This is a genomic window from Sorangium sp. So ce281, from assembly GCF_051527395.1.
Classification (GTDB): domain Bacteria; phylum Myxococcota_A; class Polyangia; order Polyangiales; family Polyangiaceae; genus Sorangium; species Sorangium cellulosum_B.
In genome coordinates this window covers 3,047,278-3,277,963 of sequence record NZ_CP150322.1, presented here as the reverse complement: position 1 = coordinate 3,277,963, position 230,686 = coordinate 3,047,278, and the positions used below count along the sequence as shown (strand labels likewise).

Here is a 230,686-nt window from a genome sequence, read left to right as displayed (position 1 = left end):
GCGAGCGCCGCTGGAACGTCTTCCAGGACATCCCGTGGGAGCGCGTGAACAAGGACGCGAGCGAGGAGCTCGCCCTGTGCGCGGAGACCTTCTGCTCGGTCGAGATGTACCTGCCCGACTACGTGGCGAACGGCATCAACCTCGTGCGGAAGTACTTCGGCCAGGCGTGGTTCCAGGCCAACTGGGCCTACGAAGAGTCGAAGCACTCGCTCACGCTGATGCAGTACCTCCTGCGCTCCGGCAAGCGCACGGAGGAGCAGCTCAGCGATCTGCAGCACCAGATCTTCGCGAAGAAGTGGGACCTGCCGTTCCACACGCCGCGGCAGATGACGTTCTACGGCTGCGTGCAGGAGATGGCGACGTTCGTCATCTACGTGAAGCACCGGGAGCGGGCCGCGACGGAGGGCGACGAGTGCCTGCGGACGATCTACGACTACATCGCCCGCGACGAGATCGCCCATTGCCGCTTCTACCAGAGCGTCGTCAAGGTGCTGCTCGAGGAGGACCGGCCGGGGACGCTCGCGGACATGGCGCACGTGTTCGCGAACTTCGAGATGCCGGGCGTCGGGATCGTCCCCGACTACGACTCGCGCATCCTGAAGATGCGCGAGGCCGGCGTCGACCGGAACGTGTTCATCCAGAAGGTCTACATGCCGATCCTCAAGTACCTCGGCGTGGGCCGGCACGAGATGCTCGCCGCCCAGCGCGCCGCGCTCGATCTGCGGCGCGGCGGTGAGCACCGTGACACCTCGATCGAGGGCCTCGCAGGCGCTCCCAATCTGGGCAGCACTGCGCCCCAGGCGCTGTCCGCCTGAACCCTTCCACCTCCCTCCCCCAACGAGCAGCCCCGATGCGAAGGCGCGTCGTCGTCACCGGGATCGGCGCCGTTTGCCCGCTGGGCAACGACGCCGCCACCACCTGGCAAAACCTCCTCGCCGGCCGATCCGGCGTGGACTACATCCGCGATTTCCCCGTCGACAGGCTCCGCAGCGACATCGCCGCCAGCGTGAAGGGGTTCGATGTCGGGAGGTACCTGTCGCCCAAGGAGGCGGAGATCTATGGCCGCGTGACCCACTTCAGCCTCGCGGCCGCGGTGGAGGCGCTGCGCGAGGCTGGCATCGTGCCGATCGAGCGCTCCTCTGCCGCGGAGGACGAGGTGGCGGAGCGCGCGGGCGCGCGGGCAGAGGGCGCGCCGCCGCTCCCCGCCGCGGCGCCGGCGAGCGGCCTCGACCGGACCCGCGTCGGATGCCTGATGTCCACGGGCATGGGGTCGGTCGAGATCTTCGAAGAGCAGGTCGGCAGGAGCGCGGCGCGCGGCCCGCGGGCCGTGTCGCCCTACTTCATCCCGGGGGTCATGCCGAACGGCGCGGCGGCGCTCATCTCCATGCGATACGGGCTCATGGGGCCGTCGTACAACCTCGCGAGCGCGTGCGCGACGGGCACGCACTCGATCGCGACCTCGGCCCTGATGATCGAGGCGGGCGAGGCCGACGTGATGGTCGCGGGGGGCGCCGAGGCCGCGACGCGGCTCAACACCGTCGCGGGGTTCGGCAATGCGAAGGCGCTCGCCAGGGCCGTCGACGGCGACCCGGCGCGCGCGAGCCGCCCGTTCGACCGGCGCCGCCAGGGCTTCGTGATGGGCGAGGGAGCAGGCGCGCTCGTGCTCGAGGAGGAGCAGCACGCGCTCGCGCGCGGCGCGAAGCCGCTCGCCGTCGTGGCCGGCTTCGGGATGACCACGGACGCGGAGCACCTCACGCGGCCGCACTCGGGGGGGCTCGGGCTCGCGCTCGCGCTGGAGCGCGCCCTCGCCAGGGCGGACACGGCGCCGGAGGCGATCGGCTACATCAACCCGCACGCGACCTCGACGCCGCAGGGCGACGCCGCCGAGGTGCTCGCGCTGCGGCGCGTCTTCGGCGAGCGCCTCGCGCGCATCCCGATCTCGGCGACCAAGTCGATGATCGGGCACCTGCTCGGCGGCGCCGGCGCCGTCGAGACGATCGCGGTCGTGTGCTCGCTGCGCGACCAGCTGCTGCACCCGTCGATCAACGTGGATGAGCTCGATCCGGAGTTCACCCTGGACGTCGTGCGGGAGCGGCGGGCGGTCGATCTGCGTCACGCGGTGAAGTGCTCGGCGGGCTTCGGCGGGCACAACTGCGCGCTGGTGCTGGCGCGGGCGTAGCGCCGGCGACCGCGCCACGGCTGGCGGACGGCTGGCGGCCCCCCGCGCCCGGCTCTACGTGGGGCCCATGGCAGCCCACAAGAACAGGCTCGCGAGCGAGTCGTCGCCGTACCTCCTGCAGCACGCGCACAACCCGGTCGCGTGGTACCCGTGGGGCGCCGAGGCGCTCGATCTCGCGCGCCGAGAGGACAAGCCGATCCTCCTGTCCATCGGCTACGCCGCCTGCCACTGGTGCCACGTGATGGAGCGCGAGTCGTTCGAGGACGAGGCGATCGCCCGGCACATGAACGACCTCTTCGTGAACATCAAGGTCGACCGGGAAGAGCGGCCCGATCTCGACCACATCTACCAGCTCGTCGTGCAGCTCATGGGCCGGAGCGGCGGCTGGCCGCTGACGGTGTTCCTCACCCCCGACCAGCGCCCCTTCTTCGCGGGCACGTACTTCCCGCCGAAGGACGCGCTCGGCATGCCCGGCTTCCCGAAGGTGCTCGCCAAGATCGCCGACGCCTTCAGGAACCGGCGCGACGACGTCGAGCAGCAGGCGCAGGAGATCACCGAGGCCATCGAGCGCGCGCAGCGCGCGCCGGCGCGCGCCGCAGGCGTCGTCGAGCCCGCGTCGTCCGATCTGCTCCGGCGCGCGTCGCGGCAGCTGCTCGCGCGCCTCGACCCCCGCCACGGCGGCATCGGATCGCGGCCGAAGTTCCCGAACACGATGGCGCTCGACGTGCTGCTCCGCCGCGGCGTGCTGGAGGGCGACCGCGTCGCGGCGGAGGGCGTCGAGCTCACGCTGGACAGGATGCGGGACGGCGGCATCTGGGATCACCTGCGCGGCGGCTTCCACCGCTACTCGACGGACGAGCGCTGGCTCGTGCCCCACTTCGAGAAGATGCTCTACGACAACGCGCTGCTCCTGCGCCTCTACGCCGACGGGTTCCGCGCCTTCAAGAAGCCGATCTACGCCGAGACGGCGCGCGAGATCGTCGGCTACCTGTTCGCCGAGATGCGCGACCCGGAGGGCGGCTTCTACGCGTCCCAGGACGCCGACTCGGAGGGGCGCGAGGGCAAGTTCTTCGTGTGGACGCTCGAGCAGCTCCGCGACGCCGTCGGCGAGGATCAGCTCGCGTACGACGTGGCCCGCCTCGTCTTCGGCATCAGCGAGGAGGGCAACTTCGAGGAAAGCGGCGCGACGGTGCTCTCGCAGCACCGCACGCTCGAGCAGGCCGCGGCGGTCATCGACGACGGCGCGGGAGGTGGCTCCTCGACCCACCTCGATCGGTGCCGCGACGCGCTCGCGCGCGCCAGGGTCGCGATGCTCGCGGCGCGCGACGCGAGGCCTCGACCGGCGCGCGACGACAAGGTGCTCGCGAGCTGGAACGGGCTGCTCATCGGGGCGCTCGCCGACGCCGGCCGCGCGCTGGACGAGCCCGCCTGGGTCGACGCCGCGGCGCGCGCCTTCGCGCTGCTCGAGCGGAAGCTCATCCGCGGCGGCCGCGTCGGCCGCTATCTCAAGGACGGCGCGCCCGCGGGCGCGAAGAGCGAGCGCGGCGGCTCCGGGGCGGCCGTGGGCGACGTCCGGCCAGGGTTCCTGGACGACCAGGCGTACGTCGGGAACGCGGCCCTCGACCTGTACGAGGCCACCTCCGACCCGCGCTACGTCGACGCCGCGCGCGCGATCGCCGACGCGATGATCGCGCACCACTGGGACGAGGCCGCGCCCGGGTTCTTCTTCACGCCGGACGACGGCGACGCGCTGATCGCGCGCACGCAGGACATCTACGACCAGGCCGCGCCCTCGGCCGCCTCGATGGCGGCGCTCCTCTGCCTGCGCCTCTCCGAGATCGCCGACGAGCGTTACCTCCCACCGGCAGAGCGGCAGCTGGGCGTCCTCGCGCCGACGGCGCTCGAGAACGCCTTCGGTCTCGGCCAGACCGTGTGCGTGCTCGACCGCCTGACGCGCGGTGCAGTGACGGTCGTCGTGGTCGGCGAGGCGGGCTCGGCGCCAGCTACCGAGCTCGCGCGCGAGGCGTTCAAGGCGTACCTGCCGAACCGGGCGATCGTGATCGTGGATCCGGCTCGGCCGGAGAGCGCCGCGGCGGTGAAGGTCGTCGCCGAGGGCAAGGCCGCGCACCCTGGCGGGGCGGTCGCCTACGCGTGTCGCGGGCGGACGTGCTCGGCGCCCGTCACGACGCCTGCCGACCTCAGGGCGCTGCTGGGGTAACGCGGCACGCGCCGAGCTCGCACGGGCCGCGATCCGGGGCGCTTCCGCAGGTGCATCCGGACACCGGGCCCGGCGCGTGGGTCTGCGCGCATCCACGTCCGACGCCTTCGGCGCGGGCGTCGCTCGGAGCGCAGACCTCCACGTCGAGCCTCGAGTCGTCGTCGAAATCCGTGACGAAGGTGCAGCTGCAACGGTACGGCGTGCCCTGCTCAGGGCGGCACGCCGGCGAGAGCGCCATGCACAGCAGGGCTCCCGCGCGCGCCGCCCGGATGGGCCATCTACGGCGTGACGGTGCCGCCACCCTTGTCGCCGTCTGCCTTGTTCCCGCCCGTGTTGCTCTCGCGGATGTGGAACTCGACGCGCCGGTTCTTCTGGCGCCCGGCCTCGGTGTTGTTGTCGTCGATCGGCCGCTTCGGACCAAAGCCCGCCGCTGTGAGCCGGGCGGGATCGATGCCGCCCCGCTCGATCAGGTAAGTCCGGACCGAGTGAGCGCGATCGTTCGAGAGCTTCTCGTTGAGCTGGTCCGAGCCCCGGTTGTCGGTGTGGCCCTCGATCGCGACGAGCGTGATCTCGGGGTTCACCTTGAGGAGCCGGACGACCTCGTCCAGGATGCTGTAGCTGTTCGGCAAGATCCTCGCGCTGCCGGTCGCGAACTGCACCTGCTTCAGGATCTGGATCTCGCTCGACCCCGTGATGCGACGGATGAACTGCGGGCAGCCGTTCTTCGTCGGATCGGGGCTCGGCTGGCCCGGCTCCTTGGGGCAGGCGTCCTTCGCGTCCGGGATGCTGTCCTCGTCGGCGTCGTCCTCCGGGCAGCCGTCGGCGTCGTTGATCTTGTCGAAGTCCTCGGGCTGATCCGGGCACTTGTCGCTGATGTCGGGGATGCCGTCGCCGTCGCGATCGGGCAGCGCCGGGCAGCCGTCGTCGGGGTTCGGCGGCTTGCCGTCCTCGGGATCGGTCGGGCAGAGATCGATGTCGTCCGGGAGCCCGTCCTTGTCCGTATCCGCGGCGCGGGGCGGGACCGCCTGGAAGCGCCTGTCAGGAGACGCGGGCTCGACATCCTTGATGCCGAACGAGTAGCCGACGACGCCGACCATCCGGAAATCCGGCGCGTAGCCGCCCGACAGCCGCGTTCCGGCGCCGACCCCGAGCCACCCCTTCTTCCGCTGATCGAGCGCGAGCCGCCCCTCGGCCATCCACTCCAGCGGCGTGTTGTCGCCGGTGAACGTCGTGCCGCGGCCGAGGCCCGTCGATCCGAAGATCTGCGCGCCGAGCCGCAGCGCCCCGTTCCGCAGCGGCAGGAAGCCGCCGACCCCCCACCTCCACTCGTTCGTCACGGCGAAGTCGTTGAGCGATGAGTACGGACGGAAGTGCACCCCGGTGTTCAGGACGAAGAACATCGATTTGAGATCGATCTCACCCGAGAGCCCGATCATCGTGCTCGCGGCGTTGTCGCCCGAGAACGAGAGCTTGCTGCCGGTAGGCACCCACGCCGTCACGTTGGCGCCCAGCTTGAAGAAGCGATCCTCGGTGCGGTAGAGGATCGCCCGCCCGTCGAGCCGGATGTCCATGAACGCGGCGGTCGCCGGGCTCGCCGCGTCCTCTGCGCCGGCGACGCTCGGGTCGTTCGTCGGGTTGCTCGTCTGGAGGGCGATGATCGGCAGCCCCACCTGGAGCGAGAAGCGGTCGAGCAGCTCGACGCCCCCGTTGAAGTAGCCGATGAGCTGCGAGGACACCGGCGAGCCGTGTTCCCTGCTGAACCGCCCCGCGGCCTGCTCGTCGTTCAGCATGTTCTCGACCCGGAAGGGATTGAGGCCGAGGCCGAGCCCGAACTGCCCGAAGAAGCGCGTCTCCGGCGCCACCTGCGGTCGCCAGAGCGCGATCGAGTCGTCGGGAGCGCCGGCCATGTAGAGCCGGTCCAGGTAGAACGTTCTGGTCTGAGCGCTCCCGGGGAGCGCGCTCAAGAACAAGGCTCCCGCCGCAGCAGCCGCCAGCGCGCGTCGCTTGACGCCCCGTGCGGGCGCGTGCTGCTTTTCCCCCTCATGTCCTCCGGTGCGCGTCAAATTCCCTCCTGTGACCCGCTTTTGAACGGCCGTTGCGGTCGATCGGAGGCTACACGCTAACCCAGGCCTCTAGAAAGGTGAGAGAGAACGGCGAACCTGGGCACCACGCGTCACCACGCGTCACCGCGCGCCACCACGTCGTCTGGTGTTGACCTGGGCCAAATGCCGTGCTTTCTTGCGCGCCCGCTTGACGTGCGGCCAGGATGCCGCCGTTCGCGGTCCAGACCGAGGGACCACCAGCCATGAAGCGCACCTACCAGCCCCATAACACCCGCCGCGCCCGGACCCACGGCTTCCGTGCGCGTATGGCGACCGCCGGCGGTCGCAAGGTCATCAACAACCGGCGCCGCAAGGGCCGCGCCCGGCTCGCGCCCACCATCTACAAGAAGTAACGCGGCGGTGATGGCGCCAGCGCACCCGCGCTCGTCGGCGCCCTCCTCCTCGTTCCCGCGCGAGCGCCGCATTCGCAGGCGGGCAGAATTCGTCCGCATCCAGAACGGTGGCCATCGCGTCAGCACCCGCCACCTGCTGATCCTCGTCGCGGCCCCCACCGAGGGAACTGCTCGCGGCGGGGCCCCCCGCGGCACGAAGCGCGCTGCCGCGCCTGTCCTGTCCAGCGCGCCTCGCCTGGGCCTCGTCGCCTCACGCAAGGTGGGCGGCGCCGTGGCGCGCAACCGCGCGAAGCGCCTGCTCAGGGAGGCGTTCCGGAGATTCCCGGAGCTCTTCCCGGAGCACGTCGATATCGTGGTGATCCTCCGCACTGGCGCCGGCTCGCTCGTTCTCGATGACGTCCTCGCGGAGCTTCGTGGCGTGGTTCCGGTGCTCCGCCGCCGGGCGAGGGAGGCGCTCACCGCTGCGCCGCGCGCGCGAACGGAGGTCGTGGCCGAGCGCAGCGCAGGCGATCCGCCAGCGCCCGCGCCAGACCCGACTGACCAGGCCGACGGCTAGAAGGAAGATGGCGCGGCATACCTTGCGCCGTGGTGCGCTGGGCCCCAAGCTCCTCGCTCTCTCACGGCTCACCGCATGCTGGCGACGCTCCTCCTCGCGCTGATCCGCGCCTACCAGATGACGCTCTCCAGGCTCATCGTGGCGTTGATGGGCCCGGTCTGTCGGTTCGAGCCCTCCTGCTCGCGCTACGCCGCCGCGTGCATCGTGGACCACGGAGCGCTCCGGGGGAGCTTGCTTTCGCTCAAGCGACTGTGTAGGTGTCACCCGTTTCATCCAGGCGGGTTCGACCCTCCGCCACCTCGTCTTCACCGTGCCGCGGCTGCCCGGATGCCGCGGCAACGGGACGCTGACCCGCGGGATACGACACGCTGTTCGTCTACTGGCGCGGAGCTCGCCTCGCACGCCTCATCCCCTTGTCGAGCGGGCTCCAGCGGCCGGGTCACCCTCATGGACTAATCCCGCTCGGCCATCGACAAGGCCCCCCTGCGGCACGGCGCCCGACACGCCGCGGAGCCAAGCCCGCACGGAGCGACCCTGGGCAGCCTCGTGAGGTGTCACGAGACGCCCGCAGCGAAGGGCGCGGCTCGAGATCCTGGGATCGACGAAGGACTTCATGGAACGCAGCAATATCGCCAAATGGCTGTTCCTCGGCCTCGCCATCATCCTGTTCTTCCAGTTCGGCAAGCCGCTCCTCTTCGGCCATGACGCGCCGCAGCTGCAGCCGCTCGACGTCAACGACAGCACGGCCCCCGCAGAACGCGCTCCCCCGGAGATGTGCGTCATCGACGGAGATCGCTTCAAGGCTGAGCTGTCGACGCACGGCGGGTCGCTCCGGCACCTCTGGATGACGGACCCGAAGTACACGACGGGGAACGGCGAGCGCAGGCCGATGGACCTGGTCACGACCTCGCTCGAGTCGCGGATGCCTCTCAGGACGGACCTGCACCTGCCCGGCGGCAGCGCGCAGCAGGTGCCGTTCGACGACCTCGACTGGAAGCTCTCGGCGCAGGACGGCAAGAGCTGCACGTTCACCTACGCCGACGACGCGACGAGGCTCACCAAGGTCGTCGCGGCCACGGGGCGCCCCTTCGAGCTCTCGGTGCAGATGACGGTCGAGAACCTCGCGCAGGAGCCGCGCAAGCACCGGCTCGCCGTCGAGCAGACATCGTGGCGAACCCAGAAGGAGACGGAGGGACATCTCGGCATGATCTCGGAGTGGATCACCGAGACGGTCGCCGCGACCGACCAGAAGACCGAGCGCCAGCACCCCGACGCCTTCGAGCCCGGCGACTTCAAGGACCCGGAGTTCACCGCCGAGCGCTGGCGGCGCACCCCGGGCAACGCGCGGTTCGCCGCGGTCTCGAGCAGCTACTTCAGCAAGATCGCGATCCCGCTGGAGGGGCCAGCGCAGCCCACGGCCGAGACGCAGATCGAAGATATCTGGGATTCATCGAAGTTCCAGGACAAGGGCAAGGACCCGAACTCCGGGCACGTCTATCGCGCGCGGCTCGCCTATCCGGAGCACGAGCTCGCGCCCGGCGGCGCGGTGACCTACAAGCTCCTGTCCTTCACCGGGCCGAAGGAGCGCGAGCTGCTCGCCGCCGTCGACCACGGGGTGAGCGAGGTCATCAACCTCGGCTGGTTCTCGCCGATCGCGAAGCTCCTCGTCTCGTACCTCTACGTCCTCCACGGCGCCGTGGGCAGCTGGGGGTGGGCGATCGTCCTGCTCACCATCACCGTCCGGCTCCTGCTCTTCCCGCTGAGCATCCAGCAGATCAAGAGCGCCGCGGCGATGCGCAAGCTCAAGCCGGAGATGGATGAGATCAACGCGAGGTACAAGGACGACGCTGCCCAGCGCGGCCTCGCGATGCAGGAGCTCTGGCGCAAGAACAAGGTCGCGAACCCGGTCGTCGGCTGCTTCCCGATGCTGCTCCAGATGCCGGTATGGTTCGCCCTCTACACCGCGCTCCAGACCGCGGTGGAGCTCTACCACACCCCGTTCGGCCCCGTGATTCCGGACCTGTCGGCCCCGGGAAAGTACTACATCATTCCCATCGTCCTCGGCGGCTCGAGCTTCATCCAGCAGAAGCTCATGCCCCCGCAGGGCGACCCGGCGCAGCAGAAGATGATGATGTACCTGATGCCCGGCATCTTCACCGCGATGATGCTCTTCCTCCCGGCCGGCCTCGGCGTTTACATGTTGACGAACACCTGGCTCGGCATCGGGCAGCAGGTGCTCGTCGAGCGCTACCTGAAGGCGAAGAACGAACGGGCCGGCGGCATCCAGGTGCGAGAGATCGCGAGCGCGGAGCCCCAATCCGCGAAGAAGAAGACTCCGGGCGACGACGACAAGTCGGCCCCTGCTCTCGGAAAGGGAAAAGCACGTGTCCGTGGATAGTGAAGTTGCCGAAAGGGGAATCGACGCGGCGGACGTCGATGCCGAGGCGCAGGGCGCTGGCGACGCGGCCGAGTTCGAGGAGGACGGGCGCGCCGACGTTGCGCTCGACTTCGTCATCGATGTGCTCGCGGCGATGGGCATGGACTGCACCGTCGACCTCCTCGAGAACGAGGAGGAGGATCCGCCCGAGGAGATCCGGCTCGAGATCGAGGGGAAGGACGCGGGCCGCGTGATCGGCAAGAAGGGGCAGACGCTCTCGGCGCTGCAGTTCCTCGCCAACCGCGTGATCAACCGGCCGGGCAAGAAGCGGCGTCATGTGATCATCGACGCCGAGGGCTACCGGCAGCGGCGCGAGGACACGCTCTCTTCCATGGCGCGCAGGCTGGGCAAGCAGGCGGTCGAGGAAGGCAAGATCATCACCTTCGAGCCGATGAACCCGCAGGACCGCCGCGTCGTCCACCTGGCGCTGGCGAAGTTCCCGGGCGTCGTCACCAAGAGCGACGGCGAGGGCGAGGCCCGCCGCGTGCAGATCATCCCCGTCCGCCGCTGAGGCAGAGGGCCCGGCACGAAACGCGCGCCAGACGCGCGCATCAAGAGCGACTGCGCCGCTGCCGGCGTTGACACCGGATCGCCCGCATGCATAATGCCGCACCTCTCCGGTACCCCCCGGGGAGGTGCGCGGGCACGCGCTCATGTTCTCCCGGAACCGCAACCGGGTTCCATCTGCGTTCATCGCGTGAAGCACGAGGGCCGCGCGCGGTCCCCGCTCCGCCGGACGCAGTCCACGAACGGCGGCGGCCCAGCCCTCTTGAGCACGGGCACGGGACCGCGAAGACGGATCCCCGACCCTTTGAAGGATTGACCGACCATGCAGACCTCGAACATCCTCGCGAAGATCGAAGCTCCCCTGTTCCGCGAGGGGATCCCGGATTTCCGGGTCGGCGATACGGTGCGCGTCCACTACAAGATCGTCGAGGGCGAGAAGGAGCGCATCCAGGTGTTCCAGGGTGTCGTTCTGAAGCGCCACCGCGCCGGGGTCCGGAGCACCTTCACCGTGCGCAAGGTGAGCTTCACGGTCGGCGTCGAGCGCATGTTCCTCCTCCACAGCCCTCGCATCGACAAGGTCGAGATCGTCTCGCGTGGCGTGGTCCGCCGTTCGCGGCTCTTCTACCTGCGCAACCTGGCAGGCAAGGCCGCTCGCGTCCGCGACGCAAAGGATTGATCCCGCCGGCCGGCACCATCCATCCCGCGCGAGAGCGCTCCCGCAGAGCAGATGGCCAGGGGGACAGCCGGCTCCCTGGTTCGATCGCGCGCGCAAGCATCCATGGCGCAGCGCGGAAGCAGCTGCGCGCTGGGCGTTGACGCCTGCATGCGCGCGCACGCGCCGCGTTGCCGGCCTGTAGCAAGGGTTCCCGCATACTTCTTCCTTGATCCTCGGCCGAGCGGCCACGGTATGCTCGCGGCGGCGGTGCCCCAGCGCCGCGAAACCCGAGAAGGATCACCATGCTCTGTCCGCGTTGCGGTGCGCCCGCGACCCCCGCCGATAAATTCTGCGCTGTGTGCGCCTCGCCGCTCACCCCGTCCGGGCCTGGAGCGTTCGGGGCTCCGCCTCCGCCGCCGCCTCCTCCTCCGCCGTTTCCTGCTCCAGGCTTCGGGGCGCCCCCCGAGCCTCCCCCGAACTATGGCTCGCCGAGCGGCGGTTTTGGTCCGCCCCCGCCGGCGCCTTTCGGGGCTCCTCCAGGCTCGCCTCCCGGGTTCCCGCCGGCGCCCGAGGGCGGCCCGGCCGGCTTCGGTCCGCCGCCGCCCTTCGGGCCGCAGCCTGGTGGTTACGGGGCGCCCCAGCCGCCTCCTCCGGTCCCGCCGTTCCCGCCGGAGCCGCCGATCTACGGCGCGCCGGGCGGCGGCTATGGCTCGGCCCCGAGCTTCCCGGAGCAGCAGGGCAGCTATCCCGGCCCTCCGCTCCCGCGGCCCGGCTTCGGCCCGCCCCCGCAGCCCGGGTTCGGTCCGCCCCAGCAGCCCGGGTTCGGCCCGCCCCAGCAGCCGCAGGGCGCGCGCTGCGTGCAGGGGCACGCGATCCCGGCGGGCGGCTCGTTCTGCATGGAGGGAGGCCACCCGATCGCCCTCGACGGCATCCAGATGAGCGGCGATCCCTTCAACCAGACGGCCTATGCGCCCAACCAGCAAGGCGCCTCCGCGCCGCCGCCGATGCCGCAGGCGAGCGGCAGCGGAGCCTACGGCGAGCCGCCGCAGCCACAGCAGAACATCGCCCCGCCGGGCCCGCCGCCCGCGTACATCCCGCCTCCTCCCGCGGTGCGCCCGCCGACGCCGGCGCCGCCGAGGGCCGCGGGGCAGGAGAGCCGCCGCACCCTCGCCGGCTTCCTCGTCAGCTTCCAGGACGACGCGCTCGGCAGGTTCTGGCCGCTCTGGCAAGGCAAGAACATCGTCGGCCGCGCCGAGACAGGACAGAAGGTCGACATCGAGATTGCGCACGGGACGACCTCGACACATCACGCGACGGTCGAGATCGACGGCGGTCGGATCGTCCTCGTCGACCTCGGCTCCACCAACGGGACATTCCACAACGAGGAGGCGATCGGCTTCCAGGGCCGACGCGAGCTGCGCGATGGCGACAAGATCCGCTTCGGCGGGTTCAGCGTCATCCTGCTCAGCGTGGCCGCGCGGGCCTGACGGGCCCATCGCACGAGGAGAGGCGTTGCCGAGTCTGGCCCCCTTCCCCCGCGACGTTCGACCGGCACCTGGCCCGGCCAGGCTGCGTGAAAACCAACCGGATAGCCGCCGCCAGCGCGCGGCGGCCGCCCCGCTCGCGCAGGGAGCGCTCCTCGGCTCCCTCGCGCCCGCTGGAGATCCCCACGCATGACTCCCTCTCATGACGCGACTCGCCCGATCCACCCCATGAGCGCCTCCGCCCGTCGCGGCAGGCGCGAGGGCAAGGCCCTGCGCTGCGCGAGGCTCCTCGCGCTCGCGGCCGCTGTCCTCGCGCTCGTCGCCGGACAGCGGCGCGCCGAGGCCGCGCCCGAAGCGCACCTGCTCCGCATCGACCCGCGCGCGAGCACCGTGGACGGCTCCCCCGTGCTCACGACCGTGCTCGAGGTGGTGCAGAACAAGCGCCTCAGCGATCTGACCCGCAACTGCGCCGCGCTCACGGGCAACGCGAACCTCGACTGCGTCGCCGACGCGATCGAGCAGCCGTCGGCGCTCTACTCGTCGTTCGACTTCCCGGACAAGAACGCGATCCTCTCCGTCACGGTCGACGGCACGGATCTGCCTGCGAAGTTCGAGTCGAAGGCGCGGTGGGGCGACAGCGCCGGTCAGCCGGGCGTCGGGACGGCGTGGCTCATCCTGATCGACGCCGCGTCGAGCATGGGCAGCCGCTTCGACGAGGCGAAGGCGGTCGCGAGCGCGTTCGTCAACGCGATGCAGCCGAACGACATCGTCGACGTGATGTTCTTCAACGATCGCGGCATCGTCGAGGACTCGAAGTGGGTGAGCAACAAGCAGGCGGCGGCGCAGGCGATCGCCGGCGTCGCGCGCACCTACCCGACGCAGGGCCGCACGCGCCCGCTCTTCACGATCATCAAGAACGCCGCGACCGACGCGTTCAAGGAGCTCGGCAACGCAGGTCAGGGCGTCCAGGTGCCGATGCACCAGGCGATGGTGGTCCTCTCGAACGGCTCCGCCGGCGCGGATCCCAGCTCGACCGCCGCCGCGTCGAACCTCCTCCGCGAGTACCTGACGAAGGGGCGGTTCCCCGAGAACAACGACGTCCTGCCGAAGACGCCGGTGCCCGTCATCTCGATCTGGTTCCCGAGCCAGCTCGTCGAGGAGTTCACGGCGAACGCCCGCGAGTTCATGGAAGGGATGGCGAACACCGAGATCGGCGGCTTCTTCAGCGTGGTGCGGGACGGCCAGCAGCGGCGCGCGGCCAACATCGTCAACGCGATCCGCACCCGCTTCAACAAGATGCACATCGTGAAGTGGCGCGTCTCGTGCGTCGCGCCGAGCATCACGCAGACGTTCAAGCTCGCCTTCATCAACACGGATCCGCCGATCGCGGGCGACGCCACCTTCCAGAACGTCCCCGTCGGCATCGATCCGACCGCGTGGCCGCTCGACGTCGATCGCGACGCGACCGACCGCGCGGCGAAGAAGACGCCGATCTATCCCGGCGGCACGGTCAAGATCTTCGGCAACTTCTGCTGGGGTGGCAACGCGCAGCGGGCCGAGATCTACATGGTCCCGAAGAACCAGGCCGCGCCGCAGTCGCTGCAGGGCGGGAACCTCGAGGACGCGAAGAAGGCCCAGCGGACGCTGATCGAGGGCGGGATGCGCGGCAAGGCGATCTCGGCCGGCGACAGCGTCGTCGAGTTCGAGCTCCCGGACACCGACAAGTTCCTCGTCGGCAAGGGCGACCAGATGACGGCGCGCCTCATCATCTACGACAACCAGGCGCGGCGGACGAGCGCGGTCACGGCCGACAAGATCCTCACGCTGAAGGCGAAGGAGGCGCCGCTGCCGTACCTGCTCATCGGCGGCGTGACCTTCGGCGGCGTCGTCATCGTGCTGCTCCTCGTCTCCATCTTCCGCGGCGGCGGGAAGCGACGGGGCGGCACGGTGGCGGCCGCGCCCCCGAGGCCCATCGTGGCGGGGAGCGGGCCGCCTCCGCCCTACGCGCCCGCGCCGCCGCCCCCGGGCGACTTCGGCTATGGCGGCGGGCCGATGATGGGCTCTCCCATGGGCGGGGCCAGCCGGGCGACGCTCTCGGGCGCGGCGGGCATCTTCACCGTGCACCCCGGCGCCGAGGTACGCGCCGGGCGCGACGGCGCCTCGTGCCTGATCGCGCTGTCGGAGCCGCGCGTGTCCGGCACCCATGCGAGCGTGAAGCTCGAGGCCGGCCAGCTGTTCGTGCGGGACGAGAACTCCAACAACGGGACCTACGTGAACGGCCAGCGCATCGCCGCGTCCGTGTGGACGCTCGTGCCGCCCGGCGCGTCGTTGCGGTTCGGCCCCGTCGAGTTCAGCGTCCGTTTGGAGTAGCGTGTCCGGGGCCCGTTTTCGCGCCCCGAGCGACGCCCCCCCATGATGCCCCCGACCGAGTCCTCCCCGCACCTCAAGATCGAGTTCGCCCAGGCCAGCGATGCTGGCCGGGACCCGAACAAGCAGGTCAACGAGGATGCCTGCGGCTACGCCGAGACCAAGTTCGGTTACCTGTGCGTCCTGTGCGACGGCATGGGCGGACACTATGGCGGCAGCGAGGCGAGCCGCACCGCCATCCAGACCATCTTCGAGATGATCGAGCGCTCGCCCGCCACCGTGGATCCGAGCGCGGCGCTCAAGGCCGCGATCGAGGAAGCGGGGCGCCGCGTCTACCAGCTGGGCGGGCCGCCGGAGAACCGCGTCCGGCCCGGATCGACCGTCGTCGCGATGGTCCTCCACGAGCGCGGCGTCGATGTCGCGCACGTCGGCGACAGCCGCGCGTACGTGATCCGGAGCCACCAGATCTACCCCCTCACGCGCGACCACTCGATGGTGCAGGGGATGATCGACGCGGGCATGATCACGGAGGCGCAGGCGATCGGCCACCCCGACGCGAACAAGATCACGCGCGCGCTCGGGATGAGGCCGGAGGTGGAGGTCGAGGTTCGACCCGAGCCGATGGAGCTCTACCCGGGAGACGTGCTGATCCAGTCGAGCGACGGCCTCACCGACCTCGTGCTCCCCGGCGACATCCTCGGGTGCACGCGGCAAGCGCTCGCGTCGGGCTCGGTCGATCACGCGTGCCGGATGCTCGTTCAGCTCGCGAACCACCGCGGCGGTCACGACAACATCACCGTCCAGATGGTCCGGGTGCTCGAGACGGGCAGCCGCTCGCTGACCATCGCGCACGGGCCGCCAGGGGCGGCTGGCCCGGGCGACGGCGTCAATCCTGCGCGCGCTTCACGCCCTCAGGAGACCGTCGCGATGACCCGGTCCGAGGCGGCGGCGCCCGGCCAGCAGCACGCGACGAGCACGCCGCTCCCCCACGGCCATGGCGCTCCTGCGGCCGCGAGCGGCGCGGCGGCGGGCATGGCGGCCGCAGGAAACGCGCCGGCGCCGTACCCGGCGTCCATCAACAACGCGATCACCGTGGTCCCGACGGGCTCCCCCGACACGCCGCGCCCCACGCCCACCAGCGACGCGGTCACCGTGGTCCCGGCAGGCTCCACCGGCGCGCCGGGGCTGCGTCCAGCGTCCCCCCGCTCCGCGGCGGCCGCGGCCTCGACGGGCTCCGACAACGCGCCGACCGTCGCGCCGACAGCCACCGACAACGCGCCGGCCGTCGCGCCGGGCGCTGTCCATGGCGCGCCGGCGCTTCGCCCCACCACCGTCGACAGCGCGCCGGCCGTGAGCCCCACGGCCACCGACGAGCTGCCGCCCGTGGCTCCGGCCGCTGCGCCCAGCGCGAAGGCCGTGAGCCCCACGGCGGCCGACGGCGGGTCGGCCATGACGCCCACGCCGATGGACTCCGCGCTGGCGCTGCCTCCGACCGTGCCAGGCGCCCATCCCCCGGTGGCTTACCCGAACGCGCCCGACGCGCCCGCCGTGCTGTCTCCGCTTCCGCTAAGCGCTCCAGCGCCGCCTCCGATGGGCCGCGCCGCGGCCCCTCAGCCTGGTTCGTTCGGCGCGCCGCCTCACCCAGGCGCCGCTTACGGCGCTCCGCCCCACCCCGCCGTCCCCTACGGCGCGCCGCACCCTCCTGGCGTCCCCTACGTTACGCCGCACCCTCCTGGCGCCGCCTACGGCGCGCCGCCTCACGTCGGCGCCGCCTATGGCGCGCCGCTTCACGCGACCGAGCAGGATGTTCCGCCGCCTTCGGTGGCCTTCCCGGGGCACAACCCGGCAGCGCCCGGTGGTCCCCCGGTCGCCGCCGCCTCGCCCCCCCACCTCGCGCCCGCGCCGCTGCATGCGCACGCGTACGCCGCGACCGGCCCGCGCCCCGCGCCAGCACCGAGCTTCTCCGGACCCGTCTCGTCCTCCGGAGCATCGAGCGTGCCGAGCACCGTGCGCGCCCCGCGCGGCGTCTACATCGCCCTCATCGCCTCGGCCTCGGCCGTGCTCCTCGTGCTGTTCGTCTTCCTGCTCTGGAAGCTCCTCGGCAGCTGAGCGCGGCGCGGAAAAGGCCGCCCCCCCACCGCCCCGCACGGATGAGCGGAAACCGCGACGGAAACGAGAACGAGAACGAGAACGAGGACGAGGACGAGAACGAGGACCGAGCTCGACTCGCTCGACTCAGGCGACCACCGCGCAACGGCCCCGCTCGCGGAATGCGATTGAAGAAAGCTCGGATTCTGGATTAGCCTAACTTTCTGGAGGTCCCTCCATGCCTGGCGACCAAGAGATCGAGCACGGCGACGACATGGATGGCGCGCCTGAGGATCTGGAAGAAGAGGTGCCGGAGTCGACCCGTACACCCTCTCTCGAGGAGGCCCGCGCCGGCTTCATGCTGCTCGATCTGTGACCCGCTGAACCACCTGTTCCCGGAAGTCACGACGCTCCGCGCCGACACGCCGTTCGTCCAGCGGGCGAGAGTCTCCCACCGAACGGCGCCCATCGCCGCGCGCGTGCAGGAGCGCGCTCCTCTCCCGCGAGCGGCGCCGCGCCGGCGTGGCGAGAGGCCGCGCACGAGGCGCGCCTCTTCCCTTGCCCTCCCCGACGGCCTGTGGTGAAACGCGGCCCGCATGATCCCGGGGCTAGGCAAACAAAGCATCACGATCGGCAGCGCCCCCACCTGCGATGTGGTGCTCGTCGCTCCCGGCGTCCTGCCCGAGCACGCGCGCATCGTCCACCAGGGGGGTGGCAAGCTGCTCTTCTCCTGCGGGCAAGGGCCGGCGTCGGCGAACGGGCGGCCCCTCTCGCCGGGAGAGCAGGTCCCGTTCGACTTCCGCACCCAGTTCGTGGTCGCGCAGACGCCGGTCCCGCTGAACCATCCGGCCATCACGCTGATGCTGGCGTCGCCCGGGAGCCTCGCGCCCGCGCCCGGCCAGGTCGTGATCGGACGAGACCCCGGGCGCGCCTCCTTGGTGCTCCAGCACCCGAGCGTCTCGAGCCAGCACGCGACCGTCACGCTCGATCGCATGATGGTCATCGACCACAACTCGACGAGCGGCACGTACGTGGGCGCGCAGCGCATCGCCGCTGGCTCGCCGACGCCCATCGATCCGCAAGGCGCCATCGCCTTCGGGCCCGTCCCGGTCCAGATCAGCCTGCTCGTCCAGCTCGCGCAGGCCGCCCGGCAATCCGCGCTGCCGGCCGCCTCCGGCGCCCCGCCCGCGGCGAGCGCCCTGCCGCCGCAGCCTGCCGCTTCCGGCTACGCGCCGCCGCAGCAGCCCGGCGCCGGGGGTTACGCGCCGCCGCAGCAGCCCGCGCACGCGGCGTCCTCGGTGCCCGCCGCCGGCGCGCCCGGGAGGAAGAACAAGACGGTCCTCGGCCAGCTCGACTTCTCCGGCGGCGGATCGAACGTCAAGAAGATCGGCCGCACGCCCGACAACGACATCGTGCTCGCCCACCCCCAGGTGTCGAGCCACCACGCGCTCCTGCACGCGATCAACGGGCAGCTCTACGTCGAGGATCGCGGCAGCGCGAACGGGACCTACGTCCGCGGCAACCGCATCGCGCCCGGCCAGAAGATCGCCGTGCAGAGCGGCGAGAAGATCTACATCGGGCCCATGCCCCTCCAGATCGAGATGGGGGGCGCGGGCGCCGTCGAGGTCGTCCAGGAGGAGTACTCCGCCGATCGGTGGGCAGGGCGCCCGCTCTACGAGATCGAGGCGTGGAGCCTCGTCCTCCAGGTCCCCGACCGGGACAACCCGAACGAGCAGAAGACCCTGCTCGACAACGTGTCGTTCAAGGCGCTGCCGGGCGACATGATCGCGCTCATGGGGCCGTCGGGCGCCGGCAAGACGACGCTCCTGCTCACGCTGAACGGCTACCTGCCGCCGACGAGCGGCGTCGTCCGCATCAACGGCGAGGACCTCTACAACATCTACGACACGCTCCGCGGCTCCATCGGCTACGTGCCGCAGGACGATCTCGTCCACCCGGAGCTCACCGTCTTCGAGGCCGTCCGCTACAGCGCGAAGTTCCGCCTCCCGCCCGACTACACCGAGGCCGAGATCGACGCGCGCGTCGAGCAGACCATCAAGGATCTCGGCCTCGAGGGCGTCAAGAACCTCCAGATCGGCAAGCCCGAGAACAAGATCCTCTCGGGCGGGCAGCGCAAGCGCGTCAACATCGCGCTCGAGCTCGTGACCGATCCGGTCATCCTCTTCCTCGACGAGCCGACCTCGGGCCTCGCCGCCGACGACACGACCGCGCTGATCAGCCTGCTGCATGACCTCACGAAGGCCACCGGCAAGACGATCATCATGACGATCCACCAGCCGGCGAAGGACGAGTTCGAGAAGTTCAGCCACGCGCTCATCCTGGGCTACGGCGGCATCCCGATGTTCTTCGGGCCGACCCGGCCCGACGCGTACCGCTTCTTCGGCAGCTGGAAGGAGCGGCACGGCCAGCAGAACGACGTCGATAACCCGCGTGACATGTTCGAGATGCTCGCGCTCCGGGAGCGGCCCATCTTCGATCAGCTCCGCGCGCGCAACCCGAACGCGTCGCGCGGCGACGCCAGGAAGCTCGCCGCCATCGAGTGGCGCAAGGAGTTCTTCAGCGACGGCAACCCGACGTACCGCCGGATGTACTCCGGCCGGCGCGAGATCGGCACCGGCCAGGGGCAGCGCGGCATCCCGGCCGGGCGCGCCGCGACCAAGGGGCAGCTCGGCCTGCTCCTGTCGCGCTACTTCAAGGTGAAGAAGCGCGACATCGGCGGCACCCTGATCATGCTCCTCCAGGCCCCGATCATCGGCATCCTGCTCGCGATCGTCTTCGGCGGGCAGGAGAAGGCGATCCCGGCGTGGTGCCTCGGCGCGCTCCAGGAGCTCGGCCGCCGCGCCGGCGGCGCGGACAAGAGCACCGACGTCATCAAGGGCATGGAGGTCACCACCGACCACACCGCGGCGATCTTCTTCCTCGTCGTCGCCGCGGTCTGGTTCGGGACCTCGAACGCGGCCCGCGAGATCGTCAGCGAGCGGGCCATCTACCTCCGCGAGCGCATGGTCAACCTGGGGCTCGTCAACTACGTGCTCTCCAAGTACCTGCTGCTCGCCGGCTTCTGCCTCGTCCAGTGCACCGTCCTGCTCGCGATCGTGTTCTTCGCCCTCGGCTTCCACGGCGGCATGCAGGCGTTCGGCATGCAGCTCGCCGCGCTGACCGCCACCTCGCTCAGCGCCGTCGCGATGGGGCTCCTCCTCTCCACGGTGGTCGCCTCGTCCGAGGCGGCGATGGCGCTCACGCCGATCGCGCTCATCCCGCAGGTCGTCCTCGGGGGGCTCATGGTGCCGATGACGACCGTGCCGCACCTCCGGCCGCTCATGTACATCATCCCGGCGCGCTGGGGCTTCGAGGGCGCGATCGCGCCGGAGCGGCTCGCGACCGCGGAGGACCCGGCGTGGGTCATCGATCTGCACCGCACCGACACGAGCGCCGCGGACTTCATCGAGGGCGGCAAGTTCAAGTGCGCCATCGCGCAGATGGCGGCCGACAACTACGCGGGCGCGTGGGGCTTCACCACGTACGATCAGACCTGGATGCCCTATGCGGTGCTCGCCGGGATGACGTTCATCATCCTCGTCACGCTCTGCGCGGTGCTGAAGCGGCGCGACCCGGTGTGACGTGGTGACCACGCAGGCGCCCGCCGCCTCCATCCGCATCGATGACCGGCGCGCGCGCGGCGATCGCAGGCCGGCCGCCGCGGCGCTCCTCTCGCTGCTCGCCGCCCTCTCGCCCTCCCCGGCGCAGGCGCAGCAGCAAGGCCAGGACGGGCAGGCGGCGCCGCAGGCGCCCGGGGGCGGGGCGGCCGTGCCCCGAGGCCCGGGCGGCGCGCTCGTCACGCCGCCTGCCTCCACGGCCGCGCCGGCGGGGAAGGCGACGCCGCCGCGGGCGCTCAACTACACGCCCCCGGAGTACCCGCCGGAGGCCGAGAAGCAGGGGCGCGAAGCGTCGGTCACCCTGCAGCTCGACATCGACCGCGACGGGCGCGTGAAGCACGCCGTCATCGTCGAGAGCGCGGGGCACGGGTTCGATGAGTCGGCGCTGGCCGCGGCCCAGAAGCTCGAGTTCGAGCCCGCCCGCCGCGCCGACGGGACCCCCGCCCCGGCCCGCATCCTGTACCGCTACTCGTTCACCCTGAAGACGGCCTCGCCGCCGCCGGCCGCGGGGGAGCCCGCGAGGCCCGCCGAGAGCCTCCGCGGCGCCGTGCTCGCCAGCGGGGGCGACGTCCCGCTCGCCGGCGCCACCGTCTCGGTCGCGCGGATCGCCGGCGCGGGCGCGGGTGCGGGCGCAGCGACGCCCGCCGCGCCGCCGGAGCTCACGACCGACGAGGGCGGCGCCTTCGCCTTCGCCGCGCTGCCGCCGGGGCGCTACCAGGTCACCATCGCGGCGCCCGGCTTCGAGCCGCTCTCCGTCGAGGAGGCGCTCGCCCCCGGAGAGCAGCTCGAGGTGAAGTACCGGCTCGTTCCGCAAGGCGACGGCCTCGAGGTCACGGTCCGCGGCAAGCGGCCGCCGCGCGAGGTCACGAAGCGCACGATCGAGCAGCGCGAGATCAACCGCATCCCCGGCACGAACGGCGACGCCCTGCGCTCGCTGCAGAACCTGCCGGGCGTCGCCCGCCCGCCGAGCATCGCAGGGCTGCTCATCGTCCGCGGATCCGGCCCGCAGGACACGCAGACCTTCGTCGACGGCACGCAGGTGCCGCTCATCTACCACTTCGGCGGCCTCTCCTCGGTCGTGCCGACCGAGATGCTGGATCGGATCGACTTCTACCCCGGCAACTTCAGCGCCAAGTACGGCCGGGTGCAGGGCGGCATCGTCGACGTCGCCCTCCGCTCCCCCAAGGAGGACGGCAGGCTCCACGGCCTCGCGCAGATGGACCTCATCGACGCGCGCGTCCTGCTCGAGGGCCCCGTGCCGTTCCTCGACAACACCCGCTTCATGGTGGCAGGGCGGCGGAGCTACATCGGCGAGTCGTTCGGCCCCGTGCTCGAGGCCGCGGGCGCAGGCGTCACGCAGGCGCCGGTCTATTACGACTACCAGGTCCTCCTCGAGACCGAGCCCACGCCCTCCTCGCGGGTGCGCCTCACGTTCTTCGGCTCCGACGACGCCCTCGAGCTGCTGCTCAGCGACCCGGCGCCCAACGAGCCGGCCCTCTCCGGCAACGTCGGGCTGCACACGGCGTTTCAGCGGCTCCAGCTCCGCTACGATCACGAGCTCACCGACAAGGACCGGCTCGACGGCGTGCTCGCGATCGCGCGCGACGACGCCGACTTCGGGATCGGGCCGATCTACTTCCAGCTCGATCTCAAGACGATCTCCGGCCGCCTCGAGTACGCGCGGCGCATCTCGAAGGGCACGGTGTTCAACGCGGGGCTCGACGTCTTCGCCGGCCTCTACGCCGTGAACCTCCGCGCCCCCGGGCCGAACCGCCCCGGCGAGCCGCCGAACCAGCCGTTCTCGACGCGCACCCTCCAGGAGGTCTCGCGCGACGGCGAGTTCTTCTACCCCGCCGCGTACGCCGAGCTCGAGCTCGCCCCGACCCCTCGGGCGAAGATCGTCCCGGGCCTGCGCGTCGACTACCAGGACCTGAACCAGCAGGTCACCGTGAGCCCGCGCGTGAACGGGCGCTTCGACGTCGTCCCCGGGTTCCCGCGGACCACGGTGAAGGGCGGCCTCGGGGTGTTCCATCAGCCGCCGCAGTTCCAGGAGGTGATCCCGCCGCTCGGGAACCCTGGCCTGAAGTCGACCCGGGCGCTGCACTACGCGGCCGGCGTCGAGCAGGAGCTGACCCGGCACATCGAAGCGTCGGCGGAGGGGTTCTACAAGCAGCTCGACGAGCTCGTCGTCGGCGTGAACCGACCCGGGTCGATCCAGCTCGACTACCAGAACGTCGGCTCGGGCAGGGTCATCGGCGGCGAGTTCCTGCTCAAGTACAAGCCCGACGATCGCTTCTTCGGCTGGGCCGCGTACACGCTGTCCCGCAGCACGCGGGTGCCGGAGCCCGGCGAGCCGGAGCGGCTCGTCTCCTTCGATCAGACCCACATCCTGACGGTGCTCGGCAGCTACCGCCTGGGCGACGGCTGGGAGTTCGGCGCCCGGTTCCGGCTCGTCTCCGGCAACCTGGTCACGCCCAACGTGTGCAACGTCAACGAGCAGAGCTGCGACCCGTACCGCACCAACGCGCTCTTCTACGCGCCCACCGGGACGTATACGCCCATCCCGTTCTCCGGCCCGAACAGCGAGCGGCTCCCGGCGTTCCACCAGCTCGATCTGCGCCTGGACAAGACGTGGAAGTTCAAGACCTGGCGGCTCTCGGCCTACCTCGACGTGCAGAACGTCTACAACAACGCGAACAGCGAGGCGATTCAGTACAACTACAACTATACAGCCCGACAGTACGTCACGGGGCTGCCCATCCTCCCGAGCTTCGGGATGCGAGGAGAGTTCTGAGATGCGCGGGGCGCAGGCGATGAACGGCGCGTCGAAGCGCGAGCGTCCCGAGCGCCGCGGGCGCCGGTGGCGGCGCGCGGTGCTGGGGACGCTCGCGCTCGCGGCGATCGCGTCGCCTGCGATCGCCGCGGGCTGTGTCGCGGGCTTCGATCCGCCGAGCCTCGTGGGCGGGCTCCGCGTCTTCGCGGTGGTCGCCGACAAGCCGTACGCCAACCCCGGCGACCAGGTCACCTTCCGGATCCACTACCAGGACGGGCTGGGCGGCCCCGAGGACGGGTCGCGCCCTGTCTCGGTCTACTGGTTCGGCGGGTGCGAGAACCCCGTCGGGGACGACTACTACGGCTGCTACGCGCAGCTCGCGGGCATCGCCTCCGAGATCGAGGCGTGGGTGGAGCGAGGCGACCCGACGGTCCCGCTGCCCGACCTCAACGGCGTGCGCCCCGGCTTCGGGGACACGTACACGATCACGCTCAGCGACGACATCCTCGCCGGCCGCAAGCCGCCCGCCACGGGGGGTCCGGCCTTCGGGAGCGCGTACGTCTTCTTCGTCGCCTGCACCGGGGAGCTCGGCCTCGTGGAGGACCAGGGCACCGGCCGCGCCGGGACGTTCCCCGCCGCCTGCTTCAGCGGCGGGCGCCGGCTCGGCCCGGACAGCTTCGTGCCCGGCTACACGCAGATCTACGCCTTCGAGGGGGGTCGCGAGAACGCGAACCCGGAGGTGCAGGGGCTCACGCTCGACGGCGAGCCCCTGCCAGAGGACTTCGCCGACATCCCCACCGTCCAGCGCTGCCGCGTGAGCGCGGAGGCGCGGCGCGAGGCCGGCTGCAGCGCGGAGGATCCGTTCGTCGAGTGCACGACCTACGAGCTCGAGGCGATCGTCGATCCCGACGTAGCGGAGGACGATCCCAGCGCGCAGCAGCAGGCGCTGAAGGAGATCGTCTGGGTCGATTACTTCGCCGATCTGGGCGATCTCGACGGGGGCATCAAGCTCGTGAGCGACGCGAACGAGGGGTACATCGGCGATCACGCCGTGACGTGGATCCCGCCTGCCGAGCCGGGCGTCGCCACGATCACCGCGGTCCTGCGCGACGCGCGCGGCGGCTCGTCCGTGGTGCGGCGCCTCGTCCGCGTCGAGTGACGGCGGCCCCGCGGCCCCCCCGCGGCGGGGGCCGCGGCGATCGATCAGCCGCAGCCCGCTTCGATCTGCGCGAGCTGGTCGATGAGCTGCGCGGGGTCGCGCGCGGCACACAGCGCGTTGTCGCTCATCAGCGGGCTATCTCGAGTGTCCAGAAAGGGATCCGCGGCGTCGAGCGGGCTCAACATGCCGTCGGAGACGCGCCTACGGAGTGTCAGGCAGACCGCGCGACCGACCGGACCGACGCGCGATCGCACGAGCGGGCCCACCTCGACCAGCTCGGCGCCGGGCGCCTCCGCGGGCGGTCGTAGGCGAAGGAGGAGCGCGCCCTGGCGCGGGCGGCGGCGGCTACCAATCGGTCGGCATGTAGTCTTTGAAGAACTGGCCGTACGCGTGCTGGCCGCTGAGCAGACCGGAGAAGATGGGGTCGCAGATGCGGGCGGCGCCGTCGACGATATCGAGCGGCGGATGAAAGCCGTGCTCCTCGAGCTTGCGCGCGGCGAGCGCGGCGGGGTCCTCGTCGGTGACCCACCCGGTATCGACGCTGTTCATGAAGATGCCGTCCTTCACATAATCGGGCGCGGACGTGCGCGTCATCATGTTGAGCGCGGCTTTCGCCATGTTGGTGTGAGGGTGCCTGTCCGTCTTGTAACGGCGGTAGAACTGCCCCTCCATCGCCGAGACGTTGACGATGTGCCTGTCGAACGTGGGCCGTCGCGTCATGAGCGGCTTCAGCCGGGAGTTCAGGACGAAGGGGGCGACCGCGTTGACGAGCTGCACCTCGAGCATCTCGACGGTCGGGACCTCGGCGAGGGTGAGCCGCCAGCTGTTCAGCGTCCGGAGATCGACCTGCTGGAGATCGGCGTCGTAGCGCCCCTGGGGGAAGAGCAGCTCGTCGAGGCGCTCATCGCCCGGAGCCGGGATCTGGGAGAGCAAGGCGGGCTCGCGCAGGCCTGCGGTGGGGTCGGCGCCGGCGACGAGGGGGAGCGTGCCGCACGCGCGGAGCGCGTCGTACTCGCGGAGCGGGGGCTGAGCGCCCCGCGGGAGGGAGTGGACGGGCGCGGTCTCGCCCTCGATGAGGTGGCCGTAGAAGCCCGGCGGTCGCCGCACGGTCTGACAGGCGTTGTTGATGATGAAATCGAGCCGGTCGAGCGTGTGGAGGAGGTGGCGCGTGAAGAGCTCGACGCTCGGCGTGTGCCGGAGATCGAGGCCGTAGATCGCGACCCGTGATCCCCAGGCGTCGAAGTCGCGCTCCGCCGAGAAGCGGCGCGCGGCGTCGTGCGGGAAGCGGGTCGTGACGATGACCCGCGCGCCGGCGCGGAGGAGCATGATCGCCGCCTGATAACCGATCTTGACGCGCGCGCCCGTGACGAGCGCGACGCGGCCGTCGAGCGGCGCGGTCTGGCTGCGCTTGCGGTAGTTGAAGTCGCCGCACGCGGCGCACATCGCGTCGTAGAAGAAGTGGACTTTGCGGAACTCTGCCTTGCAGACGTAACACTTGCGCGGCCGCGCGAGCTCTGGCGCGCCCGGCTCGGCCGGCGGCCCGGGCTCCTCGGTGGCCTCGGGCCGCGACGCGGGCTCCTCGGCGGGGTCGGCCCACGACAGCGGGGGCGCGGCCGGGGCGAGCGCGTCCGGCGTGCGGAACACCGGCTCTCGGCGGGCGACGCGGATGCCGACCGCATCGAGCAGGGCGGCGTCGGCGGACTTCTGCGCGTGCCGGTCGCGCTTGCGGAACGCCCTGGCGAGCTCCCGCTGCTCGGCGCGCTCGGGGCGCGAGACGCGGCCGGCGGCCAGGAGAAGCCGGCGGCGGTCCTCGGAGCTGATGGAGGCGAGCTGCGCGCGATCGAGGGCCAGGGCCTCCAGCACCTTGAGGCAAGCGTCGAGATCGGCGGCAGTGAACGGGCGGCCTGCGCCGGCGGCTTCGCGGTCGGGACTCATCGAAGCGTGCGTGCATAGCACGCGGGAGACCGCGCGCGAGCCGCAGCGGCGCTTCGGGTCCTGCCGGGCGCTCCTTCTGGTCGAATCGCGTCGAATCGCGTCGAATCGCGTCGAATCGCGCCGCATCGCATCGCGCCGCATCGCATCGCGCCGCATCGCATCGCGCCGCGCCCGGAGCCCCGTGGACGAGCCGCGCGAGCCGCGTCCTGTTCGCCAGCCGAGGATTGTACACTATGCCCGCACATCCCCTGAGCCCTCGGAAACTCCAGCAGAGGAACTTATGCTCGAGTCGCCACATAGTCTGTTCGCGACGGAATTCATGCCCCATGGCCATTGCTACCTCTGGCAGCCGGGCATGGTCTGGCTGCAGGTCATCACCAACCTGGTGATCGGCTTCGCCTATCTCTCGATCTCCCTGACCCTCGCCCATCTGGTCCGGCGCATCCGGGACATCCCCTTCCAGTGGGTGTACCTCGCGCTCGGCACCTTCATCGTTGCCTGTGGGTTCACGCACTTCATGGATGCATGGGTCATCTGGCAGCCGCTGCACTGGCTGGACGGGGCCCTCCGTGCCATCACGGCGATCGCCTCCGTCGGCACCGCGATCCTGCTCATTCCGCTGCTCCCCAAGGTGGTCGCGCTGGCGACAGCCGCGCGCGCCGCACGCGCGCACGAGCTCCGCAGGGAGGAGCTGAACCGCCCGCTCTCGGCGCTCTACGAGGAGCAGAAGATCGCCGCGGAGGAGCGCGAGGTGATGCTCCAGCAGGCGCGAGAGGCCGTGAGGGCGCGAGAGATCTTCCTCGCCGTCGCGGCCCATGAGCTCAAGACACCGATCACGCCGCTGCGCGCCGAGGTGGAGAGCGTGCTTCGCGCGGCGCGCGCCGCGCGCGCGGACCGCCTCACGCCCGAGCGCCTGGTCATCAAGCTATCGGTCGTGGAGCGGCAGATCGATCGCCTGGAACGGCTCGTCTCCGACCTGCTCGACGTCTCGCGCATCGCCGCTGGACGGATCGAGCTTCAGATACAGGAGGTCGACCTCGCGGAGGTCGTGTGCGAGGTGGTCGAGCAGCACAAATACGACCTCGCCAGGAACTCGATGTCGCTCCAGCTCGCCGCCGACGCCACGGGCGGCTGGGATCGCAGGCGCCTCGACCAGGTGGTGAACAACCTCCTCACCAATGCGCTCAAATACGGCCGTGGACGTCCGATCACGATCACCGTGTGGTCGAGCGACGCACGCGCGTGGCTCACGATCACGGACCAGGGCATCGGCATCGCGCCCGAGCACCAGGCCATCATCTTCAACCAGTTCGAGCGCGCGGTCTCGGAGCGGCACTACGGCGGGCTCGGCCTCGGGCTGTGGATCGTGCGGCAGGTCGTCGAGGCCATGGGTGGGACGGTGTCCGTCGCGAGTGAACCTGACGTCGGCTCGACCTTTACCGTGGAGTTGCCTCGACAACGTGGGAACCTCGATGACACCGAGACAAAATCTTCTTAAGCTGACACGATGAAGCACATCCTGTTGGTGGAGGACAACGAGGATATCCAGATCTCGCTCCGCGATGCGCTGGAGGAAGACGGTGCTTACAGCGTCATGACGGCTGGAAACGGAGCGGAGGCGCTCGCGCTGCTCGAGCGCGGCGAGCGGCCGAATATGATGCTCGTCGACCTGTTGATGCCCGTCATGGACGGTGTGGAGTTGATCGACCGGATGCGGCGCGACGCGCGGTTCGCGGGCATCCCGGTCGTCGTCCTGTCGGCCGCGTCGATCACGTCCCCGCCGCCCGGAACACCGTTGCTCAGGAAGCCGATCCGCTACGAGGCCCTCCTTGGAGCGGTCCAGAAGGCGTGCGGGTGCTGAGAGCGGTGCGCTCGCGCACAGAGGACGCTACTTGCCGGCGGGCGCGTAGGGGCAGGAAGCGCCGCCTTCTCCGGTCTCGGCGAGGGCGCCCGTCGAAGGATCGATGGTGAGCGTGGTCGGGAACGGGTGAGCGCCCGGCCCCTGCGACCCTTCGGAGACCGAGAGCAGGAGCGTCCTGTCGGCGCGCTTGAACGCCCCCTTGCGATGGACGATGCCCGACCAGACGCACACCACGCTCGGCGGGCAGGGAGAGACGCGATCCTCGGCGACGAAGCTGCCGTCTTTCGCGAGGGAGAGCCGGCGCTCGTACTTGCGCGGACCGCACGCGGCGGAGCTCCACGTGCCGAACAGCGCTTCCTCGCCGGGCGCGGTGGTCGCGGTCCGCGCCGTCGTGGCCGGCGCTTGCGTCGTCGCGGTGACCGTGGCCGAAGCCTGCGGCGCGGGCGCGCCCGGCGCCGCGGTGGACAGCGGCTCCGGGGGCTCCACGGGTGATGACGGCTCGGGCGCCGGCTCGCGCGGACCGTTGCCGCTGCACGCAGCGAGCGGCGCCAGCAGCGCGGCGAGGGGGAGGATGAACGTTCGCATCACGCCCGCTCATCCCATGGCCGCTCAACGCGCGCAACGCGTGCACCGCCAGAGGCAGAGGCCGCGGCGATGCGCCCGTCCCGCGAGCGACGACACGGCGGGGAGCGCCGCGCGGAAGGCCGCGATCGATGTGCGCTACCCCAGCAGCGCGAGCAGATCCTCCCGCGTCAGCGAGGCCGCCCTGTCCGCCTCGCCCAGCGCGGCGCCCGCGATCGCGCGCTTCCGCTCCTGCAGCGCGAGGATCCCCTCCTCCACCGTGTCCTTGGCGACGAGCCGGTGGACCATCACCGGCCGGTGCTGTCCGATGCGGTGGGCCCGATCGGCCGCCTGATCTTCGACCGCCGGGTTCCACCAGGGATCGAGCAGGAAGACGTGATCCGCCGCGGTCAGGTTCAGGCCGGTGCCGCCCGCCTTGAGGGAGATGAGCATCACCGGCGGGCCGACCGGCGACTGGAACTCGTTGACCACCCCGGCGCGGTCGCGCGTCCCGCCGTCGAGGCGGCTCCACGGGATCCCCGCCGCGCCGAGGTGCGGCTCGACGAGGTCGAGCAGCGAGGTCCACTGCGAGAACACGAGCGCCTTGTGGCCGTCCGCGACGCACTCCTCGAGCGCCTCGATCAGCCGCGTCACCTTGGAGGAGGGCGTGCTCCGCGCCGCCGGCGCCGCGCCGCCGGCGCTCGATCCCGGGATCAGCGCCGGATGGCAGGCCGCCTGGCGCAGGCGGAGCAGCGCCTCCAGCGCCGCCATGACGCTCGCCCCCTCCGCGAGCTTCTCCACGACATCCTTGCGGGTGGCCGCGCGCACCGCATCGTAGAGATCGCGCTCTGCCTCCTCGAGCTCGCAGTAGAGCACCATCTCCGACCGCGGCGGCAGCTCCGGCGCCACCTCGCCCTTCAGCCGCCGCAGCACGAAGGGGCGGATCTTCTGCCGCAGCTCGGCCGCGGCGCCCTGCACGCCCTCGGCGATCGGCCGGCCGTAGCGCTCCTGGAAGGCGCTCCGCCCGCCGAGCAGGCCGCGGTTCGTGAAGTGGAGCAGGCTCCAGAGCTCCTCGAGCCGGTTCTCGACCGGCGTGCCGCTCAGCGCCACGCGCAGCTCGGCGCGGAGCGCGAACGCCGCCCGCGCCGCCTGGCTGTCGGGGTTCTTGATCGCCTGCGCCTCGTCGAGCACCACGGCCTCCCAGGCCTGCGCCGCGAGCAGCTCGGCGTCGTTGCGGAGCACGGCGTACGTCGTCAGCGTGACGTTGGCCGCTGGGTCGAGCGCGCGCCGCGTGCCGTGGTAGATCGCGAACCGGAGGCCCGGACGGAAGCGCCGGATCTCGTCGGCCCAGTTGTGGACGACGCTGCGCGGGCACACGACGAGCGTCCGCCCGCGCAGCGCGCAGAGCGTCTGCAGCGTCTTGCCGAGCCCCATGTCGTCGGCGAGCACCGCGCCGAGGCCGGCGTCGCGCAGGAACGACAGCCAGTCGACGCCCCGTCGCTGGTAGGGGCGCAGCGTCGCGGTCAGGTCGGAGGGCAGCGGCGCCTCCGGGAGCGACGCGAAGCCGTCGAGCAGCGGCATGAGCTTGTCGAAGCCCGACGGGCGCGGGTACTCGATCTCGTCGCACAGCGCGGCCAGCGCCGGGAGCGCCGCGGGCGGCACCTCCTTGTCTTCGCGCCGCGCCGCGAGCAGATCGGCGACGCGCGCGCCGTACCTGTCGAGCCACGCCGAGGGCAGCGGCGCCCACCCGCCGCCGAGGAGCGGCACGAGCGGCAGGCCGTCCTGCCACGCGCGGATCACGGCCGTCGCGTCCGCGCGCTTCGAGGGCGCGCCGGCGCCGTCGCCCTCGTCGCCGTCGCGCCCCGCCGAGAGCTCGAACTCGACGTCGAAGGCCCGGTCCTCGATGACGAAGCGCGGCACGAGCGCGGCCTTGCCGAAGATCTCGCCGCGCGCGTCGGCGAAGGCGCGGGCGTCCCACGACTCGAGGCGCGAGGCGAAGCGGATCGCCTCGACGCCGTCGAAGTCGACCCGGCGGCCCGGGATGAGGTGGAGCTCGTCGCGCAGCCGGACCAGCAACATGCGCTCCGCGGGCTCGTCGCGGACGGGCACGGCGCCGGACAGGTGCACGAGCCGGCCGTTCTCGATGCGCGCCTCCGGCGGGTCGCCGTACACGAGGCTGGGCACGACGGAGAGCGTGTGCTCCTTCTGGCTGAGCTCCAGGAGGATCCGCGGCCGGGACGCGCCGCCCGCGCGCGGCAGGCGCTGGCTCTGGACGGTGACAGGGACGCGCTTGGTCAGCTCCGGCAGGACGTCGGTCACCAGCTTGCCGAGGTCCCCCCGCGGGAACACCCGCCGGAGCGGCAGCCGCTCGAGCTTCGGCCCCGTGAGGTCCATCTCCCGGAGCAGGTGCAGCGTGCCGCCGCACCGCACGACCCCCGACGCGATCACCTCGTCGACGCGCGGGTCCCGCTCCACGATGAGCGCCGCGCCATCGTCGTGATCGCGCACCGCCGCGCGGGGGCCGATCGCCTCGCTGGAGACGCGCACGGGCGCGCCGTCGAGCTCCACGTCCGCGACGCCCGCCAGCGCCGCGAAGAGCTCGGGCTGGCGATCCGAGGGGAAGTAGCCGTGCTGCTTCGTGCCCACGAGGCGGTCGACCGCCAGGTCCTCGTGCGTCGGGTAGAGCTCGGGCAGCCTCGGCCCCGGCCGCTCGGGGCTCGCTGGAGCCCGCACGGCGCGGCCGGCGAGGCTGGCGAGCGAGACCCGGAGCGGCTCCTCGGCGCCGCTCGCGTGCACGATCATCCGCTCGAGCGCGAGCACGAGCCCCTTGCGCCGGAGCCGGTACCGCAGCCGCGCCGGCGGCGCAGCCGCTGCGGTCGCGCCGCCCTGCGCAGCCGGCTGGCCCTGCGCGGCCGGCTGGCCTTGCGCGGCCGGCTGGCCTTGCGCGGCCGGTTGCGAGAGCGACAGCGTCGCCGCGACAGCATGCGCGCAGGGGTCGATTTTTCCACCGCAGTCGCACGTCCACTCGGCGTCCGCTGGGTAGAGGGTGACGGTGGGTGCAACGGGCTGCCCGGCCGCCTTGATGCGGACCACGATGACATCGCCGCGATCCTCCCGTCCGAACGCAGCGCCCTCACGGGCGAGCTTGACGCCCTGGGACCAGAGGCCCGGAAGACAGGCTTTCCTGATGGCTTCGAGAAGACCCTGCACTGAGACTCCAGACACTGGCGGCTGGCCGCGGTAGCTCGCGCGCTCTCCCGGGACCAGCGCCACTTCTTGGGATGTTCACAGAAAGACGAAGATGACGGAAAGAGGTTCAGGCGTCTTCTTCCTCTTCTTCCGCTGCCTCGTCTTCCAGATTCCGGGAGCTTGCCCAGCATGAGCGGGGCGCTGCTGTAGCAGGTATCCGCGCGGCATCACGCCGCGAGCTTCACCGGCGCGTCAGGTGCTCGCGGTAGCGCGTCGTGAGCTCCATCCAGCGCAGCGTGAGGATCGGCTCGCGCTCGAGCCGATCCTGCCAGCTGCGATCGACGGCCTTCCACAGGTCGCGGTCGGCAATGCCGTGGCGCAGGAGCGCCTGGTCGAACGACGAGGCCGCTCCGATCGACGACTCGGCGCAGAGGACCGCGTACTGCTGAAGGCTGAGCGAGGGCAGCGCGCCCCGCGCGCCCGGAAGGTCGCTCCGCGAGGCGGGCGCGGGGGCCGCACCGCTCGGCGTCGCCTGCGCCGACGCGGCCGGCCCGGCGCCGCTCGCGTCGAGCTCGCCGGGAGATCGCCGGAGGGTGACCCCCGACCGCGCGTTGCCGCCATCGAGCTCCAGCGGCTCGGCCTCCGGCGGGAGCTTGATCGAGGGCAGCGGCAGGGCCCGCGGCACCTCGACGGCCTCGCCCTCCGAGGGGGGGCGATTTCCGCTCGACATGGGGACGATCACGGACTGCGGCGGCGAGGCCGCGCGCCGCGGCGGCGCGGAGGAGGCGCTCCCCCGGCCGCCTCGCCGTGCGCCGGCGCGCTCGCCGTCGGGCGCCGCGAACGACAGCACCGGACCGGCGTCGGTGATCTCCATCTGCAGGATGATCTCACCCGTCCTTCCGCGGACGACGAGCCGATCGCCCGCCGGCGTCACCTCCATCTCGTAGCGCCGCCCGGAGGAGAGCGAGACGGTCGCCGAGGGGACCGGCGCGCCGCTCGCCGCCCCCCGCGAGCCCATCTCTTCTTCCTGAGGACGGAGCCCGGCCTGATGCAGCCCGCGCTCGCTGTCGGGTGGATCCCCACTCATCAGGATCGGAGCTTAACGCAGCAAGCGCACGCCCCGCGAGCGCTTTCGACGCGTTCGACGCTCGCACCGACCCCCTTCGACGCGGTGTGCTCGGTCGCCCTGGCCCGTGCCTGAGCGCCGCGGCCTGCGCTCGGTCACGCAGGATTGCGCAGGATTGCGCAGGGTTGCGCAGGAGCGCGCTCGGTCACCCAGGAGCTGGGGCGAGGGGGCGCTCCGACACCGAGCGCTTACGTGGCCCAGCGTGTCTTCATTTCACGAGGTGCCTCGCTGCGCTCAAGCCCGGGCTGCGCTGACAAAAACCGCCGCCGTTGGCGTTCTCTTGGAATTCCCCGGCGCTGATCGCAATGCGTCGAGAGGGGTCATTCCTGGCGTAGCCCGGTCCATCTTCGCTTGAAACGGGCGCGTCTGTAGTAAAGCGGGCGGCGAGCTCTTCCCGACAGGAGGTCTATGAAGACTACCTCTCTCGCCCTTGCGCTGCTGTTCACCGCATGCCTCCCAGGCTGCTTCTACACCAGAGAGACGATCGAAACATGCGACACCGAGTGTGAAAACGTGCCCAACCAGGAGGCGTGTCTAGCGGAATGCGGGACATGCGTGGATCAATGTTATAGCGAGCCCTACGGGCCCGACCGTTGGGATTGCATAGCGGAATGTCGGATGTGCGCGAAAGTGTGCAGAAACCAGCCCGACCGCGACGCGTGCATCTCGGCATGCGACGACACGTGCAGCGGCGACCAGTGTGTCGAGCCGGCTCCGGAGGGCTTCCATGGCCCGACGCTGCTCTGGGTCGGCAGAACGGTGGACGAGCCGCGCTGCCCCGACAGCGCCCCGAACAGGGTGTACAGGGGGTACGAGACCGCTGACTTCCCCTTCGCGTGCAGCCCATGTCGGTGCGGCGAGCCAGCCTGCGCCTTGCCCGACGATCTCAGGACGGCCGCCTCGCTGAAGTGCGGTGGCTCGCCGGTCTCGGTGCGTGAGCCCCGGGACATGCTGAACGGCACCTGCGTGGTGCCGAACGACGCCCTCGTGAACGATCATCAATCGCTCGTCCTCGGCGAGACCCGAGTGACGCCCTGCGAAGCCAGCATCGAGCCCCCCCCGGTGCCACAGTTCAGCTTGCGGTGGTATCGCTCCGGCCTGGCGTGCGAAGGCCCCCCCAAGGAACGCACGTGCGCCTCTCCGTCGACGACGTGCGAGTCGCCCGATCAGGAACGGGGCTTCGCTCGGTGCCTCATGTACCTCGGCGAGGGCGAGGTGACCTGCCCGGAAGATTACCCGGAGGACGTCGTCCTTTACGACGGCATGAGGGACGAACGCCACTGCACACCGTGTGAGTGCGGTCCTCCGACAGGCAGCGAGTGTTCCCTGGCGCTCCTTTCCTTCCGGGACGGCGCGTGCGGCGAGATGATCACCGCCGGCACCGCTTCGAGCCATGCCCCGGGCTGCGTCGCCGCCGTGCCCGGGAAAACGCCCAAGAGCATGATGGCTATCTGGCAGGTCAACCAGCCCGGAAGCTGCGAGCCGAGCGGCGGAGAGCTGCGAGGCGAGATCGTCCTCACCGGTCCGAGCACGTTTTGCTGCCAAACACGTCCAGGCGAGAACGGGTGACGGTCACGCGCCGCGAAGGCGGCGCAGCGCCGCCCGAGCCACACGATTCGGGCTTCTCCTGAACCACGGTCGGGGTCGACCAGAGCCAGCGATGTCAGGCAAAGGCGCCAAGTAGATGGATCCGTGGGCATGACGGAAAAATCTCTCGATAGGGAGAAATTGACGAGACAAAAGGCAATGCGACCCGCGCGCTCGAGAGCGCACACAAAAGCCTTTACGTGCGCTCCAAAGTCAGTATCTACAGGATCACGACGTGGGAGCGGCGACGTCGAGCCGGCCTCCGTCACGCGGCAGAGGTGCACTGTCCTACGGGCGCCGGAGACGTTGAAGAGGGGGGCCACATGGCGGGGTGTTGCGGCCGGACGGGAGACAGCGGCGTGCATCGGGTCGAGGTGTCCATTCCGCTCCGTACCGCACCGATCCCGCCCTAGCCGGGACGCCGATGCGACGCGCCGGTTGTGCCGCCGTGTTCGTTGTCTTGATGGCGACGACCCCGGTGCACGCGGATACGCCTCGGTCTGAATCGGGACGGGAGACTCAGGAGGACGACCACATGTTCCGCGGCGAGATCTCCGCGTCACCGCTGCTCGCGGTGGGCCTCCTGCCCGCGCTCGGCGGAGGGGCATCTTTCGCCACGGCGTTCCGCTGGCCCAGCCTGTCGATCGGCGTCGAGGCGCGGATGTTCACCTCCCTGGCGGACACCTTCGCGGACGGCGTCCTGGTCCATGCGAGCCTGGCGATGCCGACGCTCGACATCTGCGGTCATCGCGGGGTCCTGTCGGTGTGCGCCGTCTTCGACGCCGGCGAGCTGCAGATCACGAGCGACCCCGGCGTCAGCATTCAAGCGCGCCAGCCGTGGGTCAGCTCGGTCGGCCTTCGGGTCGCGGGCGACTGGCGCTTCTCCGAGCAGCTGTTCCTGCGCGGGTTCGCCGAGCTGCACACGAACCACAGCCGTCCGTCCCTCTGGGTGAACAACAGAGAGGTATGGCGGGTCCCTCCGCTCTCCGGCGTGGTCGGCGTGGGGCTCGTGCTCCCCGTAGATGCCTTCTGAGCGAGGCACCCTGGCCGCTCTCTGGACGGGAATGCGGCCGATGACACCTGGCCTGAACGAGCGATCACCACGCCGCGATGAGCACCATGTCAGCAGCATCAGCAAGAGACACCGGGACTGCCGCGGCAGCGCAGGGGCGACCCAGCTCCGCGCGTCGGCGCTCCCTGGCCGGGCCTCGGGCGGGCGGAACCAGCGTCCGGGCGCCGCTGTGGCTCGTCGCTGCGGCCGCGGCCCTGCTGTCGCCCTGGCGCGCCGGCGCCGCGCCGCCCCGCGCCGCAGTGCAGCTCGAGTACCGTCGCGCGCCGGGGGCCGAGCGCTGCCCGGGCGAGGCGCTCCTGCGCGAGGAGCTTGCCAGGCAGCTCGGCTATGACCCGGTGGAGCCCGAGGCGGCCGCGCAGGCCAAAGCCCTTGTCTTCCGCGGTCCAGGGAGGGAGATACACGCCACCATGGACCTCTACGACGCGGATGGATCCATCGCATGGTCTCGGCACCTGGTCGTCTATCACGACGACTGCAAAGAGCTTGTCATGAACATGGCGCTCTCGCTCCGGATCGCGCTCGATCCGAGCCTCCACGTGCCGCCCGCCCCGCCCCCACCGCCGCCCTCCCCTGCCCCGCCCCCGCCCCCGCCCGACGCCGCTGCCGCCGCGCCCGCGCGGCGGGCGTGGCCCGACGTCAGGGTCGGCCTTGCGGGGTCCGCGGTGTTCGGAACCCTGCAGGAGACGACCGCCGGGACGGCGCTCCACGTCGCGCTCCGCTATCCATCCTTCACCCTCGGCATCGAAGGCCACGTTCAATTGCCGGTCACGATTCAGCTCGACGAGGCGACGAGCATCTCGACATGGCTCGCGGCGGCGAACGTGATGCCGTGTTCGCAGCGCCGTCACCTCTTCGCTTGTGCCGTCGCGTCGGTCGGGGTCGTGACCACCTCCAGCGCCGACGCCAGGATCATCGACACCTCGTCGCTCTGGCTCGCCACAGGGCCGCGCGCAGGCGTCGAGATACCGATCTCCGATCGGCTCGCCATCCAGTTCTACGGCGACATCGTGCTGCGCCTCACGCAGTTCCGCGTCGAGAGCCAGGAAGGCGTGCTCTGGACCCCGCCCGCCTACGGCGGGCTCGTGGGCCTCCGTCTGGACGTGAATCTCGATCCGCGGAGCGAGGCGCCCGCGCGTCGCGCTGCCCTCCCTCGGGGTGCCGAGGCAGCGCATTGACAAGCTTCGCGACGACGCCGTCGCCACGCTCGAGGGGGGAACAGAGATGGGGACACAGTCACGCAAAAACACATCCGCAGAGCCTTCCCACGCCCGCATGGCGGAGATCGCCGACGAGCACTTCTCGTTCATCGCCCGCTACCTCGCCCGCCTCGGGGTTCGCGCGCAGGACATCGAGGACGTCGCCCAGGAGGTCCTCGCCGGCGCCTACCGTGCGCTGCCGCGGTTCGATCCCAGCCGGGGCACCGTGCGGTCGTGGCTCATGGGCATCGCGACCCACCAGGCGTCGAACCATTTCCGACGGGCCCACCGCCGCCACGAGCGCCTCCGGCCGTTCGACGATCTCGCGGCGCTGCCTGACGTCACCCCCGACTCCGAGCAGCGCGCCATCGCGAGGGACCGGCGCTGCGTGCTCGACAAGCTGCTCCAGGAGATGCCCATGGAGCGCCGCTGCGTGTTCGTCGCCCATGAGCTCGAGGAGATCGACATGGCCGAGATCGCCCAGCAGCTGTCGATCCCCCTGAGCACCGCGTGGAGCCGGCACCGGCTCGCCTGGGTCGACATCGAGGCGGCGATGCGTCGCTGGCAGGCGCGGCAGCGCGGCCGCGGGCTCGCGCTCATCCCCTTCAGCGCCGGCGCGCTCGTCCAGGAGGCGCGCACGGGGGGCGAGGGCGCGCCCACGTTGCTCACGAGGCTGTACCGCAGCGTCCGCGGGGTGTTCTCTCCGTGGCCGTGGAAGCTCCCGATCGAGGGCGGCGCGCCTACGCGGGCAGGCTCGCTCCATGTCGCAGCGAGCATCGCAGTCCCGCTGGCGAGCGCCGCCGCCGTCATCGCGATCACGCTCGGCGCGCTGCGCGCCGCCTCGACGCCGGCCGCCGTCGGAACGCGCGCCGCGACCGGGCTCGCCATGGCGGTCATCCGGACGCCGCCGCCCCCACCCGCGCTGCCGCCGCCGTCCCCGACCGCGCCATCGCTGCCGTCCCTGGCCGCGCTGCCGCCGTCCCCGGCCGTGCTGCCGCCGCCGCTCGGCGCAGCTGCAGCGGCGGACGCTCCGCAGGGCGGCCGGATCGCGGCCGCCGGGAACCCGCGAGCGACCAGCGCGGCGCTGCCCGCGCAGAAGGCCGCGCCCCGTCCGTCGGGCGGAGCGACCTTGCCCTCCGCGGCACCGCCTGGGACGTCGAACGATCAGGAGATCGCCGCGGAGCGCACCCTCATCGACGGCGCGATTACGGCGTTTTCGCGCGGTCGTTATGCGGAGGCGAAGCGCCGCCTGATCGAGCACCGGATGAGGTTCCCCGCTGGCCGCCTCACCGCCGAGAGGAACGCGGCGCTGCGCGCGCTCCGCGCGAGGACGACAGCCGCCGGGCCCAGCCCGCTGCTCTAGAGCGACGGTCACCCGCGCAGGAGACGCTCCCTCCCACCGCCGCCGACTACTGCTCTCCCGCGCAGGAGACGCTCCCTCCCACCGCCGCCGACTACTGCTCTCCCGCGCAGGAGACGCTCCCTCCCACCGCCGCCGACTACTGCTCTCCCGTCCGCGGCGCCTGGGGGTGATGCGCTGGGGATCGCGCGCGCACAGAAGATCATTCTTCAGAGCCGATGGCTTTTTTTTGAGATGGGAGATCAGCTCCTCCTAATTAAGCGAGCATGGGACAACCGCATCGCACTCTCGCACCGTCGATGCCGCTGGATAGACAGCGGGCCTTCGTCCGGCTCTTTCGGGGGAAGACCTACGACTCCGTATGGAATTGGCTTAGGCGGCTCGGGGTCCCACGCCGTGATCGGCGAGACATTCTCCAGGATGTGTTCCTCGCCGGATACCAGAGCTTCCCATCCTACGACCCGCTCCGCGCGCGACCGGAGCGGTGGCTCAACAGGATCACCGTCCACGTGGCCGCCCACTACCGCGACCGCGCGCACCACCGGCGCGAAGAGCTGTCCTCCGGCCACGCCCCGCGCCGCGTCGCCGACGAGCGCCCGAACGCCGAGGAGCAGATCGACGCAGAGCAGACGCGCTCCCTCATCCTCTCGCGGCTCAGGTCGCTGCAGGCCGAGGAGCAGCAAATCCTCATCGCGCACGACATCGAAGGCGTGCCGATGGCGACGGTCGCCGCACAACACGGGATCCCGCTGTCGACGGCGTACAAGTGGCGCACGCGCGCGCTCGCGTCCCTGCGCGCGCTGCTCGAGGAGCCCCGCGCAGAGCGCAGGCAGCAACGACCGCCGCGGCCGACCGCGACCGACGTCACCGAGGCGGCGCGCCCGGCGAGCGCCACACGCGCGGTGCCCCCGCCACGCCGGACGGCGCTGGCAGAGCGACCCGTCCGCTCGACCCCAGCGGGCACCGAGCGGCCGGCGGCGCCCTGCCGCACGCAGCCGAAGGGCGCCCTGTTCCTGCGGCGACCGGGCGCGGAGCGGCCGGGGGAGCGGCCGCACGCGCCAGCGCGCAGTTGACCGGCGGAGGCGGCCAGCGCTCGCGCGAACGCCAGCGTGGGCCCGGCTCCGACGGCCCCCATGACCCGATGGCCCGCCCGCGCCTGCGAGACAAATCTTCACGCCGATCGCAAGCCGTACGGGATGTACGGGGCGCCGTACAGCGACCAGAAAGCGCCTCCGGCCCACGCGCGGGTAGTCGGGGCGTATGTCGTCGCGCTATGCTGGAGCCTCAACGATGTACTACTCGACCGACGACCTTCGTATTGCAGGGCTCAGGCCCTTGATCCCCCCCGCGATCCTTATCGAAGAGATCCCCGTCAGCCCCGCGGCCTCCGAGACCGTGGCCTTCACGCGCAAGGCCGCCGAGCGCGTGATCTCGGGCGACGACGACCGGATCATCGTGGTGGTGGGCCCCTGCTCCATCCACGACCCCAAGGCCGCCCTGGAGTACGCCGCGCAGCTCCGGGAGGCGCGCGACCGGCTGAGCGACGATCTGCTCGTGGTCATGCGCGTGTACTTCGAGAAGCCGCGCACCACGGTCGGCTGGAAGGGGCTGATCAACGATCCCAACCTCGACGGCAGCTTCTCGATCAACAAGGGGCTCCGCGTCGCCCGGGGGCTGCTCCGCGACATCGCCGAGCTCGGGCTCGCGAGCGCGACCGAGTTCCTGGACACGATCTCGCCGCAGTTCATCGCCGATTTCATCTCCTGGGGCGCGATCGGCGCGCGCACGACCGAGAGCCAGATTCACCGCGAGCTCGCCTCCGGGCTCTCGTGCCCCGTGGGCTTCAAGAACAGCACCGAGGGCGACGTCCAGATCGCGGTCGACGCCGTGCGGGCCGCGCGCGAGGCGCACCATTTCCTCTCCGTGACGAAGCAGGGGATCTCGGCGATCGTGGCGACGCGCGGCAACGCGTCGTGTCACGTGATCCTGCGCGGCTCGCAGCGCGGGCCCAACTACGCGGCCGAGCACGTCCGCGAGGCGGCCGACCGCCTGACCAAGGCGGGCCTGCCGCGCCGGCTGATGGTCGACTGCAGCCACGGCAACAGCCAGAAGGATCCGGCGCGCCAGAGGATCGTGGCCGAGAGCCTGGCCGACCAGCTGCGCTCGGGCTCGCGGGACATCCTCGGCGTGATGATCGAGAGCCACCTCGTGGGAGGCCGGCAGGATCTCGCGCCGGGCAAGCCCCCCACCTACGGCCAGAGCATCACCGACGCCTGCCTCGGCTGGAACGACACCGTGCCGGTGCTCGAGCTGCTCGCGCAGGCGGTGCGGGACCGGCGAGCCAGCAAGGCGGCGTGAGCCCTCCGCGCGGCGCCTGCGGCCGCGCGTGACGGCGCGGCGGCCGACGCGCCGTCACGCGCGTGGCGGATCCCTCCAGAAAATTTCATCATGAGCGCAACTCGCGGCCCGCGGCACGCTGCAACCACGGCCGCCCGGGTTTCGTGCGCCGCGGGCCTGGCGCCGCTGCCGTCCGGGCGAGCGACACGCTATGCCTGCACCCGGGAACGCCGCGGAGGGCGCCGCCATTCTCTCGGAAATCCTCATCATCCTGGCCCTCGTGCTCGTGAACGGCGTCTTCTCGGGCGCCGAGATCGCGATCGTCACGGTCCGCAAGACGCGGCTCGACCAGCTCGTCCAGTCGGGGAGCCGCCGGGCACGGGCGGTGAAGCGCCTCCGGGGCAACCCGGAGCGCTTCCTCGCCACCGTGCAGATCGGCATCACCGTCGTCGGCGCGACCGCGAGCGCCTTCGGCGGGTCGACCCTCGCGAAGGACCTCGCGCCGGTCCTCCGCGCGGTGCCGTGGGTCGGGGACGCGGCGGACGAGCTCGCGTTCGCCGCGGTGGTCGCGCTCGTCTCCTTCCTGTCGCTCGTCCTCGGCGAGCTCGTCCCGAAGTCGCTCGCGCTCCGCGCCTCCGAGCGGTACGCGATGCTCGCCGGGCCGCCGCTCCGCGGGCTCTCGTCGCTCGCCCGCCCGCTCGTCTGGCTGCTCACCGCCAGCTCCAACCTGGTGCTGAGGCTCTTCGGCGACCGCACGAACTTCGTCGAGGCGCGCCTCTCCCCCGAGGAGATCCAGCAGATCGTCGACGAGGCCGCCGAGGCGGGCTCGGTCGACAAGCGCGCCGGCGAGATCGCGTCCCGCGCCATCGATTTCGCCTGGCTCACCGCGCTCCAGGTGATGCTCCCCCGCGGCCGCGTCGTGGCGCTCCCGCGCGACGCGGCCGCCCCGGAGGTGCAGCGCGCCGTGCTGGAGCACGGCCACACGCGGATGCCGGTCTACGAGGGGTCGAACGACAACGTGATCGGCTACGTCACGATGCCGGAGGTGCTCGCGCTCCTGTGGGGCGACGGGCAGTTCTCGCTGGAGAGCATCCTGCGCCCGGCGTACTTCGTGGTCGGGTCGATGCCGGCCGTCGAGCTCCTCGCCGAGCTGAAGCGGCGCCGGCTCCAGCTCGCCGTCGTCGTGGACGAGCAGGGCGGCATGATCGGCATCGTCACGATGGAGGACCTCGTCGAGGAGCTCGTCGGCGAGATCTTCGCCGAGAACGAGGCGCACCCGCCCCACGCAGAGACGATCCGGCGCGAGCCGGACGGGTCGGCGCTCGTGCCCGGCGACATGCCGGTCCACGAGGTCAGCCGGCAGCTCGCGATCGCGCTGCCGGACGACGTCCGCTGGTCGACGGTCGCGGGGCTCTGCCTGGGGCTCGCCCGGCGCATCCCCGCGCCCGGCGACGTCGTGACGACCCCGGACGGGGCGGAGCTCCACATCGTCGACGCGAGCCCGCGGCAGATCCGCACGGTGCGGGTCCGCATCCCGCCCGCGCATGCGAGCGAGCCCGAGGACGAGGAGCAGCGCGGCGAGGGCTGAACCGGCGCGGCGCGTCGGGACGCAGGGACGGGCGCGCCCGGGGCCTCCGCTGGAACTGGTCGACCACCACGTAGCGCCGGGCGACGAGGCCGAAGACGACGGCCGCGATCAGGAGGAGCGCCGCGAAGAAGAGGTATTGAAGCGCGCAGTGAACACGTTGAACGCGGCGACGCCGGCGGTGATCAGGTTGCCCGTGTTCGCCGTGCCGGCCGAGCGCCGTGAGGTGGACGCCGCGCACAGGTGGCAATTGGCCTTCGCCACGTGCTCGTGGATCAACATGGTGTTGACCACGAGGAACGTTGAATATGTTCTTCCTCCCGTAAAAGCTGAGACGTTCGCACCCCTCGTTCCCGACAATGTACTTGATCTGAGCGGGAATTCGGTTGGTGCTCGGAGCGGTCGGGGCCATGGCGAGGCCCTCGCGCGCGCCATCCAGGCATAGACGGCCTCCCGCGCCAGCGCAATCCGCGCTGCCTCCCTCCCCTGCGGAGAGGCCGGCGCGGGCTGGCGGCCTGGCCGCGCGCGGGGCGCCCTGGCCGCGCGCGGGGCGCCCTGGCCGCGCGCGCGGCGCCCGAGCAGCGCACCCTGTGGTCAAGGTGTACGACGGTGGCAAAACGGCGCGCCGACGCCGCCGACGCCGCCGACGCCGCCGACGCCGCCGACGAACTACGCGCGGGATTCAGGCTGCAAGCATTGACATCCTGCAAGGCCATCGTCGTATCCTCCCGGTAGCTCCGCGTTACGACCCCCGTCGTCGGCGACTCTGCCGAGGGAAGGTTCATGGAAAAGCTCAAATCGCGCTTCAGGCTCGCGCCGACGTATACCCTGCTCTGGCTCGCTGCGGCGGCGCTCGCCTCCGTGGCATCGTGTTCGGACGGCGGCCCCAGCACGAGCGCGTGCGTCGCGCCGGAGACGGAGTGCGACGGCATCTGTATCAACACGGGCACGAGCACGAGCCACTGCGGCGCGTGCGGCGTGGCGTGCGGCAGCGATCAGGCCTGCCGCGACGGCGAGTGCGTGGCCGTGGCCGCGTGCGACGACGGCCTCGCGTCGTGCGGCGACAGCTGCGTCGACACCCAGAGCGACGAGGCGAACTGCGGCCGCTGTAACAACGCCTGCGAGGAGGGGCAGACCTGCGAGGCCGGCGCGTGCCAGGACCAGGGGGGCTGCCCCGCGGGGCGCACCGACTGCGGCGGCACGTGCGTCGACGTCACGTCCGATCCGGGCAACTGCGGCGAGTGCGGCGCCGCGTGCACGGACGGCCAGACCTGCGAGGCCGGCGAGTGCCAGGACGGCGAGTGCTCGGCGGGGCTCACCGACTGCGACGGCGCCTGCATCGACCTCCAGAACGACGCCGGGCATTGCGGCGCGTGCGGCACCGCGTGCACGGACGACCAGACGTGCGTCGCCGGCGAATGCCAGGACGGCTGCGGCTCCGGGCTCACGGCCTGCAACGGCGTCGATGTCTGCGTCGACCTCCAGACCAACGCCGATCATTGCGGCGAGTGCGGCGCCGCGTGCAACGACTCGCAGGTCTGCCAGGCCGGGGCGTGCGCGTGCACGGTGAGCCCGGGCCACGATCTCGGCAGCGCCGTGCCGCAGATCGTGAACGGCACGACCGCGGGCCTGCCGAACACGTATTCCCCGACGTGCTCCGCCACGAGCTCGAGCGAGCGCATCTACTCGTTCACCGCCGCGACCGCGGGCGTCTACTCGTTCGACAGCACGAACTCCGGCTACAGCGTCGTCCTCGCCCTCCTCGACGCGACGGGGTGCTCCGAGATCGCGTGCAGCGCCGACCCGAGCGCGATCATCACGGCCGACCTGGCCATGGGCCAGACCGTCTACATCGTGGTCGACGGCGCGGAGGGCGAGGCGGGCACCTTCGAGCTGAGCGTGACGCGGGCGAGCGCGCCGAGCTGCCCGGCGGGCACCCTCGCCTCGTCGGTGCCGCAGACGATCACCGGCAGCACGCTCGGCCGGCCCAACAGCGTGCGGCCGACCGTGACGGAGGCCTGCCGCCAATCGAACAGCCCCGACGCGGGATACGCGTTCACGGCGCCGGTCGCCGGCGACTACACGTTCGATACGTTCGGATCGGCGTTCGACACGATGCTCCACGTGCACGACGCGACCTGCGGGGGGCCTCAGCTCGCGTGCAACGACGACACGAGGGTCGATCAGTCGGAGGTCACGGTGACGCTCGCGGCGGGTCAGACCGTCGTGATCGTGGTGGACGGCTCGCTCGACACCAGCGACGGCGCGTTCACGCTCAACCTGAAGCGGGCCGTCCCGCCGCCTGTATGCGACGGCTCGGGCACCTGCGGCGACGGCGGCTCGGGGTGCACCCAGTGCGCGCTCGATACCAGCTGCGCCGACGAGCTCTCGGCGTGCACGGCAAGCCTCCTGTGCTTGGAGTACGTGAGCTGCATCCGTACGTGCGACACGGCCGGCTGCCAGGAGGCCTGCAGGACGGCAGACCCTGCCAGCGCGGACCTCTACGACGCGATGCTCCGGTGCGTCTACTGCGACGTGTGCCGGAACGATTGCAGCGGCGCGTCGGAGGTCGAGTGTCGCTGAGCGTGCGGGTGAGATAGAAGCGCTGCGTCGCCCGTGTTACGAACGGGATGATGCAGCGCATCCTCCACGGCCACTTCTGGACGGTCGCTCCCTGGCTCAAGCATCAGATTCGCGCCCCGCGGCTCGCTCCGTCTTCCCCCTTCTCGGTCCACGTCGATGAGACGCCTGCCGGGCCCGTCCGGTTGCTCGGCAGGATCCGCCATCGAGAAGACGCGGGCTCTATCCTCGTCATCGTCCACGGGCTCGGCGGTACGAGCGAGAGTTATTATGTGGTCGAGGCCGCCCTGATGGCCGAGCGCGCCGGGCTCGCCTGCCTGCGCATCAACCTGCGCGGCGCCGGGGGCGACGGAGACGACATCTACCACGCTGGCCTGTTCTCCGATCTCCACGCCGCCATCACCTCCCCCGAGCTCGGCCGGTACGAGCGCGTGCTCGTCCTCGGCTACTCGCTGGGCGGGCATATCGCCCTCCGTTATGCGGCGTCGGGCTCGCTCGACGGGCGCGTCCACGCCGTGGCGGCCGTCTGCCCGCCGCTCGACCTGGAGCGAGCCGTGGCCGCCATCGATCAGCCCGAGCGGTGGGTTTACCGCAGGCACGTGATGGCCGGGCTGAAGGAGATGTACACAGCCGTCGCCTCGCGCCGCGCCGTGCCCGTGCCCCTCGACGAGGCGCTCGCCATTCGCACGATCCGCGAATGGGACCGGCGCATCATGACGCGACGCTTCGGCTACCAGAGCGCGGAGGCCTACTATGCGAGCGAGAGCGCCGCCCCGCGCCTCGGCGACATCGCCGTCCCGTCGCTGATCGTCGCGGCGGAGGCCGACCCGATGGTGCCGCTCGACACGGTGCGGCCGGCGATCGAGGCCCACCCGCGCTCGCCGCTGCTCGACGTGCAGTGGCTCCGGCACGGCGGCCACGTGGGCTTCCCGCGGACGCTGAGCCTCGGGTTCGGGGCGGCGCCGGGCCTCGAGTCCCAGGTCATCCACTGGCTCACCAGGAATTGACCCGCGGGCGCAGGCCCGGCCGTGCCCGCGGCGCTCTGGCTCGGGCTCCCCGGGGCATCGGGGCGCGATCCGATCACCGCGCGGCCGCGGCGCGGCGGCGTCACCCGCGCGGCGCGGCGGGCGTCAGCGCATAGACGTCGACGTCCACGCCCGGGCTATAGAGCACGTGCGGCGCCCCCGCCGGGGCGGGCAGGCCGGCCGCGGCGACGACGCTCTCCTCGACGTGGGTCACCTCGGCCCGGTGGAGCGGATAGGGCGCGTGGTGCACCTGCCCGATCTTGAGCGCGCCGCCGCTCGCGGCGAACAGCAGGTAACGCTCGGCCAGGAAGTGCTCGAAGGTCCCCGGCGCCGCGGCGCCGCCGTCGATCGCCGCGCCGACGCGATAGCGCGCCTCGAAGCGCGCAGGCACGGGGCCCGGCCAGCGCCGCTCGCTGCGGTAACGGACCTCCCCGTCCCTCGAGTCGAGATCCATCGAGGCGTGGTGATAGGGCAAGTGCCAGCCGACCCGGGCCGCGACGACCGCGATGGCCTTGGCCGCGTCCAGGCTGAAGAACCAGACGCCCGGCGCTCGCCCCTCGTGGTGAACGTAGGTGCGGACGTTGAGCTCGTGGAAGTTCGAGATCCCGGGCACGCTCGGCGACCACCAGGGGCTGACGTCGCGCATGGTGAAGGCGACGACGCCGACGTAGGCCCTGCCCTCGAAGGTGTCGAGCTCGAGCGCGGGCGGCACGACGGCGCGCAGCGCGGCGATCGGCGTCTCCCAGTGCAGGAAGAGCAGCTCTCTCCAGCGCTGGAAGCCCGCCGGGCGGCCAGGGGGGCGGAGCGTGGGGGCGATTCGATCCACGACGACCTCATCCTAGGACGGCGCGGTCAGAAGATCTCCTCTCGCGGCCGGCAATGACATGGGGATATCCTGCGCGCGGGCCGAACGGGCACGGAGCGGAGGCAGGATGAAGAAGCTCATCAATGCGCCGGACGATCTCGTCGATGAGGCGCTCGAGGGGATGGCGCTCGCGCACGCCGAGCTCCTCCGGGTGAACGCCGCGCCGCGCTTCGTCACGCGCGCGGAGGCGAAGGGCAAGGGCAAGGTCGCGCTCCTCTCCGGCGGCGGCAGCGGGCACGAGCCGCTGCACGCCGGGTTCGTCGGGCGCGGCATGCTCGACGCCGCCTGCCCCGGCGCCGTGTTCACGAGCCCGACGCCCGACCAGATCTTCGAAGCGACGCGGGCAGTCGACGGCGACGCCGGCGTGCTCCACATCATCAAGAACTACACCGGCGACGTGATGAACTTCGAGATGGCCGCCGAGCTCGCGGGCGAGGCGGGAATCCCGGTGGAGGGCGTGCTCGTGAACGACGATGTGGCGGTCGAGGACAGCCTGTACACTGCCGGACGGCGCGGCGTGGGGACGACCGTCCTCGTCGAGAAGATCTGCGGCGGCGCCGCCGAGGCGGGCCGCCCGCTCGAGGAGGTGGCGGCGCTCGGCCGGCGGGTCAACGCGCGCGGCCGCAGCATGGGGGTCGCGCTCTCCGCCTGCACGGTGCCGCACGCCGGCAAGCCGTCGTTCGAGCTCGGCCCGGGCGAGATGGAGGTCGGCATCGGCATCCACGGCGAGCCCGGCCGGCGGCGGGCCAGGCTGGAGCCGGCCGACCGGGTGGCCGAGCTCCTGATGCAGCCGATCCTCGACGACCTGCCGTTCGCGCCGGGCGACGACGTGCTGCTGTTCGTCAACGGCATGGGCGGGACGCCGCTCCTCGAGCTCTACGTCGTGTACCGCAAGGCGCGCGCGATCGCGCAGGGCCGCGGCCTCAAGGTCGCGCGCAGCCTCGTGGGGTCGTACATCACGTCGCTCGAGATGGCCGGCGCGTCGGTGACCCTGCTCAAGCTCGACGACGAGATGCTCCGGTGGTGGGACGCGCCGGTGCACACGCCGGCGCTGCGCTGGGGGACCTGAGCCATGGACGCCTTGAACGGCGCGCACATCGCGGCGTGGATCGAGCGCGCGGCCGACGTCATGGAGCGCGAGAAGGCGCTCCTGACCGAGCTCGACGCGGCGATCGGCGACAGCGACCACGGCGTCAACATGGCGCGCGGCTTCACGGCGGTGCGCGCCCGGCTCGGCGGCCTCGATCACGGCGACGTCGGCGCGCTGCTGAAGGGCGTCGGGATGATCTTGCTGTCGACCGTCGGCGGGGCGAGCGGCCCGCTCTACGGCACGCTGTTCCGCGAGGCGGGCCAGCGGGCGGCCGGCGCCGCGGCGCTCGATCTCGCGGCCGTGGCCGGGTGCCTCGAGGCGGGCCTCGACGGCGTGAAGCGGCGAGGCAAGGCGTCGCCCGGCGACAAGACGATGGTCGACGCGCTCTCCCCTGCGGTCGACGCGCTCAAGGCCGCGCTGAGCGCGCCGGCGCCCGCGGGCGAGCCGGCGCGCTCCCCGCTCATGGACGGGCTCGCGCGCGCCGCCGCGGCGGCGCAGGCCGGCGCGCTTGCGACCGTGCCGCTCATCGCTCGCAAGGGCCGGGCGAGCTACCTCGGTGAGCGCAGCGCCGGGCACCAGGACCCCGGCGCCACGTCGTGTTCGCTCTTGCTGCGGAGCCTGGCCGCGACGGCAGGCGTATGAGCAGGGCGGCGGGCCGCGTCGGGCTCGTCCTGGTCTCGCACAGCCGGCAGCTCGCCGAGGCCACCGAGGCGCTGGCCCGCCAGATGACCGGCGAGGCGGTCGCCATCGCGTGCGCGGCGGGCGCGGGCGACGGCGGCGCGGAGCTCGGCACCGACGCGACCGCGATCGCCGCGGCGATCGAGCGCGTCTGCGGGCGGGCCGGCGCCGTCGTGCTGATGGACATCGGCGGCGCGATCCTGAGCGCCGAGACGGCGCTCGAGCTCATCGATCCGGCCATCGCCGCGCGCACGCGCCTCACCGGCGGGCCGATCGTGGAAGGGGCGGTCGCGGCGGCCGTGCGGGCTGCGGCGGGCGGCACGCTCGATCAGGTCGCCGCGGAGGCGCGGCAGGCGCTCGCTCCCAAGGCCGAGCAGCTCGGCGAGGCGGAGCGCCCCGCGGCGGCGGCGGCGGCCGCGACCGATGCGGCCGCGCCGGCCGCGGCGGTCGAGCTCGCGATCGCCGATCCGGGCGGCCTGCACGCCCGCCCTGCCGCGCGGCTCATCACGCGCGCGGCGGCCTTCGACGCGGCGATCACCCTGGAGAACGTGACGGCCGCGCGCGGTCCGGTGCCGGCCTCGAGCCTGATCGCGCTCGCGTCCCTCGGGGCGCGCCGGGGCGACGTGCTGCGCTTGCGCGCGACCGGGCGGCAGGCGGTCGAGGCGGTCGAGGCGCTCGCCGCGCTCCTGCAGCGCGGCGCGCCGGCGGCCGCCCCTACGGCGCCCCCCGCGTCGTGCCACGCGATCCCCGTCGCGCCCGGCGTCGCGCTCGGCCCCATGGTCCGGCTGGTGCGGTCGATCCCGGAGGTCCCCGAGACCACGGTCGACGATCCTGCAGCCGAGGCAGAGCGGCTGCGGCGGGCGCTCGATCTGGCAGCGCAGGACCTCGGCAGCGCGCTGCGCGGCACCGACATCCTCGACGCCCATCAGGCGCTGCTCTGCGACCCGGCGCTCGTCGACGAGGCGATCTCCCGCATCGAGCGGGAGCGCTGCAACGCGGCCTGGGCCTTCCGCCAGGCGATCGACGCCGCGGCCGCGATCTACCGGCGGCTCGACGACCCGTACCTGCGGGCCCGCGAGGCCGACGTCCACGACGTGGGCGACGCCGTGGTGCGCGCCCTGCTCGGCGGCGCCGCGGCGGTGCTGCCCGACGGGCCGCCGGCCGTCGTCGTGGCCGAGGACCTCACGCCGTCGGAGGCCGCGCGGCTCGATACGAGGCGGGTGCTCGGCGTCATCGACCGGCGCGGCGGTCCCACCTCGCACGCGGCCATCCTGCTGCGGAGCGCCGGCATCCCCGCGGTCGCCGGGGCCGCGGCGCTGGTGGCGGACGCGGGCGGCACGCGCGCCGGCCTCGACGGCGCGACCGGCGAGGTGTGGCTCGATCCGGATCCCGAGACGACGATCGAGCTCCAGCGGCGGCAGGCGGCCCTCCGCGCGTCGCGGCGGCCGCCAGGCGCCCGGGACGGCCGGTTGCGCCTCGCCTGCGGCCGCGAGATCGAGCTCTGGGCGAACGTGGCTGGCCCCTCGGACGCGCGCGCCGCGCGCGAGGCCGGCGCCCTCGGGATCGGGCTCCTGCGCACCGAGATGCTGTTCCTCGACCGCGCGGACGAGCCTGGCGAGGACGAGCAGGCGGAGCTGCTCGCGGAGATCTTCGCGGCGTTCGCCGGCGCTCCGATCGTGGTCCGCACGCTCGACGCCGGCGGGGACAAGGCGCTGCCGTACCTCGAGCTCGACGCCGAGACGAACCCCAGCCTGGGCGTCCGCGGCGTCCGCCTCTCCCTCGCGCGGCCGGCGCTGCTCGAGACGCAGCTCCGCGCGATCCTGGTCGCGGGGCGCGGCCATGACATCCGGGTGCTGGTCCCGATGGTCTCGACCGCCGCGGAGGTGAGCGCCGTGCGCGCCGCGCTGGAGCGCGCGCACGAGGCGCTCGCGGCGACGGGCGCGGCGCACCGCTGGCCCGTGGCCACGGGCATCATGGTCGAGGTGCCGTCGGCGGCGCTCATGGCGGAGCGCCTCGCGCGCCAGGCCGACTTCTTCAGCATCGGGACCAACGATCTGACGCAGCACACGCTGGCGGCCGAGCGCGGTCACCCGCGGCTGCACGCGCTCGCGGATCCGGCGCACCCGGCCGTGCTGCGGCTCGTGCGCTGGGTGGTGGAGGCGGGGCACGCCGCGAAGCGGCCGGTCTCGGTGTGCGGCGAGGCCGCCGGCGATCCCGGCGTCGCGCCGCTCCTCGTCGGGCTCGGGATCACGCGCCTCAGCATGTGCGCCTCCGCGTTCGACGCGGTGGAGGACGCGCTCGCCGGCGCCTCGTTCGCCGATCTCGCCGCCATCGCCGAGGAGGCGCTCGCGGTCGACGACGCGGCGGCGGCCCGCGCAACCCGCGCGGCGGCGCGGCGTCCGGGCTGACGTCGGTGCGGTGACGGAGCGGGCAGGCGCCTGGCCAGGGACCGCCAGACGTCTGGCCAGCCCGGCGCCCGACCTCCCGAGCGATCCGGCCCGCGGCCGCCGGTGCGCCGCTCGCTACAGCGCCCCCGCCGGCGCGGCGCCCTCGGCTGCGGAGCGCGCGGTGGCGTCGCCCGGAGACTGATTTGCCCGCGCCGGGTGTCCCAGCATGCACGCACCGTCGCCGGGCAGCTCCGTCGCCGCGTCGCACGCTGCGAGCGCCCAGCCGGTCGCCTGTTCGGCGTCGGTCCCGGTGAGGTCGGCACCTCGAAGGTCGGCAGCGGTCAGATCGGCGGCCCCGAAGGTCGACTCCATCAGCGCGGCGCCCGAGAGATCCGCCCCGGCGAGCCGCGCGTTCCGGAAGCTGCTCTGGCTGAGATCCGCTCGGGAGAGATCGAGCCCCGACAGATCCAGCCCGTCGAAGCTGCGGTGACCGCTCCGCGCGAGGAGGCGTACGGCGGCGGACCGTTGCGCGGCGTCGCCCGAGGCGAGCGTGGCGCGCAGCCGGAAGACCGCGAGGCGCGACGGATCGAGGCCGTAGACGAGCGTCGCGGCGAACGCGGCGAGCACGAGGCGGGCGCCCAGGGAGCGCGGGGCGTTGCGTCCGGCGCCGACAAGAGGCAGCGCGAAGGTCAAGAGCGCCGCGCCCAGCGCGCTGCCGGCGTGCGCTGCCAGGAGGAGGCCGCGCGGAGGGATCTTCGCCAGAGCGACGGCGGCCGCGAGGACGAGGAGCAATGCGCCGCCGGCGAGCGCGACGCGCAGCTCGGCCGACCGCGCGAGCTGGGGCGCGTCCGGCGCCCTCCGAGGGCCACCGGGCACGGCGGCGCGGCGGACCGCCGGAGGCTCGCGCTCACCGGCAGCGCGGCGCGAGGCGCTGATCGCCACGCCCTGGCGGGGAACGTCGGTCACAGGGGGCATCCGCTGCGACTCGGGTATCCGCTGCGACTCGGGTATCCGCTGCGACTCGGGTATCCGCTGCGACTCGGGTGGCGCCGAGATCCGTTGCGATGACCACGCCGCCTCCATCCGCCGCGAGTCCGGCGCCGCCTCCGTCCGCCGCGAGTCCGGCGCCGCCTCCATCCGCCGCGAGTCCGGCGCCGCCTCCATCCGCCGCGAGTCCGGCGCCGCCGGGCGACGGCTCCGCGCTGCGCTCTCGGGGACCGCGTCGGCGCTCGCGAGGGCGTCGCGCAGCGGCGAAGGGAACGACGCGACGTCGTCGAACGACGCGCCCGCGCTCGCCAGCGCCAGGATGGCCTCCTCGTCGAAGCCGGAGCGCGCGCACGCCGACGGATCGACGCGCGCGCCCACGAGCGACCCCGCCGAGGAGAACGAGCGCGGGAGCCTGGCCCCGCGCAGATCCGCGGCCGCGAGCAGCGCCCCGCCGAGCAGCGCCCCCGAGAGATCGGCCCAGCGCAGGTCGGCCCCGGTGAGGTCGGCGTTGACGAGCGACGCGGCGTCGAGCCGCGCCCCCCCGAGGTTCGCGCCGGTGAGCTTGGCCCCGTCGAGGCGCGCGCCCGCGAGGTTCGCGCCCTGGAGGTCGGCGCAGCGCAGGTGCGCGGCCGCGAGGTCCGCGCCGGGGAGCTCGATGGCGGTGCTCTCGCCGCCGCGGCGCGACGAGAGGGCACCGAAGAGCGTGTGGAGAGCTGCGGTGTCCATGGCGGCGCCGCCTACTCGTCCGGGTCGATGGTGCCGATCGTGCTGGCGAACACCACCTGCCCGTCCTTCATGTAGCCGTCCAGCGCGAACCACGCGTGCGTATTGTCCCCGTCGAGGTCGCCTCGCGCATAGGCGGCCCACCTGCGATCCACCGGCACGTCCTCCGGGAAATGGTTCACGGAGACGGGCATGGGAGAGCCGCCGAGTCGATATCGATACTGGTACGACTGAGGGTGGCTGACCGAGAACGCAAGGCACTTCCAGCCAACGGTCGGACTCCCGGTGTTGTAGTCCACACCCGGGCTGGGATCGGGCTGATATTTCTGCCCCTGGACACGATAGAACGCGTTGGGCACGGTGACCGCATCGCTGCACAGCGGCTGGACCGCCGCGGTGCCCGACATCGCCTGGAGGCGCTCGGCCGAACCGACGACGGCCCTGGCGATGCCGCCGACCGTCTGCTTGGCCTCGGCCGACTTGGCGAACACGAGGTACTTGGACACCCCCTGGGTCCCCAAGGCGGCCAGGATCGCCACGACCCCGCCCGCGACCATCACCTCGACGAGCGAGAAACCTCGTTGACCTCGCCCTCGATCCGCCCACTCCACGTCAGGCCGAAAATTTCTTGCCACGATACAACTATATACCGAGGCTGTTCATCGAGAAACAAGCACAACCCAGAGCGCTCTGGGCTATGGAACGCTGTTTGGTCGGGGGTTGTGGGGAGTGTGGTCGTGCGGGCGGCGCGACTCCCACGTAGGCCACGGAAGAAGCGATGTGGCGGCGCGATGAGCGCGCGTGGTGCATCCTGCGCTCGGCGTCGCGTCAGTTGAGTCAGTTGAGTCAGTTGAGTCAGTCGCGTCAGTCGCGCCCGCCGCTCCGGCACCGCGGCGAGCGAGGATGGGCGGTGAGCTCAGGCGCGCGGGCCAGCGGTCTTGGGCGGGGGATCCCCCGCGAGGAACGCTTCCAGCGCGTCGGCGATGCGCTCGCCGGTCTTGCCGTCCCATCCCTCGGGCACGGAGCCTCGCTTGGCGCGGCCGTCGAGGATGGCGTCGACCTCGCGCGCGATGAGCGCGGCGTCGAGCCCGACGACGATGTTCGTGCCCTGCGTCACGGTGATGGGCCGCTCGGTGCCCTGACGCATCGTGAGGCACGGGATCCCGAGCGCGGTCGTCTCTTCCTGGATGCCGCCGGAGTCGGTGGCGACGAGCAGCGCATTGCCCATCACGGTCACGAAATCGTCGTATCCGAGCGGCTCCATGATCCGGAGCCCCTTCGTCTCGCGGAGGCGCGCCGACAGCCCGAACGACTCGGCGCGGGCGACGGTGCGCGGGTGGACGGGGAACACGGTCGGCAGGCGCTGCGCGATCGCCTCGAGCGCGTCGAGCGTCTCGGCGAGCCGCTCGGCGCTGTCGACGTTGGCCGGGCGGTGGAGGGTCGCGATCGCGTACTTCTTCGGCTCGAGCCCGAAGCGCGAGAGCGCGTCCGTCTGGCGCTTGAGGGCGTAGTGGACCGAGTCGATCATCACGTTGCCGACGAACCGGATTCGCTCGGGCGCGATGCCCTCCGCGAGCAGGTTGGGGTGGGCGTCGTGAGAGGGGGTGAGCAGGAGATCGGAGAGCTGGTCGGTGAGGACGCGGTTGATCTCCTCGGGCATCGTCCAGTCGCGCGAGCGCAGCCCGGACTCCACGTGGACGACGGGAATTCCGAGCTTGGACGCCGCGAGCGCGCCTGCGAGCGTGCTGGTGACGTCCCCGACGACGACAACCACCTTGGGCCGGTGCTCGATCATGTCGGCCTCGGCGCCGACGAGGACCGCCGCGGTCTGCTGGGCGTGCGAGCCGCCGCCTGCCTTGAGCGTGTGATCCGGCGTCGGCAGGCCGAGATCCCGGAAGAACACATCGCTCATCGTCGTGTCGAAGTGCTGCCCCGTGTGGAGCAGCCGCATCGGTAGACGGCGCGCCTTGAGGGCGCGGCAGATGGGGGCGAGCTTCATGAAGTTCGGGCGCGTCGCGGCGACGAGGTAGATCATCTCGACCGAGGATGATGCCGTGGTACCCGGCGCAGCACCAGCGTTTTGACGGAGCCGCGGGCGCGGCCGGCGCTCGATACCCTCGCTCTCTACGATACTTACGCGCCGCGGTTCGCCATCGCGCTCGCGACGCCGCCCACGTCGGACGCGTCGGACCTGCGCTCGCGCTCCGCCGAGCGCCGCGCCCGGCGTGTGCGCCACCACCGCTCGGCGCTCATCACCGGCAAGATCGACATCGCCACCAGCGTCGACTTCACCCACGCGTCGAGCGAGAGCGACGCCGAGCCGAACAGCGTGTGCATGAACGGCGCATAGACGAAGCAGAGCTGCAGCGCGAGCAGCGCGCCGATCCCGACGTAGACCCAGGGATTCGAGAAGAGCCCGATCTTCAGCATCGAATCGCGCAGCGACCGGCAGTTGAGCACGTAGAAGATCTGGAACAGCACGACCGTCGTGACCGCCGCGGTCTGGGCCTCGCGGTAGGCGATCTCCGAGACGACGCCGCCGCGCACCTCCGTGGAGTACTCGTAAAAGAACAGCCCGATCGCCCCGGCCGTCATGAGGACCGCGACGATCGCCGTGCGCACGAGCACGAACCGGCTCAGGATCGGCTCGCCGGGATCCCGGGGCGGGCGGCTCATCACGTCCTTCTCCATCGCCTCGAACGCGAGCGGCAGGGAGAGCGCCACCGTGGCGACCAGGTTGACCCAGAGGATCTGGACGGCCGTGATCGGCATGAGCGGCGCGCCCCCGACGATCGGGAAGCTCATCACCGCCACGAGCAGGATCAGCGCCTCGCCCAGGTTCGTCGGCAGCACGAACGCGAGCGCCTTGACCAGGTTGTCATAGACGCGGCGCCCCTCCTCGACCGCCGCCCGGATGCTCGCGAAGTTGTCGTCCGTCAGCACGACGTCGGCGGACTCCTTCGACACCGCGGTCCCCGTGATCCCCATGGCCACGCCGATGTCCGCCTGCTTGAGCGCCGGCGCGTCGTTCACGCCGTCGCCGGTCATCGCGACGACCCTCCCCTCGGCCTGCAGCGCCTTCACCAGGCGGAGCTTGTGCTCCGGCGCGACGCGCGCGAACACGTGCGTGGACGTCGCCGCCGCGCGCAGCTCGCCCTCCGAGAGCCGCGAGAGCTCCGTGCCGTTCATCGCGCGCGCCCCGTCCGGAACGAGCCCGAGCTGCCCGCCGATCGCCCGCGCGGTCGCCAGGTGGTCGCCCGTGATCATCTTCACGGTGATCCCGGCCGCGTGGCACGCCTTGATCGCGTCGATCGCCTCGGGCCGCGGCGGGTCGATCATCCCCTCCAGGCCGAGGAGCTCGAACCCCTCCGGGAGGTGCTCCTCGTCGAGCGAGGCCACGTCGCGGCCCGCCGGCCGCGAGGCCACGGCGAGCACGCGCATGCCCTGCGCCGCCATCTGCTCGACCTGCGCCATCACCTGGGCCCGCCCCGCCTCGCCGATCGCGGCGCGGCCGAGCACCGCCTCGGGCGCCCCCTTCATGAAGATCACCCGGTCTCCGCCGGGGACCTCGTGGAGCGTCGCCATGAGCTGCCGCTCCGACGAGAACGGGACGACATCGACGCGGGGGTGCTCCCGCCGCGTCCCCTCGACGTCCACGCCGAGCTTCTGGGCCGCGACGACGAGCGCGCCCTCGGTCGGGTCGCCCTCGATGCCGCGGGCGTCCCCCTCGCGGGTCATGCGGGCGTCGTTGCAGAGCAGCCCCGCGCGGAGCAGCGCGCGCACCGCCTCGGGCACCTCGCCGACCGGCGCGCCGTCGCGGCGGAGCTCGCCATCGGGCGCGTAGCCGACGCCGGTCACCTCGAGCGCGGCGCCGGCCTGCTCGAGCGCCGCATCCCCTTGCGCGCCGGCGGCGGGCGTCCACAGGGCCCGGACCGTCATCTCGTTCCGCGTCAGCGTCCCGGTCTTGTCCGAGCAGATGACGCCCGTGCTGCCCAGCGTCTCGACCGCGGGCAGCTTCCGGATCACCGCGCGGCGCCGCGCCATCCGCTGCACGCCGATGGCGAGCGAGATGGTGATGATCGCGGGCAGCCCCTCCGGGATCGCGGCGACCGCGAGCGAGATGCCCGCGAGCATCGCGTCGACCGGCGGGTAGCCCCGGAGCAGCGCGACCCCGACGATGAGCAACGCGACCGCGACGATCGCGATGGTCAGCACGCGGCCGACCTTGGCCATCGAGCGCGTGAGCGGCGTCTCGATCTCGGTCGCCTCGTGGAGCATCGAGGAGATGCGGCCGAGCTCGGTCGCGGCGCCCGTGGCGACGACCACCGCGGTGGCCGTGCCGCTGGTCACGAGCGTCCCGCCGAAGGCGAGGTTCTTGCGGTCGCCGACGCCGGCGTCCTCGGGGACCGCCGCGATGTGTTTGTCCGACGGCACCGACTCCCCGGTGAGCGCCGACTCGTCCACGTGGAGGTTCTTCACCGAGAGCAGCCGGGCGTCGGCGGGGACCTTGTCGCCGGCGTCGAGCACCACCACGTCGCCGGGGACCACGTCGGCGGCGGGGATCACGCTCCGCTGGCCGCCGCGCACGACCGTGGCCGTCTGGGGCACCATGTCGACGAGCGCCTCGATCGCCTTGCCCGCGCGGAGCTCCTGGACGAAGCCGATCGCCGTGTTGAGCACCACGACCGCCAGCACGACCGCGCCGTCGATCGCCTCGCCCATGGCCATCGCGAGGGCCGCCGCCGCGAGCAGCACGTAGATGAGCGGATCGTTGATCTGACGGAAGAGCAGCTTGAGCGGGCCGTCACCCTTGGCGCGCTGGATCACGTTGGGCCCGACGTCCCTGAGCCGCCGGGCGGCCTCGTCGGCCGCGAGGCCGGCCCCGGCGCTCTCGATCTTGGAGAGCACATCGGGGGCAGGCAGGCTGTGCCAGGCGATCGCGGCCGACGGGGGGAGGACGCGTTGGGACATAGAGTCGTCTCCTGCGGTGGCAGCCGCGCTGTGCGCGCTGAACCGACCGGCTGTGGCTGCTCATCACGTGGTCTTCACGTGGCTGGCGCGTGGTTTCCCCTGTCATTTGGCACGTCTCATGCCAGACCGCGCCGGAGCGGAACCGGGCTGTTCAGCACACGAAGCGGTTCGCGCGGGCAGGCTGCCGGCGGGACCTTTTCACCCCGGCGGGGAATTTTGCCTCACGGCGCTCGCCCCGCGCGTCCGGCGGCGCGTCGGAGGGTGCGGGCTCGCGGCGCTTGCGGGTGGCCTAGCCGCGCGCGTAGGCGAAGGTGCCGTCGATGTTGAGCAGCCGCGTCGCCTGGACGAGCTCGGCCACAGTCACGCCGAAGCGCCGCACGAGCCGGTCGGCGACGTCGCGCCGGAGGATGTCCCTGCGAACGATGTGCAGCGTGCGGGGGGCGAAATACCCCTCGAGCTCCGCGAACGTGAGGCGCTGGTAGTCGGCGGTGCCGGGGACGGGCCGCCGCGACACGACGTCGTAAAAGAAGAAGATGCCGCCCGGCCGGAGCAGGCGGAGCGCCTTGTCCATGAGGCCTCGCTTGAGCTCCGCGTTGGTCACCGACGACAGGACCGCGAACATCATCACCACATCGAACGGGCCCCCGACGTCGGCCGTCAGGAAGTCGCCCGCGACGAAGCGGATGCCGGCGAAGCGAGAGCGCGCGAGCTCGGTGCGCTGCGCGACGAGATCGATGCCGGTGAGGCGCGTCGGATCCGCGCCGAGCTCGATCAGCCAGGCCAGGTTGGAGCCCGACCCGCAGCCCACGTCGAGCACCGACATCTCGCGCAGCACCTCGGGGGTGTGCACGCCGCACGCGACGAGCGCCTCGCGCAGGCGGCGCTGCCGCTGCCGCGCGACGAGGTACGGGTGGGCGTTGAGCAGGCTCGCCCAGGGGTTCCCGGGCAGGAAACGCTCGGTATAGTGCCGGTTGATCGCCGCGAGATCCTGCTCGAAGCCGCCCTCTTCAGCCATCGGTCCGCCTCCTCCCCCGCGCGCGCCGCCTGCCCGCTCTATCAAGGCTGCCCCACGGCCCACGCCGGCAGGCGCTGGACCCCCCAGCGCACCGCCTTGAGCAGCCCGAGCGCCACCGTTTGCTCCACCGTGAGCCGGCGATGCGGCTTCCGCCGCGCGAGGTACGCGTCGAGGTAGCGCAGGAACTCGGGGTCCGGCTCCATGCCGCCCACCTCGCGCCGGATGCGCCGGTACTTGCGCGTCTTCCAGATGAAGTTCTCCCAGCTGTCGAAGTAGTCGTGCCGCATCAGGAGATCGGGCACGTAGACGACCCGCAGATCGGGGAAGTCCTTCGCGATCCGGTAGACGAGGTAGACCCCCTCGGCGCCGTAGAACTGATCGGGGAAGCCCCCGGTCGAGAGGTAGACGCCGCGCCGGATCGCCATGTGCCCCTCGGTCGCGAGGACGTCGTCGACGACGTCGTCGCCGCGGTCGTAGTGCCCCGCGAGCGTGCAGAAATAGGGGTGCTCCTTGGGGATGATCCGGCCGCGCATCGCCGCGATGCGGGGGTCCTGGAAGACGCGGCAGACGACCTCGACGAACGTCGGCGCGATCAGCCCGTCGTCGTCGATGAAGGCGACGTACTCGCCCCGCGCCCAGGCGATGGCGGCGTTGCGCGCGGCGTTCAGCGGGATGCCGTCGGTGAGGCGCAGCTCGACGTCGACGAGCGGGGCCGAGCGCGGCCGCAGGTGCTCGATGCCGCCGCTGTCCGCGAGCAGGATCTCGAACGGCACGTCGAGCGCAGCCGTCTGGCCGCGCGCGTGCTGGAGGCACTCGATCAGGTAGTCCTTCGCCTTGTAGGAGATCACGATCAGCGTGAGCTTCGGCGACGGGACCTCGCGCCGCACGATGAGCTCCTTCACCTCGGACGCGTACTTCGCGCGCCACGCCTCCTGAAGGGCGCGCTCGGCCTCGGGGAGCCCCGCTCGATCCTGGAGAAGATGGTCAGGCATCGCGGGCTCGCATGCCACGGGGGCCGCCGCGCAGGCAAGGATGTCGCGCGGGCGCCGCCCGGGGAGCGGCGTCGGCGCGCGCCCCGGGCGCGGCTTCAGGCGCGCGCGCTCAGCGCGGAGAGCGCGACGTCAGCCCCTGCGGCTCGCCGCGACGCGCTCGAAGAGCCGCGCCAGCACCCCCGCGCTGGCGCGCGCGCTCAGCGCGGAGAGCGCCGCCTGATCGGGCTCGACGAGCGGCCGACCGGCCGCGCGCGCGTCGAGCGCGTCCTCGATGCGGCGCTCGATCGCCGCGGCGTCGCCGGCCGCGTGCGTCCAGCCGAGGCAGGTCGCGTCGAGGATGCGCGCGACCTCGGGGGACGGCGAGACCGCGAGGATGGGCGCGCGCGCGAGGAGGTAGTCGTAGAGCTTGCCTGGCAAGAGGTGGGGCTCGTCGCCGAAGCCGGTGAGCAGCGCCAGGTCGGCGCCCGCGACGATGCCGAGCCCCTCGACGTACGGCAGCACCGTGCGGTGCTCGAAGAGCCGCGACACCCCGAGCTCCTCGGCGAGGCGGAGGTCGCTCTTCGCGACGCGCCCCAGGTTGAGCAGCCGGATCGCGCCCGGGCCGAGCGACCTCCGGCGCGCGACGGCCGCGATCGCCCGGACGAACGGCGCGAGGGTGCGCTCGCTGTAGCAGTTGCCGAAGTGCACGAGCGTCACGGCCTCGCCGCGCCGCGGGGCGACCGCCGCGTCCGGGTCGAAGCCCGTCCGGATGCACTCGACGCGGCGCGCGATCCCCCGCTCGGCGTAGGCATCGCGGGTCATCTCGGACGTCACCGTGAAGGCCGCGGCGGCGCCCACCACGGCCCGCTCGACGAGCGCCGCGGCCGCGCGGCTCCACGCGGGCCGCGTCGCCATCACCGGGCCGAACGACCAGGGATCGCGGAAGTCGACGACGACGGGCCGGCCGATGGCCCTGCCGGCGAGCACGCCCGCGAGCACGGTCTCCCACGGCGCCCCGCTCGCGAAGATCACCTCGGCGCCGACCTCGCGGGCGAGGCGCGCGACGCGGACCGCCAGGGCCGGGACGCGCCCCGTGTTCGGTCCGATCACCGGGACGTAGCGGACCTCGGCGGCGAGGCGCGCGAGGCCCCTGCGGCGCGCGATCGGCGGCGCGGCCTCGGTCGGCGCCTCGAGGGTGCCGTCCGAGCCGAGCGCCCGGCGCGGCATGCGCGCAAGCTCGGCCTCGGAGAGGTAGTCGCGGCGCACGTCGCCCGCGGGAAGCGAGCCCTCCGCGAACGACGGATCCAGCCGCTCCCCTGGAGGCGGCCTCGCGGTGAGCACCGTCGCTGCCCAGCCATGCTCGGGTAGAAATTTCGCGAAGCGGTACGCGCGCTTACCGCCGACGCTGAACCGCGGTGGAAAGTAGTAGCTCACGAGGAGCGCGCGCCTCATCGCCGCGCCTATATCACGGCCGACCCAGGCGCCGCGCGCTCGCCTCGGGAGGCCGCTCCTGCCCGCGCATGTGCTACCGAGCCGCCATGCAGGACGAGCAGCCCGCCCCGGTCGAGCCGAGCGCGCCCTCGCGGGCCCCGGAGGTCGCGCCGGCTGCCAAGGAAGCGCCGCGCCCGGGCGAGGCGCAGGGCACGTCGCTGGCCGACCGGATCGGGATGATCGTCGGCGGGCAGTTCGTCAACACGCTCATCATCCTCGTGCAGGGCGTCGTCGTGGTGCGGCTGCTCGGCAAGGCCGAGTACGGCGTGCTCGCGTTCGCGACGATGCTGTTCATGACGGGGCGCGATCTCGCGCAGCTCTACCTCCCGGAGTCGTTCCTCTATTTCGCGCCCAAGGTGACCCGCGCCGAGCTCCGCGGGCTGGTGCGGCAGAGCATGCTGCTCCTGGTCGGCCTCGGGGCGCTCTCCGCGCTGGCCTTCTCGGTGTTCGCCCTGGTCCCCAGCGTCTTCCTCGACGGCCGCGAGGGCGTCACGCGGCTCCTCCTGCTCATCGGCCTCATGAGCGTGATCGCCTACCCGGCGAGCGTGTTCGGCCCGCTCTTCATCGCGACGAACAACCACCGCAAGTCGGCGGGGGTCGCGCTGATCGTCACGCTCTCTAGCGCCGCGGGCGCGATCGTCCCCGCGGCGCTCGGGTGCTCGATCGCCTGGATCGTGGCCGCCCAGTGCGCGGCGCAGGCCCTCCGGCTCGGGCTCTCGTACCGGCTCTACGCGCGGCTGTTCCAGGACGTCGCCACGGCCCCGTTCCCTGGCGGCGTCAGGGCGCAGCTCGCCTACGCGCTCCCGCTCTCGGTCACGCGCTTCGCCGGCCTCTTCAACCAGAAGCTCGACAAGTTCGTCATCGGCCTCTTCTTCAGCGCGGGCCTCTATGCCGAGTTCTCCGTCGGCTCGCAGGAGCTCCCGCTCGTCGGCGTCCTCGCCTACTCGGTCGCCTCGACGATGCTCCCCGACCTCGTCGCCCGCGTCGAGAACGGGCGGACCCCCGCGGAGGGCGCGCGGGCGGCGATCGACCTGTGGCACTCGGGCATCCGCAAGACGACGCTGATCATGCTCCCGGTCGCGGCGTTCCTCCTCCTCTTCGCCGAGCCGCTCATGCGCACCATCTACGGCGACGCCTACGCCGGCGCCGCCGTGCCGTTCCGCATCTACTCCGCGCTCCTGCCGCTGCGCGTGACGGCGTACGCGATCATGCTGATGGCGTTCGGGAAGACGTCGATGATCCTGCGGATCCAGGTGCTCTCGATGGCGTTCAACGCCGCGGCGAACCTGGTCCTGCTGCCCACGATCGGCATGGTCGGCGCGCCGCTCTCGGCCGTCCTGACCCAGGTGCTCGTGATCGCCTCGACGGTGGCCTGCATCGCGCGCTTCTCCGGCGTCGGCCTCCGCGGCGTCTTCCCGTGGAGCCATTACGGGCGCGTCGCGGCCACCGCGATCGTGGCCGCGGCGCCGCTCGCCGCGTTCCTGCTCACGGGCGCGACCGACAGGCGCCCCGCGCTCTGCCTCACGCTCTGCGCCCCGCTGTACGCGGGCCTCTACCTCGTGGCCGCGCGGGTCACCGGCGCGCTCGCTCCCGAGGACCGGGCGTTCGTGGCGCGCTGGCTGCGCCTCGAACCGCTGCGGAGCCGCCACGGCTGACGCATCCGCGCGCGTCGCACCCTCGCTGTCTCGGGCGGCAAACGAGGGCTGCCGGCGCAAAATCCGCGCGGGCTGCTTCAAAGCGCCCTCGCCTGGAAGGCGGAAAAGATTGACAGTCGCCCGGTCGTCTCCCGCGTCGCGCCCGCCTTCGGGTGGATTTCCCGCCGATCGGTGTTCTAGGCTTACTTGCTTGCCGGCCTCATCGGCGCCTTGTGCGATGGAGACGACCATGAGCGAAGACCAGGAAGCAGGGCTCGTCCTCCGGGTCATCTCGGGCCCCCTGGCCGGGCAGACGGCGCGTATCCCTGGCGACCGTCCGCTGCTCGTCGGCCGCGCGCCCGAGTCGGATCTCTCGATCACGAGCGACGGTGAGCTCTCTGCCCTGCATTTCTCGGTGGAGCAGATCGACGGCAGCTATCTCCTCCGCGACCTGGGGAGCCGCAACGGGACGCAGGTCAACCGGGAGCGGGCGCGCGAGGTGTCGCTCCGGGACGGCGACGAGATCCGCGCGGGGGGGACCCTCTTCGCGGTGGTGCGCCGCGAGGTGAACCGCCGCTACGCGCCGACCGAACCCGCGCCGCCGTCGCGCCGCGCGCGCAGGAGGGCCGCGGTGCTCGCGACCGGGGCGCCGTTCGCCGCGTCGGCGCGGGCGCGGCTCCGGCAGGAGCGCTCGCCCCTCTTCGCGGTGGTCGACGCCGCCCGCGACCCGCGCATCCGGCTGCTGCTCGGCGAGGCGGGCGAGCAGACCGCCTCGCTCTACGCCGGCTTCCAGGGCGAGATCCTCGCGGACGTCGGCCCCACGCTCGTGCACCTCCCGCACGGGTCCAGGCTGCTCGACGCGCTGGTCGACGGAGGCTGGGGCGACTGCTGGGGCGTCTTCCTGACGAGCGACCGCCCGTTCGGCGACGTGCGGAAGCACCTGCGCCGGTTTCTCCTTGTCGAGAACGGGACAGGCAAGCAGCAGTATTTCCGGTTCTACGACCCGCGCGTGCTCCGCGGCTTCCTGCCCACGTGCGGTCCTCGAAAGCTCGAGGCGCTGTTCGAGGAGGTCGAGGCCTTCGCCATGGAGGCCGAGGATCCGGGGAGGCTGCTCCGCTTCACCGCCCGGGGCGGCAAGGCGCTGCGCGAGGAGTCGGCGCTGGAACGCGAAGGCTGAAGGCGCGCGCCGGCCCCGCGGGCCGGCATGGATCAGCGCGGCGGCGCGCCCGCGGCGCTGCCTGGGTCCTGGGCGGGCAGGTCCCAGGCGATGAGGCGCAGGAGCTCTGCCACGCTGAAGGCCTGCGCGAAGCTGCCACCGGGGTGGTGCGGCGGCGCGCCGGAGGCGACCTCGGGCACCTGGCCGAGCGCGATCTCGTTCGCGGCCGCGGAGGCCGCGAGCCGGTGCAGCAGCGGGATCACGTGCTCGCCGAGCATGGAGAAGCGCCGGAGGGCGCGCGCGTAGAACCCGAGCAGGAACGGCCAGGCCGTGCCCTGGTGGTAGGCGCTGTCGCGCGCCTCGGGGCCTCCCTGGTACCGGGGCGCGTAGGCCGGATCGGCCGGCGAGAGCGTGCGCACGCCGACGGGGGTCACGAGCTCCAGGCGGACCCGATCGAGCAGCGACGCGGCCCGCTCCGGCGTGAAGCAGGCGGGATCCACGGCGACGGCGATCAGCGCGTTGGGGCGGATCGACGCGTCGCGGAACGCGCCCTCGCCCTCCGCGTGCTCCGAGATGACGTCGTACGGGTAGCCGGTCTCCTCGCACCAGAAGCGGGCGGCGAAGCCCCGGCGCGCCGCGCTCGCGGCCGCCTCCGCCCGCCCCGCGAGGCGGGCGTCGCCGGCGGCCCGCGCGAGGCGCGCGAGCGTCTCCGACCCCTTCGCCCACAGCGCCGTGAGCTCGACCGGGCAACCGGCGCGCGGGGTCACCGCGCGGCCCGCGACGCGCGCGTCCATCCACGTGAGCCCGTCGACGGCGCCCTCGCCCAGGCGCCCGGCCGCGAAGAGGCCGCCGGCCGTGACGTGGATCCCGTTCCGGGTCCCGCGCACGGCGGCCTCGAAGGCGTCGCGGAGCGCGCCGAGCAGCTCGCCCGCCACGAACGGGTGCGTGTCGCCGAGCACGTCCGCGAGCAGGCGAGCCGCCTCGAACAGCCAGAGGGTCGCGTCGGCCGCGTGGAAGTCCGGCGGCTCGCCGGCGTCGGGGAGCCGGTTCGGCACGAGGCCGTCCTGCATCGCGTCGATCATCGCGCGGAGGACGCGGATCGCCGCCTCGGTCTTGCGCGGCACGAGGTAGAGGCCGGGCAGGGCGATGAGCGCGTCGCGGCCCCACACCTCGAACCAGGGGTAGCCCGCGATGACGCTGGGCCGCGCGGCCGCGTCGGCGCGGAACGCCTCGGCCGCGATGGAGAGCTTCCGCTCCAGGAGCGGGCGCCGGGGCCCCGGGTCCTCGGCGCGGATCGCCGCGCTCGCCGCCGCGAGGAGGTTCTCCGGCTCGTCGTCGGGCAGCGCGCCCACCGCCACGAGCAGGTGAACGGGCTCGGGGCCGATCACCGTCTCGAAATGGCCCGGCGTCCAGAGATCCTCGAGGAAGTCGAGGCCCCGATCCTGCTCGCCGAGGTACTCGAAGCGTCGCCACCAGTCCTGCGAGCCGACGAACGTGCCCTGGTAGCGGAAGCAGATCCTCGGCAGCGCGCGGTTCGGCTGCACCCGGACCTCGCCCATCACGGGGCGGTCCCGCCCCGAGCCGGGCTCGCCGCGCGCCGCCCCTGCGCGCAGCTCGACCTTCTGGGAGATCCCGCCGTTCTCGCGCAGCAGCTGGTGGATGTGGCGCGCGGCGAGGAGCGGGCGCAGCGTCAACATCACCGGATCCGCCCCGCTCCAGGCATAGCGGAGGACGGCGGCGTTCTCGCCGCGCACGAGGCCGAGCGTCACCTCGAGCTCGCCGCCCGGGACGGCGTACGCCCAGCGCGGGAGCGGATCCTGATCGAAGCGCTCGAGGTAGAACGAGCTGCCCTCCGGATCGATGCCCGGGAACTGGTGCTTGGCGAGGTCCCACCGCGGCCACGAGGCGCGGCGCTCGGACGGCGCGCCCTGCTGCCGGACGGGGCGGACGCAGACGTCGACGTGCGAGAGCATGACGTGCCGGCGCCGCGGAGGGTCGAGGGCCGCGACGAGCAGGCCGTGGTAACGGCGGGTGTGCATGCCGGCGATCGTCGAGCTCGCGTAGGCCCCCGCGCCGTTCGTGTGCAGCCACTCCTTGCGCGCGATCGAGAGCTGGCCCCGCACCTCGACGTGCGGCCACGGCGAGGCGTGCTCGAGCGCGGCGCCCTGGCCGCGGTGCGCCGCGGGCGTGGGCGACAGCGCCTCGTAGGTCGGAAAATTCCGCCGGGATCCGTCCGAGCTCATCGACCGCCGGTTGCCTTCCTGAGCGAATCCTCGGCTGCCGCGCGCATCTCCTCGACCGGCGCCGGGAGGCCGGTCCAGAGCGTGAAGGACTGCGCCGCCTGGCCGACCAGCATCCCGAGCCCGCCTTCGGCGCGGAGCCCTCTCTCGCGCGCCGTCCGGAGGAAGGGCGTCACCGGGGGATTGTAGACGAGGTCGTAGAGGCACACGCTCGGCGAGAGCGCGTCCCACGGGATGATGCCCGTGACCTCCTCCCCGGGCGGCCCCCCGAGCATGCCGGCGCTCGTCGCCTGGATGATCAGGTCGGCGGCGACGGTGAACTCGCTCCAGTTGAGCCGCAGCGCCACGGAGGACTTGCTGCTGATCGACCTGTCGGTCGGGATCGGCCAGGGCGCGGTGAGCGCGCCGAGCTCGGACGCGCGCTGCCCGGCGGGCGACTCGAGCATCGCCTCGGTGCTGGTCCACGAGCGGGTGGTCACGCTGATGAGGTGATAGCCGAGCATCTTGCACGCGGCGATCGCCGCGAACGCCGCGCCGCCCGCGCCGATGATCACCGCGCGCTGGCGCGGGCTCGAGTGCGCGCCGTACGGCCCCTCCGGATCGTCCCCGCGGGGCGGGGCGGATCCCAGGAGCAGCGCGAGCTCGTCGCGGAGCGCGACCACGTCGGTGTTGTACGCCGTCACGCGCCGCGACTCGGTCGCGCAGAGGACGTTCGCGGCGCCGACCTCGGCCGCGCTCGCGTCCACGTCGTCGACCATCGACATGATCGCGCGCTTGTGCGGGATCGTGACGTTCGCGCCGGCGATGAGGCCGCTCCGGATGTCGCTGACGAAGCGCGCGAGCTCCGCGCCGGTGGGCACGTCGAAGGCGCTGTAGATGTGCGGCAGGTGGTGCGCCCGAAACGCGGCCGAGTGCATCGCCGGCGAGACCGAGTGGCCCACCGGGTGCCCCACGAGACCGAACATTCGCCGCTCAGCGTTCGACATGGTGCCTCTCCTCAGGGCCGGCCTCCGCGCCGCCCTGCCCCACCGAGACCTGGCCGACTGCGCCCGCGCGACCGAGGGTCGGGGCGTGCTCCTCGGCCGCGAAGCCGAGCCCGAGCTGCTCGCACGGGGGCGCGCCGGGCTGCGTCCTCTTGCGCCTCGGCGCGCGGCCGGACGCGGCGCGCGGGCCGCCGCCCTGGCGCGCAGGCGGGGCCGGCGCCGCCGCGGCGGCCGCTGCTGCCGTCGCTGCCGGCGCGTGCGCGTGGCCCTCGACGAGCGGCTCGTCCGGACCTGCGGTGACGACGACCCGCGCGAGGAGCGCGCCGTGGTGCACCCGCACCGCGATCGGATCGCCCGGCGCGACCTCGCGGTGATCGCGGACCGCGCGCCCCGACGCGTCCGTCGCGATGGCGTAACCGCGCGCGAGCACGCGGAGCGGCGACATCGCCTCGAGCCGGGCCACGTCGCCCGCGAAGCCCTCCCGCAGGAGGGCGACGTGGCGGTTCGCGGCCGCGGCGAGGCGCACCGACAGCGGCCTGAGCGCCCCGCGGGCGCCCGCGAGCACCGCGCGCGGGTGGCGCGCGGCGAGCCTCCGCTCGAGGCGCTGGAGCGCGGCGCCGTCCTCGACGAGGATGCGCTCCATGCGGCGCCGGAGCCTCGCCATGGCGTCGTCGATGCGCTGCTGGGGCTCCGCCACGATCTGCGCGGGCGAGCCGAGCCGGGCGCGCTGCCGGTCGAGATCGGCCCGAGCGCCCCGGATCCGGTGGGCGATCGCGCGGCGCATGCGGGCCTCGAGGTGCTCCAGCGCCGCGCGCCGCGCGGCCGCGTCCGCGACGAGCATCTCTGCTGCCTGCGAGGGCGTCGCGGCGCGCGCGTCGGCGGCGAGGTCGGTCAGCGCGACGTCGATCTCGTGCCCGACGGCGCTCACGATCGGCACGCGCGCGGCCGCGACCTTCCGGACGACGATCTCCTCGTTGAACGCGCTGAGGTCGTCGGCCGAGCCGCCCCCGCGCCCCACGATGATCACCTCGATGCCCGGGAACTCCTCGAGCAGCGCGATCGCGCGCACGATCCGCTGCCCTGCGCCGGCGCCCTGCACCGGCGTGCGCGCCAGGATCAGCCGCGCGCCGCCGCGGCGGAACGCGACGGTCACGATGTCGTGGATCGCCGCGCCGTCGCCGCTCGTGACGACGCCGATGATGTGCGGATCGACGGGCAGCTTGCGCTTGCGCTCCGGCGCGAAGAGCCCCTCGGCGGCGAGCTTCTCCTTGAGGCGGAAGAGCGCCTCCAGGAGCGCGCCGCGGCCGGCGAGGCGCGCGTCGTCCGCGGAGAACTGGAGCCGGCCCCGGGGCACGTAGACCGTGGCGCGGCCCGTGAGCACGACGCGCGCGCCGTCGGCGAGCAGCTTCCGCGCGCGCGGCGCCGCGGTCCTGTACATCACGCAGTCGATGGCCGCCTCTTCGCTCTCGTCCTTGAGCGTGAAGTAGGCGTGGCCGCTGCCCACGACGCGCAGGCCCGAGATCTCGCCCTCGACGCGTACGTCTGCGGTCGACCCCTCGAGGATCCGCTTCAGCCGGCGATCCAGCTCCGCGACCGAGACCACCTCCGGCTCGGCGCCCCGCTGGCGGCGCGAGGGCGGCGGGCCCGTGAGCTCGCGAGGCTCGGCGACGGGAAGGGCCGCGAACGAGAGCTCGGGCGGGATATCGCGGCGCTGCACAGGGCAGACGTACCCTTTTGCTCGGCCTGTGGAAAGACTCTCGCGGGCCTGATCCCGCGTCAGGCGAGCCCGCCGTCGGTCGCGCCGCGAGGCTCGGCGCGGAGCGGCGGAGCGACAGGCCGCTCGCGGAGGCGATTTCGTGTGAGAGCGCCGGCTCGTGATCCGCAAGGTCCTCTTCCCCGACCGCGGTGAGATCGCCGTGCGAGTCCTCCGATCGCTGCATGAGGCTGGCCTCCAGGGCGTCGCCGTCTGCAGCGTCGCAGGCGGCGACGACCTCCATGTCCGCCTCGTGAGCGCGTCGTACGCCATCGGCCCCGCGCCTGCGGCCGAGAGCTACCTCCGCTTCGACCGGATCCGCCGCATCACCAGGCGTTCCGGGGCAGGCGTTATCCATCTCGGGTACGGAAAACCGCGAGTTCGAGGAAGCATGCGAGCGGACGTCGTCAGGTTCCTCGTCGCCGAGGAGGGTCGCAACGCGGCGTGACACGTCGCAGCGCGCGCCATCCGCGACCCGCCGGGGACGTCCTCGGCTGGTCGTAACCGGTCGTAACCAGTCGTAACCGATCGTGACAGAGCGGGTCGCCGACAACGCGCAGCCCCCTACGCAGCGCGTTGTCCCAAAGTCCCCTCGCTCCGGCCTCGGTCAATGCTATTCTACCGCCAACTTTCGGCCGGGGTGGAGGTGCGATGGGACGCGAGGCGAAGGGCCAGAAGGACCCGCTTGGGTCCGTCGCGATGCTCCCGTCGATCGAGGTCCGAGCCCACGAGCCTCCCTCTGCGACAGGCAGGCCGGCGACGCAGCGCGCGGGCGAGCCGGCGAGCGACGCCGCCGTGACGCCTTTCCCACGGGTCCGGTGGTTCGACGCGACCGCTCCCGAGGTGACGCCGGCGGGGGGCAGGGACACCCGGCGGCGCTGGGCGATCCCGCTCTTCCTGGCCGCGCTCGTGCTGGTCGTGACCGCGCGCGGCCTGATATTCCGTGCGCTGTTGCCGGTCGCCCTCGTGACGGCGGCGGTCGCGCTGCTCGCGCGGGGACGGCGGCAGCTCGTGCCCCCTCCGCAGGTGAGCCGGCGCGGGCTGAGCCTCGAGGGCGATCAGCTGCTCCTTCGAGGCCAGAGCAGCGCTGCGCAGCACGTGCTGCTCACCACCCGCGAGCGGTTCGGCGTCACGCTCCTCGCGACGCCGCGCCGGGATCGTATCGTCGCCCTGCTCAGCTCCAGCGCCGGCATGTCCTCCATCGGAGCCGGCTTCGACGGCCCCTCGCGGCGCACCTTCGCCGCGCTGCTCGACCACGCGTCCGTCGTCGGCTCCGACGAGGTCGGGCTCGAGGCGATCGGCCCGGACGGCGAGCCGATCTCGCTCGGCCCCGCGGCGCTCGCCGCGCTCCTCGAGGAGCTCACGCTGCGCTCTCCTGGGTGCCTCGATCGCTTCCTCCTGACCGACGCGCGCGGCGCCGCCCTCGGCCTCGACAGCCGGGAGCTCCGCGCCGGCGGCCGCGTCTTCGATCTGGCGGCGCCGCTCGAGTGGCGCGCGTTCGTGTTCCAGGAGGCGCTCGGGCAGGCGATCGCGGTGTACCAGGGAACGTGGGTACGCCAGGGTACCAACGAGATCTCCCTCGTCTGCCTGCTCCCCGCGATGACGCCGCCGCTCGACGGGCTGGGGGCATCGCTCGGCCCGCTCGATCGCGGCGCGCTCCGCGACCTCCGGCTGATGCAGGGCATACCGGAGAGCCCGCCGCCCGCCGATCAGCGCGTCGCCATCGATCGCCTGCTGATGGTCCCGATCCGATCCGCGCTGGACAAGGCGCCCCGACCTGCCGCGCAGGCGCCGCGCGCGCGCGCATGACGCAGCCGCGGTGAACCCAGCGCCAGGGTTGTCCTGATGGGTCGACGAGACGGCGCGCCAGGGCTGCCCTGACGGAGCGAGGAGACAGCGCGTGGGCGTCGTGCTTCGCTTGACTCCCGCGCGCGGGCACGGGTAAACCGCGCTCGGTATCCAGGCGATCTCGAGTCACCACGTCCCACACGACATCCGGAGGCGATCCATGGCCGTCGATATCCAGAAACTGTTCAACGAGGAGCTGCCCGCTGCGCTGGCGAAGCATACCGACGCGGCCAAGCAGATCGGCGGGAAGTACCAGATCAACGTGACGGGCGAGGGCGGCGGCGAGTGGCTGATCGACCTGTCCGACAGCGGGCCCAAGCTCTCCTCGGGCAACCCTGGCAACGCGGATGTCACGATCTCGCTCAGCAGCGAGGATTTCCAGAAGCTGCACGAGAACCCGCAGGCCAACTCGATGCAGCTCTTCTTCGCGGGCAAGCTGAAGGTCACGGGCAACCAGATGCTCGCGATGAAGCTCCCGAAGCTGTTCCAGCTCAACGCGGGCTGATCCGGGCGCCGGCGGAGCTCCGGCGAGCCCGCCTGCGCCGCCGCGCGCGCCGCGCGGGCGAACGGTTCGCTGGTGGAGCGCGGCCCGCGCGCCCGCCCCCGCCAACCTCGGTGCCTCCTGCGCGCGGCGCGCCCTTCGCCCATCATTCCTCGATCGCTCGATCCCTCGACGGATCTCGCGCAACGACAGCAAAGCCGCCGTGCGCCCGCTCACCGACACGCGTGTCCTCGATCTTTCGAGGCTCTTGCCAGGCCCCTTCGCGACCCTCGTGCTCGCGGATCTCGGCGCGACGGTGGACAAGATCGAGGACGTCGCCGGCGGGGACTTCCTGCGCCAGCTCCCCCCGCAGATCGCCGGAGAATCCGCGGCGTTCCAGCTCTTGAACCGCGGCAAGCGCAGCGCCCTGCTCGACCTGAAGACGCCTGAGGGTCGCGACGCCTTCCGCCGGCTCGTCGCCGGCTACGACGTGCTCTTCGACCAGTTCCGCCCAGGGGTGCTCGATCGGCTCGGGCTCGGTCACGCGGCGCTGCGCGCGGACAACCCGCGGCTCATCGTCTGCGCGCTGACCGGCTACGGTCAGACGGGCACCCTGGCGGCGCGCGCGGGGCACGATCTGAACTACATCGCGCGCGCGGGGGTCCTCGGCGCGCAGGGGCCCGCCGAGGGGCCGCCGCAGGTACCGGGCTTCCAGGTCGCCGACATGAGCGGCGGGATGTGGTGCGCGATCGCCATCCTCGCCGCGTTGCGCGAGCGGGAGCGGACCGGGCAGGGCGCGGTGCTCGACATCGCCATGACCGACGGCGTGCTCGGCTTCGCCCTTCCCACGCTCGCCGCCGCGCTCGCGAGCGGCGGAGAAGCGGCCAGGGAAGCGGCGCGCGCGGCGGGCGGCGCGCCGCTCACCGGCGGGCTCGCGCCGTACAACACCTACCTCTCGAAGGACGGGCACGCGATGGCCCTCGCCGCGCTGGAGCCGAAGTTCTGGGCCTCGTTCTGCGAGGGCGCCGGGCTCGATCCCGACCCGAGCGCGCTCGTCCCCGGGCCGCACCAGGCCGAGCTCAAGCGCAAGCTGGCCGCCGTCGTCCGGGAGAGGACGCGCGCGGAGTGGGAGACCTTCGCCGCCGAGCGCGACTGCTGCCTCGAGCCGGTCCTCGATCCGCGGAGCGCCGCGGCGGATCCCCACCTCGCCTCGCGCGATCTCCTGTTCGAGATCGCCTCGCCGCGCGGCCGGATCCCCCAGCTGAGGACGCCGGTCACGCCGGCGGGCGTCGCGTTCGCGCCGGCGCCTCGCGCCGGCGAGCACACGCGCGCCGTGCTCCGCGACGCGGGCTTCTCGGAAGAGGACATCGACGCGCTGATCCGCGCTGGCGCGGCGCGGGAGGCGCGCTGACGGCCGCCTTTCGCGAGCGCGCCACGCGCCACGCTGAAGATGCGCGCGGCGCGCCGGCAGCGGCGACCGAGCTCCTGCTTCGCGTCAGATCTTCTTCAGCTCGTCGACGAACTCCCAGTCGGCGATGAGGTGCTTCTTGAGCATCAGCGACAGGAGCGCGGCGAACATCGCCTCCCAGCGCACGTTGTTGCCGAGGATCTCGCTCGCGTCGGCGCCGTGGGACACCGCGCGCAGCGCGGAGACCAGATCGCGCGCGGTGAGGCCCGAGTCGTCCGCCGTGGGAGGAGGCGGCGGTTCGGACTGCGCGGCGGCGCGGGGGGACGGGGCTTCTTTTCGCTGCTGCTGCTGCGGCTGCTGCTGGGATTTGGACCCGCGCGCGGGGAGCGTGATCGTCGTCCCGTCGAGCAGGGTGAGCGAGACCATCCGCCGGCGGCCGCGGCCTTGCGGCGCGGGGATGTTGCGCACCTCGCGCTCGCTGGGGGGCTCATCGCCGTAGTCGGGCACGCTCTCCGGGACGGTGCGCGCCGCAGCGCTGGCGCGTCCGAGCACCGCGCCGAGGAGGGCCGCGGCTGGCGTGCTCGACGCTGGCGCCCCGTCCGTGCTCGGCGCCCCGTCGCCGGCGGACGCCGCGACGGGCCCCGGCGCGGAGCTCGGGCGCATCGTCTTCCGGCGCTCCGGCTGCGCCGCCTGCGCCTGCGCCGCCTGCGTCGACTGCGCCTGCGCTGGCTGCGCAGGTTGCGCGGGCTGCGCGGCTCGTGCTGCCTGCGCCGCCGCGAGCAGCTCGGGCGTCGGCGCGACCTTCAACGTCGGCCGCGAGCGCTCGTCCGGGCGGCCGCGGATCTGCCGCTCCTCCGGGGAGCTGCGGACTTCCTTGGCCGCGGCGCGAGGCGACTCCCACGCCAGCTCGTCATCCATGACGCCCACGTCGGAGGGGTCGACATCGGAGGTCTCGATCGCCGGCCCCGCGTCCTCGACCAGCCGCGCCCCGGATCGCATGGCGGGCCTGGTGAGCAGCAAGGGCTCCGGCGTCGATGGCGTCAGCGGCGTGTCCTCCGCGTGGCGCGCGGTCTCGGGCGCTCCGGAGAGCTCGGACGAAGGCGGCGGGTCGGCGGGGCGTGCCCGCGACTGCGGCTCGCTCACCTGGGCCTGCTTCGCGGGCGCGGGCGGCGGCGCCGAGCGGGCGCGCGCCCCGTAATAGACCCGGATCGCGTTCCGGATGTCGCTCGGCGGAGCGATCATCGCGCGCACGGGCAAGCCGGAGAACGCCATGCACTCCTTCATGCCGTCCTCGTTCGTCGGATCGTCCATCGCGACGTACAGCGTCTCGCCCTGGTTGCGGACGTGGCGAACGTAGATCGGGACGAGGCAGTAGCGCTCGGCCACGTCGTGCGGGACGAGGTTGAGCAGCTGCCGCGAGAACTCGATGTGCAGGAGCGACACCCAGGGGACAGCGAGCTGGTGCGACAGGATCTGCGTCAGCTGGGTTTCGTTGATGAGCCCTTGCTCGACAAGGAGCGTCCCCAGCCGCCGGCCATCCGTTCGCTGCTGCTCCAGGGTCTTCTCGAGGGCGTCCTGGGTGATCATCCGCGCGTCGACCAGGAGCTGACCGAGACGTAGGCGAGGCGTAACCATCGCGCCCGAGGTTACCCCAAGAAGGATCCAGGACCTAACAGACGGCTGGACGAGCCCCCCCGCCCCCTCCAGACGGCGCCCCCTCGGGCCGAGGGAGACCTCGACTCCAATCGCTATCCTGAACGTGGTAAGGTCCCGCGCGTGTCCACAGTGGTCTGCCCGCAATGCGCGAATCCGTGCGAGCAGGCGCACAAATTCTGCCCGGTGTGCGGCTTCCCGATCTCGGAGTTCAACCGGACATCCGACGATCCGCTGATCGGGACGACGCTCCCTGGCAACTACGTGATCCTGGAGCTCGTCGGGGTGGGCGGCATGGGCCGCGTGTACAGGGCCGAGCAGAAGGCCCTGGGGCGCACCGTGGCTGTCAAGATCATCCATCCCCACCTGCTCGGCGACGAGAGCGCGTCGGTCCGGTTCATCACCGAGGCGCGCGCCGCGAGCCGCCTCAACCACCCGAACTCGGTCGGGGTCATCGACTTCGGTAAGAACGGCGGGCAGCTCTACCTCGTCATGGAGTTCCTGCGCGGGCGCGACCTCGCCCGCGTCGTCTACGAGGACGGCCCGCTCCCGTTCCGCCGCATCGTCGACATCCTCTGCCAGGTGCTCGCGGCGCTCGCCGAGGCGCACCACCTCGGCATCATCCACCGCGATCTCAAGCCCGAGAACATCGTGCTCGAGCCGATGCGCTCGGGCGGCGACTTCGTGAAGGTCGTCGACTTCGGCCTCGCGAAGCTGAAGGGGGAGGTCGCGACGACGAACATCACGAGCCCGGGCATCGTCTGCGGGACCCCGGACTACATGGCCCCGGAGCAGGGGCGCGGCGATCCGATCGACGCGCGGAGCGACCTCTACGCGTGCGGCGTCATCCTGTTCCAGCTGCTCACCGGCCGGCTCCCGTTCGAGGCGGAATCGCCCACGCAGGTGGTGCTGATGCACCTCTCCTTGCCGCCGCCCGATCCCGCCCTGCTCGCGCCGGAGCGCGAGATCCCCGAGTCGCTCGTCGAGGTCACGCTGCGCGCGCTCGAGAAGGACGCCGCGCGGCGCTACCAGTCCGCGGACGAGTTCGCGGCGGCGCTGCGCGCGGCGCTCGGGACGTTCGACACCCCCTCGGGGCGCTTCTCGTTCTCCGACGCGACGGTCATCTGCGGCTCGTGCCGGGCCATCGTGCCGCGCGGCCAGAAGTTCTGCGGCGAGTGCGGCGCCAGGATCGCGCAGGCGCACTCGCCCGCCCCTGCGCCGCGCGCGGCGCCCCAGGCCGCCCGGCGCGATCGCGCCCCCTCGGCCCCTCCGCTCCCGCTCCCGTTCGCGGCGCGCGAGGACGACCTCGCGTGGCTCGACACCTGCCTCGCCGACGTCGAGGGCTCGGTCGTCGCCGCGCGCATCGTCGGCGAGCACGGCGTCGGCAAGACCCGGCTCCTCCGCGAGTTCCTCGACGTCGCCGCGAGCCGGGGCGACATCGTCATCCAGACCGGCCCGGACCCGTGGGGCGCGGAGGTCGGCTACTACGCGCTCCGCTGGGCGATCGCCGGGCTCGCCGAGCTCCCGCCCGACGGCGGCAACGCGTCGAACTGGAGCGGCGCGACGCCGGAGGCGCGGCGCGGGCTGCTCGAGATCTTCGGCAAGGGCGACCGCGGGAGCGACGTGCGCAGGCACGCCTGGAACAAGCCGACGGCGGGGGGCCTGTCGCCCGACGATCGCCGCTTCATCGCCGCGGAGGCCCTGCGCTGGGCGCTCTCTCGCGCGCAGCAGACCGCCTTCCCTCACCGGGTCCTGCTCGCGATCGACGACCTGCACGCCGTCGACGGCGCGAGCCGGAACGCGTTCGCCGACGTGATCGCGGAGCCGCCGCTCGCGGCGCTGCTCATCGTCGCCAGCCACACGCCGGGCTTCGAGCCCGAGTGGGGCGGCGCCGTGCGCGCGCTCGGCGGCCTCCCGAAGGACATCGCGCTCTCGCTCCTCCGCAGCAGCGTGGGCCTGGACCACCGCGCCGCCCGCAAGACGCCGCCGAGCATGGGCGGCCTGCGGCTGTCGCCGCGGCGCGACCCGTTGGACGGCGCCGCCGATCAAACCCCGCTGGCCCTGCCGCCGAGCGCGGCGACCCCCGCCGTCCTCGGCGGCGAGGCCGCGACGGTGCCGCCGCTCTACATCGACCAGCTGGTCCGCTACACGCTCGAGGGGGGCAGCGATCCGCACGCGCGGATGGCCGACCTCGTCGCCGCGCGCATCGAGCGCCTGCCGCAGGACGCGCGCCGCACGCTGCAGGCGCTCGCCGTCATCGGCGACGCGGCGGACCGGGCCACGCTGCAGCGCTTGCTCCCGGACATCCGCGCCTTCGACGACCTGCTCGGCAAGCTCGCGGCGGCGGGCATGATCGAGGAGCACTCGAGCGGCATCCGCACGGCGCACCCGCTGCTCCGCGACGTGACGCTCGCGACGATCCCGGCCGGCGTCCGGCGCGATCTGCACGCCAAGGCGACGTTCGACAGCGCGGGCGACCCGCTCGCGCTGCCGCTCGAGGTGCAGGCGATCCACGCCTACCACGCGCAGAACGCGTTCGTCGCGCTGATGCTCCTCGAGCAGGCGGCGGACCGCTCCGCCGCGCGCGGGGACAGCGCCGGCAGCGTGCTCGCGCTGCGCCGCGGCCTCGATCTGGCGCGGCGGGAGATCTTCCGGGGCGAGCTCGACGATCCGGTGCGCGCCGTCCTGATCTTCAGCCGGAAGCTCGGCGAGGCGCTCGCGCGCGCCGGTGATCTGACCGACGCCGACGGCGTGCTGCGCGAGGCGCTCGACCTCGCCGGCCCAGGCGGGCCTGATCGCGCGCTCGTCCTGGGCGCGCTCGCGCACGTGGCGCACCAGCGCGAGCGCACGGGCGAGGCGTCGATGTACCTCCGCGAGGCGATGGACCTCGCCCGGCAGGGCGCCGACAGCGACGTGGTGCAGTCGCTCGACAAGATGCGGCGCGAGTGGATGTCGCGCTGAGCGAGAGACGGTGAACGACGAGGAACGATCGCGAGGGCCCGGATCGCCGGCGAACGCAGCGGCATCGCCGCCGCGCGCGCCGTTCATCGCGCGGTGGGACCTCGACAAGACCTACCTCCGGACCGACTTCGACACGCTGCGCGACCTCGTGCGGACCGCGATCGAGCGGCCGGATCAGAAGCGCACCGTGCCGGGCGCGGGGTCGCTCCTGCGCGAGCTCGGCCGCGCGGGCGTCGAGACCCACATCCTCTCGGGCAGCCCGGAGCAGCTCCGCTCCCGCATCGAGCAGAAGCTGCGGCTCGACGGCGCGCGCTGGGCGTCGCTCACGCTGAAGCCCAACCTGCAGAACATCCTCCGCCTGCGCTTCCGCGCGCTGCGCGGGCAGCTCGGCTACAAGCTGCCCGCGCTGCTCCAGCGGCGCTGCGAGCTCGCGGATCAGCGCGACCAGAGCGGCGCGCTGATCCGCGAGGTGCTGCTCGGGGACGACGCGGAGGCCGACGCGTTCGTCTACTCGCTGTACGCCGACGTCTGCGAGGGCCGGGTCACCCCGCTGGAGCTCGGCGAGGTGATGCGGCTCGGGCACGCGTACGACGACACCATCGTCGATGCGATCCGGTTCGCGAGCTATGTCGAGAAGGGCCCCGTCGTCGAGCGCATCCTGATCCACCTCGACCGCCAGTCCTCGCCCTCGGATTTCCGGATCTTCGGCGACCGGGTCGTCCCCTTCTACAACTACCTTCAGGCGGCGTTCGTCCTCCACGAGGACGGCCGGATCGCGGCGCACGCCGTGCTCCGCGTCGCGCAGTCGCTGGTCGTCGCCCACAACTTCGACAGCGTCGCGCTCGCGCGGAGCTACGTCGATCTGTCGCGCCGCGGGCACGTCTCCGGCAAGGGCATCGCGTCCCTCGCGGCCGCCTACGGCGAGCTCGCGCAGCGCAGGGCCGCGGGCGCGAGCGATCTCGGCGCGATGGTCGCGGAGCTCACGCGGCTCTGCAGCGATCTGCGCCCCGCCGTGAGCCGGCCGCACGCGGAGATCGACTACCGCGCGCTCGCCGCCGGCCACAACCGCCGCTCGAAACGCGGCCGCTGACAGCGGGCGTGCCAGGTGGCCGCGCCGGCCTCGGCGCCGCCCTCGCGCTCACAGCCAGGCGTTGTTGAGGATCTCGCCGACGCCGCCGGCGCCCGGGACGATGTACTGGATGCTGTTCAGGCCGCGCTCCTCGTCCCAGTGCGTGCCCGGCTCGGTCTTGAGGACGCGCGCCGGCGAGAGGCCGCGATCGAGCCGGAGCGCGTAGATGATGGCGTCCGGGTGGGCCTCGGTGACGCGGCGGATGTACTCGGGCGTGACGATGAGATGCATGGAGATGCACTTGGCCGGCCGCCCCTCGAGCGCGGTCTTGTAGTACGTCATGGCGCTGACCATGGACGTGCCGGTGGCGCCCATCGGGTCGGGGAAGAGCACGTGACGCCCCTCGACGTCGCGGCCGATCTTGGCGTCGTGCCAGGTCGCGCCGACGACCTCGCCGTGCTCGTTCGTCTGCCGGCTCATGAACAGGTGATCCTGCCGGACCAGCGCGGGGTCGAGGACCTCGTTCAAGAGCTCGTAGACGACCTGGGAGGGCATCGTCCCGGCGCGCGCGATGCCCACGGTGACGACCTTGGTCGCGCGCGACAGCGCGGCGCCGCGATACACGGCCTCCGGGTGGGAGGAGATCATCCGGGTCGGGATGTCGACGCGCGCGCGCCCCAGCTCGGCGGCGAGGACGGCGCGCGCCAGGTTCTGGTAGAGAACCCCGACGAGACGCCCGACGTCGGGCTGGACCGTCTCCGGGGAGCAGGCTCGAGCCAGCAGAGTCCATGCGAGCGGGTCATCGAGCAGGTGCACGCACGGGCCGTACCGGTGGGCGATTTCGGGGGGCCGGAATCGACTCTCAGCGTACGCAACGTCGACCATCGTTTTTCTGTTACACTACCTGGCCCGGCGCGGGGTATTCCTCCGGGTGCGCGCCGGTGCTCTCCCCGGGAGCGGAGTGGTTTCGAAGCGATGAGGGCGCCCGCCCAGCGGGCTGTCCCGGTGGACTTGCAAAGGAAGGGATGTTCGGTGGATAGCGACCTTGCCGAGTCGGTTACGGCGCTCAAGGATGCCTTTGTCCGAAGAGGCATCCCTGCGAGGTTCGGAAAGGCGGCTCCGGCGGCGGTGGAAGAGCTGCGCAAGACGCTGCGGGTGCCCGCGAGGTACCGCGCTTTCCTGCAGGAGGCCGACCCGCTCGACGTCGAGACGGTGACCCCGGTCGAGCGTGTACGCCTCATCCCCTCCGAGAAGCTCGCGGCCGAGCAGCAGGCGAACGGCGGCGACAGCTCCCTCCCGGGCTGGCGCAAGAGCTGGATCCTCATCGCTCGCAGCGCCCTGCTGGGAGATCCCTATTTCCTCGACATCTCGAAGCTCGACGCCGAGGGGGACTGCCCCGTGTTCACCTGCATGACGGGGACCGAGTCGCTCAAGCCGGAGCTCTGCGCGTCGAGCTTCCAGCAGTTCCTGCGCATCCTGGCTACCTCGATGGAGGTCGCGTCCGGCTTCGGAGAGAGCGGCCTCGACGACGACGACGAGGCCATCTTCCGCGAGGCGCTCGCGCCGAAGATCAAGACCATCGACTCCGCGGCGCTCCGCGCGGGGCACTGGACCTGACGTAGCCTCCACGGCGCGCTGCTCACCGGGCGCGCCGCGGGTCGAGCTGACCGCGCCATGGCCAGGTGCCTCGTATGCAACGCCGAGAACCCCGGCTCCGCCCGGTTCTGTGTGGCGTGCGGCGCGCCGCTGACCGCGAAGGAGGCGGGCGTCGGCGCGGCGACCTCGGCGCCTCCTGCGCCCGGCCCGCGGACGACCGTCCCTGGGCAGCCGCTGCTGGGCGCGCTGGTGCCCGAGGATCCGGCGCACAGGGCCAGCCTCTCGGCCCTCGCGGCCGGCGGCGCGAGCGGGCCCGCAGCGAACGTCCACGCGCCTCACGTCGTCCCCGCGCCGCTGGCGGGCTCGCTGCCGCGGCGCGCGCCGGGCGGCCACCTGCCGGCGGGGACGCTCGTCGATCAGAAGTACGTGGTCGAGCGGGTGCTCGGCGAGGGCGGCATGGGCGTCGTCTACCTCGCTCGGGACGTCCACACCGGCCTGCACGTGGTGCTGAAGGCGGTGCGCCAGGAGCTCGGGCACCGGCCGGACGTGCGCGCGCGGACGCTCGCCGAGGGCCGCGCGCTCGCGCAGATCGATCACCCGAACGTCGTCCACCTGAAGGCGGTGGTGGCGGAGCGGGACGACCTCTGGCTCGTCATGCAGTACATCGACGGCGAGAGCCTCGAGCAGACGCTCGCCAGGTACGCCGAGGAGCGCCGGCGGATGCCCCTGCCCGAGGCGCTCTCGATCTTCCGGCAGATCGCCTCCGGCATCGCGGCCGCGCACCGCGAGGGGGTGATCCACCGCGATCTCAAGCCAGCGAACGTGCTCATCCGCGGCAAGGACGGCGTCGCGAAGGTCACCGACTTCGGCATCGCCAAGGCCGAGGCGGACGCGCTCGCGGGGCGCGGGCTGACCAAGGGGATCATCGGCTCGCTCTATTACATGTCGCCGGAGCAGGTCCTCGGGCGCCGCGACCTCGACAAGCGGGTGGACATCTACGCGCTGGGCGTCGTGCTCTACGAGATGCTGGTGGGGCAGGTGCCGTTCGACGCCGAGAGCGACATCGAGATCATGCGGCAGCACGCGGAGGTGCCGCTCCCCCTGGTCAGCGCCGTGCGTCACGATGTCCCTCCGGCGCTCGACGCCTTCCTCCAGAAGGCGTGCGCCAAGGAACGGGCGGATCGCTTTGCCAGCTGCGAGGAGCTGCTCGCCGCGCTCGACGCGATCGCCCACCCTGCGCCCGCCGCGACCGCCGCGCCGCTCGTCGCGTCGAGCCGCCCGCCGCCGCCCGCGGCCACGACGGTCGACGAGGTCCGCAAGGGGCTGCGGTCGCCGTCGGGCGCGCCGCTGGCGAGCGGGCCTGCGGGGTCGCAGCGCGCGCGCGGCTCGTGGCTCGCGATCGGCGCCGGGGCCCTCGTGATGTTCGGCGGGGCCGCCGCGCTGCTCGGGCTGGGCGTGCTCGACAGGCCGCGCGAGGGTCGCCGGCGGGCCGTCTCGTCGAGGGAGCAGCGCCCGGCGGCCAGCGCGAGCAGCACCACCCCGGCGGCGAGCGCGGAGCAGCCGTCGCCGCTCGCCAGCCTGACCGGGCTGTGGGTCGGCAATGGGCGCGAGCTCGAGGCCGTCCTTGCCGGCGAGTCGCTCGAGTTCCGGGTCCGCCGCCCGGAGCAGTTCGCGCCGCAGGACTATGCCGAGGGCGAGGCGCGCTTCTCGCTGCGCGAGATAGCCGGCGAGACCGGGGTGTTCGCCGTCGAGGACCGGCTCCGCTTCATCGCCCCCGAGTCGCGCAAGTTCGATCCGGCCCGCTCCAGGGGCACCTGCCAGGACGTCCGCAGCGCGGTGGAGGGCCACCCCCTGCGCGCGAGCTTCGACGGGGCCCGCCTGAGCGTCGAGTTCGCGAAGATCGAGCCCACCACGAGCAACTTCGTGGTGGAGCGCGGCAAGGTCGTCAGCTGCGTCGGCCTCAGCGCCCTCCCCGCCACGCGCGTCGTCAGCACGCTGTCGCGGTTGTAACGCGGCACGCCGCGTTACAACCCACCCACGGCGGGCACCGGCTGCGGCTTTCCGGCGTGGATGACCGCGCAGCGGACGGTCGTCGACGACGTCGGCGCGCTCGCCCGCCCGCCGCCCAGCACGAGCGTGCCGAAGATGTTGCGCGCCGCCGCATCGACCTCCGCGGCGCCGCGCGGCGGCACCGGGTTCCCGCTCGCGTCGAACACCGTCACCGCCTGCACGACGCCGCGGGCGATCTCGCCCTCCGGGAAGGACATCATCACCGTGGCGCGGACGTAGGCCGAGGCCCCCTCGACGATCCCGAAGCTGTACGGCTTCTTCGCGAAAGCGCCGCAGAAGCCGCTCGTGCCCATGCCGCCGTCGGGCCCGTAGTTCGCCGACGCCCACTGCCCGACGTTGACCGTGAGCCCGCTCTCACCCGAGCCCTGCGCGTACTGGACGCACTGGGCGAGCGCGGGATCCCACATCGCGCCCGTCGGGCAGCGCCCTACCTTCGCGCACGCCTGGCCGGTCCAGACCTCGTCGCGCGCGCAGGTCTGCGAGAGCGGTACGCACGCGGCGGTCGGACCGTCGACGATGAGCTCCTGACCAGGTGGGCATCCGAGCTTCTGCCCGGCGCCGACCGCGACGCCGATGTTGGTCGCCACCTGCTCGCGCGACACGCAGTAGCCCGTGCTCTGGTCGATCTCGTCGCCGGGCCGGCAGCGATCGGGAGCGCACCCGCCGGCCTCGTAGTGGCGACCCACGCCGCAGTAGGCGTTCGCCGCCTGGGGCGTGAGGCACTGGCCCGCGACCGAGAGGTAGCCCTTCAGGCATCGGCAGCGGTTCTGCTTCGTGTCGAAGCCGGCGCCGTCGCTGCACGACGAGATCGAGCAGCGGCAGCTGCTGCCCTGGCAGATCTTGAGGAAGCAGGAGTTCTCCGGGCAACCGACGAGCACGGCAGGCGCCAGCGCGAGGAGCACGACCGAGAGCGCGGTGGAGGCGAGACCAAACGAGCCGGACCGCATCGGGCGACCCTACTCGATCCGCTCAGGCCGGGGAACTCGGGGAGCGACGCGCGGCAGCCGCCGCGATGCGGCGCCGCGGCCGCCGCGCGCGCAGCCGTCGCAGCGTCGCAGCCGCGCGGCCGACGTACCGGCGGCCGGGGTGGTGTGGTACGGGGTGTCGCCGTCCACGCGGAGATTCCACCGCGCCGGTCCAACTCAAGCCATGCTGCCCATCTACATCGAAGGTTCGCCTCAGTTCGAGTCCACCCTGTCAGCCCTGCGCACCCGCGGCACGGGCGACCTCGCGAACGTCACGCCGGCCGTGACCGAGATCATCGACAACGTGCGGCGCGGGGGGACGTCCGCCGTGCTCGGCTACATCGAGAAGTTCGAGCGGAGGACGTCGAAGGCGCTCGTCCGCCACGCAGGCCCCGAGGCGGAGGGCGGCTTCGGCGGGGCCGAGGCGCTCGCGCGGCTCTCGCCGGAGGTCCGCGCCGCGCTCGAGACCGCGGCAGCGAGGATCGCGCGTTACCATGAGCGGCAGCGCGACGCGGGCGATCTCGGCCCCGCGAACGTGGCGGCGAACGGGCCCGCGCTGCAGGCCGGCTTCAGCTACGAGGAGGAGGGCGTCCTGCTGGGCATGCGCGTGCGTCCGCTGCGCCGGGTCGGCGTCTACGCGCCGGGCGGCAAGGCCCGCTACCCCTCCAGCGTGCTCATGTCGGCCATCCCCGCGCGCATCGCCGGCGTGCAGGAGATCGTCCTCGCGAGCCCGTCGGCCGACGACGCCACGCTCGCCGCGGCGCACCTCTCCGGCGTGACGACCCTGCTCGACTCGGGCGGCGCGCAGGCGATCGCGGCGATGGCCTACGGGCTCCCGGAGCTCGCGCCGGTCGACAAGATCGTGGGGCCCGGCAACGCCTACGTCGCCTGCGCGAAGAAGCTGGTCTTCGGCGATGTGTCGATCGACGGCATCACCGGGCCGAGCGAGATCCTCGCGCTCGCCGACGAATCCGCGGATCCCCGGCTCGTCGCCGCCGATCTGCTCTCGCAGGCCGAGCACGACGAGGCGTCCTACGCCCTGCTCGCGACGACCTCCGCGAAGCTGGCGGAGGCGGTCGCGCGCGAGCTCGACGCGGCGCTCCCCGAGCTCACGCGACGCGCGATCGTGCAGGCGTCGCTCTCGACGCACGCGGCGGCGCTGGTCGTCGGCTCGCGCGCTCGCCTCGCCGAGATCGCCGATCAGCTCGCGGTCGAGCACGTGGCCTTCCACGTCGCCGACGCCGAGGGGTTGTTCTCGGAGATCGGCACGCTCGGCGCCGCGCTGCTCGGCGACCTCACCCCGGTCGCCGCGGGCGACTACCTCGCGGGGCCGTCCCACGTCCTCCCGACCGGCGGCTCGGCCCGCTTCGGCGCGCCGCTCGGGGTCTACGACTTCGTGACGCGCGCGAGCCTCATCCGGTACTCGAGCGCGGCGCTCCGGGCGCAAGGCCCGATCATCGAGAAGCTGGCCCTGGCCGAGGGCCTGCAGGCGCACGCCCGCGCCGTGTCGCTCCGCCTCGCGAGCAAGGCGACCGACCCCGCGAAGCGCGGCGCGTCGCAGTCCTGACACCGCGCAGCTCCCCCGCGCGCCGCGCCGTCGGGCGCGCGGCGCGCGCGAGGACGCGCTGTCGACCGCGCTCCCCTGACCTATCGATCTCGGTTCAGCCGAGCGCCGCGCGCGCCGCCGCGCTCGGCCGCCTTGCGCGGCCTCGCGACGCCGTGCGCTCCCGCCAGGCTCACTCGGCGCGGAGGTAGCCCGCGTTGATCATCTTCAACACGGACTGCGCGGTCTCCAGATCCGTCGCGGGGCTCTTGTTGAGGACCATCGCGAGGTGCCCGTGGTTGTAGACGACCTGGAGGACGTCGAGATCGACGGGCGAGAGATCGCGGAGCTGCGGCTTGAGCGGCTGGGGGATGACCAGGCGCGCCGACAGGTCCGGGAGCTGGTGGCGGATGTTGTTCAGCTCGTCGATCTGCCGGAGCCCCTCCATGAGGAGCTCCTGCACCGTCGCGCTGATCTCGCCGGTCATGACCCGCTCCTCGGCCGCCTCGAGGTCGAACGTCCCGCCGACCCAGGTGAGGATCCGGTAGACGCTCTTCAGCGGCGGGACGTCGGTCAGATCGTTGATGGTCGCAAAGGTCACGATGCCCTTGCGCAGGTAGATCTTGCCGACGTCGTCGTCGGAGCGGACCACGAGGACGCCGCTCTTCTTCGATGTGCCGAAGAGCTGCAGCAGATCCGGGAGCGGGATCTCGTCGATCGACCCGGACATCGACCGGGTCTGACCGCTCCTCAGCGATGGCTCGTCCATCCGTTTCCGCGCCGGCGGCGCGCCTGGGTCGGTGGAGACGACCTTGAGGATGCTGGTGCCGATGAGCACCCGATCGCCCTCCTTCAGGGTCGTCTTCTTGATCTTCTCGCCGTTGACGAACGTTCCGTTCGTCGAGCCGAGATCCTCGATCACAATCGACTGTTCGGTGCAGGCAATCCGGGCATGGCGCCGGGAGACCATGTCCTCGACGAGGACCATGTCGAGGTCGCTGGAGCGACCCACGACGATCTCCTGCTGCTCCCCGAGGGGGAATTCGCCGCCTTGGTACTTCCCGGAGATGAAGCGCAACGCTAGTTGCCGCGTTGCCGACACCTTGGGAGCGTGGTTATCCATCGCAGGGAGTAAAAACCTTCGTGCGCTTACGAGAGCGCCAGCAGGGGGCAAAGCTTAGTTTCACCGAGCAAAGGTGGTCAAGAGATCCGGTCCGTTCTTTCAAATGAGTCGGCTCGTCCGATCCTGACGCATCGCGCCGGCCCCCTCCCTCGGCCGCCACAGAGGCGCGCCGCGGGGGTAGGGGCCAACGTACTCGGTGCACGCAAGTGTATCCAATTTGAGGGAAAGAGGGCGATTGGCTCCGCCGAAACGGTCGGCACCGTCGGTTTCCGAGGCCCCCTGGGCCCCGGGCGGTGCGCCGGGCCGCCTCAGCGAGGAATCCTGCGGTCGCTCGGCTCATTGCCCTTGCTTTCGTGCCCGGCATGTTGAACGGCCTCGGCGTGAGCTCCGAAGCGACGCGACCCACCCTCTCCGCAGGCGATCCGCTGGGCACGCACCGCGTGCTCGATCCACCGGGGGCCATGCCGCAGCCGGCGGAGCGGCTGGACGCCGACGCCTCGCGCCACTTCGAGACCGAGATCGTCGTCGAGGTGCAGACGCTGAACATCGACGCCGCGAGCTTCCGCCAGATGGAGGAGGCCTCCGGCGGCAGCCCGGACGGCGTGGCGCAGCTCGTCCTCGAGACGGTGGCGCGCCGGGGCAAGCAGCACAACCCGGTCACCGGCTCGGGCGGCATGCTGCTCGGCGTCGTGCGCCGGGTCGGCTCGCTCGCCGAGCACCGCGGCGTCGCCGTCGGCGATCGCGTCGCGACGCTCGCGTCGCTCTCGCTCACGCCGCTCTCGCTCCGCCGGATCATCGCCGTGCGGCCCGCGTCCGCGCAGATCGACGTCGAGGGCACCGCCATCCTCTTCGGGTCGGCGCCGCTCGCCCGGATGCCGACCGACATGCCCGAGCGGCTCGCCCTCGCGCTGCTCGACGTCGCCGGCGCGGCGCCTCAGGTGGCGCGCCTCGCCGGCCCGCGCGACAGCGTGGTGGTGCTCGGCGCGGGCGGGAAATCGGGCCTCCTGTGCGCGGCCGAGGCGCGGCGCTGCGTCGGCCGCGCCGGGCGCGTCATCGGGATCGAGGCGTCGCCGGCGCTCGCCGCCGATCTGCGCTCGCTCGCGATCTGCGACCACGTCGCGGTCCTCGACGCGCGCGACCCCCTCGCCGTGCGCGACGCCGTGCTGCCGTTCACCGGCGACGCGGGCGCCGACCTCACGCTCTCCTGCGTGAACGTCCCGGGCGTGGAGCTCAGCGCGATCGTCGCCACGCGCGATCGCGGCAAGACGTACTTCTTCGCGATGAGCACGAGCTTCACCGCCGCCGCCCTGGGGGCCGAGGGGATCGGCAAGGACGTGGACCTCTACATCGGCAACGGCTACGCCCACGGGCACGCCGAGCACACGCTCGCGCTCGTGCGCGAGCATCCCGCGCTCGAGCGGCTCATGACCTCGCGCTACGGCTGAGCGCCCCGCTCGACGCGACGCGCGCAGCGCGCACGCGCCCGGACGCCGCGGGCGCCTCCCGGGCACACCGGCCTCAGCCGGGCCGCTCCTGAGGGGCCGGCTCGACGGGCGCGAGCGCCGCGGGCGACGGCTGCGGCGCGCCCAGCTTGTCGACGGCGGCGGGGAGGATCACGGCGAAGGTGCTCCCCTTCCCCTCGTACGACCGGACCTCGATGCGGCCCCCGGCGCTCTGCGCGATGCGCTGGCTGATGGACAGGCCGAGCCCGGTCCCCTTGTCCTTCGTCGTGAAGAACGGCAGGAAGATGTTCGCGAGCACCTTCTGGGAGATCCCGGGGCCGTTGTCGGTGACGTTGAGCTCGACGAACGGCTCGTCCGAGCCCGAGCCGGGCCGCGTGCCGCGGCCGAAGCGGACGCGCGTCGAGATCACCACCTTGCCCCGGCTCTTCATGGCCTGAACGGCGTTGCGGAACAGGTTCATCAGCACCTGCCGCAGCTGCTCCGGATCGATGGCGACGCGGGGGAGATCGGGATCGAGCGTGATCTCGACCTCGAGCTGGTCGTTCCTGCGCTCGATCGAGAGCACCTGCAGGGTGCGGCGCACGATCGCGTTCACGTCGGTCGGCACGACCGAGCCCTGCGCCGGCCGCGCGAGATCGAGCACCGAGCCCACGACGCGATCGAGCCGATCGACCTCCTCGAGGATGATCCCGAGGAACTCGCGCGACGCCGCGTCGATCTGCGCTTCCGGCACGGGATCGGCGAGCAGCTGCGCCGCCCCCTTGATCGCGCCGAGCGGGTTCCTGATCTCGTGCGCGAGCCCGGCCGCCATCTGGCCGAGGAGCGCGAGCCGGTCGCGCTCCTTCATCTGCGCGTAGAGGCGCGAGTTCTCCAGGACGACGCCGATCTGCGCGGCGAGCGTCTCGAGCAGGGTCAGCTCCTCGGGAGAGAACGCGTCGCGCACGCGCGTGTCCGCCACGACCAGGAGCCCGATCGGCTCGCCCTGCTCGTCGCGCGCGCACAGCACCACGCCCGAGCAGAGGCTGCCGAGCACCTCGGCCGCCGCGAGCACCGCGTCCTCGGGGACCTGGGGCCGCACCTCCGTCCGCCGCGCGAAGTTGCCGTCGTCGTCCGCGTCGCTCTGGCTGCGGCGCGCCCGCCGCTCGCGCGCCTCCCGCTCCAGCTCCTCCATCGCGAGCGGCCCTCGGTCGAGGCGATCGAGCAGCGCCCTCGCGGTCGCCACCTCGATCCGCTCGGGGACCCGCGGCCCGAGCGAGGCGAGCCGGTCGAAGCCCGTCCCGTCCTGATCGCGCAGGTAGAGCGCCGCCGCCGTGACCCGGCGCGACTGCTCGAGCGCGCTCATCACGATCGAGCCCATCTCGTCCACCTCGAGCGTGTGCACGAGGCGCCGCCGGGCCTCCGCGAGCGAGCGGTCGAAGTCGAACCGCTCCCGCAAGAAGACGCGCTGGAGCTGCTCCTCGACGCGCTCCCGCAGCGGGTCGAACAGCACCAGGATGACGATCGCGGCGAGCACCGCGTTCAGGTACATCGTGTTGAAGCCGCCGATGAACGTGAGCAGGAGATAGAAGATCAGCGCGATCAGGAACGCGACCGCCGTGGCGACGAGCAGGCGCGCGAGCATCTCGTAGGCGTCGAGCAGGCGCTCGTGACGGAGGGCCTGGGCGAGGACGAACAGGAACACGATCGAGAGCGCCGCGCCCACGGGCGGCGGCTCCGCGCCGAGGAACCAGGCGAAGTCGGCGACGCTGGCGAGCCCGGCGAGCGCGCCGATCACCACGAGGAACCGCACGCGGCGCTGCGTCGCGCGCGAGGAGCTCTGCTTGCCGCGCTGGCCGAGCGTGTACAGCCCCGCGGTGAGCAGCGCGAAGACGTAGAGGAAAATGCAGCCGCGCGTGAGCCAGTCGAGCCACGAGCCCGGCTCCCGGCTCACCAGCACGAGGACGAACAGCGGGATGACGAGCACCCCCGCGAACCGGAGCAGCCGCGAGCGCCGATCCGGGTCATGGGGGATCATCGCCTCGAAGAGCTGCAGCGCGAACTGCGGGAGCAGCACGGCGAGGATCGCCGTGAAGCGCTCCCAGATCGAGGCCTGGAAGAAGCCGAAGAGCGACTGCGAGAGGTACCAGAGCCCGACGTCGGCGGCGAACGCAGCGAAGAAGAGGTGGACGCGGCGGACGCGACCTCGCAGCAGCGTCGACGCCGCGATGGCGAGGGCAAGGGCCCCGCAGACCAGGGTCGTCCGTGTGCGGAGATCGATCCCGAGCGGCGCCACGCGCGAAGGCTACCGCGGCGAGCCGCGCGGCGACCGCAAAACGCGCCGGGGAGCGGCGCCGGGGCGCGGACGCGCTCAGGCCGCCCGGGCGCGCGGCTCAGCGCGTCCCGTCGCTCTCGGAGGGAGCGGTGTCGCGTCTGTCCGCGCCGCTGGGGCTCCACGGGAGCGGGTCCGGGTTGCAGCGCTCCTGCGATCGCACCTCGATCGTCGTGGGCGCGCCGTCACCGCTGGACGGCGGCGCGACGTCGCGCGGCGGGAGCGACGCAGGCGTGACGAAGTCGGTGACGGGTACGACGACATCGCCGTCGATGCCATCGCTCGATCCGGACGCTTCTTCGGAGATCATCGGGTCGAGATCGCTCCACGCTTCGGCGCTCTGCTCCTCGTGCTCTGGGGACGCGATCGCGCAGCCCGCCAGCAGCAGAGGCGCCGCGAAGCCCCCCGACAGCCAACTCCTCCAGCAACCTCGCATCACTTCAATCCTCCGAAGTCCCGCCAAAGCCATACTGTTTGACAAGCTGGGAAAGCCGTGGCCGCTTCATGCCCAGGAGCACGGCGGCGCGTGTGATGTTCCCACGACTTTCGTCGAGCGCCCTAGCAACGCACTCGCGCTCGATCTCGCGCTTCATGTCGCTGAGGCTGACCCCTCCGCGGACATGAGCGTACGCGAGCTCCAACGGCGTGCGATCCACAGGCATCGACGGGGGATGTGCCACCAGCGTCGCTTGATCGGGCGCCGACGCGCGTGGCCCGCTGGACGGCTCTCTGGGCGCGTCTCTGGACGACTCTCTCGACGATTCTCTCCACGATTCTCTCGACGACTCTCTCCACGATTCTCTCGACGTTTCTCTCGACGTTTCTCTCGACGTTTCTCTCGACGTTTCTAAAGCAGGGTGCATGCCAGCCCTGGGCGTCATCGGAGCGCTCACCAGCTCCGCGGCGTCGAGCTCCCGCAGCCCTTCGACGTTCGTCGTGAAATCCTCGAGATCGATCACCTCGCTGTCCGCGAAGATCGCCGCGGCGCGCAGGGCGTTCTCGAGCTCGCGCACGTTCCCCGGCCAGGAATGCCGCGACAGCGCCTCGACGGCACGGCTGGACAGGCGCTTCGGCGCCACGCCACGCTCGCCGCCGATCCTCTCCAGGATCGCGGCCGCGATCGCGGGCAGATCCCGCGGCCGGTGGCGCAGCGCGGGGACCTCCAGGACGACCTGCCGGAGCCGGTAATAGAGATCTTCCCGGAACTCGCCCCGGGCAACCATCGCACGCAGGTCGCGGTGGGTCGCGCAGAGGATCCGTACGTTCGCGCGCAGCGGCGTGACACCGCCGACCCGCTCGAAGGTCCTGTCCTGCAGCACGCGGAGCAGCGCGACCTGCGTGCGCGGCGAGATGTCCCCGATCTCGTCGAGGAAGAGCGTCCCCCCCTCGGCGAGCTCGAAGCGCCCGCGGCGGCGCGACGCCGCGCCGGTGAACGACCCCTTCTCGTGGCCGAACAGCTCCGAGAGCAGCAGCGTCTCGACCAGGGCGGCACAGTTGACCTTGATCAGCGGGCCCGCGCGCCGCGCGCTCACCTCATGGATCGCCTCGGCGACGAGCTCCTTCCCGGTGCCGCTCTCGCCGTGGATCAACACGGTCGCGTCGCTCGCGCCGACCTTCTCGATCTGGTGGATGAGGCTGAGCAGCGCCGGCGTCGTCCCGACCATCCGCTTGATCGCGGGGCCCGCGCTCGCCGGCCTCGGGGCGCGAGCCGCCCCCCTGGCGCACCCGGCGCACGCGCTGGAGCCGCAGAGCTCGCAGCCCCTCGGCTCCGCCTCGGCGGCGCTGCGCGCGCACGCCTCCAGCCGGGCGAGCTCGGCGAAGCTCCGGCGCGCGAGGAACTTGCGCGAGATCTCGGGCGGGAGCGACTCGGCGATGCGATCGCGGAGGTCGATCGCCGCCTCCAGGTGCGAGCGCGCCGCCGTGGGCTCGTCCTCGGGGGCGCGCGACGCGCGGTCCCCGGCGGACGACGCGTGGTGAAGCAGCACGTGCGCCTCCAGGGCGCACTCGTGGCTGTGGGCCTGGCGCGACAGCGCGAGCGCCTCCGCGGCGATCTGCCCGAACGGCGCGCCGGCGGCGCGCGAGCACATCGCCTCGAGGAGGGCGATCTCGGCGCGGTGCCGGTCGGAGGTCGCCTCGGCGCGCGCCCGCTGGATCATCTGACCGGCCTGCAGGAGGTCGCCGTCGTGCAGCGCGATGCGCGCGGCGATCGCGTAGCACTCGCCGAGCTTCGAGCCGGCGCCGCAGGCGAAGGCGGCCGTGAGCTCGGACCAGGCGTCCACCGTGCGGCGGCACTCGAGGTGGATCTGCGCCGCGACGTAGGCGACGTGCGTGATCCGAACGCCAGGGATGACGTGGCCGCAGGCCTTCCGCGCGAACGCGAGCGCCTGCTCGGCCTCCTCGATCAGCCCGAGCTGCAGCCGGATCTCGGCGAGGTTCGTGATGAGGTTCACGAGCGCGACCTTGTCGCCGATCCTCCGGAAGATCTCGATCGCGCGCTCGAAGAGGCGCAAGGCCTCCGGGTACTCGTGCTTCAGGTGGGCGATGACCGCGAGGTTCGTGAGCGCATAGCCGGTCGCCGCGCGCTCGCCGCGCCGCTCGCCCTCCTCGAGCACGCCGGCCAGCATCGTGCGCGCCTCGTCGAGGCGGCCGCTGGAGAGCAGCGCGATGGCGCGGTTCAGCCGGGCGCGCAGCTCGCACACGTGCTCGCCCGCGCACGCCGCCTCCCACGCGTCGGCCGCGAAGTGCAGCTCCGCCTCGGCCCAGGCCTGCTGCGCGAGGAGCAGCTTGCCGAGGATGTTGCGCGCCTGGAGGCGCGTCGCGATCTCCCCCGCGCCGGCGAGCCCTTCCTCGGCGCGCGCCTTGGCCGCCGCGAGGTCGCCCGTCTTGCAGCAGAGCTCCGCCATCTCCACGGCGCCGCGCGCCCGCTCCTCGGGCGTGGCGGCGAGCGAGAGCGCCCGCGAGAGCACCATCGCGGCGGTCGTGAGGTCGCCGCGCGCGCTCGTCGCGCGGCCGCGTACGAGCAGCGCGGCGAACGTCTCCCGCTCGCGCTGGGCCGCGGAGGAGAAGTCGATGGCGAACTCGATGTCGCCGAGCCGGAGCGCGAGCTCCGCCGCGCGGAGCAGCCGCTCGCCCGACGCGGCGCTCCCGCCGGAGAGCGCCCGCATCGTCCGGGCCCAGCGCTGCCAGAAATCGGCGCGCGCCGACGGCTCGCCGACCGAGGAGATCGCGAGCATCGCCGCGGCCTCGGCGCGGTCGTCGTGGCCCAGCGAGGCGAGGAGCTCGCTCGCGCGCGAGAGGCTCCACGGGTCGGACGCCTGCTCCTCGAGCGCCTCCGCGATCGCGAACACGTCCTCGCGGTCGACGTCGGCCGGGTCGACGATCGCGCGCCGCGCGGCGACCCACCCTCGATCGTCGACCTCGATCAGACCGAGGGCGGCGAGCTCCTGGGCGACTCCCTGGCACGCCGCGTCCCCCGGCCCGGGCTCCGCGCGCCGCGCCGCGAGCGGGCGGAGCTGCGCGGACGGCCAGGGCCGCTGGCTCAGCGCGAGCCGGTCGAGCAGGCGCGCGGCCTCGGGGCTCGGCGGCTGCCGCGCGGGGCGCTGCTCGGGCGGCGCGGCCAGCACGGCGGAGCACCAGCCCTCCAGCGCGTCGAGCCGCTCGATCTTCGCGACGACCCGGCGCTCCGCGTCCGCCGCGAACGCCTCCCAGAAGCGGTGCAGATCGTCCGGCGACGCGATGCCGTCGATCGTGAGCGCGCTCGTCCAGGGCCGCATCGCGCCGTCGCTGCACACGATGACCAGCGCGGAGCACGACCCCTCCGCGATGAGGCGCGTGACCTCATCCAGCACCAGGCTCCCCCAGCTGGTGGCCGCTCCCTCGGCGACCAGCAGGATCGCGCCTTGCGCGGCGGCGCTGATGCCCTGCGCGGCCGCGGCCGGATCGGCAGAGGTGACAGCGCAGCGAAGCGCGAGATCCCGCCAGGGATCCCGATCCGCGGCGTGCGCGGCCGAGATCAGCGAGCGTCCCACCCCTCGAGCGCGGCGCGCGAGGTGGGAACAAACGGCGTCCAGGACCGGCCGCTGTCCATGGACGTGGAGCACCCCACGCGACGCGGCATCACGGACGCGCTCATCGAGCGCCCGGAACCCCCCGGAGTCGCCCGTGATGACAGAAGGAACGCAGGCTGCGGCAACGGATCCCAAGACAACAAAAGCGTACCTCTCCGCCGGACCTCGCATCAATGGATCCCGCCGTTGGATATAATGAGACGCTTACCTCGCGATAAGAAAATTACAGTCTTATTGCTGCGCTCCGTCCAGGACCCGCTGGATGGCGTCGAACGCATCCGCAGGTGCTTCGCCCAGGACGCGGGCCAGCGGGAGCTGCGTCGCCGCGGCGGCGACGTAGAGCGGTACGAGGTGCGGCGCGAGCCGACGGAGCGTTTCGAGGTGCCGCGCGACGCCGGCCGCGTCGCCGCGGCGCACGGGCCCCGTCAGCGCGTCGGGCACGCCGAGGACCTCGACGTTGTCCGCGACCGTGCGGAGCAGCGGGCCGAGCATCTCGGCCGCCGTCCTCCGGTCGATGCCCGCGCGCTCGAGCAGGTCGACGCCGGCGGCGGCGAGCGCGGCAGCGCCGTTGGCGACCAGGCCCGCCGCCGCGTGGTAGGCGACGCGGTCGAGACCGGAGAACGTGCGCGGCGTCATGCCGAGGCGCATCCCGAGCGAGCGAGCGGCGCGCACGGCGGCCGGATCGCCGTCGACGTGGAGCTGGCCACGCTCGAGGAAGGGCGCGAACGAGGGCGAGGCGAACGAGATCATCGGGTGCATCTGCGCGACCGAGACGCGGCCGCCTCGCACCGCCGCGAGCGCCTCCGGGCCGAGCGCGCCGGCGCAGTGCACCACCGCGACGTCCCTGTGGCCGACGAGCCCGCGATCGCGCAGCGCCTCGGCGCACGGCGCGATGTCCCGGTCGCGCACGGCGAGGATCACGAAGTTCGCCTCGATGCGCTCCGGCGGCAGGCCGTCCCGCGCCGGCCGGAGGGTCACCTGAAGCCCCGCGTCGCGGATGGCGCGCGCGAGCCCGCGGCCCACCTTTCCGCCGCCATACACGAACACCTCCAGGAGCGCGTCGTCCTCCGGGTGCACCGGCGACGGGCGCGTGCTGTCCATCTCGCTCATGGGTCTCTCCCGTAAAGGCGGTGCGCGAGCACGTAGTCGAGCACGGCGCGCGGCACGCGCTGGTGGACGGCCTCGAGATCGCCTTCCGCGAGCGCCCGGCGGATGTCGCTGCTCGAGATCCGAGGGAGCTCCACGTCCGCGGGGCGCAGGTGAGGACGTGCATCGGCCGGCCCCGCATCGAGGTGCTCCGCGGCGGGCGCGACGACGCCGGAGCGGCCGAGGACGATCGGCGGGGCGAGCTGCTCGATGCGATCGAAGCGGTGCCACCTCGGCAGATCGGGGAGCACGTCGGCGCCCACGAGCAGGCGCATCGCCCAGCCCGGGTGCGCCGCGGCGAGGTGCTCCAGCGTGCGCAGCGTGAGGCTCTCGCCGCCGAGATCGCGCTCGACGGGCGACACCGACACGCCCGGGAGCCACCCGAGCGCGAGGTGGCACATCGCCAGACGATGCTCGAACGGCACGAGCTCCTTCGAGAAGGGGTGGCGGTAGACAGGGACGACGAGCACCTCGTCGATCGGCGCGATGGAGATCGCGTAGGTGGCCGCGAGGACATGCGCGACGTGGGGCGGGTTGAAGCTGCCCCCGAAGATGGCGACGCGGCGCGCCTCGGGCGCGCGCGCGGCCGGGGCGCGGGCGGGCGCGTCAACCGTGCGAGCCACCTTGAACCCTCAGCCTGGGGCCGGCGGCGGACGGGCCCACGATCTCGCGCGCCGTCACCGCGCCGCTCGCGTTCATCACCTCGATCCGCACGCCGCCCTGGCCGTCGTCGAGGAGCGCCGCGCCGCCGTCGGAGCCGATCGGCCCCGGAGAGAAGAACGTCCGCGAGCCGACCTTCTTGATGAGCGGCTCCGGGCTCTTGCCGAAGACGAGGAGCGACGCCGCCACGATGTCCTCCTCGTCGAGCGCGGCCTTGTCGAACACGAAGAGCGCGACGCGCCCGTCCAGGATCTCGATGGTGCGCCGGCCCGACGGCAGGCTCATCAGCACCCGGAGGCGCAGCCGAGCGCGCTCGGACGCCACGAAGGCGTCGATCTGGTCCGGGGTCGCGGCGGCGCACCGAGCGGCCCGATCGAACAGCGCGCCCTCGGTGGGGTCCGCGCCGACCAGGCGCTGCGCCCAGCCCACGACGACCCGGTCGAGCGCGTCGTCCTCGGCGACGTAGATGACCCGCTCGGCGTGGCCTTCGTCGAGCAGGTGCTGCGCGCCGCGAGCGAGCGCGGGCAGATCACCCTGAGCAGGGCCGAGGACGCCGAGGCGCATCGGACACAGCATAGATCACCGCGCGAAGGTGAGGACACCTTCTCCACTCCGCCCGCTCTGCGCGCTTCCTGCGCCTCCGCTGCCTCCGCTGCCTCCGCTGCCTCCGATTGCCTCCCATGATTCCCGCGCCTCCCGCGCCCTCCTCTGCCGGCGCGGCGCGCGTCTGCTAGCGTCCGCCCATGTTTCGGCGAGCTCGCGCGCTCCAGCATCCGGTCACCATCACCCTCGACGGGGCGGACGTCCCGGCGGAGCGGGGCGAGCCCCTGGCCGTGGCGCTGCTCGCCTCCGGGCGCGTGACGCTCGCGCGGAGCCCGAAGCTGCACCGCCCCAGGGCGCCGGCCTGCCTGCGCGGAGGCTGTGACGGCTGCCTCGCGCGGGTCGACGGCGTGCCCAACGTGATGACTTGCCTGCGACCGGCGGCCGGCGGAGAGCGCATCGAGGTGCAGAACGTCGTCGGCTCGCGGCGGGCCGACCTGCTCCAGGTGACCGACTGGTTCTTCCCCCAGGGGATCGACCACCACCACCTGATGGCCGGCGTCCCCGGCCTGTCCGGGGTCATGCAGTCGATCGCGCGCAAGCTGGCGGGGCTCGGGCGGCTGCCGGGCGCGGCGCTCCCCCCCGAGCGCGCCGCATGGCTCGACGTGGACGCGGCCGTGATCGGCGCCGGGCCCGCGGGCGTGGCGGCCGCGTCGGAGCTCTCGGCGCGCGGCCTCCGCGTGGCGCTGGTCGACGACGGGCTCGCCCCCGGCGGGTCGCTGGCCGGCGCGCCGCGCCGCGCGGCGGAGCTCCTCGCGCGATACCCGCTCGACGGCGTCCGCGTGCTCCACCGCCACGTGGCCGCCGGCGTTTACCTCGGCGAGCTCCTGGTCGCCGGCGACGCGGGCGCGACCGTGATCAGGGCGCCCGCCAAGGTCTTCGCCACCGGCGGGCACGACGGCGTCGCGGCGTTCCCGAACAACGATCTGCCCGGGGTCTTCTCGGCGCGCGCGTTCTGCCGGCTCCTCGCGTGCGGCGTCGAGCCGACCGGCCCCGTCGCGCTCGCGGGCGAGGGCCCCTGGGCCGACGAGCTCGCGAGCGCCCTCGGCGACCGCATCGCGGTCCGGATCCCGCTCGCCGCGCTCGCCGCGGTGAACGGGATCTCGAAGGTGAAGAGCGTGACGGCGCGCGACGCGCCGTTCGCCCCCGACAGCCCGACGAGCGACGTCCGGGTCGTGGCCGTCGCGGTGGACGCGCCGGCCGCGCCCGCGTTCGAGGTCGCCGCGCAGGCGGGCGCGCGCGTCGAGATCGACCCGCGCGCGGGGTACGCGGTGCAGGTCGACGCGCACGGCAAGGCCGGCGACGGCCTGTGGGCGATCGGCGAGTGCACCGGCGCCTCGCTCGATCTCGCCGGCATCGAGCGGGCGGCGACGACCCTCGCCGACGACGTGCTCGCCGCGCGCGGCGCGCCCGCGTGAGCCTGCGGGCGCGCGCTTCGAGATCGACCCGCGCGGCGGCTCAGCCCTCGATGATCAGATCGAAGAGGCCGAGCCCGCCCGCGAGGAACACGACGTCGAACACGCCCATGAGCGCCACGTAGTCGGTGAGCTCGCCGATCGACGCGCCGCCGAAGAGCTCCCGCGTCCCCGCGACCGCGGCGAGCAGCGTGGGCGCGAGCAGCGGGAAGAGCACGCTCGCGAGCACGAGGTCGCGGGCGCGGGTGCGCACGGTCATGGCCCCGAAGAGGGTGCCGCTCGCGGCGATGCCCGGCGTCGCCGCGAGGCAGAAGAGCGCGAGCCCCGGGCCCGTCTTCACGAGATCCACCGCGAAGAGGAGCGCCGCGACCGGGATGATGATCACCTCGACCGCGATCACGAACGCGCAGAGCCCGAGCGCCTTGCCGGCGAAGAGCGCGCTCCTCGCGATGGGCAGCACGAGCAGGCCCGAGAGCGCGCCGTCCTCGCGCTCCCGCTGCCACGTGCGGCTCAGCGCGAGCACCGACGCGAACGCCACGCTCACCCAGATGACCCCGGGCGCGACCCGCTCGGCCGCGTCCTGGCCCGCGTAGAACGCGAGCGACGCGATCACGGCGACGAGCACCGCGAAGAACCCGCTCGTGGTGACGATCTCGCCCGTGGCGAGCTCGATCGCGAGGTCCTTCCGCGCGACGAGCGCCGCCTGGCGCACCCAGCCGGGCCGGCGCCGGGGGAGCGACGCGCGGACCGCGGGCGCCGTGCTCTCCGACATCACGTCGGGGAGGTGAGGCTCAGGTACGTCTGGTCCTTGAGCCCCCGCTCGTAGTCGGCGAGGAGGCGCATGCCCTCCGTCGGCTTGAGCAGGTCCTGCTTGATCGCGCCGTCCACCTGGGCCTTCACCTTCCCCACGAGATCGCGGTTGTCGTACTGGGTCAGCGCCAGCACCTCGTGGATCTTGTTCCCGGCGATCGTCTCCTCGATGTAGTACCCGCTCTCCTCGTCCTCATCGAGGAAGACGTGCACCTCGTTGACCCGGCCGAAGAGGTTGTGGATGTCGCCCATGATGTCCTGGTACGCGCCGGTCAGGAAGATGCCGACGTAGTACGGCTGGTCGCCCGAGATCGGGTGCAGCGGGAGCGTGTCCTTCACGTCGTTGAGATCGATGAACTTGCTCACCTTGCCGTCGGAGTCGCAGGTGATGTCGACGAGCGTGCTGTCGGCCGCGGGGCGCTCGTTCAGCCGGTGGATCGGCACGATCGGGAAGAGCGCGCCGAGCGCCCAGTGATCGAGCAGCGACTGGAACACCGAGAAGTTGCAGATGTACTGGTCGGCGAGCTGCTTGCGGAGCTCGCCCAGATCGTCCGGCACCTCCTCCGGCTCGAGCGACGACGCGATCTTCTGCATGGCCTCGGCGATCTCCCAGAAGAGGATCTCGACCCGGGCCTTCACGTCGAGGTTGAGGAGGCCGAGCTCGAACATCTTCTGCGCCTCCTCCTTGATCTGGAGGAGGTCGTGCCACGACTCGCCGAGGTTCGGCCCGGAGATGTTGTCCTTGATGTAAAGGAGGTTCTGGATGAGCTTGTGCTCCTCGGTCTGGATGTCGATCGGCGACATCGGCGTCTTCTCGATCGACCCGAACGCCTGGACGACCAGCACCGAGTGGTGCGCGACGATCGCTCGCCCGGACTCGGAGACGATGTTGGGGTGAGGCACCCGCTCCTCGTCGCAGATGTCGGCGATGTTGTGCACGATGTCGCGCGCGTACTCCTCGACCGAGTAGTTCATCGAGGAGTGGAAGGTCGAGCGCGAGCCGTCGTAGTCGATGGCGAGCCCGCCGCCGACGTCGATGTACTCGATGCGCTGCCCCATCTTGCGGAGCTTCGCGTAGTAGCGCGTCGCCTCGCGCACGGCGCGCTTGATGATCAGGATGTCCGGCACCTGCGAGCCGATATGGAAGTGGAGGAGCTTGAACGAGGAGCTCATGCCCGCCTCGTCCATGATCCTGATCGCCGCGAGGATCTCGGCGGTGGAGAGCCCGAACTTCGCGTTCTCTCCGCCCGACGTCTTCCACTTGCCCGCCCCCTCGGTGAGCAGCCGCACCCGGAGCCCGATCATCGGCTCGACGTTCATCTCCTTGGCGACGCGGGTGATCATCCGCACCTCGGAGAGCTTCTCCGCGATGAGGATCACCTTCTTGCCGAGCTTGCGCCCGATCAGCGCCGTCCGGATGAAGTTGTCGTCCTTGTAGCCGTTGCAGACGATCAGCGACTCCGGGTCGCTATGGACCGACAGGCCGGCGAACACCTCGGGCTTGGAGCCGACCTCGACGCCGTAGTGGTAGGTCTTCCCCGCGTCGAGGATCTCCTCCACGACCTCCCGGAGCTGGTTCACCTTGATCGGGAACACGCCGCGGTAGGTCCCGCGGAACTTGCTCTCGGCGATCGCCCTGTTGAAGGCCTCGTTGAGCGCCCGCACCCGGTGATGGAGGAGATCCTGAAAGCGGATGAGCAGCGGCGTGCGGAGCCCTTGCTCGAGCGCCGCATCGACGACGTCGCGGATCGCGATCTTGCTGCCGCGCTCCTGGAGCGGCGCGACCGTGAGGTTGCCGTCCGGGCTCACGTCGAAGTAGCCACGACCCCAGCGGTCGATCATGTAGAGCGACTTGGCGTCTTCGGTCGTCCAGACGTCGGTATCGGTCTCGTGCGCGCTGCTCACGGTCGTTCTCCTTGGCGGGGGCCGCGGCCGGCGGCGCCCACACCTTCTCTGGGAGGGCCCCCACGAGGGGGCTTCTGGCTCATCAGGGGGGACGTCAGATCGTCGGTCCGACGCAGGACGGCGGGAGGCCGCGCGCTGGCGACGCGGCTCATTACGATAGGAACGCCTGACCTTCAAGGGCAGGCAGCCCGGTCACGACCGGTGGGAGGGGGGCTCCGAGCAGCGCGCGCTCAGGCCTGGGCCTTCGAGGCCGCCTTCGCCCGCTTCGAGGCGGACTGGTAGAGATCGTAGAGGCGCGGGACGGGGTACGCCTCGAGGCGCTTCCTGTACCCCTGGTCCTTCGACCGGTTCAGGACGGTCAACGTCTCGTCGATGAGCTTCGCCCGCGTCCCGAACTTCTCCTTCACGACGCTGAACGTCGCGTGGAGGCGGAGGAGCTTGGCGTTCGAGACGTGATCCAGGCCCTTCGTGCCGCCCCGATCGGAGCTGACGCGCCCGAGCCAGAGGTCCTCGGTCGCGAACCCTTTCACGGCCTCGACGAGCTTCGCCTTGTCGCCGAAGCGCTCCTTCACGATCGCAAGCGGATTTTTGCTGGCCATTGCTGAGACTCCCACGGGCAGGCGAGGCCTGCGCCGGACATGCGCGAGATGACTCGCGCGGCTTTAGAAGAGGGGCGCGATCTAGCAGGTCGGGGCGGGGCGCCGCAAGGCCGCGCTGCGGAGGGGCGGCGCCGCCGGCGGTCGAGATCCCGCGTCGCCCGAGCGTCGCCGCTGTGCTGGGCCGCGGATCGTGGTACACGCGCGCCGATGCTCAACCTGGGGAGCTGGCTCGTGGCGCACGTCGACCGGCTCCGGCCGCTGCAGCCGCCCCTCTCGGACGTCAGCTCCCGCCTCGCCGCGCCCTCGTCGGCCCTGGGGAGCACCGTGCTCAAGGCCCTGTTCCCGGTCGTCGCGTTCATCGCGCTCGCGCCCGTCCTCTGGCTCTTCTTCCGGCGCACCTGGCGGGAGCTCGACGTCGAGGCCCACGAGCACCAGCGGCGCACCCTCGCCGCCGGCGGCTACGACCGCCGCCCCGCGGTCCTGTTCACCATCACCGCGGTCGTGCTCATGCTGCAGCAGTACTACGGCGGCCGCGCCGTCTACGACGAGCACATCCGGCCGTGGCTGCGCGAGCTCGAGCTCGCCCAGACGCTCTCGCCGGCCGGGACGCTGCTGCCCATCTCGCTCCGCCGCTACGACGAGCTCTACGGCTACGTCTGGTGGTCGTTCACCCGCGTCTTCGGCTACGTCGCCATCCCGATGGTCGCGTGGAAGGCCTGCTTCCCGAAGGACAGCCTGCTCGACATGGGGCTGCGCGTCCGGGGGCTCGCGAAGCACGCGTGGATCTACCTGCTCTGCCTCGCCGTCGTCGTCCCGGCGGTGTTCGTCGTCGCGAGCGCGCCCGACTTCGGGACCTATTACCCGTTCTACAAGCAGTCCTCCCGCTCCTGGTTCGACCTCATCGCCTGGGAGGCGATGTATTTCGCCCAGTTCTTCGCGCTGGAGATCTTCTTCCGCGGCTTCTGGCTCGCCGGCCTGCGGCACACGCTGGGCTCCGGCGCGATCTTCGCGATGATCGTCCCCTACTGCATGATCCACTTCGGCAAGCCGTACCTGGAGGCGGCCGGCGCCGTGGTCGCCGGGATCGCGCTCGGCTCGCTCGCGATGCGCACGAAGAGCATCTACTCGGGCTTCCTGGTCCACGTCACGATCGCGCTGCTCATGGACCTCGTCGCGCTGTCGAACCGCGGCGCGCTGCCGCGGACGTTCTGGGGGACGTGACGTCTTCTGACGCGCTCGCCGGCCGGCCGGCGGCGCGCCCGATGACGCGCGCTCGCGCCTTGGCTCAGCCGAGCGTCCGGGTCAGCTTGCGCATGATCTCCGCCCGGCTGCGGTCACGGATCCCGCGCCGGTAGAGCGCCTCCAGCCCGCCCGCGGCCGCGCGCACCGCGTCGCGGTGCTCGCCGTCCCACGGGAGCACCGCGAGCCTCCGCCAGAGGATCTTCTCGAGGAGCCGGGGTTTGCGCTTGGCCAGCGCGCCGCTCGCGAGCTCGATGACCCGAGCCGAGGTCGGGTCGGCGCGCATCGCGCGCACGAAGAACCCCACGGCCGCTGTCGCGCGGCGGCCGCCGTGCATCGCCTGTACGCCAGCGTCGCACAGGGCCTCGGCCCGCTCGCGCGGGGTCGCGGCGCGCCGCGCGCGCTCCCGCGCGGCCTGCACCTCGGCGCTCAGCGCGTCCCGGCGCCGCCGGGCAGGGCGCATCTTGACGACGAGGAACAGGATGAAGAGGGCCGCAACCCCCGCGAGCACATGCCGCCAGCCGATTTCCATGGCGCCAGCCTTACTACAGCGCCCGGGACGTGCTCACCAGACCGAGCTTCCACGACGGGGGGCGGCGCGCCGGATCGCCTCACGACGGCGTCCTCGGAATGACGGCGCGTGCCCGAAGCGTTGCTCTCCAATCCAGCTTCAGCTTCCTCCGATTCCACCGGCACGATTTCCGCCGCTACGGTGCGGTTTGCGCGAGCGGACGATCGCAACCTATGCTGAACCGAGAGATGCCTGCCCCGTCGACCTCCGGGCCTTCCCTTCGCGTGCCCCTGCGCACCCTCGCCGCCGCGCTCGGGCTCGCCGTCCTCGCGCTGCACCCGGGCAGCGCGCTCGCCGACATCTTCACGTACACCGACGCGGATGGAACGGTGCACTTCGCGAACCGCCCCAGCGGCGACGCGCGGTTCAAGCTGTACATCAAGGGAGACGGGCGCCGCTCTTCGACGACGCGCGCGGGGGTGACGCCCGTCGCGCCGAGCGACAAATCGCTCGAGCGCTTCAGCCGCTACGACGCGTGGATCCGGCAGGCCGCCGCGCTCTACCAGATCCCCGAGGAGCTCGTCCGCGCGGTGATCAAGTGCGAGAGCGACTACGATCCACGGGCCGTCTCGCCCGTCGGCGCGCAGGGGCTGATGCAGCTGATGCCAGAGACGGCCCTCCGCATGCAGGTGCGCGACGCGTTCGACGCGCGAGAGAACATCTTCGGTGGAACGCGGTACCTGCGCATCCTGGCCAACCTCTTCAACGGGGATCTCGATCTCACCATCGCCGGCTACAACGCCGGTGAAGGGGCGGTCATGCGGCACGGCGGCATCCCGCCGTACGAAGAGACCCAGGCCTACGTGACGCGCGTCCGGACCTACTACGCACGCTACCGCACCACCCGGGACACCACGGTCGCATCGATCGAGCCCTGACCGGCTCGCCCGCCGCGCGCGCGCGCGCGCGCGCGCCAGCCAACCAACCAACCAACTACCGCCCGCCCGCCAGATGCGCCGCTCGGCGACAAGCGGCGCACATCGCCCCCGGGCGGGGTACCGCGATGCTACGCTCCCAGGAACCGCTGCCGCAGCCTCTCCCGGGCAGGCCCCGAGACGCGCAGGCGCAGGCACGCGGCCATCCCTCGACGCTCTCTTTGCTCCGCGCGAGCAAGGGTCCACGACATGACGACCACCTCGAGCCTCATCGAACTCAGCAAGCGAAGCCACGACATCGCGCCCCTCAAGCCGCCGGTGGACCCGGCGTCCCTCCAGCACGCGAACCTGCTCGAGCTGCCCGATTTCCGGAGGATCCCGGCCTACGCCGACGTGACCGACGAGCAGTTCATGGACCACCGGTGGCAGGCGAAGAAGTCGATCACCCGCCCCGACAAGCTGCTCGACACGCTGCGCGGGATGGTGTCGGACGACTTCATCCGGGACGCGACCGAGGGCTTCGCGCACGCGCCGATGAGCGTCCGGGTCTCGCCGTACATGCTCTCTCTGATCGACTGGAACGATCCGTACGGCGATCCGCTCCGCACGCAGTTCATCCCGCTGGCTTCGCGCTTCCTGCCGGATCACCCGAAGCTCGGGCTCGACTCGCTGCACGAGCGCGCAGACGCGCCCGTCCCCGGGCTGACGCACCGGTACGCCGACAAGGCGCTCTTCCTGCCGCTCGACACGTGCCCCGTGTACTGCCGCTTCTGTACGCGCAGCTACGCGGTGGGCATCGACACGGAGGAGGTCGAGAAGACCCACTTCAAGGTCGACGAGGAGCGCTGGAAGCGAGCGTACGCGTACATCGCGTCGCGCCCCGAGCTGGAGGACATCGTCGTCTCCGGCGGCGACGCGTACAACCTGCGGCCGGAGCAGCTCGGCGCGATCGGCGAGACGCTCCTCAGGATGCCGAACATCCAGCGCATCCGCCTCGCCACGAAGGGCCCGGCCGTGATGCCGCAGAAGATCCTGACCGACGACGAGTGGATCGACGCTGTCACGCGCACGGTCGAGCTCGGCCGGAAGCTGCACAAGGAGGTCGTGATCCACACGCACTTCAACCACCCGAACGAGATCACGGGCGTCACCCGCGACGCGATGAACAAGCTCTTCGAGCGGGGGATCACGGTCAGGAACCAGTCCGTGCTGCAGCGCGGGGTGAACGACACGCCCGAGACGATGAAGCTGCTCGTGAAGCGCCTGGGGCACGTGCACGTGCACCCCTATTACGTCTACATCCACGACCTCGTCCGCGGCGTGGAGGACCTCCGGACCACGCTGGCGACCGGGCTCACGATCGAGAAGCACGTGCGCGGCTCGACCGCCGGGTTCAACACGCCGACGTTCGTCGTCGACGCGCCCGGCGGCGGAGGCAAGCGCGACGCGCACTCGTTCGAGCACTACGACCGCACGACCGGGATCTCGGTGTTCGAGGCGCCGAGCGTCAAGCCGGGGCAGCGGTACACGTACTTCGATCCGATCGATCAGCTCCCGGCCGAGGGGCGCGCCCGCTGGGCAGACCCGGCGGAGCACCAGAAGATGATCGACGAGGCGCTCCAGGCCTCGCGCTGAGGCGGGCCCGGCGGCGACCGGCATCACCCCCGGCGCCCCGGCGGACGCCCGCGCGGCGGCAGACATTGCCTCCGACGCTCCTTCGGACGCCCGCACGGCGGCAGGCATTGCCTCCGACGCTCCTTCGGACGCCCGCGCGGCGGCAGACATTGCCTCCGACGGAGCGTCGGACGCCCGCGCGGCGGCAGACATTGCCTCCGACGGAGCGTCGGACGCTCGCGCGGCGACCGACATCGCTTCCGATGCTCCGTCCGGCGCCCGCGGGCACGAGCGCGGCGACCTCAGCCTCCGCGAGCCCGCCGCTCGCCCAGCTCAGGGCAAGCAGTCGCGCAGGTCGGCGGAGCCGCCCTTCTTCACCTTCACGATCCGAAGGTCCATGTGGGCGTCGCGCCGAAGCTTCTTTCGTAGCTCGTCCAGCCTCGGCAGGCTGGCACCGTTGGTCACGATCACGGCTCTGTACATCACCTCCGCGCGAACGTGCGACCCGACAACATGGAACGTCGACTCGAGCTGCGTCACGGCACGAGCGACGTCGCTCCCCTTGAGCTCGACCAGCAGGATGACCGCGGGTGCACCGACCGAGCGGTACACGATCAATCCGTCCGAGAGGCGTGTGCTGTCGTCGAGCTGGAGCCCCTTGCGGAACTCGGGCGTGTCGATCTGGAATGCGAGGATGGTCTCGTTCGGTCGCGGGGCCAGCGAGGCGCGCACCCCCGTCCCGCGATCCGAGACCGACGTGGATCCCACGTTGAGGGCGCGGAAGAGCAGGATCTCGAGGAGCGTCACTCGGCGGCCTCGCGCTGCGCGGCCAGCAGATCTCCGTAGAGGTTGCTCACGCGCTCGCTGACCTTGCCGAGCGTGTCCCAGTCGATGCTCCGCTCGACGCGATCGAGCGCATCGGCGACTTCGCCGGACTCCTTGAACCAGTAGACGCCGACCCTCTCAGGATCGAGGAACGCCTCCTCCGTCTTCAACCAGAACCGCTCCGCCATCGGCTCCTGCGCCGCTCGCGGCAGCGCCCATGCCTCCATCAGGTTCGTGAGGTGATCGACGACGTACGGGCTATGGGTGGTGATGACGATCTGGACGCCCTGGTTCACGAGGAGCGCCAAGAGCTCGGTGAGCGCGACCTGAACGTCGGGGTGGGCGTTCATCTCGGGCTCGTCGATGATCAGGACGTCGCCCTTCCGCGCATACGACCGCAGGTAAAGATCGAGGCCCGCCAGCGATCGCGCGAGGGAAGCAGCGGCCTGGATCGGAAGCTCTCTGCCGGACCCGAAGCGAAAGACCAGCGGATCACCGGTGTCCGGAACGGTGACCCGCCCGCCGAGGAGGCGCTCGACGCGATCGGTGATCTGCGGCGCCAGCCGTTCCCCCGGAGCGGAGGAGCCCGCTCCGCTCGGCAGGTCAATGAAGTCGGCGAAATGGATGATCGGCAGACTCATCCGGGCAAGCATGCGGTCTGCATCCCTCCGGGACCGGGCGATCGCGGCGATCAGCTTCCGCTCCGCGGGCAGCGCAAGGACATTGCGGAGCGCCTTCAGCGAGTAGTGCCGCACGAAGCGTCGCACATCCTTCGTGATGTCCTCGTCCGACATGTCGCCCAAAGACATGATGCCCGGGCCTTCGGTAACGCTCCCCTCCGCGCTCCTGAGCGCCACGCCGACGAACTGCTCCTTCCGGCTCGCGGTGACGAGGATGGACGGGGGACCGAAGGCGTCGAGCTCTTCACGGCGGAGCCGGAGGCGCACCGTCCCGCCGGCAAGCGCTTCCTTGGGAGCCCCCAGCGCCAGCGCGAGCCCCTGCGCTCCGAGCGTGAGGACAAGGTCACCGTGCGCCGGAAAGAAGTCGCTCCGCTTGATCGCGACGCTCAGGGAGGCTTCTCCCCTCGGCTCAGCCACGCGCTGCGCGACGCTGGTCGCCAGCGCGTCGAGCGCCGCGGCGAGGTCGTCCTCGAGCACCGCTGCCGGCGTGTCGTTCCACCCCGAAGGATCGGAGATGTCGAGGTTCCAGGCCTGGTACCGCAGAAGCGTGTACAGCGCGTGAGCAACCCACGTCTTGTTCGTGTTGTTGGGGCCGATGAAGACGGTGAACGGCCGAATGTCCAGCTCGGCGCTCCGGATCACGCCGAGGTTCTCAACGGTCAGCTTCATCCGAACCCTCCGCCCGCTCGCGGGGCCACACGACGCCGCGACGCGATCCTCCGTACCTTACCCGTGCAGCCAGCATGCACCGTTACCCGCTCGATCGCACCTCGTCCGCCATGCCGCCTGCCCAGCCGACCGGGTTCCCTCGATCCAGCCCGGACGCCGGCTACCCTGCGGCCGGCGGCGGCTCCTCGTAGCGGGCGAGCGCGCCGGCGAGCTCGCGCTTCACGCGGTCCACGAGGTCGGGCGGCTCGACGACGCGCGCGGTCTCGCCGAAGCCGAGGACCCACGTCGCGAGCTCCGTCATGTCGCCGATGAGCATCGTGAGCCTCACGCCGCCGCCGGACAGCGGCGTGAGCTCCTGAGACGGATGCACCTTGCGCGTCCGCACGAACTCGGTGACGCGCTCGTCGAAGTCGATCACGACGCGCCGGGGCTCGCCCCCGCGCCAGATGCCGAACTGGCCCTGGAAGTAGTCGTCGATGGAGAAATCCGGAGGCAGCTCGAACCGCTCGGTGACCGCGCACTCCGTGTCGCGCATGCGATCGAGCAGGAACGTGCGCACCTCGCCGCGCCCCACGTGGAGGCCCACGCAGTAGATCGCGTCCTTGTAGAGGACGAGCGCGTACGGGTGGATGAGCACCCGCTCCTCGCGCCCGTCCCGCGAGCGGCGGTAGCGGCACCGCAGGGGGCGCAGGTCGGCGACGGACTGGAACAGGTCGTCGAGCTCCTCGGTGCGCGCGGCGTAGTCCTTCGGGGCGAACGGGAGATAGAGGAAGCGCTCCTCCAGCCGCGCGTCGGCGACGCCGGCGTTCGGTCCGCGCCCGGGCCTGCGCGCGACGCCGAGGAGGCGCTGCGCGGCGAGGTCGATCTCCTCGAACAGGGTCGAGCCGCGCATCGGCTCGAACAGCCGGCGGGCGGCGAGCAGGGCGTACGCCTGCGTCCGCCGCACCTCGACGCGCCGGGGCGCCTCGCTCGGAGACAGCCGCCAGAGGCGAGGGCCCCCGGGGCGCGTGGCGACCGACACGAGATCGAGCTCGCGCTTGACCTCGACAAGGTAGCGCCGGAGCGAGCGCGGCGTGACGTTGAGCTCGCGCGCGAGATCGTAGATCGTCAGGCCGGCAGGGTGCTTCTGCAGCAGGCTGCGCAGCGAGTCGAGCCGCCGGTGCTGGGTGAACGGGCCGCGCGGCCGGCCGCGCTGCGCGCCGCCCCGCACGTCGTCATCATCGTCGTCGTCGTCGTCCGGCGGAGGAGGCCTCTTCGAGGCGGCCGCAGGAGCCCCCGCGTCCGCCCGCGGAGGGCGCACGCTCGGCGCGGACGCGGCCGCTGGAGGGCGCACGCTCGGCGCGGACGCAGCCGCTGGAGGGCGCACGCTCGGGGCCGCCGGAGGGCGCACGCTCGGGGCCGCCGTGCTCGATCTGACGTCGAGGGCCGCGTCGCCGGTGAGGCGCGGCGCCGCGCCCGCGCGCGGCTTGGAGGGCGGCGTCGCGCCGCTCGAGAACGGGTCGGCGGTCTGGCCGCCGCGCGGGCGCGGAGCAGCCGCTGCCCCGCTCGATTTGCCGGCCCCCCGCGCGCGAGTGGACGCGGTGGCAGGCGCATGGGCACCCCCAGGGCCAGTGCGAACAGCGCGCGCCATCAGCTCAGCGCTGTATCGCATCACCCCCTCCCGTCCAAGATGTTTGTCCCGCGCACTGCCGGCCGAGCAGCGATCGCCGACCGGGCGCGCGGCGGCGACGCTGGCCGCGCACGGCGCGCCCGGAAACAGCGCTCAGCGCTCGCCACGGCGCCGTGTGCCCGCGAAAATGTCGTTCGGTTACGGGAACTTCGCCGCGGCGAGCCGCGGGGACGCAGCGGCGACCGGCGCGGACCGGCGCGGATCCGCCGCGCCGCCGCCGGGCGGCTCACCAGGGACGATCGCGCATCGTCTTCTTGTACTGCTCCTTGTAGAGGTCGTGGCACTGCTTGCAGCTCGCCTTCGCGCCGTCGACGTCGCCGGCCTTCGCCTTGGCGATGCCCGCCTTCGTGATCGCCACCCAGCTGCCCATGCCGGGCGGCGGTTTGCTGGCCACGTACTGCAGCGCCGTCGCGATCTTCGCGGCGTCGCCGCTCGAGGTCGCGGAGGCCATCGTGCTCTTCATCCAGGCCTGCATTGGGCACATCTTCTGGCCCTTCGCGCCGCACTCGAACTTCTTCTCGCCCGCCTGCGCGGCGCCGGTCGACGCTGGCCCCGCGGCCGCGGCGGCAGACGCAGCGGCCGTCGCCTTCGGCGCGGCCGTCTCCGCCGGCTCGGCGGTCGCCGCGGCTGTCTCCGCCGGCGCGGCCGACGCAGCGGCCGTCGGCTCGGCGGTCGCCGCGGCCGGCACGGCCGCCGTCGCCACCGGCGCGGCCGTCGTCGCCGCAGGGGCGGCGCTCTCGGTCGGCTTGCCCTCGGCCACCGCTCCGGGGGCCGGCGCGTCGCTCCCCTTGCTATCGCAGCCGAGCGTGGCGAAAGACAGGCTCGCGAGCAACAGCGCGAGCGGCGTGATCGTTCTCCTCATGCAGTCTCCTTGGGTGATGAACGGAAGCGCTCCTGACGAGCGCGAGGCCGAGGGATGCGTGCCGCGGTCCTCTGTGCGCCGCGCAGTGTAATCGGGTCGCCGTCCGTCCGCTGCGGTCGCGCGCCATCGTCCCGCGCGGCGCTTCACTCGCGCGTGCCGGGCGTCGAGGCAAACGTCGACCACTGGAAGTTGTCGAGGAGGGCCACGGAATCGTTCCAGGGATCGCCGGTGTCCCAAAGTACGAAGCGCAGCTCCATGATCTCACCTGGGTTGACATTGCCGTTCATGACCAGCCATCCGGTCCCGCCGCCCGCGAGCTCGCTCGCTCCGCACCAGCCGGGCTCACCTCCGAACTGGGCGGGCGGCCTCGCGGCATCGAACCCCGTCCCGCGGAGCTGGGTGATGCTCGTGCAGGTGGTCGTCGTACCGGGGGTGGCGCCGCCGCCGCACCCGGTCGGCCCGTTCACGCACTGGGTGAAGAGCCCGGTGCCGCCGAACGCGAGGTTCGTGCCCAGCGGGTAGACCGGCGCCCCGGCGGGCGGCGGGTCGTAGAAGGCGAGGTTCCCGTCCGCCGGGTTCGCCGTCTCGCCTGGAAAGGGCTCGAATGTCGAGTCGAGCAGCGCCAGAAAGAAGTCGTTGAACCGGCTGCACACCCACTCGGGATACTCGGAAGAGAGAAAGAACGTCGAGACGCTGAACGCGCTCGCGTTCGTCGGCACGCGGACGCGCAGCTTCAGCATCACGGGATCGTAGGCCGTCGCGCCGCCCTGCGGGTCAGGGCACCCGGGCGCGTTCGGGAGGTTGTCGCCGTTCGCGCCGAGCCAGTCCGCGGGCACCCTGCTCGACGTCCCCATGTCCTGGCCGCCCTGGAACGGGGCGAAGCTCGGCCTCGTGTCGTTCGGCGCCGCCTCGGCCGCGGCGACGCCGGTCGAGAGCACCGCGAGGCGCGCGCCCCGGAGCGGCGTGATGCCCGAGCCGAAGCCCTGGCGGATCGATCGCTGGGCCGCGGCCGGCGCGCCCGCGCCGTCGGCGCGGTGGAAGCTCGCGGAGAGGACACCCCAGGTGCGCTGCGCGCGTGACGGCGGGCTCGCCGTCGTGGTGACGCAGAGGTCGATCGCCTTCGCATAATCGAGCGCGGCCGGCGAGTCGCTCGTGAGCCCGGCGTCGCAAGGCGCGATGTTGTCTGCCGCGCCGTCGCAGTCGTCGTCGATCCCGTTGCCCGCCACCTCGAACGCGCCGCGGTTCACGAGGGCCGGGGTGCCGCACCCGTCCGCCGGGGAATCGCAGCAATCGCCGTCGCAGATCGTCCACCCGTCGCCGTCCTGATCGGGTGGGTTGTCGACGGCGCCGTCGCAGTCGTTGTCGATGCCGTCGGCGCACACGTCGAGCGCCGGCAGCACCTGGTGGAGGCACGGCCCCCACGAGAGGCCGCTCGGCCTGCAGGTGGAGACCCCGGGGGCGCAGGGAGCGACCCCCTCGGTGCCCGGCGGTCCCTCGTAACACACCCTCGTGTCGCCCGGCGCGCACGAGCAGGGCCCGCGCGCTGCTTCGTCGTGCTCGCACCCGTCCGCCGGGTCGTGGTTGCAGTCGAGGAACCCGTCCTCGCAGGCGGTGAGCGCGCACGCGCCCGAGACGCAGGCGATCCCGGCGTGCGAGAGCTCCGGACAGGCGCGACCGCAGGCGCCGCAGCTCAGCGCGTCCGCCTGGAGGTCCCGACAGACACCATCGCAGCACGCCGCGCCGCTCTCACACGGATGCGCCGCCGAGCAGCCCTGAACGCACTCGCCCTCTCCGGTGCACAGCGCGCCCAGGGGACAGTCGCCGTCGACGATACAGGCAACACAGGCGTGCTTCGCGGGATCGCAGGTGAGCGGAGCTGCGCAGTCGGACTCGGCCTCACAGCCCGCCACGCAGCGCTTCGCCTCGGGATCGCAAACCTGACCGGGCGGGCACGCCAGAGGGCCAGGCAGACAGGCCACGCAGTCGCCCGTCTCCCGGTCGCACAGCGGGGCGCTCGGGTCCGCGGCGCAGCCGGCCGGGCAGCCGGAAGCGCCCTCCCCTCCGGCGCCTCGCGGGATGTCGGGGCCTGCCGCGCCGGCGCAGGACGGCGCCACGCCGGACGCCAGCGCGAGCCCGACCACGGCGGCGAGCCCTCCGCTCCAGGCCAGCGGGCGGCGGCGGACTGCGCGGGTTCTTGTCGACATCGGCAAGCGGCTCCCCTCCTCGGCGCGACGCACCCGAGGGGCGGCCGACCGCAAGGATCGTAGACTACCCGGTCGGTGCCTGGAACGACGGCCGATCGGCGGGGAGGACGCGCCTCGCCTGAACGTCACGTCATCGTCATCGACGCGCCCCCCACGACCACGGCGCGCTTTGCGACGCGCGCCACAACGACCGCGGCGCGCTCGGCCGCGCCGAGCGGAGGTGCGACCGGGGCGTCGCTCAACGCGTGTGCTCGTAGAGCGTGAAGGCGCCATCGCGCTCGATCCGGCGAAACGAGGGGTGCGCCGCGGTGAACACCGGCTTATCCGGCCGCTCGTTCCGGAGGATCACGTAATCGTACGCGACGCCATGGACATCCGGCTTGAACCACTCACCACGGTTCGACGGCGGCGCGGGGAGGCGACGCTTCAGCGTGAAGGGGAAACCCACGTTGTGCCAGCCGTCCGCGCTGAAGCCCCCGTGCATGATCTGCACCCACGAGGAGAAGTGGTTCGTGCCCTCGATGATCAGCGATTCATCGGTCCGTGGAGGCAACGTCAAGAAGAGGACCTCGGCGCCCGGCGGGATCCGCTCCACCATCCGGGCGAACGGCGCGACCCGCTCGTCGAAGCGCGCGTATTTCTCCGAGAGGTGGAGCGGCAGCACGAGCGCGGCCGCCACGGCGGGGGCCATCAGGAGGCGGGAGCGGCCCTGGAGCGGCGCCGTGATGGCCAGGAAGCCGAAGAAGCAGATGAACGGCGAGAAGCGTCCGCTCACGAACCACCAGTCGAACGGGCGAGCCAGGTGAAGCGGCACGAGGAAATAGCAGATCGCCATCGCGGCGCAGAGGGCGAGAGAGCGATGGCGGTGAAGCCGGTCGAGGAACGAGCCGGCAGGCGCGGCGGGCTCGCGCGCGGGAAGGCTGCGGCCAGGGAGGAAGCGCCGGGCGACGCGCGCGACGCGCGCGACGCGCGCGACGCGCGCGACGCGCGCGACGCCGAAGAGGCCCAGCAGCGACGCCACCGCGACGAGCACCCAGAAGACCCGGGTGTCGAGATCGCCCGATACCGAGTCGAGCGTGTACTCGGGGAACGATCGGAGCATCTCGTGCCATGGCACCCAGACGCCCTGGAACCGCGGGCCGCTCCGCAGATCGACCATGGGGCTCTTGAAGGCGACGAGCTGCCACAGGACGAGCGCGACGGCGGGCGCGAAGAGCGGCAGCGCGACGGCGATCCGCGACCACCGGGGCAGGTGGCAGAGCATCAGCACGGCGACGCAGACGTAATAGCCGAAGAGGATGAGCGGATGGCTGAGGCCGCAGCCGACGCTGAGCAGCGCGACGGCGGCCCCGCGCAAGGGGCTCGGCCGATCGAGGTAGACGTCGAGCGCGACCACGCCGACGAGCAGCAGCGCGACGCCGACGAGGAACGGCAGGAAGCCGCACGCCCAGGAGAGGGTGAAGGCCAGCGGGAAGGTGAGGACCGAGAGCCAGGGGCTGCGCCGCGTCTGGCGCGCCCAGCCGAGCGCCGCCGCGGGGATGGCGAGCACATAACCGGAGAGCACGGCGCGATTCGCGTTCTCGAGGCCGACGCCATAAGCGATCACGTGCGTCAGGATGTGATAGGCGCCGTAGGGGGCCGGACGGAGGCTGAGCTCGTAGAAGTCCCTGAAGCGCGTCCACGGCTCATCGAAGCTGTGCCAGATATGGACGGCCGCGAGGTGGTTCGGCAGATCGAGCAGCGGCAGGAACCGCACCCGCCATATCGGCACGATGGCTGCGACGGCGAGGAGCACGAACGTCGCGACGAACGCCTTGTCGCAGGGCCAGCGATTCCCGCTCCCGACCGCGGGAGGCGCCTCCGCGCCGGGAGGTCGGGGCGGCGGGGCGGCGGGCGCGCCGGCCCGGGGCGTGGGATCGCTGTCGGACGGGCTCGAACCGGGCATTTCCATGAGAAGTGTGGCGCTCCCCTTCCCTCCGCTGCTGCGCGAGGAGCGGGTAGGCCGCGAGCGTTAGCACAGCGCGGGGCCGATCGAGATCGCGCCGATCGCGCTGCAAGCCGCGCCCTACGTGGGTGACGACGCGCTGGGCCAGGCCGGCGACGGCGCCGAGCAGCCCGACCGGCGCGGTCAGCGGCCACGTGGACGGCAGCGGCCGCCGATCCACGGGAGCGCGCTCGCGTGGGACGCGCCCGCGTGGCCGGGCCGAACCCGGCCGGCGGTCGGAGGTGACGTTTGCGTGCACATGACGGGGCACGTGCACGCAAACGCCGCTCGATCTCGGGGGAAGATCGGCCGGCCGCTCCGGCTGGGGCTTACCGGCCCTCGATCGTCTGCGACTTGATATGGAACTCGACGCGCCGGTTGCGCTGCCGGCCTTCCGGCGTGTCGTTGGACAGGAGCGGCCGGCGGGAGCCATAGCCGATGGAGGTGAGCCGCTCCGACTGAACGCCCTTGTTGATCAGGTAGACCCTGACCGCGATGGCGCGGTTGTGCGCGAGCCGGTCGTTGTAGTCGATGGTGCCCTGGTTGTCGGTGTGCCCCTCGATGCTGAGCAGCTTGATCTCGGGGTTCGCCTTGAGCAGGCGCACGACCTCGTCGAGGATCGGATAGCTCTGCGGGAGGATCCTGGAGCTGTCGAACTCGAACTCGACCTGCTTCATGATCTCGATCTCGGCGGAGCCCGTGATCCTGCGGATGTAGAAGGGGCAGCCGTTCTTCTCCGGGTCTTCGACGACGACCTGCCCCGGCTCCTTCGGGCACTTGTCCTCGGCGTCGGGGATGCCGTCCTGATCCGCGTCCTCCTCGGGGCAGCCGTCGCGATCGTCGATGCCGTCCTTGTCCTCCGGGTCGTCCGGGCACTTGTCGACGACGTCGGGGATGCCGTCGCCGTCGCGGTCGGGCATGTCCGGGCATCCGTCGCTCGGCTTGGGCTGCTTGCCGTCCTCGGGGTCCTCCGGGCAGAGGTCGATGACGTCGGGGTAGCCGTCGCCGTCGGTGTCCTTCTCCGCCGTGATCACGTAGTTGAAGCCGGGCGAGCGGGCCTCGGAGTCGGCGATGCCGAACGAGCCGCCGACGAGGGCGACCCCCCGGAAATCGGGCGCGTAGCCGCCGCTCATGCGGGTGCCGACGCCGGCGCCCACGTAGACCGCCTTGTCCTTGGTGAGGAACATCTTGCTGTTGAGCTGCCACTCGATGGGCGAGGCATCGAGCTCGCCCGCGGTCTCCTTGAGGAGGCCGAACGAGCCGAAGATCTCGGCCCCGAGGCGGAGCTTGCCGTCGAGGAGCGGGACGTAGCCGCCGACGCCGTACGTGAGCTCGCTGCCGACGACGAGCTCGCTGAGCGCCACGCGCGGCCGGATGGCGACGCCGGTGTTCAGGGTGACGACGAAATCCTTGAAGTCGTACTCGGCGCCGAGGCCGAACGAGCTGCTCACGCCCCGGTCGCCGGCGAAGGCGTACGTGTTGCCGATGGGCGCGAAGACCGCGCCGGTGACGCCGAGCCGGAAGCGGCGCTCGTCGAGCTCGAGCGCGACGAAGCGCGCGTCGATCCGGAGGTCCATGGGGGCGGCAGTTTTCAGGTCGACGCTCTGGTTGAGGCCGAGCTCGCGGTGGTAGGTCTGGTTGCCGTCCTGGAACAGGACGATGGGGAACGAGACCTGGAGGGCGCCGCGGCCGAGGATCTCTACGCCCGCGTTCAGGTAAGTGATGAGCTGAGAGGTGACGGGCCCGTCGCCCTCGACCCGCTCCTCGATGGCGAGGTTGTCAACGTAGTTGTCGTCGCGGAGCGGGTGGACCGACACCCCCAGCCCGAGCTGCCCGAAGAAGCGCGTCCGTTCCCCCATGTGCGGGCGCCAGACGCCGATCCCGTCGTCGGGGGCACCGGCCATCCTGAGGCGATCGAGGTAGAAGGTCCGATCCTGCGCGCGGGCGGCGGAGGGCGCCAGCGCGGCGAGGGCCGGTGCGGCCAGGGCCGCTGCGGTCAGCGCGCAGCGAAGGCGCGACGGGCGTCGCGGCGCACGGCCCGGCAGGTTTCGTCGATCCATCACGGTGAGCTGTCCTCCAAGCAACGCTCGAAAAACGAGGTTGACGCGGGCGTTCCGCCGCATGCGGGCCGGCGTCCGGGCGGGAGACTACTCGGGCCGGGGGAGGATGTCTCCTGGGTCGAACCAGGAGGTGCGAGGACCGCCGCGGAAGGGGGCGGCTGTGTCCGGGGCGCGCGGGGTTGGGGCCGCGCCGCGGGACGGCGCGCGGTGCTTCCGCGTCTTCAGCGCGGTGTGTAGCGTGGGCTGCGTGGCGACGGTGAAAAGGCGGCGAACGGGCCACGGCGCGGGCGCGCGGATGGCTCCGCTGGCGATTGCGGCCGGGATGACGAGCTGCGGCCTGGTGCTCGGGCTTGACGACTTCAAGGACGCTCCGCGGGCGAGCGCCGGGGGAGGCGGAGCCGGTGGCGACAGCGACTCGAGCTCCGGCGCCGGGGGTTGCGCGCACGGCGAGCGCGACTGCGTCGGCGATACGCCCCGGCAGTGCGCAGATGGGGAGTGGGTTCACCAGCGGCCTTGCAGTGGAGAGACGCCAGTCTGTGCAAAGGGCCGATGCGTACCATGCACCGAGGGCGAGCGCGGGTGCTCAGGTGGCAAGCCGAGGCGCTGCGAAGGGGGCGCGTGGGTCGAGGAGGCGCCCTGCGCGACGCCGTTCCCGGGGTGCCGTGACGGGGCGTGCGTCCCGACGAGCTGCCAGGGCGGCGACGCGCCTGGTACGGGAGTGAGCTGCGGGGCCGACGGGGACAAGGATTGCTGCGCTGCTGACGTCGTGCCGGGAGGAACCTTCTACCGGAGCAATGATGAGCACTATCCAGCCATCGTCAGCGACTTCAGGCTCGACAGATACGAGGTCACGGTCGGACGATTTCGGGCCTTCGTGGAGGCGCTGAAGGGAACGCAGAGGGATCCCCCGGCGCTCAAAGCCGGGGAGCGCCCCGGCGTAACCGATAGCGGGTGGCGCTTCGATTGGACATCGTCGCTCTCTGCAAACACCGAGGAGCTCAAAGCACAGCTCGAATGCGACTACTACCCGACATGGACCGCCGAGCCGGGCCCCAACGAAGACCGGCCGATCCATTGCGTCACGTGGTATGAGGCATTCGCATTCTGCGTATGGGACGGGGGCTACCTGCCCACCGAGGCCGAGTGGAACTACGCCGCCGCCGGCGGCGCGGAGCAGCGGGTCTATCCGTGGGGTGCGTCGAGGGAGCGCGGGTTCGCTGCCACCGAGTGCAGAGGAAACGGCTCCTTCAGCGGATGCAGCGTCGCCGCGTTCCTGCCTGTTGGCTCGTTCTCGCCGTCCGGCGATGCGAGGTGGGGCCATGCCGATATGCTAGGAAACGTCTCCGAGTGGACCTTGGATTGCAGCGGAGACTATCCGGTGCCGTGTGAGGACTGCTCGAACCAGGGCTGCTCGGGCTCAACACGATACGTGGTTCGCGGTGGGAATGCCATCGCCCCGCTCTACGATACAGCGTTCAGAAACAGGGAAGATCGCACAATCCGGACCCAGGGCGTGCGCTGCGCCAGAAAGATCCAGGCTGAGTGACAAAGTCGGCCCATGAGGCGGAGATTTCGGATGTCAGCGTCGACACCTCCTACGAGAGCCGCGGACAGATGCTGACGCGAACGTTCCGCTGCATTCGGGCCGGCCGCCGGCGGCAGCGTTCTGCGTCGGCGAAGTCATCGAGCCCGAGGATCATGCCGCAGGCTTCCGCCCCCCTGATGGCCGTCGCGGTGGGTTCGGCTCACGCTGGCGATGGCCGTCTCGATGCTCGGCAGATCATGCGAGGACGGCCACCATTCACACAGCGATGAGCATCAGTCAAAGAGCTGACAGCAACATTGCCTCTCACTGAACCGTCGGGGGCACAACAACATCGTTAATTGGCTGAAAACCGGCCCCCGCCGGATAGGCATACGAGACCAACTGGTGGTTTTGGATCGCTCCCCAACCCCAAACAGTGACGCCGAATGGAAGCTCACTAACCATCTCACGGCGCCCGTTTGAGCAGTCAGCAACCCCTTCGAAATTCCCAGTAACAAGATCGACACGCGTATACTGGTACTCACCGATGTCCTCCCAACCGGTGAGCGGCCCCGCGCAATCGAGCTCTACGTCAGCAAACGAACCATCTCGCTTGGAAGGTGTCCGAACAACCACGAGGCTCGTCTCCGGAAAGTTCGGATCGGTGAAGAACACGTAGTAATCCAAGAATTGGCTCGGCGGCACAACATTCACCCACTCGGGATCGCCTTGCCTCGCGAACGGCACCCCCCCCGTCATGTAGGCTCCGAGATAGAATGGATTGTTCGGGCTCTGACTCTTGACCGTGAACGGGCCGCGCGCGTTAAACTGGTATGTTTCACCCAATTTGAGCGACGTGGGCGCGCCCTCGGGAGCGCTTGGGATCCACGTCAACTCCGTGTCATCAACCATGCCGACGATACGCCAGGGAGGAGCTTCCTCGTCGTTCCCGCCACGCCCGCGATAACGCACGCCAACGTACTCATTGCCCGTTGCACGGACTGGCGCGATCTGCTGTTGGGCAGCATCACAATCATTCACATCGTCGGGCACCTTCATGCATTCATGCCCACCGAAGACGCCCACCGGCTTCGTTGACGCGATCGGACTCCCGGTCAGCTCAGCCTTCTGAGTAATCTGCAAAAACTCACCTGCACCAAGAGTATATGTCACGGGCTCACCCATCGCCGAGCCAATCACATTTTCCCCTGCTTCGATCGCGACTCGGGGCAGAATGGTCACTTCGGTATCGTCCTCATACGCAACGATATCTAAGGATGGCGATCCATAGGCAGGGGCTCCAGAGTAGCCGTAGGCGTTGATCGCTATATAGTTATTGTCCCACGCGCTCGTCGGCAGGAGCAGCGTCGCCGACGAGAGCGCCACACCTGAGCTACTGAACGGAGCCATCTGGTAAGCGACGACCGGATAGTCAGTCGAGATATGGAAGGCACTTGCTCGACCCGTCCCACCATCACCGTCCTCTCCACGAACGCCGACCTCTTCCTGAATTGCTGCCACTGCTGGGTCGGGGCAATCGTCAGAAGTGGAACCACCGAATGGATCCCTGGCAAGAAACAAGACCGCCACCTCGCCAACACCAAGACCTTCAGAAGGCATATAGGGCCGATACGTCGTCGTCGCGCCTTGCGTCTCCGGAATAAAGATGAACTCGGAGGGCAAGTCAGGGTCAGTGAGCTCGTTCCCCTGGTATTGCACGTTAATCTTGACGGGCTTTTCCCATGTATTCGCCACGAATGAGACGAAGCAGGTCCCGCTTCCGTTGCCCACCATCGCCGTCTTCAGCGCCCAATAGTCACATCCGTACGAGCTCTTCGACCTCCTCGCCGCTTCGCATGGGTTCGGTATGCATTCCGCGTTGACGCACCCCTCTTCTGGATCGCATGTATCCAGCGTCTCCCCATTGCAGCTGAGGATCTTCTTCAGATCGTTGGAGCAGACGGGATCGCACCGCCCCCCCTCCCCGAAGGTCCCCGTGCTCCCCGCCTCCCCGCCCGCGCCGCCGGTGCCGCTGCCGCTGCCGCTGCCGCTGCCGCCGGTCCCGGTGGGGCCCGAGCCGGAGCCGGTGAGCCCGTGGCGGTACGAGTCCGTGCACGCGGCGAACGAGCCCGTCACACCGGCTGTCGCTGCAAGTAACCCCACAATCGCGTGTCGACGGTATCTAGCCATGTTCGCCATCTCTACAGGGCTCCTTCCCCCACAAGCATCCTGAAAACTTCGCGCCTTCGAGCGTAACACGGTTCGACCGCCGTGGGGAGGCCCGCGAAAGCGCTCGCATTTTTTCGGGGCGCCGCGAGAGCGGGTTGCTGCTCCCAGGAAGGCAATGGGCCGCCGGCATCCCGCCATCGCTCCCTAGCGCCCGGACGGACACAGAGCCACTGTTCGGCGCGCCGTCCTCACGCCTCTCCTGCGGGTAGGTCGAGGTGGTGCATCAAATTTGGCCACCGCGACTTCCACGTACGTCGGCGCCACTCCCGCTCAATGGTCGTCGTCGCCGTCCGACGCAGCCCCCGCCCGGCCGCTGCCGAAGACGCGGAAGAGCACGTACAGCGATGGGAACAGCAGCACGGATCCGACGCCGAGCACCCAGACAAGCAATCGCAACGTCCTCGGGTTCGCCGCCGCCCCTTCGAGCGTCACGTCCGGCACCACCAGGAACGGGTACTGCGAGGCCGCCCAGCCGAGCAGGATCAGCGTGACCTGCGCCACCGCCGCGAAGCGCGCCAGACGGAAACGGCGGGTCCACAACGCGAAGAACGCCGCGGTGGCCGCGAGGCCCGTCGTGACGTGGAGCGGCCACGTGATCGGATGATCCGTCAGCCCCTCTCGAATGAGCGGGGCGCCCCGGAACGACGCCGCGAACGACGCCAGCGCGAGCGCCGCCACCACGCAGCCCGAGGCGAGCGCGCGCCGCCGGAAATCGTCGACCAGCGCAGGCTCCTTCGCCTCGTTCGTCAGGTACACCGCCGCGAGGAACGCGAACAGCGCCAGCGCGAACAGCCCCACCACGAACGGAAACAGCGAGAGCCACGGCGCGAAGAAGCCGCTCGTCACCACCCCCGACGCCACCCGGATCCGCCCGGACGCCACCGCGCCGACGATCATGCCGAGCAGCACCGGCGCGATGACGCTCGCGAGCGAGAAGACGAAGCCCCAGCGCTTCTGCCGCCGATCCCCCCGGGAATCGTAGCTGCGGAAGCTGAACGCCGAGCCGCGAAACACGACGCCCACGAGGAACAGCGTGAGGGGGACGTGCAGCGCGATCGAGATCGCGGCGAACGCGGGAGGAAACGCGGTGAAGAGCAGCACAACGACCAGGATGAGCCACACGTGGTTGGCCTCCCAGATCGGGCCGATCACCCGCTCGATGAGGGCGCGCTGCTCCCGCTTCCGCGGGCCGGAGGCGAGCAGATCCCACACGCCGCCGCCGAAATCGGCGCCCCCGAGCAGCGCATACAGCACGAGCGCCGCCATCATCACCCCGCCGAGGAGCCACTCAGCGCGCATCGGCCTCGCCTCCCCCGGACGCGCGCGGCGCGCCGCCGCCGCCCGTCAGCCCGAGCGGCGCGCCGCCACCGCCGCCCGTCACCCCGAGCGGCGCCGCGCGGAGCTGGCGCACGAGCAGGTAGACCACCACCACGCCGAGGAAGACATACAGCACCGTGAACGTCCAGAACGGCGCCGCGAGGTACGGGAACGGGGTCACCGCGTCGCGTGTGCGCATCGCGCCCCGCACGATCCACGGCTGGCGACCGAGCTCCGTCACCAGCCAGCCGGCCTCCATCGCCACGATGCCGAGCGGGCTCGCCAGGATCACCGCCCAGAGGAACGGGCGCTGATCCGGGATCCCCCTGCGGCGCCACGCGAGCACCGCCCCGACCACCGCGAGCAGCGCCATCGCGGAGCCCGCGCCCACCATCACCTGAAACGAGAGGTGCGTCGCCGTGACCGGCGGCCACTCGTCCCGCGGGACCGCATCCAGCCCGGGCACCACCGCGTCAGGATCCGCGTGCAGGAACACCGAGAGCCCCGCCGGGATCTCGATCGCGTAGTCGACCTCGCGCCGCTCCACGTCGGGCAGGCCGCCGACGAGGAGCGGCGCGCGGGCCGAGGTCTCGAAGTGCGCCTCCATCGCCGCGAGCTTGGCGGGCTGCCCCCTCCCGACCTCCACCGCCGCGTAGTGGCCGACGAGCGGCTGCGCCAGCGCCGTCACCCCGGCGACCGCGAGCGTCACCGCGAACGCCTTGCGGAACAGCGGGCTCGACGGGTGCCGCAGGAGCACCAGCGCGTGGATCCCCGTCATCACGAACGCCGTCGCCTGATAACACGCGAGGATGCCGTGCAGCGTCTCGTGCTTCCACGGCGGGCTGAACATCGCCGCGACCGGGTCGATGTCCGCCGGGCGCCCGTCGACCATCGTGAACCCGGCAGGGTGGTTCATGCACGCGTTCACCAGGATCACGAAGAACGCGGACAGCGCGCCGCTCAGCGCGACCAGCGCGCCCGAGAGCAGGTGCAGCCTCGGCGAGAGCTTGCCGCGCCCGTAGAGGTAGATGCCGAGGAAGATCGCCTCCGTGAAGAAGGCGAACCCCTCGAGCGAGAACGGGAGCCCTATCACCTCTCCGAACGTCCCCATGAAGCTCGGCCACAGGAGCCCGAGCTCGAACGAGAGCACCGTGCCCGACACGGCGCCCACGGCGAACAGGATCGCCGTCCCCTTCGCCATGCGCTTCGAGAACTCGAGGTAGTCTCGATCGCCCGTCCGGTGCCAGAGCGCGTCCGCGATGACCATGATCAGCGGCAGCGCCACCCCGGCGGCGGCGAAGATGATGTGAAATGCCAGCGACAGGCCCATCTGGGCCCGGGCGTAGAGGAGGCTGTTCATGAGACCCAGGTCGGCTCCCTTCTCCCGCGCGACCGCGACCGGCCGCCGTGCCCGCTCTCCTGCGGGGACGGTCCGCGCGCTCCCGCCGACCATAGGGGGGCCCGCGCCAGGGACAAATAGGGGCAAACCCGGGTAAGCTCGACGCCGATGCAGACCCTTGTCGAGCTCGTCGCGAAGAAGCGCGACGGCGGGCGGCTGTCCGAGGACGAGATCGCGCGGATCGTCCGCGCCCACAGCGACGGCGAGCTCGCCGATTACCAGATGGCCGCGCTGCTCATGGCGATCTTCTTCCGCGGCATGGACGACGCCGAGACGGTCGCGCTCACGCGCGCGATGCTCCACTCGGGCGACGTCCTCGACCTGTCCGGCGTGCCCGGACGGAAGGTCGACAAGCACTCGACCGGCGGCGTCGGCGACAAGGTCTCGATCTGCCTCGCCCCCCTCGTCGCCGCCTGCGGCGTGCCCGTCCCGATGGTGTCCGGCCGCGGCCTCGGCCACACCGGCGGGACCCTCGACAAGCTCGAGGCGATCCCGGGGTTCGACGTCGCGCTCGACGCCGGCGCGTTCGCGCGCATCGTCCGCGACGTGGGGACGTGCATGATCGGGCAGACCGCGCGGATCGCGCCCGCGGACAAGCGCATCTACGCGCTGCGCGACGTGACCGCCACGGTCGAGTCGATCCCGCTCATCGTCGCCAGCATCCTCTCGAAGAAGCTCGCGGAGGGCATCGACGCGCTCGTGCTCGACGTCAAGGTCGGGCGCGGCGCGTTCATGAAGACCCTCGGCGACGCCCGCGCCCTCGCGACCGCGCTCGTGCGCGTCGGGACCGCGGCCGGCAAGCGCGTCTCCGCGCTGCTCACCGACATGAGCGCCCCGCTCGGGCGCGCCGTCGGCAACGCCATCGAGACCCGCGAGGCGATCGAGGTGCTGCACGGCCGCGGGCCGGGCGACCTCGTCGCGTGCACGCTCGCCCTCGGCGAGGAGATGCTGATCGCCGGCGGCGCGGCGGCGAGCGCGGCCGAGGCGCGGCCGAAGCTCGAGGCCGCCATCGCGAGCGGCGCGGCGGCCGAGGTCCTCGCGCGGATGATCGCCGCGCAGAAGGGCGATCCGGCCGTGGTGCACGACGCCGGCCGGCTGCCCAGCGCCCCCGTCGTGGTCGAGATCGCCGCGCAGGACGAGGGGTACGTCGCCGCCGTCGATCCGCTGGAGATCGGCCTGTCGGCGGTCGCGCTCGGCGCCGGGCGGACGCGCGCCGACCAGCGCGTGGACCCCGCCGTGGGGATCGAGCTCGCCGCGGTGCGCGGCGATCGCGTGGACCGCGGCGCGCCCCTCGCCCGCATCCACGCGCGCCGGGCGGACGACGCGCGGGCCGCGGCCGATCGCGTCCGCGCCGCCTTCCGGCTCGGCCCGGCGCCCGCCGAGGCGCCCGCGCTCGTGCTGGAGCGGATCGAGGCATAGCCGCGCGCGGGCGCTCGCGGGCGCTCGCCGGCGGCGCGGGGCCCCACTAAGCTGCCGGCATGCGGACCCCGAGGCGCGACCTCACCACGCTCGGCTACCGGCGGATCATCCAGCTCCTCGTCTACCTGGTCATCATCCCCGGCGTGCTCCTGTCGGGCGTCGGCTTCCTCCTGCTCGTCCTCGGCGAGGCCCAGTACAACCTCATCATGGGGATCATCGTCCTCACGTTCTGCGGGACGCTCGCGACCGGGGTCATCCTCGTGTGGGTCTTCCTCCGGCGCGAGCGCAACCTGTCCGAGCTCCAGGCCGATTTCGTGTCCAAGGTCTCGCACGAGCTGCGCACCCCGCTCACGTCGATCCGGATGTTCACCGAGACCCTCACGCTCCGGCGCGGCGACACGATCAGCGAGGATCGCTGCATCGAGGCGCTCACCAAGGAGAGCGCCCGCCTCCAGCAGCTCATCGATCGGCTGCTCGACTGGGGGCGGATGGAGAGCGGCCGGCGCGTCTACGAGCTCTCGGAGCACCACCTCGGGGAGATCGCCGACGAGGCGATCCACGCCTTCGAGCCGACGCGCGAGAAGCGGAGCGTCGACCTCGACGTCTCCATCGACGCGAACCTCCCGCCCGTGCTCTGCGATCGCAGCGCGCTCGTCGACGCGATCGTGAACCTCCTCTCGAACGCCTACAAGTACGGCGGCCAGCCGAGGAAGATCAGCGTCTCCGCCCACGTCCTCAACCGGTCGGCGCTGCTCACGGTCCGCGACAACGGCAAGGGCATCGCCCGCGCGGAGCACAAGCGGATCTTCGAGAAGTTCTACCGGGTCGACGATCTCCTGGCCCGGCAGCAGGAGGGCTCGGGGCTCGGGCTGTCGATCGTCAAGCATGTCATCCGGGCGCACAGCGGCAAGATCCTCGTCGACAGCGAGCCCGGGAAGGGCAGCACGTTCACCCTCGTGCTCCCGCTCCGGAGCCCGCCCAAGGCGAGCGCCGCCGAGCGACGCGCTGCGGACGTCGCGCACGCCGCGCGCGCCGCGCCGGCGATCGCCGCGGCGCACAAAGACGCGTCGGATCACGGCGCCGACGCGAGCGCGCCGCCGTAGCGCGGCCGCCGCCGGTCAGGACATGGACATGCTAGAGGACCTCCCCAGGATGACCCGAACCCCTCAGACACCGGCGCGGACCGTCCTGCTCGTCGAGGACGACCCCAGCATCGCGATGGGTCTCGAGATGAACCTGGCCGCCGAGGGCTACCGCGTCGTCGTGGCCGAGGACGGCGAGCTCGGGCTCGCGCTCGCCCGCGGCGGCGGGATCGATCTCATCATCATCGACGTCATGCTCCCCCGGCTGAACGGCTTCGAGCTGCTCCGCATGCTCCGGAACGAGCGGCGCACGCTGCCGGCGATCATGCTGTCCGCGCGCGGCGCCGAGATGGACAAGGTCATGGGCCTCGAGCTCGGCGCCGAGGACTACATCACGAAGCCGTTCAGCCTGGCCGAGCTGCTCGCGCGCGTGAAGGCCGTGCTCCGGCGCGACGCGATCGCGCGCGCCGACGGGGCGCAGCTGCGCGCCGGCGACATCGTGATCAACGCGGCGACGCGCGAGGTCCGCCGCGGCGACGCGCTGATCGAGCTCACGGCGACCGAGTTCGACGTGCTGCTCTGCCTCGCCGAGGCGGGCGGCAGGGTCCTGTCGAGGGAGCAGATCCAGGCCAAGGTCTGGGGCCCGACGCACCACGGGACGCCGCGCACCATCGACAATTTCATCCTCCAGCTCCGCAACAAGCTGGAAGAGAACGCGACGACGCCGCGCCACCTGCTGACGGTGCGCGGCGTCGGCTATCGCTTCGTCCCCTAGAGCGACGGTCACCCGCTTCGGATACGGGCCCACCTCGACGTTTTCGGTGCTCAGCGCACCGGAGTGCGCTTCCGCGCCGAAAACGCCGATCTGGGCCCGTCTCCTGTGCGGGAGACCGTCTCTCTGTTCGGCATGTGGGCGGAAACCGCTGTAAGGCCGCGCTGCGGGCGGGGCGGGCCGAGCCCGCGGCGATCGGAGGGCGAGCGCTCCGGGGGCGCGCCCCGTCAGGGCGCCTGACAGAACTTGTTGATGTTGTCGACGAGGGGATCTTCCTGCTTGATCGCCTTCTCGATCGACGCCTGGGCGGCGTTGCTCTTCTCCGCGTCGTTGGCGTCCGCCGCGGTCGCGAGATCGCGCGCCGCCTTGGCCACGTCCTTCGCCATGGCCTGGTACTCGCCCGAGAACTTCTGCAGCTCCGGGGTGGTCAGCTTCACCTGCGCCGCGTCGGCCGCCACCTTGTCCATCGCGTCGGCCATCGCCTTCAGCTCGCTCGACCCGCCCTGGTCGGTGCCGGCCTTGGTGCCTTTCTCGATGCTCTGAACGCCCTTGTTGATGACCTCGATGAGCGCGTTGCACTCCGAGACCTTGTTCTGGCCGCAGCCGCCAGCGCCGGCGACGAGCCCGAGCGCTGCGACGAGCGCTGCGAGGGTGACCTGGGTGCGCATTCTGCTGTGTCTCCTCATGTGGTGAGCGAGGCCGGTCCGCCCATCCCTAAACGCCAAGGCATGAACCCACATTTTGCGGGTACGTTTCAACATGGAATCGGCGCTCGGCGTCCACGGCCGCCGCGTGGGTCAGGACCGCACCCGCCAGTTCCCCTGGAAAGTTCGGCCGATGTCGTCGGCTGTCGGATCGGTGATGATGAGCTCCGGCCGGCCGCCTTGCGCGAACACGATCGTGTTCTGCCGGAAGACGCGGCCGAAGGCGATCGCCTCGTCCCGGTCCATGCCGTGGACGAGCCACGCCGGCTCGCGCCAGATGCCCTCCGGCTCCGCCTCGGAGCCGACGCACGGCTCCACCCGGTAACAGCCGAGGATCAGGAGATCGCGGAGGACGTGGTGGCGCTGATCGTTGACCCGGCGGGGGATGAGCATCGAGCGCGGGTTGTAGGCGGTGAGCACCGCGAACTTGCGGGTCAGGAGCTCGGGGAGCCCGGCCTGATCCTGGACGATCTCGCCGTCCAGCGAGACGCGCAGCGTCCCCGCCGGGGAGGGGAACTCGTAGATGGTCGAGAAATACGACCGGAGGAGCGTCTGATCCATCGTGCAGCGGTGGGTGTGAGGGGGCCGCGGCGCTCGGCGCACCGGGTGCGTCGCCTTGCAGAGGGGCCCGTGGCGTGAGCGCCCGGGCCGCCGGGCGCGACGGCGCAGGGTTACCAGAGACGCGCGGCTCTGGCTACTCGCCGGCGCCGCTCGTCGCCAGACCACCCCGCCAGACCGGCGCGCGCTTCCCCTGCCCCGCCCGGTGCGCTAAGCGTTCCGCGCGATCGACCGGCCTGCCCGCGCGCACCGCGCCGGCGGCCCTGACCCCCTGCGCCCGATGCCACGATGATCGAGGTCGAGCACCTCTCCAAGTCCTACGGCCCCCACCAGGCGGTGAGCGACCTCTCGTTCCAGGTGAGCCAGGGGGAGATCGTCGGGTTCCTCGGGCCGAACGGCGCGGGCAAGAGCACGACCCTCCGCATCCTCGCGGGGTTCCTCGGCGCGACGTCCGGCCGGGTGCGGATCGCCGGCCACGACATCGCGGAGGAGCCGATGCGCGCGCGGGCCTCGCTCGGGTACATGCCCGAGACCTCGCCGCTCTACCCGGAGATGCGCGTCTCGGAGTACCTCGCGTTCCGCGCCGAGCTGAAGCTCGTGCCGCGGCGCGCGCGCGGCGAGGCCGTCGCGCGCGCCCTCCGCGACGCGCGCGTCGAGGACGTCGCGAGCGTGCTGATCGGCCATCTCTCGAAGGGCTACCGCCAGCGGGTCGGCCTCGCGGACGCGCTCGTCGGCGACCCGCCGCTGCTCATCCTGGACGAGCCGACGGCGGGCCTCGATCCGAACCAGATCCGCGAGGTGCGCGCGCTCGTGCGCCGGCTCGGCCCGGGCCGCACGGTGCTCCTCTCGACGCACATCCTCTCCGAGGTCGAGGCCACGTGCACGCGGGCGCTCGTGATCGCCCGCGGGCGGCTCGTGGCGGAGGGCTCGATCGACGAGATCCGCGCGATGCGCCGGTCGTCCGGCGCGCGCGTCGTCGTGCGCGGGGCGGCGGACGCGGCGCTCGCGGTGGCGCGCGGCGCGGCGCAGGTCCGCTCGGCCGAGGCGGAGGACGCCGGCGGAGCGGCGCGGCTCACGGTCGAGTTCGACGCCGGCGCCGACGCGGGCGAGGCCGCCGAGCGCCTCGTCGCCGCGCTGGTCGCAGCGGGCCTCGGGGTGCGCGAGCTCGTCCCCTGGGCCCCTTCGCTGGAGCAGGTCTTCTCCGAGCTGACCGCGGCCGACGACGCCGGCGCGCGGGGCGGCGCCGGAGAGCCGGCCGAGCCCGGGGCGGAGGGCGCCGAGGCGCCTCGGCCGGCAACCGGGGACCGGAAGAAGAAGGGCAGCGCGGCCCGGCGGGGCGAAGGCGGCGCGGTGAAGGAGCGGCGGTGAGGGGCTTCTGGCCGATCTTCAAGCGGGAGCTCTTCTCGCTCTTCGTGACGCCGCTCGCGTGGGTGCTGATCACCACGTTCCTGCTGGTGCAGGGCGTGCATTTCTTCCTGATCGCGACGCAGTTCGCCGGCGAGGTGGAGCTCTCCGCCGACACGGGCCCGGTGCAGGTCTTCTTCGGCCAGACGATCCTGATCTACCTGCCGCTGCTCTTCGTCTGCCCGCTGCTCACGATGCGGCTCTTCGCGGAGGAGCGCAGGAGCGGCACCATCGAGGCGCTCCTCACGGCGCCGGTCGGCTCCGCTGGCGTGGTGCTGGCGAAGTACGCCGCGGCCCTCGTGACGTACGTCGCGATGTGGGCGCCGACGCTGCTCTACGTCGTCCTCATCGGCAGGACCGGCGAGCTCGACTGGCGGGTCGTGGGGGCGAGCTACCTCGCCGTCTTCGCGGTCGGCGCCGGCTACCTCGCGATCGGGACGATGACCAGCGCGCTCACGAAGAGCCAGCTCATGGCCGCGGTGCTCAGCACGATGGCGGTGATGGGCATGTTCATCCTCGGCATCGGCGAGTTCATCTTCCCGGACGGCCCGGCCCACGACCTCTGCGCCTACGTCTCGGTGTGGACGCAGATGAACGATTTCTCCCGCGGGATCGTCGATCTGCGCCGCCTCGTGTTCGACGGGACGGTGGTCGCGCTGCCGCTGTTCGTGACCGTGCGCGCGGTGGACGCGTGGAGGTGGGGCTGATGTCCGGAGAGCGGCCCGCGCAAGCCGGGGCTCCGCGGCCGGGCACCTCGCTCGGCGAGAAGCTCTCGACGAGCGTCGGGATCATCGCGGCGATGGTGCTCGCGGTGCTGGTCAACCTGCTCGTCGCCCGCCACTACAGGCGCTGGGACTGGACGCAGGGCGGCCTGTACACGCTGAGCGACGCGACCGTCTCGACGCTGCGCTCGATCGAGGAGCCGATCCGCGTCTACGTCCTGCTCTCGGAGGGCGACCCCCTGACGCTCTCGGTGCGGCACCTGCTCGACGCGTACCGGGCCGAGAGCCCGCGGATCGAGGTCCAGGTGACCGACCCCGACCGGCGCCCGGCGGAGTTCCTGGCGGTGCAGCAGCGCTACGGCGTCGTCGCGGGCAAGACGGACGACGGTCGCATCGTCACGGACGCGGCGATCATCGTCGCGCGCGGCGATCGGCCCCATTTCCTGACGGCGAGCGACCTGGTCGAGGTCGAGGACGAGGACGACCTGCGATCGCGCCCGCGGCTCGAGCAGGCGCTCACCGGCGCGCTCCGGAGCGTCCTGCGCAGCGAGCGGCCGCTGATCTGCTTCGCGGCCGGGCACGGGGAGAAGTCGATCCAGGCCGGCGGCGCCGGCGGGCTCGCGGCGCTCAAGGACCGGCTCAACAAGAACAACTACGAGGTCGTGGAGCTCGGCGGCGGCCGCGGCGCCGACGGCCACGACGACGAGGAGGAGGCGTTCGCCGCGCCGGCGGAGCCCGCGCCGGAGGTCGATCTCGACCGCTGCAGGGTGCTCGTCCTCGCCGGGCCGAGCCGGCCGGTGCCGGCCAGCGAGGTGGCCCGCTACCGCGCGTTCATCGAGAAGGGCGGCAGCGCGCTGATCGCGCTCGGGCCCGTGCCGGACGAGCGCGATCAGCGGTATGTCGACCTCGGTCTCTCGGGCCTGCTCGCCGTGGCGGGGGTCGAGCTCCGCTCGGACTTCGTGTTCGAGCTCGACCCGAAGCTCCGGTCGACGCAGGGCTTCGGCGAGACCTTCGCGCCGATCGTCAGGCCGCACCCGATCACCGAAGGGCTCATCAAGGCGGCCGATCTCGGGCTCGGCCCGGTGCTCACGGTGGCGAGCTCGCTCGCGCCCACGGCGAGCGGGCCGGTGGTCCCGGCGCCCCTGCTCGTGACGAGCGACCAGGCCTTCGGCATGGTCGATTTCTTCGGATGGGCGCGAGATCCGTCCGAGCCGAAGCCGCGCGACGGCGATCACCCGGGTCCGCTCACGATCGCCTGCGCCTCGGAGCTGCCGAAACCCGCGGGGTCCAGCGCCGCGCACGGGCCGCGCGTCGTGGTGGTCGGCTCGCCCGGCGTGCTCTACGGCGCGAACTGGCAGAGCCCCGAGCTCCGCGGGACGGCCGTGCTCGTCGAGAGCGCGCTGTCCTGGCTCGCGGCGAGCCCGCCCATGCTCGACATCCCGGACAAGCCGGCGTTCACGGCGGGCCTGCGGATCAGCGAGGACTCGCTCGCCGGGATCTTCCGCTACGTCATCGTGTACATGCCGCTCGCCGCGGCCCTCCTCGGCCTCGCCGTGTACCTGGCGCGGCGCGGCTCCGAGCGCCGCCCCGGTGACAAGGGGGGCCCCGGCGCGCCGGCCGGACGCGGCGCGGCGGCCGAGGCCGAGCGCGAAGGATCGCCGTGATGCGGCCGCTGCGCCGGCACGCGACGACGCTGCTCCTGGTCGCGCTCGCGGCCGCGGCGGCCGTCGCGCTGCTCGTCCTCGACCGGGGCTCGGTGTCCACCGGCGAGGCCGAGCGCCGCAAGAAGCACCTGATCGAGGCGTGGCGGCCCGACGAGATCACCGAGCTCACCGTGACGATGGCCTCGCCCGGCGCGCCGCGGACCGCGCGGCTCACCCGCGGCGAGGTCGACGACGCCGGCCAGCGCCCCTGGAACGTCGAGATCGACGGGCAGCGCACCCCGGCCGACGAGCCCACGGTCGACCAGCTCCTCGGCACGCTGGAGTTCGCGACCGCGGAGCGGCGCGTCTCCGCGGAGGCGAGCGACCCGGCCGCTCTCGGCCTGGCCTCGCCCAGGCTCTCGATCGCGCTCGCGATGGGCCCGCGCCGCGAGCGCCTGCTGCTCGGCGGCGGCGCCCCGACGCCGCCCGGCGCGGTCTACGCCGAGGTCGCGGGCCGAGGCATCTTCGTCATCACGAAGCAGCTCGCCTCGGCCCTCGACGTGGCGCCGGATCGCTTCCGCTCGCGGAGCTTCGTCCCCTACGTCGCCGCGGAGCTCTCGGGCCTCACGCTCGACGGCGACGGCGGATCGCGGCGGTTCTCGCGCGCCCCCTGGGGCGGCGGCCGCGGGGCCGGCTTCCGCTTCGCGGAGGGCTCGCCCGAGGGCAGCGGCGTCCGGGTCAGCGCGCCGGCGCTCGATCTCGTGCTCTCGGCGCTCGGCCGCATGCAGGCCGACGCGTTCCTCTCCGAGGAGGAAGCGCGGCAGGCCGCGTCCTCCGGCGGCCCCCGGGTCACGCTGACGCTGGAGCCGAGCGATCCCACGGCGAAGCGCGGCGTGATCGACGTGGGCGGCGCCTGCCCGGGCCGGCCCGATCACGTCGTCGCGGTGCGGCGCGAGCCCGCGCGCGCGGCCGCCTGCGTGCCCGCGAGCGTGCTCGATCCGCTCACCGAGGAGGCGTCGCGCTTCGTCGATCTCGCGCTCGTCGCCGCGCCGCTCGACGAGGTCGCCGAGGTGAAGCTCGCCGCCGGCGAGCGTTCGCTGGAGCTCGCGCGCGCCGGCAGCGAGTGGCACCTGCGGGCCCCGCAGGACCGGCCTGTCCCGACGGAGACGGGCCGCGCCCTGGTCCAGGCGCTCCTCGACGTCCGCGCCACGCGCCTCCTGCCCGCGGCGAGCGATCTCGCGGCGCTCGGCCTCGCCTCGCCTCGGGCCACCCTCCGCGTCGTCTCGACGCCGCCGGGCGCGGTCGCCGAGGGCGAGCCGCAGGAGCGGATCGAGACGCTCGAGATCGGCGCCGAGCAGGCCGGCGTGGTGCACGTCCGGCGCCTCGAGGACGGCGCGATCGCCGAGATCCCGGCCCTGGCCGCCGGCGCGCTCCTCCCATCCGAGGCGTCGCTGCGCTCCATGAAGGTGTTCGATTTCACCCCCGATCGGGTCAGCGCGCTGCGGATCGAGCATCTCGGCCTGGTCCAGCGGCTCCGCCGGACGGGCGAGGGCGCCTGGCGGCTCGTCGAGCCGACCGGCGAGGGCCTCGCGGCCGACAGCGGGCTGGCGGACGAGCTCGCCGAGCGGCTCGCCGGCCTCCAGGCCGAGCGCTGGTTCGCCGAGGATGCTGGCCAGAGCCACGGGCTCGGCGCGCCCCGGCTCGTGGTCGAGGCCGAGCTCGACCCCGCGCCGGCGCCCGGCGGTGGAGGCACCGGCGCGGCGACGCGCGCGGCCCGGGTGGCGCTCGGCGCGCGCGCCGGCGCGGGCTCCTTCGCGCGCGCCGGGGACGGCGCTGCGGTGTTCGTCGCGCCGCCGGCGCTGGAGGCCGCGGCCGGTCGCCTGCTGCTCCGCCGCGATGTCTTCCTCGTCCCGCCTGACGAGATCGCGCGGGTGACGCTGGCCCCTCGGGGCGCGAAGCCGGTCGTGATCGAGCGCTCGCCGGAGGGCTTCACGATCGCGGGAGCGGCCGATCGGGCGAGCGCCGCCGCGCTGGCCGCGAGCGTCCGGGACGCGCTGGCCGATCTTCGGGCCGAGGGCGCCGTCGCGCTGGGCGAGCCGGAGCGGCGCCATGGCCTCAGCCCGCCGCGCCTCCGGGTCACCGTCGAGCTTTCCCGACCGCAGGCCGCCCCGGCGGAGGACAGCGACGCGGTCCCGCCGCGGGCGCCGGTGGGGTCGTTCACGATCGCGATCGGCGCGGGCGACGCCTTCCGCGGCACGAACGTCGCCTACGCCCGGCGCGACGGCGTGCGCGCGGTCTACGCCATCGCGCAGTCCCGGGTGCGACCGCTCCTCGAGGCGGCGGGCATCGCGGGTGACTGAGCGGTCCGCGGCCCGATCGAACGGACTATTTCGTTCTGATGGCTCACCTGTGCTAGGCGACGTGCTGGACATGGCGAAGGCGGACATGGCGAAGAGGCAGCGCCCGCTGACGGTCGACATCCCCCGTCCCGGCGATGAGCAGCCGGTCTGGTCGCGGGTCGGGGTGATCGCGCTGGTGGGGTTTGTCGTCGGCGTCGCGTGGCCCAAGCTCGCCGGCGTCCGCGTCGGCCCGACCGTGCCTTCCGACGTCAAGGCGACGGCCGAGGCCACGGCGGCGCCGGCGTCCCCTCCCCCCGCGGCGGCGGCGCCCGGGACTGCGGAGCCCGAGGGCAAGCCTCCCGAGGCCGCCGCGAAGAACCAGCAGCAGGTCGTGGTCGGCCCCGGCAGGATCACGCGCTGCTCCGACAAGAAGAACAAGAAGGTCGAGGACTGCGGACAGCTCCAGTTCGATCCGATCGCCCTGCCCCGGCTGAAGGAGCTCGCCCAGTGTCCGGCGGCGCTCGGCGTGGACGGCAAGCTCCCGATCGGCTTCGAGCTCAACTTCGAGAAGAAGGAGGTCCAGGTCGTCAAGGGGAAGAAGACGAGCCTGCCGGCCGCGACGGTCAGCGGCATTCTCCAGTGCGCAGCGCGGGCTTTCTCGAACGTGTCCCTCGAGGAAGTCCCGTACAAGTACCGCCGGTACTCCCTGGTTTACACTGCCACCTTCTATCCCCCCGGCGCGCAGGCCGACGCCGCCAAGGCAGAGGCCGGCGGCGGCGAACAGGAGCAGGCCGCCGGCACGACCACGAGCGAGACCGCCGTGAGCGGCCTGGCCACGGTGAGCTGGGATACTGCGCTCGTCCGCGGCGCGCCCAAGGAGGGCGATGTGGTGATGCGGCTGGTGCGTGGCACTCGGGTCAAGCTCGTTGGCCGGCAGAACGATTGGTACAAGATCGACCACCGCGGCAAGACGGGGTGGATGTACCGCGGCGCCATCGGCCTGTGACCGGGGGCCGCGAGCGTCGGCCTGATTGGAGACACGCAGGCGGCTTCAGGCGCGGATTCCAGGGCCGCGCCCGAGCGAGGGCGCGTCGGTTCGCGTAGAATGGTCGGGGCCGATGACGCGCAAGCTTTCGCTCCCCGTGCTCCACCTGGCCCGCGCCGACCGCGCGACGGGGCCTGCGTCGGCCACGCCCACGGTGGACGCGGTGCGTGAGCGCCTCGGCGGGCGCGCGTCGACCGAGCCCGGCGTGGGCGAGCTGGTCCTGCTGACCACCGCCGCGGGCAAGGCGCTCCCCGGCGTGGTCCTGTACCGGGGTGGCGCCACCGTCGATGTGTGGATTGACACCACAGCGGCATCGTCCACCCCGGACGAAGCGCGAGGCCTGGGCCTCGCGAGCGCTGTGCCCCGCCGGGGCGTGGTTCACCGAGCGCGACCTGCCGACCTCGCGCCGTTGCGCGTGGCTGCGCCGGAGTCGCTCCTCGCCATCGCGGCCGACGCGCGCGTCTTCGCGGCCCTGAGCGAGGGCCAGCGCATCCGGCTTCAAGACGGCGGCGATCTCGCCGAAGGCACGCTGGTGGAGAAGTGCCGCTTCGGCGGCCTGGTGCGGCGCGACGACGGCACCCTGCTCGGCGTCGGCTTCCGCCGGCTCTGGCCAGCGCAGGCCGATGGTGCCGCGAGGAACTGAACGGAACTGAACGGAACTGAACGAAACCGCGCGGGAGTCGAACAGAACGAAGCGAGGGAGGGCGGCTCCGGAAATACCTGCGTGAGAAGGGGCCCGTGGCCAACACTGCTTGTACCCCCTCCGCGGACGCGATAGACAGGCCACAACATCATAGCTCGCGCGACGCGCGACCAGGTCGGAGGTACAACGTTGAAGCTCGCTTGCTCGTTCACGGTCGTCCTCGCGCTCGCCATGCTTCCGGGCTGCGGGCCCTCCATCTCGGGTCTGTGCGAGGACAGGTGCGATTGCACCGGAGACTGCAGCCCGGACGACGAAGAAGACTGCGTGGACAACCTCGAAGACGCCGAGCGTGAGGCGGCTTCGCAGGGCTGTGAGGAGCAGTTCGACGAGGCCCTCTCCTGCGTGGATGACGAGTTCGCGTGCCGCAGCGGCGCGGTCGACGTCGACGGGTGCCGCGAACAGGTCGACAACCTGAGCGGCTGCGCCGATCTGGCGACCGGGCTCAAGTTCTGGGCCGCCTTCAATCTTAACTGAGGGTTGACCGCGTGACGGGCGCCGGGCGCCTGTGTGCGTGGAGGCTCGGCTCCCGGATCCCGGCCTCTGGCGCCCCGCGCGCGCCGAGAGGGCGAGATCGCTCATTCGCCTAGGTGGGTGCGGACCTTCGTGAGCAGCGTATTGCTGTCGAAAGGCTTGATGAGATAGTCGGTACACCCGTTCGCGAAGCCGATCTTGATGCTCGTCTGATCGCTCCTCGTCGTCATCATGATGATCGGCACGGTCTTCGTCGCATCGAACGCGCGGAGCCACCTGCAGGCCTGGAAGCCGTCCATCGCCGGCATGACGACGTCCATCAGGATGAGATCGGGGCGCTCCGAAATCGCCTTCGCGATGGCCTCCTTGCCGTTGCGCGCGATGACGATGTCGTAGTCGTCCACGCCGAGCGTCAGCTGCTGTGACAGCAGCGAAGTCAGCGAGTCGTCGACGACGAGGATCTTCTTCTTTCGAGCGGTCTCGCTGGGCTGGCTACTTGGCGCGGACGGCCGGCTCCGCGGCGCCGAGTCGGAAGCGGAGGCCGTTTCCGGAGAGCTCTTTCGCGAGGAGTCGACACGACGATCGGCCATGAGGGAGCCTCCATGAGGAGGCGCCGTTCCCTGGGGCGCCTCCGGAGTGTTCAGGTTGCAACGAGTGATCCCCCCGTCACCTTATCAGGATCGCTACCGCACCGGAACCAAGTTCCACTGTCACCCGATGTGGCCAAACCCGCGAAAGTACTCCTGAACAGACCGCTGCGCGCTCCCCCGCAGCGAGCTGCCGAGGCCAGCTGGCGAGAGGAGGAGTTGCCCGCAACCCTGCGAACCCACGACAAGCGGCTGCGCCGTACGGAACGGCTGCTCACGCTGGCGTGTGAGGACGGTACGGCGGCGCTTGCTCGCCGGTCTAGGCAAGAGAACGGTAGTGCCCAGGGACGGAATCGAACCGCCCACACGAGGATTTTCAATCCTCTGCTCTACCAACTGAGCTACCTGGGCTTGCTGCGGGCCCCGCGCTTACGCCGGAAGCGTCGGTCACGGGCGGGCTACGATACGCCGATGTAGCTGAATGTCAAGGAATTCTTCAGGGCGCGGAGCGATCGAGCAGGCGGAAGGCGGCCGCGAGCCACGAGGCGCGCAGGTAGGCCGCGGCGGCGAACGCCGCGAGCTGCGCGGCGAGCGCGGCCGCGACGCGCGGGCCGGTGCTGACCCCGGCGAGGTGCATGACCCACGCCCCGCCGGCGAGCGCGACGACCGCGAGGGCGCCCCGGGACGCACAGGCCCAGACGGCCGCGAGCGGAGCGACACGCAGCGCGTCGAGCCCTCTGGAGACGGCGGTGTAGAAGCCCCGCTGCTCGCCGACCACGGCGACCCGCGCGAGATCATGGAGCAGGGCGATGGCCGCGACCGGCACCAGCGCGACAACGGCGACGGCGATCGCCGCAAGGTCGCGGCCGCGCGGCAGGATCGGGAGCTCCGCGCAGAGCTTCGTCCCGGGGAGCAGGACGAGCGCCGCAGCGGCGACCTGCGCCGCGAGCGCGAGGCCCCAGAGCAGCGCGAGCGGGCCCAGGGCGCGCGCCGCGCGGCCTCCCAGGTCCTGCGCGGAGAGCGGTCCCTTCCGGCTCAGCGCGGCGAGGAGCACCGCGAGCGGGAGCAGCCCGAGCGCGGCGGCCAGCAGGGTGCCCAGGCCGAGCTGCGTGGCGAGGGCAGCGGCGGCGTGCGCCGAGAGACGCGCGAGCTCGCTGAGCATCAGGCCGCCGGGATCGAAGAGGATCGCGTCGCCGCGCGGGTACTCGCCGACGACCTGGGCCACGAAGACGGACAGCGGCGCCGCGACCACGAGCGAGGCGAGCGCCCGGTAGCCGAAGTACAGCGCGACCGCGGCTGGCCGCTCGTGCGCGGCGGGGCGCCCCGCGCGCCCTGGCCCGGCCACCGCGGCCCCCTGCGAGCCCGGATCGCTCGCGCCCCGCTCCGACGGCGCGCTCATGGCCCGAGGAGCGTGAGCGCGAGCCCCACGGCGAAGCTCGCGCGCGAGAGCACGCCGGGCGCGAGGAGGTCGGGGCGCGATCGGCGCGCGTTGTTCGCGAGGTCCTCGTCGAGCAGCACCCGGTGGTCGGGGTCGATCACCACCGCGACGAGCGGAGAGGCGCCGGCGTAAGGGATCGCGGCGGTGCTCTCGCGCGCATCCCACCGCGCCCGCTGCACGCTCCCGTCCTCGCCGTGCAGCGCGACGTCGACGGGGAGCACGAGCGAGCCGCGGCGCCGCACGACGGCGCGGCCGCGGTAGCCCGCCGCCTCGATCCCGGCCTCGCCCGGCGCAGGCGCCGCGCCGTCCGCGGGCCATGCGTCGAACGCCTCGACGGTGTAGTCGACCCACGCGCGCTCGAAGAACCCGGCTCGGAGCGCCTCGGCCGCCTCGTCGCCCACACTATGACGCACAGCGTCAAGAAGCGCCTCGGGGCCGGGGTGCCGGAACCGGTTCTCGCGCGCGTAGCGGCCGACGGCTCGCCGCACGAGGTCCTCGCCGTACACGCCGGCGAGGGTCGCGAGGAGCACCGCGGGCCTCCCGTACACGAGCCCGAGGTAGTCCTTTCCGTCGACGAAGCCCGCGGCCGGCTGGGCGACGGCGCCGTTGTGGCCCGACCTGAGCGCGTCGGCGCGGTACTGCGCGCGGAGGTCGATCTCGAGCCCGAGCAGGCGCGCCCATGAGCCGTCGCCGTAGCGCGCGCGCAGCGCGTCCGCTTCCGCGTAGGTGGTGAGGCCCTCGTCGAGGAACGGGTAGCGGTGCTCGTTCGTCGCGACGAGGCCGTAGAACCACTGGTGCGCGAGCTCGTGCACCGTGACCGCCTCGACGTAGCGCACGCCCACGGCGGGCCAGAGCCAGCCGCCGCCGGTCGTGATGAGCGTCGGGTACTCCATGCCGCCCGCCTCCTCGGCGCCCTCCGGCGGGTGCACGATCGTGAGCGTGCCGTACGGGTAGCGGCCGAACGCCGCGCCGAAGCGCTCGAGGCCGAACCGGACCAGGTCGATCTCCAGCGCCGCCTCGCGCTCGCTCCCTTCGGGGAAGAGGCACCGGATCGCGACGCCGTCGCCGGTCGTGGCGCGCAGCTCGCGGAAGCGGTCCCACGCGGCGAAGGCGAAGTCGTGCACGTCCTCCTGCACGAACCGGCGGATCGCTCGCCCGTCGGCCCGCCGCTCCTCCGCGAGCCGGCCGGTCGCCCCGACCGCGAAGCGCTCCGGGACGTCGACCGTCACGTCGTACGCCCCGAAGTCGGCGTAGAACTCCGAGAGCCGGTGGTAAGGGAAGTGCGCCCAGCGCCCGTCGGGCTCGAGGCGCGCGATCTTCGGGAACCACTGCCCCACCATGTGGAAGCTCCCGTGGTGACCCGTCCTGAGCGCGAGCGACGGGAGGTCCGCGTCCCACGCGAGATCGATCGTGATCGCCTCGCCCGGCGCTACGGCCCGCGGCAGCTCCACCCGGATGTCGGTCTCGTCGTCGGGATCGCCGGGCGTCGTGGGCTTCCCGCGGGGCCAGACGTCCGCGCCTTCCATCTCGCGAACCGCGAAGCGGGTCACCTGGATATGACCGTAATCATACAGCATTTCGCTACCGCGAAAGCCGTCTACGGACGAGCGGAGGAACACGGTGCGCGGGTCCTTGAAGGCGTTCAGGTAGAGGTGGACGAACAGCTCGCGCTGCGGCTCGCGCGACGCGTTCCGCCAGACCAGCGTGCCCTCGCCGTGCATCGTGTGCTGCGCCGGATCGAGGCTCGCGCGCAGCGTGTAGCTCGCGATCGGATCGGCGTGGGCCGCGAGCTCGGCGTCCGGCGGAGGCGCGGGCGCCGGAGCTGCCAGCGCCGGCGCGGCGCTCGCGCCGGAGGGAGCGGCCGGCGACCGCGGCGCCGGAGCGTCGGGCTCGATCGGCTGGACCGTCGACAGGAGCGACGCGCCCATGCGGCCGGCGAGCAGCGCGAGGAGGAGACCGACAGCGGCCTGGAGAGCCGTGCGCACCGGTGCAACCTAGCGAGCTTGCGGCATCGCGGAAAGGCGAGTCTGGGGACGCGGCGGTCCGCTCGGAACGATGACGCGACGCCGCGACGTCAGGCGAGGCCGGCGCCTAGGCGCTGCAGACGATCCCCTCCTGCACGAGCTCGTACAGGAGCCGCAGGGCCTCGAGCGACTGCATGCCCGACACGTCGAGGATCTCGTCGATCGAGCTGTAGCCGTCGATGCACGAGAGCAGGAAGCCCGCGCGGTGATCGAGGTTCAGCGAGCGGAGCTGATCCGGCGACACCGCGAGCCGCAACACCCGCGAGCCGTCTCCGAGGCGCGACTGGTACATCTGCCGGAGCGTCTCGACGCAGCTGTCCGCGTACTGCCGCGCCATCCAGTCCTTCGGGTTCTCCTCGAGCAGGCCCTCCGCGAGGATGAGCGCGCCGCCGAAATCGCCCTGATCGAACCGGTGCTGCATCTGCTCCCGGGGCCCCTGGGCGCTCAGGTGGGGCTCGGTCGCGCGTGAATGAACCCCCGTGTCGACCTTCGCGACGGCCGCAGGCGCGCGCTCGGTCTCGGATCGGCGCGGAGCGCGCGCCGCGCCCTGCGCCTCGCCCGAGACCCTGTACGAGGTCGAACCGGCGAGCGCCCCCGTCCCGCCGCGGAACGCGGGCTCGTCGTCCTCCACAAGCAGGCCGTAACGGAGCGTGCCGGGCGGCGGCGTGATCGGCGGCTCGTCCACCGGAGGGCCCGGCTCCTCGAACCCGAGATCGAGGCGGAAATCGATGCCCAGCGGCCCGCCGTCGTCCGGACGAGGGACGCGCCCCTTCGCCGCCGGGGGGATGTGGACGTCCCGCGCATCGACCGGCGGGCCACCGAAGACGTCGATCTCGCCAAAGCTGCGCGGGTACGACTGGCTCGGATCGCGCAGGAGATCGTCGTCGAGCTCCGATCCGAAGTCGCGCTCGGCGTCGAGCGATCCGAACCCCATCCGCCCGCCGGGCCGCGACGGGACCCCGGGCTCGTCGCACTCCAGGCCGAGCCTCGCGGTCTCTCGGCCGAGAGCGCCGTGTTTGCCCGAGAACGAGGAGCCGGGCGGCGGCTCCCAGGGGATCGTCCTGCGCGGCGGCGGGGCGGGCGGATACCCCTCCGGCGGAAAGGCCTCCGGAGGGCGCGGCCGCTGGGCGGTGATCTCGGAGCTCGAGTGAGGGCGGCGGGTCATCATCTTTGCCACGTAGTCGCTGACCGGGATCGGCGGCGGGAGCGTGCTCTTGCCCTCGCCGTCCGGCTGCAGAGGCATGCCGGCGGGCGGGGTTTCCATGCGGGGTGAGCCCTTCTCCTCGCGGGCGAGCGCGGCGAGCGCGAGGAGCTCCTTCGAGGCGACCGGTTGGGTGTCCTCGAGCTCGTCCACCTCGTCGAGCCCCCAGGAGGAGTCCAGGGTCTTGGAGTCAGGCGGCACCGACCGCATCGTCTTCCCTCATCGCGGCCACCCCTCACCCCTGTGGCCTGGCTACGACACCCTTGAACATCCGGTGGGTGCGCGAGAGCGCCTCCATCTGCTCCTTGACCGCGGCAGCGTCGCGCCGGCCGATGGCCTGACGCGAGCGGTCCACGATCCCGCGCGCCTTGCCGATGGCGTCGCGGCCGAAGTCGCTGGACGCCACGATCTGCTCGACCTGCGGGAACATCCGCTCGATCTCGGCGATGAGCTTCTCGGCCTCCTGCCGGACGCCCTCGAACTGGTCGCTCGCGCGGCGATCGACGAGGTACTCCTTCGCCGCCTCCATCATCTCGCCGACCTCCTCCTTCGTGAGGCCGCTCGACGCGGTGACCTGGATCGACTGCTGCTGGCCCGTCTCCAGATCCTTCGCGCTCACCGAGACGATGCCGTCGCTGTTGATCTCGAACGTGACCTCGATCTCGACCTGCCCCTTCGGCGCGCGGCGCAGGCCGGTGAGGATGAACTCGCCGAGCAGCTCGTTGTCCGTCGCCTTCTGGTGCTCGCCTTGCATGACCAGGATCTTCACGGCGGTCTGGTTGTCGCGGCTCGTCGTGAAGATCTTCGACCGGCTCGTGGGCACCGTGGTGTTCTGCGGGATGAGCTCCTCGAAGTTCGACCCGAACGTCATGATGCCGAGCGCGTGCGGCGTGACGTCGAGCAGGATCATCTGCTTCGTCTCGTCCACGAGCGCGGCGCCCTGCACCGCCGCGCCGAGCGCGACCACCTCGTCGGGGTGCACCCCCTTGCACGGCTCCCGCTCGAAGAAGTCGCGGACGGCCTCCTGCACCCTCGGCATGCGCGTCATGCCGCCGACGAGCACGACGTCCTCGATCTCGTCGCGGTCGAGCCGCGCGTCCTCGAGCGTCTGGCTGCAGATCTCGATGCACCGCTCGACGAGGTCCTCGCACAGCTCCTGCAGCGTGGCCCGCGAGAGCGTCCGCTGGAGGTGCAGCGCCTCGTTCCGCGCGCTCGAGATGATGAACGGCAGGTTGATCTCGGTCTCCAGGACGCTGGACAGCTCGCACTTCGCCTTCTCGGCCGCGTCCTTGAGCCGCTGGAGCGCCATCCGGTCCTGCCGCAGGTCGACGTCGTGCTGCTCCTTGAAGCCCTGCACCAGCCAGTCGATGACGCGCGCGTCGAAGTCCTCGCCGCCGAGGAACGTGTCCCCCGCCGTGGCGATGACCTTGAAGACCCCGCCCGCGCCGATCTCGAGCACGGAGATGTCGAACGTGCCGCCGCCGAGGTCGAAGACGGCGATCGTCTTCTCGACGTTCTTGCCGAACCCGTACGCGAGCGCCGCCGCCGTCGGCTCGTTGACGATGCGGATGACGTCGAGCCCCGCGATCTGGCCCGCGTCCTTCGTCGCCTGCCGCTGGTTGTCGTTGAAGTAGGCGGGGACCGTGATGACCGCCTTCGAGACCGGCTCGTTGAGGTAGTCCTCGGCGAACAGCTTCATCTCCTGGAGGACCATCGCGCTGATCTCGGGGACCGAGTACGTCTTGTCGCGCAGCTGGATGCGGACGTCGCCGTGCGGCCCCTCGACGATCTTGTACGAGGCGGTCAGGATCGCGTTCTTCACCTGCGGGGACGACCACTTCCGGCCGATCAGCCGCTTCGCGGCGTAGACCGTGTTCTCGGCGTTGGTGATCGCCTGCCGCTTCGCGATGTGCCCGCAGAGCCGCTTGCCGGCCTCGGTGATCGCCACCATGGACGGCGTCGTCTTGTACCCACCGCGATTCGGGATGACGGTCGGGACGCCCTCCTCGACGATGGCAACGCACGAGTTCGTGGTGCCAAGGTCAATGCCGATGACACGCTCCATCGATGCCGCTGCTCCTCTTGTGATCTTCGGCCCGAACGGCCGCTGAGGCCACGATGCTAGACCGTTTCGCGGAGCCGAGCGGGCCAATCGTGCGCCGGCCATGCGGAAGGCGCCGCCCCGGGCCTGTCCGAGGCCGGCGCGCCTTCTGTAAGGGCCGGCGCTAGACTTGCTTCCCCTGCTGTTTGGCCTGCTCGCGCGCCTGCGCGACGAGACCGCGCAGCCTACCATCGTTCCCTGCGAGCTCGGCGGCGCGTTCGAGCTCGGCGGCCGCGCTCTTCGCGAACCCCGCGGCCGCGTACGACAGCGCGAGCGTGATCCTGTACTCCACGGAGGCGGGCGCGAGCTCCACCGCTCGCCGCGCAAACTCCACCGCCCGCCGCGAGCTCTCCCCGGCCTGGAGCGTCGCGTACGCGACCCGCTCGTGCGCGCCGGCGTCGTCCGGGCGGCCGTTGCACACCTTCACATAGCTCAGCGCCGCCTCGACCCAGCGGCCGTTGTGTGCCTCGTACTCGGCCTGCTTGAGGTACCCCTCCGCCAGCGCCACCGCCGCGAGGCGCTCCACCTCGGCCGACGCCCTCTGGAGCTCGGCGTCCTCCGGGGCCAGCGAAGCGGCGATCCGGTAGGCGTTGGCCGCGCTCGCAAACTCGCTCCGCTCGAGCGCGGCCCGAGCCACGTCGGAGTACCGCGCGATCTGGCTCCGGAGCGCCTCGTTGCGGGCGCTCTCGTAACGCGCCTTGAGCGCCTCGACCGCCCGTATCGACTCCGGCGAACGCACGCCGGAAGGGGTCTTCGGCGGCGCCGCAGGGGCGCCTGCCGAGGCAGCCGGCGCGACGGCCGTTCCAGGCGCAGCGGCCGGCGCAGCCGGCGCGACGGCCACCCGAGGCGCCGCGGCCGGCGCAGCCGGCGCGGCGGCCGCCCGAGGCGCAGCGGTCGCCGCGGCCGGCGCTGAAGCCGCCCCGGACGCAGCGGCCGCCGACGCAGAGGGCGCCCCCGGCGGAGCGCGCCTCAAGCCTCCGGTGAGCTTGCGCGCGAACGTCTCACGCCGGTCCTTGGCGGTGGGAGCAGGCGCGACAGGCGAGGCCGGCGCTGCGCTCCGCGCCGGCGCGCCTCCGTTGTCGGGTAAGCCTCGTCCTGCGGGAGGCTGCGCCGGCGACGGCTGAACCGGCGCGGCGGCGCCGGAGAACACAGCGGACGCGCCCTGCTCTGCGGGCGCGCGCTCGGAGGAATAACGCCCGGGCGACGCGCCCATGTCGCGCGGATCGGCGAACGCGGCGCGCACCGTGGCGTCGACGGCGGTCGTTATCGTGGCGATGTCGCGCGGCGTCTGCTCGATCAGCGCCGCCATCGTCCGGTTCTTGTGGGTCTGCTCGAGGTACGCGTCGTACTCGGCGCGCCGCTGCTTCGACGTCAGCGTGTCGTGCGCCAGCGTGATGCGCGTGAAGATGGCCTCGATCTTCTGCTTGTAGGAGCCGAGCTGCTTCCGGAAGTAGGTGTCCGGATGGAACTCCGGCGCGAGCTGGTAGTAGGCGCTCTTGATCTGCTTCTTGTCCGCCTGATCCGCGACGCCGAGCAGCGCGTAATAGCTGAGATCCTCGAGGCGGTAGTAGAGGTCGAGGATCCGCCGCTTCCGGTCGGAGGCGAGCTCGACCGGCTCGTCGAGCTCGGCGGGATCGTAGAGCGGCAGGGACTCCATCTGCTGCAGCGCGCCCCGGCCGAGCGGGGCGGCCTCGGACCCGGACGGCATCGTCTTCTCCGGATCCACCGCGGCTGCGCGCCGCGCGGCGTCCCGCGGCGGAGGCTGTCCGGAGGGCTCCCCGTCCAGGAGGATCGCGCCGAGATCGCGCAAGCGGCGCAGCGCCTCGACGGTATCGCCGTGCGACATTCCCGTGATCAAGGACAGATCCCGATCCGTCAGGACGCCGTCGATGCGGGACAGGAGGAACGCCTCCGCGGGGTTCAGCGGGAGCGACTTGAGATCGTACCCGGGCTTCGGCCTTGGAACACGGAACGTCATCGGGTCGAGCGGCGGCCCCCTCCCGCTCGAGTCTAACGACGAACACGCGCCCGTCGCAATTGCAGACCACGGCGAGCGCGCCCTTCAGCGCGGCTTTTCCCCGGGGCCCGTCAGGGCCTCGGTGATCACCCGGTCCTGGATCGAGATCGCCCGCTCCAGCAGCCCGACCGCCCGCGCGCGGGCCTGCGTCGCCGCCTCGCGATCCCCCTTCGCTTCGAGCGCCTTCGCGCGGCGCTCCTCGACCACGCCCGCGACCTCGTAGAGGTGGCCTTGATAATGAGAAGGCGCCGGCGCCAGCCCGAGGCCCGCGTCGATGTCGCGCGCCGCGGCGTCGAACTCGCCGGCCTCGCTCCGGAGCTCCGCCAGCCGGGCGTACGTGTCCGCCGTCACCTCGGCGACCTCCGGCGGCGCCCCCGGCGGCCTCGGCGCGGCGATGATCCCCTCCAGGGCGCGGAGCGCAGCGGCGCGATCGCCCGCGCCGAGCGCGACGTCGGCGGCATGGTGCGCCGCGCGCGCCCTCGAGAGGAAGGCGAGGAGCGTGGGATCGACGACCTGGGCCGGGGCGCACGCGCACGCCGGATCGCCCGGGCCCCCGGCAGCGCGCGCCCGCTCGTCGCCCGGGGCGCACCCGAAATGCGCCGCCGCGACGAGCCCCAGGCAGACGGCGACGAGGCGCGAGCCCCGCATCAGCGCACCCCCCACGCCGCGTAGCGGTTCTGGCGCAGATCGGACGCGCGCGCGGCGGCGATGCGATCGATCCGCTCCGTCTGACCGCCCTCCCGCGGAAAGGGCGCGGCCGGATCGAAGAGCGCGGCCGTCGAGCGCGCCTCGATCAGCAGGGGCCGCGCGGCGAGCGCCGCGGCAGGAGCAGCGGCCTCCGTCGCGGGCGCGCGCGCGACGGAGGCGCGCTCCTCCCTGATCTGGCCGACGATCAGCGCCACGGCCGCCGCGGCCGCGGCGAGGGTCGAGAGCGCCGCCATCGTCACCGGCGCGATGCGCCGGGGGCCGCGCGCGGGCGAGGCGCGGAAGGCCTGGTCGATGAGCGCGCGCCCCGGGAGCTCCGGGAGCGCCGCCGGACGCCACGCGGACCGGAGCGCGACAGCGAGCTCCGCGAGATCGTCGCGCGCGTCGGGCGAGCCGAGCGCCCCCTCGCCACCGGAGCCGCCGCCCCGCCCCGGCCCGCCGCCGGAAGCGGCGCGGGGCTCCAGCGCCTCCCGCAGGCGCTCGGCGGCGCGCAGCTCGGCCTTGGTGGGCGGCGCGCCCTCGTCGCCGAGCGCGCGCGCGAGCAGCGCCTCGTGGTCCGCCCTGTCGAGCCCGGCGGGGCGGGCCGCCGCCCTGAGGGCGTCCGCGAGCGGGACCTCGCCGCGCTCGAGCGCCTCCGCGAGCGCGCGCGCCGCGCCCAGCTCGTCGTCGGACGCAGGCGCGACGGGCTCCACGCCGGGCACGACGAGCGCGAGCCGCCGGCCGCGGTCCGCGCCGGCGCGGCGCTCCGGGGGCCCGTCGCCGGTCGTCGGCGAGCGCGGATCCGAGGGCAGCCGCGGCTTCATCGCGCTCCTTCCTTGCGCTCCGCGCGCGGCGCGGCGAGCGCCTTCTTCAGCGCGGTCATGGCGCGGTGCAGGACGACATCGAACGTCGCCACGCTGACCCCGAGCGCGAGGGCCACCTCGTCGCGGGGCCGCTCGTCGAGCACCCGGAGCCGGATCGCCTCGGCGTAACGGGGGTTGAGGCGCCCGAGCGCGTCCTCGACGCGCGCCCGCGCGTCGGCGAGATCTCGCTTCTCGCAGAGCTCGGCCTCTCCACGCGCGGTGAGGTCGGTCTCCGCGGCGTCGATCTCGCGCTGAAGATCCTCGGGCCCGAAGAGCGCCTCGCGGCGGCGCGCGCGGAGCATGTCGAGCGCGATGCGCAGGGCGATGACGCGGAGCCAGGGATAGATGCCGCAGCTCTGCCACTGGAACTGGTAGAACCGCTCGATCACGCGCGCGTACGTCTCGGCCAGAGCGTCCTGCGCGGCCGCGTCGGAGCCGAGGCGGGGCAACAGCACCGCGCGGTAGAGCGCCGGCCCGTACTTGCGGAGCAGCTGCCCGAGCGCGAGGCGATCGCCCTGCGCCGCGCGCTCGCACAGCAGGCGCTCCGCCTCGAGATCGGGCCTCGCTGCTGCCACCGCCGTCACAGCGGCGACGATACCCGGACGCAGAACGGAGCGCACCGGTGTCCACCTCGCGCCCCTCTCGGGCCGGCGCGCCCCGCGGTCCAGAAGCGCCTGCGCGCCGCCTGCGCGCCCCCCGTGAGGAGGGCGCGCGCCCCCCGCGAGGAGGGCGCGCGGCGGCTCGCCAGCGACAGGCGGAACCGAGCGCGGGAGGGCCACGGCATTCACCCCTCGACAACGGCCCAAACCCGTGGACCTTACGGCCAGGAGCCGCCACATTGTGCCGGCCTCCACGCCGAGCGTCCGGCGTGAAAGGAGCCCAGGTGACCCTCGATACAGCGTTCATGTCCCCCCCACACCCCGGCGCCGGGCAGCGCTTCGGGGCCGCCCTGTGACGGCGGGGCCGTCCGGAGAACGGAGGCGCTCGCTGCACTGCGCGCGCTGCGGCGCCCTCAACGGCGGCGACTTCAGCCGCTGCATCCGCTGCGGCGCGCCGCTCCTCGCGCCTCCTGCCCACGCCGCGCCCACCAGGGGACGCCTCGACGGGCGAAGCCTGCTCGCGACCAAGATCCTGGGCGGGCTCACGGCGTTCGTGTTCGTCGGCCAGCTGATGACCGCGCACTCCCGCGATCTCGGCCTCCTCTCGGCGTGGGACACGTCGAGCTACCTCCGCTTCGGCGCGCTCCTCCTCGCGCCCGGCGTGCCCTTCGAGCCGTTCCGGCTGCTCTCCGCGGTCTTCGTCCACATGGGCGTCCTCCACTTCGGCATGAACATGGTGACGCTCGGCATGCTCGCCCGCGCCGCCGAGCCCGCCGTCGGCTCGGCGCGGTTCGCGATCGCGTACGTGCTCACGGGCCTGTTCGGCTTCTGCGCGAGCGCCGCATGGAACCTCTTCGTGCAGCCCGAGGTCGTGTGCACCGCGGGCGCGAGCGGCGCCGTGTTCGGCGTGATGGGCCTCCTGCTCGGCTGGCTGCTCCGCCGCCGCGACCCGCGATGGAAGGACCTCGCGCTCCAGGCCGTGTTCTACATCGTCCTCTTCGGCTTCGTCGTGAACGCGTCGAGCACGGGCATCCGCATCAACAACGCCGCGCACATCGGGGGCCTCGTGAGCGGCGCGCTGCTCGGGCTGAGCTACGCGGGCCCCGCGCGGGGCCGGTACGAGGGCGTGATGAACGCCGGCGCGCTCGCCAGCGTGCTCGCCTGCCTCGCCGCGCTCGCGCTCGCCCAGCGCTCGCCGGTCTGGCGCGCCGTGGAATCGCTCGACGGGAACGCGCGGCAGGAGGCGCCCGGGCCCGTGCTGCACGGCCAGCCCAAGGGGCCTCCCGAGGAGGCGCTCGGCCCTCGACCTGCGGGCTCGCTCGTGCCGGGGGCTCCTGACGCGACGTGACGCTGATTGCGGCGCACGGCTCGAACGTCTAAGCGCCATCCTCGCATTCACGTGGGGGCGGGCCGATCCGTCCGTTCCCTCTCAGGAGACGTCATGGTCCGAACCTCGTCGCACATCGCCTCGTGCGTGCTTGCCGCGTCTCTCCTCAGCGGCTGCCATGTCACCATCCAGAGCGGCAACACCCCGGCAGAGGCCTCGCCGCCGCCCCCGCCGCCCGCAAAGAAGGCCTCCCGGTCGCGCAAGCCGGCCAAGCCCGACCCGGAGCCCGAGCGGCGCAGGACCCCGAAGTGGCGCCTGCCCACGAACAACGCGCCGCGCATCACCGCCCCGAACGCGTTCGGCAACGGGGAGGGCGGCGCCTTCCGGGGGCTCGCGTACGTGATCCCCGAGAACACCCAGAAGCTGCCGACCTTCGACGGGCTCGTGCCGTTCGCGGTGCTGTTCACGGACAAGTTCGAGGTGAAGTCGCAGGACTTCTCCGGCGGCTTCCCGGGCGCGCTCACGCAGAACGAGTGGTTCGCGATCCGGTTCGAGGGCGAGTTCAAGGCGCCCCAGGAAGGCGTGTTCCAGCTCAGGCTCACCTCGGACGACGGCGCGGTGCTCTACATCGACGACAAGCGCGTGGTCACGAACGACGGAGTCCACAGCGCGAAGACCGTGGACGGCGAGGCCCGCCTCACGGAGGGGACGCACCGGCTGCGGCTCGATTACTTCCAGGCGCAGCGGGGCCAGGTCGCGCTCACGCTCCAGATCGGCCAGAAGGACAAGTTCGAGCCGCTCGTCGGCCTCCGCTGACGGCGCGCCGCGCCGGCCGCGCCTCCGGCGCCCCGCCCTGGCGGGCACGCGGGGCGCGCGCCTGGCTTTCATGCGCCCGCGCACACGCCGGCGCTCTCGTTCGCCTTTTCGTGTATCGTCGCCGCCGCCCATGGCGTCGGTGAACCCACTGTCGCGCGAGCTCGTCTTCAAGATCGTCTATTACGGGCCCGGCCTGGGCGGCAAGACGACCACGCTGGAGTACTTGCACGCCACGGCGAAGCCCGAGTACCGCGGCAAGCTCGTCTCCCTCGCGACGCCGGTCGATCGAACGCTCTACTTCGACTTCTTGCCGGTCCGGCTCCCGCAGCTGCGCGGGATGAACGTGAGGCTCCAGCTCTTCACGGTGCCAGGGCAGGTCTACTTCAACGCGACCCGAAAGCTGGTGCTCACGGGCGCCGACGGCATCGTGTTCGTCAGCGATTCGCAGGCCGTTCGCGCCGACGCCAACATGGAGAGCATGGAGAACCTGCGCGAGAACCTCGCCGAGCAGGGGCGGGCGCTGGAGCACGTCCCGCACATTTTCCAGCACAACAAGCGCGATTTGCCCGGTTTGCTGCCGATCTCGGAGCTCGACGCGATGTTGAACCCGTCCCGCGTCTTCTCGCTGGCCACGTCGGCGAAGACGGGGCTCGGCCTGTACGAGGGGCTCGAGGAGATCAGCGCCGCGGTCCTGCGCGCCTTCGAGAGCCGCCTGCCCGACGCGATGGGGCGCGGGCTGGGCGGGTTCGACGCGATCGAGGGCGGGCTCGCCTCCGCCCTGCGAGACGCGTCGCCGCCGCCGTCGGCGCCGCTCGACGCGGTGATCTCGCGGCTCGCGCCGCCCAGCAAGCCGTGGTCGACGATGCCGCCGGACTCGACGATCGGCGATCCGAGCGAGGGCGCGGCCGCGCCCGGCGTCACCGCGTCGCCTGGCGGCGAGCTCGCGCCGCGCAGCGCTGGCGTCAGGGATCCGGTGAGCCGCGGGCTCCCGTCGTCGCTGCGGCTCGCCGCCCGGAGGCTGGCCGCGCCGGCGGACGCCCCGGCGACCGCGCGCGCGGACGGCCCGTCCGCTGCGACGAGGCACCTCACCCAGGCGGGCCTCTCGTTCGCCGCGCTCTGGCCGACCGCCGAGCGGGAGGCGATCGCGGAGATCGAGGCGACGATCGCCGCGGAGCGGTATGCCGTGGCGCTCGAGCGCTGCGACGCGCTCGTCGCGGGGATCTTCGACAGAGCGGCGGAGCTCGCGGGCTCGAGCGGCACGGCGCGTGATCCAGCGACGGTGCCGGCGCTGCTCGGCCTGGACGGGCGCCGCTACCTCGGCTTTCGCGCCGTGGTCCGCAGAGCGCGCGCAGGCGGCGAGATCACCGAGCGCGACGCGCTCAAGGCCTTCGCGTTCGTCATCGAGGCGCGGCTCGCAGAAAGCGCGATCTGACGCGGTCCCAGCGGCGGGAGCACGCCCGCCGCGCCGTCAGAGGCGATCGAGCGAGGCGACGCCGGAGTAGCGGCGCATCGACACGCTCATGAGCAGCGAGATCGCCACCATCACCGTGGTCACGCTCGATCCGCCGTACGAGAACAGGGGCAGCCCGACGCCGACGACCGGCAGAACGCCCGAGGTCATGCCGAGGTTGATGACCGCGTGCCAGAAGATGATCGCCGCGCAGCCGACGCCGAGCACCGCGCCGAAGCGGTCCTTCGCCATCGACGCGATGCGGATCCCCCACACGACCAGGAACGCATAGAGGCACACGAGCACCACGCCCCCGACGAACCCCCACTCCTCGGCGAAGACAGGGAACGGGAAGTCGGAGAACTGATCCGGCAGGAAGAGGAACTGGTTCTGCGTGCCCCGGAGGTACCCGTTGCCGAACAGCCCGCCGTTGCCGATCGCCACGCGCGAATGGTGGGCGTGCCAGCCGCGGTGCAGGAGGTCCTCCTCGGGGTGGAGGAACACGAGCACGCGCGCGCGCTGGTAATCGAGCAGCACGTACTCCCAGATGATCGGGATCGCCACCGCGATGGACACGACGAACAGCGCGGCGCTCTTCCACCGCACGCGCGTGACCGCCGCGATCGTCAGGAACACGAACACGAGGATGGTCGCCGTCCCCAGATCGGGCTGCTTGAGCACGAGGAGCGCAGGGACCGCCGTCAGCGCCGCCGGGATCGCCAGATCGCGGAGGGTGCGGCCCTCGTTGCGCGGATCGTCGTGCAGGAACTTCGCCAGCGCGATGACCAGGAACAGCTTCATGAACTCGCTGGGCTGGAACCGGAACGCGCCGAACTCGATCCACCGGGCGGAGCCGCGCACGTCGCGCGCGAGCACGAAGACCAGCGCCAGCGAGAAGACGCCGAACGTGTAGAGCACGTAGCCGAGGCGCTCGAGGTGCCGGTAGTCGAGCGCGATCAGCACGCCGCCGATGATGCCGCCCATGAACAGCCAGTACACCTGGCTGATGTAGAGCTCCGCGCGCGCGCCGGAGTAGACGCTCGTCGCGCTGTAGAGGTTGACGACGCCGAGCACCGCGATGGCCACCGCCGCGATGAAGAGCGGCCAGTCGAAATGATCGCGATCGCGCGAAGAGAGAGAGTCACCCCGGATCATGGCGCGCGCCCCGACGCGGCGGGCGCGCGGCCCGCGCTGCTCTTGCCCGCGCGCGGCCCCTCGTTCGGGCCGCCGCGGCGCTCCTTCGCGAGCTCCTGATACGCGCGGACGACCTCGAAGGCGACCGGCGCCGCGTGCTTGCCGCCCGTGCCGCCGTGCTCGACGAGCACGACAACGGCGACCTCGGGCGAGCGCGCCGGCGCGTAGCCGGCGAACCAGGCGTGCTCGCGGTTGAAGTACCAGACCCGCTCGGCCTCGACGCCGCGGGTGAGCCGGTGCGAGACCTGCGCGGTCCCCGTCTTGCCCGCCATCTCCACGCCCGCGACGCGCGCCTTGAACGCCGTGCCGCCCTCCTCGTTCACGCCGGCGACCATCGCGCGGTGCACGAGGGAGAGGTTCTCCGGCCGGATGTCGATCTGGCGGCGCACGCGCGGCGTGAACTCCTGGACGACCGTGCCGGCGCTCGTCTCGACGGCCCGCACGATCTGCGGCTGGTACAGGGTACCGCCGTTCGCGAGCGCCGCGTACGCGAGCGCGAGCTGGAGCACCGTGACCGTCGTCGCGCCCTGGCCGATCGCCGCGTTCAGGCCGAACCCGAGGCGGAACTGGCCCTTGTTCCGGAGCGTCATCCACGCCCGGGTGGGCATCCTGCCCCCCGCCTCGGCGTTGATGCCGAGCCCCGTCCGCGCGCCGAGCCCGTAGCGCTGGCCCATCTCCGCGATGACGTCCATGCCGACGCCGTACTCCGCCGCGAGCCGGTAGAAGTAGACGTTGCACGACTCGGCGATCGCCTGCTGCATCGCGACCGGCCCGTGCACGTGCGTGCACCGGAAGGTGCGCTTGCCGAACGTCAGCGCGCCCCTGCACCGCGAGGACTGGCGGGGATCGATGAGCCCCTTCTCGAGCGCCGCCAGCGCGGTGAACGGCTTGAACGTCGAGCCGGGCGGGTACGCCCCGGACAGCGTCTTGTCGAGCGCGGGCTTCAGCGGATCCGAGTAGAGCCGCCGGAAGGCGTCGCGGATGACCTGCTTCCCCGAGCCGCCGGAGAGCGCGTTCGGGTTGTAGCCGGGCTTCGAGTACAGCCCGAGGATCCGCCCGGTGCGCACGTCGATGACCGCGACGCCGCCGGCGAGCTCGCCGCGCATCGCCTTGTCGATCGCCTTCTGGATGTCGGCGTCGAGCGTCAGCCGGAGATCGCGGCCGGGGATCGGGTCCACCCGCCGCGGCTCCTCGATGATCCCGTCGCCGCCCGTCCTGCGCCGCCCCCTGGCGTCGACGAGCACCTTCTCCCAGCCGCGCGTGCCGCGCAGGTAGCTCTCCCAGGCGCGTTCGATGCCGGTGACGCCGATACGATCGCCCTCGATGTACCCGATGCTGCGGAGCGACGCGAGCCGCTCGGCGTCCACCTCGGCCATGTAGCCGAGGACGTGCGAGCCGACCTCCTCGTACGGGTAGTAGCGCACCGGGACGGGCACCACGTCGACCCCCGGCAGCTCGGCGTCATGCGTCGCCAAGGTCGCCACGGCGTCGCGCGAGATGTCCTCCTTGAGCAGGATCTGCTGGTTCTTGCGCGGGCCCTCGTCGGCGCGGATCGAGGTGATCAGCGCCTCCAGCCGCGCGCGCTCCTCGATCCCGATGCCGAGGTACTCGACGAGCTTCGGCCAGGTCGCCTCCATGTCGAGGCGGCGCGGGACGACGTAGACGTTGTACGACGGCCGGCTCGCCGCGAGCACCTTGCCGTTCTTGTCCCGGAGGATCCCGCGCGTGGTCGCGAGCGTCACGCGCCGAACGATGTTCTCGCGAGCGATGGCCTTGTTCTCGTCGACCTCGAGGATCTGCAGGTAGAACAGGCGCGCGAGGAGCACCATGAATCCGACGACCATGCCGAGCGCGATCCACCGGAAGCGCCGGCGGAACTCGCTCACGTCGGAGCGCTGGACGAGCAGGCTCACCGCGGGCTCTCCCCTGGCCGCGGAACGTTGATCGTCGCCTGGTGCACGCGCTCGGCCAGCTGGAAGACGAACGGCGCGAACAGCGCCGTCGAGACGGCGTGCGGCGCGACGAGCCGGGCGAGCGCGCGGGTGCGCGCCGCGTCGCCCCCGAAGATGGCGGTGAGGATCACGATGAGCACCCCCTCGACGAGGCCGAAGACGAAGGCCAGCGCGATCTTCGTGAGGAGCGTCTGCGCGGCGAGCCGCACGCCGGCCGCCCGCGAGACGACGAAGGTCGCGACGGTGATGAAGGTGAACAGGCCGACCGGCGCGCCGGTGAAGAGATCGAGCAGGTACCCGAGCAGGAACGCGAGCGCGGCGCCCCGCGCGATCGAGTACTCGTGCACCCCCATGAACACGACGAGCGGCAGGAGCAGGCTCGGCGTGGAGCCCGGGATGTTCAGCTTGCCGATGAGCCGGAACAGGTTCGACTGAAGGATCAGCAGGGCGGCCCCCATCGCCAGGAACGCGGAGTTTCTCATCGCGTCACCTCCGCTGCGCCTGGGGGGGCGTCTCCTCCGGCGAGGTCGTCGTCACGATGAGCACCTCCTCCAGCCGGGAGAAATCGACCGCCGGCGCGACGTACACCTGCTGGTAGATGCCGAAGTCGCGACGGACGACCTGCGTCACGGTCCCGACCGGGATCCCCTTCGGGAAGCGGCGGCCGACGCCGCTCGTCACGAGGAGGTCGCCGACCTCGATCTCGTCGGTGCGCTGCACGTACTCGACGCTGCAGGAGTACTTGCTCTCGTCGCCCGTGCCGCGGACGAAGCCGCGCGCGCCGGTGCGCTCGACCACCACGTCGACGCCGCTGCCCCCGTCGACGACGAGCCGCACGTCGACCGTGTCGCCGGCGCTCTTCAGCGTGGTGCCGACAACGCCGTCCGCGGAGAGGACCGGCAAGTTGGAGCCGATGTCCCGCGCCTCGCGATCGAGCGTGACGCGAACCACCCGGAAGAAATCGTTGGTGCTCTTGCCGACGACCAGGGCGCTCACCACGTCGGTCCGGAGGCTCTGGCGCAGGTCGAGCAGCCTGCGCAGACGGCGGTTCTCTTCCTCGAGCGCCTCGAGCTTCCGCACCCGCTCTCGGAGGCGGGCGATCTGCGAGGCCTGCCTGGCGTTGTCTTCCTTGACGTCGACCAGGTAGATGTAGTCGCCCCAGAGGTTCGAGATCCCGCGCGCCAGCGTCGCGGCCGCGTACTGGATCGGCGCCGCGATGCTGATGATGATCCGGTCGGCCCCCGTGTTCTGCTTGGGGTCGCGCATGCTGGCGCGCAGGAACCAGAACGGCACCGCGAGCGCCAACAGCACGATCACGAAGTCGCGGTAGCGTTTGAGGTTCACCGTGGCTCCCGGACCCAGGTAGTACGAGGCGCCCCGCGAGGCCACCCCTCTCGACGCCGCGCGCGGCCCCCACCCCGGCGGGGCGGCTCGCCGCGCGCCGCAAACACCCCCGCCGGCGTGCTCACGGGCGGGACACGAAGACGACCCTCAGCTGATCGTGACCTCTTTCAAGAGCTCGAGGTGATCCAGCGCCTTGCCGCTGCCGAGCACCACGGCGCTGATCGGGTCGTCGCACACCATCACGGGCAACCCCGTCTCCTCGCGGAGGAGCACGTCGAGGTTCTTGAGGAGCGAGCCGCCGCCGGTGAGCACGATACCCTTGTCGACGATGTCGGCCGCCAGCTCGGGCGGCGTGCGCTCCAGCGCGATGAGCACGGCGTCCACGATGGCGTTCGTCGGCTCGCTCAGCGAGTCGCGGATCTCGTCGGAGTTGACGACGACCGTCTTGGGGATGCCCGCGACCATGTCGCGCCCCTTGACCTCCATCGTGAGCTGCTGCTCGAGCGGGTACGCGTTGCCGACCGTGATCTTGATGCGCTCCGCGGTCTGCTCGCCGATGGCCATGTTGTACTTGCGCTTCATGTAGGCCATGATCGACTCGTCCATCTTGTCGCCGCCGACGCGCACGCTCTGCGAGTAGACGATGCCGGCGAGGGAGATCACGGCGACCTCGGTCGTGCCGCCGCCGATGTCGACGACCATGTTGCCGCTCGGCTCGGTGATCGGCAGCCCGGCGCCGATCGCGGCCGCCATGGGCTCTTCGATGAGGTAGACCTCGCGCGCGCCAGCGCCCTCGGCGCTCTCCTTCACCGCCCGCTTCTCGACCTCGGTGATGCCGAACGGGACGCAGATGATGATGCGCGGCTTGACGAGCGTGCGGCGGTTGTGCGCGCGCGCGATGAAGTACCGGAGCATCGCCTCGGTGATCTCGAAGTCGGCGATGACGCCGTCGCGCAGCGGTCGCACCGCCTGGATGTTGCCGGGGGTGCGACCGAGCATCTCCTTCGCCTCGCGGCCGACGGCGAGCACCTTCTTGCCGCCGCGAGCATCGCGCTGGACGGCGACCACCGAGGGCTCGCATGACACGATCCCCTTGCCCTTCACGTAGATGAGGGTGGTTGCGGTGCCGAGATCGATCGCGAGATCGTTCGAGAACAGGCCGTAGAGCCAGTCGAAGATCATCGCTTCGCCCTAGTAAGGAAAAAGGTTGAGCCGAGCACCGCGGAGGACGCAGCAACCCGACCAGGTGCCCGCTCGCGCGGGCCCGGCGGCGGCGGCCAGCGGTGCAGCGTGGCCTAGCCCTTCGAGATCTTGCCTTCTTTGTGCTCGGTGTGCTTGCGCTCGGTCGGGCAGAACTTCTTGATGACGAACTTGTCCGTCATCGTCCGCTTGTTCTTCGTCGTGTGGTAGTTCGCGCGGCCGCAGTTGCCGCACGTCAGCTTGATGATGTCGCGCATCGGAGGTCTCCGAAGACAGGGCCGACCTGTTTCCACAGGCGGCCCTGGTTGAACCTAGGCACGGGCAGCACGGGAAGCGCTAGCACCGCAACCGGCGGGGGGCACCAGAGGACGTGTGCCGGATCAGCGACGCCCGACCGCCCGTCTGGAGGGCGCTACCCTACGAGAAACGATGCAGTTGTCAACCGGGAGCGCTCATTCGTCGTCCCAGTCGTCACCGGTGCGGCCGCGATCCCAGTTCTTGTTGTTGCTGCGCCGGCCACCACCACCGGCGCCGCCGCCGGCGCCGGGAGGACCGTCCCCGTCGTGGGCGCCGCGCCGCCGGCGATCATCGAAGGTCTTGCGCGCAGGCGGCGGAGGAGCTCCGCCACCACCACCACCACCACCACCGCCGAAGCCACCGCCGCCGCCGCCGACGAAGCCGCCGCCGCCGCCGCCGGCGAAGCCGCCGCCACCACCGCCGAAGCCGCCGCCACCGCCGCCGAAGCCGCCCGGACGGTCCTCGCGCGCCGGCCGCTCCCCCTTCGGGTGAGCGAGGTTGACGACGAGCCGCCGACCGCGCACGTCCACGCCGCGCAGGGCATCGATCGCGGCGCGCGCCGCCTCGGCGCTCGCCATCGTCACGAAGCCGAACCCGCGCTTGCGACCGTCAGGATCCATGGGGAGGTGGACCCGCACCACCGGACCGGCGCCGGTCGAGCCGATGAGCCCCTCGACTTCCTCGACGCTCGCGTCGTAGGGGAGATTGCCAACGTAGAGGGTGCGATCGGGCGCTGCAGCCAGCCCGCCGCCGCCCATGCCGCCACCGCCGCCAGGGCCACCTGGACCGCCGCCGGGGCCACCGCCGGGGCCCATCGGGCGCCCCTCGCGCCGCGGCGGCTCGGCCTGGAAGGGGCGGACCGAGATGGACTTGCCGCCCTGAAATGAACCGTCGAGCGACTCGCGCGCGGCGTTGGCTTCGCCGGTCGTCGAGAGTGTGACGAAGCCGAACCCGCGCGGACGACCCGTCGCGCGATCTTTCGGAAGACTGACCTCGACGACGTTGCCGCCGGTGGCCTCGAAGAGCTGCCGCAAAACGTCTTCGGTGATGGAGTCGGGCAAGCCCGCCACGAACAACTTACGCGAATCTTCAGCCATTGTAGAAAAACCTGGGGTTGGCCCCTGCGTTCCCTCTTATTTGGTCCACTCGCTCCGTGATCGATGTCGATGACGCGGAGCTTTTCGCGAGCGCGCCTCTCGATCGCCCCTCTCGCCCCTCCGTCGGCGGAAGGAGCGACCGAGCTCAATCGAGCGAAGGTCGGCGGGCCGACCCTCTGGTGCAAACTCCACCCCACGATATCTGGCGCCCTTGGCGCGTCAAGGGACCCGCCACGGGCGGGCGAGCCAAATGAAGGCCCGGAAGGAGCCGTCCGTGGCCCCTCCGCGCCCCTCCCCGCCTTCGCCCCTCACGCGAGCGCCGGTCCAGGCGACCAGGGCCCCCGCAGCGCGCGCTCCGTCACAGGCGGGTATCGCCAGACCGGCGCTCGGGAAACCCGGCGCTCGGGAGGGCCGAGCGGCCCAGCGCCGCCCAGCGGATGAGCGCATCGCGCGGCGTGGATCTGCCCGAAACCCGAGACGACCGGTCCAAGGCGCCCAGGAGCGGGATCACCTCTCGGCCCGGGCGCGGGAGGCCCGAGGCGCCTCGGCCTCATCGTCGTCGTCCTCGTCGGACGGATCGTCGTCCGCGACGCGCGAAGCGCCGTCCAGCGGGCTCGCCCCGGCGCTCGACGGCTCGCCGCGCGCCGCCATGCGCAGGAAATAGAGCCCCACCGCGAACAGACCGAAGCATGCCCACTGCGCGGGCGTGAGACCGGCATAACGCGGATCGCCGCCGACGACCGTGCCCTCCCGCTCGCGCAGGAAATCGAGCGCGAATCGCACCGGAGCGTACGCGGTGCACATGATCCCGGTGTAGAAACCGAGCGGGCGATGGGGGTTCCGGCGCCAGAGCACCGCGAACGCGATCGCGAGCGGGATCGCGAGCACACACTCATATAGGCCGAGATCGAACCGGCCGACATGTCCCGTCCCGAGCGGGTATTGGACCGCGAACCATGCGTCGGAAATACGGCCTGGATGATCGTGGACCGACGCGCAGCCCGCGCGCCCGAAGACCCACGCGAGGGGAAACGCGCTGTTGACGACCTCGCAGTAGGGCATGATCCGCTCGCGGCGATAGAAGCGCCACGCGAAGGCGCCGATCAGCGCGCCGGTGAAGCCGCCGAAGCTCGACAGGCCGTCCCAGAGCGCGAAGAGGTAGAGAGGATCTCGGGCGACCCGCTGCGGGTGATAGAAGATCGCGTCGAGGACGTGTCCGCCGATGAATCCGGCCGCCACGACCCAGAAGATGAACTCGCTCATCTTCTTCTCGTCGAGGCGCCGCTCGCGCGCGTGCCGCGTGGCGACCACGGCGCCGAGGTAGACGCCGAGCGCCACCAGCGTGCCGAACGGCTTGATCGAGGGCGGCTTCGCCGGATCGATGAGCTGCCCCACGAGCGGGATGTGCTCCAGGAAAGCGAGCGGGATCTCGGGGAGCTCGATGTAAGGGATCAGAGGGCCTGACACGTCGCTCCCCTAGCGCAGCGACGGGGCGAAAGCCATCCGCCGTCGATGATGCCAGCGACAAGGCCGCGCCACGCGCGGCGGGGCGCGCTCGGCGCGGCGGGGGCGCCAGGGACGCAGCGAGGCCGCCTTCGCCCGGTCGAGCACCGCGCCGCCGCGCCACGACGCCACCGCACGCGCCCCGCGCGAAGTCCGCCGCGACGTCGCGGCGGCGTCGTCAAGAGTTCGCCAACCGCGGGGGACAGGCGTAAACCTGCCGCATGAGCCGCTCCCCCGTGCGCGTCGCCACGCTGACGCTCAGTGACACCCGCACCCTCGACGATGACGAGGGCGGACAGCTCCTCGGCGAGCTCCTGAAGCGCGCCGGCTTCGCCGTGACCTCCCACGCCGTCGTCCGCGAGGAGCCCGAGCTGCTGCGAGCGGCGATCGTTCAGATCGCGGACGCAGGCTCGGCCGACGCGGTCGTCACCACAGGCGGGACCGGGATCGCCCCGCGCGACCGGACCCTCGAGGCGCTCGCGCCGCTCTTCGAGAAGACGCTCGACGGCTTCGGCGAGGCGTTCCGGCGCCTGAGCTGGGACGCGATCGGGCCGAACGCAATCCTGTCGCGCGCCGCGGCGGGCGTCGCGCGAGGGCTCGTGGTGATCGCGCTGCCCGGCAGCCCGAAGGCGGTGGAGCTCGCCGTCACGCAGATCATCGGCCCCGTCCTGGCGCACGCGGTCACGCTGGCGTCCGGCAAGGGCGGACACCACCCCCGGCACCCGCAGCCCGAGCAGGGCGAGGAGCAGCGCGGATGATCCCCTTCGAAGAGGCGCTCGATCGGCTGCTCGCGACCGCTGTCCCGGTCGGCCCCGAGCGGGTGCCGCTCGACGACGCGGCAGGGCGCGTGCTTGCCGAGGACATCGCGGCCGCCGACGCGATGCCCGCCTTCGACTACAGCGCGATGGACGGCTACGCCCTCGCCTCGGCCGACCTCGCGGGCAGCGGGCCCTTCAGGCTGCCCGTCCGCGGCGAGAGCGCGGCCGGCCGCCCGCTGCCGGCGCTCCACCCGGGCACGGCGTGTCGGATCTTCACCGGCGCGCGGCTGCCGCCCGGCGCCGACACGATCGCGCCGCAGGAGGACGCCGCGCGCAGCGGCGACGAGATCACCCTGAAGGCAGCGCCGCAGGCGGGCGCCTGGGTGCGCCGCCGGGGCGCGGACCTCGCGGAGGGCGCCGTCCCGCTGCGCAGAGGAGCGCGGCTCACCCCGGGGAAGGTCGCGCTCGCGGCCGCGCTCGATCGCCCGAACGTCCTCGTCGCGCGCCGCCCCGTGGTCACGGTGATGTGCTCCGGCGACGAGCTGCGCGCGCCCGGCTCGCCCGGCCCCGCGGGCACGATCCCGGAGTCGAACAGCTACTTCATCGCCGCGACCGCGCGCGCTGCGGGCGCGGCGGTCCGCATCGCGCCGTTCGTCCCCGACGACGCGGCGCGCGCCGCCGAGGCGGTGTCGACGGCGCTGCGCGGGTCCGATCTCGTGGTGACCGTCGGCGGCGTGAGCGTCGGCGACCACGACATCATCCGCCCCGCGCTCGAGGCAGCCGGCGTGTCGCTCGATTTCTGGCGCGTCGCCATCAAGCCGGGCAAGCCGCTCGCGGTGGGGCGCGCCGAGCTCTCGCGGTGCGGCGTCGTCCACGTGCTCGGGCTGCCAGGCAATCCGGCCTCGGCCTCGCTCACGTTCGTCCTCTTCGGCGTGCCGCTGCTCCGCGCGCTCCAGGGCGACGCGGCGCCGCGGCCGCCCCGCGTGATCGTCCGCGCGGACAGCGCGCTCAGGCGCCAGACCGGTCGCGCCGAGTTCCTCCGCACCCGCCTCGACGCCTCGAGCGGCGAGCTCGTCGCCCGCATCGCCGCGAACCAGGCGTCGGGCGCCGTCACGAGCTTCGCCGAGGCCGACGCGCTCGTCCTCGTGCCGGCCGATCGGGAGCGCATCGACGAGGGCGATCGCCTCGAGGCCATCCGCCTCGCGGAGATCTGACCGCGCGCCGCGCATTGGCCACGGCGCGCCGCGCATTGCCGCGCGTTGGCCACGGCGCGCCGCGCATTGCCTCCAGCACGCGGGATTGCCACGCGGCCGGCGAATTTACGTCACGAACCCGCGCTCCGTCACACCGCGCTCGGGCGGAGGGCGCACCTTGACCCTCGCGCGGGGGCACCGGAAGATGGCGGAGCGATGCTCATCCTCGGGATCAACGCCTACCACGGCGATGCGTCGGCCGCCCTGCTCGTCGACGGCCAGCTCGTCGCGGCGGCGGAGGAGGAGCGGTTCAGCAGGATCAAGCACTGCGCGGGCTTCCCGCGGCTGGCGGTCGAGTACTGCCTCGGCGCCGCGGGCGCGCGGGTCGAGGACATCGATCACATCGCGATCAGCCGCGACACGAGGGCGCACCTCGGCGACAAGCTCCTCTACGCGCTGACGCGGCGCTCGCCGGCGGGGCTCCTCAAGGGCTCGCTCGGCGCGAGCGACCCGAAGGTGCACCTCGGCGCCGCGCTCGGCGTCGACCCGAAGCGCATCCGCGCCGCGTCGCACAACGTCGAGCACCACCGCGCGCACCTCGCCTCCGCGTTCTTCCCCTCGGGCTTCGACGAGGCTGCGGTCCTGTCCATCGACGCCTTCGGCGACTTCGTCAGCACGATGTGGGCGCGCGGCCGCGGTAACAAGCTGGAGATCCTCCGGCACGTCGGCTTCCCCCACTCGCTCGGGCTGTTCTACTCGGGCCTGACGCAATACCTCGGGTTCCCCAAGTTCGGCGACGAGTACAAGGTCATGGGGCTGTCGGCCTACGGCCAGCCGGATCTGCTCGACAAGCTCCGGCAGGTGGTGCGCGTCAAGGACGGGGCGTTCGAGCTCGGGCTAGAGTACTTCCAGCACCACACGAAGGGCATCGCGATGACCTGGGAGGGCGAGCCCCGCTACGGCCCCATCCACTCCGAGCGCCTGATCGACCTGCTCGGCCCCGCCCGCAGCGCGAAAGGCCGGATGGACGATCGCTTCATGGCGGTCGCCGCCTCGACGCAGGCGGCGTTCGAGGAGGTCTACTTCGAGCTGCTCGCGACGGCGAAGCACCTCACCGGCTCGCCGCGCCTCGCCCTCGCGGGCGGCTGCGCCTACAACAGCGTGGCCGCCGGGAAGATCCGCCCGAAGGGGCTGTTCGACGACGTCTTCATCCAGCCCGCGGCCGGCGACGCGGGCACGTCGTTCGGCGCGGCGCTCTACGTCCACCACCACAAGCTCGACAACCCGCGCGGCTTTCACCAGACGCACAGCTACTTCGGCCCGGCCTTCTCGCAGGAGACCATCGACGAGCTGCTCCGGAAGGAGCAGGTCGCGTTCGAGACCCTCCCCGACGAGGACCTGATCCCCCGCGTCGCCAGGGCGCTCGGCGAGGGCAAGGTGGTCGGCTGGTTCCAGGGGCGGATGGAGTACGGCCCGCGCGCGCTCGGCAACCGCAGCATCCTCTGCGACCCGCGGCGGCCGGACATCAAGGACGCGATGAACGAGCGGATCAAGCGCCGCGAGATGTTCCGCCCCTTCGCGCCGGCGCTGCCCCTCGAGCGCGTCGGCGACTACTTCGAGCAGACCTCGCCGGACCCGTTCATGGTCAAGGTCTACAAGATCAAGCCCGAGCGCCGCGCCGAGATCCCCGCCGTGACCCACGTCGACGGCACGGGGCGCCTCCAGACGGTGACCGCCCAGGAGAACCCGCGCTACCACGCGCTCCTCAGCGAGTTCGGCCGGCAGACGGGCACGCCCGTCCTCCTGAACACCTCCTTCAACGCCAGCGAGCCGATCGTTTGCACCCCAAAGGAAGCGCTCGACTGCTTTCTCCGGACCAAGATGGACGTGCTCGTCCTCGAGCGGGCCTACCTCGAGCGCGCGCCGGCCCTCTAGGCAGACCGCGCGCTCCAGGCGGGCCGGCGAAAAGGCCGCCAGAAGCGGCCGTGGAGGCTCGGCCGAAAGTTCGTGGTTGACGGGGAGCGAGGGGACGGCAAATGGGCGTCCCCGGCATGTGGAAGAACGGGACGCCGGGCGCCCTGCCCCACCTCGACGGAGCGCCGGAGCAACCGGCTCCGACGACCAGGGGTGCTTGGACGCCTTGCCTCGAGCATGATGCCGGCCCGCCGCGCGGCGTGCGCGCGGACCTGGTACCCCATGGGCCCACGGCGCTGCATGCGCTCACGGCCCCTCCTGCGTAAGGGTCCGCGCCGCGGCGGCCCAGGCGGTCAAAGAGGATGGATGCGAATCGGATGAAGCTCGTACTCGAAGACGGCACGACCATGACGGGCCGGTGCTTCGGCGCCCCGCGCGCGGTGAGCGGCGAGGTCGTCTTCAACACCGGCATGACGGGGTACGTCGAGACGCTCACGGATCCCTCGTACAGAGGCCAGATCCTGTCAATCACGTACCCGCTCGTGGGCAGCTACGGCGTGCCCGCGCCGCGCAAAGCTGGCAGCGTCGACGGGCCTTACGAGGCCGACCGCATCCAGGTGCAGGGGCTCGTGGTCCAGAGCTACGTGGAGCGCTACAGCCACCACGCCGCGGTCCGCTCGCTCGGCGCCTGGCTCGCCAGCGAGGGCATCCCGGCGATCACGGGGATCGACACGCGCACGCTGACGCGGCGGCTCCGGGAGGTCGGGACGATGAAGGGCTGGCTGTTCCCGGCCGAGATGGACCTGGAGCGGGTGAAGCGCTCGGCCGAGGCCGTGGACATGCGCGAGGAGGTGTTCCGCCTCGTTTCGCCCCGCGAGCCCATCACGTACGAGGGCGGCCCCCTGAAGGTGCTCCTCATCGACGCAGGCGCGAAGGACAACATCGTCCGCTCGCTCCTGCGGCGCGGGGTCACCGTCATCCGCGCCCCCTACCACGCGCCCATCGCCGAGCTCGCCGAGAGCGCCGACGGCATCCTCATCGGCAACGGCCCCGGCGACCCCAAGGACCTCGGCCAGCTGGTCGCCGCGGTGCGCGGCCTGCTCGGGACCTACACGAAGCCGATCTTCGGCATCTGCCTCGGCAACCAGATCCTCGCGCTGGCCGCCGGCGGCGACACCTTCAAGCTGCCGTACGGCCACCGCGGCGTGAACCAGCCGGTGCAGGACCTCCTGAGCCGCCGCTGTTACGTCACGAGCCAGAACCACGGGTACGCGGTGAAGCACGAGTCGCTGCCCGCCGAGTGGGAGCCCTGGTTCGTCAACATCAACGACGGCACCAACGAGGGCATCCGCTCGCGGCTCCGCCCCTTCTTCAGCGTCCAGTTCCACCCCGAGGCGACGCCCGGGCCCGAGGACGCGAGCTACCTGTTCGACGACTTCCTCCGCCTCTGCGGCGCGATGAAGGGGTCCTCCGATTCGCGACTCAAGACCGCAGGGGCCGCTGCCGCGGAGCCCCGCGCCACCCCCACCGCAGGAAGGAGCTGAGCCATGTACGGCGCGTATCTCCCCAAGAAACCCCGGCGCGTCCTCGTGCTCGGCTCCGGCGCGCTCCAGATCGGCCAGGCCGGCGAGTTCGACTACTCGGGGTCGCAGGCGATCAAGGCCCTCAAGGAGGAGGGGATCGCCACCGTCCTCGTGAACCCCAACATCGCCACCATCCAGACGAGCGAGGGGCTCGCCGACCGCATCCACCTCTGCGCGGTCACCCCGGAGTTCGTCGAGCGGATCATCCTCAAGGAGGAGGTCGACGCGATCGCCCTCTCCTTCGGCGGGCAGACGGCGCTCAACTGCGGGCTCGAGCTCCACGACTCGGGCATCCTCGACAAGTACGGCGTGCGGGTGCTCGGCACGCCGATCAAGGCGATCCGCGACACCGAGGACCGGCGGCTCTTCATCGAGCGCCTCGACGAGATCGGCGTGAAGACCGCCCGCAGCCGCGCCTGCCGCTCGCCGGCCGAGGCCATGGCGGCGGCGCGCGAGATCGGGTTCCCCGTGATGCTCCGCGGCGGCTACGCGCTCGGCGGCAAGGGCAGCGGCATCGTCGAGAGCGAGCGCGACCTCGATGACGCCGTGCGCCGCGGCTTCGCCGGCGGCGTGCCCCAGGTGCTGGTCGAGGAGTGCCTCCGCGGCTGGAAGGAGATCGAGTACGAGGTCGTCCGGGACGGGCGCGACAACTGCATCACCGTCTGCAACATGGAGAACCTCGACCCGATGGGGATCCATACCGGGGAGTCGATCGTCGTCGCCCCGTCGCAGACGCTGAACGACGAGGAGTACCAGCTCCTCCGCTCGGTCGCGCTGAAGACGATCCGCCACCTCGGCATCGTGGGCGAGTGCAACATCCAGTACGCGCTCGACCCGCACAGCGCCGATTACCGGGTCATCGAGGTGAACGCGCGCCTCTCCCGGTCGAGCGCCCTCGCCAGCAAGGCGACGGGCTACCCGCTCGCCTACGTCGCCGCGAAGATCGCCGTCGGCTACACCATGCCGGAGATCGCCAACGCGATCACCCGCAGGACGACCGCGTTCTTCGAGCCGGCGCTCGACTACCTCGTCTGCAAGGTCCCGCGTTGGGACCTCGGCAAGTTCCGCGGCGCGTCGATGCGGATCGGCAGCGAGATGAAGAGCGTCGGCGAGGTCATGGCCATCGGCAGGACGTTCCCCGAGGTCATCCAGAAGGCGCTCCGCATGCTCGACATCGGGGTGAAGGGGCTCGACCCCGACGCGTTCACCTTCCAGGACCTCCGCGACGAGCTGCAGAACGCGACGCCGCTCCGGATCTTCGCCGTGGCCCGCGCGCTCCAGGAGGGGATGTCGGTCGACGAGATCCACAACCTCACCAAGATCGACCGGTGGTTCTTGAACCAGATCGAGCCGATCGTCCGGATGCACCGGGACCTGAAGACGCTCAAGGTCGCCGTCCCCGCGCAGGCCGACAAGGCCGCGGCCGCGCAGGAGCCGGTGCTCGAGGAGGCGATCCTCCGGGAGGCGAAGCAGCTCGGCTTCAGCGACCGGATGATCGGCACGCTGACCGGCGCGCCGCGGGGCTCGATCCGGGAGGCCAGGAAGCGGCACGGCGTCGTGCCGCACCTCGCGCAGATCGACACGCTCGCGGCCGAGTTCCCCGCCGAGACGAACTACCTCTATTCGAGCTACCACGCGTCGGCCGCGGACGTCGCGCCGTCCTGGCGGAAGAAGATCATGGTGCTCGGCTCCGGCGCCTACCGCATCGGATCGAGCGTCGAGTTCGACTGGTGCTGCGTCAACGCGATCCGCGCGGCCTCGGAGCTCGGCTACGAGACCATGATGCTGAACTACAACCCGGAGACGGTCAGCACCGACTACGACACGTGCGACAAGCTGGTCTTCGACGAGATCAGCTTCGAGACGGTGCTCGACATCTACGAGCGGGAGCAGCCCTACGGCATCGTGGTCAGCATGGGCGGGCAGGTCCCGAACAACCTCGCGCTCCGGCTGCACGAGGCGGGGGCGCGCATCCTCGGCACGAGCCCGGGGAGCATCGACACCGCCGAGGACCGGAAGAAGTTCAGCGATCTGCTCGACCGGCTGGGGATCGACCAGCCGCGCTGGGCGCACGTCGTCGACGCGGGCCAGGCGGGCGAGATCGTGAACAAGCTCGGCGGCTTCCCCGTCCTCGTGCGCCCGAGCTACGTGCTGAGCGGCGCGGCCATGAGCGTGGCGCACGAGCCCAACGAGCTCGATCGCATCCTCGCCCGGGCCAAGGCCGTCTCCCCCGTTTACCCCGTGGTCGTGTCCAAGTTCGAGACCCACGCCCGCGAGGTGGAGATCGACGCGGTCGCCGACCGCGGGGAGATCATCCTCTGGGCGATCAGCGAGCACATCGAGAACGCCGGCGTCCACAGCGGCGACGCGACGCTCGTCCTGCCCCCGCAGTCGCTCTACATCGCGACGATCCGCAGGATCAAGCAGATCGCCCAGCAGGTGGCGCGGTCGCTCTCGATCACCGGGCCGTTCAACATGCAGTTCTTGGCCAAGCACAACACGGTCAAGGTGATCGAGTGCAACCTGCGCGCGTCGCGGAGCTTCCCCTTCGTGTCGAAGGTCACGGGGAACAACTTCGTCCGGGAGGCGATGCGCAGGATGCTCGGCGTGGCGCAGCCGGTCGAGAACCGCGGGCTCGACCTCGATTACGTCGGGGTGAAGGCGCCGATGTTCTCGTTCTCGCGCCTCGTGGGAGCCGATCCGATGCTCGGCGTCGAGATGGCGAGCACCGGCGAGGTCGGCTGCTTCGGCGACGACATGCACGAGGCGCTCCTGCACTCGCTGCTCGCGACCGGCTTCAGGTTCCCCAAGAAGGGCGTGCTGCTGTCGCTCGGGCCGCTCGAGGACAAGTACTGGTTCGCCGACGAGGCCCGCGTCATCGCCGAGCACCTGAAGCTCCCCATCTTCGCGACGCCGGGCACGGCCGAGGCGCTCCGGGCGCTCGGGCTCGCGTGCACGAGCCTCGCGAAGCAGCCCGACGAGGGGGAGACGGCGATGAGCGCCATCGAGCAGGGGAAGGTGGATCTCGTGATCAACATCCCCCGCGAGTACGACCAGCTCGGCCGTCCGGACGGCTACCTGATCCGGCGGCGCGCGGTCGACGCGAACATCCCGCTCCTCACGGACCTCCAGCTCGCGCGGGCGGTCATCGGGGCGATGCGCGCGAAGAGGATCGAGGATCTGCGGACCCTGTCCTACGACGAGTACCTCGCGCGGAGCCCGGTGGCGCTCCGGTGATCTGAGGCGCCGACGCGGCGAAGAGAGGCTCCGGGTGGCTCGGGAGGTCGTGCCGAGCCGCCCGGCCCCGCGACGGGCACTCCCCCATGGGGCCGGCTGCCCTCCCGAGAGCAGGACCACCACCGGCCCTTTTTGCGCCCCGCGGCGGATGCCCCCACGCGGGGCCTGCCGACTTCATGGGAGCGGAGGCGGGCTCACGAACCCGGACAGCGGGCTCGCCCTCAGTCGTTCGTGACGATGAACCAGCCGTTCACCATGCCGTTGCCGGTCGACGTGGTCGATCCCTGGATCGGGCTGGTCCCCTCATTGCGGACGCACATGCCGACATTCCATTCGCCCTCTGGCAGCACCGTCGTGGCAGCGACCGAGTAGGTCGTGCGGGTCGGCGTGAAGTAGTGGCTCGCGAAGGCGCCGCCGAAGAAGTTGACGAGCTCGCCGGTGCCGCGCCGCTGGTAACAGAGGCCGAGCGGGGCGACGAACGCAGCGCTGGACGGCCGCAGCCCGAGCGGCGCAGAGGCCGATCCGGTCACACGCTGGTTGCCGGTGATGGTCACCAACCCCGGCGGGCCGACGAAGGCATACGCGGCGCTGCCACCCTCAAAAAGGGGAGCCATGTTGCCCGCAATCGCGATCGTCAGGACCACACCCGTCGGTCCCTGAGGCCCCGTCGGCCCCTCGGGCCCCGTCGGCCCCTCGGGCCCCATCGGTCCCTCGGGTCCCATCGGCCCCTCGGGCCCCATCGGTCCCTCGGGTCCCATCGGTCCCTCCGGTCCCATCGGCCCCTCGGGCCCCATTGGCCCCTGGGGGCCCATCGGCCCCTCGGGCCCCATCGGTCCCCTCTCGCCGGGAGGGCCAGCCGGCCCCTCCGGCCCTGTCGATCCCTCCGGCCCCGTCGGTCCCTGGGGCCCTGTCGGACCCGCCGGCCCCTGAGGCCCCGCGATTCCGCTCGAGTTGCCCACCCAGTTGCCGCTCTCGTCGATGACGACCCTGCCGCCGATCTTCACCAGCTTCGGCGTGATCTCACCAACAGCGTTGTTCGCGATCATCGCATACGGGACGCTCCCGATCGAAGCGCGCGGCTCCATCTCCTGATCGTCCCCGACCGTGATTCCGATGTAGCGAACCGAGCCGTCAAAGACCTTCCCGGCTTGCTCCTCGGTGAAGTCGAGCACCGTGGAGAAAAAGCCTTCGTCGAACGAGAGCGCGATCTCCTCGCTCCAGAGCGGCTCGTCGTCGTCCTCGGCGGCGTAGATGGCGAACGTCACCGAGAGCACGTCATTGACCGGCTCGCCGTTGGCCGTGAAGAGCCGCCCCTGATGCGAGATCTGCATCGGCACGGCGGCGGCGGCGCCGCGCGCGAGGCCGACGGAGGCGGCGAGAAGAACACACATCGCGAGGACACGCCGTCCCATCCCGTTCATGGCACGCTCCCGTTCGCCCCGACCAGACCGCCCTGTACGCGGTAACTCGGTGAGGTCGTCTTTCCCTGATTCTGCGTCGGCTGACCGAGCGTGAAGACCATGCGATAGCTCGGACTCCTCACGACCTTCCCCGCGCTGACCATCTCGCCCGCGGCGATGCCCCGATCCCCCACCTCGGGGCGCCCACCTGCGCCACCCCCGCCCGCCGAAGCGACAGGATCGCCTGCACCAGCCCCGCCAGCGCCCCCGAGCCCCTCACCCCCCGACCCGGCCCCAGTCACGGACACGTCGGAACTGCCACAGCTACAGCCCGGAGACACGGCGAGCGATGCAACAGTCAGGCCTAGCCACACCGGGAATTGCAGTCGCACCATCAACGTGTCCCCCTCTGCTTCCGGGGCTTACGATCCGGACCAGGAAGGTACGCGCGCGGCCACCAAGGTTCAATCTATTCCCGAGCCATTGTGAGACATCGCCGCTTTACGTCGGGGTCGACAGGCGGCGCCACGAGCTCGAAAGCGCGCCGACACGCTCACGCCGCGATCGCAAGGAGATGTCCGAGGCGAGGTGAACGCCGAGAATCCTGGCCCCGCCGGCGGAATGCCCTCGTCCCTCGCTCTCCTGCCTTCCGCGCGAGCGCGCGGGGGCAGCTCCCGCCGAGCGCTGCCCCCGCGCGCCGGACCGACGGGCCCGCCTTCCGCCGCGCCCGGAGCGCCCCGACCGGCGGGGTGTCCGCGGAGGGAACATGCCTTTTTACAGCGGTTTCCGCCCCCCTCTGCCACGTGCAGAGCGGTGGGCCCCCGCACAGGAGACGGGCCCAGATCGGCGTTTTCGGCGCGGAAGCGCACTCCGGTGCGCTGAGCACCGAAAACGTCGAGGTGGGCCCGTATCCGAAGCGGGTGACCGTCGCTCTAGAGATCGTCGCACACCGGCGCCGCCTCGCCGGGCCCCTCGCCCGCGACGCCCGGCTCGCCCTGCGCCCCGCCGCCGCTGTGCAGCTCCTCCGAGATCGCCCCGGGGTTGAATGTCATGAACCACCGGAGCGACCACCAGAGCAGGTTGAACCAGGCCGGCGCAGGCAGCCTGCGCGTCGCCCCGACCTCGGCGAGCCCCGCCGCCGCGAAGACGACCGGCAAGAGGGTGCCCAGATCCGCGCGGTAATCCATCGCCTCGCGCACGTCGGCGTTGATCCCGGCAAAGGCGTGCGCGACCGCGCGGGCGACGCGCGTCGGACCAGGGTGCCCCTCGGGCCGCGGCACGCCGAGCGGGTGGCCATCGTCCTCGCGCGCCCCGTCGACCAGCCCGGCGAGCCGGGCGCGGAGCCGCTCCGGATCGAGCCCGCCCTCGGAGCGCTCGACGATCACCGAGCCGGTCATCGGACGGATCGAGACGACCTCGCAGGCGGGATCGGCCGCGAGCTGCTCCGCGATCCGCTCGCACACCCGACGATGACCGGCCAGCGCCGGCGCGCGCAGGCGGACGCGCCGCTCCAGGGCGTGGACGACGAGGACCGCCGGCGACGTCATGACGACGGCTCGCCGTGGAGCTCCGAGGCGCCGTTGCTCTTGCGCGCAGCCCGCTCGCCGCGCGCCCCGCCCGCGGCCTTCTGGCGCACCCGCTCGGCGACCTCGGCGAAGAGATCCTCGACGTGCTCCCGCTGGCGCTCGAGCAAGCCGAGGCCCAGCCTGCCCAGGTGGAGCCCGAGCGCCGCGATCTCGACGACCACCGGCCGGAGGTGCTGCTTCTTGCCCATCAGGAGGACGGCCGTGCCGACCCCCAGGGCGAACGACGGTGGATGGAACTTCATGATGCCATGTCTCCCTTGCGCAGCCCCGCGACGCGCGCGGCGCGCACGCCTTGCTTGCGTCTCGCGGCCGCCCCCGCATCCTCGCCTGCGCCCTGGTCGGTTTCCGCTTCCGCTCTCGCGCCTGCTGCTTCCGCTTCTGCTGACGCGTCCGATTCGGCTTCTGGCTCCGAGCCCGACTCCGATTCTGACTCCGACCCCGATTCCGACTCCGCTTCTGACTCCGAGCCCGACTCCGATTCCGACTCTGATTCCGAGCCCGACTCCGACTCCGACTCCGATTCCGACTCCGACTCCGACTCCGACTCCGACTCCGATTCCGCGCGCCTGCCGTTGACGATCACGATCTCGCGGCCAGCGCTCGCGGAGCGCCCCGGAGCACCGCGGAGCAGCGCGGGCAGCGCGCCCACGGCCACGGCGAGCGCGAGCTCCCCGCCGCGGAGGCGCTGCGCCCCCAGCAGGCGGCCCAGGGACCTGGAGCCGAGCGCGAGCGCCTGGAGCGCGGACGTGGCGGCGAGCGCGCGGGCCACGTGCGGGCTGTCCCGGCGGAGCGCGGCCGCCGCAGCGCCCTCCCCGGCGCCGGCGCGGCAGGCCAGGATGTGGAGCAGCTGCGCGGTCACCAGCGCCGTGAACGCCCTCGTCCCCGCGGTCGCCCGGCCGCCGAGCGCGTACGCCGAGAGCGACGCGCCCGACATCGCGGCCGCGTCCACGCCCAGCGCGCGGAGATCGGCCGCGCCGAGCAGCCGCGCCGCAGGGTCGCGCGGAGGGCGCCGCATGATGCCCGCCTCGGCCGGCTCGAGCGCGAGCGCGAGCGCCGGCGCCACGTCGGTGAGCAGGTTGATCCAGAGCAGCTGCAGCGGCGTGAGCGGCGAGGCGCCGCAGAGGGCGCCGATCAGCATCGTGAGGACCTCGCTCGCGTTCGTCGCGACGAAGTAGGCGATCGCCCGGCGGACGTTGTCGTGCAGCCGCCGCCCCTCGCGGACCGCCTCGGTGAGGCTCGGCAGATCGTCCTCGGCGAGGACCACGTCGGCCACGGCCCGCGCGATGTCCGTGCCGCGCTTGCCCATGGCCACGCCGACGTCGGCCGCCTTGAGCGCGGGCCCGTCGTTCACGCCGTCGCCCGTCATCGCCACGATCGCGCCGCCCTGCTGGAGCGCCCGCACGATGTCGAGCTTGGCCTCCGGGGTGACCCGGCTGTGCACCGCGTCCGGCGGGATGCCGAGCTCGACGCCGATCGCGCGCGCGGTCCGCTCCTGGTCGCCCGTGAGCATCAGGGTCCGGATGCCGGCGCCGGAGAGGGCCTCGAGCGCCTCCCGCACGCCGGGGCGCGGCGGGTCGCGGAGGCCGACGAGGCCGGCGAACTCGAGCGGAGCGTCGTTGTCCGGCCGGCCGTTCTGCCGCCACGCGAGCGCGAGCACGCGCAGCCCCCGCGAGGCCATCGCGTCGTTGTGCCGGAGCGCGTCGGCGCGCTCGTCGCCGGCCCCCTCGCGCCGAGGCGGCGCGTCGCAGCGCGCGACGACCTGCTCGGGGGCGCCCTTCACGAGCTCGATGTGCCCGAGCTCCGGGTGGTCGTGGACCGTCACCATGAACGCGCGCTCGGCCGAGCGTCGCGCCTCGCTCACGCGCCGCGCCGCGAGGCGCCGCGCCGACACGGGGTAGCCGGCGGCGAGCGCGAACTCCACGAGGGCGCGCTCGGTGCCGCTGCCCTGGACGACCTTGCCCGCCTCGCTCAGCTCGACGTCGGCGTTGAGGGCGGCGATGCGCGCGAGCGCGTGCACGCGCGGGGCGGCGGCGTCGACCTCGCGCCCGTCCTCGGCGATCAGCGCGATCCCGCGCCCAGGCCCCGCGCCGCCGCCCCGGCGCGCGGCGCGCTCGACCCGCAGCGCGCCCTCGCCGGGGAGGAAGATCTCGGCCACCCGCATCCGGTTCTCGGTGAGCGTGCCGGTCTTGTCGGCGCAGACGACGCTCACCGCGCCGAGCGTCTCGGCCGCGGCGAGGCGGCGGATCACGATGCCGGAGCCGCGCAGGCGGCGGCTCGCGAGCGCGAGCGCCGTGGTGCCCACGGTGGGGAACCCCTCGGGGATGGCGGCGACGCCGAGCGCGACGGCGCTCCTCAAGAGCGCGTGGAGCGGCCTCCGGCGCGCGAGGCCGACGACCATCACCGCCGAGGAGCTCGCGAGCGCGAAGGTCGCGAGGCGCCGGCCGATCCAGGCGAGCTCCTGCTCGAGCGGCGGGGTGCGCTCGGACTCGCGGGAGAGCGCGCGCTGGATGTCCCCGAGCGCGGTCCACCGGCCCGTCGCGACGACCACCGCCGCCCCCTCGCCCGAGGCGATCGTGGTGCCCGCGTACACCATGCCGCGGCGCTCGGCGAGCGGCGCGCCGCCGTCGACCCTCGCGGCGCACTTCTCGGCGGGCTCGCTCTCGCCGGTCAGCGTGCTCTCGTCGGCGGCGAGGGCGTGCGAGGCCAGGACGCGCGCGTCCGCCGCGACCGGCTCGCCCGCGCGCAGCGCGAGCACGTCGCCCGGCACGATCTCCGACGCGGCGAGCCGCTGCTCGCGCCCGTCGCGCACGACGCGCGCCCACCCGACGCGGAGGTCGCCCCACGCGTGCAGGAGCTCCTCGGCGCGCGACTCCGTGTACGTGCCGATCGCGGCGTTCGCGCCGACGACGAGGAGGACGGCGCCTGCGTCGATCATGTCGCCGAGCGCGAGCGACAGGCCCGCCGCGCCGAGGAGCATCGCCGTGGGCACCGTGAAGACCTGCCCGGCGAGGATCTCGATCGACGAGCGGGTCGCGACGCCGGCGAGCTCGTTCGGGCCGACCGCGCGGAGGCGGCGGCGCGCCTCGGCGGCGGGGAGCCCCTCGCGCGGATCGACGTCGAGCGCGCGGGCGACCTCGCCCGCGTCCTCCGCGTGGGCGCAGAGCGCCACATCGACGCGGCGGGCGCGCTCGCCTGCACCCTGCCCGGCCGGCGCGCCCTCACCCTGCCCGGCCGGCGCGCCCTCACCCTGCCCGGCCGGCGCGACCTGGCTCCCCCAGGCCCGCGCCTGCCACGCGCGGCGCTCGTCCTCGCCCGCCGGGCCCTCGCGGGGGCGCGCGCAGCGGCGCGCCGCGCACACGAGCGCGCCCACGCCCTCGGCCATGGCCCGAACGGCGCGGCGCGCGGACGGCGGCGGCGGGGCGCCGGGCACGGCGTGAGCGTTGAGCACGAGCGCGGCCTCGTCGGCCGCGTCCTCCCCCACGCGCACGAGCACCCGCCCGGTGCGCGCGCTCGCCCGCGCGGACACGACGCCGGGGATCGCCGCGAGGTCGCGCTCGATGCGCGCGGCGCGCGCAGCGTCTCCGAAGAGGCCGGCCACCTCCGCGCGCACCCGCGCGATCCCGGCGGGCCCGTGCAGATCGCGCGCAGGCGTGCGATCTGCGCGAGCGCGCCGCCGCGCGCCGCCGCCGCGGCCCCTGCGCCCGCCACGAAGATCGATCCAGCCTGTGCCCCGACGCTCCATGATCCTCCGCGCTGAGGCGGAGGTCTTTTCAAAGGTCGAGCCAGCGCCTGTGTGCGAGCGAGCCACATCGAGCCGCCGGGCCGGCGCGGCGGCGCGCCAGCGCCCGCGTCGCCGTCACGCCCGCGTCGCCACGGAGGCCAGGAGGCTCTGCAGCGAGCCGGGATCGATCGGCTTGACGAAGTGCATATCGAAGCCGGCCTCGCGGACCCGGCGCTGGTCCCGCTCCTGGCCATAACCCGTCAGCGCGATCATCAGCGACGGGGCGACGTCCGCGCTCTCCTCCAGGGCTTTCAAGGTCCGCGCCACGCCGCAGCCATCCATCCCGCCGGGGAGACCGATGTCGCACAGGATGACCTCCGGCCGGAACGAGCGGGCCGCTTCGACCCCCGCGGCCCCCGACAGGGCCACCTCGACCTGATGGCCGTTCATCGCGAGGAGCGCCTGCAGCATCTCGGCGGCGTCCTCGTTGTCCTCGATGATCAGGACGCGCAGCGATCTCACGGCGCCCGCTGACCTCGAGTCGGGGCCCGGCGGCGGCCCGGCGCGCGCCGGAGACGCCTCGGGCCCGCGCGCGAGCGGCAGGCGGAGGACGATCTCCGTCCCGTGGCCGACGCCCGCGCTCTCGGCCGACGCCGTGCCGCCGTGGAGTTCGACAAGACCCTTTACGAGCGCCAGCCCCAGCCCGAGCCCACCCCGGTTGCGGTCCAGGCTGCGCTCGGCCTGGCTGAACGGCTCGAACATGCACGCCAGCGTCGCCCGCTCCACGCCGATGCCGGTATCGCGGACGCGGATCACGGCGGAGCCGTCCGGCGTCGCCGACAGCGCGACCGTCACCCGACCGCCGGCGTCGGTGAACTTGTTGGCGTTGTGGAGCGCGTTGCTGACCGCCTGCGACAGGCGCGTGGGATCGCCGGAGACCCAGAGCGGCTCGATCGGCAAGTCCAGCCGGAGCTCCAGGCCGCTCGCCTCCAGCGTGCTGCGGTAGTCCTCCGCGGTCTGCCGGAGCAGCCGGGACAGGTCGCAGCGCTCCGTCCTCAGCTGGATCCTCCCGCGCGCCACGCGCGACACGTCGAGCAGGTCATCCACCAGCCGGGCCATGTGCGCGACCTGCCGCCCGATCACGCCGCACGCCCGCAGGAGCGACGGCTGCGCCATCCCGGTGCTCCGCAGGATCTCCACCGCATTGCGGATGGGCCCGAGCGGATTGCGCAGCTCGTGCGCCAGCATCGCCAGGAAAGCGTCTTTGCGCTGGTCCGCTTCCCGCAGCGTCGCCTCCCAGGCGTCGCCTGCCCGCTTCCGCTCGGTGATGTCGTAGGCGATGGTGACCAGGAGCCGCCGGCCTGCCGCGTCCCTCCCCAGCCGAGCGGAGCTGAAGACCCACGTGCGCTCGGCGCCGCTCGCCGTCGTGAGGGTGAGCTCGTTCTCTCCCGAGGCCTCATCCATATCGAACAGGGACGCCACGCGGGCGTGGATGGCGGCGCTCCTCGCCCCGAAGGCCCTGTCGAGCCACGCTGTGACCGAGGGGATCTGCTCGGGGGTGTAGCCGCTGATGTTCGTCCACGCGCTGTTGACGCAGACGACGTGCCCGTCCTCGGCGTAGATCATGATGGGGAACGAGGTCGCCATGATGGCGCGGCGCAGCTCCTCCTCCCGCTCCCGCAGCTGGAGCTCGTCCTCGGCGCGCCGCTGGGCGGTGCTCTCGCGCCCGGTCTCCAGGACGAGCCGCCGGCGCTCCGCCCCTTCCACGAGCCGCAGGCGGCTCTCGACGAGGATCTCCCGGCCGTCGCGGGTCGTGCGCCGGATCTCGCCGTCCCAGAGGCCGTCGCGCGCGAGCGCCGCCTCGATCTGCGCGAGCGGAGCCGGCAGGACGGCGCGCAGGAGCTCGTGGCTCGACCGCCCGAGGGCGTCGCGCGCCGGGAAGCCGTAGAGCTGCTCGGCCCCGGCGCCGAAGTACACGATGGGGCTCGCGCCGCCGAGCTCCCACGCGAGGGCCGCCTCGCCGAGCCGATCCAGGAGGGCCGCCTTCAGCTGCAGCTCCTCCGCGGCCTGCCCCCTGCCGCCGCGGCCGTCTTCGGGCGGGGCCGCGTACGGGACGGGCGAGGGGGCGCAGAGGAGGGGGCGCACCGCCTGGTCAGCCAACCCGCAGCAGCGCTCCGACCGCACCGTCAGCAGGCATCTCCGCCGAGCGCGCTGGCTCGAAACCCAGGCCAGATGTCCCCGATGAACACTCTCAGCATTTGTCCGCCTCGAGCGCATGCTGCAAGCGGCGCGAGCGTGAATCGTCACGCGAGATCCGAGGAATACCAGGCGATCTGCGCGTACGTGGCGAGCGCGAGCAGGCGGCGCGCTGGTCGATGCCGATCGCTAGACGCGCCGCTAGCCGCGGCCGAACCGCTCCACGAACCGCCGGTGCGCCTCGAGATCGGGGCCCTCGCCGCCGACGAGCTCCTTCTCGCGGTAGCCCGTCGCCACCGACAGCACGTCGATCCGCCGCCCCTCGGCCCTGAACCGCACCCGCCACGACGTCACGGCGAGGCGCATCGCGTCCCCGTCGGCGCGGATCCGGCGGTAAGGGTGCGGCTGCGGGCCGAGCGCGAGCACGCGGTCGACGCGCTCGCGCAGCGCGAAGCCGTGCGCCTCCTCGATCCACGCGGCCTGCTCGGCGGCGCGCGCGCCCCACGCGACCTCGAAGCCGGGCTCGGGGTCGACCGGCGCCCCCCCGCCCGGCTCCTCCGCGAGCGGCGTGAGCCAGCCGGTGCGCGCGTGCGGGTGGGCATCCGCGTACGGCACGTAGGGCTTGAGATCGAGCACCGGCGTGCCGTCGATCATGTCCACGCCGCCGACGCGCAGGGTGAGCCCGTCCACGGCGAGGAGCCTCACGGCGCTGAGGCCGATGGGGTTCGGGCGGTGCGGCGAGCGCGTCGACAGCACGCCGCGCCGCTTGCCGGCGCTCCGCGGGGGCAGCACCTTCGGGCGCCAGCCCTCGTTGAGGTGGAACCAGAAGACCACCCAGAGGTAGTCCCACCCCTCGATGTCGGAGAGCGCGTGCTCCAGCCCGAGGCCCGGCACGAGCTCGATCGTCCCCTCCGCGCTGCCCGCCGCGTGGGGCTGCCGCGGCGCGCTCACCTTGTCGGAGAACGGCGTGCGCACCACGCCGATGGGCGTGAACGTGACGGGCTTCAGCATGGCGCCCCGGGGGCGTCGGGCACCTCGACGATCAGGACCGACGGCCCCTCGAGCTCCACCCAGCCGCGCTCGATCGGGGGCCGCCGCGCCGCGCCGCCGAACCGCGGCTCCTCGCTGAACGCGAGCGCGCGCGCCTCCGGGCGGCCGAGGTCGAGCGAGAGCGCGCCCCGGAGCGCGCAGAGCGCGATCACGGCGGCCCCGCCGCCGCGGCGCTCGATGCAGATCGCGTCCGGCGAGAGCGCGTCGGCCGAGAAGGCGCCGCGCGCGCGGCTCCGCAGCGCGGGGTGCGAGGCGCGGAGGCGGAGGAGCTCGCGGTACCACGCGAGCACGCCGGCGTGCTCGGGCCGCTGCCGCTCGGCGGGGTCGAGCTTCGAGCGCTGGAACGTCCGCGGATCCTGCGGATCCGGCACCTCCGCGCCGGCGAACGCCGCGAAGTACTGGAACTCGCGCCGGCGGCCCTCGGTCACGAGCCGGCCGAGCTCGGCCTCGTGATCGGTGAAGTACTGGAACGGCGTCCGCGCGTTCCACTCCTGGCCCATGAACAGGAGCGGCGTGTACGGCGTGAGCAGGAGCAGCGCCGACATCGTCCGGAAGGCCGCCGGGCTCACCTTGTCCCCGAGCCGATCGCCGACGGCGCGGTTGCCGATCTGATCGTGGTTCTGGATGCAGTGGACGAAGCGCGGCGGCGGCACCGGATCCGCGGGCGTGCCCCGCGGCTTGCCCGTGTGCCTCGAGATCTGCCCCTCGTAGAGCCACCCCTTGCGGATCGTCGCCGCGATGTCCTCCGCGCTGCCCGTGTGATCCTCGAAGTAGCCGTCGCGATCCCCGGCGAACAGGACGCGCAGCTCGTGGTGGAAGTCGTCGGACCACACCGCGTCGAGGCCGTACCCGCCCTGCTCGACGGGCGTCACGAGGCGCGCGTCGTTGTGGCTGTCCTCGGCGATCACGAGGACGCGCCGCCCCTCGCCGGCCGCCCGCGCGCGCTCGCCGATCTCCCGGAGGATGTGGGGCTCGGAGTCATCGACGATCGCGTGGGTCGCGTCGAGGCGGAGGCCGTCGATGTGGAAGTCGCGGATCCACATCTCGACGTTCTCGAGGACGAGCGCGCGGACCTGCTCGGCGCCCGCGCCGTCGTAGTTCACCGCGTCGCCCCAGGGCGTCTCGTGCCGATCGGTGAAGTAGCGCATCGCGTAGGCGCGGAGGTAGTTCCCGTCGGGGCCGAAGTGGTTGTAGACGCAGTCGAGGACCACGCCGATCCCCGCGGCGTGGGCCGCGTCGACCAGGCGGCGCAGGCCCGCCGGGCCGCCGTAGGCCGCGAGCGGCGCGAAGAGGTCGACCCCGTCGTACCCCCACCCGCGCTCGCCCGGGAAGCTCGCGACCGGCATGAGCTCGATCGCCGTGATCCCGAGCTCCCGGAGCTCGGCGAGCCGCCCGATGAGCGCGTCGAACGTGCCCTCCGGGGTCGCCGCGCCGACGTGGACCTCGTAGAGGACGAGATCCTCGAGCGCGACGCCCCGCCACCCCGCGTCGGTCCACGCGAACGAGGGGTCGTCGACCGCCGACGGGCCGTGGACCCCGAGCGGCTGCGCGCGGGAGTACGGGTCCGGGAACGGCCCCTCGCCGTCGATCCGCACCTTGTAGAGCGCGCCGGCCCCGAGGCCCGGCGCCGTCGCCTCGAAGGTGCCGCCGCCGATCGGGGCCGCAGGCAGCGCGCCCGTGACCTCCTTGCCGTCGGCCCCGTAGGTGACGATCTCGATCCGATCGTGATCGGGCGCCCAGACGCGGAAGCGGACCGCGCCGCCCTCGAGCCACGCGCCCATCGTGCGCTTCGCCTTCATGTCACTGGCCTCGCTGCGCCGCCCGCAGGAGCAGGGCGACGGGGAAATCGGAGAGCACGCGGTCGAGCGGGAGCGACGCGCCGCCGCCCGGCTCGGGCGGCGCGTCCGAGCCGCGCGGCGGAGCGGCGGACGGCGACGCCTCGAGCTCGGCGCCGGTGAAGAGATCCGTGTAGCGGCCGGGCTCCACGTCGACCGAGGTGCCGGCCCACGCCGCGCCGATCGGCGGGGAGCAGGCGCCGCCGAGCAGCCGCGCGCTGAACCGGGGCGCGACCACGACGATCGAGCGCCCGTCCGGCGCGCGCCGCGCGAAGGAGACGACGTGGGCCTCGCGCTCGCCGATCACGGCGCGCGGCGCGTAGTCCCCGTCGGCCCCGAAGAGCGCCGGGTGGCGCCGGCGCAGCTCGAGCGCGACGTGCGTGACGAACAGCTTGGCGCGGCCGTCGCGCGCCTCGGCGCAGAGCTCGCGCGCGAGCGCGCGGCCCCCGCCGGTCGACCGCCGGCGCGCGCGGATCTCCGCGAGCGCCCGCTCGCGCACGGCGTAGTCGACCGTGCGGCGGTTGTCCGGGTCGACGAGGCTGAAGTCCCACACCTCGTTGCCCTGGTAGATGTCGGGCACGCCCGGCGAGGTGAGCTTCAGGAGCGCCTGCGAGAGCGAGCCCCACATGCCGTGGTACGCGACCACGCGCGCGAGCGGCAGGAGCGCGCCCAGGACCTCCGCGGACGAGACCGCCTTGCGGACGAACGCCTCGATGGCGGCGTCGTACTCGGGCTGCGCGTCGATCCAGGACGTGTTGACCTTCGCCTCCTTCGTGGCCTTGCGCATGTAGTCCACGAGGCGGTCGGCGTACGCCGAGAGCGCGTCGCCCTCGGGCGCGCGCGGCTCGCGTCCGCCGCCGAGCAGCGGCTCGATCGGCAGGCTGCCGAGGAGGGTCTGGTAGAAGAGGTACTCCTCGTTGCTGTCCGGCGCGAGGCGGCCCTCGATCTCGGCCTTGAGCGGCGCGGCGGCGGCGGCGGCGCGGTGGAGCGCCTCCTCCCAGGCCGACGGCAGCTCCGAGAGCACGCTGATGCGCGCCCGCACGTCCTCGCTCCGCTTCGTGTCGTGCGTCGACGTCGCGAGCATCGAGTACGGCCACGCCCTGTGCCGCTGCACGTTGCCGCGGTGGAACGCGAGGACGCTCGATCCGTAGCGCTCGGGCTCGCCCCCGACCTCGTTCAGCGACACGAGCCGGTTGTAGATGTAGAACGACGTGTCCTCGAGCCCCTTGGCCATCACCGGCCCGGTGAGCTGCTGGAACTTCATCACGAAGTCGCAGAAGAGGTGCCGGTCCTCGTCAGGGAAGAGATCCGTGCCGTCGAGCATGAGGACCGAGCGCACGAACGTGAAGATGGAGCCCTCCATCGTCGGGTTCTGCCGGCGCGCGAGGGCGACGGCGCGGCCGATGGCGACGCGGTCGTGATCGGAGATCGCCGGCGTCCGATCGTTGATGTAGGTGCGGTAGACCGGGAAGCACGCGATGACCTCGCGCAGCGCCTCGTTGAGCGAGCCCAGGGTGAAGTCGCGGAAGCGGCGGTCGCGCTCGGTGAGCCGGTTCAGGGCGTGGGTGAGCACGTTGAGCTCGCTCGCCAGGGCCGTCCGGAGGATCACCTTCTTCTTCTCGTAGACGAGCGCCTCGAACGGTATGTGCTCGTCGATGAACCGCTCGTAGATCGCGGTCATCTGCCCCTCGCTCGAGGCGTCGACGAAGAGCTCGCCCACCAGCGCGGTGAAGTCGTAGCCGCTCGTCCCGTGGACGGGCCAGGCCTCGGGCAGCGTCTCGCCGCGCGCGAGGATCTTCTCGACGACGACGTAGAGCGGCCGCGCGATCGACGCGCCACGCGCGCCGCGCTCCGAGAGGGCCGCGCGGAGGGCCGGCTCCAGCCGGGCGAAGCGGGCTTCGGGGCGGCGGCGCGGGTCGAGGAGGCTCTTCTGCTCGGGCCCGTCCGAGGCCTCGGCGAGGAAGCGGCGCCGGCAGCGCTCGATCAGGTAGCCCTGCTGGAGCTCCTCGAAGTAGCCGATCGGGTCCCAGAGGCCGTCGGGGTGGTCGATGCGCAGCCCCGTGACCTGACCCCGCTCGCAGAGCTCGAAGACGAGGCGGTGCGCCTCGGCGAACACCGGCCGGTGCTCCATCCGGATCGCGGCGAGGTCGTTGATGTCGAAGAACCGGCGGTAGTTGATCTCCTCGGCGGCGGTGCGCCAGAAGCTGAGGCGGTAGGCCTGCTCCTCGAGCAGCGCCTCGATCGGGTCGAAGCTCAGCGGATCGCCCGGCTTGCCGTTGATGCGCAGGACGCCCTCGGCCACCGCCGCCGCGATGTCGGGCGAGTCCGCGACGAGCGACGCGAGCCGCCGCCTGAGGATCTCCTTCTCCCGGCGCCGCTCGATCACCTTGGCCCGCTGCGTCTCGGTCCGCGGCGGCATGTTGCGGAGCCCGGTCAGGATGCTCTGCAGCTCGAGGAGCGCGTCGTGCTCCTCGCCGAGCGCGGCGACGAGCCCGGGCACGAGCGGCCCGATGATCATGCTGTACGTCCGCGGGTTCACCGGGAAGACGTGATCGAAGTACCGCAGGACGAACGCGCCGTTGTCGAACTCGATCTTGAGCTCGCCGCGCTCGAGCACGCGCCCGAAGTGGTCGCCGAGCACGGGGAGCAGCACCTTGTGCTTCAGCTCCGTCTTGAGCGGCGCCCAGTCGATGTCGAAGAACGGCGCGTAGAGCGAGCTCGGGCCGTTCTGGAGGACGTCGTTCCACCAGGCGTTGTCGGAGGTGCCGATGCCCATGTGGTTGGGCACGAAGTCGAGCAGGAGGCCCATGCCGTGCGCCGCGAGCTCGCCGGTGAGCCGGTCGAGGTCGGCGCGCTCGCCGATCGCGAGGTTGAGCGCGTTGTGGTCGACGAGGTCGTAGCCGTGCATGCTCTCCGGCCGCGCCTTGAAGAACGGCGACGAGTAGAGATCGCTGACGCCGAGGGCGTCGAGGTAGGCGACGACCCGGCGCGCCTGCTCGAAGGTGAAATCCTTGTTGAGCTGCACGCGGTAGGTGGCGCGCGGCAGGCGAGGGGCCACGCCCTCGCACGCCGCGTCGGCGAGCCGCGCTGCGTTCGCCTGCAGGCCAGCGCCGTCCGCATGGCCGCCCGTCTGCTGTTCGTCCGACGTTCCGGTCATCCTTCGGTTGCCTCCGGCGGCAGAATCTACTGCGAACGAAGCGATGAGCATCCGCGGATCTGCGCAGCTCGCGCGGCTCCTGCCGTTTCGGCTTGCGGCACGAAGGAAAGGCCTGACGCGCCTACGGGGAACGCAGCAGCGATGAGCTTGGTGCCATGGATCACACCGGGGTCAGGCGTGGCCACGGAAAAGGGGTGACGGGCTCAGCCGTTGTCGAAGGCACGCCGGGCTCAGCCGTCGTCGAAGGAGTCGCCGTCAGCGCGCTGTGCTTCCCATGGGAACGCTCGCCCCCTCATCGCCACCGTTCTCCTCTGCTGTTCCACCCCTCCGCGCATGGCCGCACCGATACCCGAATAACAAGCGCCGTTCAGGCGGCCGACTGCATGTTTCCGGAGCCGCCCCCGCGAACATCACGGCGAGCGCGTTCCTCCTCCGGTGCTCGTTTGCGCCGCTCGCGCGCTCTTCGCGTGTCCCCTCCCCTGGAGCCCGCCGTCGAGACGGCTCGACCGGCGCATGCTCGGCGGCGCGCGGCCGGAGGCGCACGCTCGGGAAACGATATGTTGCCCAATGCCCGTATTCGCGGGCGGAGTGAGACAACAACTGTTTCCGTCATGAAGGATCAGGAGAGGTATTGATGACCAGCTCTTGGAGATTCGTCGCGCACTCGGAGGCGCGGCGCAGGGCGCTCGGGTTCGCCAAACAGGCAGCGTCCGCAGACTGCTCGGTCCTGATCGTCGGGCCGACCGGAGCGGGGAAAGACATCCTCGCGCGCGACATCCATCAGCACAGCAAGCGTTCGAAGCACCGACTCATCACCGTCAACTGCGCAGCCCTCACGCAAACGCTGTTCGAGAGCGAGCTGTTCGGCCACGCGCGCGGCGCGTACACGGGGGCGACCGTATCGAAGCGCGGCGTCGTGGAGCTCGCGTCCGGAGGCAGCCTGTTCCTCGACGAGATCGGCGAGCTGCCGGCGGAGGCGCAGGCGAAGCTCCTCCGCTTCCTCGCGGACGGCTCGTTCTGGCCCGTGGGCGGCAGCGAGGAGAGGAGCGTCGACGTCCGCGTCCTCGCCGCCACGAACCGGGACGTCGCCGCCGGGCTCGACAAGACGTTTCGAGCCGACCTGTTCTTCCGGCTCAGCGTGCTCACCATCGTCGTGCCGCCGCCCAGCCGGGAGGACCTGCGCAGCCTCTCGAGGGTCCTCGCCCTGGAGCTCGGCGAGCGCTACCGCACGCTCCTGCCCGCGCGCGAGGTGAGCGCCGTCGGCGAGCTCGCGAGCAACGGAGTGTACAGGGGCAACGTCCGCGAGCTCCGCAACGCCGTCGAGCGGTACTTCCTCGTGCGAGACCCGGAGCGGACCGTCGAGCAAAACTGGCGGGCCGCGTGCGCGCTCGACCTCCTGGCCCAGCAGGGCGCGCCCCCCGACGACGACACAGCGGCGATATCCCAGGTGCACCCACAAGAGGTCGAGAAGCTCTACGACCTCCTGTTCCTGACGTGGGCCAGGGAGACGAGGAACGCGCGCGAGCTGTCGCGGCGAATCGATCGCTCGTTGCCGTACGTTTACAGCCGCCTCGCGAAGCTCGGTATCAAGCCGAAGGACCTCCAGAGCACCGAGATCCTCGAGCGCACGTCGGCGAGGATCCGCGCGGCGCTCGCCCCCCATCGCTCCACATTTCTCCAGCTTCTTAAAGAATCTTAACAAAATAGATCACCCCCTCCCGAGGGCGCCGCCGGAACCGTCGCGCCGTTCGATGGAACGACCTTTGCGAAACGGCCGAGACGGAACCCGGGAGGGCGGTGGACGTCCCGACCGAGAAGGATGGAGGAGCGCATGCTGACTCTGGGCCTCGCAGGAGGCTTGGATCCCGTCTACGACTGCCGCTACGACTCGCCGCAATTCTTCACGTACGACGCGGCGGCCGTGCTGGTCGAGGACGGGCAGGTGGTGGCCGCCATCGAGGAAGAGCGGCTGAACCGCGTCCGGCGGACGAACAAGTTCCCGTTCGACGCGCTGCGCGCCTGCCTGAGACAGCGAGGCGTCGCGCTCTCGGACGTGGACCGGATCGCCTATTATTCAGGCGAGGAGACGGCCAACCTGCTCGTCGGGCGCCTGCGCGCGGCGTTCCCGGAGCTCGCCGGCGTGCCGGACGCGCGCGGGCTGCTGCACGCGGCCATCCAGCGGGAGATGAGGTGCGCGATCGATCCGGCGCGGCTCGTCTTCGTGCCGCACATGATGACGCACGCGGTGAGCGCCATCGCGGTGTCGGGCTTCGATCAGGCGCTCGTCTACGTCATCGACAACGAGGGCGGGGTCCTCGCCGGGACGTCGGCGAGCGGGAGCCGGTCGTGCCTCACGTCGCTCGCGGCCTTCGCGCCGCAGAAGTCGCTCGGCGAGCTGTGCCATCGCACGATCCGCGCGCTCGGATACAGCCCCTTCGAGGAGGCCGAGGCGATGGAGCTCGCCCCGCAAGGCGACCCCGCCGCGGTCCGCGGCGCGATGCGCGAGGTGTACAGGCTGCTGCCGGACGGCGACTACGATCTCGCCTTCCAGAACCTCGCGGCCGTGCTCTCGAAGGCGCCGGGCAGGCTGCGCGGCGACGCGGTGGAGCAGGCGCACAAGGACGTGATCGCCGCGCTGGAGGAGGCGATCTCCGAGATCGTGCTCCACGTGCTGCGCCACCACCGCACGAAGAGCGGGCTCCGGCGGCTGTGCCTGGCCGGCGGGGGGGCGCAGATCTGCGCCGTCAACTCGCGCGTCCTCGCGAGCGGCCTCTTCGAGGAGGTGTTCGTGCAGCCCGCGGCGCACGACGCGGGCTGCGCCCTCGGGGCCGCGCTCTTCGCGAGCGACGCGCCGCCGCGCCGCGCCCCGCTCGACCACGTGGCCTGGGGCACGGACATCGGGAACGCGGACGCGGTGATCCCGGCGCTCAGGCGCTGGGGCGCGCTCGTGACGGCGGAGCGCCCGGCCGATCCGGCCCGCGAGGCCGCGGAGCTGATCGCCGGGGGCGCCGCCGTGGGCTGGGCGAACGGCCGCTCGGAGATGGGGCTCGTGGCGCTCGGGCGCCGCGCGATCGTCGCCGATCCGCGGGACGAGCGGCGGCGGGAGGCGCTGAACGAGCTGAAGCGGCGCGCGCCGCACCGGCCGCTGTCGGTCGCGATGCTCGCCGAGGACGCGGCCGAGTGCCTGATGCTGCCGTGCCCGGCCGAGCAGCTGCGCTGGAAGAGCTTCGCCCTCCGCGTGAGGCGCGAGCGCCGCGCGGCGCTCGCCGCGGCGCTGCACGCGGACGGCACGGTCCGCGCGCAGGTGGTGCTGAAGGAGGCGGATCCCCGGCTGTTCGCGCTGCTCTGCGCGTTCAAGGAGATCTCCGGGGTCGGGGCGCTGCTCGCGACGTCGCTCGACCACGGGGCGGAGCCGCCCGCCGAGACGGTCGACGACGTCGTCGCGCTGCTCCTCACGAGCCGCCTCGAGGCCGCCTTCGTGGACGGCGTGCTCGTCCGCGAGGAGGGCCCGTCGCTGGAGGCCAGGCTCGGCATGGTCGTGGAGATCCCGCGCTCGACCCAGGTGTGCCGCACGCGCGGGTGGCTCGACGGCGCGCGCATCGGCGACGCGTGGGAGCTGCGGACGAGCTACGACCGCGGGATCCGCCGGAAGATCTCGCGCCCCGCGTACGAGGCGCTGGTGAAGGCCGACGGGAGCCGGCCGCTGTCGTCGCTGCTCGACGGCGCGGGGGCCGACGTCGCGGGCGAGCTCTGGGCCCTCTGGACAGAGCGGCTCGTCCGGCTCGCGCCGGCCGAGCGCGGGTGAAGAGCGGGCGCCGAAGCCAGGCGCGCGTGAAGAGCGCGCCGGCCTCACGGACGTGACGTGAGCGCGCCCGCCGGGCGCACAGGGAAGAGACAACGCAGGCCTGCGTGGCCGCGAGGCTCGGGACACGACGGGTGCAAGGAGAAGAGCGCGGTGAGCTCGGAGGACATGACCATGAGCGCTGGACGCAAGGCGCGCCCGAGGATCGACATCGATCGGCAGACGCAGCTCGCGGCAGAAGCGCTGAAGAGCGCGCTCGCGGCGCGGGATCTGCCGGCCTTCTACCGGGTGTTCCGGTCGACGGATCTGCCCTTTTTGGGGCGCATCTATGAGGGAGACGCAGCAGGCCTGTTCCGCGCGTGCGCGCACGTGCTGCACCGGCTCGGGGGGATCTCCCCGGCGGTCGCGCTCGCGGTGGAGAACCATTTCTACGTGACCTCCGCGATAGCCACCTTCCCCATCGCGGACGACGCGCGGCTCGACGCGCGGCGGCGCGCGCTGCTCTCGGAGGTCGTCGAGGGGCGCCGGCTCGTCGCCAACACGAACTCGCGGGTGCACGCGGACCGCGTGAACGCGGTGGGGACGCGGGCGCGGAAGGCGCCCGGAGGACACGTGGTGAGCGGCGCCGCGTCGTACACCTCCCTCGCGACCGAGGGAGATCTCCTGATCTTCACGACGGCGCTGGAGGAGGGCTTCCCCGCGGTCTTCATGACGCGGCCGCGGGGCAACCCGGCCGTCGAGATAGGCCCGTACCTGTTCCCGGACGCGATGCTCGACTCCGATACGCGCCGGATCGTGTTCCACGATCTCTTCGTGCCGGAGGAGGACCTCCTGCTCGGCGGCCCCGGGCCGGAGGTGGTGCAGCTCCTCCTGTTCGAGATGGTGTGGCACCAGGTGCTGATTCCATCGCTGTACCTCGGCGCCGCGGCGCAGGCGATCGACGAGTCGCGCCGGTTCCTCCGCGCGGTGCGCGGCCGGGACGGGGCGCCGCTCGCCGAGCTGGACGGCATGGTCGTGGATATCGGCCGCCTCGTGATCCGCTACCGCGCCGCGTGCGCGGCGGTCCGCGAGGCGGGCGAGGCGATGGGCACGATCACCTCCGCGAGGGACCGCGCCGAGCGGCTGCCGCGGCTCTACGAGCTGGCCGGGGCCGCGAAGTACACGGGGACGAGGTGCGCCGAGGAGACCGTCGCGGCGGCGCGCGGCATCGTCGGCGCGCGCGCGTACGCGGGGGACGGCGCCCTGGAGCGCCTGTGCAAGGAGGTCGTCTTCGGCCCGCTCGGGCCGGAGGTGAACGCCGTCATCGAGCGCGCCTACGGGCGACGAGCGCTCGGAGAGGGCGAGTTCGACGGCGCGGCGTCGTCGCCGTGGCTCGATGGCGCGATGAGCGCGAGCGGCAAGGAGGAGACATGCTGACGCTGGGCCTCTCCGGCGGGTTGAGCTTCGCCCACGAGGAGATGTACGACATCCCGAAGAGCTTCACGCACGACGGCGCGGCCGTGCTCGTCGACGGCGGGGAGGTCATCGCGGGGATCGAGGAGGAGCGGCTCAACCGCATCAAGCACTCCAACAAGTTCCCCATCGAGGCGATCCGCTTCTGCCTCGCCCGGGGCGGCGTCGACATCGATCGTGTGGACCGGATCGCGTTCTACGCGAGCGAGGAGTACTGCAATGCGCTCCTCGGGCGGGTGCGGCTCCTGACCGGGGGCGCGCTGCCGCGGATCGACGCGCGCACGCTGCTCGCGGCGAAGCTCGGCCAGGGCCTGGGGCGCCCGATCGACCGCGACAAGATCGTGTTCGTGCCGCACCACCAGGCGCACGCGGCGAGCACCTACCTGCTGTCGGGGTACGACGACAGCCTGATCGTGGCGATCGACGGGTCGGGAGACTTCCTGTCCGGGCTCGTGGCCGTGGGCTCGGGCGACAGGATCGACGTGCTGAAGACGATCCCGGAGTCGAAGTCGCTCGGGAACTTCTATGTCTCCGTCATCGCGCTCCTCGGATACGGGGTGTTCGACGAGTACAAGGTGATGGGGCTCGCGCCCTACGGCGATCCGGCGAGGTACCGCGCGCTGATGAGCTCGCTCTACACGCTCTTGCCGGACGGAGATTACGAGATCCACCGCGACCGCGTGGGCGCGCTGGCGCAGGCGATCGAGGTGCGCAGGAAGGGCGGGCCCTTCACCCAGCAGCACCGCGACGTCGCGGCGTCGCTGCAGGAGGCGCTGGAGGCGCTCGCGCTGCACGTGATCCGCCACGAGCGCGAGGCCACGGGCAAGACGCGGCTCTGCCTGGCCGGCGGGGTCGCGCACAACTGCACGATGAACGGGAAGGTCCTCTATTCGGGGATGTTCGAGCGGGTCTTCGTGCAGCCTGCGGCGCATGACGCGGGCTGCGCGCTCGGGGCGGCGCTGCACACGACCCTCGCCGCGGGAGCGCTGAAGTCGCGGCGGCGGATCGAGCACGTGTTCTGGGGCCGCGACGTGGGCGGCGAGGCCGAGATCGAGCGCGAGCTCTCGGCGTGGTCCCGCTTCCTCCGCCACGAGCGCGCCGAGGATCTGCCGGGGCGCGTCGCCGAGGTGATCGCCGCCGGGGCCGCCGTCGGCTGGGCGCAGGGAGGATCGGAGTTCGGGCCGCGGGCGCTCGGGCACAGGAGCATCCTGGCCGACCCGAGGCCGGCCGCGAACAAGGACCTCGTGAACGCGATGGTCAAGAAGCGCGAGGCCTACCGGCCGTTCGCGCCGGCCGTCCTCGCGGAGGACGCGCGCGAGTTCTTCGAGCTCCCGCCCGGCGAGGACGAGTTCCCGTTCATGATCTTCGTGCTGAAGGCCCGGGAGGACAAGCGGAGCGTCCTCGGGGCGACGACGCACGTGGACGGCACGGCCCGCGTCCAGACGGTGGCGCGGGGCTCGAACCCGCATTTCTGGGGCGTCCTCAAGGCGTTCAAGGACAGGACGGGCGTGCCGGTGCTGCTCAACACCTCGTTCAACAACAACGTGGAGCCGATCGTCGACTCCGCGCACGACGTGGTGACGAGCTTCCTGACCACCGGGCTCAACTACCTCGCGATCGGCGGCTTCTTCGTCGAGAAGCGCGCGTGGACGTGGGAGGACGTGGCGGCGCTCGCGGTCGACATCCCGAGGCACGTCCGCGTGGACCAGATCCGCCGCTTCGTCGCGATGGATCGCGCGGCCACGGCCTTCGAGCTGCGGAATACCTACGACGCCGGCGTGCGGGTGAGCGTGTCGGCCGACCTGGGCGAGGCGCTGATGCGCGCGGACGGGGCGCGCTCTCTGGCCGAGCTGCTCGCGGACGCCGGAGTGGACGAGCCCGCGCGCGCGCAGAAGGCGGCCCAGGAGCTCGAGGGGCTCTGGGCGGAGCGGCTCGTCTCCCTGCGCCCGCGAGGCGCCTAGAGCGAGAGCGCCGGTCCGTCGTCTCGTGATGAGCCTTTGGCGCGAGCGCCCTTGTCCGCTCGCGCGTCGCCTGTCCGCTGTCTTGAGGGTGGTGAAGCTTGCATGCTTAAACAAGAGCAACTCCTGGCGCGGGCGGCCACGCTCGTCAGCATGCTCCGTGAGACGCCGGTCGTGAAGCTCGAGCACGAGCGGGTCGATCTCTCCGTGAAGCTCGAGTACTGCAACGCGGTCGGGAGCATCAAGGACCGCCCCGCGCTCTGGATCCTGAAGTCGGCGATCGAGCGCGGCGAGATCGACCCGCGGACGGCGATCGTGGAGTCGTCGTCAGGCAACTTCGCGATCGCGCTCGCCGCGTACGCTCGGCTCCTCGGGCTCGACTACATCCCCGTGATCGATCCCCACATCTCCGCGGTGAACGAGCACGTGCTCCGCTCGCTCTGCGCGAGGGTCGTGAAGGTGGAGGAGCGCGACGACACCGGGGGGTTCCTCAAGACGCGGCTCGCGCGGGTGAGGTCGCTCTGCGAAGCGCTCCCCGGCTCGTACTGGCCCAACCAGTACAAGAACCCTGACGGGATGATGGCCCATTTCCACACGACGGGGCGGGAGATCTGCGAGGCGTTCGGTGCCCTCGATTTCGTGTTCGTCGCCGTGAGCTCTGCGGGGACGATCGCGGGGCTCTCGCGGCGCCTGAAGGAGCACTTCCAGGGCGTGAAGATCGTCGCGGTGGACGCCGAGGGCTCGGTGATCTTCGGCGGCCCGCCGCGGCCGCGGCGCATCCCGGGGATCGGCGCGGGGGTCGTCCCGGATCTGCTCCGGGAGGCGCTGATCGACGATGTGGTGATCGTGCCCGAGGTCGAGTCGATCGCCGCGTGCCGGACCCTCCTCGACCGCCACAAGCTGCTCGTCGGCGGCTCGACGGGGACGGTCTACGCCGCGATCCAGCGCTATTTCAGCAAGGCGAGCGGCCTCGCGAGGCCGAAGGTCCTGTTCCTCTGCGCGGACCGCGGCGTGCCTTATCTGGACACGGTTTACAACCCTGCTTGGGCGTCGCGTTACGCCGAGGGATGAGCGATGCGCTTTGGTGTGGTATCTGGCAATGTCATCCGCCGACTCATCGAGGAGAGCCCCGAGGAGTGCGTCAAGGCGGTCGAGGACGTGTACCTCGCAGGCCACCGGGGAGAGGTGGTCTGCCCCAACAGCTATTTCCTCCGCTTCCCCGACCGACCGGACGCGCGGATCATCGCGCTTCCGGCTCACCTCGGCGGTGGTGAGCCCGTGTCGGGGATCAAGTGGATCGCCAGCTATCCGGCGAACATCCGGCAAGGCATCCCCCGCGCGTCGGCGGTGATCGTCCTCAACCGGGCGGACAACGGATATCCGTTCGCGTGCCTCGAGGGCTCGATCATCTCGGCGGCGCGCACCGCGGCGTCGGCGGTCTCGGCCGCGGCGGCGCTCTCCGGGGGGCGGCGCGCGGGCACGCTCGGCATCGTCGGGACGGGGCTCATCGCGCGGTACGTGGTGTCCTTCCTGTCGCGCCTCGGCTGGGAGATCCCGGAGGTGCTCCTGTTCGACACGAACCCCGCGGAGCCAGCGCGGTTCCGCGAGGCCGCCTTCGCGCCGGAGCGGCGCCGCGACGTCCATGTGGCAACGGACCTGGAGACGGTGGTGCGGCGGAGCGATCTCCTCGTCTTCACGACCTCGGCCGCCACGCCGCACGTCCACGATCCGGCCTGGTTCTCGCACGCGCCGGTGGTGCTGCACCTGTCCCTGCGGGACCTGTCGCCGCGCATCGTCCTCTCCTCGTTCAACGTGGTGGACAGCGTCGAGCACGTGATGAGCGCCGGGACGTCGCTGCACCTCGCAGAGCAGGAGTCCGGCGGGCGCGAGTTCGTCACGGGGACGCTCGCCCAGGTGCTCCTCGGGCAGCGCGCGGCGCCGCGGACGAAGCCGATCGTGTTCTCGCCGTTCGGCATGGGGACGCTCGACCTCGCCGTGGCGAGGTGGGCTTACGCGCGCGCCGAGGCGGCAGGCGACGTGGTGTGGATCGACGACTTCTTCGACATGACGCGCTGACGCCAGGCGGGCTTCGCAGGGCGCGACGGCGCGCTGGAGAGTTTCGATGAACGGTGATGTGTTGTTGGGCGATCTGGATCGCTGCCAGACCCTCGTGGATCTCCTCCGGCTGCGCGCGGAGGCCCAGGGCGACGCCCTCGCCTTTCGGTTCCTGACCACCGGAGACGTGGACGGCGGCTCCGAGGAGTGGACGTATCGAGATCTCCACCTCCGCGCGATGGGCATCGCCGCTTCGCTGCAGGCGGCGGGGGCCGCCGCGGACCGCGCGCTGCTCCTCTACGCGCCCGGGCTCGACTTCATCGCGGCGTTCATGGGCTGCGTCTACGCCGGCGTCGTCGCCGTCCCGACGTACCCGCCGAACCCGGCGCAGCTGGATCGCACCCTGCCGCGCCTCCGCGCGATCGCCCGGGACGCCGGCGCGAGGTTCGTGCTGACGACCGGGATGATCGCGTCCCTCTCGGAGGCGCTCCGAGCGCAGGCGCCCGAGCTCTCGGAGCTCCGCTGGATCGCGACGGACGCGCTCGAGCCCGGGGCGGCCTCGGCGTGGCGCGCGCCGGACATCTCGGGGGAGACGCTCGCGTTCCTCCAGTACACGTCGGGCTCCACCGGGCACCCCAAGGGGGTGATGGTGAGCCACGCGAACGTGATCGCCAACGAGCGCGCCATCCGCGCCGGCTTCGAGCACGACGCGGGCTCGTCGGGCGTGGGGTGGCTGCCGCTCTTCCACGACATGGGGCTCATCGGGAACGTGCTGCAGCCGATCTTCGTCGGCTTTCCGTGCACGCACATGTCGCCGCTCGCGTTTTTGGAGAGGCCGCTCCGGTGGCTCAAGGCGATCTCCCATTTCCGCGCCACGACGAGCGGCGGGCCGAACTTCGCGTACGACCTCTGCGCGCGCAAGGCGACCCGGGAGGATCTGGCGGCGCTCGACCTCCGCTCGTGGACGGTGGCGTTCAACGGCGCGGAGCCGATCCGCGCCGAGACGCTCGACCGGTTCGCGGCGGCGTTCGCGCCCTGCGGCTTCCGCCGGGAGGCGTTCTACCCGTGCTACGGGCTCGCGGAGGCGACGCTGTTCGCCTCCGGGGGCCTCCGCGACGCGCAGCCCGCCTGCGCGAGCGTCGACGCCGGCGCGCTCGCGCGAGGGGTCTCGCTCCCGGTGGAGCCGGCCGCCGCGGGGGCGCGGCGGCTCGTGTCGTCCGGGGCGCCCCGGGCGCGCGTCGCCGTCGTGTCGCCGGAGCGCGGCGAGCGCGTCGCGGACGGGCAGATCGGCGAGATCTGGATCGCCGGCCCGAGCGTCGCGGGGGGGTACTGGGGCCGCGCCGAGGAGACGGCGCGCGCGTTCGGCGCGCGCCTCCAGGGCGACGGCGAGGCGTCGTACCTGCGGACGGGGGATCTCGGCTTCCTCTCGGGAGGCGAGCTGTTCGTCACAGGGCGCATCAAGGACCTCATCGTCATCCGGGGGCGAAACCTGTACCCCGACGACATCGAGCGGACCGTGGAGGGGGCGCACCCGCGCGTTCGCCCGGGCTGCTGCGCGGCGTTCTCGATCGAGGTCGGCGGTGAAGAGCGGCTCGGCGTCGCGGCCGAGCTCGACGGCCGCGGCGGCGACCCGCCGCCGGACGTCGTGGAGGCGCTGCGATCGGCGGTCGCCAGGGAGCACGACGTGCAGCCGCACGCGGTGCTGCTGCTCCGCCCTAGGACCCTGCCGAAGACGTCGAGCGGCAAGGTCCAGCGGCACGCGTGCGCCCAGGGCTTCCGCGAGGGGACGCTCGAGACGCTCGCGGTGTCCGTGGCGCAGGAGGCGCCGGCGCCGGCGCCAACGGGGGCCGAGGGCGCGCGCGCGGCGGCCGATCCGGCGCGGATGCTGCGCCTCGCGCTGCGCGCGGTGCCCGCCCCGGCGAGGGTGGGCCTGCTCGTCGACGTGGTGCGCGAGGAGCTCGCCCGGCTCGCGCGGGTGGCTCTCGGGAGCGTCACCCCGACCTCGAAGCTGATGGCGCTGGGGCTCGACTCGCTCGCGAGCGTCGAGCTCCAGGCGCGCTTCGAGGAGCTGCTCGGCGCCGCGGTGCCGCCGCAGCTGCTCTGGCAAGCGACGACGGTCGAGGAGCTCTCGGCGGCGCTCTCGGCGGCGGTCGACGCGCCGGCCGCCGGGCCGGCCCCCGCGCCCGCCGCGGCGGACGGCGAGCCGGCGGAGCTCTCGTCGCACCAGCTCCGCCTGTGGTTCTTCTGCCGGTTCGCTCCGGAGAGCCCGCTCTACCACGTGGTGTTCGGCGCGCGGATCGTCGGGGCGCTCGACGAGCGGCGGCTCGAGGAGAGCCTCGCGGCCGTCGTCCGCCGGCACCCGGCGCTGCGCACGGTGTTCCGCGAGATCGCCGGGGAGCCCCGGCAGATCGTGCTGCCGGAGGTGGCGGTGCCCCTCGCGCGCGCGCGGGTTGTCGACGACACCACGCGCGCGGAGGAGCGCGAGGAGCGCCTGCGCGAGCTCGCCGCGGCGTGGGGCCAGGCGCCGTTCGCGCTCGAGGAGGGGCCGCTCCTCCGGGTGTGCCTGGTCTCGCTCGGCGAGCGCCACCACGTGCTCCTCTTCGCGCAGCACCACCTCGTGACCGACGGCCGGTCGATCGAGGTGCTCGTCCGCGATCTCGCCGCGAGCTACGCCGGCCGCGCGGACGCGCCGGTGCCCCCCCTCGGGTACGCCGACTACGCGCGCGCGCAGCGGGCCGCGCTCGCGCGCATGGACGCGGCGCGGGCCTACTGGAAGGCGAAGCTCGAGGGGCTGCCACGGCTCGAGCTGGGCGCCGAGCGCCGGCGCGCGGCGGCGTCGCCGTTCGCGGGCGGGACGGTCCGCTTCGCGCTCTCCGCGCCGCACGTCGAGGCGGCGCTCGCCGTCGCCCGGGCGGAGAACGCGACGCTCTTCGTCGCGCTGGCCTCCGTCTACGCGGCGCTGCTCCACCGCACGACCGGGCAGGAGGACCTCGGGATCGGCGTCGTCGTCGCCAACCGGAGCCGCCCCGAGCACCAGGGGGTCGTCGGCTTCTTCGCGAACACGGTCGTCCTGCGCGTGGATCTCGGCGGGAGGCCGACGTACCGCGAGCTCGTCCGCCGCGTGCGCCGGACGATGGCCGAGGCGATGGAGCACGCCGAGCTGCCGTTCGACGAGGTCGCGCGCGCCGCGGCCCCGGGGGCGGGGCGGGACGGGGAGCGGGACGCGCTGATCCAGGCGAGCTTCGTGCTGGAGAGCGCCTCGGAGCCGCCGGCGGAGGTCGAGGGGGCGCTGTGGCGGCCCGTGCTCTGGGCCCCCGACGGGGCCGTGGAGGGCACGGCGAAGTTCGATCTGGGGCTGAGCGTGGCGCGCCTCCACGGCGAGCTCGCCGCCGCGCTGGAGTTCCGCGCGGACCGCTTCGCGCGCGACGAGATCGAGCGCATGACGGGCCACCTCGGGGAGCTCCTTCGCTCGGCCGGGGCGGAGCCGGACCGCCCGATCGACGAGCTCCGGCTGCTCTCGCCCGAGGAGGAGCGCTACCTGCTCGCGGGCTGCAACGACACCGCGGCGGCCTTCCCGCGGGACGCCTGCTTCCACGACCTCTTCCGGGAGCAGGCCTCCCGGACGCCCGAGCGGATCGCCGTCGCGTGCGGCGAGCAGCGGCTCTCGTACGCGGAGCTCGACAGCGCAACCGACCGCGTGGCGCGGGCGCTCTCGGCGCGCGGCGTCGGGCCCGATCGCCTGGTCGCGCTGCTGACGCGGCGCGACCTCGACTTCATGCTGCTCGCGCTCGGCGCCTTCAAGGCGGCGGGCGCGTACGTGCCGCTCGATCCCGCGCACCCGGCGCGGCGCAACGCCGACATCCTGGCGCGCGCGGGCTCCCCTCCCCTGCTCGCCGGCGCCGCGATCCCGGGCGCGCTGCTGGACGAGATCGCCGCGGCAGGCGCCGGGGCGATCGAGGTGCTCCCTGCCGGCGCGCTGCTCGCCGGCGCCGCGGCGGAGCGCGGGGCGCCTCCGGCCGCGCGCGCGGAGCACCTCGCCTACGTCATCTTCACGTCCGGATCGACCGGCGCGCCCAAGGGCGCGATGGTCGAGCACCGGGGGATGCTCAACCACCTCTTCGCGAAGGTGCGCTCCCTCGGGCTCGGGCCCGCGGACGTCGTCGCGCAGACCGCGCCGATCACCTTCGACATCTCGGTGTGGCAGCTGCTCTCCCCGCTGCTCGCGGGCGGGACGTGCCGCCTCGTGCCGGACGAGATCGCGACGGACCCCGCGCGGCTGCTCGACGCCGTGGGGGAGCTCGGCATCACCGTCCTGGAGATCGTGCCGTCGCTCCTGCGCGGGGCGCTCGACGAGCTCGAGGCGCGCCCGGGGTGGCGGCCGCGCCTCGACGGCCTGCGGTGGCTCGTGCTCACCGGCGAGGCGCTCCCCCCCGATCTCGCGCGCAGGTGGCTCGCGCTCTACCCGCGGATCCCGCTGATGAACGCCTACGGCCCGACGGAGTGCTCGGACGACGTCGCCCAGCACGTCATCGCCGAGCCCCCGGCGGAGGACGCGGCGTACGTGCCGATCGGCAGCGCGATCCAGAACACGCAGCTCTACGTGCTGGATCGACGGCGGCAGCCCGTGCCGCTCGGCGTCGCCGGCGAGCTGTACGTGGGCGGCGACGGGGTCGGCCGTGGGTACCTCCGCGATCCGGAGCGCACGGCGGCGGCGTTCCTTCCGGATCCGTTCTCCACCGCGTCGGGGGCGCGCCTGTACCGGACGGGCGATCTGGTGCGCCGGCTGCCCGGCGGCGAGCTCGTGTTCCTGGGGCGCATCGACCACCAGATCAAGCTCCGCGGCTTCCGCATCGAGCTCGGCGAGATCGAGGCGGTCATCGCGCGGTGCGCCGGGATCCGCGACGTCGTCGTTGTCGCGCGCGAGGATGCGCCGGGGGACCCGCGGCTCGTCGCGTACGTGGTCCCCGAGGCGCCGTCCTTCGATCCGGGCGCCCTCAAGGACCAGCTCTCGTCGCGCCTGCCGGGCTACATGATCCCGGCCGCGATCGTCGCGCTCGACGCCCTCCCGCTGAGCGCGAACGGCAAGGTGGACCGCAAGGCGCTGCCCGCGCCCACGTGGAGCGCCCCGGGTGAGCTCGCGGCGCAGACGGCGCCGCGCACCGGCCTGGAGCAGGCGATCGGCGAGGTGTGGCGCGCCGTCCTCGGCCTCGATCGGGTCGGCGTCCACGACGACTTCTTCGCAATCGGCGGCCACTCCCTCTCGGCCACGCGCGCGGCGGCCCGCCTGCGCGACGTGCTCGGCGTCGACGTCGGCGTCCGGTCGCTCTTCGAGGCGCCGACCATCGCCCGGCTCGCCGCGCACATCGAGCGGTCGACCCGGGGGGAGGCGCGCCGGGCGCAGGCGCCCCTCGCGCCGGCGCCGCGCGTCGGCGAGGAGGCGCCGCTGTCCTTCGCGCAGCAGCGGCTGTGGTTTCTGGATCAGCTCGAGCCCGAGAGCGCCACGTACAACGTGCCCGCGGCGCTCCGCCTGCGCGGCGCGCTCGACCTCACGGCGCTCGCGCGCGCGATCGCCGAGGTCGTGCGGCGGCACGAGGTGCTGCGCGCGACGATCCACGCGGTCGACGGCCGCCCTGTCCAGCGCTTCCAGGGCGCTCGCGAGACGCCGGACGCGTGGCCCCTCCCCCTCGTCGACCTCTCGGAGGTACCCGCCGGCGATCGGGAGGATGCTTTACAAAGCGACGCATCGCGGGAGGCCGCGAGGCCGTTCGACCTGGAGAACGGTCCGCTCCTGCGCGCGACGCTCTTCCGGCTCGCGCCCGACGAGCACGTGCTCGTCGTCACGCTCCACCACATCGCCTCGGACGGGTGGTCGCTCGGCGTGCTCGCGCACGAGCTCACGACGGCGTACACCGCGTTCGCGAGAGATGCGGCGCCGGCGCTCCGCCCGCTGCCGGTCCAGTACGCCGACTACGCCGCCTGGCAGCGGCAGGAGCTCGCCCCGGAGGTGCTCCAGGCAGAGCGGGAGATCTGGCGTCGGCGGCTCGACGGCGCGCCGCCGCTCGACCTCCCGACGGACCGCCCCCGCCCCGCGGCGCGCTCGTCGCGCGGGCGCACGCATCGCTTCGCGCTGCCGCAGGACCTCGCCGCGGCCCTCCGGCGCCGGAGCCAAGAGCTCGGGGCCACGCTGTTCATGACGCTCCTCGCCGCCTTCGAGGCGCTGCTCCACCGGTACAGCGGACAGCAGGACTTCTGCGTCGGCACGCCGGTGGCCGGCCGCGGGCGGACCGAGCTCGAGCCGCTCATCGGGCTGTTCGTCAACACCCTTGTCCTGCGCGCGCGGCTCGACGGCGACCCCACCTTCGCGGAGCTCGTCGGCCGCGTGAAGGCGGACGCGCTCGAGGCGTACGCCCACCAGGATCTGCCGTTCGAGATCGTCGTCGACGCGCTCGCCGTGGAGCGGGATCTCAGCCGGAACCCGCTGTTCCAGGTGATGTTCGCGCTCCAGAACGTCCCCCCGCCCGCGCTGACGCTGCCGGGCGTCGAGGCGTCGCCGGTCCCGCTCGACGTGGAGCGGGCGCGGTTCGATCTCACGCTCTTCCTCACCGAGTCGGGCGACGTGATCGAGGGCGCCCTCGAGTTCGATCTCGATCTGTTCGACCCCCAGACCGCCGCGCGGCTCGCGGGGCACTACGAGACGATCCTCCGCGCCGTGGCCTCGGACCCGGGAGCGCGGGTCGCCGAGCTCCCGCTCCTCACGGCGGGCGAGCGGCGCGAGCTCCTCATCGCGTGGAACGCGACGAGCGCGCCGCCGCCGCCCGCCGCGTGCCTGCACGAGCTCTTCGACGCGCAGGCCGAGCGGTCGCCCGGGGCCGTGGCCGTGGCGTCCGAGGCCGGCGAGCTCACGTACCGCGAGCTCCGCCGCCGCGCCGACGCGCTCGCCCATCGGCTGCGCGCGCTCGGCGTGCGGCCGGAGATGCGCGTGGGCCTGTGCGTGCGGCGGACGCTCGACATGGTCGTGGCCCTCTGGGCCATCTTCAAGGCCGGCGGCGTCCACGTGCCGCTCGACCCGGGCTACCCGCGGCAGCGGCTGCAGGTGATCCTGGAGGACGCGGCGGCGCACCTGCTCGTGACCGAGCGCGCGCTGTCGGGGCTCGTGCCGGCAGGGTCGGCCGAGGTGCTCCTGCTCGACGAGATCGTCGCGGGCGCAGACGACGTGGAGGACGCGCAGGGCGGGGCGGGCGATGCGCTGCCGGCGGGGCGGCCCGACCAGGCGGCGTACCTCATCTACACCTCCGGCTCGACGGGCCGGCCCAAGGCCGTCGTGATCGAGCACCGCCAGGCCGCCGCGCTCGCGTGGTGGGCCAGGCGGGTGTTCTCGGACCAGGAGCTCGCGGGCGTGCTCGCGTCCACGTCCACGTGCTTCGATCTCTCGGTCTTCGAGCTCGTCGTCCCGCTCTGCTGGGGCGGCAAGATCGTCCTCGCCGACGACGCGCTCGCGCTGCCCGCGCACCGGCGCCGCGACGAGGTCACGCTCGTCAACACGGTGCCCTCCGCCGCGGCGGCGCTCCTCGCGGTGTCGGGCATCCCCGGATCGGTGCGGACCGTGTGCCTCGCCGGCGAGCCGCTCCGCGCCTCGCTCGCGCGCGACGTGCTCGCGCTTCCGCACGTCGAGCGGCTCCTGAACCTCTACGGCCCCAGCGAGACAACGACGTACTCGACAGGCGCGACCGTGACCGCCGCGGCGCGCCCGACGATCGGCAGGCCCATCGACCACACCCAGGTCTACGTGCTCGACGCGCGGCTGCAGCCGGTGCCCGTCGGCGTCGCCGGGGAGCTCTACATCGCCGGCGCCGGCGTCGCGCGCGGCTACCTGGGGCGCGACGAGCTGACGGCCGAGCGGTTCGTCCCCTGCCCGCTCGAGGAGGCCCGCGGCGCGCGGATGTACCGCACCGGCGACCGCGCGCGCTGGCTCGCGAGCGGAGAGCTCGAGTACCTCGGGCGGCTCGATCATCAGGTGAAGATCCGCGGCTTCCGCGTCGAGCCGGCGGAGACCGAGGCCGCGCTCGCGGCGCACCCGGACGTGCGCGAGGCGCTCGTGCTCGCGCGGGACGACGGCCCCTCGGGCCGCTGGCTCGTCGCCTACCTCCTCGTCCGGCGGCCGGTGGACGCGCAGGCGCTGCGGGCGCTCGTCGCCGAGCGGCTGCCGGAGCCGTTCGTCCCGTCCGCCTTCGTCGAGCTCGACGCCTGGCCGCTCAACGCCAACGGCAAGGTGGACAGGAAGGCGCTCCCGGCGCCCAGTCGACCGGAGATCGCGCCGGGCACCGCCGGCGAGGCGCGGCGCGCGCCGGCGACGCCGACCGAGCAGGCCCTCGCGGGCGTCTGGAGCGAGGTGCTCGGCCGCGGCGGCATCGGGGCGACCGACGACTTCTTCGCGCTCGGAGGGCACTCCCTCCTCGCGGCCCAGGTCATCGCGCGCGCGCGGCGGCTGTTCGGCGTCGCTCTGCCGCTGCGCGCCGCCTTCGACGCGCCGACGGTCGCCGCCCTCGCCGAGCGCATCGATCGGGCGAGGCTGGACGGGCGCCGCTGCGCGCCCGAGCCGCTCCGCCCGGCGCCCCGGGGCGGCGACGCGCCGCTGTCCCACGCCCAGCAGCGCCTCTGGTTCATCGAGGCGCTCCAGCCGGGCACGGCGGTCTACAACATGCCGATCGGGGTCCTGCTCCGCGGGCCGCTCGACCGCGCCGCCCTCGAGCGGAGCCTCGATCGGGTGGTCGCGCGCCACGAGGCGCTGCGCACCCGGATCGAGGCGCCCGACGGCCAGCCGTTCCGGGTCGTGCTCCCCGAGGCGCGCCTCGAGCTGCGGCTCGTCGACCTGTCCGCCGTCCCCCGGCACGAGCGGGACCGGGCGGCGCAGCGCGCCGCGGAGGACGAGGCGCGGCGGCCGTTCGATCTCGCCTCGGGCCTGCCGATCCGCGCGGCGCTGATCCGCCTCTCCGACGAGGCGCACGTGCTGCTCCTCACGGCGCACCACATCGCCTGCGACGGCGGCTCGATCCCCGTCCTGTTCCGCGACCTGTCCGCCTTCTACGAGGCCGCGCGCGCTGGCCACGCGGCGGATCTGCCGCCCCTCCCGGTGCAGTACGCCGACGTCGCGATCTGGCAGCGCGCCCAGGCCGACGCGTGGCGGGGGCAGCTCGAGTACTGGAAGCGGCAGCTGTCCGACCTGGAGCCGCTCGAGCTCCCCACCGACAGGCCGCGCGGCAGCGCCCTCTCCCACCGCGGCGACACCGTCCCGGTGCGCCTGCCCGCGCCGCTCGTCGAGGCCCTCCGCGCGCTCGGCAGGCGCGAGGGCGCGACGATGTTCATGGTGCTCCTCGCCGGCTTCGTCGCCCTCCTGCACCGCTACACGGGCCGCGCCGGCGTTGCGGTCGGCTCGCCGGTCTCCGGCCGCACGCAGGTCGAGATGGAGCCGCTCATCGGCTTCTTCGTCAACCTGCTCGTCCTGCGCGTCCGCGTCGACGACGACCCCACGTTCGTCGAGCTCGTGCGTCGGGTCCGGCAGGCGACGCTCGAGGCCCAGGAGCACCAGGACGTCCCGTTCGAGCAGGTCGTGGACGCGCTTCAGGTGAAGCGCGACCTCGGCCGCACCCCGCTCTTCCAGGCGGCCTTCGCGTTCCAGGGCGCGCCGGAGCGCCCGCGGAGGCTCGGCGACCTCGACGCCTCGCCGTTCGAGGTCGACACAGCGACCGCGAAGTTCGACCTCCTGCTCGCGCTCGAGGAGGACGACAAGGCCGTCTCCGGCGGCATCGAGTTCAGCGTCGACCTGTTCGACCGGGCCACGATCGAGCGCTGGCGGGGCCACCTCGAGGCCCTGCTCGCGGCGAGCGCCGCGCAGCCCGAGCTGCGCGTCGGCGACCTGCCGCTGCTCGGGCGCGACGAGCGCGACCTCGTGCTGCACGCGTTCAGCGGAGGCCGATCGGCGCAGCCCGCCCCGGAGGCCGCGTGCGCGCACCGCCTGGTCGAGGCGCAGGCCAGGGAGGCGCCCGGGCGGGCCGCGCTCCTCTTCGAGGGGGCGACGGTGAGCTACGGCGAGCTCGACCGCCGGGCCAACCAGCTCGCGCACCACCTCCGCGCCCGCGGCGTGCGGCGCGGCGCGCTGGTCGGCGTGTGCCTGCCGCGCTCGCCCAACATGATCGTCGCGCTGCTCGCGGTGCTGAAGGCCGGCGGCGCGTACGTGCCGCTCGACCCGACCTACCCGCGCGACCGGCTCGCCTTCATGATCGAGGACGCGCGCCCCGCGCTGCTCGTCGCGCAGCCGGAGCTCCTCGCCGCGCTGCCCGCGGCGCTCCCGCCGGTCGTGCGGCTCGGGGAGAGCGAGCCCGCCTTCCCGCACGAGCGGACCGACGCCCCCGACGCCGGGTCGCTCCCCGAGGACCTCGCGTACGTCATCTACACCTCCGGCTCGACAGGGCGCCCGAAGGGGGTGCTCATCGAGCACCGCTCGCTCTCCGCGTTCGCCGTGGCGCAGCGCAAGCTGCTCGGCGTCGAGCCGGGGACCCGCGTCCTCCAGTTCACCCGGCTGAGCTTCGACGTCTCCGTGATGGAGATCTTCGTGCCGCTCTCCGCGGGCGGCGTCGTGTGCCTCGCACGCGCCGAGGCGCTCATGCCCGGGCCCGGGCTCGTCGACCTCCTGCGCGAGCAGCGGATCCAGGTGGCGTCGCTGACCCCCTCGGCGCTCATGGCGGTCGGCTTCGACACGCTCCCGGACCTGCGCGTGCTGTGCGTGGCCGGCGAGGTGTGCCCCGCGGAGCTGCCGCGGCGGTGGGCGCGCGGCCGGCGGTTCGTCAACGGATACGGCCCCACCGAGGCGACGGTGCTCGCGACCGCGGCCGAGTACGCGCCCGACGTCGCGCGGCCCACGATCGGCCGCCCGCTGCCGAACACGCAGGTGTACGTGCTCGACCCGCGGGGCCAGCCGGCGCCCGTCGGCATCCCCGGCGAGCTCCACATCGGCGGGATCGGCCTCGCGCGGGGCTACCTGAACCGCGACGACCTCACCGCGGCGCGCTTCGTGCGCGCGGCGTTCCCCGAGGCGCAGGGGGCGCGGCTCTACCGCACGGGCGATCTCGTGCGGTGGCTGCCGAGCGGCGAGATCGACTTCCTCGGCCGGCTCGACGAGCAGGTCAAGATCCGGGGCTTCCGGATCGAGCTCGGCGAGATCGAGGCGGTGCTCGCGTCGCACCCCGACGTGACCGAGGCGGCGGTGGTCACCCGGGAGCACGCCCCGGGCGACGTGCGGCTCGCGGCCTTCTTCATCCCGCGCGGCGGGATCCCGCGCGGCAGGCGCGCCGCGACGAGCGACGCGCTGCGCGGGTACCTGTCCGACCGGCTGCCCGACTACATGGTCCCGCCGGTCATCGCGCCGGTCGAGCGGTGGCCGCAGACCCCGAGCGGCAAGATCGATCGCCGGGCGCTCGCCGCGTCCGTGCCCGCGGCGCTCGCGGCGCTCGCGGGCGGAGCGCGCGTCCCGCCGAGGACCGGGCTCGAGCTGGAGCTCTGCGCGCTGTTCGAGGAGCTCCTCGGCGAGGGCGGCGTCGGCGTGACCGACGACTTCTTCTCGCTCGGCGGGCACTCGCTGCTCGCGGTGCGGCTCATGGCCGAGATCCGCGGGCGCTTCGGCCGCGATCTGCCGCTCACGAGCCTGTTCCGCGCGCCGACGGTGGAGGGCCTCGCGGCGCTCCTGCGCGAGGATCGGGGAGCGCCGCGGGGCCGCACCTCCGTCGTGGTCCCGCTCCACGCGGGCGGCGCCCGCGCGCCTCTCTTCTTCGTTCACCCCATCGGCGGCAACGTCCTCTGCTACGCGGATCTGGCCCGCGAGCTCGGGCGGGATCGGCCCTTCTACGGCATCCAGGCGTTCGGGCTGGAGACCCCACCGCGGCCGCTCGCCAGCGTCGGTGAGATGGCCGAGGCGTACTGCGAGGAGCTCCGCCGCGTCCAGCCCGAGGGGCCGTACCTGCTCGGCGGCTGGTCGATGGGCGGCGTGGTGGCGTTCGAGATGGCGCGCGTGCTCGAGCGCAGCGGGCATCGCGTGGCCGCCGTCGTCCTCCTGGACGCGTACCTCCCCCCGTTCGACGAGCCCGGCGACGACCTCCCGCCGATCGCGCAGTTCGCCGCGGATCTCGCGCGGATCGCGGGCGCGCCGGCCGCCGCGGCGCTCGCTTGGCCAGACGGCGGCGCGGCCGACGCCGCGTGGCTGCTGGAGCGCGCGCAGAAGCTCGGCGCGCTGCCCCGCGGCACGACGCTCGGCGAGCTGGAAGCGCTGCTCGATGCGTTCCAGCGGAACGCGGCGCTGCTCGCGCGCTACGCGCCCGGCGAGGTCTCGGCCCGGGTCGAGCTCTTCCGCGCCGAGGACTCACCGCACAGGGATCCGCGGCCCGCGTGGGCGAAGTGGGCCCCCGGCCTGCGGAGCCACGTCGCGGCCGGCGACCACTACACGCTGCTCCGGAGACCGCACGTCGGCGCGCTCGCCGAGCGCCTCCGGGCCGCGCTGCTCGAGGCGGACCCCGGCGCCCCGCGCGAAGGCGCCGGAGCCGCCCGGCCGCCGGGGTGATCGGCGCTCGCGCCGCCACGCTTCGCCGCCCTGCCGCGCTCGTTGCCAGGCAAGGGCCTTTGACTGACTCGTCTCGAATCCATCAACCGAATCCAAGAGGACCATCATGCCCAACATCGCAGTGCTCACCAACGACCTTCAGTACGAGTTCATCGACAAGATGCCGGGAGGTCGCGAGCTCCTCTCCAGGGTGGCGCCGCAGTTCAACATGTTCCTCGGCGCCATCCGCGCCCTGGGGCACGCCGTCGTCCACCTCCAGCTCATCAACGATCCGACCGATCCGCAGATCCAGCGCCGCTTCCGCGGGAAGGAGATCCCGGCGATCAAAGGCACGCCCAACGCCGAGCTGATCAAGGACTTCGTCCATCCGTCCGACATCGTGATGGTCAAGCACCGCGACAGCGGGTTCTACGAGACGCCCCTCGACGACAAGCTGAAGGAGCTCGGCGTCAAGACGATCCTCGTCACGGGCATCCAGACCCAGATCTGCGTGCAGACCACGGCGGCGGACGGCTTCTTCCGCGGGTACAAGGTGTGGGTCCCCGAGGATGGCGTGTTCTCCCTCAAGGAGGAGGACAAGAAGCGCTCCCTCGAGTGGATGGCGTCGTACTGCGCGGCGATCGCCCCCGGCGCGGAGATCATCAAGCGCCTGCGCCAGAGCGACGACCTGCCGAGCCGGGAAGAGCTGCTCGGCTGACAAGGCACGACGAGGCCGCGGAGCCGCGCGGCCTCGTCTCTTTCACGACCCTCACCGCAGCTCTGCGGTGCCAACGCTGGAGCCTCACATGACGAAAGAACACGCGAAAGAGAACGAAGAGGTCGTCCTCGACCACGGGACGGGCGCCCGCCTGAGCCGGGAGCTCGTCGAGCGGATCGCCGCGACGCTCGGCGACACGTACATCGGCGCGATGGAGGACAGCGCGATCCTGGAGGTGCCCACCGGCCGGATCGCCGTCACCACGGATTCGTTCGTGGTCACGCCGCTGTTCTTCGGCAACGGCGATATCGGCAAGGTCGCCGTCTGCGGCACCGTCAACGATCTCGCGGTCAGCGGCGCGAGGCCCCTCTACCTGACCCTGGGCCTCATCATCGAGACGGGCTTCCCGATCCCCTTGCTCATCCGCGCCCTCGAGTCGGCGCGCGACGCGGCGAGGGAGGCCGGCGTGAAGATCGTCGCCGGCGACACCAAGGTCGTCGGCAAGGGCGAGGCCGACCGGCTCTTCATGAACACGACCGGCGTGGGCGTCTTCGAGCGCCCGCCGCTCGTGAGCCGCGCCGTGCGGCCCGGCAACAAGATCATCGTGAGCGGGTATCTCGGCAACCACTCCATCCACCTGCTCTCGGTCCGCGAGGGGCTCGGCTTCGAGAAGCGGGTGCAGAGCGACTGCGCGCCGCTCAACGGGCTCATCGACGCGGTCCTCAAGGGCGTGCCCCAGGGCGCCGTGGCGGCGATCCGCGACGTGACGCGCGGCGGCCTGTGCGCCGTCCTCCACGAGTTCGCCCGCGCCTCGGGCGCCGAGCTCTCCTTCACGCGCGCGGCGCTGCCCGTGCTGCCGGAGGCCGTCATGGCGGCCGACATGCTCGGCATCAACCTCATCCACCTCGCCAACGAGGGGTGCCTCTGCCTGTTCGTGGAGGCGGACAAGGCGGGTGACGTGCTCGGGATCCTCCGCGCGCACCCCTACGGCCGCAACGCCGCGGTCATCGGCGAGGTCAAGGCCGCGACGGAGCCCGTCGTGTCCATGACCGAGCCCGATGGGACTCAAACCCTGCTCGAGGAGCTCTATGGAGCCGAACTCCCCCGACTCTGCTGACGCTCGGCCGGTGATCGTGACCCGCCGATTCCGGGTCTCGGGCATCGTCCAGGGCGTCGGCTTCCGGCCCTTCGTGCACCGGCTCGCCCGCGCCGTCGGTGCGCGCGGCTGGGTCCTCAACGACTCCCGCGGCGTGCTGCTCGAGCTGCAGGCCGGCGACGAGGCGATCCAGGCGTTCCTGCGCGCGCTCGTCGAGTCGCCCCCGCCGCTCGCCCGGATCACCGGCGTCCGCGAGGAGGCGCTCGCCGAGCCCGCCCCCCGGCACGACGACTTCCAGATCCGCGGCAGCGTGGATCTGCGCAGCACCGACACGCTCATCCCGCCCGACTCGGACGTCTGCGCCGACTGCCTGCGGGAGCTCAGGGACCCTTCGAACCGCCGTCACCGCTACCCGTTCATCAACTGCACCCATTGCGGGCCGCGCTACTCGATCATCTGCGACATGCCGTACGACCGGCCGCAGACCACGATGAAGAGCTTCCCGATGTGCCCCGCCTGCGCGGCCGAGTACGAGGACATCGAGGATCGGCGCTACCACGCGCAGCCGAACGCGTGCCCCGCGTGCGGCCCCCGGCTCACGCTCACCGATCGGCTCGGCGCGCCGATCGCGGCGGAGGACGCGGTGCGCTTCGCCATCGAGCGGCTCCGCGAGGGCGCGCTCTTCGCGGTGAAGAGCCTCGGCGGCTTCCACCTCGTCGCGGACGCGCGCAACGAGGCGGCGGTGCGGGAGCTGCGCCGGCGCAAGCGCCGCGACGCCAAGCCGTTCGCGATCATGGTGGCCGACGCCGAGGCGGCGAGCCGCCATGTCTCGCTCAGCGACCCGGAGCGGGCGCTGCTCGAGAGCCGGCAGCGCCCCATCGTGCTCCTGCGCAGGCGGCCAGGCGCCCTGTCCGAGGCGATCGCCCCGAGGAACCCGAGCTTCGGCGTCATGCTGCCCTCGACGCCGCTGCACTACCTCCTGCTCGAGGACCCGGCGCTCGACGTCCTCGTCATGACGAGCGGGAACCTCTCCGGACACCCCATCGCGTTCGACAACGACACGGCGCTCTCGCAGCTGCGCGACATCGCGGATTACTTCGTCCTGCACGACCGCGATATCCGCACCCGCGTCGACGACTCCGTCGTCCGGCTCACGGAGGCGGAGGGGCTCGACGCGCCGCTCGTCTCGTTCATCCGGCGCTCGCGGGGCTACGCCCCGTACCCGATCCACCTCCCGCAGGACGTCGGCGCGGTCGTCGCCCTCGGCGGCGAGCTGAAGACCACCGTCGCGGTCGGCAAGGACAACCAGGTCTTCATCAGCCAGCACATCGGCGATCTCAAGAACGACGCGACGTTCGGCGCGCACATCGACTGTTCGTCGCACGTCCAGCGGCTCCTGTCCGTGCAGACGGACACGGTCGCTTGCGATATGCACCCGGCGTTCCGCTCCACGCGGGCGGCGAGGCGCCAGGCCGGCGCGGAGGTCGCGACGGTGCAGCACCACCACGCCCACATGGCCGCCTGCATGGCGGAGAACGGGCTGAACGAGCGGGTGATCGGCGTCATCTTCGACGGCTCCGGCTACGGCCTCGACGACACCATCTGGGGCGGCGAGTTCCTGGTCGGCGACTACCGCGAATTCGTGCGCGCCGGTCACCTCCGGCCGATGTACCTCCTCGGCGGCGACAAGGCGGTCAAGGAGCCCATCCGCGTCGCGATCTCGCTGCTCGTGGAGACGTTCGGTGAAGAGCTCGGCGGGATCCGCGTCCCGGCGCTCCTGGACGTCGCGGAGGAGCGCCGCGACGTCTTCGTGAAGATGGCGCAGCGGCGGCTGAACGCGACGGCCACGACGAGCATGGGCCGGCTGTTCGACGGCGTGTCCTCGCTCCTCCGCATCTGCCACGAGGTCGAGTACGAGGCGCAGGCCGCCATCGAGATGGAGGCGCTGCTCGACAGGGACTTCCGGACCGCGCCGCCGCTCCAGTACGGGATAGACGAGCGGGACGGCCGCCTCGTGGTCGACTACCGGCCTCTCGTCCGGGATCTCCTGCGCGCGCTCGACCAGCCGGACGCCACGCCCAGGCACCTCAGCCGCCGGTTCCACTCGACGATCGTGGACGTGATCGCCGCGGTGTGCCTGCGCCTGGCCGACAAGTTCGACGTGCGCCGCGTGGTCATGAGCGGCGGAGTCTTCATGAACGAGTTCGTCCTGATCAACGCGCTCCGGCGCCTGAAGAGCGAGGGGCTCACCCCGTATTGCCACCGGCTGGTCCCGCCGAACGACGGCGGGATATCGCTCGGCCAGATCCTTGTCGCGGCCGCCCGCGGCCCGTCGGCGCGAGGGGAGCGCCCCACCACCACCGAGCGTCCATGAAGCTCCTCGCGTTCGTCGCCGGCTACTCCCGGCGGATCCTCGTCCTCGCGATCGTCGCGGGGGCGCTCTGCGGCGCCTGCAACACGGCGCTCCTCGTGCTGATCAACGAGGCGCTTCAGGGCAAGCGCGGCGCGGTGATGTGGAGCTTCGCCGCGGTGTGCCTGCTGCTCCCGTTCGCCCGCTACCACTCGGAGATCCTGCTCACGCGCCTCAGCCAGGGGGCGCTCTTCGACCTCCGGGTGAAGATCTGCCGGAAGATCCTCGGCGCGCCGCTCCGCCAGATCGAGGAGATCGGCCCGTCACGTGCGCTGACCGCGCTCACGGACGATGTCCCCGTGATCACCACGGCGCTGATGCAGATCCCGATCGTCTGCATCAACCTGGTCATCGTGGTCGGAGGCCTGCTCTACATGGGGTGGATGTCTCCTGTCATGCTGGCCTCGGTGCTGGCGCTCATCGTCCTTGGGATCGTCGGGTATCAGCTCCCGATGAGCCGGGCGACACGGCATTTCCGCCGCGCGCGCGAGGCGACCGAGGAGCTGATGAAGACCTTCCGCGCGCTCACGCGCGGCGTGAAGGAGCTGAAGCTCCACGCGCGGCGCCGCGAGGCGTTCCTCGCGACGTCGCTCGAGGGGGAGGCCGGCGTCGTCCAGGCGAGCAACCTGCGCGGCATGGTCGCGCTCACCGCCGCGAACGGGTGGGGCCAGGCGATGGTGTTCACCATCATCGGCGTGACGCTCTTCGTCGTGCCGCTCTTCCAGGAGGCGAGCGCCGAGGCGTCGATCGGCTACGCCCTCGTCCTCCTCTACCTGATGACGCCCATGCAGGTCCTCATCGGCGCGCTCCCGGCCCTGAGCCGCGCGGGCATCGCCGTGCAGAAGGTCGAGGACCTGGGCGCGAGCCTCAGGGTCGAGGCGAGCGGGGCAGAGGCAGGGGCAGCGCTCCCCGAGAGGTGGAAGCGGCTGGAGCTCGCCGGGGTCACGCACGCCTACAGATCCGAGGGAAAGGACGACACCTTCACGCTGGGCCCCATCCACCTCAGCGTGCGGCGCGGCGAGCTGATCTTCCTCGTCGGAGGCAACGGCAGCGGCAAGACGACCCTCGCGAAGCTGATCGCGGGCCTTTACGCGCCCGAGTCGGGCCAGATCCGGCTCGACGGCGAGGCGATCACCGACCGGAACCGGCAGGCGTACCGGGAGCTCTTCTCGGTGGTGTTCTTCGATTTCCACCTGTTCGAGCGCCTGATCGGGCTCGACTCTCCCGAGCTCACCCAGCGCGCGCGGGGTTACCTCTCTCGCCTGCAGCTCGATCACAAGGTGTCTGTCGAGGGGGGCGTCCTCTCCACGACGTCGCTGTCGCAGGGGCAGAGAAAGCGCCTCGCGCTGCTCACTGCCTACCTGGAAGACCGGCCGGTCTACCTGTTCGACGAGTGGGCGGCGGACCAGGATCCGGTGTTCAAGGACGTCTTCTACCGCCAGATCCTCCCGGAGCTCAGGGCCAGCGGCAAGACGATCCTCGTCATCAGCCATGACGACAGGTACTTCGGGCTGGCGGATCGCGTCCTCAAGATGGACTTCGGCCAGCTCGTCGGCGATGCCCAGGTGACCGCGAGATCGGACGAGACATACGCCAGCGCCTGAGTTAGAAGCTGGCGTGTTCGTCGTCCGACGGCGAGCCGACGGGAGGTGTCATGGAACCGCTGGTGCTGTATCTTGGTACGATGACGTATTCGACCTGGTCGCTCCGCGCCTGGCTCGCGCTGCAGCACACCGGCGCTTCGTTCACGGAGGAGGTCATCGCCCTTTACCAGCCGGGGTCGCGCGAGGCGCTCCTCCGGCGCTCCCCCTCGGGGCGCGTGCCGGCGCTGCAGCACGGCGACCTCGTCCTCTGGGACTCCCTCGCGATCTGCGAGTATGTCGCCGAGCTCTTCCCCGAGGCGCGGCTCTGGCCGGGCGATCGTGCGGCGCGCGCGCTCGCCCGGTCGGTGTCGAGCGAGATGCACTCCGGGTTCACGGCGCTCCGCAACGCGATGTCCATGGATCTGCGCAGGGAGATCGCCCCGATCGCGCGCGACGCCGCGGTGGACGCGGACATCGACCGTGTCACGTCGATCTGGACCGAGTGCCGGCGGGCTCATGGCCAGAATGGGGAGTACCTCTTCGGGCATTTCACGATCGCCGATGCCATGTTCGCGCCGGTGGTCACGCGCTTCCGCACGTACGCGGTCCCGCTCGCGGGCGCCGCGGCAGCGTACGCCGAGACGATGTGGCGGCACCCTGGCCTCGCGGCGTGGGTCGCGGCTGCACAGACGGAGTCGCTGGCCGGCTAGTTCTGCCCGCGAGAGGTCCGGCCAGGGATAGGGAGAGATTTCAACGCAAAGTCGCAAAGACGCAAAGTCGCAAAAAAGAGCAGATTTGTGAATTTTTGCGTCTTTGCGTCTTTGCGTTCACCACGCTCTGGTACTCGTCGACCAGGCGCGCGTCGGTCAGCTGGGAGACGATGCTTCCGCTTCCCGTCACGACCCTATCCGACCCGGGCTCCGCCTTCAGCTTGCGCGCCTCTGCCGCGAGATCGCCCTTGAGCAGCCGCGCGCGCGAGGCCGCCGATCTCCGCGCGACCTACGAGCTACGGCGCGGCGAAGAGCGGTTCTCGATCGACGCTCAGAAGATCGCGCTCTTCCCCGTGCCTGCGTCGGTCGTCCGCTTTCGTGAGGGCGCCTTGCCGGTGCTCGCAGGCGCGCCGGACGCGCGGACGGGGCGCGCCGCGGCCGGCCGCGGCGCGGGCACAGGAGGCGCCGGGACGGGGCGCTCCGCCTGCGGCGCCGCGGGCGCCTGCGCCACGAGCGCGCCGCGGGTGGCGGCAAGCACCTCGTCGCTGATCGCCCGCAGCTCGGCGGTGGCGTCAAGGCGCTGCGAGGGCAGCGCGGCGGTGAACGAAAGCCCCAGCCCGAGCGCCACGACGAGGCCAGCCGCCGCGAGGCGCAGCCCCGTCCGCCGCGCCGGCGCGGCGGGCGCCGGCGCGCTCGGCGCAGCCGAAGGGCCGACCGCGGCCACGAAGGCGGAGATCATCGGCGCGATCGAGGGGAATCGCTCCGCCGGATCCAGCGCGAACGCGCGCGCGAACCACGTCTCCAGCTCCGGCGGCACGCCGGGGCACACCGTCGACAGCGGGGGGCGCGCGCCCTCGAGGATGGAGGCGAGCACATCGGCGATGGTGCGGCCGGCGAAGGGCTGCCGGCCGGTGAGCGCCACGTGCGCGACCACCGCGAGGGCCCACATGTCGAGCTGCGGGTCCGCGTGCCCGTCGCACGTGTGCTCCGGGCTGAGGTAGCCCGGCGTGCCCAGCACCACGCCCTCCGCCGTCTGGCGCGGGAAATCGGCCGCCAGATCCTGGCGGATCCACTTGGCGATCCCGAAGTCGGCGACCTTGGCGCGCAGGCGCCCGTCGCGCCCCTCGCGGAGCAGGATGTTCGACGGCTTGATGTCGCGGTGCACGATCCCGAGGCCGTGCGCCACCGAGAGCGCCTCTCCGATCTGACGGAGGAGCGCGGCCAGCTCGGCCGCGGGCACCGGCCCGCGCTCGTGGATCAGCTGCCGGAGGGACCTGCCGCGCACGTACTCCATGACGAGGTACGGGCCTGCCTCGGCGTCCTCGCCGGCGTCGTGCACGGTGACGATGAAGTCGGTCTTCCGCCCGAGCTGGGCCGCGACCTGCGCCTCGAAGCGGAAGCGCTCCATCGCGTCGATGGCCAGGTTCTGGCGCGGGAGCACGAGGAACTTGAGCGCGACATCGAAGCGCCGGACGCTGTCGTGCGCGCACCACACCTCGCCCATCGCGCCCTGGCCGAGCGGATGCACGAGCCGGTACCGCCCCGCCACGACGCGGCCCGGAAGCAGCGCCGCGCGTGCCTCGTCCCGCCCTGCGCCGCCCGGAGCAGGAGCGCTGAGCGGCGCAGGCTGCCCGCCCAGCGTGGTGGCGTCGCGCGCGGCATCTCTTGCCGAGGAATCGGGCGGTCGACCCAGGGAGGGCGGCTGCAGCACGCCGGTGACCTTCGTGCCGCCGCCATTTCCCGGACCGGTCGATGCGTCCATCGGACAACGACCTGAGGAGAGGGGCGACGACATGGCCTCCAGCGTATCGCGAATGCGGATGCCTTTGAACGGCGAACACCCCGCCCTCCTCGCGCACGTGCACCTGGAGGCCCACGCGTCAGCGTCGCGAGGCGCAGCGCTGCTGTACTTGTCAGCGCCGGGACGACTACGCCCGCTGCGCCTTCACCCGCTTGACCTTCTTCTTCTCCTCCTTGCGCTCCAGGAGCCGCAGCACCGCCACGGACCGGTCGACGAGCAGGTAGCGCTCTCCCCCTGCCCTCGCGGGCACCGTGCGCGCCGGTTCCCCGGCGGTGCGGGTGTCGATGAGCACCTCCCACCGCTCGCCGAACTCGATCGCGGGCAGCACGAACTCCAGCGGCGAGTGGTTCGCGTTGATGAGCACGAGCAGCGTGTCGCCGGAGATCGGCTCGGCGTGCGGCCCGCGCGCCGAGAGGGCGTCGCCGCCGAGCAGGTAGCCGATCGCCCGGGCGTTCGGGTGGGTCCAGTCCTCCGGCGTCATCTCGGCGCCGTCGGGGCGGAACCACACGATGTCCTTGAGCCCGCTCCCGTGCACGTAACCGCCCGAGAAGAACATCCGCCGGCGCAGCACAGGCTGGCTGCGGCGCAGGGCGATGAGGCGGCAGGTGAACTCGAAGAGCTGCATCCGCCGCTCGTCGAGGTCCCAGTCGTGCCAGGAGAGCTCGTTGTCCTGGCAGTAGGCGTTGTTGTTGCCGAGCTGCGTCCTTCCGATCTCGTCGCCGGCGTTGATCATCGGCACGCCCTGCGAGAGGAGGAGCGTCGCGAGGAGGTTGCGCTTCTGGCGCTCGCGCAGCTCGACGACCGCGGGGTCGCTGGAGGGGCCCTCGACGCCGTGGTTGTAGCTGTGGTTGTTGTTCGTGCCGTCCCGGTTGCACTCGCCGTTCGCCTCGTTGTGCTTCTCGTTGTACGAGACGAGATCGTTCAGCGTGAAGCCGTCGTGCGCCGTCACGAAATTGATGCTCGCGTAAGGGCGGCGCCCGCTGGACGCGTACAGATCGCTCGACCCGGTGAGCCGATAGCCGAGGTCGGCCGCCAGCAGATCCCCCTTCCAGAAGCGGCGCACCGAGTCGCGGTAACGGTCGTTCCACTCCGTCCAGAGGACCGGGAAGTTGCCGACCTGATAGCCGCCCTCACCCACGTCCCACGGCTCCGCGATGAGCTTCGTGCGCGAGAGGACGGGATCCTGATGGATGATGTCGAAGAACGAGCTCAGGCGGTCGAAGTCATGGTGACCGCGGGCGAGCGCCGACGCGAGATCGAAGCGGAAGCCGTCGACGTGCATCTCGGTCACCCAGTACCGCAGGCTGTCCATCACCAGCTGGAGCGTCTGGTAATGACGCGTGTTCACCGTGTTCCCGCAGCCCGTGAAGTCCATGTAGTAGCGCGGGTTGTGCGGCACGAGCCGGTAGTAGGTCCAGTTGTCGATCCCCTTCAGGGAGAGCGTCGGGCCGAGGTGGTTCCCCTCCGCGGTGTGGTTGTACACGACGTCGAGGATCACCTCGATGCCGGCGGCGTGGAGCGCCTTCACCATCGCCTTGAACTCGGTCACCTGCTGGCCGAGCCGCCCGCTCGACGCGTAGCGGCCCGCGGGCGCGAGGTACGCGAGCGTGTTGTAGCCCCAGTAGTTGACGAGGCCGCGCTCCCAGATCTCGCGCTCGCTCGCCATCTCGTGCACGGGGAGCAGCTCGATCGCCGTCACGCCGAGCTTCTTGAAGTGGGCGATCGCCGCCTCCGAGGCGAGCCCGGCGTAGGTGCCGCGCAGCTCCTTCGGGATGCCCGGGTGCCGCTGGGTGAAGCCCTTGACGTGGACCTCGTAGAGGATCGTGTCCTGCCAGCGCGTCGCCGGCGGCCGGTCGCCGTCCCACGCGAAGCGGTGGTCGACGACCACCGACTTCGGCGCGCCCCAGGCGCTGTCGCGGTGGCAGATCTCCAGGTCGTCGAGCGAGGCCGGCGGGGGCGGCGGGGGCGGCAGCGTGGAGTCCTTCCCGCGCGCCTCGGCGGCGCGGCGATCGCTCGCCGTCTTGCCCGCGCGCCCGCCCTCGCCCTTCTCGGGCGCCGCGCCGTCCCGGCCCGCCTCCCTGGGCCGGCCAGCCCCGCCCTCGCCGCGCTCGGGGTGCCCCCCGCGGTCGTAGGCGAAGAGCGGCGCCTTCCAGTTCGGCTCGCTGGAGAGCGCGCACGCGTAGGGATCGACGAGGAGCTTCGCCGGGTTGAAGCGCTGCCCGGAGCGCGGGTCGTAGGGCCCGTGCACCCGGTAGCCGTAGAGCTGGCCGGGCGTGAGCCCCGGCACGTAGCCATGGAAGACGTGGGCCGTCCGCTCGGGGAGCTCGATGCGCTCGCGCTCCACGACATCGTCGACGGCCTCGAAGAGGCAGAGCTCGACCTTGGTGGCGGACTGGGAGAACAGCGTGAAGTTGACCCCCTCGCCGTCAAAGACGGCGCCGAGTGGGGTGGGCGTGCCGGGCCATATGCGTCTGGTCATCTGAAAAACCTGTGAAGCCGCCCTATTCGCGAGATCGGCGCCGCTGTCGAGACACAAGCGCGCGCGGCCTGATTTTTCGGTCGCCGCCCCCGGGATCGCCCGCCGCCCGGCCGCTCGGCGGGCCCGCCCTCGCGCCGCGCGCGGCGTCGCGGCCCTCCTGCGCGAGCTCGGCGGCGGCGGCTCGGCAGCGGCGGCGGCGCGACGGCGCTACCGCACGGTCGCAGAAGGAGCATCCAGGGCGGCGCGACCCGGGATAGACTTCGCCCCCGAACGCCTGGAGCCAAGCGAAAAACGCCCATGTCTTCCCCCTCTGCTGAAAATCAGTCCCGGAGCTCATCGTCGCCTCCCGTCCCCGGTTCCGGCACGCGCCGCCGCATCGCCGGCGTGACCGTGCCGCTCTTCTCCCTGCGCAGCGATCGCTCGTGGGGCATCGGCGAGATCGGCGATCTCCCCGAGTTCGCCGCGTGGATGCGCGCCGCTGGCCTGCGCCTCGTGCAGCTCTTGCCGCTCGGCGAGGTGTCGGGGGGCGAGACGTCGCCGTACATGGCGCTCTCCGCGTTCGGGATCGATCCGATGTTCATCTCGCTGTCCGCCGTGCCCGAGCTCCCGGCCGAGCGCCTCGGCGAGGCGCTCGACGACGACCTCGGGGCGCTCGATCGCGCGCGGAGCAGCGCGCGCGTCGACTACGATCTCGTGCGCCGCGTGAAGGGGCGGGCGCTGCGCTTCGCCTTCGACGTGTTCGAGCGCGAGCACCACGCGAAGCAGACGCCGCGCGCGGCCGAGCTCGGCGAGTTCGTGAAGCGGCAGTCGGACTGGCTGCCCGACTACGCGCAGTTCCGCGCGTTCAAGGACGCCTTCGGCGGCAGGGCGTGGTGGGACTGGCCCGAGGCGATCCGCGAGCGCAGGCCGGAGGCGCTCGAGGCGCTGCGGCGCGAGCGCGCGCGGGACATCCTCTACTACGAGTACGTCCAGTGGCTCGCGCACGCGCAGTGGGAGGCGGCGCGCGCGGATCTCCGGGGCAAGGGCGTGGAGATCATGGGGGATCTCCCGTTCATGGTGTCGCGCGACAGCGCCGACGTGTGGGCGCACCAGGGCGAGTTCCGGCACGACATGACGGTCGGCGCGCCGCCCGACCAGTTCGACACGGAGGGGCAGCGGTGGGGGCTCCCGCCGTACTTCTGGGCCCGGATGCGCGAGAACGACTTCGCGTGGCTCAGGCGGCGCTGCCGCTACACGGGGCTGCTCTACGACCGGTTCCGCATCGATCACCTGGTCGGCTTCTACCGGACGTACATCTTCCCGGAGCAAGGGCAAGCGGCCCAGGGGGCCGAGCGGCCCAGGGCGACCTTCGATCCCGCGGAGGAGGCGGAGCAGCGCGAGCACGGCGATCGGGTCGTGCGGGCGATGCTGGCGGGGGCGGCGGAGACCGGGGCGCAGCTCGTGGCGGAGGATCTCGGCGCGGTGCCGGGGTGGGTCCGGGAGTCGCTCTCGGAGCTCGGGGTGCCGGGCTACAAGGTGCTGATCTGGGAGAAGCACGACGTCGTGTTCCGCGATCCGGCGGAGTATCCGGCGCTCTCGGTGGCCTGCTTCGGGACGCACGACACCGACTCCGTGGTGGTGTGGTGGGAGTCGCGGGACGACCGGGAGCGCGCCGGGGTCCTCGATCTGCCGCAGCTCGCGCCGCGCCGGCAAGAGCTCGGGCCGCAGTTCACGAAGGAGACCCACCGCGCGCTGCTCGACCTGATCCTCGGCTCGAAGAGCGAGCTCGTGCTGCTGCTCCTCCAGGACGTGCTCGCCACGCGCGATCGGATCAACGTCCCGGGGACCGTGGGGCCGCAGAACTGGTCGCTCCGGCTGCCGGCGCCGCCGTCTGCGCTCGATCGCGATCCCGAGGTGCGGGCCGCGCTCGATCGGGTGCGCGAGAGCATCGAGTCCAGCGGACGCGGATGACGCTTCATCTCCCGCCGCCTCACGCCCCCTCGGGCCCACCGGCGATATAGTCTCACTGCAAATCCATCGACCCGCTGTAGAAGCGAGTCGGCCAGCGCGCTGACCGCGGAGGCGCCCACGCGCTGACTCGCTGCGTCGTCGCGGTACGCTTCGTGCTGTCGCGAAGTATATGCCGACGAAACATTCCGGAAAACTGCCTTCTCTTAGTGTCGCCGTCGAGGAGGCCACCAGTGAACGAAATCAACGCCTCGGACACCACCTGGCTCCTGGTCTCGTCGGCAATGGTTCTGCTGATGACGCCAGCGCTGGCCCTGTTTTACGGGGGCATGGTCCGAACGAAGAACACGCTCAGCACATTCATGCACAGCTTTTTCGCCATGGGGATCGTGACCCTGGCGTGGGTGACGCTCGGGTACTCGATGGCGTTCGCCGAATCCAAGGGCGGGTTCATCGGCGGCCTCGACCACGCGTTCCTGAACGGCGTTGGCACCGAGCCGCGCGCCGGGATGACGGTGCCTCACCTCCTGTTCATGGCGTTCCAGATGATGTTCGCCATCATCACGCCGGCGCTGATCTCGGGCGCTTATGCGGAGCGCATCAAGTTCTCGTCGTATGTGGTGTTCACGCTGCTCTGGTCGCTCCTGGTCTACAGCCCGCTCTGCCACTGGGTCTGGAACCCGGGCGGGTGGCTCCTCGCGCGCGGCGCGCTCGACTTCGCCGGCGGCACCGTCGTTCACCTCTCCTCGGGCGCGAGCGCGCTCGTCATCGCGATCGCGATCGGCAAGCGCAAGGGGTACCCGACGCGCAAGATCGTGCCGCACAACCTCACCATGACGCTGCTCGGCGCCGGCCTCTTGTGGTTCGGCTGGTTCGGCTTCAACGGCGGCTCCTCGCTCGCGGCGAACGGGCTCGCCTCCGTGGCGTTCGTGAACACGCACATCGCCGCGGCGATCGCGGCGCTCGCGTGGGCCCTGATCGAGGCCGTGCGCTTCGGCAAGCCGTCGCTCCTCGGCGTGGCGTCGGGGCTCGTCGCGGGCCTCGTCGCCATCACCCCGGCGGCGGGCTTCGTCGGCCCGATGGCGTCTGTCGCGATCGGGCTCGCGGCGGGCGCGGTGTGTTACGGCGCCGTGATGCTGAAGGGCAAGCTGGGTTATGACGACAGCCTGGACGCGTTCGGCATCCACGGCGTCGGCGGGCTGCTCGGCGCCCTGCTCACCGGCGTGTTCGCCTCCACGGTGTGGAATTCGGCCGGCCAGGACGGCCTCATCAAGGGCAACACGGCGCTGCTCACCGAGCAGGCGATAGCGGCCGTCGTCGCGGCGACTTACGCGGCGGTGGTCACCTTCGTGCTCGTGAAGGGGATCAGCGCGGTGATGGGCTTCCGGGTCGACGAGGAGGTCGAAGACGAGGGCCTCGACGGCGCCCTCCACGGCGAAGAGGCCTACTCGCTCGGCGAGGGCGGCGCTCACGCCATCGAGAGCGAGCCCCCGGCCGCCAGGCCGGCGGCGGCGCCCGTCTTCGTGCGCGAGAGCGCCTGATCCAGCGCAGCGGAGGCTCGCTCGCGGAGGCCGCCTGGCGGGTGCCAGGCGGCCTTCGTTGTTTTGTCCCCTTTGGCTCCCTGCCCTTCCTGGCAGGGAGCGGTCACCTGCACGTGAAGGCGGGCTCGCCGGTCTCCTCGCAGCCGTGCTCGCACGTGACCTTGGCGCACCCGCAGCGGCGCAGCCCTCCGCGGTCGCCGTCGGCGCGCTGACCGCAGTCCTCGCTCAACGTGCGGCACTCGTCCTGGCAGCGCTCCTTCTGGGCGGGCGACGGCGCGCAATCGACGACCGCCGCCCCGCCGGAGGAGCCCGCGCCGCTGCACAGCTCGACGGACGCGACCTGCTCCAGCAGCGGGATCCTCCCCCCGATCATGCATTGAGCGTGCGGCTCGCAGACGTGGTCCCGCAGCACCGCCAGCACGCGGACGCGCTGCCCGGTCAGCGCGCGCCAGTCGGGGCCGAGCCAGCGCTCGGCGTCCTCGCGCGACAGGATCCTCCCGGCGATGAGGGGCTGCGAGCCCTTCGTCAGCGCCAGCGTACCGACCCAGCGCTCGCGCGCCGGCGCGTCGCCAGGTCGCTCCCCCTCGGTCGACGGAGACGCCGGCGGCGCGCCGGCGGGCGCGGCGCTCGCGGCGGGGGCCGGCGCAGCGACCCGCGCCGTCGAGGCGACCCGCGCCGCCGGCGCCGTCGAGGGAGGCGCGCTCTCCGCGCAGCCCATCGCCCCGGCGCAGCACGCGCCGGCCAGCACCCCGCGAAGCCATCGCCGCAATCCCGCCGAGACGGGGTGGAGCCGCGGGGAGCGCATTGAGTTCGTGGAAGGCACAGGACATTTTTACCATACGCCGGCGTGCCTGCGCGCCAGGGCGCGGCGGTCCGGCGGAGCGGGCCGCCCGCCGGCCGCTGCTTGGCGCCCGCGGCGAGCAGGCTCGAGGACAGCAGCGTCTTCGCCCACCCGATCCAGAAGACGTCGCCAAACACGCTCGCCGCGCGCAGCACCTTGCGCGCCTCGCCGTCCACCGTGGGAGACGACATGCACGTTCGAGACGTGCTCACCGCCACGCGAGACCAGCGCGGGCGGCACGCCGAGGCAGGAGGCACAGCGCTGCGCGCGCTCAGCGCGACGCGCGGAGCGTCACACCGCTCCTCCGCGACGCCCCGTGTCCGAGGTCGCGTTGCGCGACGAACGCGGCGGCGCTTCCGCCGCGTCATTCCGCCTCGTGCGGAGCGAGGGGACGCCTGTCGACACGAGGTCCTCGAGCGCCGACGCCAGCGACTGGTGGCTGGACAGATCGCCGAGGTGGATATCGAGGGCGACGAGGCGCATCGCGAGCTCGGGGCGCACGCCGACGAGGCGGACGCGGGCGCCGAGCAGGGAGGCCGCGCGCTGCGTCTGCCCGAGCGCGTGGGCCACCTGGGCGTCGATGCTCGGGACACCCGTGATATCGAGCAGCACGCAGCGCGCCCCGTGTCGGCCCACCCCGTCGACCACCCGCTCGAGCATCTGCCGGGCGCGATCTCCGTCGAGCTCGCCGACGAGCGGGACGAGCAGCACGCCAGGCATGAGCGGGAGGAGCGGGCAGCCGAGCTCGCGCACCGCGGCCGAGAGGGTGTGCTCGCGCTGATAGGCCTCCTGGAGGCTCGCGTGCTGCTCGGAGAGCGACTGCACGAGCGCGTCCCGCTCGAGGGCGGCGCCGAGGAGCGCCCCCCAGATGGAGATCGTGCCCTCGTCGCCGGCGACCTCGATCGAGCTCGGGCCGACGATCGCGAGGACCCCCCAGTCGTGGCGGAGCGTGCGGATCGGCAGGAGCGTCACCATGAACGGGCCGCCGGCGGTCGACGCTGGCAAGCGCTCGGCGGGCGGGAAATCCTCCCGCGCGCAGGCGGCGCCGAGCGAGGGAGTCGGGCTGCCATCGCGGCTGTAGGCGCCGGCGATGACGAGGCGCGCGCGGGTCGCCGGGTCTTCCCAGAGCGCGAGGCAGCCCCAGACGGCGGCGGTCGAGTCGAGCCAGGAGAGCGAGCGCGAGTCCTCCTGGCTGCCGCCGAGCAGCGCGAGGCTCACCTCGTGATCGGACCGCGTGAGCGCCCCGAGCTCGTCGACGAACTGCCGCTCCATCTCGACGCGAGCCAGCATGAGCGAGAGGCGCAGCCGCTCCTGGAACGCCTCGGCTCGCTCCTCCGCGGACTCCGCTGCTTCCCTGTCCAGGCGCGCGCGGCGTCGCTGTCCGGACCGGCCGAGGAGGCGGACGATCCCCATGAGGCTCTCCACGTCAGGCGTGAGGCGGACGGCCTGCTGACAGGCCTCGTCGATCTCGGCCGCGGGCGGGGGCGCGGCGCCCTCGAGCGCCGCGGCATATCCAGCGATCACGGCGGCGACACCGGGCCAAACGGCCGTCGGGGGCGTCTCGGGCGGGAGCGGCAGGCGGAGGAGCAGCTCGACCATCTGCCGTGCGATGGCGCCGAGGTCGTCGTCGGGCGCCGCGCCCTTCCGGTGGAGCAAGCCGCGGAGCGGGTCGCACCCGCACGTCCGCCGCCTGACGAACGTGGTCGGCGCGAGCACGGGCCCGGACGGCACGACCTGGCCTGCGAGCCGCGCCAGCACGAGCTCGTACGCGAGCGCTCCGAGGGCGTCGAAGCGCTGGCGCACGGTCGTCAGCGGAGGGGTCGACCACTGCGCGTCGGTGATGTCGTCGAAGCCGATGATCGCCAGATCGTCGGGGATGCGGTATCCGGCGGCCTGGAGGGCCGACATCATCCCGAGCGCGTTCTTGTCCGTGGCGACGACCGCGGCCGTGAGCTCTCCCCTGCGCGCGATGAGCGCCTCTGCGGCGCGCTGGCCGCCGGAGTGCCAGTTGTTGTCGGCGTCGAAGACGAGGCCGGGATCGAAGGGGATCCCGCTCTCGATGAGCGTCTCCATGTAACCGTCGAAGCGCGCGCGGATGTCGTCCTGATCCATGCAACCGACGAACGCGATGCGCCGGTGTCCGTGCTCGATCAGGTGGCGCACCGCGCTCCGGACGCCCTCGCGGTTGTCCGGCATGACGGTCGGACAGCCCGCCTCGGGGGCGCAGGAGCTGACCGTGACGAGCGGGACACGCGCCTGCGCGAGGAGCTCGATGCCATCCGTGGCGAGCACGACGATCCACCCGTCCACCTGGTCCCGGGCGAGCGAGGGCGCCTGGACGTACGCTGGCGTGCCGCGTACCACCAGGACACGATGGCCGCGCTCCTGCGCCGCCTGATGGATCCCCCTGAGGACGGAGGTGAAATAAAAGCCGTCGAGGAAGGGCGTGAGGACGCCGATGGTGGTCGGGCGGGAGTGCATGGGCTGCGGGCTCGCGGGCGTTGAAGAGGATGGGCCGGATGCTACTCGAACCGGGCGCCCGGCGGCGTGCGAGGTCGCGACGTGCAGGAGCGCGCGTGTGGGCGGGCGAACGCGCCAGAAGATGGATCCAGCGCGGGGGACTGCCAGACGGCGCGCGGCACAGGATGCTTGTTGCTCACCGCGAGCAGCGAGCCTCCGGGCACCGGCCCAAGCTGCTGGGCTAGCATGGCTTTCGCCGGGAGGAGCGAGGCCTGTTGAACACGGCGGGCAGCAGGCTTCGACCCCCGGATCTCGGTCGACCACGGCGCCGACGGAGCGCGCCAAGGCGCTCGTCTTCGGAGAGCGAGCTCTTCGGCCACGAGCAGGGGGCGTCGCCGAAGGCGCTCACCATGAAGCACGGCCTGCTCGAGGCCGCCGAGGGCGGCACGCTCTACCTCGACGCGATCGGGGATCTCCCGCTCGGCGTGCAGGTCAAGCTGCTGCGCGCGCTGGAGGACCGCGAGGTGGTCCGGCTACGGAGCCCGGTGCCGGTCGATGCGCGAGCGGCGGCGACGGCACTCCCGATCTCCCTGCCCTGATGGACGCCGCCGCGTCCCTCCGCCCCACCAAGAGAGCCCGCGCCTCGCGCCAGACCAACGAAGGTACGATATAGAGCGACAAGCCCCCCTACGCCCCCGGTGCGAGCAAGCCTCGAGCGCGGCACGGGCCAATTGCGTGTTCTGCACAACAGATGCACCGATTGCGTGTCCTGCACAACAGATGCGCACGCAATGCGTGCTCCAGACTCGCCGAGCACGTCGGGTCGCTCTTTTCATGTTGGCGCGCAACGTGCGAGCCTGGGGATCGTGCAGGGCCGGACGGCAAGGCGAGGAGGGTGTTTGTATGAGCTCAATCCATCCCGGTGCGGCAACGAACGCAGTCGCAGCGTCCCTGGCGCGCCCCGCGGCGAGCGCCGGCGCGACCGTTAATCCAGGCGCAGGGGCGCCGGAGCTCTCCGGAGGGGAGCTCGAGCCGCCACCCAGCGTGACGCGCGCGCTGGCCGCCACGGCGGAGTCGGAGGGCACCGAGCGCGCTGCTTCCTGGGAGCTCTGTACCGCGATGCTCGCGATCGCCACCGGCTGGCTCGCGTGGACGCTGCCGGCGCCGAGCGCCCGTGACGTGCTGCTCGTCGCGCTCTGCCTGGCGCTCGTCGCGATCGAGCGCCGCAGGGCCGGCGCGCACTTCAGGAAGGCGATCGCCGCGGCCGCGGGCGCGCGCGGCGCGACGGCGGGCGAGGCGTCGCGCGCGGCCTGGCGGCTCGACGCGGCCTTCTGCGCGGCCCGCGCCACGGGGCGAGGCGCGATGGGCGAAAGGCGCCGCTGAGCGAGCTCGCCCGCCGGAGGGGCCTCGCGCGGCCGGGATCACCGGCACATCACGAGCACGCCTCCCCTGGCGCCGACCCGCGCGCTCCTCCGGGCTCGGCGTCGAACGGCGAGCCGGCCTGTCCGCACCGCGGGCGCCACCCTCCACCCACGTCGCGCTCGCGGAACTCGGGGCGCAGCTCGCTGCGCGCGTCGGCCACGAGCAGCTCGCACGGATCGAAGTAGTGCGACGTCCGCGCCTGCGCGGCGATGGGCGGCAGCTCGCCAGAGAACTCCGGCACTCCGGGGCAGCGATGGTGCCAGAGGGCATAACGCTCCGGGACGTCGCCGAAGCAGAGCACTTCCTTTACGCCGCCGTTGCAGTTCGTGCTCACGACGAGCACCGGCGCCGGCAGCGGCGCGAAGCGGTGCACCCGGAGGACCACGTCGTGGTGGAACTCGCCCTGCTTCCAGTGGGCGAGGAGATCGAACTCGCCATGTCGATCCCGGATTTCCTGCAGCAACGACCCGAGATCCATGGCATCGGCGAGGGATTGAACTGACGCGTTCATCATGGCGACCTCTCCTTCGACGGTAAGCGTTGCCGATGGTGTAGCACGGCGCCCGGGCGGAGCCGGGACGCGGGGCTCTCCCTCGGTGGCGGAGCACGCGGGAGCGGTTCGCCCGCGCCGCCGACATCGGGAGAGAGCGCGTCGAGCAGCTCCTCGTCGAGGCGATCGAGCCCATCATCGTCTGCAACGCGCCCTGAGCGCCGCCGGCGGGGGCGACGCCGGCGAAGGCCCCTGAGGAGAACGCGGCCTGCAGGGGCGGCGGCTCGATCAACGCGATCGGAGTTCTGGCCTAAACGGTGGTCTTGCCGGCGCGGTGCTCGGTGGCCCCCGGGATGGCGGGCAGCCACGGCACGCGGTGCGCCGTCCAGAGCTGGAAGGAAGGCGGCGGCAGGTCGCCCGGCCGGTCCATCGTGCCGAGGAAGATATCGAGCTCCCGCGCGCCGTCGCGGCGCCAGAAGAGCGACGAGCCGCAGGTCGAGCAGAACTGGCGGACGGCGAAGCTGGACGACCGATACGTCGCAGGCGAACCGGAGAGCAGCTCGAGCTGCTCGTCGAGGTAGGTGGCGAACGCCGGCATGGGCGCGCCGGACTGGCGCCGGCACTGGGTGCAGTAGCAGATGTTGACGCTCACCGGCGCGCCGCGCGCTCGGTAGCGGATCGCGCCGCACAAACAGCCGCCGGTGTGGTGAGCCTCGGACATGGCCATCGCCTCCTGGTTCCTGGAGCTCGCGACCGCCAGCCTGGCCTCTCGCGGCGCGCGCGGCAACCGGCGCGCGCGCTCGGCGCGGCGCAGGCATCAGGCGGAGCCCCGGAGCGGCCGGCACAGCCCATAACCCAGCACGCAACCGAGGCCATACAGCGCGAAGTCCGCTGGATCGAAGCCGCCGTTCGCGCCGAGCAGGAGCCGCCCCGGGGTGGTGCTGCGCGCGGCCCACAGCCACGGGGCCTCGCTCAGCTGGAGCAGCTCGATCCCACACGTCGCGGCGAAGACCGCGAGCGCCAACCGGTGCGTGCGCGCGGCGATCCACACGATCTGCGCCCCGGCGATCCACACGACCTCATAGAGCACCGCGCCGGCGCCGTTGCGCAGCCACGCTGGGCCGCCGTGGAACCGGGTGATCAGCCCGACAGGGACGACCGCCACGATGACGAGGGCCAGCGCGAGGCGCTTGCGAGCGGCTTCCGGCATGCGGAGAGCCTACAGCGGTTTCCGCCCACCTCTGCACAGCCGCAGCAGAGCGGCGGTCACCCGCACAGGAGACGGGCCCAGATCGGCGTTTTCGGCGCGGAAGCGCACTCCTGTGCGCTGAGCACCGAAAACGTCGAGATGGGCCCGTATCCGAAGCGGGTGACCGTCGCTCTAGCGCGCAGGGCGGAGCGCGAGCGGCGCGGTGCCGGTGAGCAGCCCCGCCGCGAGGGCGACCACGCCACCGAAGCCGACGCAGGCGCAGCCGAGCGCGCCCGTCAGGGCGGCGACGCCGCACGCCGAGGCCCAGGAGGCCCCGAGCCGCTCCGACCGGCGCAGCACCCGCGAGAGCAGCACGCCGGCGGCGACCCCGCCCGCCAGGCAGGCAGGGACGCAGATGGATACGCACCCTTCCGGGGTGCACAGGTGACCGTAAATGCGCGCCGCGTGCGCCGCTGCGAAGGGCACGAGGCCCGCCGCGACGCCCGGGAGCACGCCTCGCCCGAGCTGCTGCCCGCGCCACGAGAGCAGCGCCGCCGCGACGTAGAGCGCCGCGCCGAGGATCGCGGTGGTGACCGGACGGTCGCTCATCAGCGCCGCCACGAGCGCCACGGCGATCGTCGGCGCCGCTGCCCAGGCGGCCCTCCTCGCCCTCCCCCGCTCGTACGCGCGATAGGCCCTCTCCTTCAGGCTCAGGGCCGCAAGCGCCTCACGTTCCATAGATCCTCCTCCACGCCTCCCGCAGGCGCGCGAACGCGCGCTCGCGGCGCTTGCGCAGCGCCGCGCTCGACACCGACGGATCGCGATCGACCTCCAGCAGGGTCGCCCTCAGCGTCTCGCGATCCGCCTCGGCCAGCGTGCCGAGCACCTCGCGCGCCGCGTCGTCCAGATCCCGGGCGATCGCCGCCTCCTCCGGCGTGGGCACGTCGGCCGCGATCGACGGGACATGCTCGTCCGGCGCCTCCCTCGACCGGGACCGCCGCCGCCGCGCCGTGCGGCACTCCCACGTCGCGATGGCGAGCGTCCAGGTCAGCGCGTCCCCGTCGGGATCGAACGAGCTGGCGCGGTCGAACACCTTGAGCAGCGCCTGCTGGGCCGCGTCCTCCGCGTCCGCGCCGCCCCCGAGCATGCGGCGGCAGAACGCGCCGATCGCCGGCCAGAGGGCGGCGTAGACAGGCTCGAACGCCGCGCGATCGCCGTCGGCGAGGCGTCTCATCGACGCGTTGAGCAGCGATCGCGCGCGCGGTTCCAAGGGCGCTGGGTGCTCAGCCGCAGGGGCAGTCGGGGCACGGGCAATCCGCGCACGGACAGCCGCCCATGAGCTGCGTCCCAGCATACGCCGCCGTCGGGATTCCGAGGACGGCCGCGATCAGGGTCACCTTGAGCCAACGACGCATGGGATCTCTCCTTTTCTTCTCTGGCCGGCTGTCCTCGCCGGCCTTCCTCGGCTCTAGGCGCGAAGCGGGGCGAGCGTGACACCCGCGGCGATCGAAATCCGGCGGCCAGGCGCCGTCGCCGCAGATCGCCGCACGAGCGACGAGATCCTCTCCGGTCGCGGCGCAGGCGCCTTCGTCCAGACTGGCACGTCGTTCCGCCGGCCGGGCTCGACGTGCTAGGGTCTCGTGCCTATGTCTGGCCGCTCGTGGTTCGCTGCCCTCGGCGCCCTCTGGCTCGGGTGCACGCCGTCGCGGCAAGAAGCCGGCTCGCGCGCAGACGCGGCCGGGAGCGCGGGCGTGGCGGTCGCGGAGCCCTCGCCCTCCGCGCGCTCCAGCGCGCCGGAGCCGCCGCCGGAGGCGCTGGCCGCCTCGGCCCCGGCCGAGCCGGTCCCGGAGGTGGAGGCGGCGCGGGCGCGATCCGCGCGCGTGTACTCCAAGGGCCGCGAGGTGTGGATCCGGTCCGCGCCGCGGCCCAAGGCCCAGTGGATCGGCATGCTCTCGATCGGCGGCTCGGTCCGCCTGAAGAGCCTCGAGCCCATCCGCGGCGCCGGCGGCTGCCCGGCGTTCTACGCCGTGGAGCCGCGCGGTTACGTGTGCGTCGACGGCGAGCGCGCCACCCTGGACACCGCCGATCCCGTGCGCCAGGCGCTGATCCCCCATGCCCCGCTCGCCGATCGGCCGCTCCCGTACCGCTACGGCGAGTCGCTCGGCCTCAAGCGCCTCCTCCGCGTGGACGGCATCGACGCGCCGGCGTGGCCCAAGGGGCTCCACGATCTGCGGCACATGCAGGTCCGCCCGCGCTCGTCGGTCGCCTGGACCGAGGAGGTCGAGGCCGGCGGGGCGACATGGCTCTGGGCATCGGATCTGACGTTCATACCGAAGGACAAGGTCAAGCCCTACGAGCCCGCCACCTTCGAGGGGGTGCACCTCGGCGCCGAGGCGCGCCTGCCGATGGCCTTCTTTCGCCGCAAGGCGCGCCCGAAGTACCGCCTCACGGAGGAAGGCCCGCCCGCGAAGACGGACGCCGTGTGGGAGCGCCTCGCCCGGGTCGGGCTGACGGGCCGATCGAAGCGGGTCGGCAAGCTGACGTATCTCGAGACCCGGGACGACGGGCACTGGGTGCTCGGGCGAGACGCGGTCGTCGTCCAGCCGCGGCGGACGCGGAACCCGTGGGGCCGCCCGATCCGGCTCGGCGGCGAGCCGCCCTCGGCGCCGGCGGGCGGGCCCAGGAACACGTGGGTCGAGATCGCCGCCCTCGACGGCTGGCTCATCGCCTACGAGGGCGACCGCCCCGTGTTCGCGACGCTGATCTCGGCCGGGCGCAACGGGGCCGAGGAGCCGGAGAAGGCCGATCCGTTCGTGCCGCCTTCCACGACCCCGCTCGGCCAGTACAGCATCGGCCGCAAATGGGTGACGAAGACGCTCATCACGCCCCACGTCGACGCGGACGACTGGATCGAGGCGGAGGTGCCGTGGAGCCAGCACTTCTTCAGCAAATACCTCCTTCACGCGGCCTACTGGCACGACCGCTGGGGCGAAGGGCAGAGCGGCGGGTGCGTGAACCTCTCGCCGGTCGACGCGAAATGGCTCTTCCACTGGACCGAGCCCGCCGTGCCCGATGAGTGGTACGCGGTCCAGGCCACGCGCGACGACCCGTCCACGCGCGTCGTGATCCATCGCTGAGCCGCCGCCCGGCGCGAGGGTGCGGGAGCGCGCCCGCGCCGCGCCTCGCGCGCCTGCCGGAGGCCGCTATTTCGCCGGCGCGCTGGCCGCCGCGGCGCGCTCGACCCCCTCGCCCGCCGCGGCCATGCGCCGCATGCAGAGCTTGAGTCCGGCGCGGAGGTTGCCGACGGTCGTGACGCCGGAGAGGTCGAGTCCGAGCGCGATCATCGTCTGCGCCACGTTCGCCCGGATCCCCGTGATGATCCCCTCCGCGCCGAGGAGCCGGATGGCCTTGATCATCTCGATGAGGTACCCGGCCGTCCGCGTGTCGACCGCATCGACGCCGGTGAGATCGAGGATCGCGTACCGCGCGTCCTTGCTCACGATCGCCGAGAGCAGGTTGTCCATCGCCTCGGAGATCCTCAGGCTGTCCACCACGCCCACCATGGGGAGGGTCAGCACCTTGTCCCAGACCTCGATGATGGGCGTCGAGAGATCGCGGATGACCTCCTGCTGGGTCTCGATGAGCTCGACTTTCGCCAGGAGCTCCTGCTCGCGCCGCTTCGCCGCGGAGCCGTCCAGGCTGAGGGTGATCATGCCGTCGGGCTCCCCGTTCCCGTCGCGCACGGGGATATGCCATGACTCCCAGGCGGCGCCGTACGCCTCGTAGATGTTGTAGGCGCCTTTCCCCGCGAGCGCCTGCCGGTTCGTCTCCAGCGTCTCCGGGTCATTCGCGAAGAGATCGAGCACGTTCGCTCCGAGGAGGTGCCCCGGCTTCACGCCGGCGGCCTCGAGCCCCCTGCCGTCGTGGAACGTGAAGACCCCCTGGCGGTCGTACCTGCACACGGTGATCGGCAGGGTCTCGAGGATCGCGCGGAGGAGCAGCTGCGCCTCACGGAGCTTCGCCTCGAGCTCCTCCCTCGTCTCCGCCCCCGCCGTGCTCGACCCCGCGTCCCCCGTCATGGGCGCGTTCTACCGCGCCCGCGCGCTGGCCGTCGAGGGGTTGTCGGTCGGTCGATGACGTTTCGCTCGGCCCGCCGAGCTCCGCGGCGCTGGTTGACATGGTGTCCGATCGACACCAAGATTCATGTGCAAATTACACGGAGGGTTGAATGTCGGTCTCCTACGAGCACCCGCGGCCGGCGCTGACGGTGGATTGTGTCGTGTTCGGCCTCGACGAGGAGGACCTCAAGGTCCTCCTCATCCGGCGGGAGCTCGATCCGTTCCGCGGCAGGTGGGCGCTCCCGGGCGGGTTCGTGCGCCTCGACGAGGCGCTCGACGACGCCGCGCGGCGGGAGCTCGCGGAGGAGAGGGGGCTCTCGGGGGTGTTCTTGGAGCAGCTCTACACGTTCGGCGCCCTCGGGCGGGACCCGCGCGAGCGCGTGGTCTCGGTGGCGTACTACGCGCTCGTGAAGCTCGGGGATCACCGGGTCAAGGCCGCGACCGACGCGCGCGAGGCGGCGTGGTTCGCGGTGGACGACACCCCGGCGCTCGCCTTCGATCACGACGAGATCCTCCCGGTCGCGCTGGAGCGGCTCAAGGGCAAGGTGCGATACCGGCCGATCGGGTTCGAGCTCCTGCCGCCGAAGTTCACGCTGTCGCAGCTCCAGCGCCTCTACGAGGCGATCCTCGAGCGCCCGCTCGACAAGCGCAATTTCCGGAAGAAGGCGCTCGGCACCGGGCTGCTCGTGGAGCTCGACGAGGTGGAGCAGGACGTCGCGCACCGCGCGGCGCGGCTCTACCGGTTCGACCGTCGGAAGTACGAGCGGCTCGAGAAGGACGGCTTCAGCTTCGAGATCTGAGGCGGGATGCCCGCTCGCGTGTCAGCGACGCGCTCGAACGCCTCCAGGAAGCGCGGCCGGAACGCCGGCGCCCGGGTTGACAACGTGTACTACGAACACTAAGCTTGGTGTGAAAGACACACGAACGATCGGGCGCTCGCCGGGCGCGGGCGCTGACGGTCGGCGTTGACCGCCGAGCGGACGGTGGAGCTCCGGCGCCGGAAGGACCGCGCGCCCCGGCCTCCGTCTGCCCGGGTCCGGCCGCAGCGCGCCCTCGCCGGGCGCAGAAGGGAACTCCATGCTTGGCGACGTCGCTTACTTGGCTGACATGGGAGGGGGCTCGGCCTTCGAGGTCGCCGGAGGGACGGTGACCGGGACCGATCACCTCGTCGCGGGGCGGCCCAACCAGGACGCCTATGCCTTCCGGGCCGAGGGCGGCTCTCTCGTCGCGGTGGTCTGCGACGGCTGCGGCAGCGGCGCGCGCAGCGAGGTGGGCGCGGCGCTCGGGGCGCGGATCGTGACCGAGCAGGTGCTCGGCGCGCTCCGGCGCGGCGGAGACCTCGATTCGCCCGCGACATGGGAAGAGGCGCGCCGCGGGGCGCTCGCGCCGCTCCGCGACGTGGCCGCCGGCATGGGCGGCAGCTTTGCCGAGGTCGTGTCGACCTTCTTCCTCTTCACCGTGGTCGGCCTCGCGATCTCCGGCGACAGGGCGTGCGCGTTCTCCGTCGGCGACGGCCT

The 230,686-nt window shown here is 72.3% G+C and carries 164 protein-coding genes, 1 tRNA gene and 1 pseudogene (2 of these 166 running past the window's edge); 85 read left to right on the top strand and 81 right to left on the bottom strand.

The window, feature by feature from the left end; genetic code table 11:
* The 3 genes from WMF27_RS12545 to WMF27_RS12535 form a co-directional block, all read left to right on the top strand.
* Nucleotides 1-815, top strand: the 3' portion of a protein-coding gene (locus WMF27_RS12545) for an acyl-ACP desaturase (protein WP_437768632.1). The gene continues 61 nt to the left of window position 1, outside the view; 815 of the gene's 876 nt are visible here — the last part of the coding sequence; its start codon lies beyond the left edge, outside the window; the stop codon is at nt 813-815.
* Nucleotides 816-850: 35 nt separating this feature from the next.
* Nucleotides 851-2,179: a beta-ketoacyl-[acyl-carrier-protein] synthase family protein gene (locus WMF27_RS12540; protein WP_437768633.1), complete on the top strand. Its 1,329-nt coding sequence runs from the start codon at nt 851-853 to the stop codon at nt 2,177-2,179.
* Between the two features lie 67 nt (nt 2,180-2,246).
* Entirely contained in the window at nt 2,247-4,397 is a 2,151-nt protein-coding gene (locus WMF27_RS12535) for a thioredoxin domain-containing protein (RefSeq protein WP_437768634.1), read from the top strand.
* 278 nt (nt 4,398-4,675) lie between these two features.
* On the opposite strand, the gene WMF27_RS12530 is transcribed toward WMF27_RS12535, so the two are convergent.
* Entirely contained in the window at nt 4,676-6,361 is a 1,686-nt protein-coding gene (locus WMF27_RS12530) for an OmpA family protein (RefSeq protein ID WP_437768635.1), read from the bottom strand.
* Nucleotides 6,362-6,702: 341 nt separating this feature from the next.
* Between WMF27_RS12530 and rpmH the strand changes: the two genes are divergently transcribed.
* The 13 genes from rpmH to WMF27_RS12465 all read left to right on the top strand — a co-directional run bounded on the left by rpmH (nt 6,703) and on the right by WMF27_RS12465 (nt 24,555).
* The gene (gene rpmH / locus WMF27_RS12525) at nt 6,703-6,852 is read left to right on the top strand and encodes a 50S ribosomal protein L34 (protein ID WP_012235155.1); all 150 of its coding nucleotides are present in this window, start codon (nt 6,703-6,705) and stop codon (nt 6,850-6,852) included.
* Between the two features lie 10 nt (nt 6,853-6,862).
* A complete protein-coding gene (gene rnpA / locus WMF27_RS12520; protein ID WP_437768636.1) occupies nt 6,863-7,408 on the top strand; it encodes a ribonuclease P protein component in 546 nt (181 codons plus the stop codon).
* Nucleotides 7,409-7,483: 75 nt separating this feature from the next.
* Nucleotides 7,484-7,864 (top strand): membrane protein insertion efficiency factor YidD, encoded by a 381-nt coding sequence (yidD, locus tag WMF27_RS12515; RefSeq protein ID WP_437768637.1) that lies wholly within the window; start codon nt 7,484-7,486, stop codon nt 7,862-7,864.
* Between the two features lie 157 nt (nt 7,865-8,021).
* Entirely contained in the window at nt 8,022-9,806 is a 1,785-nt protein-coding gene (yidC, locus tag WMF27_RS12510) for a membrane protein insertase YidC (protein WP_437768638.1), read from the top strand.
* The gene (locus WMF27_RS12505) at nt 9,799-10,356 is read left to right on the top strand and encodes a protein jag (RefSeq protein ID WP_437768639.1); all 558 of its coding nucleotides are present in this window, start codon (nt 9,799-9,801) and stop codon (nt 10,354-10,356) included. Before yidC ends, WMF27_RS12505 begins: the two co-directional genes overlap by 8 nt.
* A gap of 318 nt (nt 10,357-10,674) precedes the next feature.
* Nucleotides 10,675-11,028: a 50S ribosomal protein L19 gene (gene rplS / locus WMF27_RS12500; protein ID WP_437552348.1), complete on the top strand. Its 354-nt coding sequence runs from the start codon at nt 10,675-10,677 to the stop codon at nt 11,026-11,028.
* Nucleotides 11,029-11,309: 281 nt separating this feature from the next.
* Nucleotides 11,310-12,494 carry an FHA domain-containing protein gene (locus WMF27_RS12495; RefSeq protein ID WP_437768640.1) on the top strand — a complete coding sequence of 395 codons (1,185 nt, stop codon included), beginning with the start codon at nt 11,310-11,312 and terminating at the stop codon, nt 12,492-12,494.
* Nucleotides 12,495-12,719: 225 nt separating this feature from the next.
* Nucleotides 12,720-14,861, top strand: coding sequence for an FHA domain-containing protein (locus WMF27_RS12490; RefSeq protein ID WP_437768641.1), 2,142 nt, complete (start codon nt 12,720-12,722; stop codon nt 14,859-14,861).
* 42 nt (nt 14,862-14,903) lie between these two features.
* Nucleotides 14,904-16,967, top strand: a complete 2,064-nt coding sequence (locus tag WMF27_RS12485) for a protein phosphatase 2C domain-containing protein (protein WP_437768642.1) — start codon at nt 14,904-14,906, stop codon at nt 16,965-16,967.
* Nucleotides 16,968-17,184: 217 nt separating this feature from the next.
* Nucleotides 17,185-17,322, top strand: coding sequence for a hypothetical protein (locus WMF27_RS12480; RefSeq protein ID WP_437768643.1), 138 nt, complete (start codon nt 17,185-17,187; stop codon nt 17,320-17,322).
* Nucleotides 17,323-17,542: 220 nt separating this feature from the next.
* On the top strand, nt 17,543-20,587 hold the full coding sequence (locus WMF27_RS12475; RefSeq protein ID WP_437768644.1) for an FHA domain-containing protein: 3,045 nt from the start codon (nt 17,543-17,545) through the stop codon (nt 20,585-20,587).
* A 1-nt stretch (nt 20,588) separates the two neighbouring features.
* On the top strand, nt 20,589-23,417 hold the full coding sequence (locus tag WMF27_RS12470) for a TonB-dependent receptor domain-containing protein (protein WP_437944161.1): 2,829 nt from the start codon (nt 20,589-20,591) through the stop codon (nt 23,415-23,417).
* 1 nt (nt 23,418) lies between these two features.
* Nucleotides 23,419-24,555: a hypothetical protein gene (locus WMF27_RS12465; RefSeq protein ID WP_437768646.1), complete on the top strand. Its 1,137-nt coding sequence runs from the start codon at nt 23,419-23,421 to the stop codon at nt 24,553-24,555.
* A 44-nt stretch (nt 24,556-24,599) separates the two neighbouring features.
* Here the strand turns inward: WMF27_RS12465 and WMF27_RS12460 are convergent, their stop codons facing one another.
* Both WMF27_RS12460 and WMF27_RS12455 read right to left on the bottom strand, forming a co-directional pair.
* On the bottom strand, nt 24,600-24,740 hold the full coding sequence (locus tag WMF27_RS12460) for a hypothetical protein (protein WP_437768647.1): 141 nt from the start codon (nt 24,738-24,740) through the stop codon (nt 24,600-24,602).
* 160 nt (nt 24,741-24,900) lie between these two features.
* Complete coding sequence (locus WMF27_RS12455) at nt 24,901-26,490, bottom strand: SDR family NAD(P)-dependent oxidoreductase (protein ID WP_437944160.1); 1,590 nt, start codon at nt 26,488-26,490, stop codon at nt 24,901-24,903.
* Between the two features lie 280 nt (nt 26,491-26,770).
* Between WMF27_RS12455 and WMF27_RS12450 the strand changes: the two genes are divergently transcribed.
* Together WMF27_RS12450 and WMF27_RS12445 are read left to right on the top strand one after the other, a co-directional pair.
* The gene (locus tag WMF27_RS12450) at nt 26,771-27,988 is read left to right on the top strand and encodes a sensor histidine kinase (protein WP_437768649.1); all 1,218 of its coding nucleotides are present in this window, start codon (nt 26,771-26,773) and stop codon (nt 27,986-27,988) included.
* A gap of 9 nt (nt 27,989-27,997) precedes the next feature.
* Entirely contained in the window at nt 27,998-28,351 is a 354-nt protein-coding gene (locus tag WMF27_RS12445) for a response regulator (RefSeq protein ID WP_012235137.1), read from the top strand.
* A 27-nt stretch (nt 28,352-28,378) separates the two neighbouring features.
* On the opposite strand, the gene WMF27_RS12440 is transcribed toward WMF27_RS12445, so the two are convergent.
* The 3 genes from WMF27_RS12440 to WMF27_RS12430 all read right to left on the bottom strand — a co-directional run bounded on the left by WMF27_RS12440 (nt 28,379) and on the right by WMF27_RS12430 (nt 33,188).
* Entirely contained in the window at nt 28,379-28,936 is a 558-nt protein-coding gene (locus WMF27_RS12440) for a hypothetical protein (protein ID WP_437768650.1), read from the bottom strand.
* A gap of 135 nt (nt 28,937-29,071) precedes the next feature.
* Nucleotides 29,072-32,005 carry a DEAD/DEAH box helicase gene (locus tag WMF27_RS12435; RefSeq protein WP_437944159.1) on the bottom strand — a complete coding sequence of 978 codons (2,934 nt, stop codon included), beginning with the start codon at nt 32,003-32,005 and terminating at the stop codon, nt 29,072-29,074.
* Between the two features lie 337 nt (nt 32,006-32,342).
* Nucleotides 32,343-33,188: a hypothetical protein gene (locus WMF27_RS12430; protein WP_437768652.1), complete on the bottom strand. Its 846-nt coding sequence runs from the start codon at nt 33,186-33,188 to the stop codon at nt 32,343-32,345.
* Between the two features lie 657 nt (nt 33,189-33,845).
* Here WMF27_RS12430 and WMF27_RS12425 point away from each other — a divergent pair.
* From WMF27_RS12425 to WMF27_RS12395, 7 genes are all read left to right on the top strand, one after another.
* A complete protein-coding gene (locus tag WMF27_RS12425; protein ID WP_437768653.1) occupies nt 33,846-34,796 on the top strand; it encodes a hypothetical protein in 951 nt (316 codons plus the stop codon).
* Between the two features lie 553 nt (nt 34,797-35,349).
* Complete coding sequence (locus WMF27_RS12420) at nt 35,350-35,847, top strand: hypothetical protein (protein WP_437768654.1); 498 nt, start codon at nt 35,350-35,352, stop codon at nt 35,845-35,847.
* 86 nt (nt 35,848-35,933) lie between these two features.
* Nucleotides 35,934-37,061 carry a hypothetical protein gene (locus tag WMF27_RS12415; protein WP_437944158.1) on the top strand — a complete coding sequence of 376 codons (1,128 nt, stop codon included), beginning with the start codon at nt 35,934-35,936 and terminating at the stop codon, nt 37,059-37,061.
* Between the two features lie 97 nt (nt 37,062-37,158).
* Nucleotides 37,159-38,445, top strand: coding sequence for an RNA polymerase sigma factor (locus WMF27_RS12410; RefSeq protein WP_437768656.1), 1,287 nt, complete (start codon nt 37,159-37,161; stop codon nt 38,443-38,445).
* A 263-nt stretch (nt 38,446-38,708) separates the two neighbouring features.
* Nucleotides 38,709-39,515, top strand: coding sequence for a sigma-70 family RNA polymerase sigma factor (locus WMF27_RS12405; RefSeq protein ID WP_437944157.1), 807 nt, complete (start codon nt 38,709-38,711; stop codon nt 39,513-39,515).
* A 217-nt stretch (nt 39,516-39,732) separates the two neighbouring features.
* On the top strand, nt 39,733-40,800 hold the full coding sequence (locus tag WMF27_RS12400) for a 3-deoxy-7-phosphoheptulonate synthase (protein ID WP_437768658.1): 1,068 nt from the start codon (nt 39,733-39,735) through the stop codon (nt 40,798-40,800).
* Between the two features lie 190 nt (nt 40,801-40,990).
* Nucleotides 40,991-42,367 carry a hemolysin family protein gene (locus WMF27_RS12395; protein ID WP_437768659.1) on the top strand — a complete coding sequence of 459 codons (1,377 nt, stop codon included), beginning with the start codon at nt 40,991-40,993 and terminating at the stop codon, nt 42,365-42,367.
* A 108-nt stretch (nt 42,368-42,475) separates the two neighbouring features.
* Here the strand turns inward: WMF27_RS12395 and WMF27_RS12390 are convergent, their stop codons facing one another.
* Nucleotides 42,476-42,646, bottom strand: a complete 171-nt coding sequence (locus tag WMF27_RS12390) for a hypothetical protein (RefSeq protein WP_437944156.1) — start codon at nt 42,644-42,646, stop codon at nt 42,476-42,478.
* A gap of 327 nt (nt 42,647-42,973) precedes the next feature.
* Between WMF27_RS12390 and WMF27_RS12385 the strand changes: the two genes are divergently transcribed.
* From WMF27_RS12385 to WMF27_RS12375, 3 genes are read left to right on the top strand one after another with little or no spacing between them, the layout of a single operon-like run.
* A complete protein-coding gene (locus WMF27_RS12385; RefSeq protein WP_437944155.1) occupies nt 42,974-43,099 on the top strand; it encodes a hypothetical protein in 126 nt (41 codons plus the stop codon).
* Between the two features lie 48 nt (nt 43,100-43,147).
* Nucleotides 43,148-44,947: an MXAN_6577-like cysteine-rich protein gene (locus WMF27_RS12380; protein ID WP_437944154.1), complete on the top strand. Its 1,800-nt coding sequence runs from the start codon at nt 43,148-43,150 to the stop codon at nt 44,945-44,947.
* Between the two features lie 47 nt (nt 44,948-44,994).
* A complete protein-coding gene (locus WMF27_RS12375) occupies nt 44,995-45,951 on the top strand; it encodes a YheT family hydrolase (protein ID WP_437944153.1) in 957 nt (318 codons plus the stop codon).
* Nucleotides 45,952-46,051: 100 nt separating this feature from the next.
* On the opposite strand, the gene WMF27_RS12370 is transcribed toward WMF27_RS12375, so the two are convergent.
* Nucleotides 46,052-46,795 (bottom strand): YqjF family protein, encoded by a 744-nt coding sequence (locus tag WMF27_RS12370; RefSeq protein ID WP_437745941.1) that lies wholly within the window; start codon nt 46,793-46,795, stop codon nt 46,052-46,054.
* A 106-nt stretch (nt 46,796-46,901) separates the two neighbouring features.
* Here WMF27_RS12370 and dhaK point away from each other — a divergent pair, with 106 nt between their 5' ends.
* From dhaK to ptsP, 3 genes are read left to right on the top strand one after another with little or no spacing between them, the layout of a single operon-like run.
* Nucleotides 46,902-47,903, top strand: a complete 1,002-nt coding sequence (gene dhaK, locus WMF27_RS12365) for a dihydroxyacetone kinase subunit DhaK (protein WP_437768663.1) — start codon at nt 46,902-46,904, stop codon at nt 47,901-47,903.
* 3 nt (nt 47,904-47,906) lie between these two features.
* Nucleotides 47,907-48,566: a dihydroxyacetone kinase subunit DhaL gene (gene dhaL / locus WMF27_RS12360; protein ID WP_437768664.1), complete on the top strand. Its 660-nt coding sequence runs from the start codon at nt 47,907-47,909 to the stop codon at nt 48,564-48,566.
* Nucleotides 48,563-51,010 carry a phosphoenolpyruvate--protein phosphotransferase gene (gene ptsP / locus WMF27_RS12355; RefSeq protein WP_437768665.1) on the top strand — a complete coding sequence of 816 codons (2,448 nt, stop codon included), beginning with the start codon at nt 48,563-48,565 and terminating at the stop codon, nt 51,008-51,010. The genes dhaL and ptsP overlap by 4 nt, the downstream gene beginning before the upstream one ends.
* 114 nt (nt 51,011-51,124) lie before the next feature.
* Here the strand turns inward: ptsP and WMF27_RS12350 are convergent, their stop codons facing one another.
* The 7 genes from WMF27_RS12350 to WMF27_RS12320 all read right to left on the bottom strand — a co-directional run bounded on the left by WMF27_RS12350 (nt 51,125) and on the right by WMF27_RS12320 (nt 61,108).
* Entirely contained in the window at nt 51,125-52,702 is a 1,578-nt protein-coding gene (locus WMF27_RS12350; protein WP_437768666.1) for a pentapeptide repeat-containing protein, read from the bottom strand.
* An 11-nt stretch (nt 52,703-52,713) separates the two neighbouring features.
* A complete protein-coding gene (locus tag WMF27_RS12345) occupies nt 52,714-53,334 on the bottom strand; it encodes a pilin (RefSeq protein WP_437768667.1) in 621 nt (206 codons plus the stop codon).
* 281 nt (nt 53,335-53,615) lie between these two features.
* The gene (gene wecB / locus WMF27_RS12340; protein WP_272103344.1) at nt 53,616-54,734 is read right to left on the bottom strand and encodes a non-hydrolyzing UDP-N-acetylglucosamine 2-epimerase; all 1,119 of its coding nucleotides are present in this window, start codon (nt 54,732-54,734) and stop codon (nt 53,616-53,618) included.
* Nucleotides 54,735-54,832: 98 nt separating this feature from the next.
* Nucleotides 54,833-57,670: a cation-translocating P-type ATPase gene (locus WMF27_RS12335; protein WP_437768668.1), complete on the bottom strand. Its 2,838-nt coding sequence runs from the start codon at nt 57,668-57,670 to the stop codon at nt 54,833-54,835.
* Between the two features lie 289 nt (nt 57,671-57,959).
* Nucleotides 57,960-58,685, bottom strand: coding sequence for a class I SAM-dependent methyltransferase (locus WMF27_RS12330; RefSeq protein WP_437768669.1), 726 nt, complete (start codon nt 58,683-58,685; stop codon nt 57,960-57,962).
* A gap of 41 nt (nt 58,686-58,726) precedes the next feature.
* Nucleotides 58,727-59,677 (bottom strand): glycosyltransferase family 2 protein, encoded by a 951-nt coding sequence (locus WMF27_RS12325; protein WP_437768670.1) that lies wholly within the window; start codon nt 59,675-59,677, stop codon nt 58,727-58,729.
* 129 nt (nt 59,678-59,806) lie between these two features.
* The gene (locus WMF27_RS12320; RefSeq protein WP_437768671.1) at nt 59,807-61,108 is read right to left on the bottom strand and encodes a glycosyltransferase; all 1,302 of its coding nucleotides are present in this window, start codon (nt 61,106-61,108) and stop codon (nt 59,807-59,809) included.
* 86 nt (nt 61,109-61,194) lie between these two features.
* Here WMF27_RS12320 and WMF27_RS12315 point away from each other — a divergent pair, with 86 nt between their 5' ends.
* Nucleotides 61,195-62,802: an oligosaccharide flippase family protein gene (locus WMF27_RS12315; RefSeq protein WP_437768672.1), complete on the top strand. Its 1,608-nt coding sequence runs from the start codon at nt 61,195-61,197 to the stop codon at nt 62,800-62,802.
* 229 nt (nt 62,803-63,031) lie between these two features.
* Nucleotides 63,032-63,958 carry a DUF4123 domain-containing protein gene (locus tag WMF27_RS12310; RefSeq protein WP_437768673.1) on the top strand — a complete coding sequence of 309 codons (927 nt, stop codon included), beginning with the start codon at nt 63,032-63,034 and terminating at the stop codon, nt 63,956-63,958.
* 32 nt (nt 63,959-63,990) lie between these two features.
* On the opposite strand, the gene WMF27_RS12305 is transcribed toward WMF27_RS12310, so the two are convergent.
* From WMF27_RS12305 to xseA, 3 genes are read right to left on the bottom strand one after another with little or no spacing between them, the layout of a single operon-like run.
* On the bottom strand, nt 63,991-66,180 hold the full coding sequence (locus WMF27_RS12305) for an amylo-alpha-1,6-glucosidase (RefSeq protein WP_437768674.1): 2,190 nt from the start codon (nt 66,178-66,180) through the stop codon (nt 63,991-63,993).
* Entirely contained in the window at nt 66,177-67,163 is a 987-nt protein-coding gene (locus WMF27_RS12300; protein WP_437768675.1) for a shikimate dehydrogenase family protein, read from the bottom strand. The genes WMF27_RS12305 and WMF27_RS12300 overlap by 4 nt, the downstream gene beginning before the upstream one ends.
* Nucleotides 67,150-68,877, bottom strand: coding sequence for an exodeoxyribonuclease VII large subunit (xseA, locus tag WMF27_RS12295; protein ID WP_437768676.1), 1,728 nt, complete (start codon nt 68,875-68,877; stop codon nt 67,150-67,152). The genes WMF27_RS12300 and xseA overlap by 14 nt, the downstream gene beginning before the upstream one ends.
* A 157-nt stretch (nt 68,878-69,034) precedes the next feature.
* Here xseA and WMF27_RS12290 point away from each other — a divergent pair, with 157 nt between their 5' ends.
* The 4 genes from WMF27_RS12290 (at nt 69,035) to WMF27_RS12275 (ending at nt 72,653) form a co-directional block, all read left to right on the top strand.
* Nucleotides 69,035-69,361 carry a biotin carboxylase N-terminal domain-containing protein gene (locus WMF27_RS12290; protein WP_437768677.1) on the top strand — a complete coding sequence of 109 codons (327 nt, stop codon included), beginning with the start codon at nt 69,035-69,037 and terminating at the stop codon, nt 69,359-69,361.
* Between the two features lie 203 nt (nt 69,362-69,564).
* Nucleotides 69,565-70,722 (top strand): IMP dehydrogenase, encoded by a 1,158-nt coding sequence (locus WMF27_RS12285; protein ID WP_437768678.1) that lies wholly within the window; start codon nt 69,565-69,567, stop codon nt 70,720-70,722.
* A 199-nt stretch (nt 70,723-70,921) separates the two neighbouring features.
* Nucleotides 70,922-71,266 carry an SCP2 sterol-binding domain-containing protein gene (locus tag WMF27_RS12280; RefSeq protein WP_437768679.1) on the top strand — a complete coding sequence of 115 codons (345 nt, stop codon included), beginning with the start codon at nt 70,922-70,924 and terminating at the stop codon, nt 71,264-71,266.
* A 199-nt stretch (nt 71,267-71,465) separates the two neighbouring features.
* The gene (locus WMF27_RS12275) at nt 71,466-72,653 is read left to right on the top strand and encodes a CaiB/BaiF CoA transferase family protein (RefSeq protein WP_437768680.1); all 1,188 of its coding nucleotides are present in this window, start codon (nt 71,466-71,468) and stop codon (nt 72,651-72,653) included.
* Between the two features lie 84 nt (nt 72,654-72,737).
* On the opposite strand, the gene WMF27_RS12270 is transcribed toward WMF27_RS12275, so the two are convergent.
* On the bottom strand, nt 72,738-74,285 hold the full coding sequence (locus tag WMF27_RS12270; RefSeq protein WP_437768681.1) for a hypothetical protein: 1,548 nt from the start codon (nt 74,283-74,285) through the stop codon (nt 72,738-72,740).
* A gap of 141 nt (nt 74,286-74,426) precedes the next feature.
* On the opposite strand from WMF27_RS12270, the gene WMF27_RS12265 reads away from it, so the two are divergent.
* On the top strand, nt 74,427-77,264 hold the full coding sequence (locus tag WMF27_RS12265) for a serine/threonine-protein kinase (protein WP_437768682.1): 2,838 nt from the start codon (nt 74,427-74,429) through the stop codon (nt 77,262-77,264).
* Between the two features lie 10 nt (nt 77,265-77,274).
* Nucleotides 77,275-78,354 (top strand): hypothetical protein, encoded by a 1,080-nt coding sequence (locus tag WMF27_RS12260; RefSeq protein WP_437768683.1) that lies wholly within the window; start codon nt 77,275-77,277, stop codon nt 78,352-78,354.
* Between the two features lie 48 nt (nt 78,355-78,402).
* On the opposite strand, the gene WMF27_RS12255 is transcribed toward WMF27_RS12260, so the two are convergent.
* Nucleotides 78,403-79,218, bottom strand: a complete 816-nt coding sequence (locus WMF27_RS12255) for a uracil phosphoribosyltransferase (RefSeq protein ID WP_437768684.1) — start codon at nt 79,216-79,218, stop codon at nt 78,403-78,405.
* A gap of 147 nt (nt 79,219-79,365) precedes the next feature.
* Between WMF27_RS12255 and WMF27_RS12250 the strand changes: the two genes are divergently transcribed.
* Nucleotides 79,366-79,950 (top strand): SMI1/KNR4 family protein, encoded by a 585-nt coding sequence (locus tag WMF27_RS12250; RefSeq protein WP_437592624.1) that lies wholly within the window; start codon nt 79,366-79,368, stop codon nt 79,948-79,950.
* A gap of 57 nt (nt 79,951-80,007) precedes the next feature.
* Nucleotides 80,008-81,939: a protein kinase domain-containing protein gene (locus tag WMF27_RS12245; protein ID WP_437768685.1), complete on the top strand. Its 1,932-nt coding sequence runs from the start codon at nt 80,008-80,010 to the stop codon at nt 81,937-81,939.
* Between the two features lie 14 nt (nt 81,940-81,953).
* Here the strand turns inward: WMF27_RS12245 and WMF27_RS12240 are convergent, their stop codons facing one another.
* Nucleotides 81,954-82,946, bottom strand: a complete 993-nt coding sequence (locus tag WMF27_RS12240; protein ID WP_437745917.1) for a hypothetical protein — start codon at nt 82,944-82,946, stop codon at nt 81,954-81,956.
* A gap of 202 nt (nt 82,947-83,148) precedes the next feature.
* Here WMF27_RS12240 and hisD point away from each other — a divergent pair, with 202 nt between their 5' ends.
* Nucleotides 83,149-84,531 carry a histidinol dehydrogenase gene (gene hisD / locus WMF27_RS12235; protein WP_437768686.1) on the top strand — a complete coding sequence of 461 codons (1,383 nt, stop codon included), beginning with the start codon at nt 83,149-83,151 and terminating at the stop codon, nt 84,529-84,531.
* 169 nt (nt 84,532-84,700) lie between these two features.
* Here the strand turns inward: hisD and WMF27_RS12230 are convergent, their stop codons facing one another.
* Entirely contained in the window at nt 84,701-85,630 is a 930-nt protein-coding gene (locus WMF27_RS12230) for a DUF4388 domain-containing protein (protein ID WP_437768687.1), read from the bottom strand.
* 362 nt (nt 85,631-85,992) lie between these two features.
* On the opposite strand from WMF27_RS12230, the gene WMF27_RS12225 reads away from it, so the two are divergent.
* Nucleotides 85,993-87,075: an L-erythro-3,5-diaminohexanoate dehydrogenase gene (locus WMF27_RS12225; RefSeq protein WP_437768688.1), complete on the top strand. Its 1,083-nt coding sequence runs from the start codon at nt 85,993-85,995 to the stop codon at nt 87,073-87,075.
* 73 nt (nt 87,076-87,148) lie between these two features.
* On the opposite strand, the gene WMF27_RS12220 is transcribed toward WMF27_RS12225, so the two are convergent.
* The 6 genes from WMF27_RS12220 to WMF27_RS12195 form a co-directional block, all read right to left on the bottom strand.
* Nucleotides 87,149-89,365 carry an ATP-binding protein gene (locus WMF27_RS12220; RefSeq protein ID WP_437768689.1) on the bottom strand — a complete coding sequence of 739 codons (2,217 nt, stop codon included), beginning with the start codon at nt 89,363-89,365 and terminating at the stop codon, nt 87,149-87,151.
* A gap of 97 nt (nt 89,366-89,462) precedes the next feature.
* Nucleotides 89,463-89,837, bottom strand: coding sequence for a hypothetical protein (locus tag WMF27_RS12215; RefSeq protein WP_437768690.1), 375 nt, complete (start codon nt 89,835-89,837; stop codon nt 89,463-89,465).
* A 4-nt stretch (nt 89,838-89,841) separates the two neighbouring features.
* Entirely contained in the window at nt 89,842-93,429 is a 3,588-nt protein-coding gene (locus WMF27_RS12210; protein ID WP_437768691.1) for a sigma 54-interacting transcriptional regulator, read from the bottom strand.
* 270 nt (nt 93,430-93,699) lie between these two features.
* On the bottom strand, nt 93,700-94,578 hold the full coding sequence (locus WMF27_RS12205; RefSeq protein WP_437768692.1) for a DUF2520 domain-containing protein: 879 nt from the start codon (nt 94,576-94,578) through the stop codon (nt 93,700-93,702).
* Complete coding sequence (nadD, locus tag WMF27_RS12200) at nt 94,575-95,237, bottom strand: nicotinate (nicotinamide) nucleotide adenylyltransferase (RefSeq protein WP_437768693.1); 663 nt, start codon at nt 95,235-95,237, stop codon at nt 94,575-94,577. Before nadD ends, WMF27_RS12205 begins: the two co-directional genes overlap by 4 nt.
* Nucleotides 95,221-95,838 carry a hypothetical protein gene (locus WMF27_RS12195; protein WP_437768694.1) on the bottom strand — a complete coding sequence of 206 codons (618 nt, stop codon included), beginning with the start codon at nt 95,836-95,838 and terminating at the stop codon, nt 95,221-95,223. The genes nadD and WMF27_RS12195 overlap by 17 nt, the downstream gene beginning before the upstream one ends.
* Nucleotides 95,839-96,017: 179 nt before the next feature.
* On the opposite strand from WMF27_RS12195, the gene WMF27_RS12190 reads away from it, so the two are divergent.
* Nucleotides 96,018-97,292: a (2Fe-2S)-binding protein gene (locus WMF27_RS12190; protein WP_437768695.1), complete on the top strand. Its 1,275-nt coding sequence runs from the start codon at nt 96,018-96,020 to the stop codon at nt 97,290-97,292.
* A 40-nt stretch (nt 97,293-97,332) separates the two neighbouring features.
* On the opposite strand, the gene WMF27_RS12185 is transcribed toward WMF27_RS12190, so the two are convergent.
* The 3 genes from WMF27_RS12185 to WMF27_RS12175 all read right to left on the bottom strand — a co-directional run bounded on the left by WMF27_RS12185 (nt 97,333) and on the right by WMF27_RS12175 (nt 100,603).
* A complete protein-coding gene (locus WMF27_RS12185) occupies nt 97,333-98,061 on the bottom strand; it encodes a heme exporter protein CcmB (RefSeq protein WP_437768696.1) in 729 nt (242 codons plus the stop codon).
* The gene (gene speA / locus WMF27_RS12180; protein WP_437768697.1) at nt 98,061-100,004 is read right to left on the bottom strand and encodes a biosynthetic arginine decarboxylase; all 1,944 of its coding nucleotides are present in this window, start codon (nt 100,002-100,004) and stop codon (nt 98,061-98,063) included. Before speA ends, WMF27_RS12185 begins: the two co-directional genes overlap by 1 nt.
* 230 nt (nt 100,005-100,234) lie before the next feature.
* Nucleotides 100,235-100,603, bottom strand: coding sequence for a hypothetical protein (locus WMF27_RS12175; RefSeq protein ID WP_012235084.1), 369 nt, complete (start codon nt 100,601-100,603; stop codon nt 100,235-100,237).
* 207 nt (nt 100,604-100,810) lie between these two features.
* On the opposite strand from WMF27_RS12175, the gene WMF27_RS12170 reads away from it, so the two are divergent.
* The gene (locus tag WMF27_RS12170; protein WP_437768698.1) at nt 100,811-101,824 is read left to right on the top strand and encodes a CPBP family glutamic-type intramembrane protease; all 1,014 of its coding nucleotides are present in this window, start codon (nt 100,811-100,813) and stop codon (nt 101,822-101,824) included.
* Nucleotides 101,825-101,888: 64 nt separating this feature from the next.
* On the opposite strand, the gene WMF27_RS12165 is transcribed toward WMF27_RS12170, so the two are convergent.
* Nucleotides 101,889-102,374 (bottom strand): hypothetical protein, encoded by a 486-nt coding sequence (locus WMF27_RS12165; protein WP_437768699.1) that lies wholly within the window; start codon nt 102,372-102,374, stop codon nt 101,889-101,891.
* 212 nt (nt 102,375-102,586) lie between these two features.
* On the opposite strand from WMF27_RS12165, the gene WMF27_RS12160 reads away from it, so the two are divergent.
* Both WMF27_RS12160 and WMF27_RS12155 read left to right on the top strand, forming a co-directional pair.
* Entirely contained in the window at nt 102,587-103,291 is a 705-nt protein-coding gene (locus WMF27_RS12160) for a transglycosylase SLT domain-containing protein (RefSeq protein ID WP_437768700.1), read from the top strand.
* Between the two features lie 246 nt (nt 103,292-103,537).
* Nucleotides 103,538-104,923 carry a KamA family radical SAM protein gene (locus tag WMF27_RS12155; RefSeq protein ID WP_437768701.1) on the top strand — a complete coding sequence of 462 codons (1,386 nt, stop codon included), beginning with the start codon at nt 103,538-103,540 and terminating at the stop codon, nt 104,921-104,923.
* 312 nt (nt 104,924-105,235) lie between these two features.
* Here WMF27_RS12155 and WMF27_RS12150 read toward each other — a convergent pair whose 3' ends face one another.
* The 7 genes from WMF27_RS12150 to WMF27_RS12120 form a co-directional block, all read right to left on the bottom strand.
* Nucleotides 105,236-105,709, bottom strand: a complete 474-nt coding sequence (locus WMF27_RS12150) for a hypothetical protein (RefSeq protein WP_437768702.1) — start codon at nt 105,707-105,709, stop codon at nt 105,236-105,238.
* Complete coding sequence (locus WMF27_RS12145) at nt 105,706-107,076, bottom strand: AAA family ATPase (RefSeq protein ID WP_437768703.1); 1,371 nt, start codon at nt 107,074-107,076, stop codon at nt 105,706-105,708. Before WMF27_RS12145 ends, WMF27_RS12150 begins: the two co-directional genes overlap by 4 nt.
* A gap of 160 nt (nt 107,077-107,236) precedes the next feature.
* The gene (locus WMF27_RS12140) at nt 107,237-108,376 is read right to left on the bottom strand and encodes a helix-turn-helix transcriptional regulator (RefSeq protein ID WP_437944152.1); all 1,140 of its coding nucleotides are present in this window, start codon (nt 108,374-108,376) and stop codon (nt 107,237-107,239) included.
* A gap of 595 nt (nt 108,377-108,971) precedes the next feature.
* Entirely contained in the window at nt 108,972-109,607 is a 636-nt protein-coding gene (locus WMF27_RS12135) for a hypothetical protein (RefSeq protein WP_437768705.1), read from the bottom strand.
* A 143-nt stretch (nt 109,608-109,750) separates the two neighbouring features.
* A complete protein-coding gene (locus WMF27_RS12130) occupies nt 109,751-111,811 on the bottom strand; it encodes a MopE-related protein (RefSeq protein ID WP_437768706.1) in 2,061 nt (686 codons plus the stop codon).
* Between the two features lie 238 nt (nt 111,812-112,049).
* A complete protein-coding gene (locus WMF27_RS12125) occupies nt 112,050-113,762 on the bottom strand; it encodes a hypothetical protein (protein WP_437768707.1) in 1,713 nt (570 codons plus the stop codon).
* Nucleotides 113,763-114,124: 362 nt separating this feature from the next.
* The gene (locus WMF27_RS12120; protein WP_437769861.1) at nt 114,125-115,855 is read right to left on the bottom strand and encodes an OmpA family protein; all 1,731 of its coding nucleotides are present in this window, start codon (nt 115,853-115,855) and stop codon (nt 114,125-114,127) included.
* 766 nt (nt 115,856-116,621) lie between these two features.
* Here WMF27_RS12120 and WMF27_RS12115 point away from each other — a divergent pair.
* Entirely contained in the window at nt 116,622-117,401 is a 780-nt protein-coding gene (locus tag WMF27_RS12115) for a formylglycine-generating enzyme family protein (RefSeq protein WP_437768708.1), read from the top strand.
* A gap of 303 nt (nt 117,402-117,704) precedes the next feature.
* Here WMF27_RS12115 and WMF27_RS12110 read toward each other — a convergent pair whose 3' ends face one another.
* The 3 genes from WMF27_RS12110 to WMF27_RS12100 form a co-directional block, all read right to left on the bottom strand.
* On the bottom strand, nt 117,705-119,579 hold the full coding sequence (locus WMF27_RS12110; RefSeq protein ID WP_437768709.1) for an IgGFc-binding protein: 1,875 nt from the start codon (nt 119,577-119,579) through the stop codon (nt 117,705-117,707).
* A 300-nt stretch (nt 119,580-119,879) separates the two neighbouring features.
* On the bottom strand, nt 119,880-120,908 hold the full coding sequence (locus tag WMF27_RS12105; protein WP_437768710.1) for a cytochrome d ubiquinol oxidase subunit II: 1,029 nt from the start codon (nt 120,906-120,908) through the stop codon (nt 119,880-119,882).
* Nucleotides 120,898-122,286 carry a cytochrome ubiquinol oxidase subunit I gene (locus tag WMF27_RS12100; RefSeq protein ID WP_437768711.1) on the bottom strand — a complete coding sequence of 463 codons (1,389 nt, stop codon included), beginning with the start codon at nt 122,284-122,286 and terminating at the stop codon, nt 120,898-120,900. The genes WMF27_RS12105 and WMF27_RS12100 overlap by 11 nt, the downstream gene beginning before the upstream one ends.
* A gap of 147 nt (nt 122,287-122,433) precedes the next feature.
* On the opposite strand from WMF27_RS12100, the gene WMF27_RS12095 reads away from it, so the two are divergent.
* Genes WMF27_RS12095 through WMF27_RS12085 form a run of 3 tightly spaced genes read left to right on the top strand, consistent with a single transcriptional unit; the run spans nt 122,434 to nt 125,601 of the window.
* The gene (locus WMF27_RS12095; RefSeq protein WP_437768712.1) at nt 122,434-123,744 is read left to right on the top strand and encodes a thymidine phosphorylase; all 1,311 of its coding nucleotides are present in this window, start codon (nt 122,434-122,436) and stop codon (nt 123,742-123,744) included.
* A gap of 59 nt (nt 123,745-123,803) precedes the next feature.
* A complete protein-coding gene (locus WMF27_RS12090; protein ID WP_437768713.1) occupies nt 123,804-124,847 on the top strand; it encodes a sensor histidine kinase in 1,044 nt (347 codons plus the stop codon).
* 49 nt (nt 124,848-124,896) lie between these two features.
* A complete protein-coding gene (locus WMF27_RS12085) occupies nt 124,897-125,601 on the top strand; it encodes a response regulator transcription factor (RefSeq protein WP_437768714.1) in 705 nt (234 codons plus the stop codon).
* Nucleotides 125,602-125,825: 224 nt separating this feature from the next.
* On the opposite strand, the gene WMF27_RS12080 is transcribed toward WMF27_RS12085, so the two are convergent.
* Nucleotides 125,826-126,266 carry a hypothetical protein gene (locus WMF27_RS12080; RefSeq protein ID WP_437299476.1) on the bottom strand — a complete coding sequence of 147 codons (441 nt, stop codon included), beginning with the start codon at nt 126,264-126,266 and terminating at the stop codon, nt 125,826-125,828.
* Nucleotides 126,267-126,395: 129 nt separating this feature from the next.
* Complete coding sequence (locus WMF27_RS12075) at nt 126,396-126,863, bottom strand: DUF3293 domain-containing protein (protein WP_437768715.1); 468 nt, start codon at nt 126,861-126,863, stop codon at nt 126,396-126,398.
* 285 nt (nt 126,864-127,148) lie between these two features.
* Between WMF27_RS12075 and WMF27_RS12070 the strand changes: the two genes are divergently transcribed.
* From WMF27_RS12070 to WMF27_RS12040, 7 genes are all read left to right on the top strand, one after another.
* Nucleotides 127,149-128,228, top strand: coding sequence for an ABC transporter ATP-binding protein (locus tag WMF27_RS12070; protein WP_437768716.1), 1,080 nt, complete (start codon nt 127,149-127,151; stop codon nt 128,226-128,228).
* On the top strand, nt 128,225-128,971 hold the full coding sequence (locus tag WMF27_RS12065) for an ABC transporter permease (RefSeq protein ID WP_437768717.1): 747 nt from the start codon (nt 128,225-128,227) through the stop codon (nt 128,969-128,971). Before WMF27_RS12070 ends, WMF27_RS12065 begins: the two co-directional genes overlap by 4 nt.
* Nucleotides 128,971-130,650: a GldG family protein gene (locus WMF27_RS12060; protein ID WP_437768718.1), complete on the top strand. Its 1,680-nt coding sequence runs from the start codon at nt 128,971-128,973 to the stop codon at nt 130,648-130,650. The genes WMF27_RS12065 and WMF27_RS12060 overlap by 1 nt, the downstream gene beginning before the upstream one ends.
* A complete protein-coding gene (locus WMF27_RS12055) occupies nt 130,650-132,989 on the top strand; it encodes a DUF4340 domain-containing protein (RefSeq protein WP_437769862.1) in 2,340 nt (779 codons plus the stop codon). Before WMF27_RS12060 ends, WMF27_RS12055 begins: the two co-directional genes overlap by 1 nt.
* A gap of 70 nt (nt 132,990-133,059) precedes the next feature.
* Nucleotides 133,060-133,974, top strand: a complete 915-nt coding sequence (locus WMF27_RS12050; protein WP_437768719.1) for an SH3 domain-containing protein — start codon at nt 133,060-133,062, stop codon at nt 133,972-133,974.
* A gap of 112 nt (nt 133,975-134,086) precedes the next feature.
* Entirely contained in the window at nt 134,087-134,656 is a 570-nt protein-coding gene (locus WMF27_RS12045; protein WP_437768720.1) for a hypothetical protein, read from the top strand.
* A gap of 189 nt (nt 134,657-134,845) precedes the next feature.
* A complete protein-coding gene (locus WMF27_RS12040) occupies nt 134,846-135,190 on the top strand; it encodes a hypothetical protein (RefSeq protein WP_437768721.1) in 345 nt (114 codons plus the stop codon).
* A gap of 101 nt (nt 135,191-135,291) precedes the next feature.
* Here the strand turns inward: WMF27_RS12040 and WMF27_RS12035 are convergent, their stop codons facing one another.
* From WMF27_RS12035 to WMF27_RS11990, 10 genes are all read right to left on the bottom strand, one after another.
* Nucleotides 135,292-135,777: a response regulator gene (locus WMF27_RS12035; RefSeq protein WP_437299468.1), complete on the bottom strand. Its 486-nt coding sequence runs from the start codon at nt 135,775-135,777 to the stop codon at nt 135,292-135,294.
* A 335-nt stretch (nt 135,778-136,112) separates the two neighbouring features.
* Nucleotides 136,113-136,185, bottom strand: a tRNA-Phe gene (locus tag WMF27_RS12030).
* Between the two features lie 85 nt (nt 136,186-136,270).
* Nucleotides 136,271-137,173, bottom strand: coding sequence for a hypothetical protein (locus WMF27_RS12025; protein WP_437768722.1), 903 nt, complete (start codon nt 137,171-137,173; stop codon nt 136,271-136,273).
* Nucleotides 137,170-139,197, bottom strand: coding sequence for a M1 family metallopeptidase (locus WMF27_RS12020; protein WP_437768723.1), 2,028 nt, complete (start codon nt 139,195-139,197; stop codon nt 137,170-137,172). The genes WMF27_RS12025 and WMF27_RS12020 overlap by 4 nt, the downstream gene beginning before the upstream one ends.
* 106 nt (nt 139,198-139,303) lie before the next feature.
* Nucleotides 139,304-140,638 carry a hypothetical protein gene (locus tag WMF27_RS12015; RefSeq protein ID WP_437768724.1) on the bottom strand — a complete coding sequence of 445 codons (1,335 nt, stop codon included), beginning with the start codon at nt 140,636-140,638 and terminating at the stop codon, nt 139,304-139,306.
* A 34-nt stretch (nt 140,639-140,672) separates the two neighbouring features.
* A complete protein-coding gene (dnaK, locus tag WMF27_RS12010; RefSeq protein ID WP_272103249.1) occupies nt 140,673-142,502 on the bottom strand; it encodes a molecular chaperone DnaK in 1,830 nt (609 codons plus the stop codon).
* A 160-nt stretch (nt 142,503-142,662) separates the two neighbouring features.
* On the bottom strand, nt 142,663-144,516 hold the full coding sequence (locus WMF27_RS12005; protein WP_437768725.1) for a DnaJ domain-containing protein: 1,854 nt from the start codon (nt 144,514-144,516) through the stop codon (nt 142,663-142,665).
* Nucleotides 144,517-144,600: 84 nt separating this feature from the next.
* A complete protein-coding gene (locus tag WMF27_RS12000; protein WP_437768726.1) occupies nt 144,601-145,203 on the bottom strand; it encodes a hypothetical protein in 603 nt (200 codons plus the stop codon).
* On the bottom strand, nt 145,203-146,063 hold the full coding sequence (locus WMF27_RS11995; RefSeq protein WP_437768727.1) for a hypothetical protein: 861 nt from the start codon (nt 146,061-146,063) through the stop codon (nt 145,203-145,205). Before WMF27_RS11995 ends, WMF27_RS12000 begins: the two co-directional genes overlap by 1 nt.
* Nucleotides 146,060-146,677, bottom strand: a complete 618-nt coding sequence (locus WMF27_RS11990; RefSeq protein WP_437944151.1) for an RNA polymerase sigma factor — start codon at nt 146,675-146,677, stop codon at nt 146,060-146,062. Before WMF27_RS11990 ends, WMF27_RS11995 begins: the two co-directional genes overlap by 4 nt.
* 376 nt (nt 146,678-147,053) lie before the next feature.
* Here WMF27_RS11990 and WMF27_RS11985 point away from each other — a divergent pair, with 376 nt between their 5' ends.
* The 3 genes from WMF27_RS11985 to WMF27_RS11975 all read left to right on the top strand — a co-directional run bounded on the left by WMF27_RS11985 (nt 147,054) and on the right by WMF27_RS11975 (nt 150,276).
* Nucleotides 147,054-148,049, top strand: a complete 996-nt coding sequence (locus WMF27_RS11985) for a rhomboid family intramembrane serine protease (RefSeq protein ID WP_437768729.1) — start codon at nt 147,054-147,056, stop codon at nt 148,047-148,049.
* 93 nt (nt 148,050-148,142) lie between these two features.
* Complete coding sequence (locus tag WMF27_RS11980) at nt 148,143-148,844, top strand: PA14 domain-containing protein (protein WP_437768730.1); 702 nt, start codon at nt 148,143-148,145, stop codon at nt 148,842-148,844.
* A 130-nt stretch (nt 148,845-148,974) separates the two neighbouring features.
* Complete coding sequence (locus tag WMF27_RS11975) at nt 148,975-150,276, top strand: GTP-binding protein (RefSeq protein ID WP_437768731.1); 1,302 nt, start codon at nt 148,975-148,977, stop codon at nt 150,274-150,276.
* 36 nt (nt 150,277-150,312) lie between these two features.
* On the opposite strand, the gene rodA is transcribed toward WMF27_RS11975, so the two are convergent.
* The 8 genes from rodA to WMF27_RS11935 form a co-directional block, all read right to left on the bottom strand.
* Complete coding sequence (rodA, locus tag WMF27_RS11970) at nt 150,313-151,449, bottom strand: rod shape-determining protein RodA (RefSeq protein WP_437768732.1); 1,137 nt, start codon at nt 151,447-151,449, stop codon at nt 150,313-150,315.
* On the bottom strand, nt 151,446-153,401 hold the full coding sequence (gene mrdA / locus WMF27_RS11965; protein WP_437768733.1) for a penicillin-binding protein 2: 1,956 nt from the start codon (nt 153,399-153,401) through the stop codon (nt 151,446-151,448). Before mrdA ends, rodA begins: the two co-directional genes overlap by 4 nt.
* Nucleotides 153,398-153,922, bottom strand: coding sequence for a hypothetical protein (locus WMF27_RS11960; RefSeq protein ID WP_437768734.1), 525 nt, complete (start codon nt 153,920-153,922; stop codon nt 153,398-153,400). The genes mrdA and WMF27_RS11960 overlap by 4 nt, the downstream gene beginning before the upstream one ends.
* 4 nt (nt 153,923-153,926) lie before the next feature.
* A complete protein-coding gene (gene mreC / locus WMF27_RS11955) occupies nt 153,927-154,784 on the bottom strand; it encodes a rod shape-determining protein MreC (RefSeq protein WP_437768735.1) in 858 nt (285 codons plus the stop codon).
* Between the two features lie 147 nt (nt 154,785-154,931).
* Nucleotides 154,932-155,966 (bottom strand): rod shape-determining protein, encoded by a 1,035-nt coding sequence (locus tag WMF27_RS11950; protein WP_061616521.1) that lies wholly within the window; start codon nt 155,964-155,966, stop codon nt 154,932-154,934.
* A gap of 113 nt (nt 155,967-156,079) precedes the next feature.
* Nucleotides 156,080-156,241 carry a 50S ribosomal protein L33 gene (gene rpmG, locus WMF27_RS11945; RefSeq protein ID WP_012235039.1) on the bottom strand — a complete coding sequence of 54 codons (162 nt, stop codon included), beginning with the start codon at nt 156,239-156,241 and terminating at the stop codon, nt 156,080-156,082.
* A 195-nt stretch (nt 156,242-156,436) separates the two neighbouring features.
* The gene (locus WMF27_RS11940; protein ID WP_437768736.1) at nt 156,437-157,378 is read right to left on the bottom strand and encodes an RNA recognition motif domain-containing protein; all 942 of its coding nucleotides are present in this window, start codon (nt 157,376-157,378) and stop codon (nt 156,437-156,439) included.
* A gap of 507 nt (nt 157,379-157,885) precedes the next feature.
* Nucleotides 157,886-158,845 (bottom strand): prolipoprotein diacylglyceryl transferase, encoded by a 960-nt coding sequence (locus tag WMF27_RS11935; protein ID WP_437768737.1) that lies wholly within the window; start codon nt 158,843-158,845, stop codon nt 157,886-157,888.
* Nucleotides 158,846-159,102: 257 nt separating this feature from the next.
* Here WMF27_RS11935 and WMF27_RS11930 point away from each other — a divergent pair, with 257 nt between their 5' ends.
* From WMF27_RS11930 to carB, 5 genes are all read left to right on the top strand, one after another.
* Nucleotides 159,103-159,639, top strand: a complete 537-nt coding sequence (locus WMF27_RS11930) for a MogA/MoaB family molybdenum cofactor biosynthesis protein (RefSeq protein ID WP_437768738.1) — start codon at nt 159,103-159,105, stop codon at nt 159,637-159,639.
* On the top strand, nt 159,636-160,853 hold the full coding sequence (locus WMF27_RS11925) for a molybdopterin molybdotransferase MoeA (RefSeq protein ID WP_437768739.1): 1,218 nt from the start codon (nt 159,636-159,638) through the stop codon (nt 160,851-160,853). The genes WMF27_RS11930 and WMF27_RS11925 overlap by 4 nt, the downstream gene beginning before the upstream one ends.
* A gap of 195 nt (nt 160,854-161,048) precedes the next feature.
* Nucleotides 161,049-162,767, top strand: a complete 1,719-nt coding sequence (locus tag WMF27_RS11920) for a carbamoyltransferase family protein (protein WP_437768740.1) — start codon at nt 161,049-161,051, stop codon at nt 162,765-162,767.
* A 356-nt stretch (nt 162,768-163,123) separates the two neighbouring features.
* A complete protein-coding gene (carA, locus tag WMF27_RS11915) occupies nt 163,124-164,290 on the top strand; it encodes a glutamine-hydrolyzing carbamoyl-phosphate synthase small subunit (RefSeq protein ID WP_437768741.1) in 1,167 nt (388 codons plus the stop codon).
* Between the two features lie 3 nt (nt 164,291-164,293).
* Complete coding sequence (gene carB, locus WMF27_RS11910; protein WP_437768742.1) at nt 164,294-167,566, top strand: carbamoyl-phosphate synthase (glutamine-hydrolyzing) large subunit; 3,273 nt, start codon at nt 164,294-164,296, stop codon at nt 167,564-167,566.
* Nucleotides 167,567-167,787: 221 nt separating this feature from the next.
* Here carB and WMF27_RS11905 read toward each other — a convergent pair whose 3' ends face one another.
* The 8 genes from WMF27_RS11905 to treY all read right to left on the bottom strand — a co-directional run bounded on the left by WMF27_RS11905 (nt 167,788) and on the right by treY (nt 182,511).
* The gene (locus tag WMF27_RS11905; protein WP_437768743.1) at nt 167,788-168,987 is read right to left on the bottom strand and encodes a collagen-like protein; all 1,200 of its coding nucleotides are present in this window, start codon (nt 168,985-168,987) and stop codon (nt 167,788-167,790) included.
* A gap of 911 nt (nt 168,988-169,898) precedes the next feature.
* The gene (locus WMF27_RS11900) at nt 169,899-170,513 is read right to left on the bottom strand and encodes an HMA2 domain-containing protein (RefSeq protein WP_437768744.1); all 615 of its coding nucleotides are present in this window, start codon (nt 170,511-170,513) and stop codon (nt 169,899-169,901) included.
* Nucleotides 170,510-170,794: a hypothetical protein gene (locus tag WMF27_RS11895; protein WP_437745864.1), complete on the bottom strand. Its 285-nt coding sequence runs from the start codon at nt 170,792-170,794 to the stop codon at nt 170,510-170,512. The genes WMF27_RS11900 and WMF27_RS11895 overlap by 4 nt, the downstream gene beginning before the upstream one ends.
* A complete protein-coding gene (locus tag WMF27_RS11890) occupies nt 170,791-174,294 on the bottom strand; it encodes an HAD-IC family P-type ATPase (protein ID WP_437768745.1) in 3,504 nt (1,167 codons plus the stop codon). Before WMF27_RS11890 ends, WMF27_RS11895 begins: the two co-directional genes overlap by 4 nt.
* Nucleotides 174,295-174,408: 114 nt before the next feature.
* Nucleotides 174,409-176,433, bottom strand: coding sequence for a hybrid sensor histidine kinase/response regulator (locus WMF27_RS11885; protein WP_437768746.1), 2,025 nt, complete (start codon nt 176,431-176,433; stop codon nt 174,409-174,411).
* 237 nt (nt 176,434-176,670) lie between these two features.
* Nucleotides 176,671-177,480, bottom strand: a complete 810-nt coding sequence (gene tsaA, locus WMF27_RS11880; protein ID WP_437745861.1) for a tRNA (N6-threonylcarbamoyladenosine(37)-N6)-methyltransferase TrmO — start codon at nt 177,478-177,480, stop codon at nt 176,671-176,673.
* Nucleotides 177,474-179,318 carry a malto-oligosyltrehalose trehalohydrolase gene (treZ, locus tag WMF27_RS11875; protein WP_437768747.1) on the bottom strand — a complete coding sequence of 615 codons (1,845 nt, stop codon included), beginning with the start codon at nt 179,316-179,318 and terminating at the stop codon, nt 177,474-177,476. Before treZ ends, tsaA begins: the two co-directional genes overlap by 7 nt.
* A gap of 1 nt (nt 179,319) precedes the next feature.
* Entirely contained in the window at nt 179,320-182,511 is a 3,192-nt protein-coding gene (treY, locus tag WMF27_RS11870; RefSeq protein ID WP_437768748.1) for a malto-oligosyltrehalose synthase, read from the bottom strand.
* A gap of 634 nt (nt 182,512-183,145) precedes the next feature.
* On the opposite strand from treY, the gene WMF27_RS11865 reads away from it, so the two are divergent.
* The 12 genes from WMF27_RS11865 (at nt 183,146) to WMF27_RS11810 (ending at nt 210,881) form a co-directional block, all read left to right on the top strand.
* Nucleotides 183,146-184,210, top strand: coding sequence for a sigma 54-interacting transcriptional regulator (locus WMF27_RS11865; protein ID WP_437768749.1), 1,065 nt, complete (start codon nt 183,146-183,148; stop codon nt 184,208-184,210).
* 132 nt (nt 184,211-184,342) lie between these two features.
* Nucleotides 184,343-186,316 carry a carbamoyltransferase C-terminal domain-containing protein gene (locus WMF27_RS11860; RefSeq protein WP_437768750.1) on the top strand — a complete coding sequence of 658 codons (1,974 nt, stop codon included), beginning with the start codon at nt 184,343-184,345 and terminating at the stop codon, nt 186,314-186,316.
* A gap of 171 nt (nt 186,317-186,487) precedes the next feature.
* Nucleotides 186,488-187,729 (top strand): acyl-CoA dehydrogenase family protein, encoded by a 1,242-nt coding sequence (locus tag WMF27_RS11855; RefSeq protein ID WP_437768751.1) that lies wholly within the window; start codon nt 186,488-186,490, stop codon nt 187,727-187,729.
* Nucleotides 187,723-189,726, top strand: a complete 2,004-nt coding sequence (locus tag WMF27_RS11850) for a carbamoyltransferase family protein (protein WP_437768752.1) — start codon at nt 187,723-187,725, stop codon at nt 189,724-189,726. Before WMF27_RS11855 ends, WMF27_RS11850 begins: the two co-directional genes overlap by 7 nt.
* Nucleotides 189,727-189,828: 102 nt before the next feature.
* A complete protein-coding gene (sbnA, locus tag WMF27_RS11845) occupies nt 189,829-190,794 on the top strand; it encodes a 2,3-diaminopropionate biosynthesis protein SbnA (RefSeq protein ID WP_437768753.1) in 966 nt (321 codons plus the stop codon).
* Nucleotides 190,795-190,797: 3 nt separating this feature from the next.
* Complete coding sequence (gene sbnB / locus WMF27_RS11840; RefSeq protein WP_437768754.1) at nt 190,798-191,799, top strand: 2,3-diaminopropionate biosynthesis protein SbnB; 1,002 nt, start codon at nt 190,798-190,800, stop codon at nt 191,797-191,799.
* Between the two features lie 46 nt (nt 191,800-191,845).
* Complete coding sequence (locus tag WMF27_RS11835; RefSeq protein ID WP_437768755.1) at nt 191,846-204,385, top strand: amino acid adenylation domain-containing protein; 12,540 nt, start codon at nt 191,846-191,848, stop codon at nt 204,383-204,385.
* A gap of 106 nt (nt 204,386-204,491) precedes the next feature.
* Nucleotides 204,492-205,082: a cysteine hydrolase family protein gene (locus tag WMF27_RS11830; RefSeq protein ID WP_437768756.1), complete on the top strand. Its 591-nt coding sequence runs from the start codon at nt 204,492-204,494 to the stop codon at nt 205,080-205,082.
* Nucleotides 205,083-205,170: 88 nt separating this feature from the next.
* Nucleotides 205,171-206,199 carry a hydrogenase expression/formation protein HypE gene (gene hypE / locus WMF27_RS11825; protein WP_437768757.1) on the top strand — a complete coding sequence of 343 codons (1,029 nt, stop codon included), beginning with the start codon at nt 205,171-205,173 and terminating at the stop codon, nt 206,197-206,199.
* Nucleotides 206,171-208,552 (top strand): carbamoyltransferase HypF, encoded by a 2,382-nt coding sequence (gene hypF / locus WMF27_RS11820; RefSeq protein ID WP_437768758.1) that lies wholly within the window; start codon nt 206,171-206,173, stop codon nt 208,550-208,552. The genes hypE and hypF overlap by 29 nt, the downstream gene beginning before the upstream one ends.
* Complete coding sequence (locus WMF27_RS11815; protein ID WP_437768759.1) at nt 208,549-210,192, top strand: cyclic peptide export ABC transporter; 1,644 nt, start codon at nt 208,549-208,551, stop codon at nt 210,190-210,192. The genes hypF and WMF27_RS11815 overlap by 4 nt, the downstream gene beginning before the upstream one ends.
* 50 nt (nt 210,193-210,242) lie before the next feature.
* Entirely contained in the window at nt 210,243-210,881 is a 639-nt protein-coding gene (locus tag WMF27_RS11810) for a glutathione S-transferase family protein (protein WP_437768760.1), read from the top strand.
* 331 nt (nt 210,882-211,212) lie between these two features.
* Here the strand turns inward: WMF27_RS11810 and WMF27_RS11805 are convergent, their stop codons facing one another.
* On the bottom strand, nt 211,213-212,643 hold the full coding sequence (locus tag WMF27_RS11805; protein ID WP_437768761.1) for a serine/threonine-protein kinase: 1,431 nt from the start codon (nt 212,641-212,643) through the stop codon (nt 211,213-211,215).
* A 166-nt stretch (nt 212,644-212,809) separates the two neighbouring features.
* On the bottom strand, nt 212,810-215,161 hold the full coding sequence (gene glgX, locus WMF27_RS11800; RefSeq protein WP_437768762.1) for a glycogen debranching protein GlgX: 2,352 nt from the start codon (nt 215,159-215,161) through the stop codon (nt 212,810-212,812).
* A 297-nt stretch (nt 215,162-215,458) separates the two neighbouring features.
* Between glgX and WMF27_RS11795 the strand changes: the two genes are divergently transcribed.
* Nucleotides 215,459-217,111, top strand: a complete 1,653-nt coding sequence (locus WMF27_RS11795; protein ID WP_437768763.1) for a 4-alpha-glucanotransferase — start codon at nt 215,459-215,461, stop codon at nt 217,109-217,111.
* Nucleotides 217,112-217,341: 230 nt separating this feature from the next.
* On the top strand, nt 217,342-218,649 hold the full coding sequence (locus WMF27_RS11790) for an ammonium transporter (RefSeq protein WP_437768764.1): 1,308 nt from the start codon (nt 217,342-217,344) through the stop codon (nt 218,647-218,649).
* Nucleotides 218,650-218,752: 103 nt separating this feature from the next.
* On the opposite strand, the gene WMF27_RS11785 is transcribed toward WMF27_RS11790, so the two are convergent.
* Together WMF27_RS11785 and WMF27_RS11780 are read right to left on the bottom strand one after the other, a co-directional pair.
* Nucleotides 218,753-219,397: a hypothetical protein gene (locus WMF27_RS11785; RefSeq protein ID WP_437944150.1), complete on the bottom strand. Its 645-nt coding sequence runs from the start codon at nt 219,395-219,397 to the stop codon at nt 218,753-218,755.
* Nucleotides 219,398-219,781: 384 nt separating this feature from the next.
* Nucleotides 219,782-221,971 carry a substrate-binding domain-containing protein gene (locus WMF27_RS11780; RefSeq protein WP_437768766.1) on the bottom strand — a complete coding sequence of 730 codons (2,190 nt, stop codon included), beginning with the start codon at nt 221,969-221,971 and terminating at the stop codon, nt 219,782-219,784.
* 338 nt (nt 221,972-222,309) lie between these two features.
* Between WMF27_RS11780 and WMF27_RS11775 the strand changes: the two are divergent.
* A pseudogene (locus WMF27_RS11775) lies at nt 222,310-222,522 on the top strand (sigma 54-interacting transcriptional regulator); the annotation flags it as partial.
* Nucleotides 222,523-222,994: 472 nt separating this feature from the next.
* A complete protein-coding gene (locus WMF27_RS11770; protein ID WP_437768767.1) occupies nt 222,995-223,333 on the top strand; it encodes a hypothetical protein in 339 nt (112 codons plus the stop codon).
* 49 nt (nt 223,334-223,382) lie between these two features.
* On the opposite strand, the gene WMF27_RS11765 is transcribed toward WMF27_RS11770, so the two are convergent.
* The 6 genes from WMF27_RS11765 to WMF27_RS11740 form a co-directional block, all read right to left on the bottom strand.
* Nucleotides 223,383-223,886 (bottom strand): hypothetical protein, encoded by a 504-nt coding sequence (locus WMF27_RS11765; protein ID WP_437768768.1) that lies wholly within the window; start codon nt 223,884-223,886, stop codon nt 223,383-223,385.
* Between the two features lie 286 nt (nt 223,887-224,172).
* Nucleotides 224,173-224,583, bottom strand: coding sequence for a GFA family protein (locus WMF27_RS11760; RefSeq protein WP_437768769.1), 411 nt, complete (start codon nt 224,581-224,583; stop codon nt 224,173-224,175).
* A 96-nt stretch (nt 224,584-224,679) separates the two neighbouring features.
* Complete coding sequence (locus WMF27_RS11755; protein ID WP_437768770.1) at nt 224,680-225,072, bottom strand: DUF2809 domain-containing protein; 393 nt, start codon at nt 225,070-225,072, stop codon at nt 224,680-224,682.
* A 171-nt stretch (nt 225,073-225,243) separates the two neighbouring features.
* Nucleotides 225,244-225,789, bottom strand: a complete 546-nt coding sequence (locus WMF27_RS11750; protein ID WP_437768771.1) for a hypothetical protein — start codon at nt 225,787-225,789, stop codon at nt 225,244-225,246.
* The gene (locus WMF27_RS11745; RefSeq protein WP_437768772.1) at nt 225,779-226,285 is read right to left on the bottom strand and encodes an RNA polymerase sigma factor; all 507 of its coding nucleotides are present in this window, start codon (nt 226,283-226,285) and stop codon (nt 225,779-225,781) included. The genes WMF27_RS11750 and WMF27_RS11745 overlap by 11 nt, the downstream gene beginning before the upstream one ends.
* Before the next feature lie 49 nt (nt 226,286-226,334).
* Nucleotides 226,335-226,466 (bottom strand): hypothetical protein, encoded by a 132-nt coding sequence (locus WMF27_RS11740; RefSeq protein WP_437768773.1) that lies wholly within the window; start codon nt 226,464-226,466, stop codon nt 226,335-226,337.
* Nucleotides 226,467-226,697: 231 nt separating this feature from the next.
* Between WMF27_RS11740 and WMF27_RS11735 the strand changes: the two genes are divergently transcribed.
* A complete protein-coding gene (locus WMF27_RS11735; protein WP_437768774.1) occupies nt 226,698-228,188 on the top strand; it encodes a L,D-transpeptidase in 1,491 nt (496 codons plus the stop codon).
* 66 nt (nt 228,189-228,254) lie between these two features.
* On the opposite strand, the gene WMF27_RS11730 is transcribed toward WMF27_RS11735, so the two are convergent.
* Entirely contained in the window at nt 228,255-229,130 is an 876-nt protein-coding gene (locus WMF27_RS11730; protein ID WP_437768775.1) for an STAS domain-containing protein, read from the bottom strand.
* A 149-nt stretch (nt 229,131-229,279) separates the two neighbouring features.
* Between WMF27_RS11730 and WMF27_RS11725 the strand changes: the two genes are divergently transcribed.
* Together WMF27_RS11725 and WMF27_RS11720 are read left to right on the top strand one after the other, a co-directional pair.
* Nucleotides 229,280-229,969, top strand: coding sequence for an NUDIX hydrolase (locus WMF27_RS11725; RefSeq protein ID WP_437944149.1), 690 nt, complete (start codon nt 229,280-229,282; stop codon nt 229,967-229,969).
* 307 nt (nt 229,970-230,276) lie between these two features.
* Nucleotides 230,277-230,686, top strand: the start of a protein-coding gene (locus WMF27_RS11720; RefSeq protein WP_437768777.1) for a protein phosphatase 2C domain-containing protein. 421 nt of this gene lie beyond the right edge of the window; 410 of the gene's 831 nt are visible here — the first part of the coding sequence; it begins with the start codon at nt 230,277-230,279; its stop codon lies beyond the right edge, outside the window.

Excerpts from the sequence above, each read along its gene's own strand:
- WMF27_RS12540 (WP_437768633.1), top strand. The coding sequence starts at position 851 with ATGCGAAGGCGCGTCGTCGTCACCGGGATCGGCGCCGTTTGCCCGCTG.
- WMF27_RS12535 (WP_437768634.1), top strand. The coding sequence starts at position 2,247 with ATGGCAGCCCACAAGAACAGGCTCGCGAGCGAGTCGTCGCCGTACCTC.
- rpmH (WP_012235155.1), top strand. The coding sequence starts at position 6,703 with ATGAAGCGCACCTACCAGCCCCATAACACCCGCCGCGCCCGGACCCAC.
- rnpA (WP_437768636.1), top strand. The coding sequence starts at position 6,863 with ATGGCGCCAGCGCACCCGCGCTCGTCGGCGCCCTCCTCCTCGTTCCCG.
- yidD (WP_437768637.1), top strand. The coding sequence starts at position 7,484 with ATGCTGGCGACGCTCCTCCTCGCGCTGATCCGCGCCTACCAGATGACG.
- yidC (WP_437768638.1), top strand. The coding sequence starts at position 8,022 with ATGGAACGCAGCAATATCGCCAAATGGCTGTTCCTCGGCCTCGCCATC.
- rplS (WP_437552348.1), top strand. The coding sequence starts at position 10,675 with ATGCAGACCTCGAACATCCTCGCGAAGATCGAAGCTCCCCTGTTCCGC.
- WMF27_RS12495 (WP_437768640.1), top strand. The coding sequence starts at position 11,310 with ATGCTCTGTCCGCGTTGCGGTGCGCCCGCGACCCCCGCCGATAAATTC.
- WMF27_RS12490 (WP_437768641.1), top strand. The coding sequence starts at position 12,720 with ATGAGCGCCTCCGCCCGTCGCGGCAGGCGCGAGGGCAAGGCCCTGCGC.
- WMF27_RS12485 (WP_437768642.1), top strand. The coding sequence starts at position 14,904 with ATGATGCCCCCGACCGAGTCCTCCCCGCACCTCAAGATCGAGTTCGCC.
- WMF27_RS12480 (WP_437768643.1), top strand. The coding sequence starts at position 17,185 with ATGCCTGGCGACCAAGAGATCGAGCACGGCGACGACATGGATGGCGCG.
- WMF27_RS12475 (WP_437768644.1), top strand. The coding sequence starts at position 17,543 with ATGATCCCGGGGCTAGGCAAACAAAGCATCACGATCGGCAGCGCCCCC.
- WMF27_RS12465 (WP_437768646.1), top strand. The coding sequence starts at position 23,419 with ATGCGCGGGGCGCAGGCGATGAACGGCGCGTCGAAGCGCGAGCGTCCC.
- WMF27_RS12460 (WP_437768647.1), bottom strand. The coding sequence starts at position 24,740 with ATGTTGAGCCCGCTCGACGCCGCGGATCCCTTTCTGGACACTCGAGAT.
- WMF27_RS12455 (WP_437944160.1), bottom strand. The coding sequence starts at position 26,490 with ATGAGTCCCGACCGCGAAGCCGCCGGCGCAGGCCGCCCGTTCACTGCC.
- WMF27_RS12450 (WP_437768649.1), top strand. The coding sequence starts at position 26,771 with ATGCTCGAGTCGCCACATAGTCTGTTCGCGACGGAATTCATGCCCCAT.
- WMF27_RS12445 (WP_012235137.1), top strand. The coding sequence starts at position 27,998 with ATGAAGCACATCCTGTTGGTGGAGGACAACGAGGATATCCAGATCTCG.
- WMF27_RS12440 (WP_437768650.1), bottom strand. The coding sequence starts at position 28,936 with ATGCGAACGTTCATCCTCCCCCTCGCCGCGCTGCTGGCGCCGCTCGCT.
- WMF27_RS12430 (WP_437768652.1), bottom strand. The coding sequence starts at position 33,188 with ATGAGTGGGGATCCACCCGACAGCGAGCGCGGGCTGCATCAGGCCGGG.
- WMF27_RS12425 (WP_437768653.1), top strand. The coding sequence starts at position 33,846 with ATGTGCGCGAAAGTGTGCAGAAACCAGCCCGACCGCGACGCGTGCATC.
- WMF27_RS12420 (WP_437768654.1), top strand. The coding sequence starts at position 35,350 with ATGTTCCGCGGCGAGATCTCCGCGTCACCGCTGCTCGCGGTGGGCCTC.
- WMF27_RS12415 (WP_437944158.1), top strand. The coding sequence starts at position 35,934 with ATGTCAGCAGCATCAGCAAGAGACACCGGGACTGCCGCGGCAGCGCAG.
- WMF27_RS12410 (WP_437768656.1), top strand. The coding sequence starts at position 37,159 with ATGGCGGAGATCGCCGACGAGCACTTCTCGTTCATCGCCCGCTACCTC.
- WMF27_RS12405 (WP_437944157.1), top strand. The coding sequence starts at position 38,709 with ATGGGACAACCGCATCGCACTCTCGCACCGTCGATGCCGCTGGATAGA.
- WMF27_RS12400 (WP_437768658.1), top strand. The coding sequence starts at position 39,733 with ATGTACTACTCGACCGACGACCTTCGTATTGCAGGGCTCAGGCCCTTG.
- WMF27_RS12395 (WP_437768659.1), top strand. The coding sequence starts at position 40,991 with ATGCCTGCACCCGGGAACGCCGCGGAGGGCGCCGCCATTCTCTCGGAA.
- WMF27_RS12390 (WP_437944156.1), bottom strand. The coding sequence starts at position 42,646 with ATGTTGATCCACGAGCACGTGGCGAAGGCCAATTGCCACCTGTGCGCG.
- WMF27_RS12380 (WP_437944154.1), top strand. The coding sequence starts at position 43,148 with ATGGAAAAGCTCAAATCGCGCTTCAGGCTCGCGCCGACGTATACCCTG.
- WMF27_RS12375 (WP_437944153.1), top strand. The coding sequence starts at position 44,995 with ATGATGCAGCGCATCCTCCACGGCCACTTCTGGACGGTCGCTCCCTGG.
- dhaK (WP_437768663.1), top strand. The coding sequence starts at position 46,902 with ATGAAGAAGCTCATCAATGCGCCGGACGATCTCGTCGATGAGGCGCTC.
- dhaL (WP_437768664.1), top strand. The coding sequence starts at position 47,907 with ATGGACGCCTTGAACGGCGCGCACATCGCGGCGTGGATCGAGCGCGCG.
- ptsP (WP_437768665.1), top strand. The coding sequence starts at position 48,563 with ATGAGCAGGGCGGCGGGCCGCGTCGGGCTCGTCCTGGTCTCGCACAGC.
- WMF27_RS12350 (WP_437768666.1), bottom strand. The coding sequence starts at position 52,702 with ATGGACACCGCAGCTCTCCACACGCTCTTCGGTGCCCTCTCGTCGCGC.
- wecB (WP_272103344.1), bottom strand. The coding sequence starts at position 54,734 with ATGATCTACCTCGTCGCCGCGACGCGCCCGAACTTCATGAAGCTCGCC.
- WMF27_RS12335 (WP_437768668.1), bottom strand. The coding sequence starts at position 57,670 with ATGTCCCAACGCGTCCTCCCCCCGTCGGCCGCGATCGCCTGGCACAGC.
- WMF27_RS12330 (WP_437768669.1), bottom strand. The coding sequence starts at position 58,685 with ATGGCTGAAGAGGGCGGCTTCGAGCAGGATCTCGCGGCGATCAACCGG.
- WMF27_RS12325 (WP_437768670.1), bottom strand. The coding sequence starts at position 59,677 with ATGCCTGACCATCTTCTCCAGGATCGAGCGGGGCTCCCCGAGGCCGAG.
- WMF27_RS12320 (WP_437768671.1), bottom strand. The coding sequence starts at position 61,108 with ATGAGGCGCGCGCTCCTCGTGAGCTACTACTTTCCACCGCGGTTCAGC.
- WMF27_RS12315 (WP_437768672.1), top strand. The coding sequence starts at position 61,195 with ATGCAGGACGAGCAGCCCGCCCCGGTCGAGCCGAGCGCGCCCTCGCGG.
- WMF27_RS12310 (WP_437768673.1), top strand. The coding sequence starts at position 63,032 with ATGAGCGAAGACCAGGAAGCAGGGCTCGTCCTCCGGGTCATCTCGGGC.
- WMF27_RS12305 (WP_437768674.1), bottom strand. The coding sequence starts at position 66,180 with ATGAGCTCGGACGGATCCCGGCGGAATTTTCCGACCTACGAGGCGCTG.
- WMF27_RS12300 (WP_437768675.1), bottom strand. The coding sequence starts at position 67,163 with ATGTCGAACGCTGAGCGGCGAATGTTCGGTCTCGTGGGGCACCCGGTG.
- WMF27_RS12285 (WP_437768678.1), top strand. The coding sequence starts at position 69,565 with ATGGGACGCGAGGCGAAGGGCCAGAAGGACCCGCTTGGGTCCGTCGCG.
- WMF27_RS12280 (WP_437768679.1), top strand. The coding sequence starts at position 70,922 with ATGGCCGTCGATATCCAGAAACTGTTCAACGAGGAGCTGCCCGCTGCG.
- WMF27_RS12270 (WP_437768681.1), bottom strand. The coding sequence starts at position 74,285 with ATGGTTACGCCTCGCCTACGTCTCGGTCAGCTCCTGGTCGACGCGCGG.
- WMF27_RS12255 (WP_437768684.1), bottom strand. The coding sequence starts at position 79,218 with ATGGTCGACGTTGCGTACGCTGAGAGTCGATTCCGGCCCCCCGAAATC.
- WMF27_RS12245 (WP_437768685.1), top strand. The coding sequence starts at position 80,008 with ATGGCCAGGTGCCTCGTATGCAACGCCGAGAACCCCGGCTCCGCCCGG.
- WMF27_RS12240 (WP_437745917.1), bottom strand. The coding sequence starts at position 82,946 with ATGCGGTCCGGCTCGTTTGGTCTCGCCTCCACCGCGCTCTCGGTCGTG.
- hisD (WP_437768686.1), top strand. The coding sequence starts at position 83,149 with ATGCTGCCCATCTACATCGAAGGTTCGCCTCAGTTCGAGTCCACCCTG.
- WMF27_RS12230 (WP_437768687.1), bottom strand. The coding sequence starts at position 85,630 with ATGGATAACCACGCTCCCAAGGTGTCGGCAACGCGGCAACTAGCGTTG.
- WMF27_RS12225 (WP_437768688.1), top strand. The coding sequence starts at position 85,993 with ATGTTGAACGGCCTCGGCGTGAGCTCCGAAGCGACGCGACCCACCCTC.
- WMF27_RS12215 (WP_437768690.1), bottom strand. The coding sequence starts at position 89,837 with ATGCGAGGTTGCTGGAGGAGTTGGCTGTCGGGGGGCTTCGCGGCGCCT.
- WMF27_RS12205 (WP_437768692.1), bottom strand. The coding sequence starts at position 94,578 with ATGAGCGAGATGGACAGCACGCGCCCGTCGCCGGTGCACCCGGAGGAC.
- WMF27_RS12195 (WP_437768694.1), bottom strand. The coding sequence starts at position 95,838 with ATGCGCCTCGGCGTCCTCGGCCCTGCTCAGGGTGATCTGCCCGCGCTC.
- WMF27_RS12190 (WP_437768695.1), top strand. The coding sequence starts at position 96,018 with ATGTTTCGGCGAGCTCGCGCGCTCCAGCATCCGGTCACCATCACCCTC.
- WMF27_RS12185 (WP_437768696.1), bottom strand. The coding sequence starts at position 98,061 with ATGTCGGAGAGCACGGCGCCCGCGGTCCGCGCGTCGCTCCCCCGGCGC.
- WMF27_RS12175 (WP_012235084.1), bottom strand. The coding sequence starts at position 100,603 with ATGGCCAGCAAAAATCCGCTTGCGATCGTGAAGGAGCGCTTCGGCGAC.
- WMF27_RS12170 (WP_437768698.1), top strand. The coding sequence starts at position 100,811 with ATGCTCAACCTGGGGAGCTGGCTCGTGGCGCACGTCGACCGGCTCCGG.
- WMF27_RS12165 (WP_437768699.1), bottom strand. The coding sequence starts at position 102,374 with ATGGAAATCGGCTGGCGGCATGTGCTCGCGGGGGTTGCGGCCCTCTTC.
- WMF27_RS12160 (WP_437768700.1), top strand. The coding sequence starts at position 102,587 with ATGCTGAACCGAGAGATGCCTGCCCCGTCGACCTCCGGGCCTTCCCTT.
- WMF27_RS12155 (WP_437768701.1), top strand. The coding sequence starts at position 103,538 with ATGACGACCACCTCGAGCCTCATCGAACTCAGCAAGCGAAGCCACGAC.
- WMF27_RS12145 (WP_437768703.1), bottom strand. The coding sequence starts at position 107,076 with ATGAAGCTGACCGTTGAGAACCTCGGCGTGATCCGGAGCGCCGAGCTG.
- WMF27_RS12135 (WP_437768705.1), bottom strand. The coding sequence starts at position 109,607 with ATGAGGAGAACGATCACGCCGCTCGCGCTGTTGCTCGCGAGCCTGTCT.
- WMF27_RS12130 (WP_437768706.1), bottom strand. The coding sequence starts at position 111,811 with ATGTCGACAAGAACCCGCGCAGTCCGCCGCCGCCCGCTGGCCTGGAGC.
- WMF27_RS12125 (WP_437768707.1), bottom strand. The coding sequence starts at position 113,762 with ATGGAAATGCCCGGTTCGAGCCCGTCCGACAGCGATCCCACGCCCCGG.
- WMF27_RS12120 (WP_437769861.1), bottom strand. The coding sequence starts at position 115,855 with ATGGATCGACGAAACCTGCCGGGCCGTGCGCCGCGACGCCCGTCGCGC.
- WMF27_RS12110 (WP_437768709.1), bottom strand. The coding sequence starts at position 119,579 with ATGGCGAACATGGCTAGATACCGTCGACACGCGATTGTGGGGTTACTT.
- WMF27_RS12105 (WP_437768710.1), bottom strand. The coding sequence starts at position 120,908 with ATGCGCGCTGAGTGGCTCCTCGGCGGGGTGATGATGGCGGCGCTCGTG.
- WMF27_RS12100 (WP_437768711.1), bottom strand. The coding sequence starts at position 122,286 with ATGAACAGCCTCCTCTACGCCCGGGCCCAGATGGGCCTGTCGCTGGCA.
- WMF27_RS12095 (WP_437768712.1), top strand. The coding sequence starts at position 122,434 with ATGCAGACCCTTGTCGAGCTCGTCGCGAAGAAGCGCGACGGCGGGCGG.
- WMF27_RS12090 (WP_437768713.1), top strand. The coding sequence starts at position 123,804 with ATGCGGACCCCGAGGCGCGACCTCACCACGCTCGGCTACCGGCGGATC.
- WMF27_RS12085 (WP_437768714.1), top strand. The coding sequence starts at position 124,897 with ATGACCCGAACCCCTCAGACACCGGCGCGGACCGTCCTGCTCGTCGAG.
- WMF27_RS12080 (WP_437299476.1), bottom strand. The coding sequence starts at position 126,266 with ATGCGCACCCAGGTCACCCTCGCAGCGCTCGTCGCAGCGCTCGGGCTC.
- WMF27_RS12075 (WP_437768715.1), bottom strand. The coding sequence starts at position 126,863 with ATGGATCAGACGCTCCTCCGGTCGTATTTCTCGACCATCTACGAGTTC.
- WMF27_RS12070 (WP_437768716.1), top strand. The coding sequence starts at position 127,149 with ATGATCGAGGTCGAGCACCTCTCCAAGTCCTACGGCCCCCACCAGGCG.
- WMF27_RS12060 (WP_437768718.1), top strand. The coding sequence starts at position 128,971 with ATGTCCGGAGAGCGGCCCGCGCAAGCCGGGGCTCCGCGGCCGGGCACC.
- WMF27_RS12055 (WP_437769862.1), top strand. The coding sequence starts at position 130,650 with ATGCGGCCGCTGCGCCGGCACGCGACGACGCTGCTCCTGGTCGCGCTC.
- WMF27_RS12050 (WP_437768719.1), top strand. The coding sequence starts at position 133,060 with ATGGCGAAGGCGGACATGGCGAAGAGGCAGCGCCCGCTGACGGTCGAC.
- WMF27_RS12045 (WP_437768720.1), top strand. The coding sequence starts at position 134,087 with ATGACGCGCAAGCTTTCGCTCCCCGTGCTCCACCTGGCCCGCGCCGAC.
- WMF27_RS12035 (WP_437299468.1), bottom strand. The coding sequence starts at position 135,777 with ATGGCCGATCGTCGTGTCGACTCCTCGCGAAAGAGCTCTCCGGAAACG.
- WMF27_RS12025 (WP_437768722.1), bottom strand. The coding sequence starts at position 137,173 with ATGAGCGCGCCGTCGGAGCGGGGCGCGAGCGATCCGGGCTCGCAGGGG.
- dnaK (WP_272103249.1), bottom strand. The coding sequence starts at position 142,502 with ATGGAGCGTGTCATCGGCATTGACCTTGGCACCACGAACTCGTGCGTT.
- WMF27_RS12005 (WP_437768725.1), bottom strand. The coding sequence starts at position 144,516 with ATGACGTTCCGTGTTCCAAGGCCGAAGCCCGGGTACGATCTCAAGTCG.
- WMF27_RS12000 (WP_437768726.1), bottom strand. The coding sequence starts at position 145,203 with ATGCGGGGCTCGCGCCTCGTCGCCGTCTGCCTGGGGCTCGTCGCGGCG.
- WMF27_RS11995 (WP_437768727.1), bottom strand. The coding sequence starts at position 146,063 with ATGAAGCCGCGGCTGCCCTCGGATCCGCGCTCGCCGACGACCGGCGAC.
- WMF27_RS11980 (WP_437768730.1), top strand. The coding sequence starts at position 148,143 with ATGGTCCGAACCTCGTCGCACATCGCCTCGTGCGTGCTTGCCGCGTCT.
- WMF27_RS11975 (WP_437768731.1), top strand. The coding sequence starts at position 148,975 with ATGGCGTCGGTGAACCCACTGTCGCGCGAGCTCGTCTTCAAGATCGTC.
- rodA (WP_437768732.1), bottom strand. The coding sequence starts at position 151,449 with ATGATCCGGGGTGACTCTCTCTCTTCGCGCGATCGCGATCATTTCGAC.
- WMF27_RS11960 (WP_437768734.1), bottom strand. The coding sequence starts at position 153,922 with ATGAGAAACTCCGCGTTCCTGGCGATGGGGGCCGCCCTGCTGATCCTT.
- WMF27_RS11950 (WP_061616521.1), bottom strand. The coding sequence starts at position 155,966 with ATGATCTTCGACTGGCTCTACGGCCTGTTCTCGAACGATCTCGCGATC.
- rpmG (WP_012235039.1), bottom strand. The coding sequence starts at position 156,241 with ATGCGCGACATCATCAAGCTGACGTGCGGCAACTGCGGCCGCGCGAAC.
- WMF27_RS11940 (WP_437768736.1), bottom strand. The coding sequence starts at position 157,378 with ATGGCTGAAGATTCGCGTAAGTTGTTCGTGGCGGGCTTGCCCGACTCC.
- WMF27_RS11930 (WP_437768738.1), top strand. The coding sequence starts at position 159,103 with ATGAGCCGCTCCCCCGTGCGCGTCGCCACGCTGACGCTCAGTGACACC.
- WMF27_RS11925 (WP_437768739.1), top strand. The coding sequence starts at position 159,636 with ATGATCCCCTTCGAAGAGGCGCTCGATCGGCTGCTCGCGACCGCTGTC.
- WMF27_RS11920 (WP_437768740.1), top strand. The coding sequence starts at position 161,049 with ATGCTCATCCTCGGGATCAACGCCTACCACGGCGATGCGTCGGCCGCC.
- carA (WP_437768741.1), top strand. The coding sequence starts at position 163,124 with ATGAAGCTCGTACTCGAAGACGGCACGACCATGACGGGCCGGTGCTTC.
- carB (WP_437768742.1), top strand. The coding sequence starts at position 164,294 with ATGTACGGCGCGTATCTCCCCAAGAAACCCCGGCGCGTCCTCGTGCTC.
- WMF27_RS11905 (WP_437768743.1), bottom strand. The coding sequence starts at position 168,987 with ATGAACGGGATGGGACGGCGTGTCCTCGCGATGTGTGTTCTTCTCGCC.
- WMF27_RS11900 (WP_437768744.1), bottom strand. The coding sequence starts at position 170,513 with ATGACGTCGCCGGCGGTCCTCGTCGTCCACGCCCTGGAGCGGCGCGTC.
- WMF27_RS11895 (WP_437745864.1), bottom strand. The coding sequence starts at position 170,794 with ATGAAGTTCCATCCACCGTCGTTCGCCCTGGGGGTCGGCACGGCCGTC.
- WMF27_RS11890 (WP_437768745.1), bottom strand. The coding sequence starts at position 174,294 with ATGGAGCGTCGGGGCACAGGCTGGATCGATCTTCGTGGCGGGCGCAGG.
- tsaA (WP_437745861.1), bottom strand. The coding sequence starts at position 177,480 with ATGCTGAAGCCCGTCACGTTCACGCCCATCGGCGTGGTGCGCACGCCG.
- treZ (WP_437768747.1), bottom strand. The coding sequence starts at position 179,318 with ATGAAGGCGAAGCGCACGATGGGCGCGTGGCTCGAGGGCGGCGCGGTC.
- treY (WP_437768748.1), bottom strand. The coding sequence starts at position 182,511 with ATGACCGGAACGTCGGACGAACAGCAGACGGGCGGCCATGCGGACGGC.
- WMF27_RS11865 (WP_437768749.1), top strand. The coding sequence starts at position 183,146 with ATGACCAGCTCTTGGAGATTCGTCGCGCACTCGGAGGCGCGGCGCAGG.
- WMF27_RS11860 (WP_437768750.1), top strand. The coding sequence starts at position 184,343 with ATGCTGACTCTGGGCCTCGCAGGAGGCTTGGATCCCGTCTACGACTGC.
- WMF27_RS11855 (WP_437768751.1), top strand. The coding sequence starts at position 186,488 with ATGAGCGCTGGACGCAAGGCGCGCCCGAGGATCGACATCGATCGGCAG.
- WMF27_RS11850 (WP_437768752.1), top strand. The coding sequence starts at position 187,723 with ATGCTGACGCTGGGCCTCTCCGGCGGGTTGAGCTTCGCCCACGAGGAG.
- sbnA (WP_437768753.1), top strand. The coding sequence starts at position 189,829 with ATGCTTAAACAAGAGCAACTCCTGGCGCGGGCGGCCACGCTCGTCAGC.
- sbnB (WP_437768754.1), top strand. The coding sequence starts at position 190,798 with ATGCGCTTTGGTGTGGTATCTGGCAATGTCATCCGCCGACTCATCGAG.
- WMF27_RS11835 (WP_437768755.1), top strand. The coding sequence starts at position 191,846 with ATGAACGGTGATGTGTTGTTGGGCGATCTGGATCGCTGCCAGACCCTC.
- WMF27_RS11830 (WP_437768756.1), top strand. The coding sequence starts at position 204,492 with ATGCCCAACATCGCAGTGCTCACCAACGACCTTCAGTACGAGTTCATC.
- hypE (WP_437768757.1), top strand. The coding sequence starts at position 205,171 with ATGACGAAAGAACACGCGAAAGAGAACGAAGAGGTCGTCCTCGACCAC.
- hypF (WP_437768758.1), top strand. The coding sequence starts at position 206,171 with ATGGAGCCGAACTCCCCCGACTCTGCTGACGCTCGGCCGGTGATCGTG.
- WMF27_RS11815 (WP_437768759.1), top strand. The coding sequence starts at position 208,549 with ATGAAGCTCCTCGCGTTCGTCGCCGGCTACTCCCGGCGGATCCTCGTC.
- WMF27_RS11810 (WP_437768760.1), top strand. The coding sequence starts at position 210,243 with ATGGAACCGCTGGTGCTGTATCTTGGTACGATGACGTATTCGACCTGG.
- WMF27_RS11805 (WP_437768761.1), bottom strand. The coding sequence starts at position 212,643 with ATGGACGCATCGACCGGTCCGGGAAATGGCGGCGGCACGAAGGTCACC.
- glgX (WP_437768762.1), bottom strand. The coding sequence starts at position 215,161 with ATGACCAGACGCATATGGCCCGGCACGCCCACCCCACTCGGCGCCGTC.
- WMF27_RS11795 (WP_437768763.1), top strand. The coding sequence starts at position 215,459 with ATGTCTTCCCCCTCTGCTGAAAATCAGTCCCGGAGCTCATCGTCGCCT.
- WMF27_RS11780 (WP_437768766.1), bottom strand. The coding sequence starts at position 221,971 with ATGCACTCCCGCCCGACCACCATCGGCGTCCTCACGCCCTTCCTCGAC.
- WMF27_RS11765 (WP_437768768.1), bottom strand. The coding sequence starts at position 223,886 with ATGATGAACGCGTCAGTTCAATCCCTCGCCGATGCCATGGATCTCGGG.
- WMF27_RS11760 (WP_437768769.1), bottom strand. The coding sequence starts at position 224,583 with ATGTCCGAGGCTCACCACACCGGCGGCTGTTTGTGCGGCGCGATCCGC.
- WMF27_RS11755 (WP_437768770.1), bottom strand. The coding sequence starts at position 225,072 with ATGCCGGAAGCCGCTCGCAAGCGCCTCGCGCTGGCCCTCGTCATCGTG.
- WMF27_RS11750 (WP_437768771.1), bottom strand. The coding sequence starts at position 225,789 with ATGGAACGTGAGGCGCTTGCGGCCCTGAGCCTGAAGGAGAGGGCCTAT.
- WMF27_RS11745 (WP_437768772.1), bottom strand. The coding sequence starts at position 226,285 with ATGAGACGCCTCGCCGACGGCGATCGCGCGGCGTTCGAGCCTGTCTAC.
- WMF27_RS11740 (WP_437768773.1), bottom strand. The coding sequence starts at position 226,466 with ATGCGTCGTTGGCTCAAGGTGACCCTGATCGCGGCCGTCCTCGGAATC.
- WMF27_RS11735 (WP_437768774.1), top strand. The coding sequence starts at position 226,698 with ATGTCTGGCCGCTCGTGGTTCGCTGCCCTCGGCGCCCTCTGGCTCGGG.
- WMF27_RS11730 (WP_437768775.1), bottom strand. The coding sequence starts at position 229,130 with ATGACGGGGGACGCGGGGTCGAGCACGGCGGGGGCGGAGACGAGGGAG.
- WMF27_RS11725 (WP_437944149.1), top strand. The coding sequence starts at position 229,280 with ATGTCGGTCTCCTACGAGCACCCGCGGCCGGCGCTGACGGTGGATTGT.